The sequence below is a fragment of the Pseudobdellovibrionaceae bacterium genome (genome assembly GCA_020635075.1).
Taxonomy (GTDB): domain Bacteria; phylum Bdellovibrionota; class Bdellovibrionia; order Bdellovibrionales; family UBA1609; genus JADZEO01.
In genome coordinates this window covers 1,903,156-2,133,841 of sequence record JACKAM010000001.1, presented here as the reverse complement: position 1 = coordinate 2,133,841, position 230,686 = coordinate 1,903,156, and the positions used below count along the sequence as shown (strand labels likewise).

General features: G+C 50.6%; 177 protein-coding genes, 1 tRNA gene, 1 pseudogene and 1 riboswitch (2 of these 180 running past the window's edge). Of the genes and pseudogenes, 104 read left to right on the top strand and 75 right to left on the bottom strand.

Annotated features, from left to right (window positions below; genetic code table 11):
- Together H6624_09155 and H6624_09150 are read left to right on the top strand one after the other, a co-directional pair.
- Positions 1–463 carry the 3' end of an aconitate hydratase gene (locus tag H6624_09155; GenBank protein ID MCB9084502.1) on the top strand. Its footprint begins 1,799 nt before the window's first position, so the window shows 463 of its 2,262 coding nt (coding positions 1,800–2,262); its start codon lies off the left edge, out of view; its stop codon occupies positions 461–463.
- A gap of 197 nt (positions 464–660) precedes the next feature.
- On the top strand, positions 661–1,896 hold the full coding sequence (locus H6624_09150; GenBank protein MCB9084501.1) for a hypothetical protein: 1,236 nt from the start codon (positions 661–663) through the stop codon (positions 1,894–1,896).
- An 89-nt stretch (positions 1,897–1,985) separates the two neighbouring features.
- On the opposite strand, the gene pepN is transcribed toward H6624_09150, so the two are convergent.
- The 8 genes from pepN to H6624_09110 all read right to left on the bottom strand — a co-directional run bounded on the left by pepN (position 1,986) and on the right by H6624_09110 (position 9,949).
- Positions 1,986–4,670, bottom strand: a complete 2,685-nt coding sequence (gene pepN / locus H6624_09145; GenBank protein MCB9084500.1) for an aminopeptidase N — start codon at positions 4,668–4,670, stop codon at positions 1,986–1,988.
- A gap of 115 nt (positions 4,671–4,785) precedes the next feature.
- Positions 4,786–5,340: a GyrI-like domain-containing protein gene (locus H6624_09140; protein ID MCB9084499.1), complete on the bottom strand. Its 555-nt coding sequence runs from the start codon at positions 5,338–5,340 to the stop codon at positions 4,786–4,788.
- A gap of 26 nt (positions 5,341–5,366) precedes the next feature.
- Complete coding sequence (locus tag H6624_09135; protein ID MCB9084498.1) at positions 5,367–5,885, bottom strand: hypothetical protein; 519 nt, start codon at positions 5,883–5,885, stop codon at positions 5,367–5,369.
- 82 nt (positions 5,886–5,967) lie between these two features.
- Positions 5,968–6,564, bottom strand: coding sequence for a hypothetical protein (locus tag H6624_09130; protein MCB9084497.1), 597 nt, complete (start codon positions 6,562–6,564; stop codon positions 5,968–5,970).
- Positions 6,561–7,112, bottom strand: coding sequence for a thioredoxin family protein (locus H6624_09125; protein ID MCB9084496.1), 552 nt, complete (start codon positions 7,110–7,112; stop codon positions 6,561–6,563). Before H6624_09125 ends, H6624_09130 begins: the two co-directional genes overlap by 4 nt.
- A gap of 20 nt (positions 7,113–7,132) precedes the next feature.
- Positions 7,133–7,873, bottom strand: a complete 741-nt coding sequence (locus tag H6624_09120; protein ID MCB9084495.1) for a biotin synthetase — start codon at positions 7,871–7,873, stop codon at positions 7,133–7,135.
- A gap of 10 nt (positions 7,874–7,883) precedes the next feature.
- Positions 7,884–8,711, bottom strand: a complete 828-nt coding sequence (gene nadC / locus H6624_09115; GenBank protein ID MCB9084494.1) for a carboxylating nicotinate-nucleotide diphosphorylase — start codon at positions 8,709–8,711, stop codon at positions 7,884–7,886.
- An 11-nt stretch (positions 8,712–8,722) separates the two neighbouring features.
- Complete coding sequence (locus tag H6624_09110; protein ID MCB9084493.1) at positions 8,723–9,949, bottom strand: response regulator; 1,227 nt, start codon at positions 9,947–9,949, stop codon at positions 8,723–8,725.
- Between the two features lie 156 nt (positions 9,950–10,105).
- Between H6624_09110 and lptG the strand changes: the two genes are divergently transcribed.
- The 10 genes from lptG (at position 10,106) to H6624_09060 (ending at position 20,231) form a co-directional block, all read left to right on the top strand.
- A complete protein-coding gene (gene lptG / locus H6624_09105; GenBank protein ID MCB9084492.1) occupies positions 10,106–11,182 on the top strand; it encodes an LPS export ABC transporter permease LptG in 1,077 nt (358 codons plus the stop codon).
- A gap of 117 nt (positions 11,183–11,299) precedes the next feature.
- A complete protein-coding gene (def, locus tag H6624_09100; protein ID MCB9084491.1) occupies positions 11,300–11,902 on the top strand; it encodes a peptide deformylase in 603 nt (200 codons plus the stop codon).
- On the top strand, positions 11,899–12,843 hold the full coding sequence (locus H6624_09095; protein MCB9084490.1) for a methionyl-tRNA formyltransferase: 945 nt from the start codon (positions 11,899–11,901) through the stop codon (positions 12,841–12,843). The genes def and H6624_09095 overlap by 4 nt, the downstream gene beginning before the upstream one ends.
- Positions 12,836–13,489 carry a ribulose-phosphate 3-epimerase gene (locus H6624_09090; protein ID MCB9084489.1) on the top strand — a complete coding sequence of 218 codons (654 nt, stop codon included), beginning with the start codon at positions 12,836–12,838 and terminating at the stop codon, positions 13,487–13,489. The genes H6624_09095 and H6624_09090 overlap by 8 nt, the downstream gene beginning before the upstream one ends.
- On the top strand, positions 13,489–15,021 hold the full coding sequence (gene hutH, locus H6624_09085; protein MCB9084488.1) for a histidine ammonia-lyase: 1,533 nt from the start codon (positions 13,489–13,491) through the stop codon (positions 15,019–15,021). The genes H6624_09090 and hutH overlap by 1 nt, the downstream gene beginning before the upstream one ends.
- Positions 15,015–16,664 (top strand): urocanate hydratase, encoded by a 1,650-nt coding sequence (hutU, locus tag H6624_09080; protein ID MCB9084487.1) that lies wholly within the window; start codon positions 15,015–15,017, stop codon positions 16,662–16,664. Before hutH ends, hutU begins: the two co-directional genes overlap by 7 nt.
- Complete coding sequence (locus tag H6624_09075; protein ID MCB9084486.1) at positions 16,655–17,521, top strand: MipA/OmpV family protein; 867 nt, start codon at positions 16,655–16,657, stop codon at positions 17,519–17,521. Before hutU ends, H6624_09075 begins: the two co-directional genes overlap by 10 nt.
- A gap of 233 nt (positions 17,522–17,754) precedes the next feature.
- The gene (locus H6624_09070) at positions 17,755–18,354 is read left to right on the top strand and encodes a YceI family protein (GenBank protein ID MCB9084485.1); all 600 of its coding nucleotides are present in this window, start codon (positions 17,755–17,757) and stop codon (positions 18,352–18,354) included.
- Positions 18,351–19,235 carry a c-type cytochrome gene (locus tag H6624_09065; protein MCB9084484.1) on the top strand — a complete coding sequence of 295 codons (885 nt, stop codon included), beginning with the start codon at positions 18,351–18,353 and terminating at the stop codon, positions 19,233–19,235. The genes H6624_09070 and H6624_09065 overlap by 4 nt, the downstream gene beginning before the upstream one ends.
- A gap of 147 nt (positions 19,236–19,382) precedes the next feature.
- Positions 19,383–20,231, top strand: coding sequence for a hypothetical protein (locus H6624_09060; GenBank protein ID MCB9084483.1), 849 nt, complete (start codon positions 19,383–19,385; stop codon positions 20,229–20,231).
- A gap of 70 nt (positions 20,232–20,301) precedes the next feature.
- Here the strand turns inward: H6624_09060 and H6624_09055 are convergent, their stop codons facing one another.
- A complete protein-coding gene (locus tag H6624_09055; protein ID MCB9084482.1) occupies positions 20,302–21,273 on the bottom strand; it encodes a hypothetical protein in 972 nt (323 codons plus the stop codon).
- A gap of 190 nt (positions 21,274–21,463) precedes the next feature.
- Between H6624_09055 and H6624_09050 the strand changes: the two genes are divergently transcribed.
- The 6 genes from H6624_09050 (at position 21,464) to H6624_09025 (ending at position 29,448) form a co-directional block, all read left to right on the top strand.
- Positions 21,464–22,291: an SDR family NAD(P)-dependent oxidoreductase gene (locus tag H6624_09050; protein MCB9084481.1), complete on the top strand. Its 828-nt coding sequence runs from the start codon at positions 21,464–21,466 to the stop codon at positions 22,289–22,291.
- A 220-nt stretch (positions 22,292–22,511) separates the two neighbouring features.
- Complete coding sequence (locus H6624_09045) at positions 22,512–24,920, top strand: hypothetical protein (protein ID MCB9084480.1); 2,409 nt, start codon at positions 22,512–22,514, stop codon at positions 24,918–24,920.
- A 75-nt stretch (positions 24,921–24,995) separates the two neighbouring features.
- Positions 24,996–26,054: a hypothetical protein gene (locus H6624_09040; protein MCB9084479.1), complete on the top strand. Its 1,059-nt coding sequence runs from the start codon at positions 24,996–24,998 to the stop codon at positions 26,052–26,054.
- 255 nt (positions 26,055–26,309) lie between these two features.
- Positions 26,310–27,350, top strand: coding sequence for a hypothetical protein (locus H6624_09035; protein MCB9084478.1), 1,041 nt, complete (start codon positions 26,310–26,312; stop codon positions 27,348–27,350).
- 321 nt (positions 27,351–27,671) lie between these two features.
- A complete protein-coding gene (locus tag H6624_09030) occupies positions 27,672–28,928 on the top strand; it encodes an imidazolonepropionase (protein ID MCB9084477.1) in 1,257 nt (418 codons plus the stop codon).
- Positions 28,929–29,028: 100 nt separating this feature from the next.
- Entirely contained in the window at positions 29,029–29,448 is a 420-nt protein-coding gene (locus H6624_09025) for a hypothetical protein (GenBank protein ID MCB9084476.1), read from the top strand.
- Here the strand turns inward: H6624_09025 and H6624_09020 are convergent.
- On the bottom strand, positions 29,396–30,004 hold the full coding sequence (locus tag H6624_09020) for a TlpA family protein disulfide reductase (protein MCB9084475.1): 609 nt from the start codon (positions 30,002–30,004) through the stop codon (positions 29,396–29,398). The genes H6624_09025 and H6624_09020 overlap by 53 nt on opposite strands.
- On the opposite strand from H6624_09020, the gene H6624_09015 reads away from it, so the two are divergent.
- Positions 29,986–30,234 carry a hypothetical protein gene (locus H6624_09015; protein ID MCB9084474.1) on the top strand — a complete coding sequence of 83 codons (249 nt, stop codon included), beginning with the start codon at positions 29,986–29,988 and terminating at the stop codon, positions 30,232–30,234. The two genes, H6624_09020 and H6624_09015, sit on opposite strands and share 19 nt — an antisense overlap.
- Here H6624_09015 and H6624_09010 read toward each other — a convergent pair.
- A complete protein-coding gene (locus H6624_09010) occupies positions 30,231–31,004 on the bottom strand; it encodes an acyltransferase family protein (protein ID MCB9084473.1) in 774 nt (257 codons plus the stop codon). The two genes, H6624_09015 and H6624_09010, sit on opposite strands and share 4 nt — an antisense overlap.
- 38 nt (positions 31,005–31,042) lie before the next feature.
- Here H6624_09010 and glpK point away from each other — a divergent pair, with 38 nt between their 5' ends.
- Both glpK and H6624_09000 read left to right on the top strand, forming a co-directional pair.
- A complete protein-coding gene (gene glpK, locus H6624_09005; protein ID MCB9084472.1) occupies positions 31,043–32,701 on the top strand; it encodes a glycerol kinase GlpK in 1,659 nt (552 codons plus the stop codon).
- Positions 32,702–32,726: 25 nt separating this feature from the next.
- Positions 32,727–33,695, top strand: a complete 969-nt coding sequence (locus H6624_09000) for a hypothetical protein (protein ID MCB9084471.1) — start codon at positions 32,727–32,729, stop codon at positions 33,693–33,695.
- A gap of 22 nt (positions 33,696–33,717) precedes the next feature.
- Here the strand turns inward: H6624_09000 and H6624_08995 are convergent, their stop codons facing one another.
- Entirely contained in the window at positions 33,718–34,386 is a 669-nt protein-coding gene (locus H6624_08995; GenBank protein MCB9084470.1) for a hypothetical protein, read from the bottom strand.
- Positions 34,386–35,492 (bottom strand): hypothetical protein, encoded by a 1,107-nt coding sequence (locus H6624_08990; GenBank protein MCB9084469.1) that lies wholly within the window; start codon positions 35,490–35,492, stop codon positions 34,386–34,388. Before H6624_08990 ends, H6624_08995 begins: the two co-directional genes overlap by 1 nt.
- Positions 35,493–35,617: 125 nt before the next feature.
- Between H6624_08990 and H6624_08985 the strand changes: the two genes are divergently transcribed.
- From H6624_08985 to H6624_08970, 4 genes are all read left to right on the top strand, one after another.
- Positions 35,618–37,135 carry an ATP-binding protein gene (locus H6624_08985; protein ID MCB9084468.1) on the top strand — a complete coding sequence of 506 codons (1,518 nt, stop codon included), beginning with the start codon at positions 35,618–35,620 and terminating at the stop codon, positions 37,133–37,135.
- A 212-nt stretch (positions 37,136–37,347) separates the two neighbouring features.
- Positions 37,348–39,279, top strand: a complete 1,932-nt coding sequence (locus tag H6624_08980) for a hypothetical protein (protein MCB9084467.1) — start codon at positions 37,348–37,350, stop codon at positions 39,277–39,279.
- Positions 39,276–39,929, top strand: coding sequence for a hypothetical protein (locus tag H6624_08975; GenBank protein MCB9084466.1), 654 nt, complete (start codon positions 39,276–39,278; stop codon positions 39,927–39,929). The genes H6624_08980 and H6624_08975 overlap by 4 nt, the downstream gene beginning before the upstream one ends.
- Before the next feature lie 23 nt (positions 39,930–39,952).
- Positions 39,953–41,320, top strand: coding sequence for a DUF1501 domain-containing protein (locus H6624_08970; protein ID MCB9084465.1), 1,368 nt, complete (start codon positions 39,953–39,955; stop codon positions 41,318–41,320).
- Positions 41,321–41,332: 12 nt separating this feature from the next.
- On the opposite strand, the gene radA is transcribed toward H6624_08970, so the two are convergent.
- Complete coding sequence (gene radA / locus H6624_08965; GenBank protein ID MCB9084464.1) at positions 41,333–42,784, bottom strand: DNA repair protein RadA; 1,452 nt, start codon at positions 42,782–42,784, stop codon at positions 41,333–41,335.
- A gap of 232 nt (positions 42,785–43,016) precedes the next feature.
- Between radA and H6624_08960 the strand changes: the two genes are divergently transcribed.
- From H6624_08960 to H6624_08935, 6 genes are all read left to right on the top strand, one after another.
- Positions 43,017–45,503, top strand: coding sequence for a transglycosylase SLT domain-containing protein (locus tag H6624_08960; protein MCB9084463.1), 2,487 nt, complete (start codon positions 43,017–43,019; stop codon positions 45,501–45,503).
- 122 nt (positions 45,504–45,625) lie between these two features.
- The gene (locus H6624_08955; GenBank protein ID MCB9084462.1) at positions 45,626–47,215 is read left to right on the top strand and encodes a peptide ABC transporter substrate-binding protein; all 1,590 of its coding nucleotides are present in this window, start codon (positions 45,626–45,628) and stop codon (positions 47,213–47,215) included.
- A 176-nt stretch (positions 47,216–47,391) separates the two neighbouring features.
- Complete coding sequence (locus tag H6624_08950) at positions 47,392–48,321, top strand: ABC transporter permease (protein MCB9084461.1); 930 nt, start codon at positions 47,392–47,394, stop codon at positions 48,319–48,321.
- 26 nt (positions 48,322–48,347) lie between these two features.
- The gene (locus H6624_08945; protein MCB9084460.1) at positions 48,348–49,268 is read left to right on the top strand and encodes an ABC transporter permease; all 921 of its coding nucleotides are present in this window, start codon (positions 48,348–48,350) and stop codon (positions 49,266–49,268) included.
- 88 nt (positions 49,269–49,356) lie between these two features.
- Positions 49,357–49,935 (top strand): hypothetical protein, encoded by a 579-nt coding sequence (locus H6624_08940; protein MCB9084459.1) that lies wholly within the window; start codon positions 49,357–49,359, stop codon positions 49,933–49,935.
- 43 nt (positions 49,936–49,978) lie between these two features.
- Positions 49,979–50,677 (top strand): hypothetical protein, encoded by a 699-nt coding sequence (locus H6624_08935; GenBank protein MCB9084458.1) that lies wholly within the window; start codon positions 49,979–49,981, stop codon positions 50,675–50,677.
- A 247-nt stretch (positions 50,678–50,924) separates the two neighbouring features.
- Here H6624_08935 and H6624_08930 read toward each other — a convergent pair whose 3' ends face one another.
- The gene (locus tag H6624_08930) at positions 50,925–51,704 is read right to left on the bottom strand and encodes a hypothetical protein (protein ID MCB9084457.1); all 780 of its coding nucleotides are present in this window, start codon (positions 51,702–51,704) and stop codon (positions 50,925–50,927) included.
- Between the two features lie 92 nt (positions 51,705–51,796).
- A complete protein-coding gene (locus H6624_08925) occupies positions 51,797–52,528 on the bottom strand; it encodes a hypothetical protein (GenBank protein MCB9084456.1) in 732 nt (243 codons plus the stop codon).
- A 344-nt stretch (positions 52,529–52,872) separates the two neighbouring features.
- Between H6624_08925 and H6624_08920 the strand changes: the two genes are divergently transcribed.
- Positions 52,873–53,994 (top strand): hypothetical protein, encoded by a 1,122-nt coding sequence (locus H6624_08920; protein MCB9084455.1) that lies wholly within the window; start codon positions 52,873–52,875, stop codon positions 53,992–53,994.
- Between the two features lie 213 nt (positions 53,995–54,207).
- Here the strand turns inward: H6624_08920 and H6624_08915 are convergent, their stop codons facing one another.
- The gene (locus H6624_08915) at positions 54,208–54,969 is read right to left on the bottom strand and encodes a hypothetical protein (protein MCB9084454.1); all 762 of its coding nucleotides are present in this window, start codon (positions 54,967–54,969) and stop codon (positions 54,208–54,210) included.
- A 304-nt stretch (positions 54,970–55,273) separates the two neighbouring features.
- Between H6624_08915 and H6624_08910 the strand changes: the two genes are divergently transcribed.
- The 3 genes from H6624_08910 to H6624_08900 are packed head-to-tail and all read left to right on the top strand — an operon-like array spanning position 55,274 to position 57,900.
- On the top strand, positions 55,274–56,149 hold the full coding sequence (locus H6624_08910; GenBank protein MCB9084453.1) for a DUF4423 domain-containing protein: 876 nt from the start codon (positions 55,274–55,276) through the stop codon (positions 56,147–56,149).
- Positions 56,149–56,811, top strand: a complete 663-nt coding sequence (locus H6624_08905; protein MCB9084452.1) for a hypothetical protein — start codon at positions 56,149–56,151, stop codon at positions 56,809–56,811. The genes H6624_08910 and H6624_08905 overlap by 1 nt, the downstream gene beginning before the upstream one ends.
- A gap of 21 nt (positions 56,812–56,832) precedes the next feature.
- A complete protein-coding gene (locus H6624_08900; protein ID MCB9084451.1) occupies positions 56,833–57,900 on the top strand; it encodes an FAD:protein FMN transferase in 1,068 nt (355 codons plus the stop codon).
- Here H6624_08900 and H6624_08895 read toward each other — a convergent pair.
- The 4 genes from H6624_08895 to H6624_08880 all read right to left on the bottom strand — a co-directional run bounded on the left by H6624_08895 (position 57,855) and on the right by H6624_08880 (position 60,762).
- Positions 57,855–58,340 carry a hypothetical protein gene (locus H6624_08895; protein MCB9084450.1) on the bottom strand — a complete coding sequence of 162 codons (486 nt, stop codon included), beginning with the start codon at positions 58,338–58,340 and terminating at the stop codon, positions 57,855–57,857. The two genes, H6624_08900 and H6624_08895, sit on opposite strands and share 46 nt — an antisense overlap.
- Positions 58,333–58,833 (bottom strand): hypothetical protein, encoded by a 501-nt coding sequence (locus tag H6624_08890; GenBank protein MCB9084449.1) that lies wholly within the window; start codon positions 58,831–58,833, stop codon positions 58,333–58,335. The genes H6624_08895 and H6624_08890 overlap by 8 nt, the downstream gene beginning before the upstream one ends.
- Positions 58,830–59,390, bottom strand: coding sequence for an FMN-binding protein (locus tag H6624_08885; GenBank protein ID MCB9084448.1), 561 nt, complete (start codon positions 59,388–59,390; stop codon positions 58,830–58,832). Before H6624_08885 ends, H6624_08890 begins: the two co-directional genes overlap by 4 nt.
- Positions 59,391–59,490: 100 nt before the next feature.
- Positions 59,491–60,762, bottom strand: coding sequence for a porin (locus H6624_08880; protein MCB9084447.1), 1,272 nt, complete (start codon positions 60,760–60,762; stop codon positions 59,491–59,493).
- 447 nt (positions 60,763–61,209) lie between these two features.
- On the opposite strand from H6624_08880, the gene H6624_08875 reads away from it, so the two are divergent.
- The 3 genes from H6624_08875 (at position 61,210) to H6624_08865 (ending at position 64,295) form a co-directional block, all read left to right on the top strand.
- Positions 61,210–61,488: a ferrous iron transport protein A gene (locus tag H6624_08875; GenBank protein ID MCB9084446.1), complete on the top strand. Its 279-nt coding sequence runs from the start codon at positions 61,210–61,212 to the stop codon at positions 61,486–61,488.
- A gap of 11 nt (positions 61,489–61,499) precedes the next feature.
- Entirely contained in the window at positions 61,500–63,383 is a 1,884-nt protein-coding gene (locus H6624_08870) for a ferrous iron transporter B (protein ID MCB9084445.1), read from the top strand.
- Positions 63,384–63,617: 234 nt separating this feature from the next.
- Positions 63,618–64,295, top strand: a complete 678-nt coding sequence (locus tag H6624_08865) for a hypothetical protein (protein MCB9084444.1) — start codon at positions 63,618–63,620, stop codon at positions 64,293–64,295.
- A 95-nt stretch (positions 64,296–64,390) separates the two neighbouring features.
- Here the strand turns inward: H6624_08865 and H6624_08860 are convergent, their stop codons facing one another.
- The 3 genes from H6624_08860 to H6624_08850 all read right to left on the bottom strand — a co-directional run bounded on the left by H6624_08860 (position 64,391) and on the right by H6624_08850 (position 68,185).
- On the bottom strand, positions 64,391–64,774 hold the full coding sequence (locus H6624_08860; GenBank protein MCB9084443.1) for a hypothetical protein: 384 nt from the start codon (positions 64,772–64,774) through the stop codon (positions 64,391–64,393).
- 187 nt (positions 64,775–64,961) lie between these two features.
- A complete protein-coding gene (locus tag H6624_08855) occupies positions 64,962–65,978 on the bottom strand; it encodes an ACP S-malonyltransferase (protein MCB9084442.1) in 1,017 nt (338 codons plus the stop codon).
- On the bottom strand, positions 65,975–68,185 hold the full coding sequence (locus tag H6624_08850; GenBank protein ID MCB9084441.1) for an MFS transporter: 2,211 nt from the start codon (positions 68,183–68,185) through the stop codon (positions 65,975–65,977). Before H6624_08850 ends, H6624_08855 begins: the two co-directional genes overlap by 4 nt.
- A 192-nt stretch (positions 68,186–68,377) precedes the next feature.
- Between H6624_08850 and H6624_08845 the strand changes: the two genes are divergently transcribed.
- Complete coding sequence (locus tag H6624_08845; GenBank protein MCB9084440.1) at positions 68,378–69,547, top strand: acyl-CoA dehydrogenase family protein; 1,170 nt, start codon at positions 68,378–68,380, stop codon at positions 69,545–69,547.
- A 3-nt stretch (positions 69,548–69,550) separates the two neighbouring features.
- Here H6624_08845 and H6624_08840 read toward each other — a convergent pair whose 3' ends face one another.
- The 3 genes from H6624_08840 to H6624_08830 all read right to left on the bottom strand — a co-directional run bounded on the left by H6624_08840 (position 69,551) and on the right by H6624_08830 (position 73,109).
- Positions 69,551–71,260, bottom strand: coding sequence for a hypothetical protein (locus H6624_08840; GenBank protein ID MCB9084439.1), 1,710 nt, complete (start codon positions 71,258–71,260; stop codon positions 69,551–69,553).
- A gap of 26 nt (positions 71,261–71,286) precedes the next feature.
- On the bottom strand, positions 71,287–71,805 hold the full coding sequence (locus tag H6624_08835; GenBank protein ID MCB9084438.1) for a hypothetical protein: 519 nt from the start codon (positions 71,803–71,805) through the stop codon (positions 71,287–71,289).
- Positions 71,806–72,005: 200 nt separating this feature from the next.
- Positions 72,006–73,109, bottom strand: a complete 1,104-nt coding sequence (locus H6624_08830) for a CoA transferase (GenBank protein ID MCB9084437.1) — start codon at positions 73,107–73,109, stop codon at positions 72,006–72,008.
- A gap of 158 nt (positions 73,110–73,267) precedes the next feature.
- On the opposite strand from H6624_08830, the gene H6624_08825 reads away from it, so the two are divergent.
- The gene (locus tag H6624_08825; protein MCB9084436.1) at positions 73,268–73,795 is read left to right on the top strand and encodes a sigma-70 family RNA polymerase sigma factor; all 528 of its coding nucleotides are present in this window, start codon (positions 73,268–73,270) and stop codon (positions 73,793–73,795) included.
- Positions 73,792–76,245: a VWA domain-containing protein gene (locus tag H6624_08820; protein MCB9084435.1), complete on the top strand. Its 2,454-nt coding sequence runs from the start codon at positions 73,792–73,794 to the stop codon at positions 76,243–76,245. The genes H6624_08825 and H6624_08820 overlap by 4 nt, the downstream gene beginning before the upstream one ends.
- Before the next feature lie 86 nt (positions 76,246–76,331).
- Here H6624_08820 and H6624_08815 read toward each other — a convergent pair whose 3' ends face one another.
- Genes H6624_08815 through H6624_08790 form a run of 6 tightly spaced genes read right to left on the bottom strand, consistent with a single transcriptional unit; the run spans position 76,332 to position 82,894 of the window.
- On the bottom strand, positions 76,332–76,820 hold the full coding sequence (locus H6624_08815) for a hypothetical protein (protein ID MCB9084434.1): 489 nt from the start codon (positions 76,818–76,820) through the stop codon (positions 76,332–76,334).
- Between the two features lie 37 nt (positions 76,821–76,857).
- Complete coding sequence (ppc, locus tag H6624_08810; GenBank protein MCB9084433.1) at positions 76,858–79,494, bottom strand: phosphoenolpyruvate carboxylase; 2,637 nt, start codon at positions 79,492–79,494, stop codon at positions 76,858–76,860.
- 49 nt (positions 79,495–79,543) lie between these two features.
- Positions 79,544–80,647, bottom strand: coding sequence for a redox-regulated ATPase YchF (ychF, locus tag H6624_08805; GenBank protein MCB9084432.1), 1,104 nt, complete (start codon positions 80,645–80,647; stop codon positions 79,544–79,546).
- Between the two features lie 2 nt (positions 80,648–80,649).
- Positions 80,650–81,231 carry an aminoacyl-tRNA hydrolase gene (locus H6624_08800; GenBank protein ID MCB9084431.1) on the bottom strand — a complete coding sequence of 194 codons (582 nt, stop codon included), beginning with the start codon at positions 81,229–81,231 and terminating at the stop codon, positions 80,650–80,652.
- Between the two features lie 29 nt (positions 81,232–81,260).
- The gene (locus H6624_08795; protein MCB9084430.1) at positions 81,261–81,932 is read right to left on the bottom strand and encodes a 50S ribosomal protein L25; all 672 of its coding nucleotides are present in this window, start codon (positions 81,930–81,932) and stop codon (positions 81,261–81,263) included.
- 14 nt (positions 81,933–81,946) lie between these two features.
- Entirely contained in the window at positions 81,947–82,894 is a 948-nt protein-coding gene (locus H6624_08790) for a ribose-phosphate pyrophosphokinase (protein MCB9084429.1), read from the bottom strand.
- A 112-nt stretch (positions 82,895–83,006) separates the two neighbouring features.
- Here H6624_08790 and H6624_08785 point away from each other — a divergent pair, with 112 nt between their 5' ends.
- Complete coding sequence (locus H6624_08785) at positions 83,007–83,441, top strand: STAS domain-containing protein (GenBank protein ID MCB9084428.1); 435 nt, start codon at positions 83,007–83,009, stop codon at positions 83,439–83,441.
- A gap of 49 nt (positions 83,442–83,490) precedes the next feature.
- Here the strand turns inward: H6624_08785 and rdgB are convergent, their stop codons facing one another.
- From rdgB to H6624_08770, 3 genes are read right to left on the bottom strand one after another with little or no spacing between them, the layout of a single operon-like run.
- Entirely contained in the window at positions 83,491–84,072 is a 582-nt protein-coding gene (gene rdgB / locus H6624_08780) for an RdgB/HAM1 family non-canonical purine NTP pyrophosphatase (GenBank protein ID MCB9084427.1), read from the bottom strand.
- 12 nt (positions 84,073–84,084) lie between these two features.
- Entirely contained in the window at positions 84,085–84,807 is a 723-nt protein-coding gene (gene rph, locus H6624_08775; GenBank protein ID MCB9084426.1) for a ribonuclease PH, read from the bottom strand.
- A 5-nt stretch (positions 84,808–84,812) separates the two neighbouring features.
- Positions 84,813–85,604, bottom strand: coding sequence for an N-acetylmuramoyl-L-alanine amidase (locus H6624_08770; GenBank protein ID MCB9084425.1), 792 nt, complete (start codon positions 85,602–85,604; stop codon positions 84,813–84,815).
- 508 nt (positions 85,605–86,112) lie between these two features.
- Between H6624_08770 and H6624_08765 the strand changes: the two genes are divergently transcribed.
- Together H6624_08765 and H6624_08760 are read left to right on the top strand one after the other, a co-directional pair.
- Positions 86,113–87,339 (top strand): hypothetical protein, encoded by a 1,227-nt coding sequence (locus H6624_08765; GenBank protein MCB9084424.1) that lies wholly within the window; start codon positions 86,113–86,115, stop codon positions 87,337–87,339.
- 19 nt (positions 87,340–87,358) lie between these two features.
- Entirely contained in the window at positions 87,359–88,045 is a 687-nt protein-coding gene (locus H6624_08760) for a PilZ domain-containing protein (GenBank protein ID MCB9084423.1), read from the top strand.
- A gap of 277 nt (positions 88,046–88,322) precedes the next feature.
- Here H6624_08760 and H6624_08755 read toward each other — a convergent pair whose 3' ends face one another.
- Both H6624_08755 and H6624_08750 read right to left on the bottom strand, forming a co-directional pair.
- A complete protein-coding gene (locus tag H6624_08755; GenBank protein ID MCB9084422.1) occupies positions 88,323–90,047 on the bottom strand; it encodes a mechanosensitive ion channel in 1,725 nt (574 codons plus the stop codon).
- Between the two features lie 47 nt (positions 90,048–90,094).
- Positions 90,095–90,817: a hypothetical protein gene (locus H6624_08750; GenBank protein ID MCB9084421.1), complete on the bottom strand. Its 723-nt coding sequence runs from the start codon at positions 90,815–90,817 to the stop codon at positions 90,095–90,097.
- A 65-nt stretch (positions 90,818–90,882) separates the two neighbouring features.
- Between H6624_08750 and H6624_08745 the strand changes: the two genes are divergently transcribed.
- Positions 90,883–91,578, top strand: coding sequence for a hypothetical protein (locus H6624_08745; GenBank protein ID MCB9084420.1), 696 nt, complete (start codon positions 90,883–90,885; stop codon positions 91,576–91,578).
- Here the strand turns inward: H6624_08745 and H6624_08740 are convergent.
- Positions 91,537–93,363 carry a protein kinase gene (locus tag H6624_08740; protein ID MCB9084419.1) on the bottom strand — a complete coding sequence of 609 codons (1,827 nt, stop codon included), beginning with the start codon at positions 93,361–93,363 and terminating at the stop codon, positions 91,537–91,539. The genes H6624_08745 and H6624_08740 overlap by 42 nt on opposite strands.
- Positions 93,364–93,667: 304 nt before the next feature.
- On the opposite strand from H6624_08740, the gene H6624_08735 reads away from it, so the two are divergent.
- From H6624_08735 to H6624_08725, 3 genes are all read left to right on the top strand, one after another.
- Positions 93,668–95,323: a S8 family serine peptidase gene (locus H6624_08735; GenBank protein MCB9084418.1), complete on the top strand. Its 1,656-nt coding sequence runs from the start codon at positions 93,668–93,670 to the stop codon at positions 95,321–95,323.
- 150 nt (positions 95,324–95,473) lie between these two features.
- Complete coding sequence (locus tag H6624_08730; protein ID MCB9084417.1) at positions 95,474–97,189, top strand: protease-like activity factor CPAF; 1,716 nt, start codon at positions 95,474–95,476, stop codon at positions 97,187–97,189.
- 1 nt (position 97,190) lies between these two features.
- Positions 97,191–97,856, top strand: coding sequence for an SDR family oxidoreductase (locus H6624_08725; GenBank protein MCB9084416.1), 666 nt, complete (start codon positions 97,191–97,193; stop codon positions 97,854–97,856).
- 18 nt (positions 97,857–97,874) lie between these two features.
- Here the strand turns inward: H6624_08725 and H6624_08720 are convergent, their stop codons facing one another.
- Positions 97,875–98,825 carry a cystathionine beta-synthase gene (locus H6624_08720; protein MCB9084415.1) on the bottom strand — a complete coding sequence of 317 codons (951 nt, stop codon included), beginning with the start codon at positions 98,823–98,825 and terminating at the stop codon, positions 97,875–97,877.
- Between the two features lie 30 nt (positions 98,826–98,855).
- On the bottom strand, positions 98,856–99,752 hold the full coding sequence (locus H6624_08715; GenBank protein ID MCB9084414.1) for an outer membrane beta-barrel protein: 897 nt from the start codon (positions 99,750–99,752) through the stop codon (positions 98,856–98,858).
- Positions 99,753–99,963: 211 nt separating this feature from the next.
- Here H6624_08715 and H6624_08710 point away from each other — a divergent pair, with 211 nt between their 5' ends.
- From H6624_08710 to H6624_08685, 6 genes are read left to right on the top strand one after another with little or no spacing between them, the layout of a single operon-like run.
- The gene (locus H6624_08710) at positions 99,964–100,698 is read left to right on the top strand and encodes a hypothetical protein (protein MCB9084413.1); all 735 of its coding nucleotides are present in this window, start codon (positions 99,964–99,966) and stop codon (positions 100,696–100,698) included.
- Positions 100,695–102,293 carry a hypothetical protein gene (locus tag H6624_08705; GenBank protein MCB9084412.1) on the top strand — a complete coding sequence of 533 codons (1,599 nt, stop codon included), beginning with the start codon at positions 100,695–100,697 and terminating at the stop codon, positions 102,291–102,293. The genes H6624_08710 and H6624_08705 overlap by 4 nt, the downstream gene beginning before the upstream one ends.
- Positions 102,259–102,888, top strand: coding sequence for a hypothetical protein (locus tag H6624_08700; protein MCB9084411.1), 630 nt, complete (start codon positions 102,259–102,261; stop codon positions 102,886–102,888). Before H6624_08705 ends, H6624_08700 begins: the two co-directional genes overlap by 35 nt.
- A 15-nt stretch (positions 102,889–102,903) precedes the next feature.
- Positions 102,904–103,620: a hypothetical protein gene (locus H6624_08695; protein MCB9084410.1), complete on the top strand. Its 717-nt coding sequence runs from the start codon at positions 102,904–102,906 to the stop codon at positions 103,618–103,620.
- Entirely contained in the window at positions 103,617–104,369 is a 753-nt protein-coding gene (locus H6624_08690) for an OmpA family protein (GenBank protein ID MCB9084409.1), read from the top strand. The genes H6624_08695 and H6624_08690 overlap by 4 nt, the downstream gene beginning before the upstream one ends.
- A gap of 34 nt (positions 104,370–104,403) precedes the next feature.
- Complete coding sequence (locus tag H6624_08685; GenBank protein ID MCB9084408.1) at positions 104,404–105,183, top strand: hypothetical protein; 780 nt, start codon at positions 104,404–104,406, stop codon at positions 105,181–105,183.
- Position 105,184: 1 nt separating this feature from the next.
- Here the strand turns inward: H6624_08685 and H6624_08680 are convergent, their stop codons facing one another.
- Positions 105,185–106,396: a hypothetical protein gene (locus tag H6624_08680; protein ID MCB9084407.1), complete on the bottom strand. Its 1,212-nt coding sequence runs from the start codon at positions 106,394–106,396 to the stop codon at positions 105,185–105,187.
- 217 nt (positions 106,397–106,613) lie between these two features.
- Entirely contained in the window at positions 106,614–128,849 is a 22,236-nt protein-coding gene (locus H6624_08675) for a fibronectin type III domain-containing protein (protein MCB9084406.1), read from the bottom strand.
- Between the two features lie 407 nt (positions 128,850–129,256).
- Here H6624_08675 and H6624_08670 point away from each other — a divergent pair, with 407 nt between their 5' ends.
- A complete protein-coding gene (locus tag H6624_08670; protein ID MCB9084405.1) occupies positions 129,257–130,426 on the top strand; it encodes a hypothetical protein in 1,170 nt (389 codons plus the stop codon).
- 56 nt (positions 130,427–130,482) lie between these two features.
- Here H6624_08670 and H6624_08665 read toward each other — a convergent pair whose 3' ends face one another.
- Positions 130,483–130,953 (bottom strand): hypothetical protein, encoded by a 471-nt coding sequence (locus H6624_08665; GenBank protein ID MCB9084404.1) that lies wholly within the window; start codon positions 130,951–130,953, stop codon positions 130,483–130,485.
- An 83-nt stretch (positions 130,954–131,036) separates the two neighbouring features.
- Positions 131,037–132,509 carry a DEAD/DEAH box helicase gene (locus H6624_08660; GenBank protein ID MCB9084403.1) on the bottom strand — a complete coding sequence of 491 codons (1,473 nt, stop codon included), beginning with the start codon at positions 132,507–132,509 and terminating at the stop codon, positions 131,037–131,039.
- 206 nt (positions 132,510–132,715) lie between these two features.
- Here H6624_08660 and H6624_08655 point away from each other — a divergent pair.
- Positions 132,716–132,790: transfer RNA gene (locus H6624_08655), tRNA-Gln, on the top strand.
- Positions 132,791–133,059: 269 nt separating this feature from the next.
- Here H6624_08655 and spoVG read toward each other — a convergent pair.
- The 4 genes from spoVG to H6624_08635 form a co-directional block, all read right to left on the bottom strand.
- Complete coding sequence (spoVG, locus tag H6624_08650) at positions 133,060–133,356, bottom strand: septation regulator SpoVG (GenBank protein MCB9084402.1); 297 nt, start codon at positions 133,354–133,356, stop codon at positions 133,060–133,062.
- A gap of 206 nt (positions 133,357–133,562) precedes the next feature.
- The gene (locus H6624_08645; protein MCB9084401.1) at positions 133,563–135,023 is read right to left on the bottom strand and encodes a Do family serine endopeptidase; all 1,461 of its coding nucleotides are present in this window, start codon (positions 135,021–135,023) and stop codon (positions 133,563–133,565) included.
- A 139-nt stretch (positions 135,024–135,162) separates the two neighbouring features.
- Positions 135,163–135,438, bottom strand: a complete 276-nt coding sequence (locus tag H6624_08640; protein MCB9084400.1) for a DUF1844 domain-containing protein — start codon at positions 135,436–135,438, stop codon at positions 135,163–135,165.
- 17 nt (positions 135,439–135,455) lie between these two features.
- Positions 135,456–136,298, bottom strand: coding sequence for a M48 family metalloprotease (locus tag H6624_08635; protein ID MCB9084399.1), 843 nt, complete (start codon positions 136,296–136,298; stop codon positions 135,456–135,458).
- 204 nt (positions 136,299–136,502) lie between these two features.
- Between H6624_08635 and H6624_08630 the strand changes: the two genes are divergently transcribed.
- The 9 genes from H6624_08630 (at position 136,503) to H6624_08590 (ending at position 147,927) form a co-directional block, all read left to right on the top strand.
- Positions 136,503–137,492, top strand: coding sequence for a MoxR family ATPase (locus H6624_08630; GenBank protein ID MCB9084398.1), 990 nt, complete (start codon positions 136,503–136,505; stop codon positions 137,490–137,492).
- 1 nt (position 137,493) lies between these two features.
- Positions 137,494–138,369: a DUF58 domain-containing protein gene (locus H6624_08625; GenBank protein MCB9084397.1), complete on the top strand. Its 876-nt coding sequence runs from the start codon at positions 137,494–137,496 to the stop codon at positions 138,367–138,369.
- A complete protein-coding gene (locus tag H6624_08620) occupies positions 138,366–139,346 on the top strand; it encodes a hypothetical protein (protein MCB9084396.1) in 981 nt (326 codons plus the stop codon). Before H6624_08625 ends, H6624_08620 begins: the two co-directional genes overlap by 4 nt.
- Positions 139,343–140,347 carry a VWA domain-containing protein gene (locus tag H6624_08615; protein ID MCB9084395.1) on the top strand — a complete coding sequence of 335 codons (1,005 nt, stop codon included), beginning with the start codon at positions 139,343–139,345 and terminating at the stop codon, positions 140,345–140,347. Before H6624_08620 ends, H6624_08615 begins: the two co-directional genes overlap by 4 nt.
- The gene (locus H6624_08610) at positions 140,344–141,414 is read left to right on the top strand and encodes a VWA domain-containing protein (protein MCB9084394.1); all 1,071 of its coding nucleotides are present in this window, start codon (positions 140,344–140,346) and stop codon (positions 141,412–141,414) included. The genes H6624_08615 and H6624_08610 overlap by 4 nt, the downstream gene beginning before the upstream one ends.
- Before the next feature lie 26 nt (positions 141,415–141,440).
- Entirely contained in the window at positions 141,441–142,106 is a 666-nt protein-coding gene (locus H6624_08605; GenBank protein ID MCB9084393.1) for a tetratricopeptide repeat protein, read from the top strand.
- Positions 142,090–143,994 (top strand): protein BatD, encoded by a 1,905-nt coding sequence (locus tag H6624_08600; GenBank protein ID MCB9084392.1) that lies wholly within the window; start codon positions 142,090–142,092, stop codon positions 143,992–143,994. Before H6624_08605 ends, H6624_08600 begins: the two co-directional genes overlap by 17 nt.
- Positions 143,984–146,263, top strand: coding sequence for a transglycosylase SLT domain-containing protein (locus H6624_08595; protein MCB9084391.1), 2,280 nt, complete (start codon positions 143,984–143,986; stop codon positions 146,261–146,263). Before H6624_08600 ends, H6624_08595 begins: the two co-directional genes overlap by 11 nt.
- A 161-nt stretch (positions 146,264–146,424) precedes the next feature.
- The gene (locus H6624_08590; protein MCB9084390.1) at positions 146,425–147,927 is read left to right on the top strand and encodes a LysM peptidoglycan-binding domain-containing protein; all 1,503 of its coding nucleotides are present in this window, start codon (positions 146,425–146,427) and stop codon (positions 147,925–147,927) included.
- 74 nt (positions 147,928–148,001) lie between these two features.
- Positions 148,002–148,089, bottom strand: a riboswitch (cyclic di-GMP riboswitch).
- Between the two features lie 328 nt (positions 148,090–148,417).
- On the opposite strand, the gene H6624_08585 is transcribed toward H6624_08590, so the two are convergent.
- Positions 148,418–149,212, bottom strand: a complete 795-nt coding sequence (locus tag H6624_08585) for an Mrp/NBP35 family ATP-binding protein (protein MCB9084389.1) — start codon at positions 149,210–149,212, stop codon at positions 148,418–148,420.
- A gap of 80 nt (positions 149,213–149,292) precedes the next feature.
- On the opposite strand from H6624_08585, the gene H6624_08580 reads away from it, so the two are divergent.
- The 5 genes from H6624_08580 (at position 149,293) to ftsY (ending at position 158,853) form a co-directional block, all read left to right on the top strand.
- On the top strand, positions 149,293–149,742 hold the full coding sequence (locus H6624_08580; protein ID MCB9084388.1) for a hypothetical protein: 450 nt from the start codon (positions 149,293–149,295) through the stop codon (positions 149,740–149,742).
- A 173-nt stretch (positions 149,743–149,915) separates the two neighbouring features.
- Positions 149,916–151,253, top strand: coding sequence for a glycine--tRNA ligase (locus H6624_08575; GenBank protein MCB9084387.1), 1,338 nt, complete (start codon positions 149,916–149,918; stop codon positions 151,251–151,253).
- A 21-nt stretch (positions 151,254–151,274) separates the two neighbouring features.
- The gene (locus H6624_08570; GenBank protein ID MCB9084386.1) at positions 151,275–153,995 is read left to right on the top strand and encodes a pyruvate, phosphate dikinase; all 2,721 of its coding nucleotides are present in this window, start codon (positions 151,275–151,277) and stop codon (positions 153,993–153,995) included.
- Complete coding sequence (smc, locus tag H6624_08565; GenBank protein ID MCB9084385.1) at positions 153,992–157,603, top strand: chromosome segregation protein SMC; 3,612 nt, start codon at positions 153,992–153,994, stop codon at positions 157,601–157,603. The genes H6624_08570 and smc overlap by 4 nt, the downstream gene beginning before the upstream one ends.
- Positions 157,603–158,853: a signal recognition particle-docking protein FtsY gene (gene ftsY / locus H6624_08560; GenBank protein MCB9084384.1), complete on the top strand. Its 1,251-nt coding sequence runs from the start codon at positions 157,603–157,605 to the stop codon at positions 158,851–158,853. The genes smc and ftsY overlap by 1 nt, the downstream gene beginning before the upstream one ends.
- A gap of 9 nt (positions 158,854–158,862) precedes the next feature.
- Here the strand turns inward: ftsY and H6624_08555 are convergent, their stop codons facing one another.
- Positions 158,863–162,729 (bottom strand): VCBS repeat-containing protein, encoded by a 3,867-nt coding sequence (locus H6624_08555; protein ID MCB9084383.1) that lies wholly within the window; start codon positions 162,727–162,729, stop codon positions 158,863–158,865.
- A 139-nt stretch (positions 162,730–162,868) separates the two neighbouring features.
- Between H6624_08555 and H6624_08550 the strand changes: the two genes are divergently transcribed.
- A complete protein-coding gene (locus H6624_08550; protein ID MCB9084382.1) occupies positions 162,869–164,089 on the top strand; it encodes a hypothetical protein in 1,221 nt (406 codons plus the stop codon).
- A gap of 302 nt (positions 164,090–164,391) precedes the next feature.
- Positions 164,392–165,423, top strand: a complete 1,032-nt coding sequence (locus tag H6624_08545; GenBank protein ID MCB9084381.1) for a hypothetical protein — start codon at positions 164,392–164,394, stop codon at positions 165,421–165,423.
- Here H6624_08545 and H6624_08540 read toward each other — a convergent pair.
- From H6624_08540 to H6624_08505, 8 genes are all read right to left on the bottom strand, one after another.
- Positions 165,420–167,228: a diguanylate cyclase gene (locus H6624_08540; GenBank protein ID MCB9084380.1), complete on the bottom strand. Its 1,809-nt coding sequence runs from the start codon at positions 167,226–167,228 to the stop codon at positions 165,420–165,422. The two genes, H6624_08545 and H6624_08540, sit on opposite strands and share 4 nt — an antisense overlap.
- Before the next feature lie 178 nt (positions 167,229–167,406).
- Entirely contained in the window at positions 167,407–169,011 is a 1,605-nt protein-coding gene (locus H6624_08535) for a VWA domain-containing protein (protein ID MCB9084379.1), read from the bottom strand.
- Between the two features lie 145 nt (positions 169,012–169,156).
- Positions 169,157–170,980 carry a hypothetical protein gene (locus tag H6624_08530; GenBank protein ID MCB9084378.1) on the bottom strand — a complete coding sequence of 608 codons (1,824 nt, stop codon included), beginning with the start codon at positions 170,978–170,980 and terminating at the stop codon, positions 169,157–169,159.
- Between the two features lie 54 nt (positions 170,981–171,034).
- Complete coding sequence (locus tag H6624_08525) at positions 171,035–172,186, bottom strand: hypothetical protein (GenBank protein ID MCB9084377.1); 1,152 nt, start codon at positions 172,184–172,186, stop codon at positions 171,035–171,037.
- Positions 172,177–173,013 (bottom strand): hypothetical protein, encoded by an 837-nt coding sequence (locus H6624_08520; GenBank protein ID MCB9084376.1) that lies wholly within the window; start codon positions 173,011–173,013, stop codon positions 172,177–172,179. The genes H6624_08525 and H6624_08520 overlap by 10 nt, the downstream gene beginning before the upstream one ends.
- An 83-nt stretch (positions 173,014–173,096) precedes the next feature.
- Positions 173,097–173,687 carry a hypothetical protein gene (locus H6624_08515; GenBank protein ID MCB9084375.1) on the bottom strand — a complete coding sequence of 197 codons (591 nt, stop codon included), beginning with the start codon at positions 173,685–173,687 and terminating at the stop codon, positions 173,097–173,099.
- Positions 173,680–174,555 (bottom strand): TIGR02147 family protein, encoded by an 876-nt coding sequence (locus tag H6624_08510; GenBank protein ID MCB9084374.1) that lies wholly within the window; start codon positions 174,553–174,555, stop codon positions 173,680–173,682. Before H6624_08510 ends, H6624_08515 begins: the two co-directional genes overlap by 8 nt.
- A 30-nt stretch (positions 174,556–174,585) precedes the next feature.
- On the bottom strand, positions 174,586–175,179 hold the full coding sequence (locus tag H6624_08505; GenBank protein ID MCB9084373.1) for a hypothetical protein: 594 nt from the start codon (positions 175,177–175,179) through the stop codon (positions 174,586–174,588).
- Positions 175,180–175,525: 346 nt separating this feature from the next.
- On the opposite strand from H6624_08505, the gene H6624_08500 reads away from it, so the two are divergent.
- The 11 genes from H6624_08500 to H6624_08450 all read left to right on the top strand — a co-directional run bounded on the left by H6624_08500 (position 175,526) and on the right by H6624_08450 (position 187,000).
- The gene (locus H6624_08500) at positions 175,526–177,160 is read left to right on the top strand and encodes a Na/Pi cotransporter family protein (protein MCB9084372.1); all 1,635 of its coding nucleotides are present in this window, start codon (positions 175,526–175,528) and stop codon (positions 177,158–177,160) included.
- Between the two features lie 159 nt (positions 177,161–177,319).
- Complete coding sequence (zapA, locus tag H6624_08495) at positions 177,320–177,583, top strand: cell division protein ZapA (GenBank protein MCB9084371.1); 264 nt, start codon at positions 177,320–177,322, stop codon at positions 177,581–177,583.
- A gap of 200 nt (positions 177,584–177,783) precedes the next feature.
- The gene (locus H6624_08490; protein ID MCB9084370.1) at positions 177,784–178,386 is read left to right on the top strand and encodes a 5-formyltetrahydrofolate cyclo-ligase; all 603 of its coding nucleotides are present in this window, start codon (positions 177,784–177,786) and stop codon (positions 178,384–178,386) included.
- 46 nt (positions 178,387–178,432) lie between these two features.
- Positions 178,433–179,998, top strand: coding sequence for a ribonuclease Y (gene rny / locus H6624_08485; GenBank protein ID MCB9084369.1), 1,566 nt, complete (start codon positions 178,433–178,435; stop codon positions 179,996–179,998).
- A gap of 13 nt (positions 179,999–180,011) precedes the next feature.
- Positions 180,012–181,244, top strand: a complete 1,233-nt coding sequence (locus tag H6624_08480; protein MCB9084368.1) for a tyrosine--tRNA ligase — start codon at positions 180,012–180,014, stop codon at positions 181,242–181,244.
- Positions 181,241–181,963, top strand: coding sequence for a (2Fe-2S)-binding protein (locus H6624_08475; protein ID MCB9084367.1), 723 nt, complete (start codon positions 181,241–181,243; stop codon positions 181,961–181,963). The genes H6624_08480 and H6624_08475 overlap by 4 nt, the downstream gene beginning before the upstream one ends.
- A gap of 109 nt (positions 181,964–182,072) precedes the next feature.
- A complete protein-coding gene (locus H6624_08470; GenBank protein ID MCB9084366.1) occupies positions 182,073–182,888 on the top strand; it encodes an alpha/beta hydrolase in 816 nt (271 codons plus the stop codon).
- A 136-nt stretch (positions 182,889–183,024) separates the two neighbouring features.
- The gene (locus H6624_08465) at positions 183,025–184,059 is read left to right on the top strand and encodes a hypothetical protein (GenBank protein ID MCB9084365.1); all 1,035 of its coding nucleotides are present in this window, start codon (positions 183,025–183,027) and stop codon (positions 184,057–184,059) included.
- Between the two features lie 9 nt (positions 184,060–184,068).
- Positions 184,069–184,920, top strand: a complete 852-nt coding sequence (locus tag H6624_08460) for a hypothetical protein (protein ID MCB9084364.1) — start codon at positions 184,069–184,071, stop codon at positions 184,918–184,920.
- A gap of 265 nt (positions 184,921–185,185) precedes the next feature.
- Complete coding sequence (locus H6624_08455; protein ID MCB9084363.1) at positions 185,186–186,442, top strand: hypothetical protein; 1,257 nt, start codon at positions 185,186–185,188, stop codon at positions 186,440–186,442.
- 63 nt (positions 186,443–186,505) lie between these two features.
- Positions 186,506–187,000 (top strand): DUF2391 family protein, encoded by a 495-nt coding sequence (locus tag H6624_08450; protein MCB9084362.1) that lies wholly within the window; start codon positions 186,506–186,508, stop codon positions 186,998–187,000.
- A gap of 3 nt (positions 187,001–187,003) precedes the next feature.
- On the opposite strand, the gene erpA is transcribed toward H6624_08450, so the two are convergent.
- Positions 187,004–187,330 (bottom strand): iron-sulfur cluster insertion protein ErpA, encoded by a 327-nt coding sequence (erpA, locus tag H6624_08445; protein ID MCB9084361.1) that lies wholly within the window; start codon positions 187,328–187,330, stop codon positions 187,004–187,006.
- Between the two features lie 72 nt (positions 187,331–187,402).
- Complete coding sequence (locus H6624_08440) at positions 187,403–188,566, bottom strand: cysteine desulfurase (protein ID MCB9084360.1); 1,164 nt, start codon at positions 188,564–188,566, stop codon at positions 187,403–187,405.
- 156 nt (positions 188,567–188,722) lie between these two features.
- Between H6624_08440 and H6624_08435 the strand changes: the two genes are divergently transcribed.
- The 6 genes from H6624_08435 to H6624_08410 all read left to right on the top strand — a co-directional run bounded on the left by H6624_08435 (position 188,723) and on the right by H6624_08410 (position 200,014).
- Positions 188,723–190,990, top strand: a complete 2,268-nt coding sequence (locus H6624_08435; GenBank protein ID MCB9084359.1) for a vitamin B12-dependent ribonucleotide reductase — start codon at positions 188,723–188,725, stop codon at positions 190,988–190,990.
- Between the two features lie 708 nt (positions 190,991–191,698).
- The gene (locus tag H6624_08430; GenBank protein MCB9084358.1) at positions 191,699–192,016 is read left to right on the top strand and encodes a four helix bundle protein; all 318 of its coding nucleotides are present in this window, start codon (positions 191,699–191,701) and stop codon (positions 192,014–192,016) included.
- A 767-nt stretch (positions 192,017–192,783) separates the two neighbouring features.
- Positions 192,784–198,306: a PKD domain-containing protein gene (locus H6624_08425; protein MCB9084357.1), complete on the top strand. Its 5,523-nt coding sequence runs from the start codon at positions 192,784–192,786 to the stop codon at positions 198,304–198,306.
- Positions 198,303–198,917, top strand: a complete 615-nt coding sequence (locus tag H6624_08420) for a hypothetical protein (protein ID MCB9084356.1) — start codon at positions 198,303–198,305, stop codon at positions 198,915–198,917. The genes H6624_08425 and H6624_08420 overlap by 4 nt, the downstream gene beginning before the upstream one ends.
- A 70-nt stretch (positions 198,918–198,987) precedes the next feature.
- The gene (locus tag H6624_08415; protein MCB9084355.1) at positions 198,988–199,398 is read left to right on the top strand and encodes a hypothetical protein; all 411 of its coding nucleotides are present in this window, start codon (positions 198,988–198,990) and stop codon (positions 199,396–199,398) included.
- Positions 199,399–199,408: 10 nt separating this feature from the next.
- A complete protein-coding gene (locus H6624_08410) occupies positions 199,409–200,014 on the top strand; it encodes a hypothetical protein (protein ID MCB9084354.1) in 606 nt (201 codons plus the stop codon).
- A 178-nt stretch (positions 200,015–200,192) separates the two neighbouring features.
- Here the strand turns inward: H6624_08410 and H6624_08405 are convergent, their stop codons facing one another.
- The gene (locus H6624_08405; GenBank protein MCB9084353.1) at positions 200,193–200,861 is read right to left on the bottom strand and encodes a hypothetical protein; all 669 of its coding nucleotides are present in this window, start codon (positions 200,859–200,861) and stop codon (positions 200,193–200,195) included.
- A 238-nt stretch (positions 200,862–201,099) separates the two neighbouring features.
- Between H6624_08405 and H6624_08400 the strand changes: the two genes are divergently transcribed.
- Positions 201,100–202,299, top strand: a complete 1,200-nt coding sequence (locus tag H6624_08400) for an acyl-CoA dehydrogenase family protein (GenBank protein ID MCB9084352.1) — start codon at positions 201,100–201,102, stop codon at positions 202,297–202,299.
- Positions 202,300–202,525: 226 nt separating this feature from the next.
- A complete protein-coding gene (locus H6624_08395; GenBank protein ID MCB9084351.1) occupies positions 202,526–203,812 on the top strand; it encodes a BamA/TamA family outer membrane protein in 1,287 nt (428 codons plus the stop codon).
- Between the two features lie 24 nt (positions 203,813–203,836).
- Here the strand turns inward: H6624_08395 and H6624_08390 are convergent, their stop codons facing one another.
- The 3 genes from H6624_08390 to H6624_08380 all read right to left on the bottom strand — a co-directional run bounded on the left by H6624_08390 (position 203,837) and on the right by H6624_08380 (position 206,816).
- Positions 203,837–204,403, bottom strand: coding sequence for a hypothetical protein (locus tag H6624_08390; protein ID MCB9084350.1), 567 nt, complete (start codon positions 204,401–204,403; stop codon positions 203,837–203,839).
- 153 nt (positions 204,404–204,556) lie between these two features.
- Positions 204,557–205,519, bottom strand: a complete 963-nt coding sequence (locus H6624_08385; protein MCB9084349.1) for a hypothetical protein — start codon at positions 205,517–205,519, stop codon at positions 204,557–204,559.
- Between the two features lie 391 nt (positions 205,520–205,910).
- A complete protein-coding gene (locus H6624_08380) occupies positions 205,911–206,816 on the bottom strand; it encodes a LysR family transcriptional regulator (protein ID MCB9084348.1) in 906 nt (301 codons plus the stop codon).
- A gap of 115 nt (positions 206,817–206,931) precedes the next feature.
- Between H6624_08380 and H6624_08375 the strand changes: the two genes are divergently transcribed.
- Positions 206,932–207,288 carry a hypothetical protein gene (locus H6624_08375; protein ID MCB9084347.1) on the top strand — a complete coding sequence of 119 codons (357 nt, stop codon included), beginning with the start codon at positions 206,932–206,934 and terminating at the stop codon, positions 207,286–207,288.
- An 81-nt stretch (positions 207,289–207,369) separates the two neighbouring features.
- Positions 207,370–208,560, top strand: a complete 1,191-nt coding sequence (gene nhaA / locus H6624_08370) for a Na+/H+ antiporter NhaA (GenBank protein MCB9084346.1) — start codon at positions 207,370–207,372, stop codon at positions 208,558–208,560.
- A gap of 45 nt (positions 208,561–208,605) precedes the next feature.
- Here nhaA and H6624_08365 read toward each other — a convergent pair whose 3' ends face one another.
- From H6624_08365 to H6624_08355, 3 genes are all read right to left on the bottom strand, one after another.
- The gene (locus H6624_08365) at positions 208,606–209,289 is read right to left on the bottom strand and encodes an ABC transporter permease (GenBank protein ID MCB9084345.1); all 684 of its coding nucleotides are present in this window, start codon (positions 209,287–209,289) and stop codon (positions 208,606–208,608) included.
- 69 nt (positions 209,290–209,358) lie between these two features.
- A complete protein-coding gene (locus H6624_08360) occupies positions 209,359–210,747 on the bottom strand; it encodes an AarF/ABC1/UbiB kinase family protein (protein ID MCB9084344.1) in 1,389 nt (462 codons plus the stop codon).
- Between the two features lie 45 nt (positions 210,748–210,792).
- Positions 210,793–211,674 (bottom strand): glycosyltransferase, encoded by an 882-nt coding sequence (locus H6624_08355; GenBank protein MCB9084343.1) that lies wholly within the window; start codon positions 211,672–211,674, stop codon positions 210,793–210,795.
- Between the two features lie 221 nt (positions 211,675–211,895).
- On the opposite strand from H6624_08355, the gene H6624_08350 reads away from it, so the two are divergent.
- From H6624_08350 to H6624_08340, 3 genes are all read left to right on the top strand, one after another.
- A complete protein-coding gene (locus H6624_08350; GenBank protein ID MCB9084342.1) occupies positions 211,896–212,825 on the top strand; it encodes an adenosylmethionine decarboxylase in 930 nt (309 codons plus the stop codon).
- Positions 212,826–212,905: 80 nt separating this feature from the next.
- Entirely contained in the window at positions 212,906–213,778 is an 873-nt protein-coding gene (gene speE, locus H6624_08345; protein ID MCB9084341.1) for a polyamine aminopropyltransferase, read from the top strand.
- A 101-nt stretch (positions 213,779–213,879) separates the two neighbouring features.
- Entirely contained in the window at positions 213,880–214,548 is a 669-nt protein-coding gene (locus tag H6624_08340) for an RNA methyltransferase (protein ID MCB9084340.1), read from the top strand.
- 4 nt (positions 214,549–214,552) lie between these two features.
- Here the strand turns inward: H6624_08340 and H6624_08335 are convergent, their stop codons facing one another.
- The 3 genes and pseudogenes from H6624_08335 to H6624_08325 form a co-directional block, all read right to left on the bottom strand.
- Positions 214,553–216,547, bottom strand: a complete 1,995-nt coding sequence (locus H6624_08335) for a CHASE domain-containing protein (protein ID MCB9084339.1) — start codon at positions 216,545–216,547, stop codon at positions 214,553–214,555.
- A gap of 182 nt (positions 216,548–216,729) precedes the next feature.
- Positions 216,730–217,320: a hypothetical protein gene (locus H6624_08330; protein ID MCB9084338.1), complete on the bottom strand. Its 591-nt coding sequence runs from the start codon at positions 217,318–217,320 to the stop codon at positions 216,730–216,732.
- A gap of 84 nt (positions 217,321–217,404) precedes the next feature.
- Positions 217,405–217,719 (bottom strand): annotated as a pseudogene (locus H6624_08325) (prolyl oligopeptidase family serine peptidase).
- Positions 217,720–218,004: 285 nt separating this feature from the next.
- On the opposite strand from H6624_08325, the gene H6624_08320 reads away from it, so the two are divergent.
- Complete coding sequence (locus tag H6624_08320) at positions 218,005–220,926, top strand: FHA domain-containing protein (GenBank protein MCB9084337.1); 2,922 nt, start codon at positions 218,005–218,007, stop codon at positions 220,924–220,926.
- A gap of 57 nt (positions 220,927–220,983) precedes the next feature.
- Here H6624_08320 and H6624_08315 read toward each other — a convergent pair whose 3' ends face one another.
- Entirely contained in the window at positions 220,984–221,238 is a 255-nt protein-coding gene (locus H6624_08315) for a zinc ribbon domain-containing protein (GenBank protein MCB9084336.1), read from the bottom strand.
- A 116-nt stretch (positions 221,239–221,354) separates the two neighbouring features.
- Positions 221,355–221,726, bottom strand: a complete 372-nt coding sequence (gene trxA / locus H6624_08310; GenBank protein ID MCB9084335.1) for a thioredoxin — start codon at positions 221,724–221,726, stop codon at positions 221,355–221,357.
- Between the two features lie 178 nt (positions 221,727–221,904).
- Between trxA and H6624_08305 the strand changes: the two genes are divergently transcribed.
- The 4 genes from H6624_08305 to H6624_08290 all read left to right on the top strand — a co-directional run bounded on the left by H6624_08305 (position 221,905) and on the right by H6624_08290 (position 224,094).
- A complete protein-coding gene (locus H6624_08305; protein MCB9084334.1) occupies positions 221,905–222,387 on the top strand; it encodes a GreA/GreB family elongation factor in 483 nt (160 codons plus the stop codon).
- A 76-nt stretch (positions 222,388–222,463) separates the two neighbouring features.
- Positions 222,464–222,952 carry a hypothetical protein gene (locus H6624_08300; GenBank protein ID MCB9084333.1) on the top strand — a complete coding sequence of 163 codons (489 nt, stop codon included), beginning with the start codon at positions 222,464–222,466 and terminating at the stop codon, positions 222,950–222,952.
- Positions 222,953–223,117: 165 nt separating this feature from the next.
- Positions 223,118–223,594 (top strand): hypothetical protein, encoded by a 477-nt coding sequence (locus tag H6624_08295; GenBank protein MCB9084332.1) that lies wholly within the window; start codon positions 223,118–223,120, stop codon positions 223,592–223,594.
- A gap of 104 nt (positions 223,595–223,698) precedes the next feature.
- Positions 223,699–224,094, top strand: coding sequence for a hypothetical protein (locus tag H6624_08290; GenBank protein MCB9084331.1), 396 nt, complete (start codon positions 223,699–223,701; stop codon positions 224,092–224,094).
- Positions 224,095–224,128: 34 nt separating this feature from the next.
- Here H6624_08290 and pntB read toward each other — a convergent pair whose 3' ends face one another.
- Positions 224,129–225,547 carry a Re/Si-specific NAD(P)(+) transhydrogenase subunit beta gene (gene pntB, locus H6624_08285; GenBank protein MCB9084330.1) on the bottom strand — a complete coding sequence of 473 codons (1,419 nt, stop codon included), beginning with the start codon at positions 225,545–225,547 and terminating at the stop codon, positions 224,129–224,131.
- A 14-nt stretch (positions 225,548–225,561) separates the two neighbouring features.
- Entirely contained in the window at positions 225,562–227,124 is a 1,563-nt protein-coding gene (locus H6624_08280) for a Re/Si-specific NAD(P)(+) transhydrogenase subunit alpha (GenBank protein ID MCB9084329.1), read from the bottom strand.
- A 177-nt stretch (positions 227,125–227,301) separates the two neighbouring features.
- Between H6624_08280 and H6624_08275 the strand changes: the two genes are divergently transcribed.
- The 3 genes from H6624_08275 to H6624_08265 form a co-directional block, all read left to right on the top strand.
- Positions 227,302–228,822, top strand: coding sequence for a hypothetical protein (locus H6624_08275; protein MCB9084328.1), 1,521 nt, complete (start codon positions 227,302–227,304; stop codon positions 228,820–228,822).
- A 267-nt stretch (positions 228,823–229,089) separates the two neighbouring features.
- Complete coding sequence (locus H6624_08270) at positions 229,090–229,857, top strand: hypothetical protein (GenBank protein ID MCB9084327.1); 768 nt, start codon at positions 229,090–229,092, stop codon at positions 229,855–229,857.
- A 360-nt stretch (positions 229,858–230,217) separates the two neighbouring features.
- On the top strand, positions 230,218–230,686 hold the 5' portion of the coding sequence (locus H6624_08265) for a hypothetical protein (protein ID MCB9084326.1). The gene runs 137 nt beyond the window's last position; only the first 469 of its 606 coding nucleotides appear in the window; its start codon is at positions 230,218–230,220; the stop codon falls past the right edge of the window.

The following is a 230,686-nucleotide window of genomic DNA, read 5'->3' as shown; positions in this document are numbered from 1 at the left end:
TGGTGCTATCGGCAAAGGTCGAAATGTTTTGACTGGTGACACAGATGTGGAATTTGCCCAGATTGCCCGTGACTACAAATCTAAGGGAAACAAGTGGGTCATCGTAGGTGACGAAAACTACGGTGAAGGCTCCAGTCGTGAGCACGCAGCTATGTGTCCCCGTCATTTGGGCGCAGCCGCCGTGATCGTTAAGAGCTTTGCCCGAATTCATGAGACCAACCTGAAGAAACAAGGTGTACTGGCGCTGACATTTGCCAACCCATCCGATTATGACAAAATTCTGGAAGAGGATCGCGTGGCAATAACCGGTCTTCAGGACTTTGCGCCAGGCAAGACTTTGACCCTTGAGATCCAGCATAAAGACGGGTCTAAGGCGACTTGTAGTCTGAATCACACCTTTAATGCCGAGCAGATCAAGTGGTTCAAGGCGGGTTCAGCACTGAACCTGATTCGTCAGAAATAAGTCATTGAGATCACACGTTAAGATGTAAACAAGGGGAAGGTTTTGCAACCTTCCCCTTTTATTTGTTCGACCAAGGACCGCGACGACTCTTGTCCGGTTTCCCGAGGTCCATCTTCAAGTTAGATGGCTTGAGTCTTAATATTGAATGGGATCAGGAGGATTCCGTCTTAGCATCGACAACCAAGGAAGGTAACACTATGAAGAAATTGCTGTTTCTTTTCGGCTTTCTTGCTTTACTAGCGAGCCAGGCGCCGGCGGCCTGGGGGCAGGGCAAGGGTTTCGAAACCATCTACGATCACATCGAAGTGACATACAATCAGGACGGCTTTGTGGACGAGCTGCGGACAAAAAACCGCTGGCCCTTTTCGGTCAAGGAATATGTCTCGTTCCTTAAGGATACTTTGATTCTCATCAAAAACAACCCGAAGGCCTTCCAAAAGGAAATGAATACCTTTGCTAAGGTCAAAGACACAGATGGGAAAGAAGTGGACTTGCCCGTGTTAGGTGAATCAGCTTTGGAGGAACTGGCGAAGCTAGATGTTGAGGCTATTTTTGGCGACGCCAAGTTTGTGAAGCTGATTGATGAATTTGAGTACGAACTACAGACTTCAATTTTATACCCTTATGTGATCGCCAAACCTGGAGACTCCAAGTTTTGGTTCACCTTGGCAGGACCCGAGAAGTTACTCAAAAAATTTATCGACCTTGCCTGGTCCTTTCTGGACAGTGTTCCCGGAGCAGCTGTTGCTCAGTGGATTTTCAATCGGGTTTTGGGTTATGTAGAGGATCGTCAGAATTTCTATCAACAAATGACCCTCCACTATCTGGATGCCTATTCCGACGATGATTTGGGCTTCCCTCTAGATGATGCCGCTCGTATCCGCTCTTCCATTTATGAGGCCCGCATCAGCTGGTGGAAATTTTGGGAAAGCCAAGAGGCCCAGGACAACTGGCTGACCTATGGCAATGAACACTTTGCCAAAGATGTGAGGAAGGGCGAAGAGAATCTTCAGGACAATATGGATCAGTTCGAGCAGGTGTTGGGGAGTCTTGACTGGGCGTTTGTTGCAACCTCAACAGGAGAAAAGCGCTACATCCATCACAAGATTGTGGAAACAGGCTTTTTGGACAACACTCTGGCCTTGGCTTATGACTTTCAGGAGCCCAAAAAGCTGCTGAGAATGCGGGTGTTGCTGGATCTCTTGCACATTGGACTTCGATTTGTTCCTGCACCTGGCCCAATTAAGAGCCTGGTCGACAAGCTGATTAATACCAGGTACAGACCCCAGATTAACATGGAAGGGGCTCTTTATGGTTATTTTGATTCCACGGGGCATGCTGAGGCAGCAGAGCGAACGGCCATCCAATCCATTAATCCATTTTTGATTAAGGATCTTATGGGACGGAATATGTCGGTACAGATGTTCCAGTAAGGATGAGTAGCAACGCGAGATAACAACAAAAAGGCCGCTCAGTCTGAGCGGCCTTTTCTTTTGCCAATATGAACCGTAGCCAGGCGACCCTATTTCTTGAGCGCCAACTCGCGGATCTTGCGGCATCGTTCGTCCTCCTGGCGCGAAATCTTGAGCTTCTTGGCCACGGACGGGTGAAGGTCGTGGTGCTTGTTTAGGAAATCGGTAATTCTGGTGGTGTTCTCACCAAAACATTCACTAGGAACCAAATTGGTGTAGGCGGAAGCGTAAAACCCCTCCCTCTCCTTGGCGATCATCTCCAGGTTCTGGAAAAACTCGGGAGCATACTTCTCACGCATTTCCACCTGGTGACGGGGGAAGAGGCTGTACATAGCCTCTTTAAGCTGATCAAAACTGTAGGTCGTATCCTTCTTAATCAGCTCTTCAAGCCACTGTTTTTTAGATTCCCAGTTGGGTACAGCAGCTTGGGCGGCAATCATGTTCTTTTTCCCGTCAGCAGAACTGTCCGTTTTGTACTCCTTCTCAATCAATTTTGCTGCGCCCGCATAGTTGTGAGAAGCCAGAGTGTGAATGATTGACCAACGCTTATCTTGGTCAATGGGAAGCCCTTTGAGTTTCACATCGCCATCCAACAGGGCCTTGATGTTAGACAGGCCAAAATTGGTGGAAGCCGCTGTCATCACGGAGTTAAGCCAGATTTTTTGTTTTTCGGAGCCACCCCTGGATTTCTTCATCCTGTTCCAGGAAATGCGCTCAAGTCTTTCGGCGAAAGCCTGGTAGGCCAGCGTCTGTTCCTTACTTCCCTGAGGCATGTAATAGAGAACTGATGCAGAGTTGGAAAAACGTCCGTGCAAAGAGTTGAGGATGTCCCGCAGGGTGTCCTCGTCCTTCTCTTTTTCAATGCCCTTAAGTGCCAGATTGGCGTACTTCTTGAGGTGAAGATTGCTGTCGCGAACCATGTCCCATAATGCACTCCAAAACAACTGGCGCTGGAAGGGGTCGCTCAGGATGTGGACATACTGAGGGAGGTTCTTGACCGTGACCTGGTCCAGATTCACCTTTAAGTATCCGTAGTCCTCATAGTTCGGATAGACCAGGATGGGACAAGCCTTACCAGTGGCTTCGGCCACCGTTTGGCTGGGCTCAGTCAGTCGCACTTCAAATACATCAGTTGTTCTTAGCTTTCCAGATTTAGAACCAAAAAGGGCCACTTTAAATCTGTGTCCTCTTTGGTGATTATGATCTTCCGGAGAGGACTGACTGAGTTTTAGTTCGGTGATTTTACTTTTGTCACAGGTGAGGTCAACAGAGACGGTATTCAGAGAAGATGTCTGCAGCCACTGTTTTTGCCACTCGTCCAGGCTGGAGCCATAGGCGGCACCGAGCTCGCCCATAAAATCTTTGAGCTCTGTGTTTTTTTCTGCGTACTTTTTAAAATAACTTTGAACACCCTTCTGAAACTTGTCCGGGCCAATAAAGTAGGCCACCTGCTTGAGGACAGAGGCTCCCTTTCCGTAGGTGATGCCGTCAAAGTTGGCAAAGGCTTGCCGGGTATCTGGAACATCGGCCTCAATGGGGTGAGTGGTGACCAGCTGATCTTCCCAGTAGGCCCATTGCTTGGTGCCATGAAAAGATCGCCAAGCGGTGCTTTTGAACTCCGTGGCCTCTGCGAGAGCCAGGTGAGCCATGTAAGTGGCAAAGCTTTCGTTGAGCCAAAGGTCATTCCACCACTTCATTGTCACTAAGTCACCAAACCACATGTGAGCCATTTCATGGAGGATGGTATTGGCAAGGCCACGGCGGCTGCGGTCGGATTTGGGGCCACGGCTGATGAACCTTTCGGAAAAGGTCACAGCTGCAACGTTTTCCATCGCCCCGGGGTTGAATTCGGGAACAATCAATTGGTCATACTTTTTGTAGTGGTAGGGGTAAGCAAAATACCTGGGGAAAAAATCCAGCCCCTGCTTGGTAAAGGTAAACCAATCGTTTGTCTTCACGAACTTGGCTAGGCTTTCCCGAGCAAATAGACGCAGTGGAATATCTCCGGCTTTGTCTTCCCACATGTGATAGGGGCCGGCATGAAGCGACCAAATGTAAGTTGAAAATTTAGCGCTCTTGGGAAAATCCCAAACCCGGCTGTCGTTGCCCAAGTCCTGAATTCCGGACTCGCGGACCGAAGTGACAACGTGCCATGTTTTTGGCGCCGTCACCTTCATGGTGTAGGTGGCTTTAAGATCCGGCTGGTCAAAACAGGGAAACACGCGATTGGGTTTATAGGGTTCCAAGTCGGTATAGGTGTAAACGCGGCCATCTTCCGGATCTTCAAAGCGAACAAAGCCCCGACCATCGCGGCTAAAAGCGCGCTGAAACTGAATCATGACCGTATTGGTTCCGACTTTGAGTGAAGAGGCCGGAAGTACGATATACAATTCGTTGTACTGAGGAGTGAGGGCCTTGTTGTTGACCATTAGCTTACGAATTTGTCCTTGGTAGAAATCAATGCGCAATGGTTCGCGAGATCCCTGGTAATCAAAGGTGATCGTGGTTTGACCTGAGTAATCGGTTTTCTTTTCACGGAGCTGAAACTCAAGATCGTAATGAACCTGGCTCACATGGGAGGCGCGCTGAATGGCGGCTTCACGCGTGAGATTGGGCTCACTGCCCGCAGGCGTGACCACTTCGTTTTTGTTGGTCACTCGATTTGTCGTACAGGCCGAACCCAGGCCCAAAACAACAGCAACAGAAAACAGAAGTCCGAATCTTCTTGCCAACATAATCACCCCTTTCTCGAGTGAAAGTCATTTATCTGCGAGTACCAAAACAACACAGGTATTGGATACGGTTTGCCTCATCCAAATCCCATAGGTGCCTGTCTTAATGTTCGGGTGCTTATTGGTCAACTGTAGTCGGGCGCTTTTCCAGGGGAAAGAGGAATTCCGTCAGATACTCTCCGTCAGGGAGACTCTGGTAGATTTCGAGGGGTGGTCCTGCCATCTTGAGTCGATGGGATGCGATATGATCCATCGCCTTCGGATAGACCTTAAAGGGACCAATCGAAGGTGCTCCGCGAAACTCGGCTTTTAATACAGGACGAGCCTGAATACTTCTGAAGAAGAAATCCTCAGGAAGATCTGTAACATCTTGATTTACGACGCAACCGCCAATGGCTCTCAGGCGGGATTCTTCCACCTTTGCAGGATCATCCAAGTACTCGCCAAATGTGCGCTCGCACTTGATTCCCACTCTTTTGGCCCATTTCTCCACCATTTCAATAACAGGTCCGATTTGGTGGTAGGGACCATTGTGCTCACGGTAAACGAGATTTAGGCTGGCGTAGTTGGTTTCCTGAATGGCCACATCCTTGTATCCGCCAAGATAGAAAAAAAGATAGATACCGATGCCAAACACAGTGGCGAAGGTTGCGAAGAAGGCCCATTTGAGCATTGAATCTCTCCCGTTTGCAGACTGTCTTAATCGATTCTGGGAGCCGGGGCAATGGTCAATGACCCCCATTTGATACTGGGGTAAAGGCTCTCTGCTATAGTGGGGTCTCGGACAGCCACAGACATTTGCACGTTTGCACTGGAAAGGATGACATAGGATAGGACTTCCTCATCTGTTTGTAGGGTCGTCCTTTGCGCGTCGTAGGCACCAGCGATATTGATGGGGTCATCAACAACAAATGAAAGGCTCTCGATAATGAAACTGCTACGGGTGTCGGCACCGTAGGAGGTGGTCCAGGAACGAAAGCTGAAAAAGTGCCGCAGGGATTCTGATTTGCCGCTGAGGGTGTTGGTACAGTAGATGGTTCCTTCGCCATCCCAAGCATCATAGCCGTGACGGAAGAACTCATAAGTGTTGCCAACCATGAAAACCGAGAAGTGGCAGGCCCATGATCTAACAGGAATGGCCATGGCCTGGCTCGGGCCAATTGGGAAAGCGAAACTGAGGAGTAAAAGCCCGATCAGGGGGAGCCGCCACCTTAACATGGGGGACTTTTATCAGGTGTGCCGCAGGATATCAACGAGGGTCGAAAAGCTTATCGGCCTTCTCTCGGTGGTTGTAATTATTTCAGGGCTGAGGCTTGGGTAGGGGCATAACTTTGCCAGCGATTTGCACTGCCGGCGTTGGGCCCAAATTCAGGCTATCGGCCGTCCCGGGAGGCAAGAACGTCATGACTAAGTACTCGTCTTCTTTGAGAACACCACCACGGTCTTCGAGATTTTTGGCCAAGGGAGGGGGGGTGGTGGGATCACTGAGGCGAAAGGGTCCATCGGCACCTTGTACCGGCTTATCATTGACCCAGACTTCCCAATGGCCTCCATCGGTGGCGCGGATTTCAGCCCTATCGCCGGGAATTCCCCTCACCACGCGAACCACGGGTCGCAGGGTATCCGAAAACTGAAAGAACACAAGGTCCCCGCGTTGGACGGGGTTGCAGGCATAATAGCCGATCAATACTTTGTACTGCCTATCCTTTTCCAGCAGTGGGCCCAAGTCTGAGCGTCTCATCATGTGCAGCTGACTGGCGTGAACGCAATCAAGGTTTGGAGGCTCAATTGAAGCGGTCTTGATTTGAATGCCGGAGAACAAGGCCCAGCCAACGGAGGCCAAGCCACTCACAAACAGGAGAGAGGTGATTATTGTTAACAGTTTATCGTTCTTCATTGTTTCCACTTGATGGAGCAGCCCACGGAGGGAATCTGTTCTGCGTCGATGTTCTGATTGGCAAGCAGACACTCAATAGCTCGGCGTAAATCCTGTTGAGTCACTTGTTTTGGTTCTTTCCATGAATCATCCAGTCGTCCTCGGTAGGCGAGCCGACGTTGACTGTTATACACAAAGAGGTCGGGAGTGCAGACGGCGCCAAACTCACCTGCCACCGACTGGTCTTCATCAATGAGGTAGGGAAAGCTGTAGTTCCTTTCCTTCCAGCGCTTGAACAAATTTTCCGGGCTATCTTCTGGGTAATCGGCCCAATCATTAGAGCATATCCCGACCAGCTGAACCTGATCCCTGGGGAAGGATTGCCCCAGCTCAATCAGTCTCTCCTCGATTGCCTGTACATAAGGGCAATGTGCGCAAATAAACATTACCACCAAGACCTTGGCATCGGCGAAGTCGGCAAGGCTCACAGTTTTACCATCGACTGAAGGAAGTGAAAACTCTGGACAGGATTTTCCGAGTTCAGCGTTAGGCGTATAGGTCAAAGCCATCTTAAGCTCCCTTGTCTTGGTTAGAGGTTCTGCCAAGAGATTTTGCCGCTCTCTTGAACCAGGTCTCCGTTTGCCTCTACTTCAACAATAGGAGATGAAAGTCTGGGATTGCTGTTAAGAGCCCGCATGAGATCCTCACGACTGTGTTCGTTGAGATGATCAATTGTGCATAGTTCTTGGGCCGAAGCAAACTCCTGCGCCAAATGACTAAGAAAGTCCTTCCACTCATTGACAGATAGTTCATCACCAACCCCCTCAGCTCCGGCTAGGTGATTGGCGTCCTCAATGCCCTCTGGGATTGAGAAAACATTAACTCCTAGGCCAACCAGGACAAAAAACTCCTGGCCGTGATTAAGACTTTCAAGAAGCAGCCCACCGACCTTTTTGCCATCGAGGAGCAGATCATTTGGAGCTTTTAAACTAAAGGGGAGATTGTTCCATGTTTTGCGAGCGGCATTAAACAGCGCCAGTCCAAACAAAGGGGCAGTCACATGCTGGGGGCTTTTGCGCAGGCGAAACACCCAGGTGGAGAGCAGGGCTGTTCCCTTGCCCGCATCGCTCCATGAGTGGCTTCCACGTCCTCGTCCCTGAGTCTGGTGTTGAGTCAGATATAAACCACAGTCCTTGTCGTCGGGTAGCAGTTCCTTTTTTGCCACGTCATTGGTGCTGGTTGTAGTGGGTTCACCGCCAAGATGGTAGCCGGCCTGATCAATGGCCCATTCGCGACTAGCGCGGTAGATATCAAATCCGGGATTAGTCATGATTACTCCTTTATTGCTTTCCCCAGTCAAATAAGAGACTGAAGTCGGCACAGGGTGCCGAGTGGGTCAGGGCCCCGACGCTAATGTCATGGACTCCGAGCATGGCCACGGAGCCAACTCTGTCGAGGGACATATTGCCGCTGGCTTCAACGGAAATTGAACCCGGGATTTTTTTTAGGGCCTCGGTAATTTCCTCATCATTCATATTGTCCAAAAGGATTCGCTGAACCTTTAAATTCACGGCCATTTGCACCTCGTCCAAATTGGTGCACTCCACCTCAATTGGTTTGGCGACATGAGAGCGGATCTGCTCTATAGCCTGGCGCATTCCACCTGCCAGGCGAATATGATTTTCCTTAATCAAAACCGCATCGCTGAGATTCATGCGGTGATTATGGCCACGCCCATCACGCACGGCCTTCTTTTCCCATTCTCGATATAGGGGTAGGGTCTTGCGGGTGTCCAGAATTCGGCACTTGGTGTCCTTCGTTTGATCGGCAAAGCAACGGGTGTAGGTGGCAATACCTGAAAAGTGGCCGAGAAAATTAAGGCCGACCCGTTCCGCTTTGATGACGGAAATCAAGTTTCCGCTGATTGTAGCGACCGTCTGGCCGTTGAGGACGAAATCCCCATCATCAAATTGCCATTGGACCTGACAGCCTTCATCCAGTTCATGGACAGTGGTGGCAAAGAACTCCTTACCTGAGAGGACCAAATCCTCTTTGGCCATCAGTAGGGCACGCCCGTATTTTTCCTTAATGCCCAGATTGTCGGTGGTAAGATCACCATCGGGAAGGTCTTCCCGTAAAGCTGCCCGTACAATTTCGTTTAATGTCACTGGTTCACACTCTAGCGATATTGCTGGGGTTCAAAATCCTCTAAGAGCCGCTTGAGTTCGCGTTCGATAATTCGCTCCGCCAGCTCCGGAACGACTTTCCAGATCACTTCTTCCAGATGTTCAGCGACTTTGTCACGCATGAATTCCTCAATTTGCGCCTTCACGATTTCTTCAACTCTGGCTGGGTCAATGCGGCGTAAAGGAGCCAATTCGCCCTCATCCGGCTCTTCAGTTGCCACATCTTCCAGCTCCAACTCTAGGTCTGAGTCTTCGGACCCACCAGGGGAGGAGGTAACGATAGGAACGGAATTATCCTCTAGCAGGTCATCGGCGGGCCCAGTCGAAGGAGCCCTTGTGGCGGTGATGTCAGATGTCCGTTCGATCGGTTCGCTCACTTCATTTAGCAAATGAACCTGTTCTAGGGAGTCCTCCGGGTCAGGATAGGTGACATCGGGAGTGTCCATTTGGTCTTCATCAGGAATCTTAATCCGAAAGCGGGTGAGGTCTTCTTGTTCCCAATTGGATTCGCTGTCCTCAGGAGAATCGACCAACAATTCCTCGTCCCGATTGCCGGGAATGGGCGGAGGGGCATTGCCAGCAGGTGGCGGCCCGGAAAGGGTGACCTGCTCAAAGCCCGCAACGTCATCAGGTCGTTCATCCCGATCACGCACAAGATTTGGTGCTTCGGGAACCTCAGGCACATCGGCGAAATCTTCCATCGACCAGTCCGAGGAGGTCTGCATTTCTTCCACCGGGGATTCAACTGGTGGCGCCGTCGGGGGAGCCATTGGTTTGCCAGCCGGCTTTCTCCCATCCACAAACTCAGGCATTTTGGGAAACTTCAAAAACTTGGACAAATCCTGACTGTGGGTCTTGGGCACCAGATTTTGAATCAACTTACGCAGAGCCTGGACATCAAAAGGCTTTTCCAATTGGGCGTTGGCTCCCGAGGCCTCAAACTTGTCTTGATCGAGCTCCATAAAGCCACTCCACATCAAGACCACCGGAGTTCTTTGCAGTTGGGAGTCAGACTTCAGCTCCGCACTGACCTCATAGCCACTTTGCTTTTGCAGCAGCACATCGGCAAACACGATATCTGGCTGGAACTTTTGGGCCACGGGGAGGACATCCACTCCCAAATTGACCGACTTGACCTCAACAGCGTAGTCCTGGAGTGCCAGCTGAAAAACTTTTTTGATGGTGCTGCTCTCATCGGCGAGCAAGACGCGCAAAGCCATACATCGAGTTAAGTCCTTTTACCGAGTCCAGTCAAGTCTGGTGAATGACTCAGCTATCGCCACAAGAACTTTTGCTGCCAAGGGGCTGTTTCCCGTGTTAAGCTGAAACGCGTTAGAAGCCAAGCAAGGCTCCTCGGAAAGGTCATCCTCCCAGTGATATCCATTATCGATCGCTACATCGCGGGCAAGTTCCTGCTCTTTTTTTTGGGCGGTCTGATTGTTTTTGCCACCATCTTTTTGGCCTTTGACTCATTGACCTCGATGGTTCGCCACGACGTTGGCAGTGACGTTCTCATTCGCTTTTACACTTATTATTTACCGGCAATTCTTTATCAGATGATTCCTGTGGCCTGTTTGATTGCCACAGTTTTCACTCTTTCTTCTCTCAACCGCAGTCAGGAGTTGGTGGCCCTGTTTAGCGTGGGTATGAGTCTGGCACGGGTGAGTTTACCCATCTTGGTGATGGTGGCTTTGGTAGCAGGGTTCAATTTTTGGATGGGCGATCGGCTGATTCCCAAATTTAATCAGAAAAAGAACTTTGTTTATTATGTGGAGATCAAAAAGCGGCCCGGTCTGTATTCAACCGTAAAGACCAATAAGATTTGGTATCGGTCGGAAAACGTTCTGTTCAATATTAAAACTCTCAATGCGGAAAAGGCCACGGCTCAAGGTTTGAGCCTTTATTATTTCGATGCCGAATGGAACCTGATTCAATTGATCGCCGCCAAAACGGTGCACATGGCAGGCTCCACTTGGGAGTTGGACGAAGGCACGGTGACTTTGTTTGCCAAAGAGTCTTCCTTCCCTTTGACCAAGTCCTTCGATAAAAAGGTGATCGAGATGAACGAAGAGGTGGCTGACTTACAGTCTTCGGAGAGCTCTTCGGACACCATGTCTCTTAATAGTCTGAGTAAATTTATTGCTAAGAACAAAGAGGCGGGTTTGGATACTCTTCGTTATGAGGTCGACTTTCACAGCAAGATGAGCTTTCCATTTGCGGCTCTTGTCATGTCTCTTATGGGATTGCCCTTTAGCGTGACTCGCCAGCGATCAGGTGGGACCTTTCTCAATGTCTCACTTTGTATTGGCCTAGCCTTCGTCTATTGGACTCTTTATAGTTCAGCCATTACTTTGGGTCGCCACGGAGCCATGCCTCCCTTTATTGCCGCCTGGGCGCCCAACCTATTGATGACCATCGGGGCAGCGGTTCTTTTCTTGCGTTTGCGTAAGTAAAAGGCTAAGTCTTTCCAGTTCTTGGCATTTGAAACCCCTCTCGCGCGACCGGTGGTATTTGCTTTAAAATCGGGGTATCATGGTAGAGCTGGGATCTTGAAGGAGGTCTAGAGGCGAATGGCCAAATTGGAGATATTGAAGTTTCCCGATCCGCGTCTGCGGAAGAAGTCCGTAGCCGTTAAAGAGGTCACGTCTGAGCTCAAGCAGCTGGCGGAAGATATGCTGGAAACCATGTATTCATTTAGCGGCATCGGTTTGGCAGCCCCGCAGGTCAATCACCAGGTTCGTCTTTTGGTGACGGACACCCGACCGAGAGAAAATGGCCGTTATAAAATTGAGGATATGACGGAGCTGGAACAGGCGATTGAGCAACCCTTGGTGATTTTTAATCCCGTAGTCGTAAGCAAGAAAGGCAAGACCACCTACGATGAAGGATGCCTGAGCGTTCCCACCTACTATGAAACCGTGCAGAGGGCGGAACTGATCGAGGTCGAGGGCCTGAACCTGGATGGTGAGACGTTTCGCTTTCAAATGGATGGCCTGTTGGCCATTTGCATCCAGCACGAAATCGACCACCTTGACGGCAAACTATTTATTGATCGTTTAAGCCCCATTAAGTCCAATCGAATTAAGTCGCGCATCAAAAAATTTGGTTATCCTGATCCGGAAAAAGAAGACGATGATCAGGACGACGGAGATACAGAAGAAGCAAACTTGTGAGTGTCATTCGCACCGTATTTCTTGGAACTCCCGATATTGCCCGGCACTGCTTGGAGTCTCTGCTGAAGGATGACCATTACAATGTGGTGGGTGTTCTGACCCAACCTGACCGCCCCAGTGGGCGCAAGATGAAACTCACACCTTCTCCGGTAAAAGAGCTGGCCGAGGCCAACGGCATCCCGGTGCTAACTCCAGAAAGAGTCAAAGACCCCCAGGTCTTGGCCGAAATTGAATCTTGGGGCGGTGAGGCTGCCGTGGTGGTAGCCTTTGGACAAATTCTGCCCCAGGAGTTTTTGGATCTTTATCCTCGCCAAGTGGTGAATGTTCATACTAGCTTGCTTCCTCGCTGGCGCGGGGCGGCTCCCATTCAGCGGTCGGTGATGGCGGGAGAGGCGGAGACCGGGGTGTCCCTGCAAGTGATGGTCAAAAAGTTGGATGCGGGAGACGTGATTGGTGTCAGGCGCATTGCCATTGGCGATGACATGAATGCCGTGGATTTGCACGAGGCCATGAAACCATTGGCGGCCGATCTTTTGTCTGTGGACTTCATGGATTATTTGCGGGGCAATCTGGTCCCGGTGGTCCAGGATGAATCCCTGGTAACCTACGCCCATAAAATCGACAAGGCCGAAAGCCTGATTGATTGGCGCCGTCCGGCAATGGAGATCCGCAACCAAATGCGCGGTTTGGCGCTGGGCCCCGGAGTGTATACGACACGGGAAGGAAAGAAGCTCAAAATCCATCAAGCCGAGGTGATCCCGATCAAAAAAACGGCCAATCCAGGAGAGGTGATCGAGGTTGACGCAGACTCTTTTGTCGTGGCATCTGGTGGGGATGCCTTGAGAGTTAATAGCGTGCAACCGGAGTCGCGCGCGCAGATGTCGGTGAAAGATTATTTGCGCGGCTACCCCCTCAAGCCTGGAGAAAAGTTGGGTGACTGAGAGTTTTCTAATTGCGCCGAGTATTCTGTCGGCGGACTTTTCAATCTTAAAAGAAGAAATCAAAAAAATCGAAGAGGCCGGAGCCGATTGGGTCCATGTGGACGTCATGGACGGACACTTTGTTCCGAACCTGACCATTGGCGCTCCAGTGGTGAAGTCCTTGCGCCCGGTGACCAAGATCCCATTGGATGTTCACCTGATGATCGAGGAGCCAGAAAAATATGTAGATGATTTTATCTCGGCTGGTGCTAACTATCTGACCATTCACGTCGAGGCGACCAAAGATCCAGCTGCGGTTTTAAAGTCCATTCGTGAAAAGGGCTGTAAGCCCGGGATCACCTTGCGGCCGGCCACTCCGGTTGAAGACATTTTGTCTCTAATACCATTGGTGGACCTGGTATTGGTCATGACGGTTAATCCTGGTTTTGGAGGTCAGTCTTTTATGGCCGATCAGGTGCCGAAGATCGATCGCATTCGCGCCGAGATTGCCAAGCTGGGCTCTCAGGCCTTGATTGAGGTCGATGGTGGCATCAATGCCGAAACCGCCCGTCAGTGTGCTCAGGCCGATGTCTTGGTTGCCGGTTCCTATGTCTTCAAAAACGATTATGCTTGGGCAATTGAAGCCTTAAAGGGAGCACGGGGATGATTGAAATCACCGGACAAGATATCGACATGGAACAGGTGTGGCAGATCGCCTATTGTCTGCCGGTCATGAAAGTGGGCTTGTCACCTGATGCGGCTGAGAAAATGCAAATCTCCCGCCGCTACATCACCGACCGCATGGAGCGGGGAGATGTGATGTATGGGGTGAATACAGGTTTTGGTGCCTTCAGTGATGTGAAGATTTCCCATGAGGACACGATTCAGCTGCAAAAAAATCTCATTCGCTCTCATTGCACGGGTGTGGGGCAGCCGTTTTCCAAACCTGAATCTCGGGCCATTATGTTTTTGCGCGCCAATGCTTTGGCCCGTGGCCATAGTGGGATTCGTGTTGAGGTGGTGGAAAAGATATTGGAGTTTCTCAACCACGATGTGGTGCCGGTCATTCCCCAGCAGGGAAGTGTGGGAGCCAGTGGCGATTTGGCTCCTCTGTCTCACTTGGCCCTGGCTCTAATGGGCGAAGGTGAAGTGTGGGACGGTAAGAAGCACATCCCATCCATGGATTTATTGAACAAAAAGGGCATTGCTCCTTTGGAATTGCAGGCCAAAGAAGGGCTGTCCTTAATCAACGGCTGTCAGGTAATGACGGCTGTGGGGCTTTTGAATTGCTACGAGGCCCGCCGCCTGGCTTGGATGGTGGACCTGGGTGGCGCCATGTCTTTGGAAGCTCTGCAAGGCTCGCGTAAAGCCTTTGATCCTTTAATTGCTTCAGAACGTCCCCACCCTGGTGAGGCGAAGACAGCGAGAAATCTTTTGAAATTGTTGGGTCCCACCTCGCAGATTGGTGAAAACCACGCCAGTTGCACGCGGGTCCAGGACGCCTATTCTTTGCGCTGTATGCCCGCAGTCCATGGTGCTGCCAAGGATACTCTTCGCAATACGTGTCGGACTTTAGAGATCGAAGCCAACTCCAGCACCGACAACCCCCTGGTCTTTGCTGAGGAGAACAAGGTACTGAGTTGTGGCAACTTTCACGGTGAGCCGGTGGCTTTTGCTCTCGACTTTTTGGGTATTGCCATGAGTGCCATGTCGAGTATTTCAGAGTGTCGAATCGAAAAACTCATCAACCCGGCCATGAGTGGATTACCCGCCTTTTTGGCGCCAAAGGGTGGTTTGAATAGTGGCATGATGATTGTTCAGGTGTCGGCCGCCTCTTTGGTGTCGGAAAATAAGATTTTGTCTCACCCGGCATCGGTGGACAGTATTCCCACCTCAGCGGACAAAGAGGATCATGTGAGTATGGGAACCATTGCTTCGCGAAAGCTGGGGCAGATTGTGCGTAATGCGGAGAACATTGTCGCCATGGAACTTCTTTGTGCTTCACAGGGCTTGGGCCTGCTCGCACCGATGAAGGCAGCCGCCGGCGTGAACGCCGCCTACGAGACCATTCGTCAAAGTGTGCCCTTTGCCGAAGAAGACCGAGTGTTTTATCGTGATATTGAAGCGATTAAAGAAATGATCCGCTCAGAAGATCTGCTCAACAGCATACATAACAGCGTGGGAGACTTGGAATGGTAGGAAGAACAGTAAAGGCCCCTAAAGGTCTTGAGCTCAACTGCAAGGGCTGGCTGCAGGAAGCTGCTTACCGCATGATTCAAAACAATCTGGATCCCATTGTCGCCGAAGATCCAGAGAATCTCATCGTCTATGGTGGACGTGGCAAAGCGGCCCGTAACTGGGATTGCTTTGATCGCATCCTCACGGCTCTTAAGGAACTGGAAAACGACGAGACCTTGCTCGTGCAGTCGGGAAAGCCCATTGGTGTATTAAAGACTCACGCGGATGCCCCTCGGGTTCTATTGGCTAATTCTAATTTGGTGCCTAAGTGGGCCAACTGGGAAGTCTTTGACGAATTGGACAAAAAAGGCCTGATGATGTACGGCCAAATGACGGCGGGCTCTTGGATTTACATTGGCACCCAGGGAATTATCCAAGGGACTTATGAGACCTTTGTTGAAGCCGGTCGCCAACATTTTGGTGGCGATCTCAAAGGCAAAGTCATTTTGACCGCAGGTTTGGGCGGTATGGGCGGAGCCCAGCCATTGGCTGGTGTTTTTGCTGGCGCAAGCGTTTTGGCTGTCGAAGTGGATCCAACGCGCATTCAAAAACGACTTGATACCAAGTATGTGGATGAAGTGGCGGAGAATCTAGAAGATGCATTGGCGAAAATTGCCAAATATAGGTCCGATGGGGCAGCCAAGAGTGTCGCTCTGCTTGGTAACATGGCCACTGTGATTCATGAATTAAGGGCCAAAGGTTTCAAACCTGATCTTTTGACCGATCAGACTTCGGCCCACGATCCTCTTAATGGCTATATTCCCGAAGGCTACTCGGTCGATGAGGCCGCCAAGCTTCGTAACTCTGATCCCAAGGCCTATTTGCAAAAATCCAAGGCCGCCATTGCCAAGCATGTGCAAGGAATGTTGGCCATGCAAAAAGACGGCGCCATCACCTTTGACTACGGCAACAACATTCGCGCTGTGGCCCAAGAAGAAGGGGTGACCAACGCCTTCGATATTCCCGGCTTTGTGCCCGAGTACATTCGCCCCTTGTTTTGTAAAGGCAGTGGGCCCTTTCGTTGGGTGGCCCTCAGTGGTGACACCAATGATATTCAGGTCACCGACGATGCCTTGCGCGAGCTTTTTCCCCACAAGACCCATCTGCTCAAGTGGCTCGATATGGCTGAAGAGCGCATTGCCTTTCAGGGATTACCTGCGCGCATTTGCTGGCTTGAGTACGGCGAAAGAGCCAAGGCCGGTCTGAAGTTTAATGAGCTTGTCGCTCAAGGCAAAGTCAAAGGACCAATTGTGATTGGGCGCGACCATTTGGATTGTGGTTCTGTGGCCAGCCCCAATCGGGAAACTGAAGGCATGAAGGATGGCTCGGACATGATTGCCGATTGGCCCATTCTCAATGCCATGGTGAACACCGCTTGTGGTGCGACCTGGGTAAGCTTTCACCACGGTGGTGGTGTGGGCATGGGCTACAGTCTTCATGCAGGTCAGGTCATTGTCGCTGACGGAACTCCCGAGGCTGCGGCTCGATTGGAGCGCGTTCTCACTGCTGACCCGGCCATGGGTGTTTTTCGTCACATTGATGCTGGCTATGAAGACTCCGTGCAGGTTGCCAAAGAAAGGGGAGTGAAATCCCTTTGGATCTAATCCGCAACTGGACAGGACGCCTGTTGATATCGGTATTTCTTTGGGCCAGTCACTCGCCGGAGGCTCTGGCCAAGGTGCGGCCCTGGGAAACTGATCTTCCCCTTTACGAAGTCGGTCTCGCCGGTGCCGTGTTTTATCTCCAGGACTACCCAGCTGCGGATCAAGGTCGTTTACGGGCTTTGGCCCTTCCCTATGTCTATTATCGTGGAAAAGTTCTACGCGCCGACGATGAAGGTGGTATACGCGGCAAGGTGATGGAAAAGGACCGGATTGAGTTTGACCTGAGTGCCTCGGCGGCATTTCCAGCTAATAGCGAAGACAATAAAGCCCGCGGTGGAATGCCTGATCTGGATTGGATCGGTGAGGTGGGCCCGCGTCTTCGTGTGCACATTATGGAAGATGAAAATGTTCGGTTGGACTTCAATATGCCCGTTCGTTATGTGTTTTCCACGGACTTTACCCGTATGGACGATCGAGGTTATCTGTTTCAGCCTCAATTGGCATTACATGTGGAAAACGTATGGCAGGAAGAATGGGATCTGACCTTTCTTTTTTCTGCCCAGTTCGCCAGCGATCAATTGATGGATTATTTCTATGAGGTCCCCGCCGAATTTGCCACCCCCGAGCGTCCGAGCTTTCAGGCTAAAGGTGGACTCCTTGGCAACAATTTGGTGGTCGGCGTCTCCCGCGAAGTAAAACCCAAATTCACCGTCTTTTGCGGCATCAAGGTGGATTACTACGGACTTTCGGTCAATCGCCGCAGTCCCTTGTTCAAGGATCCGTGGAACTCGGCCTTTGCGGTGGGGTTTAGCTACCAGATGTATGAGTCGGTCGAGAGAGCGGGGGATTGGTTTTAAGTAGCGTCGTCATCCCAAAAGGTTCCAGGTCCTCTTTGCGGACGCAGCATGACAATATTCTAAAGACCGTCTTAAGAATAATGTCATGCTGCGTCCGCAAAGAGGACCTGGAACCTTTTGGGATATTGATCCCGCCTATGACAGCAATAGGTATTAGTCGTTTTAAGCTATTTCAGAATTGTCGTATACCCTGGGCATTGCCTGACCAAGCGGGCATTAACAGGGGGAATGACATGACAGTAGGATTTGGAAAACAATTATCTTTGTTGGTGGCGGCAGTAGCCGTGACCTTGATGACGCAAACGGCGTCGGCGGCAGCAGTGGCCCAGGCCGGACAGTATGAAATCGATGGGGCTCACACCAATATTGGTTTTGAAGTCAGTCACTTGGGGTTTAGCTTGGTGGTGGGAAGGTTTAACACCTTTTCTGGCCACATCCAGTTTAACCCCAATGGTGAATCGAGTGTCGTGGCCGAAATTGACGTGGCCAGTGTGGACACCAATCAGAAAAGGCGGGATCAGCACTTGCGCAGCCCGGACTTCTTTGATGCCAGTCGCTTTCCTAAAATGCGTTACCAATCGACTTCAGTGGACTACGACCAGGACGGAAACCCTAAAACTGTTCACGGCACCTTGAGCCTTCATGGTGTCGAAAAAGAAGTGAGTCTTGCCGTTACCCCTATCGGGGCCGGGCAGGATCCTTTTGGCGATGTGAGAACGGGGTACCAGGCCAAGGCTCTGATCAAACGTTCGGACTTTGGCATGAGCAATCTATTGGCCGTGGCCGGAGACGAAGTGGCCATTACTATTAACATCGAAGGAATCCTTCAGTGAGGCAACTGCTCTTAGGGGGATTCCCGCTTTTTGTGACCCTGCTGGCATTGTCCTGCGGGGCCACTCATGATCTGGGGGAACTTGAAGGGGGAGATCCCAGCTTTCTTTCCCAGGTCAAAACCAAGTTGGATCAACCGGAGCAGATTGTTTTCTCAGATGTGCAAGCTCTTGTCTTTCAGGAAAACTGTCTCGAGTGTCACAACACCCGAGACAAAAAAGATGGCATCAGCTTGTCGAGTTTTAGTGAAGCCTTCGGGGCCAGTGCTCAGCGCAAGATCCTGGTTCCCTACGAACCCGACCGCAGTAGTTTGATGACTTCTCTTCTTGTGCCCAGTGGTAAGCGCCACATGCCGCCCTTTGATAAACCTCAGTTGAAACCTGATCAAATTGAACTCGTCCGTCAGTGGATTAAACACGGAGCCAAACAGGAGGTCAGTGATCAGGTGAAGAGAGAGCCCAGCCTCAAGGAGCAACTGCAACCCTACTTTCTCGATCCAGCCTCGATTGACTACCCGGTGGTGCAAAAGTTTCTATTTAAGGACTCTTGCATCAAGTGCCACTCCAAGGAGAGCGAGGGAGTGGATCGGGATGTGCTTAGGTATTCTGCCAATCTGACCAACTATCAAACTCTCTTTCACCCAGCGCTCACCGTCGTCAAAAAGGGCCATCCTGAGGAAAGCTCCATTTTTAAATCCATAGCCATTCATCAAAGCATGCCGCCCGGCAAGGAAGGCTATGACCTAGTTCCCAGCGTGCTGGTGAAGCTTCTGCGCCTGTGGATTCTCAACTGTGCGGTCGAGGACAAAGACCGAGTCGACGACGAAAGGCCGGTCAGCGACCCGGAAAACCCGGAAAAAATTCGACTGTGCGAGGATCAGTAGCACCTTAGTCGAGCTTTGCCGATCCGGCCTTCATTGATGGCAAAAAATTGGTCACAATAAAATCACCAGTGATGGCGTTAAATCCAATACAGTTCAGCCTGACATCGACTGGATGACTAAAACCAAATCCTGACTTGAGAGGATAGAATGTTCAAACTCGTTCTTGCCAATTCTTTACTTCCTGCCGTGGTTTTGTTTTCTCTGGCCATCAGTAGCTGGGCTGCTGACAACAATCCAGCCGTTAACAATGAAGACATTTACCGCGGCATGATCCGCTCGGCCCTCCAGGATAGCTGTGCTGATAACGGAGAGATCAAGGTGATGGAAAACTCTCCGGTGGTGGATGCGATTCTGCCCACTTTTGACGCTTGTCTTGGTCGGACAGAAAACATGTCCGAAGTGGTGCCTTACACACTTTCACTGGGAGCCTTAAACAAAACTGGAGGCTCGGGCCTGAATATTGGCGGAACAGGATTTTTAGATGTCCCTCATGGGCCGGGAGTTGTTCACTGCAAAACCCAATACGACAGCGTGGAATTTACCTTTCCCAAAAACGCTCCGCGGGTGGTTAAGTACACTTTTATCCCTATGGAAAAGGGTAAATACCAGGAGCATAAAGAAGAATTTGATAAAGTGACGGAGCAGCTAGATAACATTAAATACCGCTACAAGATCGAAGAGGGCGAACTGAGAGTGGAAAGCATCTCCCGGACTCTGCCGCCGGCAAAACCAGGAGAGAGAAAAACCTTTGTGGGAACTTTTAACTGTGATCGTTTTCGCCACCACCTGAGTCGCATGAACAAATCTCAGATTCAGTCCAAGGCCTACGAAAGCGAAGAGTTTCGCACCTGTGCCGCCTACTGGCCCGAAACGGCCAAGGATGATCAAAAGCTTCGCTGGGCCCAGTGTGCAGCAAGACGCTCTATGGCCCAGTACCCGGTGATCACTGACCGCACTCCCGCCGGCCCAACTGGAAGTGACAAAGGGCAGAAGTAAACAAGTGCCTGAGGCAGTCAACAAAGGGCTGGCAAGGCTCCCCTAAACCTACGCCAGCCCCTTGAGCCATTTAAAGTCGAGTTACGACACCGATGTGATGAGGTGAGCCTGAGGCCTCAGTTCCGTTTATGATGCTCACGTCGTACAGGCCCCTTCCCTGGTTAAGTAAATCAGTGACACCCCGTGGAATCTTGAAGTTGGGGATGTTTGCTCGATACACCTGACCAAAGACGCTATTGGCTGGCACGTGTCTAAATCCCAAGCTTTTGAAGGATCGACAAACCTTGGCTCCGGTTCCCGCTCCATTTCTCTTGGCGACGCATAGCTGAGATTCTTCGGTAATGTTGAAGGCGGCAATGCTGTATTGCTGAAAGGGTGCGAGCTCTCGGGTGTAGTCCGACGCTCTCAATTCCAAGATCGCCATCTGCACAGTCGAAAAGTCTGATGTCACCTCAACCTTGTATTCTTTACTGACTGCTCCGGTGACAGGATCCCACCAGCGGAGGATATATCGATTAGGAGGAAAGGACCCAGGGGGTGCGTCGGAAACCCATCTCTTAAGAGGCTCTCTAAACTGATAATCTAGAGTTGAAAGCGGAGTATAGTTTTCGGCACGGTTGCACCTCGTCCCGCCTTGGAGGTCGGCACATCCACGCAGTTTTGAGGAAGCTCTGCCAACGGCAAAGGTAATGGTTTTAAGAAACGAAACCTGGCCAGTCGGATTGTTGTTGTCGGCAATGATATCTGCACCTGCTCGAATCGTCGCCACTGGCGAAAGATTGGGCTGGAAGGCTAGATTGAATGCAGCGGTCCCCGTTAGATTGACTAACTCAGGCCTAATTACAGTTGCAAATGTTGAGGTGTCGGAAAGGGCCGAAAGCAGAAGATCGCCTTTAGTAGCGATCTGAGCATCATTGCTGGATTGATCAAGCTGGTCGGACTCTTTGCCGACAAATTCAGCTCCACAGGAGCTAAGAAAAGCAATTAACAAGATTGAATACACAAAGCAGGGCCTTACGGCCTGAATCCGTCCGTTAACCATGGGTTCCCCCCCTTTAGGTTTTGATAAATTTTTGTGAAGTTAAAACTCGACCGTTGACGTGAGAGAACGTGATTACAGCATAAAACCCTTTGCCGGGGTGAGCAACCGACATTAGTGTCGCGATTCCCGGGTGACAGCGGTCGTCCTCAATGCTAGCTGTAAAAGAACCAGAAACTTTTCGGGGGTATCCATGCAAGTCGTTCTGATTACAGGTGCTTCGTCAGGAATTGGGGCCGCGTTGGCTGAAGAGTATGTCCGTCGTGGCCATCATGTCGCCCTTTGCGCGCGTAGGGAAGATCGCCTTCAAGAAGTGGCCGATCGTTGCCAAAAACATAATCCCGCAGCGACTGTTATTTGTGTCAAAGCCGACGTGACCAAACGTGAAGAGATGGATCAAGCCGTGGCCCAGGTGGTGGAGAAGTTTGGTCGATTGGACACTGTTATTGCCAACGCTGGATTTGGCGTGGCTGGCAAATTTGAAAAACTCACCCATGAAGATTACCAACGTCAGTTTGATACCAACGTATTTGGTGTAATGAACACGCTTTGGGCAGCCCTACCTGAACTGAAGAAAACCAAAGGCCGCATCGGTTTGATCGCCAGTGTGCTTGGCTATGTGGCATTGCCTTCATCATCAGCTTATTGCATGAGCAAGAGTGCTGTGCTGGCCTTGGGCGAATGTTTGCGCTTGGAAGTCGCTCCCCATGGAGTCTCAGTCACCAATGTGTGTCCTGGATTCATTGAATCTGAAATCCATCAGGTGAACAATCGTGGTGAGTATGATCCAGATCGCACGGGCCGTTCAGCTCCTCAGCGCTTAGTCATGCCTGCCGACAAGGCAGCAAAACAAATCTACCGAGCCCTCCAAGCGCGAGCCTATGAAGCCGTCATCACCTGGCACGGGCGTGGTGCCGTGTTTCTGCAAAAACACTTCGGTTCAATCGTCGCCTGGGGACTCAAAGGTTTTGCCACCAACAAGCGCCTCAACCGCGAAGTCAAACGCCCGCTGGCCGAATGAGGGGCTTCGTTAAGTCCTGAGCCAAATCTCAAATGACAGTGACCTTTACCCTGATATGGCGGGCGAGGCTGGGTTTGTCGAGGTAGACGCCTCTATTAAATAGTGTTTATTTTTAGTACAAAAATCGTTTTTTTTTTTTTTCGGTGCCCATCGGTTATCCTTAAAAGCCAGTTCCAGAATTCCTTTCAGTAGTACGTTGGCTCATATGAGGGGGGTATTTGTGCTCAATCTGTTTCGTCACAGGTTAATGTTGTGTGGCTTCCTTGGTATTGTTCTTAGTTGGGGAGCTAGGGCTCAGTTATTCACGGATGTTGTGAAAGTGCCAATTGTTCCTACGGGAACCTACCTGGAAACGACATTTTGGGACCTCTATGCTTCTCAGTCAACCAAGCTTTATCTTAGGTCTCTGTGGTGGGACTATCAGATCGACCTACGTGACGGCGATGAGATCGCATTGTCAGTTGATGGGGGCTATATGCCGTGGCCTTTTGCGGCCAGTGAATCCAGTCGAGTTGGGGCGGTTTTTGTCGATGATGAGGGATCGTTTTTGTATCCAGGGCTGGGTACTATTGTGAGCCCGGTGTGGACTCAGCCGGTGGACATCCCGTATGACTTTGAGATCGGTCCGGAACCCCAGAGAGTGCGAATCCCAGAGGGAGCTGTGGCCGTTTTATTTACAACCTTGGATTTATGGTATTCAAACAATCACGTGATTGATCCAAGTCAAGGATTTGACGTCAAAGTCGTTCTTGAAGTGAAGCGCAGATCTCCAACCCCTTGGTTTGATCTGTCCGTCGATTCATCGAGTATCGTTTTTAAGCAGATTGTTTTAAACCCTCGCATGGGCCCCTACGATGAGTATGCCTACAATCCTGAGGATCAGAGCAGTCACGTCTGGGCAAATATGGAGGCAAACTACCCGATTTCGCTCATTGCCGGAAGAGCGGCTTCGGTTGAGGCCGACATTCATTTATACGGCACTATGCCATCGCCAGAGGTGTTGGGTCCTGAAGCACCAGAGCCGGTTGTAACCCTTGGGGTTGACTACATCCACGAGGACAATAGTGTTACTATTTTGGATACAGTTGAACTGTCCCCGGGAGATTTCACTGGCGAGATTGGGTGGGAATCCTATCACTATAGAAAGGTTTTTGATCCAGCAATCTTTGGAGCTGGGCGTGGCCAAATTCAGTTTAGTGCCATCGCAAACTATACTATCGAGGAAGTGCGAACAGGGAACAATTATGGCCATCGGCAGATTATCGTTCATAAAACTAAACCAATTCTTGTCGGGCTCTACAGTATAGTTGCCTTAAACCCATTCACGATGGACCCATGTCGTAAAGACCAAGTGGGGATATCCTGTTTTCTGCCTCCTCACCCGGGTTCCTACGAGTTTCTAGAGCAAGAGAAAGAACTCATTCAGAAGGTCTTTCCGATCCCAGACAATGGTGTCACTCTCTTTGGAGCTACATTCAGAGATGTCGCTAAGCAGAGCATTGGTCTGGATAATCATACTTGGGACATGAGTAAACTCAGTCTTATTGCTAAGAAGATAAAAAGCGACTATGGAGGGACACGAAACGTCTATATCGCTGGAGTTGTTGATCGATCCTACATACAATACCATGCGAAAACCTCGCTTGATGAATATTATAAACACGAGGGGTGGAAGAGCGTTTTAGGCTATTCTCAGGTAGGGCTTGAGGGAATAATAGTCGTACCAAGCGCCAGTAATAGTTTGGAGGGCCCAGCCTTCGTCCCAGGTAGTTTGGTGCATGAACTAGGCCACGTTTTCGGAACCAAGTTCCATTCAAATGACCCACGAGTTGTTTCTTACACCAGAAAAGAACGGAATGTGGTAGCAGGTTATGAATTCACGGCCGAGGGAGAAATGCAGGCTAGGTTCGGGATGGTCTCAATAATGGAGTCTGCATTCGAAGGAGATCCACTCCAGGATCTTTGGATTGATCCCTTCAGCTATGGGGCGATGCTCAGGTATCTCAAGTGGCCCTGGTATGATCCCGAGTTGGTCGTCGTGAATGGAGTCATGAGTAAAGATGGAGATTTTTCCCTGGTTGATTCGATTCAGGTTTCTCATGGTGATCTGATGGCCTATCCGGATTCGGAATTTGAATTTGTCGCTCGAAACCATCGTGGAGAGGTCGTTTATCACAACAATATGGTTCCGGACTTCCAGATGTTTGTCGGGGGATTTGAGGAGCCAATTGAGCTAAACTATGCCCCTGTCTCGATTAGCTTCCCCAACCTATCAGAGATAGACTCCATTGAGGTATCAAAGGGTGGATTTGTGACCTACCACCTAGACGTCAAGCAGCAGGGGCTGCGAGCTGCTTTTGATCATATCCCAGACTCGGGATTCCGGGTGAGAAACCGAAGACTGATTCGATTGATCAGAGAGCAGATGAGCCATAGAGTAGATAAGTATCTCTTTTTTAAGGAGAGAGGCAAGAAGTACCAAGCGAGAAAAGAGCTTTGGTTGCTGAAGAAAATTGTAGAAAAGGTGGTTCGTGATCATTATGAGCCGGAGAGTCCCTTGGATATTGGAAAGTCCGAAGTGTTGAGTGTAATTGAAGATACAGTATTGTCCATACGAAACTGGGAGTAGAAATTGGCACCGAGGAGACTTGGCTCATTCTGTTTGTATTCAATTCTCTTGGCTCTAGGAATATTGAGTTCCACAATGCGAGGGTTAGCCTCGGAAGACGCGTGTCCTACAGAAAGCAAAGAGTATGACCTCATATTTCAGGGGCGAATTGGCTCACCAGTCATCCTGGCGTACAGCCCGTCAGTCAAATCGACAACTAAGCCTGATGAACCCTATGAGAATGTTGGGTTTTATGAGACTAAGATTTGGAAGGGCGATACTCGCCCACAGGGGCCATACAATGCGATTCCGATCAGAACAGGAGTAAAGGACTCATACAAATTCCCGAAATCAGATGACACCTATCTTGTCTACGCAACGAAGATGAAGGACGGCACCTACTTTGTTCACCGGTGTAGTCCAACACTGGTGGCTAAGATGGCCGATATCGCTGCCAAAACACTTGGCCGACCAATTTATGAGGAGCGCAACCCCTACTACAGTCTGTTGGATGTGGGATTGGTATTTAAAGAGCGGGACAATAAGATCGATGGATGGCCAGCTATAAATGCCTATTGGAAGTCCTACGTGGAACGGTACCGCAGAACGCATTATTCTGTTGCTCCTTGTGCAGAGCAGAGCAAGGCGGATGTGGTCTTTATTGCAAAGGCGAGGATAGAAGTTAAGGAGAAATTTCTCGCATCTTCAGCCTTAGGTGGGGTCACTTTTTCGAGTTACCAGAACCCATTTTATCCGTGGTCCCTAGTTGAAGGGCTAAGTTTTTCCGATATAGAGCTCTACAAGGATATTAAGGGTCGTTTCCTGAAGCAATTGGACCTGCGTCCCGGGCCGAGGCCTGGGGTATGGAAGGTAAAGCCCGGTGAGAAGCCTCCAAACGATTGGCGAAATCCGTATTTTCACGTTAAAAACATTGATAGGAACGCTTATGAGTTTGCCCGAATTGACTCTGGATATTATCTGGTGAGAGGAAAGTGGGGAGAGAATGGCAGTTTTTATGTCGACCGTTGTTCGGGAACGACGCCCATAGAATCCGTGAGCAAAGAAGAATTGAGGAGTCTTGGGGCTCCCTTGTTCAAGGCGTCCAGGTGTTGGTCTTGCAACAAAACAGAGCAGAGCGCAACTAAGAACAAGTAATCCCCAGGATTACTTGTTCCCCACTGTCAAACAAGACCTGAGTTCCCAACAGCGGAACAGAAGATCGTGGAAAAGACCATTTGTGATCATTATGAGCTGGAGAGTCCCTTGGATATTGGAAAGTCCGAAGTGTTGGATGTGATTGAAGATACAGTATTGTCCATACGAAACTGGGAGTAGAAATTGGCATCGAGGAGACTTGGCTCATTCTGTTTGTATTCAATTCTCTTGGCTCTAGGAATATTGAGTTCCACAATGCGAGGGTTAGCCTCGGAAGACGCGTGTCCTACAGAAAGCAAAGAGTATGACCTCATATTTCAGGGGCGAATTGGCTCACCAGTCATCCTGGCGAACAGCCCGTCAGTCAAATCCAAAACTAAGCCTGACGAATCCTATGAAAATGTTGGGTTTTATGAGACTAAGATTTGGAAGGGAGAGTCTCGCCCACAGGGGCCGTATAATGCGATTCCTATCAGAACAGGAGTAAAGGACTCATACAAATTTCCGAAATCCGATGACACCTATCTTGTCTACGCAACGAAGATGAAGGACGGCACCTACTTTGTTCACCGGTGTAGTCCAACAAAGCTGATGAGCGAAGCGAGAGAAGAAATTGGGGCCCTTGGGAATCCCGTTTATGTGGAAAAGAACCCTTACTATATCTATTCGGACTTAGAGTCCGTGTTGAATAGGGATCGCTCAAAAAATGGGGGACAGGCCTTTGAAAAATACTGGTGGTCTAATGTGGAGCAGTATAGAGCCAACAACTACTCCCGTATTCCTTGCGAAAAGCCAGGCCTCTCGGACGTTGTCTTTATAGGCGAAGTCACCAGTGTATGGTTGAAAATCTACAATGAGTATCGGGATAGAAAACCTCATGTGGAATTTTCCCGAGATCCGTTCTATCCGCTGTCCATGATTGAGGGTGTTACTTTTGCCCGTGTCGAACTCTATCGCGACGAGGGCAATCGACTGCAGAAACAGTTTGATGCCAGAGCCGGGGTGCAACCAAGGCGAAGTGCCCGAAACTCAACAAAGGGCGACCTCCCGAAGTGGGCGGGTGCTTACGTGCGGTTACGGGACTTAGGTGAAAACAGCTTTGAATTTGCAGAAGTCGGATCTCGGTATTATTTGGTCCGAGGCAGTTGGCGCAAAGAGGGAGATCTCTATGTTGACCGGTGCTCTGGGACAAAGCCCATTGAGGAGGTCAGTGCTAATGAGCTCAAGGCCTTAGGGTCTGCGATTTTCAGGGCTCAGAAGTGTTACACTTGCACCAAAGAGAAGGGGGCTAAATAGCAAGTGGGTTCTTGGCAACAAAAAAAGACTTCCGAAAACTTCCGTCCCTAGAAGTTTGCGAAAGTCCCGACCAGGAATGTGTCGGGCACACTCCTGACCAAAAAGAGGAAGCCGTAAGGGCGCACGGGGGAATCTCGTGTTTTTGCCCTTGGCTTAATGTTCCATGAGTCAAAGAGCCGGCGGGGGGTCGGTCCTTGACATTAGTCTAGATCGGCTTATTTTGAGAGAGACTTGAGTTGGTTTGAGACACCTTTGTGTACATGTGAGATAGTAGTGTCTCAAAATGAAACATAATACTTCTTTTGAGTGATTGGATCGGGGATGGCCCACTTCTGTTTGTTCCGCAAGATCGATGAGCTTCTAACAATGACGCCTTTGGCGGCTAAAGATGGCAGGCGCCCCCAGGAAGTCGACTTAGGTCTGGTCGAAGAGGGGGCCGTGTTGATTGAAAACGGCCATATCCGCTGGGCGGGCCAGGAAAAGGAGTTGTCCTCTCATCTGATTAAGAGTTTGGTGGGAAAAAGCAGTCTGGAAGAAGTCAGTGGCCAGGGAAAAACCTTAATACCTGCTTTGGTGGAGTCCCACACCCATTTGGTCTTTGCCGGCAGTCGCGCCCATGAGTTTGAAATGCGGGTCAAGGGCGCCACCTACCAGGAGATTGCCGAAGCCGGTGGAGGCATTCGCTCAACCGTCAAACACACGCGGGAGGCGGATGAGAAGACGCTTTTCAACTTAGCCAAAGAGCGCGTGGACGAGTTTGCCCGCCAGGGTGTGGGCACTTTAGAGATCAAAAGCGGTTACGGGTTGGATACAGAAACTGAACTCAAAATGCTTCGTGTGGCAGGAAAACTTAAAGGACCACGCATTTTGCGCACCTTTTTGGGGCCTCATGCAGTGGGACCGGAGTTTTCCTCCTCTGAGGAATACCTGAAAGAAGTGACCGAAAAAATGCTTCCCGCTGTGAGCAAAGAAGAGTTGGCTTCGCGTGTGGATATTTTTGTTGAGCAAGGCTATTTCACCCTCGAACAGGGCGAAGCCTACTACAATCGGGCCCAGAGCATGGGCTATGCCCTCACTGGGCACATGGAGCAGATGAATCGCACAGGCGGTGCCGTCATGGCAGCTCGTCTTGGGGCCCAGTCGGTGGATCATTTGGTACAAGTCACTCCTGAAGACATTGAGGCTCTGGCTAAGAGCCATACCACCTGTGTGCTGTTGCCAACGGCGGATCTTTACCTGCGCATGGCCTATCCTCCAGCAAGACAACTGATCGATGCGGGAGCACGAGTGGCCCTGGCCACAGATTTTAATCCGGGAAGCGCCCCCAGCCAGGATCTGTCTCTGGTGGGTGTACTGGCTCGACTGGAAATGCGTATGACTCTGCCTGAAGTTTTGGCCGCCTACACCTACAATGGGGCTGCGGCTTTGGGACTTCAGGACCAGTGCGGCTCCATTGAGGCGGAGAAATCCGCTGACCTTGCCCTTATTGAAGGCAGCTGGCGAGATTTATTTTACCAGGTTGGACACCATCCTGTGGTTGAGACGTGGGCAAAGGGAAAGCGGATTCATCAAAAGTGAATTCGGATGTGCAACTTAAAAAATCTTAAAAAGCCTTTGCTTTTCCTTAATAGACCTGAATAGTCTAACAACAAGCAAAACATCAACAGGTGGCAGCATCATGAATTCATCGGTCTCCTGTCTTACGCAGTCGAACTATTATTCGCCGGCCTTTAATGCGGCGATCTTTGACGGGCCCATTCGCTTGTACTTTGCCCAGTATCAGGAAGCGGCGGCTCTCAAGATTTATTTCAAGTTACAAGAAGAACTGAAGCACCTTTACCGCAAGGGGAAGGATCTTCACCGCCACTTGGGTCGACACATTTTTGTCATGCTTTATCCCTCACCTGAAACTTTTGATCTTTCATTTCCTAATCATCAGGCAAATGTCATCTGTCGCGGACGCTTGGGTGATGATCATGTTGTGGGAATTAAAGGTGTGCTCTCCGACGAGAGTCTTTGTGATGTTTATCAAGAGATTGGTGACATCATTGAAGGCTGGCAGCTAGAGCCTCGGGTTTCTCCAGAAATGACTTTATAGAATTCCTCATAGCTGGTGCCTGCCAGTTGACGCCACCAAACCATCGGGCGTAGGCCCGCCCATCACCGGTCATGAGAATGTGATAAGGAAGTTGTCCCACCTGAAGTTCCTGAGAAAAGCGAAAGTCCTTGTCCCACAAAAAGGGAATATCAGGGGTACTGGATGCCGCCGTTTTTCGTGCCGGCTCTAAATCTTCGGACGGATCGATATTGACGAGGATCACTCGGAGCCCCAGATCCTGAAAGTCCCTGGCAAGGGCATTGATCTCGGGGAGTTCCGCCAAGCAGGGATAACACCAAGTCGCCCAAAAGGATAAAAGCACTGGGGTTTTTGCCTCAAGGGGCCTGTCTAAGAAGGGCATCCATTCAAGATTGAGACGGTTTTGCCGATCAGTAATAAGAGCCTGGCGCGGGATTTGGCTGTGAAAATGAGGATCAGGAGCCGAAGATGGAGGTTTCTGACTCAGACCAAAGGCGAGGCCAATGGCCACGCCAATTGCCAAACTTAGCAGTAGGCGAAGACGAAAGGGTGTTAGGAATGAATTCTTGCCGCTCACAGGAGCAAGCTAAGCCAACTCGACTTCCCGGTCAAAACAATCGGGGTCAGATTTTGGTGGAGTATGTTCTCCTGATGGTGGTGGCCATCAGTGTCGCCCTTTTGATCACCTCAGTCATGGTCAGCCGCAACGCCGATCAACCCGGCTTCCTCATCGCCAAATGGTACGAAATCATCCGCGAAATCGGCAACGATCCCGCCGACGACCTGGCACCAGTCGATACCAATTAAAGAAAGATTGAGTCCCGCTTGGCTAATTCCTGATTGATGGCCTTTTGCATTCTTTCCTGAATATCAAAGCAAATGTCGTAAACCAAATCCTTGTCGTTGGCGGCTTCGGGCTTGTAGGGAAGATAGATCGGGTCCAAAAACTTGATCTTCCATTTGGCCGGGAGAGGAATCACATTGAGTGGCAAGGGAAGAATCACACCCCTTAAGTACTTGGTAAATCGCAAGCGCGACAAGTTAATGTGGGTTTCTTCAGCCCCAATGACAATGGTCGGAACAATCGGGGATTTGGTTTCAAGGGCCATGCGCACAAAGCCACGCTTGAATTCCTCTAGTCGGTAGGCCTTGGAGGTGGGCTTGAAGTTTCCGTATTCACCTTCGGGGAATAAAATCACCATTTGGTTTTTCTTTAAGAACTTAAGTCCATTGGCGGTAGTGGCTTCAATGAATCCTAATTTGTTGGCAGGTACGGCCGTGGTCTTGGTGATAAACCACAGATGATGGGTCAGGACTCGTGGAATACGATTGGTCGCTTTGCGGATTTCGTGGGCGATCATCATGGCGTCAAAGCCGGAATAGCCGGAGTGATTGGGACAAATCAGGGCCCGGCCCTCTTTGGGTAGGTTCTCCGCCCCTTCTACATGAAGACGAAGGTACTTACGCATGATCTCCATAACAAAACGGGGCATGACTCGATACAGCAGGGCTTCGCGATCGACCCCCTTTAGGTCAAAAATCGATTCATTGGTTTTGCTGTCGTCGTTTTTCTTCATGAATGGCGCCCTGGACTCAACGGAAAATAGAGGTACCCATGTCTACTAAGTATATCCTGGCAATCGATCAAGGAACAACCGGCACAACTGTAAGTATTATACATCAGGACGGGAGTTGTGTGGCCAAGGTCAATGAGGAGTACGAACAGATCTATCCTCGACCAGGTTGGGTGGAGCACAACCCGGAGCACATTTGGAACTCAGTTGTTTCAACCCTAAGAAAGGCTCTTGAGGCCGCCTCAATAAAGGGCGAGCAAATTGCCGCCATTGGGATTACCAACCAAAGGGAAACCACGGTGATTTGGGATCGCAAGACCCATAAACCCATTTACAACGCCATTGTTTGGCAGTGTCGGCGGACGACTGACTTTTGTGAAGAATTAAAGAAGAAAGGCAAAGCCCCTTTGATTCAGGCCAAGACCGGATTGGTGGTGGACCCTTATTTTTCTGGCTCCAAGTTTCGTTGGATTCTCAATGAAGTCAAAGGGGCGAGAAAGAGGGCCGAAAATGGGGAGTTGGCTGGGGGAACCATCGACAGCTTTCTGCTGTGGAGACTCAGCGGAGGAAAGGCCCACAAAACAGATGTGTCCAATGCCTCACGCACCCAGTTGATGAACATTCACAAAGGTGGCTGGGACAAAGAGCTGCTGAAGGTTTTTAACGTACCTCAATCACTGTTGCCAGAGATTGCTCCTTCGTCAGGTGAATTTGGCACGACCTGGGGTTGCCCTGGTCTTCCTGATGGCATTCCAATTGCGGGGATCGCAGGTGACCAACAGGCCGCCCTCTTTGGTCAGGCTTGTTTTCATGAGGGCGAAGCTAAGTGTACCTATGGGACAGGAAGCTTCTTATTGATGAACACTGGCAACATAGCGGTGAAATCCAAATCGGGAATTCTCACCACTGTGGCCTGGCAACTCAAAGGGGAGAAAAAACTCACTTATGCTCTTGAAGGCGGAGCCTTTATTTGTGGAGCGGCGGTGCAGTGGCTTCGTGACGGCATGGATTTTTTTACTGAGTCTAAAGAAGTGGAGACTCTTGCTGGTCAGGTGAAGTCATCGGATGGAGTGGAGTTCGTTCCTGCCTTGGCCGGCCTTGGCGCTCCTTACTGGGACCCTCGCGCACGTGGGATCATCACCGGACTCACCCGCGGGACGACAAGGGCACATTTGGCAAGAGCGACATTGGAGGCCATGGCTCTACAGAACGTGGATATTTTGCGGGCCATGGAAAAAGATTTGGGAAAATCCCTTAAAGGTCTGCGCGTGGATGGGGGAGCTTGCGCCAACAATCTATTGATGCAAATGCAGGCCGACTTTCTTGGCAGTGGCCTCACCCGTCCCCGGTTTATTGAAACCACAGCAGCCGGAGCGGCCTTTCTTGCTGGCCTAGGAGTCGGCTTTTGGCCAAGCCTTAAGGACATTTCCCAGGTGTGGAAGGTCGATAGGGATTTTAAGCCAGAAATGAAGTCCTCGGCTCGGGAAGAGCGTATCAAGAATTGGCAAGATGCCGTCGCTCGCGCCATGTACCACGAAGGCTTGGCTGGCCTTAAAGGTACTGGTGGTGGTAAAAGGGCCAACAAGTCCGCTAGTCCTAAGAAAGCGGTAAAGAAAAGGGCGACCAAAAAGAAAACAAAAGAGTCAGCCAAAGCAAAGGTGACAAAAAAGAAGAAGGCAAAAGCCAAAAAGAAGAAGTAGTCCAAGAAACTCGGGGGTATAGAAAGTGACAGGTCGGGTTTTATTAACGGTTCTGATGATCGCCACTGGAGTCTTCGGTATTGGTTACTATTGGGGGCATCGTCAAGCCGAGATACGGATTGAGAGGGAGAGTTCTGACCCAGTCGACGTCCCTGCCGACTTGGAATCCGCGCAAAAGCTTGAGGATCTTAAGGCCAAGTTCATCAAACTCAGTGAAGAGGACTATGCTGAGTATTTGCAAATCAAGGATGAAAGAGCCAAGTACCAAAAAGCCGATGAGATCATGGGCAAGATCATTCTTTTGTTTTTGGCCGATCTGGGGGTGCGGGTTTCCAAAGATCAATTGAGCTTTGCAAAGGAAAGTACAGAAAAAAGGGCGCCTCGCCCCGCACCAGCCGATATCAGGGGAGAGTCCAATGCTGTGCGCATGGGAAAGTCGGCGGCCTTATCCGAAGCCAGAGGTGAGATTTCCCCCACCAAGCAGTTGGCGATGAAGGGCGTCGTTGGCAACGAAAAAGAACTAGACGATATCTATTCTGATAAAGAGGTGGAGGACTTTCTCAATAAAGTTACAGTGACCAACCTGTTCGACCAGCTCCGCCAGGCGAGAGCTCTTGATCGAGGTCAACTGCGAAGCTTACGGGGGACCTTCACCGGCCAGGTGCACTTTGATGATCCGGCCAAAAAGCGCTGGGATGTGAAGTTGATCTTTCAGGGGCGAGAGCAAGAAGGGGAGTTAACCGGACGAGCAAAAGTTGAGCTTTCCAAAGACGGTAAGGCTTTTTCCACCTCACGTAGTTCGGGCAATTTGGGCAAAAACTTTTCTTCACTCCCGGGAACCAGCCGGGGGATTTTGGTTGAGGCCAATGGTGGTGAGGGCTACTTTCAGCTCTACGCTCCCCAAAGGCTGAACTCATTGGTGGGGCTTTATTACCATCGGGAAAAAGTGGGTGAGTTTAAAAGAACTGGTGTGGTCACCCTCTTTCGTCAATAAGGGTGACCAACAACTTCAATGACTACTTCACTCGGGCCACATAGAGAGCGGGCTCACCATTGAACTCGGTAAATGAACCACCCACCATGATCTCGCCAGACTGAAGGACTTTAACCGTGTTCACTGTGTGATTGAAGCCGCTCCCAACGTTGAGGCTCTTATCTATGGAGCCATCACCGTTGAGGCGGATAAGGCCGGGTGATGAGTACCCATCGTATTTTTGAAAATCACCGGCCACGACAATCTGTCCGTTTTCCATCAGATCAAAGGATTTCACTGGGCCATCAAAGCCTGTGCCCATGTTGCGAATAAAGCTTTGGTCCACCTCGCCATTGGCACCGATCTTCACAATATAGCCAACAATCTGTTGGTCGTAGACCGAGAAGTCACCAGCCACAACCATGGAGTCGTCCCCAAGGACAGCCAGTTTGTTGACCGGACCATTGAAAAGACCTGAGGTGTTGCTTGATCCAAAACTGTCATCGACCACATTCTCGTCGCCGACGCGCAGGATGTAGCCATCGGTGAAGTCTCCACCCAGCATGATTGAACCATCAGATTGCACTCCCGAGGTGTGAATCGCTCCGTTGACCACGTCTTCCAGATTGGCTGAGGGCGCGCGGGCAATGACAATTGAGATACCGGCAAACAAAAACAAGGCGGCCATAATAAACAGATGTCCCTTTTTCATTAGTTGCCTCCTTTGTTTTCTTTATTGCGTTTGCAGTTATTGGCTTTCTTGACCACACGAAGGGCGGACTTTTCTGCCCTGAGCTCACGGTTTTCTCCGCGGTGTTCGCGAATCTTGTTCACCAAGCGACTCTTTTCCTCTTTGTATCTGGCTTTTAGGTCATCCAGGCGAGCCTGATCGGCATCTTTCGCCTTCATCTCGCTGCGCTTCTGACGGTAGTCCTGGCGCGCGTCCTTGAGCTTGCCGCGAAGATCCTTTATGGCCTTGCGGTTTTTGCCCATTTCCTTCTTCACTTTGTCCAGCTGGGCAAATATTTCGTCACAGCTCATCTGCTCCATCTCGGGAGTCGGGATGGCCTGAGCTTTGTCATCCTTTTTTCTCTTTTTACGTTTTTTCTTCTTCTTTTTATGGGTGTCGCCACTCTCCTTGGCTTCATCAACTAAGTCATGGCCTTCATCTTCCTCGGTCGCTTCGACTTCTTCCATGGACTCTGAATCCACGGCCACTAGTGGAGTCTCGCCACTACCCGCGAGGACAATCTGATCGCCATCGTGGAGATCTACGCTGGTGACGGGTCCGCGAACTGAATTTTGTAGGGCCTCAGATAGCTCGGTATCAATTTCCCCATCACTATCCACAACAACCACATTCGGCTGGGCGGAGCCATTGAGATCGGTGAATTCTCCGGCGATAACAACTGAACCATCTTCTGTCGCCTTAACGCCAGAAATGCGGCCGTTGAATCCATTGCCAATGGACTCCATAAAATCTTGATCCACCTGGCCATCAGAGCCCACTATGACAATGCCAGGGCTAGGCTGGGAGTCATATTCGGTGAAGTCACCGACCATGACCACCGAACCATCAGCCGTCTCTTCAATGATGCGAACTGGACCATTGGGTCCAGACGCGGCGTTCGATGTGTCTGGGTTTGAGGGAGTCGAGTCGACGATACCATTAAAGTTGTCTGAACCGCCGCTGTCTCCACCAATGGGTGCAGCTCCTGGAACTCCGCCGCCGCTGGAATCCTTTTCCTGTTTGCAGCCGACTAAGGCGGCGGCGACCAGCAGGACCATGACAATGTTGAGTCTCAGAAACAATCTCATTTTGCTTTCTCCTTCAACGTGCCTCGTTTCTATTGAAGAATATCCCTGATTCTGTAAAGATTTAAGTCCAATCTGAAATGACAAGGGATCTTAGAATGCCTGCCTCAAAGTTGATCAGGTGAGACATGGGATTGTTTCAAAACGAAATTCTGGCCAATTATCCTAAAGCCTATCAGGACAAGTTCAAATCTGTGGTCAATAGACAGATATTGACCAAGATATTTGTCTCATCCTGGGTTGTGGTTCCACTGTTTTTTGCCATTTTGTATTCCACCCCATTGTTTCGCCGCTTTCCCCGGGAGTCTGTGGCTCTAGCAGTGGTCTATTGTCTTTTGATCCTTGGTTTTTTGCTTTGCCATTATTTGCAGAGTCGAGGACGGCTGAAGGGCCGGGCGGGTGAGATCTTGCAGTGGGCTTGCCATTTTGCGGTGGTGGCCTTGTGGGGACTGTTTTCTGCTTGGATCATGTTTGAGTTTCGCCTGAGTTGGACCACATTTTTTGTGACCCTGATCAGTTTGGCTCTCACAGCCAGCCAAGTGCTCATTTTTGCTCCCAACAAACTTTTGTTTTTCAGCAATCTCACTTTGCTGGCAGCGCCTTCCATGATTTCTTGTTTTGCTGCCATTAGAGGGGAGAGCGGGGCTGCCATTGGTATTTTTCTCGCCGTCTATATGTTTTTTATCTGGCAAATTGGCAAAGCGCAAAACACGGTGTTTTGGCAAAACCTAGTTGAGTCCTCGCGTTTGGATGCCATTATTCAGTCCATTCCCGGATCCTTGGCTTGGTACAATTCGGATCTCAAGTATATTGGTTACAACCCTAAACACAAAGCTCTGTGGAAATTCACCGATGATCAGACCGGCCAGTCACTCTTGCAAAATGGGCTGGGCGAGAGTTTAAAGTCTTTGGTTGGTGATGTGTTCAAAAGTGAAAGCGAAGTTCGTACCATTCAGAAAATTGACAAGCAGACCTATTACCTGATCGGCAAACAATACAGTTACGGGGGTGAGGCCCTGCTCATGGGAATTGATGTTTCCAGCCAGCACACGGTGCAAAACGAGCTGGAGAGATCACGCAACACCATTGTCCACAGTTCCCGTTATCTGGAGATCGGCGAGATTTTTCGCGTTCTATTGAAAAACGGCGTTCCTTTCGATTATTTGGACTCTTTGTTGGGCTCTCTCACGATGGGAAAAGATGCTGACGCTCAGAAAATCTCGTCCATGGAGATCGTGAGTGAGATCAATCGGTTGTTTGGCAAGGCCTGTGAGAATCTAAAGATTGAGTTAAAGTTTAGTCAGCAGGAATCCTTCACGGCCCACATGCAGAAGTCAGAAATCATCTTGGCCCTCAGCTCTTTGCTGTTGAACAGTCTTGATATTCTTAAGAGTGTGGAAAACCCGGAGATTTTGGTATCCACCAAGGTTGATGGAGGTACCGGGATTTTTGCCATTCGCGATAATGGCCCTGAGGTCGATGAGGTCTTCCGCGATATCATTTTTGAGCCATTCTTTTCCACCGATGACGCCCACTCCGGCATGGGATTGAGTCTGGTGAAGGAGATTGCACACAACCACAAAGGCGAACTGACTCTCAAAGAGGGTAAGGAATTCCAAATCCGCGTGCCCGTTCAACACAGTTAATTCTGTTCTACTTAATTGTTGATTAGCAGAATAGTGGCTCGTCTTTGTCTGAGAGCCGGGCCGATTGCCGAGCCATTCCCGTAAATCCGAATCTTCGGGAGAAAATTCGCCAGATCCCTGGCGCGGTCCATCGTGGCATTTTTGCGGCAAAGAAATTCTGTTCCAACCTCTCATGCCCCCGTGGTAGCGTAAATCCACATTCGGGAGGGGAAATGGTTCGCTTTGTTTTATTGGGGCTTGTGTCTGCATTGTTTGCTTGTTCGCCGACCCATTCGACTCCTGAGGCTCCCCAGTCTCCGCATAATGAGAAACCTAAAGATCCTTGTCTGATTCGCGTGGGCTCTGAGGCCCGGCACCTTTCGGATTGGGAGCAGCGTCGTTGGTTGAGTAAAACCATGCGGTTGTTGCGCGGGGGAAAGGCATTGACCCACAAAGATCCCATTGAGCAGCTGGTTCAGACGCCACGCCAGCAAGTGCTTCAGGATTTGATGGCCAGTCCTGAGTTCGGTGATTTTGTCCTCGACTTCAATATGTACTTCCTCGGCTTTAAAGCGGACCGGGTGAAGTCAGGTCCAACTCGTTACGTAGAAGGAGTGATGGATCTACCCCATGCCATCGGTTCGGCGCAAGAGACCTTGGCCTGTGGTGACTATGAAGTTCTTCTGGATCTAAACCAACCCTTTTACATGAATCCATTGACCCAGCCTTTTGATATTCCCGATGGCGATCCGGGAGAAATGCCTCCGCCACCGATGGACCCTCCACCGACTGACCGGGAAATCCGCGATCGCTTGTTTGGTCGGATGCAGACAAGCTTGGGCGAGGTGATCAAGTTTGTTGAGGACAATCCGGACCTGCCGATTGTTCCCTACTGTTTGAAGTTTCAAGCCCACCTAGAGGTGACTTTAACCTCTGTGTTTGGCTTGGGTTTACCCTTCCAGCTGATCTTGGCAGGTCCCCTTAATGGTTGGTATGCCCCCATTTTGCGGGCCTGTAATCCAATGGCTCCACAGAGTATTGATTTTTTGAAAGCCTTGAACGGCATCAAACAGTCCAACCAGAGCTTCTACGAGCGAATACACAGCTACACTCCCGATCTCTATTCCACCCCTGACGTGTCGGCGATCCGCACAATCGATCTTTCGGATCTCGGGGCAGGCCCGGGAACTCAGTTTACCACTCGTCACCAAATGCTGTTGGTGAACTCCTCAACCAATTTCAATCGTAAGCGTGCGGCCTATGTGTTGAGTCGCTTTTTTTGTGATGATCTGACTCCTCTCAATGTCGAAGACGTGGATAACCATAGCGATGGGCGCCACGGCTCTGATCCCGCCTGTTATGCCTGTCACCATCGTCTGGATCCCATGGCGGGATTCTTTCGCGACTATGGCCTGCAGTTTAATTCTTTCGCGGGTGAGGACAAAATCACCTTCGACGACGGAGCCACCATGGACCGCGAGGAGTACCAGTTGGCCTGGGAGGCCCCTCCAGATTCAGGGCGTGAATGGAACGTGGGCTTTGTCCGCTCGGTGAAAGACATGAGCAAAAATACCTATGGAGAGAGTCTTGAGGATCTCTTTAACATTATTGGTTCAGCGCCCGAGGTGAAGCGCTGTTTGGTGAGGCGAATGTTTGAGTTTGTCGTCGCTGAGGACCAGGTGTTGGATCCCGGATATTTGGATTACCTGACTGAGGAGTACACCAAGACAGCCGTTCACAACACTTCTTTGGCTTTTAAAGAAACCCTGGCTCGCCTGTTGTTGGGGGAGAGTTTCATGCAAACCGATCTCAACCCTGAAGAGTGCTATGACTTTCCTCCCGGCCATAACGCCGGAGCAGCCCCTCCCTGTCGAGTGAATCATCTTTTACAGAAAAACTGCGTGGCTTGCCACAACACCAATAACAGATCAGGTGGCCTGGATTTAACCAAGTGGATTGCCACCGAAACTGGTGAGCGCAACTTCTCCCATGTGGTGAGTGGGCAGGGGCAGTTGTCGGTTAAGGAAACCTTTTCTCGTTTTGTGGACCGCTTGACCACCTCGGATGAAAACCGTCGTATGCCCAGTCGCAAATACATGGACCCTCAACATCGTGAGGCTCTGTTTTTGTGGGCCAACCAGGTCCTTGGGGAGGCAAATAAATGATCGCTCATATTATCAAGCCCTTTAGCTGCCTGGTGATAGCTGGACTGGTGCTCTTATCATGTTCCAATGATCCAGTTCATTCCCCGGTACCAGAAGAAAAGCCCCAGGCGCCAAAGCCTTCTGAAGCATCAGCTCAGTACTGGGGATATGTGGAGATCAATCGGCGAATCAAGACCGCGATCATCAAAGAAGGTGAGGAGTTTGATCTGGGGATGCTGTTGGGAGCCCCGTACTCCGATTTTGGAAACAATCTTTTGGACCTTTTGGGCACTTATAAAGGTAATGGATACGGCAGTGAGTTTCGTAATGGCAAACCGAACTCCTTAAATATGCTTCTGTGGTACCTGTTGTTTAAGCAGTTCTCTGAAAAACTGGCGGCCAGTTGTGATGATGCCTCGGCCTTGACTCTAAATGAGGCCTTTCGTGAAGTTCACCAGGCTCTCTGCGCCTGGCCGAATGTGACTGATGCAGACACAGCGTTGGCAAAGTACTGGCTCATGGTGATGGGCTTTGAGGCGCCACTTGAGGAAATGGCCAAGTGGCAGGATTTTATCCTGTCGCCTGAGGCGCAGACGTGGTCCCGGCAGCAAGCGATTGAGAATTTGAATTTGGCGATTTTTATGAACCCTTATTACTTATTAAGAAATTAGCCGGCGAAGGTTGGGGGGGACACATGGATCGAAGACAGTTTTTACAGACCAGCCTCGCGGGACTTGGCACCTTGTACATTCCCTCATGGGCCATGGCGGCGCCGAATCGTCGAGTTGCAGACGAACATTTCTTTTTACAGATTCTCGTCCAGGGAGGGATGGATCCTCTTTATCTTTTTGACTCGCGATCTTTGGCCCTGACAGCGGCAGGAAAGCAGGCTCACTATCACAACGTCGAGCCTTATCTGTGGCAGGGGACAAATGGACAATCCACTTTGGCCTCAGATTTGGTCAGGCCTTTGGAAGCCTATAAAGATCGATTCTCCATTCTGAATGGAGTGATGATGGCCACCACTTTTGATGGTCACGATCAAAACATGAACTTTTACTTGGCTGGGAACGCCTTTGGTGGAGAGTGTTTTTTGCCTCACTTAAACGGGGGAGAACAGAGTAAGCCCCTTGATGGACTGATCAGTGGATTTATTTTGGCGGAGCTGCAGAATCTCGGCAAAACGGTTCCGCTGGGCGTGGACTCGGCGGCCAATTTGATTCCTCGTTTGAAGCAGCTTCCGTCGCTCGACCTCAAAGATCCTGTACTTGCCCAACTAAAAGGGCGGATGGAAGCCAATGGCCAAGGCCTTGGCCGCTTTGCCAAGGGAAGCAGTGACATGGCTGAGGCCTTTAGCCAAATGCCAGAACTGGCGAGTGCTTTAGCGAAAGTCGACACCAGTGCGGCGAATAAAGAAGGGCTTACCGATGAAGAAAAGTTTCTTCACTTGGCAGCCGGAATCTTTCGCTCGGGTGTGGCAAAAACCGCCATCTTGGTGTTGTCTACAGACCAGGCGGTGGACACCCATGATGAAGGCGGGGCCAAGGCCTCTCCTGCCCTCGCTCAGGCGGTGGTGGGTAAACTGGACAAGATCTTTAAGGCCATGGGTGATATTGAGTTTGGCCCCGGTCAATCGCTGTGGGATGTGACGACTTTGATGTTTGGTTCTGAGTTTGGCCGCACCATGAGGCAAAGTGGAAAGCCCATCGACAACACCGGTACGGATCATAATCCTCTGAACAACAGTTTTCTGATTGGCGGTAAGGGCGTTAAGTCGAATCTGGTAATAGGTGCTTCTGATTTTAAGACTGCAGATGAGGAGTTATCAGGAGCTCACCTGTCAAAGGACAAAGAATCGATGAAAACCGTGGGGCGGCCCTTTGACTTTCAGACCCAGAGTAGTCGTGAAGACAAGCCGGCTGAATTCAAAGCCGACGACTATCTCAATGTGGCCTCAGTGGTGAACACCATTTACCATCTGTATGGAGTCTCATCGGAACATTACCGTTCACTGAGTCGTAACGGTTCTTCAGCTCCAATCCTAACAGCCCTTCTAAAATAGTCTGCATCGACCCTAGGCGTGGCCGGACTTGTCCGGCTGACGTTCTGGTTTGCGGGTCTTTTTGACGGGTCGACCGATGATCTTTTCCAAATCGCGAACGCCACGGATGAAGACGAAGCGACCACTGTCTTTATCCAGATAATGTTTTACATGTTTGCGATTGGATTCGGGCAACACAAAAGTGGTGAAGCCCAATTTGAGAGCTTCGCGAATGCGTTCCTCAGCAAAGCTGGCGGCCCGGACCTCACCGGTGAGGCCGATCTCGCCAAAAAAAGCAGTTCGCGGATCCAGCTCCTGCTGGCCAGCGGTAGACAGCAGGGCCGCCGCCACGGCCAAATCAGCCGCAGGTTCGGAAAGTTTGAGGCCGCCCACCACATTGACGAACACATCGTTTTGATGAAGGTTCAGATCCAGGTGTTTATCCAGGACTGCGACCAAAAGATGAACGCGGGCCACATCAAAACCGATGGCTGTTCTTCGTGGCATGGCCATGGGACTGTAGCTGGTGAGAGCTTGCACTTCACAGAGCAAAGGGCGGCTGCCCTCCATGGCGGAGAACACACTGGAACCAATCAACTCACTTCCCCGCTCTTCAAGAAAGAGTTCAGAAGGATTGGAGACTTCTTCCATGCCTTGTGAGGCCATCTGGAAGACACCCAACTCATTGGTGGCTCCAAAGCGGTTTTTCAAAGCCCTAAGCAGCCGAAACTGGTGATTGGTGTCGCCCTCAAAAGATAAAACCGTGTCAACCATATGTTCGAGCACTTTGGGGCCCGCAATGTTTCCTTCTTTCGTCACATGACCAATAATCAGCACCGCCATCTCGCCACCTTTGGCGAGTCCCATGAGTTGGCTGGCACACTCTCGCACCTGTGAAACAGATCCGGGTGCTGACTGGATCTCGGACAAATAAACGGTCTGAATGGAGTCGACGACGAGAACATGTGGCTTTTTTGCCTGAGCCAGATTTAGTATATTCTCCAGCCGACTTTCACTGGCAATTTCCACGTTACCTGATTTGATGCCCAGTCGACGTGCACGGAGCGCAGTTTGCGCCACACTTTCTTCGCCAGACACATAAAGAACCGGGTGGTCCTGTCCGGCCAAACCTCCGGCCATTTGCAGAAGCAGGGTGCTTTTTCCGATTCCCGGATCCCCACCCAACAAGGTGTAGCTACCGGGCACCAAGCCACCACCCAAAACCCGATCCAGCTCGCCAATGCCTGTTTGGTGGCGGTCGGTTGAGGCTTCGGTGAATTGCTGATCGAGCTTGAAGGCCCGCAATGTGCCGCCGGACTTATCGGCCCCGCCAATGGTCCAGCCTCTTCCTGTGGATTTAGTGGCTTTAGCCACAGTTTCTTCCACAAAAGAGTTCCAGGCCCCGCAATCGGTGCAGCGGCCTTCCCATCTGGGGCGTTGAGAACCACATTCCTGACAGACAAAGATCGATTTGTTTTTAGCCATACACCACCCCTACCATTGGCTAGGTCGGGTTTCAAAACCAATTACAGGTTGATTGGCCATTTCCCCCTGTGTTTGTGTCTAAATAGTTGGTACCGGGTTCGTTGGGCTGCGGCTATGCACCATTTGGCCAGACCTGGGTCAGGGGAAATGGTGCATAGCCGCAGCCAAAGGTCCTCGGTACCAATTCCCGCAAATGGGTTTAGAATAAATAGAAGTTTCCAAGGAGGGAAATTTGCGCCGTTGGGTCCCAGGGGTGGTCCTCATTTCATTGTGTTTTTTCGCCACGGCATCGGCTCAGTCGAGTCTTTTCAAAGGTGTCCGGGAAAAGGTCGAAAACCAGGACTACATTGCCGCCCAGGGGCTTCTTGGTGAAATCAAAGCTCCGCTTACGCCCATTCAAGCCGGACAAAAATCATTCACCGAAGGGGTGATGGCTTTTGAATTGGAAAAGTACGATGAAGCCAAAACCCATTTACAAAAAGCCCTGACCTTTCCCGGTCCTCTTGAGTACTACATTCGTTATTACCTGGGACGAGTCCTGCAGGCCAAAAAGCAGTACAAGAACGCCGACAAGGAGTACAAAAGGGCTCTCAGTTTGCGGCCGCCTCGCCACCTGGCCTACATGACCAAGTTTCATGTTAGCCAAATGTCGATTGAGAGAAAATGGTGGAATACGGCCTATAACGAGCTCAAGTATCTTGAGCGTCGTTGGCGCCGAGATGAAAACTATCCCGAGGTTCTTTGGCGACTGATCAATGTCGAGATGAAGCGGGCAAGAAAGTGGCGTGCCTGTCGGTGGGCGCGAAAGCTTTATAGTAAGTATCCGGCCCATCCACTTGTAGATGACTGGGGAATCGATCTGCCCTCGGCTCCATTCCAAGGGAGCAAGTTGGGTTGTTTGGGAACTACGGCGGATCAAAAAGAACGCATCCGCCGTCTGCAGTGGGCGGGAGAATCGGATCGGGCCAGAAAGGAACTGGACACACTTCGCTCACGGGCCAAAGGTGAGCCGGCGGTTTTCATGGTCGATCAAATGTTCGCCCAGTTTTTAATCAACGAAGGCTACGTGAGTGAGGCACTTACCGTCTTACTTAAGCATTACGAAAAACATCAAAGGTCTTTCAGCTATCTACAATTGTTAGCCAAGGCTGCCGCAAGGGCAGGGGAATACCAAACCGCCGTCGGTGCATACAACCGCGCCCACGATTTGAGTCCCAAATCCCGTGGGGGGCGCGAGGCATTATTTCAGGCGGCATTTTTAAGCTATCAGTTTCAGGATTATGATGGGGCCGCTCGGAAATTTGAAAAATTGATTGAGAAGCATCCTCGCTCGGGTCTGAGTCGGGACTCCCAGTGGCACCTTTCCTGGATTCGCTATCTTAAAGGTGATTATCAGGGAGCCATCGCCGGTTTCGACAAGATTTTGGACAAAAAGAAAAACCGCCGCACCCGTCGTGGGTGGCGCAAATTTTCGGTAGAAAAGATCAACTACTGGAAGGCAATGGCTCTATTTCGCATGGAAAAGTTCGATGACGCTAAGAAGGTCTTTGAATCGATTAGCAAAGATCATCTGGTTGACTACTACACTATAGCCGCCAAATACCGCATGGAAATGATTCCGGGATTGGAACAAAACCGCCAGCTGGCCTCGGCGGGAACGGCAGAGCCTCTGAAACCAGGTGGCTTGGAAAACGCTCTTCCAGATGACGAAGCCGCGGTGGCCGATGCTGCCTCAGCGGTCAATGGGGAAGTCAACTCCAGTGGTGCCAGTACAAGCGAAGAGTCGGAAGAGGATGAATCGGAAGACAGTATATCCATCACAGGTACCGACGGGGAAAGCGACGATCCGGCTTCTGATGAGACCGAGGGAGAGCCTGAGGCTGACCCGGAAGAAAAGACAGTGACAGCGACGGACTTTAAAGACCCGGAGTTGCGTCTGAGATTTGAAAGGGCCAGTTTACTTATTGAAGTGGGGCTTCTTGACTGGGCCAAGTGGGAGCTCTATGAAATCGAAAGGCGCACCCGCAACCAAGACTACTTGAAAATGTTGATGCTCGCCTATGAGCAAATGCGTTCTTATCATCGTTCCTCTTATATCGGCATTGTCTACTTTTCTCGCCCGCGAGCTAAGTACGGAGTCACGGGAGTTCGCTACCTGTGGGAGCATGCTTATCCGCGGGCCTATAGAGATTCAGTGGAGAAGTATGCGAGTCAGTTTAATGTGCCCAAAGAGTTTGCCTGGGGAATCATGCGGGCGGAGAGCTCTTTCCGTCATGACATTGTTTCACCCGTCGGTGCCAAGGGCCTGATGCAAATCATGCCGAATACGGCTCGCCAGGTCGCTCGCCTCATGGGCGATAACACCTTTAACGAACGCCAGCTGACGGTGCCAGACGTTAACGTTCGTATCGGCGTACGCTACCTCAATCGCCTGTTGACCAAGTTTGACCAGCTGGTTCCCTTGGCGGCAGCCAGTTACAATGCTGGTCCTCACCGCGTGGAGAGTTGGCTGGCAAGTTTTGGTAAGTTGGACATGGATGAATTCATCGAACATATTCCTTTTATCGAAACTCGTAATTACGTGAAGAAAGTTGTGCGTAATTACGGCATCTACAACCGTCTCTACAACAAGACGGAAGTTCCCATGGCCTGGCTAACTCAGCCAATTAAAGTCGAAATTACCCGGCCCTCGCCTCGGGAAACCTGGGAAGCCCTGTAATCGGGAAAAAGCCCTTATGACAGATGGTGTCAGGAGGCTAATAACCCCGCGCGTTCCCGGCCCTTACCTTGACTTTGCCAGTCAAAATCGGGAAAAGAAGCCTTCAAATAAGGAGGCCCTTAATGCGCGCAATCCTCATGACTCTATTTGCAGCCACAGTCCTTTCTTTGACTCTCGGCTGTACCAAAAAGAAAAAAGCAGATTATGACCTGGATTTGACCAGCACTCTGCGGATTAACATTTCCACTGAGCCACCCTCATTGGATTGGAACAAATCCACGGACACCACCAGTGCACTGATCCAAGACAACGTGATGGAAGGTCTGGTTGAGTACAAGTTGGACGATCCTAAGCTTGGCTTGAAGCCAGCCTTGGCCACTGAGTGGAGATCTGAAAACAACAATCAGGTTTGGTACTTCAAAATCCGCGAAGGCGTGAATTGGACTGACGGTCAGGCATTAACTGCCCAGCAATTCATCGATGGCTGGCAACGTCTTCTGACTCCGGCAACCGCATCCGAGTATGCCTACTTCCTTTACGGCATTAAAGGTGCTCGCGCCTTTAACGAGGGTAAACTCACTGATTTCGGTCAGGTGGGTGCATCCATCACCGATACCGGTGAGCTAAAGGTTGAGCTGACAAGTCCGACAGCTTACTTCCCCTATCTCCTCACTCACCATTCCACATATCCGATTCGTTTGGATGTGATTGCCAAGCATGGTGACCAATGGACGGAGCCGGGCAAGATTGTCACTCTTGGTGCATTCACCCTGAAGGTGTGGGATCACGACAAGGCCGTCGTGCTTGAGCGCAACGAAGCCTACTACGGTGAAAAGGCCAAGGTGAAGCACATCCTGGCTTACATGATCAATGAGCTTTCAACAGCGCTGAACTTGTTCAACGCGGGCAAGATCGATGCTCAAACCTCTCTCCCTTCGACTGAACTTCGTGAACTGCGCAAGCGTTCTGAGTTCCGTGAAACCGGAATCTTGTCCATCTACTACTACGGCTTTAACGTCAAGAAGCCGCCACTGGACAACCCGACAGTGCGTAAGGCCATCAGCCACGCCATTGATCGCAAGGAGATCACCCAGATGCTCGACGGCGGACAGATTCCTCTGACTAGCTGGGTGCCTCCTGGAATGTTTGGCTATGAGCCCAACACGGGAACCGAATTTAATGTCGACAAGGCAAAAGAGATGCTCGACAAGGCTGGCTATAAAGATCGTAGCAAGTTCCCGAAGATCGAAATTGGTTTCAACACCAATGATGATCACAAGCGGGTGGCGGAAAATATTCAGGCTCAGCTGAAGCGCAACCTGGGTGTTGATGTGGAACTGAAAAACGAAGAGTGGAAGGTTTACCTGAAGTCTTTGCAAACAGATCCTCCTCACATATTCCGTTTGGGCTGGTTGGCTGACTATCCAGATCCAGACAACTTCCTGAACCTGATGACTTCTTACTCTGAGAACAATCACACCCAATGGGGTAGCAAAAAGTTTGACGATCTTATTGAGAAGGCAGTGGGATTGGCCACTCAGGAAATGCGTGAAGAGGTCTACAACCAAGCTCAGAAGCTGTTGACCGAAGAGGAAGTCCCAGTCGCACCCATTTATGCTTCTGTGGCCCATTCTTTGGTTGCACCTCGGGTGGTGAACTTCCCCTTTAACTCCATGCAGAGATACATCTTTAAAGAGGTCTCACTTAAGTGAAAGAACGAATAGTCCTTTTTTTGGGAGCCAACTGGAATAAGAGTTTATTCCTTGGGCTCCCAATTGTTGTTTGTATTGCTCTGACCTTGTTTTTGAATTTTTTTGATTACGAGGTCCCGACCTTTCTGTTGGCCCTTGATGGTCTTTTGGTGTTAGGAGCCTTCGCACACTATACATTGACCCAGGGCCTCCTGACTTACGTATTTAAGCGACTGGGTGAAGCCCTCGTCGTGGTGGTGGTGATCGCCACACTGACTTTCTTGCTTCTGCGCATTCTCCCTGGCGGCCCTTTTGACCAGGAGAAGGCCTTGCCTCCTGAGGTAAAGGCCAATATTGAAGCCAAGTACAACCTCAATGCTCCAATACATGTTCAATACATGGATTATATGGTGGCTTTACTTCACGGTGATTTGGGTGAGTCCTACAAGTATATTGGTCGACCCATCACAGATATTTTGGCCGAGACCTTGCCGAACTCCTTGCAGCTGGGTCTTTACGCCCTGATCATTTCTTTCCTGATCGGCATTCCGGCGGGAGTTTATGCGGCCTCAAAGCATAATACCTTGGCGGATAATATAACCATGATTACGGCCATTAGTGGGGTGTCACTACCGAGCTTTTTGGTCGCGCCCCTGTTAATTTTGTTTTTTAGCTTTTATTTGGAGATTCTTCCCCCAGCACTTTGGGAAGGGCCGGAGTTTTATATTCTGCCCATTGTCACCCTCGGTGTGCGGCCGGCGGCGGTGATTGCCCGGCTCACTCGTTCCAGCGTGTTGGATGTGATTCGCTCAGACTACATTCGCACCGCTCGGGCCAAAGGTTTGAGTGAGATGGTGATCCTTTACAAGCACGTCCTTAAGAACTCCTTGATTCCGGTATTGACCTTTTCTGGCCCTCTGGTGGCGGGAGTTTTGACCGGATCTTTTGTTATTGAATTGATTTTTGCAGTTCCTGGAATGGCCAAGCACCTGATTCAGAGTGTGAGCAACCGGGATTATCCTTTGATTTTGGGAACAACATTGGTGTTCTCGTTAGCCCTGGTGATGGCAAATCTAATTGTGGATTTACTGTACGCTTATTTTGATCCAAGGATTAAGTTGGCATGAGTAGTAGTAGCGGGAGCCAAGTTGTCATGCAGTCGTCAGCCGTTAATGTGGCGGTTAAGCGCAAAAAACCCCAAAGTCTTTGGAGTGATGCCTTTAAGCGCCTAAAGAAGAATAAAGGTGCGGTTATCTCGGCCTACTTTGTGGTGTTTGTCTGTTTTGTCGCTCTTTTTGCCGAGCAACTGGCGCCCTATGCTTTTGATTATCAGGATATGAGCAAGATCCTCCAGGCTCCCACGTGGGAAAACTGGTTGGGGACTGACTCCCTTGGCCGGGATTTGTTTTCACGGATCATTTACGGAGCACGGATGTCCATGGCTGTGGGAATTTTCACAGCTATTAACTCACTCATCATTGGTTTGTTTGTTGGCGCACTCGCTGGCTGGTTCGGCGGCAAGGTGGATGCCGTCCTTATGCGCTTTGTGGATATTCTTTATTCCGTCCCCACCTTAGTGCTATTGATTCTGGTCAAAGTGATCTTTGATAGCGTTCAGTTTTTTGAAGATCCAGAGCTAAAGGCTCTCACCAGTATTGTTCTCGCCTTGAGTGTGGTCGGCTGGGTGACCCTGGCCCGGGTGGTGCGGGGACAAGTGCTTCAGGTGCGTGAGATGACCTATGTTGAAGCCGCACGTGCCTTGGGAGCCTCGGGCCCCTGGATTGTGATCCGTCACGTGGTGCCGAACATCCTCGGCCCTATTATCGTTCTTTTGACCTTTCAAATTCCCAGTAACATCTTGTTTGAAAGCTTCCTGAGCTTTATCGGCTTGGGACTGCAGCCTCCCTTTTCCAGTTGGGGAGTTTTGGCCAATGAAGGATGGCGTTCGTTGAGGACCTATCCTCACCTCATGATCTGGCCGGGGGTTGCCCTCTTTCTCGCCATGTTGGCTTTCCAGCTGTTTGGCGATGGGTTGCGGGATGCTTTTGATCCGCAGATGAAGGGGAAAACTTAGTAAGGTGACCGTCACTTTTTGGTATTGTACTGCAATACCAATAGTAAGGTGACCGTCACTTTTTGGTATTGTACTGCAATACCAAAAAGTGACGGTCACTCTACCCTTTGCGGTCATTCCTCCAGGAGGATCTCAAAAGGTTGCAGCATGGCGAAGAATTCAGGACTGGGAAAATGCCAAGGATTTTTTGACTCACCTTCAGGCTCTAGGCGAAACCAATCCGGAAGCAAAGCAAGGCTGTCTAGATAATTCGACGACGTGTGCGACAGCGATGGCTAATGTGATTTCTGGCTCTGAGAGTCTTGAAGTGAAGCGCAAAATTGCTGCTAGAAATTTGAGAGCAATGAAACGACTAAGTCGTTGGGTCGTGTATAATAGACGAAAGTGGACGGCGTTGAGTCTGAGATTTGATAAAGTTCAGGTGATGATTTCCTTTGTTAAGAAAACAGATAGCCGGCCCGAATGGCAGAAAAAACTATTCATAGATGGAGCAGTGGATGATCATAATCTGTTGAATCTGGCTGCAGATAGTTTGGGCTTAGTGAGAATTGGATCTTGTGATGAGGATTATCTGTGTGATCTACATCAAGAGGCGGGAAATAATAAGAATTTGAGAAACGATGGTAAGTCGGGACATATCGATCATCTACATTTGGGAATTTACTAGTAATATTGGTGACGATTGGCTTTGAGTGACGGGGAGATTGGCGATGATTTTGAGAAGTGTTTTTCTGAGTTGTTTGATTGTTGGCTCGGTCTTCGTTTTTGCAAATTCGAATGATGATGTCCCTAAGATAATGAAGAGTAGCCCTCCAATTGTCCAAAAAGATGACTTGGAAAAACTGTCGAAGTGGCCGATTTTTAAGGATATGGTTTGGGACAATGTGTACATGAGTCAGGTATTTAATGAAGGGCCGTCCCCTACGGACTTTGTTGTTGAGTTATGGGTAAAAAAGCCAGTGAAGATAGGGGGAATCACCTATCCGCGAGGAACATTTGTATCGGGAATAGGTACCCTTTTTCGCATGGGTGGAGAGAAGATGGTTGTAGAGGTGAACTCTTCTAAGGTTTGTGGGAATTTGGGGCAAGAAGGTCAGACGCTTGAGATCTTTGAGATCAAGCTTTGCGAGGATTCTGAGATTAATGGGATTAAGATACCAGGTGGGTCCAAAGTGACATTTATTCCTCATAAGAGTCGTGCAGGGCAAGATTGGTTCGATATTTCCTGCATTAATCCAGGTGCAAAAATGGAATTTCGGGGAGTATCCTTTAAAAAGGGTGAAAAGCTTCTAACTTTATCAAAGACCTTTCGCCCGGAGGAATCAGACGATAGTGCCTCGGAGTGTGAAGTTAATGTGTGGGATCGGGAGATCATTGAGACCCTCAAAAAAAGCGGAATGATTAAATAAGGATTTTGGTTACCATTGGCAGTGATGCATTTCGAGGATATCGTTTTAGAAAGGAAGTGCTTCACTATCTCACAAATGACCTGCAGGTGAACACACTGTGCATCGATGGATCTTTGCCTTTTGGGGGTGAATTCACAGCCAATCTCGCGGAGCCGGAAAAGGGCCATAAGTCACATAAAAACGGAAAATAGTAAGGTGACCGTCACTTTTTGGTATTGTACTGCAATACCAAAAAGTGACGGTCACTCTACAATCGTAGGCGGTGGGCGGCTTCGCAGAGAGCGGGGTCGGCCAGGATCTTTTGGGCTTCGGCCATTCTTTCGTGGGTGAGCATTAATTTGTTCTCGTAGCGAGAGGGGTCCAGCCCTCTGGCGAGTCGCTTCTCGATTCTTTCTTCAAGGGCATTCACTCGGCGGTCGTAAAGAGCCTGGAGTTTATCGGTGAGGGCCGAGTGAAGCTCAGTGCAAACGCGAAAGGCTTCTTCGCCCTCGGGGCTCAAGGGTTCAAGCGGGGTGACAGCTTGAGAACAGGGGCCTTCGACAAGAGAGTTAATCTTGGAAAGTCTACGATGAATCCTCATCACTCGACGTTGAGTGCGGTTGAATCCTTTATTGCTTTCCAGAGTGTTAGCGTACTGCTTTTCGAGGCCTGCTAATTGGCGATTGAGGCGTTTCGGGCATGACTTAGGCTGAACGACCTCTGGAGAGCCAGGGGATTCCCCTTCCTCGGGACCGCCACCACCAACTCCGGTTTCAGTTCCTGGTTCTGTTCCGCCCTCGGTCTCTTCTCCGGTCTCAGTTTCAGGCTCATTTTCGATTTCCGATTCCAGATCGGATCCATCAAGACCACTGTCGCCTTCACTATCGTCAATGTCGTCGGCTGGCTGAGAAGGGTCGGTGACAGAGGAGAAGGAGGGGCTATTGGAGTCGCTGCAGTTTTGAAAACCAAGCATCATAAAGGTCAGGCCGGAGATAATACTCCAGACAGTGACAATACGTTTGATTTTCTCCCTTTGAGACGACGTCATCTTGCTCCCGGGTCAGAGTTTTCATTTTAATGGATAAACTAGGATTAGTGACGAACTTTATGACAGCAGGATGGATTCCGTTTCACATTAGGTCACTGAAACTCAAGGTCCCACCATTGTTGGATCTCGGCACATGGGGAGTTGCCCGCACCGCCACATCGGTTGCCGCCGCCATGATTGCGACCACTGGCCTTATTAAGGAGTTCATTGTTTGAGCGGGTTCCGCCATTAAAGGGGGAGGGATAAATCAGAGAGTAGTAGTGGCCCATGTAATCAATCCCGTGGCAGTTGGCGCATCGAGAACTGAGTAAAGGGCGAAGGGTGGACTCGTAATAGGCTTGCCCAGCAGCCTTGGGAATATAGGCGGCAAAGAGGGTACCATTGGCTAAGGCCACTTCACGACCTTGAAGGACAGCGTAGACATAGAGGCTTGATGCACTTCCAGTGCGGAACTGGGCGGGCAGGTCATAGGCAAAGCCGTGGCCGTTGCGTATTCCCTGGGCAAAGTCCGTGGCGTTGATGGAGCCGGCAAAAGTACCACCACCTCCTTTGCTTCCGTTGACATAGAACTCGACGGTTACCGTTGTGGAGGGGAGAGACTCATCCATGGCCCAGCCAGATACACGGCCAAAATCAGAAATAAAACTGATCGCCCCTGATAAGCCCTGGCCACTCACGGGTGGTAATCCTCCAGAGCCGGATATCTGAGTGTCCTCGTCTTCTGTGTAAGAGTGAAACCCAGAACAATTATTGTATGAGACGAGCAGAACTCCAAGAGAGGTCGCCAACAAGGTTCCGCGCAGCCATTTATTGCCGTTCGCCATTTTGCCCCAATTCTGACCTGGTCAGTTCACTTTATTTTATCCTCTGGCAGGGTGAAGTGCCAGACTGCTGAGCCAAGGGTGTATCAGGGTAAGACCAATTCGCAAGTTGGCGGTGGCAACTTTTGTTGGAAGCAGTATCGCCCACCCGAGTTGGCAGTCCAAAATGAGATTTGAGTTAATTCAAGTGATTAGAAGATGGCACGAGAGCTGCTTTACCAGTAGGCAGGTGTGCAAGTCGGTTGATGGCTTAAGTGATATCAACATGAGGAGCACTGGTTGTATGTAAGCTGAGCGGTATGTATGCGGCACGACTCCAATCAACCAACATAACAGGAGAAAGTGTCATGAAAGCACGAGCAATTATTCGGGACGTTTTTGGAATTCTGCTCATGTCGACCGTCCTGATTTTAACTTCTGGTTGCCTCGACCAGAATAAAGATGATGAGGAAGGAAGTTCAGGTCTTGTTGTTCTCTCAGGTTCCTTTGCTTCAGGTGGGGGGCAACAGAAGTTACTTCAGTCAGTCAGTAGCCAAAACTTCTCACTGTACAAGGTCTACTGTTTGACTTTCAGCAATCCTCCCTTTGCTGCGGACTCATTGATTGGCAGCGATGGAAGTTTTGCTTTGGCCTTGCCAGTAAACCAGGCTTTTGGATGTTTTGTAAACAACGTCAGCGACAATACCCCTGTGGCCACCCTAGTAATTGAAGGTGACAGCAGTGGTTTTGGCGGAAACAGTTCGGGCACCCTTGCTCTTGGAGCCAGTGTGCACCTATCTGGACTTAATCTCGATTTGACCAATGGTGTTGTGGAGGTTCCCCGTGCAGCTATTGCTCCTCACTTGGCTGCTCCCACAGTTGTATTTGATCCTCAGTCTTTGCACGGTGGAACTTACCAGATGAGTTGTGTCACAACTGGCAATACATTGATGGATAGTAATTGCCAGCAGTTTATCAGCAATGACGGTGACCAGGTTTACTTTCGTATTATGACCGCAGCTAAAAATGGCGGCACAGTCTATGGCCTGGGTGTGTGGGCTTCAGGGACGGCTTTTGCTAACTGCGGAAGCATTGATATGCTGACTTCCGAGCAGGCGTCCATTGAGGTCGAAGATGGTATCACCTTTTTGCAGGTTGCGGCTGGATCGGCTTTCAACTCTGACTTGAATGCTTGTCCTTCTCGTGATGGTGGCAGCATTAGCTCCATGGATGACGTGGAGAACTACTACGCCGCCGGTCCGTTGAGTCAGGAAGGTAACGCCTACACCCTTCGCGTTGATGACAGTCGTGAAGTCGCCCCCAACTGCTGGCGCCACGACCGCACCATGGTGACTTTCACCGCTGTTGGCAACGACCTCGTGGGTCGCTTCAACATGAGTGAATATTTTGACGAACAGGCCCCTAACGCTTGCGGAAGCAACCAGAACGGTCAGGGTGACTTCCTGGTGAACTTCACTCGGGTGAACTAATGAATTGAATCTTGAGGGAACCGCAAGACTCCGCTCTCACCCTTGCGGTTCCTGCTTAAAAACAGTGCCACACTCACCCGGTCCTTGTGACCGGGTGTTTTTTTGGTGCCAGACCAAAAAAAAGGAGCACCCGGGGAGGCGCTCCTTTATAAGGATGAAATCAGTGAGAGGTCTGTTTTGGTTAGTTAGTCAGTCAGTCAATTAATTCCAAATTCATTTCTCCGGAGCTCCAGACAGCATCCAGTCGTAGACGACCTGAAGCTCCGTCGGTGTCAGGGGTTGATAGCCCTTGTTTTGCGGGGGCATCTTGCCTGAGTTACATTCCCTGTAGAAGCTGCTGGCCGTTGGATCAACCAAGTTGAGAGAGTTCTTATAGCCACCAGCTCCTAGCGTAAACGCATACGTGTCGTAGCGAACATTATCATCGGCCTTATTGGGGCCGTGGCAGGCGATGCATTTGGGCACCAGAATGTTGGCCCGAATGCTGTCATACGTGGCCACCAGGGCGGGTGTTGGTGGAGTCGTTCCGCCGCCGCCCGGGTCGCCACTCCCGTCAGATCCGTTCCCCCCGGCCTGCCAATCACTTCCCAGCCAGTCGCGGATGATCTGAAGATCCGCGGTACTTGCCCTTTGGGCCGTCGGCATTGAGCCATCTTCCATCGATCCAATCAGTCTGCCAGCTGTTGGATTTCCAGGTACAATCAATCCCGACGCAATCAAATGATTAATGTCGGTAATATTTGAGACGCCGCCAGATCCGTTGGCGCCGTGGCAACCCAAGCAATTGCTCTGCAGATAGGCCATAGCCTTTTCTTGAGCAACAGGATCGCCACCTAAAGCCCCACTACTGTTTGATCCGTCCAACAAGGGATCCTCAGCGTGAAAGGGCGAACAAGCAGTCATTACAACAAGCACAACCAGACTACATCCCCATTTTGAGATTGAGATTCCAGTTTGCTCGCTCGCCCCTTTCACCTGATTCCCCTAAAGTGTGTGGTTTAGGTCTCGGCATTTTAGTTTTGCAACCGGGATGCCGGCTCAGATGAAAACCAGACTGGGTAAAGTTACAAACCACTGTCTAGAGGGGAGAAACTGTGTGAAAGTTCAACAGCAAATGATCACAAAAAATATGATAGTTAAGATATATCAAAATGAGACTAGCTCTAACTATTTAAAATGCCGTTATAAATATAAGTTAGAATTAAAAAATGATCACAAATTTCAAGAAAGTGATCACAAGTAACGATATCCATATATAATTGATGTTGGAGGGTATCACGTGGCTAAAGCGAAACCAAAATCACCAGCTAAGATCAAGCGTCCGGTGGTTTTTGAGTTTCACGACTATCGAGCCTTCCTCAAGGACTGGTTGGTCTATCTAAAGAAGCAGCACAAAACATCAGCGAGAGAGTTAGCCCGACTGGCAGGTTTGGCCTCTGGATACTTGCCGATGATCCTGTCAGGAAAAAGAGATCTGAGTGATAAGGCATTGGTGGCCCTTCAACCCCATCTCAAACTGAGACAGAATGAGCTAGGATTTTTCAAAGAGCTTTGCCTGCTCTCAGATTCAACTGAGCAAAGTGAGCGACTGGAGTGTTACAAAAGGATACGCCGTTTTTATCGCTACAATGAGCAGCACGGGGATTCCATTGAGGCCCACAAATACCTGGAGAACTGGTATTACGTGGCCATACGGGAGCTTGCCATGCTTCCTGGATTTGATATCAGCCCCTCCTGGATTCGCTCTCAGCTGTTGAACAAAGTGACAAAATCCCAGGTCCAAGAGGCTTTGGATTTTCTGGTGGAAAACAACTACTTAAAGGTCGATAATAAAGGCAGAGTGGTGCGACCGGAAAAGCCGATCCGCTGTCACCAGGGGGTCTATCGCCTTTCCATGTCGCAGTTCCATCGCCAGATTTTAGAATTGGCGGCGGACAGCATATACGAGGTTCCGAGGGATCAAAGACATCTGTTGTCTCACACCATGGCGATCCCCAGATCCAAGTTTGCTCAGGTTCGCGATGTGCTTGATGAGGCCTTGGCCAAAATTGAAGCCATCACGGGTGAGGCAAGTGCTGCGGACTCGGTGTATCAGGTTTCCTTAATGAGCTTCCCTTTGGCTGGCGCGGCTGGAAGTGAAGGGGGGCAAGAGTGATGAAGAAGAAGAGGAAAATGGGGCGCTTTCTTCGTAAATTCGGATTGATTCTTTTTGTCACCGGAATCGTGGTTGGCTTTAACAACTGTGGGTCCTATCGTGTCGATTTCAATAATCTCAACAGCAAGAGTGGTGGCGGTGGAACAACCGTCGGTAATCCTATCCAAGGTGTAGACATGGCCTTTGGTGCCTGGGGTGATACTGTGGCCAAGTCCTCCTGGTGGGATTTCCTGATTCCCCGCGCCCATGCCCAGAGCTTGGACTTTTGGGTGAGCATGTGTCTTCATGAAATTAAATTTCATCCCGCTGGCGGTGGAAAGTACACCGAGTTTAAAATGGAGCTGGGTGAAGTGGAATTGAGGCCTGAAGGCGTGGACATTGGTACCTATCCTGTTGAGCCGGGTCAGTACGAGAGAATCGAAATCGAGATCAAGCCCGATAAGTGTGGCAAAGGCCGATCGGTGAATCTCCACAATGCCAATGGTGACTTTCAAACCGACGACAACGCTAAAATGCGATTTGATGGCCTGTTCGATTACGCTGACGGCAATGTTCCCCTCTATGTGATTGTTGACGCCCTGATAGTTGAATTGCAAAAGATCACTGCCGACAATCAAATCAAGCGCGAAGTGGACGGCTTTACCGGAGTGGTTGAACAGTAAGAGCTCTCTGACGGATAGATCTTGGGGAAAATACTAAAACTTGGAATACCAGCTCTCTTGTTTGCACTGGTCTGTGCAGTCGGGGCCTATTTGTCCTGGTCTCACTTTTTTCCGTCCCGGGACCAGGGAGCTCAGTTGGGCCAGCTGGAAAAACGCACCAAGGTCCTTATGGGCACCTATGCCACCATCACTTATCCCAAGGATTTTGAACAGGACGTGGTACAAGCCTTTGCCAGAATCGAAGAGCTGGAGACGTTGCTTTCTGTCTACCGCGAGGACTCTCAGGTGAGTCGCCTTAATAGAATGAAAAGCCTCGCAGATGCTCATCCGGACTTAATCAGGCTTCTCAATCGATCCCTGATGATTTCGGTTGAGACGGATGGCTATTTTGATGTCACGGTTGGGACTCTTGTGGAAGACGTATATCACCTGGACGACGACGAGGAGAGGGCTAAATGGAAGAAGCTCGGACTTCCTCCTCCGCCACCTCCTCCGCATGAAATGGAGGATGCGCTCAAGAAGGTGAACTTCAAGGCCGTTGTCGTCAAAGACAAGGAAGTTTACTTCGACAATCTTGATGGAAAAATCGACTTCGGTGGCATTGGCAAGGGCTTTGCCGTGGATGAGGCCGCAGAAGGCCTAATAGCCAAGGGCATGGATCAAGGCCGGGTGGCTCTCAGTGGTGACATTCGCTGTATGGCTGCCTGCTTTGTGGCCATTGAGAATCCCAATAATCTGGACGTCCCTTTGGCAACCTTTTGGAGCCGAAAGGGCAATCTCTCCATCTCGACCAGTGGCGGCTATGGCAGATACATGGGCACTCCTAAGGTCAACCACCTCCTTGATCCCTATACAGGTCATCCCTCAGTCACCTTGGTGAGCGCGACACTCGTCACCTGGGGAGATAACACTTTGATCGACGGACTGGCGACGGCGGTGGCGGTAATGCCTTGGCTAAAGTTGGAGCCCATTCTGAGCAAGTTTGAAAATGTCGGATATATTCTCTTTCCCGCCGAGGGGAAGCCCATTGTCAGTGCCAACTTTCAGGAGTTTGCCGAAGATTTGGTTTTTCCGCCTAAACCTGATTGAAGCAAAGAGGCTTTAAGTAGAATCCACAGGATAATCAAGTAGCAGGCCTGAAAAGTCAAAAAGCTCAGGTACTTCAAGTACACGAATACCGGGCCGTAGTAGAAAATAAAAAATCCCGATGCGACATCAAAAAGGCCGGAGATGGGAAAAAGAGCGCCAACCAGTAGTTTTGAGCGCGTCGACACTTCGGGTACGAAAATCAAAAAATGGCTGAGGATGAAAGCCGTGGCGGCAATGCTCACCAAGTGAGGGACGGCGGTCTCAATGAGTCCCAGACGGGATCTCCCCACGGAAAAAAGTTCTGGATTCCCTAGGTAAAACTGCTGAATGGATTCAGGCGACCATCCCATCTTCATGCCAAAGAGAAAAAAGGCCGTTCCTAAATGGAGGATCATCAGAATCGTGTAGCCGCCAATGATGAAATGGAATTGTTTAGCCATGGCGGGGTGGGTGTCCCTGGGGTTTGCCCAAAAGGTAGATGAGTACCATCAGCACCATCAGGATCATTGAAACTTCAAATCCCCAGAATCCGATGAGTTTGATCCAGGCCGCATGGGGCGAAACAAAGCGAACCAGCAAGACTCCGACCACATCCATAAAAATGAAGACAGTCGAAGCAATGGTCGCCGCCACTTTAAGGGTGTCTGACACTTTCAGGTGGACGAGAGTCGACAAGGTCGTAAGTAGGGCTAAGGGATAAACGAAGAGGCTGATGTGAATTTCAGTTACCAAGGTCGTCAGGTCTTTGGCGCGAATATAGAGTTCCTCATTGCCGAGGAGGTTCCCCTTAAGGGCTGAAGGCGTCAGTCCAAAGCGGAAGAGTTCCAGTTCAATATTTAGGGCGAGAAAAAAAAGCAGCGACACGAAATAAACGATGAGTAGCACTCTCAGGTAGAGATGGTGTCTCAGGTCGTGATGCATGAGAAACTTCATGGTTTCTCCTTGTCGTCATCGCTCTTTTTGAGTTTCACTTCCCAAACCGCTCGGACAATCCGCACGGCTTCTGTCATAGCCTCAGTTGTCATGGTGGCGCCGGTGACGATGGGGATATCCTGCCCTAAACGCAGGGACTCATCGCGCTTTTTGCCCTTAAAGAGCTCAAGCCACTTTTTTTGCGGCAGGTACTCTGGTGGCTCATAATAGGCAATGACTTCAATGCCCAACACTTTTCCATTGGGATCTAGTCCAACCATCGAGGTTTGATTTTTGGTGCGCACGGTGGAGGTAAAAATCCCACCAAATCCAAGTTCTTCGTCCCCTTTTTTGGCCCGATAGAAAGTGAACACTCCATCATGGATTTGGGCTTTGGCAATTTTGCTGGCCTCGGCTTTTTCTCCCGCGGTGAGTAGAAGGCTCTCTTTTTTGATTTCACTGGCCTCGGGAAAGAGGAACCTGGCCGCTTTGTCAGGAGGAGTGAGCATTTCAGCCATGCCTGCGGGGGCCAGTTGGAATAATCCGCAGAGGAGAAGAATCAAGCGAACAGCAGTCATTGGTTTTGCGCGTCCCCAACAAAAAAGGGGCCGGGTTACGCACCCGGCCGGGATTTGCCGTTATATTAGATGGTTTGGGCTGATTCGTCCAGGATGAGGATTAGAAAATCCACCCCAGGCCCAGCTCAAATTTATCGGCCTCTGTATCGGCTTCGTTGCTGCGAAACTGGTAGTTGGCCTTCACCACGACGTTGGAGAGGGGCTTGTAGTTAAGGCCCACAGTGGTGATGGTCTTTTCCAGGGACTGATCCTGAGTTTGGCCTTCTTCGACCTCCTCATGGAGGTTGTAGCTCTCATGGCTGACGAACAGGGGAAGAGTTTTGGCGCTAGCTCCGTTGATGACTTTCATCAGGTCGTAAGAAAGCATGCCGTAATAGCCGCTGACCTTTTCGCCCATCACCGGATTTCCAGTTACAACTGTGCGAATTTTGTCCACGTCACTCAGTTGCCCCTGAGCATAAAGAGCCAGAAATTCAAAACCACGCGCTTTGTAGGTGGCATGAACTTCGGCAAGTTTGATATTGGCATCACCAAGAGTGTCATTTCCCTGAGATGTATTTCCGGTATAGTAGGAGCCTCCCACGGAAAAATCTTGCAGCGAATTGCTGTCCAGACGCAAAACATAGGAAAAGTCCTCAGCCTTGGCCTCGGCACCCTTTTGCCGACTCTTGCGAATCCAGGACGATTTGGAGAACCCATCCGCGTCTCCACTGTTCACAAGCCCTGCATAATAGTGAACAGGTCCCACATCACCGTAGGCGAGAACCCCATTCTCATGCCAGGTGCTGGGGATGATGTTCTTTTCCACCTCAGGCCTTTGTACTGTGGGAAACACGGTGGGTTCGTGAAGCATATTAATCAAGCCAACGGGAATAAGCAGGTGGCCGGCCCGGAGTTTAAAACTCTCGGAGATCAGAAAGTCCAGATAGGCAAATTCAATGATCGCCTCACCAGTCCCTGCGCCGGCGTTGGCTCCGCCATGTTCGAATTCGATTTCAGCATTAAATACCAAGTCGTCGCTAAAACGATAGCCAATGTAGGGAACCAGGCGATAGGCGTCGGTGGTGTCCGTGCCTTTTTTGTTATCGGTGAAAACCACTTCACCATAACCACCGATCGAAAGTGGCGACTTGGAGTAATAGACTTTAGAGGCTGCGACACCCATTCCTGAGTAGGATTCATGAGTGGACTCGGGCACGGCCACCTGCATTTTTAGATTGGCCAGTTCGTCGGTGAGTGCCTGGGCGTTTTGCTTTTGTTGGCGCTCAAGAGCGTCCAGTCTTGACTTGAGTGAGTCAATTTCAGGATTGGCAAACGCCGGTAGGGCCAGGCTCAGAATGAGGGCGACCAGGGATTTTGCAACTGAGATCATTAATTTTACTCCTTATTGGTGACGGCCCATTTTCTGAATCAGAGGTGTGGGGGAGTCAATGCCAGTTGATTTTCATCTACTGATCAAAGGGCTGTTTTCCACTCTGAAATTGGACTCAAGAAGAAGGCAAATTTTGGGAAAATTGGATTTTCATCTCTCTTTCATTTGGACTCATTTGGGGGTTATTCTCAGGTGCTTTTCAATTAGCGAGGGATATTTGAAGAGTCCTTATAGGAGCCAAAGGGGAGGGGGTATAATCTACAAGAGGGGGAGCTGAGCCCCAGACTCACCCGCCCTTGGGTGAGGGTTGAGGTGGATTGTCCCAAAGACGAGAGGGGCATTTTCACTTCACTTTCAGCTTTGGCGGGGAAATTGAGAAAATGGCGAAGATTTTGCCCCATGTGAAGGCCTGGGGTAAGAAAGGTGCTCGATGAGATGGGAGATGAAATGGACGTATTGACCATGCCAGGGACACTTGGTGAGAGCAAAGAGAGTGACGAGTCATCAAATGGCTCCTTGGTGAACCAGAAGATTGGCTTTGAGGGCACTATTCGCGGGCTTTCCGGAGATGAGACCGTTGTCGGTCGGCTTCGGGAGCTGGGCTTTGTTAGTGGCCACCGGGTGGTGGTCAAGGGTCGATCCCCATTTGGCGATCCTATAGTTGTTGAGGTCAATGGCACGACCGTGGCCCTTCGCCGAGGAGAAGCTCAGTGCATTCAACTTTAAATCCTGGAGTGGTGGCTCTCGTCGGCTCACCGAATAGTGGTAAGACAACTTTGTTCAACTGGCTCACTGGCCTGCGCTATAGCACGGTCAATTACCCTGGCTCGACGGTAGATTACTCCATGGGCACTAGTCACGATCGCTACGGCGATCCGGTGCGGTTGATGGACACCCCCGGTGTGTACAGTCTCTTTCCTAAATCACTGGATGAAGAAGTGGCCGTGAAGGCCCTCCACCAACATCCGGAATTCGGTTCGGCCGAGTTGGTTTTATCGGTAGCAGATGCCACCCAGCTGGCTCGGCATTTGTTGGTCACCAGGCAGTTGGTGGAATCTGGTTTTAAAGTTATTCTTGCTGTCACTATGGTCGATCTTCTGCGCGAGCAGGGAAAAGAGTTGGACGCCACCGCACTTTCTCAGGAGCTAGGCTGTCCTGTTGTTGCCATTGATGGACGTCTGGGTGGCGGCGTTTTGGAACTGATGGCTGAAGTGCGCAAGGCCTTGGGTAGGGAATTGAGCGAGCTCAAACCTCAACGTCTGGCCCATTGGCAGGCGGAGAAGACCGAGTCGGTGATTCGCGAGTCGGATCAGCTGGCGCGAAAAGTCCTTAAGGCTTCAGGCACTGAGGTTCGTAGTAAGCGAGATGCAGCGGCAAGAACGGAACTGTTGGATCGGTTTTTTCTCCACCCATTTTTTGGTTTGGCCCTATTCCTGGGAATTATGACGGGGCTGTTTACTTCCATTTATTGGCTGGCTCAGCCTTTTATGGATGGCATCGACGAAGGATTTAGCTACCTGGCAGATGTCGTTCTTCAAGCCGGTGGTGGAGCCCTGTGGGCCGACTTTGTTGCCAACGGAGTGATTGCTAGCTTTGGTGCTGTATTGGTTTTTGTGCCGCAGATCTTTATTTTGTTTTTGGGTATTACCTTTTTGGAGGAGTCCGGATACTTGGCCCGAGCTGCGACCATGATGGATAAGCCCTTTTCCAAAATTGGTCTTAGTGGGCGCTCATTTGTTCCCCTATTATCCGCTCACGCTTGTGCGGTGCCGGCGATGATGGCCGCCCGGTCAATCGGTGGCCGCAAGGAGCGACTGCTCACATTGTTCATCGTTCCGCTGATGAGCTGTAGTGCTCGATTGCCCGTCTATGCATTGCTTCTTTTGTTTTTATTTTACTCGCAACCCGCGTGGATTGCTGGGCTTGTTTTGGCAGGCATTTACTTTGCGGCCCTTTTGGTGGGAGCAGTTGCCGCCGCTGTGGGTAACCGGATGTTGAACATTCAGGAGAAGCCCTTCTTTTTGATGGAGCTCCCGGTTTACCGTCGTCCGGTGGTGCAGGCAGTGCTTCGTCGCGCCTATGATCGCACGGCTTCTTATGTGAGGCGCGCAGGGCCGGTCATTTTTGTTTTGGCTCTCATCGTGTGGGCAGGGACGACCTTCCCCAACTATGCCTCCGAAGATGATGGTCAGAAGCTGAGTCAAAGTTATGCAGGTCAGCTGGGCCAGGCCATTGAGCCCGTGTTTAGTCCCATGGGCGCTGACTGGCGCGTTGGAATTGGATTGATCTCGGCATTCGCTGCTCGCGAGGTGTTCGTGTCCTCCTTGGCGGTTGTTTTTAGTGTGGCTGATGATGATGAGGATACAATGAGAGGCTCACTCGTCGCCCGCATGTCAGAGGCTAAGCATAGTGATGGCTCGCCCTTGTTCACCTTTGCTTCGGTGATGGGCCTGATTGTGTTTTTTATGATTGCACTTCAGTGTCTTTCCACTACCGCTGTGGCTTCTAAAGAGGCCGGCAGCTGGAAGTTTGCATTGGTGCAACTTGTGGCCTTTAATCTTTTGGGTTACCTGGCCGCTGTGGTCGTCGTCAACGGCCTAAGAGCCATGGGCATCGCCTAGCCTCCAAAGTGGGTCACTTCACAGCCTCCCTGGCTTTTTTGCTCGGGACCCCGCCGCCAATTACGGCGGCCCAGTCTCTGCTGGGCATCAAAAACAGCAAAATTGCCCCCATTGTGGAGTTGGCCAAGCAAACTTGATGGGAAGCTTTTACAATTGAGGCTCCAGGCTCCCGGCGAGGGGCGGAATGAGCTAATTTCTCCCTGTTGTTTTTAAACATGATAGCAGGGGGAACACATGAAGCTATTGGTATTGTTGGCACTGTCTTTTGGATTCACCCAGGCCTGGGCAGCAAATAAACTTCCGACCAGTTTTTCTTTTACCGGTGAGGGCGTTGGCGGCAACGTCAAGGTGGTGGCGAACGTTTTGTACTCACTGGAGCAGGGTGGTGTGCCGACCCCGGATGCCGATAAGCTAGAGCTCCTATTATTGAAGTTTCTTGATCTGCAAACTGGGGGTGGAGCTCCGGGCTTTTTCACACCCAATCTTTCCCTTTACAAGCTGACTCCGGTCAAAGCTGGTGAGAAGTTGTGGATTGGCCGCAATAGCAGCATGGGTTGGCGTTCGATAAAGATGATCCTGGCTGACCTGGAAAAGCAACTGCCCTGGCCTGCCGCCAATCTATGTGAGAGCTTTTCCACTGAGTACTCAACTGAGTCAGTGGCTAAAGAACTTATCGCTGACAAGGGATTGGAGAAAATCGTACCTGCGGCTGAGAATCTTGCAGCCATTTACAAGGAGTTCCGTAAAGAAGGTCATGGTTACGGAATGAACGACCCCCTGTTTACACGGGGTTGCCAGATTGATTCCTTTACTGGAGCTTCCTATCATGTCTTTTTCGTAGACCGGACTCCCTACTCGGCACCAGAGACAGAAGTCTACATGGTGCTGTACACGGATGCTTACGAGGAGTGAGGCTTAGGGTCGTTATCATAGTCGGAAAACAAAAAACCCGCTCTTTGAAGCGGGTTTTTTGTTTGTCTCGAAGATCTCAGATACTACTTTTTGTTTTATCTATCGTTGCGCGCCTCTTTTGGTGAATCCTTCGGTGTGCATTCAAAGCCAGCTGACTCAATATTGGTGCGAATGCGGCCAAAGACTTCGGTGCAAATACTTGGAGTGGCCTGCGCCCAAGCAACACTATTCTCGTCACCTAATTTGGTGTAGTGGACTTCGCAGCGGCCTTTTGTGCTGCGATCGATTTCGACCAACCTCTTATCCTTGCCGACGACACAAGTATATCGCTCAAGGTTTTCCTTCTTATCGGCTTTCGCTTCTGCTTTCTTGGCTGCCGTTACTTGAGATTTATCAACTTTGGTGGCCTGTTCCTTTTTTCCTGAGCTCGTACACGCAGTAAACCCCAGAAACAGAATGATCAACGCAAATAGCCTCATTCAAGACTCCTTTCTATATTTTCGCATAATCTTCCAATGGTTAGATAAAGCAGGGACCATGCCACCGGCTCAGCTGGAAGCTGTGGTGCTTAGAGCGTACAAGATATGACAGCGTTTAAAATTTCGACGGACAGAAGGCGGGAAGGAGACTACAAATTGCGATAAAAATTAAACAGTGTCACCTTACTTATCGGCCCAAACTCACGAGAAATGGGTTTTGTTGCTGGCGTGTAGAAAAGCTCTCTTTGTCGGTGATACCTTTCCACTGATTCTGCACTAGAATCTGCCCGATGGACCCACCCAAGGTGTTACCTGGACCAAGTAGAATCAACTGGTCGGGATTGAATTCCTTAAGTGCCACGGTGACAGCAGCTGAAAAATCGTAGGGTGCAACGACTTGGTGACCCAAAGTGTAGTGATAGAGATCCTGAATCTCGGTTGAAAAAGGCTTCCAGATATGTCCACGACCATCAATCATGGGGATCTTTGGCTTTGCAAACAGGGATGAGGATATCTGTTGCATAGCCTTTTCTGAGGTCTCTCGCAAAAGTGGGGTGTGAAAGGCTGCGTGATTGACCAATTGAAAAGGGAAATGTTCGACCTGGGGAAGTGACTTCATGAGGAACTCTAGCCCTGGCTTGTTACCACCAAAAACTAGGTATCCCCCAAGAAAGATCGAAGGATAAATCTCCACTTCCTCCATGTAATAGGCTTCGCGCAGAAGGCCCTCTACGAGCTCCATACGGTCATAATCAGGGAGCCAGTTCTCATCGGTCATTGGATAAATGACCTGTCCGCCGACGATCCCACCCTTCATCATGGAGCCCATGGTGTTGATGACTTTGTAGGCCCCTTCCCAGTCCAGGCTTCCGGCTATGGCCAGAGTCAAATACCAGCCCATGGAATTGCCGGTAATGGCGACAACCTCATACTGATCGCGATCGAGTTGGGCAAAATCGCAGTAGGAACAGGCATAAATGAGGACTGAGGCATTTTCGCCTTTGGTGTGAAGATTGGTGGAAAACTGATCGGCATTATCCAGCTCACTCACCGTCGGTTGCTGATCGGCCGATCGCCTCTGATCCAGGTCGGCCAAAAAGGAGACCTGGTTCATGCGGTGAGGCTTTAGATAACCTAGAGTTTCTTTGGTGTAAGTTCCCCTTCCAGGGCAAATGACAACAACGCGTTTTCTTTGTTCGCTCACGACTTCATCCCCATTAATTCCAAAGCGCCACGTAAAACTTCGGGCTTTTTTGGTAGTCCAGCAGCCGCCATTTTTCCTAGAGGAATAAAACAATCGTCGGCGGCCACAATCTTCATCTGTGGCACTTGTTCCAGTCTTTCCACAAGGGCGGTGACGAGAGCCTCACTAAAGGAGCCTGTTTTGCGGCACTCCTCGACGATCAATATCTTCTTATAGTTTCGAGCCACATCGGCCACTCGGTCCCAGTCGACTGGTGCCAACCAGCGGAAATCCAAGATGCGAGACTGAACTCCGTGTTTCTCACGCAATTCCTCTTCGGCCTGGCGACTGTAGTAAGTCCCATTGCCATAAGTAAGAATCAGAAGGTCCTCGCCATCACCCCAAAGGCCAAATTCTCCTAGGGGAACGGATTCACCAGGTTGGGGATAAGGAGAGGCCCACTTTTTGTCGCCTTCCTGATTTAGATCCCGGGTCATATAAAGCGCGATAGGCTCAATAAACACCACGACTCGTCCATGTTCATGGGCCTCTTTCACACAGGTTCTCATCATGGTCACCGCATCTGCGCCATTGGAAGGGACCGCTATTATCAATCCAGGAATATCGCGGAACACAGCCAGTGAGTTGTCGTTATGAAAATGTCCACCAAAGCCCTTTTGGTAGGCAAGGCCTGCTATACGAATGACCATGGGATTGTTGTACTGCCCCTGTGAGAAGAAAGCCAAAGTAGCGGCTTCGCCGCGAATCTGGTCTTCGGCATTGTGAACGTAGGCGAGAAATTGGATTTCGCAAATAGGGAGAAAACCATTGTGGGCCATGCCAATGGCAGTTCCAAGAATGGAAGTTTCATCTAGTGGTGAATTAAACACGCGTCTGGGGCCAAATTTTTTGAAGAGCCCATCTGTGACATTGTACACCCCTCCTTTTGCGGCCACGTCCTCACCAAAGACAAGAGCGTTAGGGTATTGGAGCAGGAGATCATGAAGTCCCATGTTAATCAGTTTAGCCATGTGAAAGGGCTGATCCATTTTGTTGTAGTCCCGTCCAAATAGTTCCTGCCTTTCAGACTCCTGTGGAACAGGTGGGCTGATGCGCGGGTTCTGGCATGCCGTTACCGTCGCTCGAACTTCGTCAGGAGATTCGAGCGAGGGGCGCAGACGGGCGCCATTGGCGGCGTGGAGAACCTGCTCGCGGACGCCTTCGTAAATGTTAATCAGGTCCTCGCCACTGGCGATGCCATTTTCAATAATGATGCGCGCTGAGTGGAGAAGAGGATCATTGAACTCGGCCTTTTCGATGTCGGCTAGGCTGTGATAGGAGCTTTCCACATCTGAGCCGGCATGGCCCAGGAGGCGAACGGTTTTCATGTGCAGAAAGACAGGCTGGCGACGAATGCGGGCGATGCGTTCGGCCTCGCAGGCCTTTTTGTAACTATCGAGCAAACTCAAGCCGTCACACTGGAGATAGTTGATCGCCGGTCTTCGGCAAAAGGTCTCCTGCACCCAATTGGTGGGTGTGGGCACAGAAATGCCAATGCCGTTGTCCTCACAGACCAAGACGATCGGCATGGGTACATTCTGGTAGGCCACCCAGCCCGCCGTATTGAAGGCCCCCATGGCGGAGGAGTGGTTAACCGAGGCATCGCCAAAGTTACACAAAATTACCGCATCGTCAGGTAGCTCCCTCGCAATGTTGAGATCGCGGGCTCGTTTTATGGAGAGAGCTGCACCTACTGCTTTTGGCAGGTGGGAGGCAATGGTACTGGTCTGAGGAGGAACATTGAGGGGCTTACTGCCAAATACCTTGTGTCGGCCTCCAGCAATAGGGTCATCACTTGAGGCAAGAAATGACAGGCATAAATCGTAGAGAGGTGTGCTGCCAGGGAGTTGTTTGGATCGTTGAATCATGAGAGCGCCACTTCGGTAGTGGAGAAAGGCCATATCGGTGTAGCGAAATGCCTTTCCCAATACGGCATTGCCCTCATGACCTGCACTGCCAATGGTGTAATAGCACTCACCTGTGTTTTTGAGAATGCGCGCCAAGAGATCCAAGTGACGGCTCATGACCTGGGATTCAAATAGGTCCAAAAGAGCCTCGTTTGTCAGCCCCACCTGACTTGGTGTGAAGTGGGTGATCGGCGGGGGAAGATGGGCTTCCCGAACCAGGCGAAGGAAGTTCTCATCAACGACTTGGGCGCGGTTGTACATATCTGTAATCCCTCAAGAAATTGAGCCTCTCAAACTACTCCTGGGGGAGGGGAGCTGGCAAGCAAAAGCCCCAAGCTTGGGACGCGTGGTTTAAATTCTAACCTATTGAAATCAGTCGCCATTAGTTGCATTGGAGGAGGAGCGGTGATACACCGGATTCATTATTCAAAAGGGGTAAAAAAGGAGTCCAAAATGGCCGCCTACGAGTCGTTGAATTACATGGATTTTGACAGTCTGTTGAACGAAGAAGAACTCATGATTCGCAACACGGTCCGCGAATTCGTAAGTGAGGAAGTGATTCCCACTCTTCAGGAAGCCAATCGAAAAGAGGAATTCCCCTCCCAATTGATCTCCCGCTTTGGTGAGATGGGACTTTTGGGTGTCAATATTCATGGATACGACTGCCCCGGACTGGGTGAGGTGGCTTACGGGTTGGTGACTCAGGAGCTGGAACGAGGGGATTCTGGTATCCGCTCTTTTTGTTCCGTTCAGGGTGCCTTGGTGATGTACCCCATTTTGACCTTTGGATCTGAAGAGCAAAAGCAAAAGTACCTTCCCCGTTTGGCAAAGGGTGAAATCATCGGTTGTTTCGGACTGACGGAGCCCGATGCAGGTTCTAATCCTGGTGGAATGTTGACCAAAGCGGAAAAAGTCTCTGGCGGTTACAAACTCAATGGCAACAAAATGTGGATTACCAATGGTTGTGTCTCAGACATTGCTATAGTGTGGGCAAAACTTGATGGTGTTGTTCGTGGCTTTATTGTCGAGACCAAGACTCCGGGCTTCTCGACGACCAAAATGAAGGGTAAGTTTGCCCTGCGGGTGAGTGTGACCAGTGAACTGCACATGGAAGATTGTGTGGTTCCAGAAGACGCCATCCTGCCGAACGTCGAAGGCCTGAAAGGAGCCCTGATGTGTTTGACTCAGGCTCGGTATGGAATCGCCTGGGGCGTATTGGGTGCCGCCAATGCTTGTTACCATGAGGCTCTCAATTACTCTCGTGAGCGGATTATCTTTGATGGCAAGCCTTTGGCGTCCTATCAGTTAGCTCAAGCAAAGCTAGTCAAAATGGCCCAGGAAATCACCAAAGGTCAGTTGTTGGTGCTGCAATTGGGGCGCCTCAAGGAAAAGGGTGAAATGCAACACTGGCAGGTGTCCATGGCCAAGATGAACAACTGCCGTATGGCTCTAGATGTGGCTCGCGATGCCCGTGATATGTTGGGTGCCAATGGAACTATCGATGAGTATCCTGTCATTCGTCATATGATGAATTTGGAAACGGTGAACACCTACGAAGGAACCGAGGATATTCACCGTTTAGTTGTCGGTCAGCAGATCACCGGTCATTCGGCGATCCGCTAACTCTTATTGCTGTAGACCAAATATCTTGATCTGGCTGGTGCGAGTAAAATCTGTTGCGCCAGTCATGGGTCTAAGCTGAAGCTCAAGCTTATCCACAACCTTGTTGGTGCAGCTGTCCACATTGATAAGGGTGGTTTGTCCCGCATCCTTAATGTCCGTGACCTCGGCAAAATCCGGAGGGGTTTCCCCGGTTTTATAGCACCGAGCCTTAAGTGTGAGTCCCTTCCATGTGGAGAATCCCCCGGCCTGAGCTGTCCAAGTGAAGGACAATGACTTGACCATTTTATCCACTACCCAACCGGTAAGCTTTGTCAGATCCACAAGAAGGTCAATTTCCTTCGGGAAAAGACTGCCACCAGTGAAGTCGTTGTACATATAGGCGTTACCCGCCACCTCTTTGATCCTGGTCGCGGTAATGGGCTGAGTTAGGTCCTCCGGGTTCGTCGGAGCAATCACATAGACCTGAGAGTTGGTGCCGCGGACAATACCAATAATCCGGCCGTCATTGAGAGAACTCAGAGGTCCGATGCGGCCTACGTTCTCCAGGTTCACGGACACGTACTTACCCGTACAATCATTGACCGTGGAAAAACACTCTTCCTTGGCAATCAAGAGATTGTCAGCTGAACTTTCAGAGCCATAGACCAGTTTGTTTCTGGTTTCATGGACAAAGGTGTACATTGCCGAGCCGGTGAGAACGTCACCAAAGGCGTCACCCGCCAGCGCATAAGAGCCATCTTTGCCAAGGGCTGGATCAAGAAACTTGGTTCCAAATGAGGAATTGGTGTGCCCCTTATTTGGTGGGTGTACAGTGTGATCAAGCGCTGTCATGGTCGCTACGTTGACCCCGAAAAAGCTTGAGTTTGAAGACCAGCCAGACCAAAAGTGGTTGCGTGCCTGGTCGATAAAACAACTGTAACTCCAGCGCGAATTGCCAAGAACAGCCGTTCCCCCTAGGTCCACTGTTTCCTTCTTATCCAAATCCATTTTTTCAGGTTTGGTCAGATCAATAGGAATGCGGGTGAACTGTCTGTTGCCGTTCGTACTTTCCCAAGCAACACCAACATAAGAGGTGTCACCCACTTTGAATGAAGTGGTGCAAGAACGAGTGTCACTTTTAGCTCCAGGGATCGTCCAAAATGGCGAGAAGGAATGAGTAGACGGGTGATCGGGATCAATGCGGTATAGTTTACCGCCTTCCTTACCAAGTATGAGTCCCACTTCGGACACATAAGTGCGATTACCATGGGTCGGAGTATTGGGTATCCACCACTCCTTCGTAGGGTAATTGGCCTGAGGATCTACCGAGATCAAGTAGACTTTGTTTCCGCCACCATAGTTTGTCACCACCCAAACGGCATTTTTGTTTACAGCACTGACAAAGTCAAAGATACCCAAACTGGGATTGGGCTCGCCAATATTCTGGGGAGGAGGAACTACCGGAGGAGGTAGGCCGCCTCCGCCACCGCCACCGCCACCGCCGCCTCCGCCTCCGCCAGGAGGTTCAAAGGGGTTGCCGCCGCCGATGGGAGTTCCGCTACCACCGCCTGGGTCTTCGCCTCCCAAGCCGCCGGTATTTGGATCGGTACCGTTCATGCCCGATCCTGACGGATCTTCTGTGGCAAAATTGACTTTGGTACATGACAGAGCCAAAAAGGCAACTGCCAGCGTGATTCCAATTCGAACTGAGATCTTCCTGAAATTCGTTCCCATATTGATAGCCTTCCCTCGATTACGTTCTAGTTGGCGTCCACGGTCAGTGCAATCATGTCGAGTTCATTTCTGGCATACTCAACAATATACGAAGTCGCTGTTTTGTCCTTACGACCTTCCCGCAAAATTCGGAATTCTCCGACGCGAGAGAGGTCAATACTACTGTTACAAAACAAAGCATCTCCAACAAAGGCGTTTTCAAGAAAGGCTGTAACCTGCTGAGGACAGTCCGTGGTGTGAAACATATCGCGAAGTTCTTGAGGAGTGTATTCCGCAAGAACGGCTCCGTCCTCACGATCAAGCATCTGAACAACTGCACGATCTTCATAGTCCAAAGTGGCACTGCCCATGGTGAAATAAATGAGTACGTGTTTGTACTCACCATCAGCTTTGGACTGAGTCGTGGGCTGAATCTGCGGCAGGATCACGTGTTCCCCAAGAGGGGGAAAACTTTGATGCTTTATAGGTGCATGACTGCAGTTATGGAAAAAGAGAACCGTCAAGAATGCGCAGCCCGTCCAGGCAATAATGGATCTGAATTTCATATTCTACCGCCCCTTAGATTTTTTTCTCCGCGTTACCGTAGGGAGAGATGGGGCCAAGACAGAGTGGTGCGCTGACACCGGTCCGCCCGACACCACCCTAACCCATCTATTAATCGGTAATCCCTCGACAATAGTCGAGGGGTATCAGCAAAAAAATGGGGAATTATTCGGCAGAACCTGTCTCAAAATGAGAATGTTGCCTAATTTTTGCCTGGGGGAGAGTATTTTTTGATTGGAGTTCGCGACAGGCGTATCGGATTGGATAGGCATGGGGTCTTGCCGTCGTCCATGTAGCGAAACAGCCCTCTGGCTTTCTGGTGGGGGTCTGTCTCCAAATCCCTCATATTATTGATAGGGCCAGCCGGAATCCCGGCTGCTTCCAGAAGCCCTAACCAATGGGCCCGGGATTGGGAGGCGAAGATCTGATTGAGTGGTGCTTCAAGCTCGGCACGATGTTCAACCCGCCCCTGGTTGGTATTGAACTTCTCGTTCTCCCACAGGCCATTGCCAACAATTTTCTTGAGTCGAGAAAATTGGGCATCATTGCCCACGGCCAACATGATTTCCCCATCTGCACAAGGGTAGGTCCCATAAGGGACTATACTTGGATGGTGATTGCCGAGCGGTTGAGGTACTTCTCCAGATACCAAGTAATTCATCGCCACGTTAGCGAGGCTGGCAACTTGGCAGTCAAAGAGTGAGATTTCCAAATGTTGCCCTTTTCCCGAATGGGATCTTTCATTGAGTGCTGAGAGAATGCCAACGGCAGCGTAAAGGCCAGCAGTTAAATCCGTCATGGCCACGCCAACCTTGGTTGGCTGATTCTGTGTGGGACCAGTTATACTCATGAGGCCGCCCATTGCCTGAATAAGGGCGTCGTAACCAGGTTTGTCTCGGTAGGGACCCTGCAATCCAAAGCCCGTAATCGTGCAATAGATGAGGCGGGGAAATCGGCTGGCCAAAGATTCATAATCCAAAGCGATTCGTTGGAGGTCTCCTGGTTTGAAATTCTCGACTAAGATATCCGTATTTTCGAGAATGGCGAAAACCTTCTCCCGGTCACCTTCAGATTTGAGATCCAGGAAGCAAGATTTTTTATTGCGGTTAGCGCTAAGATAATAAGCTGAGGTGCCCTCGAAAAAGGGAGGGCCCCAGGAGCGGGTGTCGTCACCAGTCTCGGGCTTTTCGATTTTGATCACCTCAGCACCCAGGTCACCCAATATTTGAGTGCAGGAAGGACCTGCAAGTATCCGCGACAGATCCAAAACCTTAATTCCCGCCAGTGCTCCATTCTTGTGAGTCATGGGCCCATCCTCCTCAATCTCGTCGCTGTTGTCTAGATTCTTCCCAAAAGATAGACATGAGATTTCAATGGGATATGATTTTTTTTGTCCAAAATTGAGATTCTGACTAAGAAACCCCAGTCCTCCATCGTTAACACAGCAGGACACGGGAGCGGCAGATGAGAAAAGGTGACAACGAAGAAAAAATTCGGTGGCTCCAGGCGACCCTCAATCAGTATGAGGGTCGCCTTCTCCGCTACTTGAAACGCATGGTACCTGAGCAGTTCGCGCGGGATGTTGTTCAGGATGCCTTTGTGAAGCTGTGGCAAGAAGATCCAGAGCGACTGAAAGGTCATGAAGCCCCTTGGCTTTTTCGCGTCTGCCGCAACCGTGCCCTCGATATTCTCAAGAAGGAGGGTCGAATGAGTCCTTTTGATTCAGATCAAAGCCAGGCACCAGACGATCCTGTGGCGACGGTGGAAAGAAAGCAGGAGACAACTCGCGTGTTACAAGTGATTGCCGAACTTCCGCAAAAGAAACAGGACGTCCTTCGCCTGAAGTTTCAAGAAGGCCTGAGTTACAAAGAAATATCTCAGGTGACCGGGTTAACAGAGAGTTATGTGGGTGTGCTGATCCACGAAGGAATTCAGTTCATCCGCGAGCGTATGAAGGACGATCAACCCTCAATCCAAGGAGGGGCACAATGATAAATGACAAACAAAAAACCAAACTAACCGCCTACGCCCTCGGGGAGTTGAGCGGAAAAGATAGAGAAAATATTGATCAGTTGCTCCTCAAAGACCAGGAAGCCAAACAGTTTGTTGAGGAAGTCAGGCAGACTGCCGCCATGCTGGAACAGGAGTTTTCTTTTGAGGAAAAGCCAGTTTTAACTGAAACTGAGCGAAACAAATTAGATCAGGTTTGGCGTGAAAGGTCTGAGCAGGAAGCCGGAACTTCCCAAAAGTTAAGCCAGGGATTCTCTTTCTTTAAATGGTGGGTAATGGCCCCTATTGGCGGTCTGGTGGCAGCCATGTTGGCTCTTGTTCTCATGCTTCCGCAGGTAAAAGAAAACCTGTCCGTGAACAAATCGGGTCAACTTCTAGGAGCATCAAGCCCTCAATCGGAAGTGACTCAGGCTCCTGCAATGGACCCAGCCGACTCTTTTTCCACGGCCGATCAAGGAAAGGCCGAGAGCTATGATGTGGCTGACAGCGAGTATGAACTGGCCGACGTAGACGACGCCCAAACCGGCGAAATCTCGGAATCAGGCGATGTGGATGGAATGGAGATTGCGGGTAATGCTGCCCCCTCTCAGCCGGTGGAACGAAAAGCCATAGGTGGACTCGCCAAGCGTCAGGCCATGCCTGCAAAGGAAAGCTATGGCCGTGGCTCGGGCGGGGCGGATATTAGCAAGCAGGGCCTGGCAAAGGGAATGGGTGCTCCCTCGGCACCCCCTCCGGCCACAGCTGGAATCATTGCCACGATGAAAAAATCCGACGCTAAAAACGAAATGGCCGTCGGTACACGTTCGCGAGTGGGAGGTAAGGCTCGGCCTCAAGCAAAAACCAAGGCTAAGAAAGTGATGGCCGCGGGCCGGGACAAGGCCAGGGAAGAAAGGTTGAAGGATCATGTGGCCTCTGAAGCTGCCGCTCCGGCAACAGATGAGGTGGACTTTATTCCTAGTCCCGAACCAGAATCCATTCCCGAGCGAGTTGAAGAGGCAGAGCCAGATCATTCGGGAGAAGGTTATGACCTGATTGAGGAAAATGACTTCCTTAGTGTCAACGATCAGCCCCTGTCGACTTTCTCTATCGATGTGGATACGGCCTCCTACAGCAATCTGCGCCGGTTTATCGAAAGCGGCAGCCTGCCTCCGGTGGATTCCATTCGCATTGAGGAGATGATTAATTACTTTCCGTATGCTTATGCGCCACCAAAGGGGCCACATCCCTTTGCCGTCCATACGGAAGTGGCCACGTCCCCTTGGTCGCAAAATCGTTTGGTGCGCATTGCCCTTAAGGGTAAAGAGGTGGACATGAAAGATCGTCCCCCCGCCAATCTGGTCTTTTTGTTAGATGTTTCAGGCTCCATGGCGGACGAGAACAAACTTCCACTACTGAAGCGCTCTTTTAAACTTCTGGTGGATAGTCTCCACCAGCGAGACCGGGTGAGTATTGTGGTGTATGCCGGGGCTTCAGGTATGGTACTGCCGGCAACTTCGGGCGACAAGAAAACTCAGATCATGGGCGCTCTTGATCGTCTTGAGGCTGGTGGGTCCACGAATGGCGGATCAGGAATTCAACTGGCCTACAAAGTGGCCAAGGAGAATTTTAAAAAGGGCGGCATCAATCGAGTGATCCTGGCGACAGACGGGGACTTCAATGTTGGCACGACCAGCCGAAGTGAACTCATCCGCATGATTGCCGACAAGGCCAAAGAGGGCACATTCTTGACGGTGCTGGGACTTGGAATGGGCAATCTTAAGGATGGAACTCTTGAGCAATTGGCTAACAAGGGCAATGGCAACTACGCTTATATCGATAGCGATAGAGAAGCCAATAAGATTTTTGTTGAGCAATTGGCAGCCAACTTGGTGACTATTGCTAAAGATGTAAAAATCCAGGTGGAGTTCAATCCGACGAGGGTCAGTCACTACCGCCTGATTGGTTATGAAAATCGCCGGCTCAATAAAGAGGATTTCAACGACGACAAAAAGGATGCGGGCGAAATTGGTGCTGGCCATACGGTGACGGCTCTTTACGAGGTGACTCTTGTTGGTCAACCGGGAGTGGCGCCCAAGGTGGATGCTCTAAAGTACCAAAGCAAACCGACGGTACCGGTAAAAGGCAAGTATGACGATGAGCTTTTGACTGTGAAGCTGCGCTACAAACAGCCTCAGGGTAGCAAGAGCACACTGATACAGGTGCCGGTGAAGGACAGCAACAAAACCATTGGTCAGGCAGATGCGGATTTTCGCTTTGCCTCTGCTGTGGCCTCGTTTGGTATGCTCTTGCGTGGCTCCAAGTATAAGGGAACCAGTAGTCATGACAAGGTCCTTGACTGGGCCACTGGTGCCACCCAGGTGAAGAATAAAAAAGATAGTTATCGGTTGGAATTTATTGATCTCGTCCGACGGGCCAAGGAGCTCAAAAGGTAGTCGGGTTTAATAACATTAATCGCTCTAGACATGATGTCGCAGCCACGGCCCTAATCAAGCCGTGGCTTTTTTTTTGGAGGATAGTCCTAGCCGAGGAAGGCAAAAAACTTGGAAGGTAGCATATCCATTTCCATTTGTGCCCGACACTTGGAGCAGGCAATGGAATCGGGAGCACTAATCCGTGCAGGTGTTGACTGGGCAGGCCAATCAAAGTCCACCTCTCGTTTGGCAAGAACCCGATCTTCGTGCCCACACTCATCACAGATATAGGGAATAAAAAATGATTCAATAGTACCATTGGCAGGAATAAAACCTGTCACTTGATTGAGTTGATTGACGATCAGTGGAGTGCAATTGGTGAAGTGAAGGATCATGGATTCTGGCAGACTTTTAATCCAATCCAGCCAGGTCTTAACGCCCACCGAGTTTATGAAGGTCACCTTTTCAAAATCGATAGTGAGTTCAGTCAAACTTCCAAGTTCTTCTGAAAAGAGATCGCACTCTTGACCAATGCTGCCGACGATAGCAGCCAAGGAGTGGGTTGGACTCATTTTCTTCAGTTCAACTCCTGGCATACATCCTCCCTCAAAAGATACACAGTACCTATCGTGCTTAACCAGTATTCCGCATTCCCGCGGAAATACCACTTATAGTTATTGCTAAGATTCTTTGTACCCACGGGTCATCGGGGTTATCCCGGTAGATTTTTAGAAAGTGGGCCTGCATCAAATTCAAAACATCCACATAGGGTGTGCGCACATCGATAGACCGACGAAGGACTGGGTTGTTGGCAAGTAACTCCTTGCGGCCGGTAATTCGTGCCAGGTTCTTGCAGGCCAGGTAATAACTCTCAATGGCCTGCTGGCTCAGTACCTTGGAGTTTTCATCAGCTAGGCGCTCAGTATAGTATTCAAAGACAGGAAGATCGACCTTTGCGAGGACCATTTCAAAGAGACTCAAGGTGGAAGCAAAGAAGGGCCAGGATTTGTACATGGCTTTTAGGTCCTGAAGGTGACCATTCGCCAATCCATACTCCAAGGCTTCTCCCAGTCCCAGCCAAGAGGGGAGTAGCCCTCGATTTTGCGTCCAGGAGTAAATCCAAGGGATGGCCCGGAGGGAATCAAAGCTAAAGTCTCTTTTTCGCTTCGATGGCCGACTGCCAATCTTAAGGAGCGAAAGTTCCTGAATGGGTGTGACTTGAGCAAAGAAATCAAGAAACTTAGGATCTTCGTAAATCAGGCCTCGAAATGCCTTTTCAGACTCAAGGCCCAAGTGATCCATGAGTCCCATCCAGTTTTTCTTTTCTTTAGGAGGTTTCGACAGAGCGGCCTCTAACACACCGGAAATATAGAGCTCCATAGTTCGTTCAGCTATACCCGGTAGTCCAAACTTGGCGTGAATTGACTCGCCCTGTTCGGTGACACGAATGCGGCCCTGTCCGGAACCCCTGGGCAAGGCCAGTAGGGCTAAGTGTACGGGACCGCCGCCTCTGCCAATACTGCCTCCACGACCGTGGAAGTATTCAAACTCAACCTGTAAAGAATTCGCCAGAATATCCAACTTGGCTTGCACTTGATGAAGCATCCAGGAAGAACAGAGTCGCCCTGACCGTTTGCTCGAATCCGAGTATCCCAGCATTACCTGCTGATAAGAACCGGCACGGCTTCGATAATACTTGATGGACCACAGAGAGGATAAAATTTCCTCACTCTTGGCCAAAGCCTCGGGCGTTTCCAATAGGGGAACAACGGGGAGTTGGCGTTTCACTCCTGCAGCCTTAAATAGAAACAGCACTTCCAAAAGGTCCGAGGGGTCTTCAGTCATGGACACAACATAGGAGCGAAAACATTCGGGCGGAAACTCATTGAGGAGACGACAGGTGGCCATCACATCCTCGCCTAGCTTGAATTCCCAACTTTTGGGTAAAGAGATGCCTTCGCTGGATTCAAGTCTGTTTACTAAAGCCGATTGTCTTTCCGCTTCTGACATTTGTTGGTAGTTACCCCATCCCTGGTGCTGAAAAATCTCAGCGACAGTCGATTCATGGGCATCTGAGGCTTGGCGGATATCCAATCCTAAAAGGCAAACTCCAAAGGCTTCGAGTCGTCGAATAAGATCCAACGCTCGCCCTTCGGCCAAATCCCTGGCACCAATGGCAATCAAGGATTCGTAGCAAAGATGCAGAGGTTCAAGGAGCTCGGCCTTGCCAATTGGAACCCAGGTGGCTGGTGCGTTTATGCCGCGGAGTTGGGCCGCGACATGGTGTTCAGCCTCTCGGACCTGTTCAAAAATGGGGGCCAAGATCACTCGGTAAGGTTCGACGCTCCCGGGGCCTCCGGCCTTTGCCAAAAGTTCGTCAGATGCGGCATTAAAGGACAGCTCTTTCAGCAACCAGTCCAACTCTGTGCGAATCAGATGGTAGGCTTTGGCCATTCCCATTAAAAGGATTTGTCTGGTTACGCCTGACGTCACGTAAGGGTTTCCGTCTCTGTCACCACCCATCCAGGAAGAAAATCGAATGGGACTTGCATTGGGCTGGAGGTCTCCACCCAAGTACTTGCGGGCCTGGTAATTGACCAAACGCAAATACCGGGGCAGCGTGTCCCATAGCACTTCCTCAACAATGGAAAACCCACCGAGAGCCTCGGTGATCGGAGTCGGTCCCTTAGCCTGTACCACCTCGGTAAGCCAGAGAGCTCTGACATTGCGATCCAATGAGATTTCAGCCAGCTCCTTTTCCCATTTGGTGATTTCTGGCCGATCGAGAATTTCCAAATTTTTGGCCATGTGTTTGTAGCGGCGAATGGCTGACTGCCGCATGGCTTCGGTCGGATGGGCTGTGAGCACTAACTCCACTTCCATATGATTGAGGAGATCCAAAGCCTTCTTTTTATCTTTGTTGGCAAGTCCTTTGAAAAAGGCCTCGATAGATCCATCCTGGGGTTTCTTGGAATGGGTGGCGTAATATCTCCGCCGCCGGATACGATGGTGTTGCTCAGCCGCGTTGGCCAGGCGGAGAAACTCAGTAAAGGCCCGTGCAATTTTGTAAGATTCTTCATGGCCGAGGGAGGAAAGCAATGCTGTCAATCGCTCCCTTGAAGCTTTGCTACCACTGCGGAAAGACTTGGCACATTTGCGAATCTCCTCTACCTTTTGCAGCAATTCGGGAGAGTCACACTCGGACATGACTCGTCCCAACCGGCTTCCGAGCTGTTTGATGTCCCTTCTCAATGGCTGTGTCGTCTTCATTGGAGCTCCTCAAGGGTTCTCAGAGGAACCCGGTACCATTTGAGAAGATCTAAACATTAAATCGGAAAAACATCACGTCGCCGTCTTTCACGACGTACTCTTTTCCTTCAGATCGGTATTTGCCCGCTTCTTTGACGGCGACCTCAGTTCCAAACTGAAAAAGGTCGCTACAGTGATAGGTTTCGGCGCGAATGAACCCCTTTTCAAAGTCTGTATGGATCACTCCGGCAGCTTGTGGGGCTTTAGTTCCGACGCGAACTGTCCAGGCGCGAGCCTCTTTCGGGCCAGCCGTAAAATAGGTGATCAAGTTGAGAAGTTGATATCCCTCTCGGATCAAGCGAAAGAGTCCAGGCTCCTCCAGCCCCAGTGACTCGAGGAATTCCTTGCGTTCTTCCTGAGGGAGTTGAGCAATCTCAGCCTCAATAGAACTGCAGATCTTAATGACCTGATTGCCTTCGGATTCGGCCACCTTGCGCACCTGCTGAACCCAATTGGAATCGGCGTCGCCCGTGACCTCGGATTCGGCGACATTGCAGACGTACAGGATAGGTTTACTGGTGAGCAATTGGAAGTCTTTGGCTATCGACTTCTCATCATCATCAAATGAAACTGTGCGGGCTGGTTTTCCATCGCTGAGGGCATCTTTGATTTTCTTAAGAGCACTGACTTCCGCGAGCTGTTTTTTGTCTTTGGAAGTTCTGGCTACTTTTTCGACTCTATTGAGCCGTTTCTCCACGCTTTCCAAATCAGCCAGCATCAATTCAGTGTTGATGGTTTCAATATCGCGGATGGGATCAATACCACCCGAGACGTGAATGACGTTATCGTCTTCAAAGCAGCGAACCACGTGGATGATGGCATCGGTTTCGCGAATGTTGGCCAAGAACTGATTGCCCAAACCTTCACCCTTACTGGCGCCAGCCACGAGGCCAGCAATATCGACGAATTCCATAGTGGTGGGCAGAGTCTTTTCTGATTTAAAGATGGCCGCGATCTTGGGGAGGCGAGGATCGGGAACGGTAACCACTCCCACATTGGGATCAATGGTACAAAACGGGTAGTTGGCGGATTCTGCCTTGGCACTCGTAAGGGCGTTGAATAAGGTGGACTTTCCCACATTAGGAAGACCTACAATTCCACACTGCAATGCCATGATCAGTCCCTTTCCGTTGTCCGGTTGTAACGGGTGGCTGCCTTTTCAAACCCGTCACGGATATAAGCTTCCATACTTTCGCTGGCCAAACTCAAAAAGTCGGGCAGTGAATTCATTTCGTCATTATTGAAATTCTGCAGTACAAAATCGGCCACGTCCATTCGCGGATTGGCTGGGCGGCTCACCCCAAGTTTCAAGCGGTTGTATTCTTGGGTGCCAAGCAATTGATGAATGTTGCGAATGCCGTTATGGCCCCCATGGCCACGGTTCTTTTGATAGCGAATTGAGGCGTAGGGGAGGTCCACCTCATCATGGACGACAAGCAGCTCTTGGGGAGATCCACCATAGTAACTCATGAGAGCCTGAACGGATTCTCCCGAAAGATTCATGTAGGTTTGGGGCTTGGCCAAGAGGACAACCTGGCCATCAATGCGGACCTTTGCGGTTAGGGCCTTGTGCTCCTTTTTAAAAGAGCCTTCTTCACCATAGGCGTGAGCCAAGGCATCAATAGCCATAAAGCCGACATTATGGCGGGTAAGTTGATACTTAGGACCCGGATTACCCAACCCGACAATTATTTGCATGGATACTGCGATCCTTTGAAAAAGGACTCTTACTCTTTGTCTTCGCCACCAGCAGGAGGAGCTTCAGACGCCGCCGGAGCCTCACCTTCAGCCGGAATAGCTGCTGCTGCTTCACCAGTCTCGGCCGGAGCCTCTTCACGGGCAGCTGCGCAAGTTACGAGTGTTGCTGTTTCCTCAGTGACCATCTTTACAGTGTCCGGCAGTTTGAGGTCTGAGGCGTGAATAGACTCGTCAAGCCCCAGGTTTGTGACATCAATAGAAAAGAACTCAGGGATGTCACCTGGCATACAGTCAACCTCAATGTCACGGCGAATGATGTTCAAAAGCCCGCCGTCCTGAGCTCCGGCTGGTTTACCTTCAAAACGAAGCTCCACATTCACACGAACTTCTTGAGTCATATCAAGAGCGTAAAAGTCAAAGTGAACGGGACGACGAGTGAGAGGGTGAACATCAAAGTCCTTGCGAAGAACTTTCAGGTTGTTCAGCTTGGAGTCATCTGACTTCAGCACAAAAATCACGTTGTCATACTTGTGCTTGGAAAACTTGTCCGCCTCTACTTCACCGAAGTGAAAGTTGAGGTTTTCAATTTTTGGTCCATAGACAACGGCAGGAATCATCTTCTTCATGCGAAGCTGACGGCTGTTTCCTTTGCCTTGATTGCGAGATGTTACGTGAATTTCAACTGATTCTTGGGTTGTCATCTTTTTGACCTCTCTTAAACTTCAAACAATGCGCTTACTGAATCTTTGCTGTTAATCCGCTTAATGGCCTCGGCCACCAGGGGCGCAATTGAGACCACTTTGATCTTTGCACAAGCCTGGGCCTCGGGCCTCAAGGGGATCGTGTCAGTCACCCAAACCTCTTCTAAGGCGCTTTCTGAAATCCGGCTGATAGCTGGGCCAGAAAGCACGGGGTGGGTGGCGACGGCAAAGACTCTTTTTGCCCCATTTTTAAGCAGGCTGTCAACACTTTGGCAGAGGGTCCCTGCTGTATCGATCATATCGTCCAGAACAATGGCCGTTTTGCCATCAACGTCACCGATCAGGTGTATGGCCTTGGCTTCATTAGGGTTTGTCCGTCTCTTGTCGATGATGGCAATTGAGCACTCCAGGCGCTTGGCAAAGGCCCGGGCTCGCTCAACCCCTCCGGCATCCGGGCTGACCACGACAAAGCCGTCGCCGTGTCCATGCTTTTCCCGCCAGGAGCGAGCCAGAGTGGGAATAGCAAACAGGTGGTCAAAGGGGCCATCAAAAAAGCCCTGGATCTGGGAGGAGTGGAGATCGACCACCACCAGACGATCCGCTCCAGCCGTTTTGAGGAGCTGGGCCACCAATTTGGCTGAAATAGGGGCTCGGGGAGCTACCTTTCTGTCTTGGCGAGCATACCCATAATAGGGCATCACAGCCGTAATTTCGTTGGCTGAGGCCCGGCGAAGGGCATCAAGCATGACGAAAAGCTCCATATAATTTTCATTCACCGGAGGGCAGGTGCTCTGCACCATGAAAACATTACAGCCTCGAACCGATTCGTGGATTTCGACCTGGATTTCGCCATCGGCAAATCTTTTGATCTCACAGTGTCCGAGCTCCAAACCCGCTTCTTTTGCAATACGGGCGGCCAATTCCTGATTTGAGGTTCCTGCAAATACTTTTAAGTCAGCCATAGTGGAAGATTTTCTAGCCTAAACACCCATTAATGTCTAGTTAGAAGGGCTCTCAGGAGCGGGTTCTTAGTGGACTTCCTGCCAGATCCTAGCCCCGGAGTTGACAAGGGGCGTGGTCCTACAAATAATCGGGGTCATGGATGCCTTCGAAGTACGCAAATTATCTACTTGGTCCGTGATCTCGGTTGTCGACCGGGTCGACTCTTTTAATTTTGATGATCTCAAGGCCCAGGTGGAAAAGTTGGTTGGTCGCGGAGAGCACCATTTGGTTTTGGATTTGGAGCAGGCTCAGTTTCTCAGTCTTCCAAGTATCAAATATTTTGCCGATGTGGCTGGGCGATTGGTGAAAGAGGGTGGTCAGTTTGCCCTTCTGTCGCCATCGGAAAAACTAAAACGACAAATAAATATTTTTGCCAGTCTGGACGAGATGAAGCTCTTTCGCACCCGCCGTGACTTGGAGAGAGCAGGGGGCCAGCCCGTTCCCTTTGAAAAGCAAGCTCCTGAATCCCCTGACATGGAATCTCCCGAGGCCAGTCCACTTCTCTAAAACAGCTTCACTCTGCTTTTAAATAGTCTCTTTAATTGTGAGAATCCTCTTACAGGATTTCGAGAAGCTTGCGCAGTGCTTGGGCTCGATGGGAAATTTTGTTTTTCACCCCTGGCCCAAGCTCAGCCAGGGTTTTACTCTCCCCTTCGGGAATGAACAGCGGATCGTAGCCAAACCCTGTGGATCCCTGAAGCTTCTTGGCGATCTCACCTTTAAGACAACCATCCAAGACATGTTCCTTGCCATCGGGGCTATAGACAACCATCACGCAACGGAATTGGGCGGATCTTTTGTCGTAAGACCGTAGGTCCAACATCTTCAACAGCTTGGCATTGTTCTCCGCCGTAGAGGCTTTGGGCCCAGCGTAGCGAGCCGAGTGGATGCCAGGCATATTCCCCAGTCCTTCAACCTCCAACCCCGAGTCCTCGCCCAAAACCCAGCAATCCGATTTGACGGCCTTTAGGGACTTGGCCTTGATGCGGGCGTTGGCCTCAAAGCTGTCACCGTTTTCTGGAGGCGGCGAAAAGAAAGAAAGCTCCCCCTGAGCGTGGACCTGAATATCTTTATCCATCAAGAGGGAACGGATTTCCCGCAGTTTTCCTTCGTTTGAAGTAGCGATCCACAGCTCCATTAGAGCCTCTCCTTATAAGGTGATAAATTCGCCGATGAGAGCCCGCTGCTTCTCGACCAACTCCAAACAGCCTTTTTCAGCCATGGATAACAGGTTGTCCAATTCGCTACGGGTGAATGGGGTGTCTTCCGCCGTGCCTTGGATCTCGATGAACCGCTTATCATTGGTCATGACAAAATTCATGTCGGTGTGAATATTGGAATCCTCGTCGTAGTTGAGATCGAGAAGCGCTTGCCCATTGTGTAGGCCGACGCTAATGGCAGCCACGTAATTGAGAATGGGAATTTGCTTGACGATTCCCTGCTGTTTCATAAATCGGAGTGCCAGGGCAAGAGCCACGAATCCGCCGGTGATAGCGGCCGTTCGGGTTCCACCGTCGGCCTGGAGAACATCGCAATCCACAGTGATCTGGTTCTCACCAAGAGCTTTTAGGTCCACCGCCGCCCTCAGGCTGCGACCAATCAGGCGGGAGATCTCCTGAGTCCGTCCACCACTCAAAGCCTTGTCACGACGAATGCGGCTGTGGGTACTGCGTGGAAGCATACCATATTCGGCAGTGACCCATCCCGAGCCGGAACCTTGCAGCCATTTGGGCGTTCCATCTTCAAGGCTTGCGGTGCAGACGACAATGGTTTCACCCATGGTGATCTTGGCACTTCCCTCGGCATAGCGAAGGACTTCGGGTTCAATAGTAACGGGGCGGATTTGATCGAATTGACGGCCATCTGTACGCATGGGGGCTACTTTAGGCCCGGGCTGATGGATTTGTCCACCATTTCTTTGAACCCTTTAAGGCCCTTGGCGATGCCATCCACCACTTGATTTTGATAGTGAGCAGAGCGCAATTGGTGGGCCTCCCTTTGATTGGAAAGAAAGCCGACTTCGACGAGAGCGCTGGGCATGTTCACATTGCTCACAACATAAAAGGGTGCCTGGCGAATGGTATTTTCCGCCGACTTGCGCTTACCTTGCCAGGCTTCCGTTAGTTGAACGGCGAGGAGGGAGCTGGAGTGAATACGATGACTGCGCTGAAGATCCTGGATGATGTTCAGCAGATCTCCACGCAAGTGAGAGGCTTCCGCAATCGGGTGCAGGGGCCATTCCAGTTCTTCGCGCGGGTTGATGTCGTCATTCTCTCTTTTGGCCTGGAACATGGACTCTTCATCAGGGGGAAGTTGATTCTGGAAGTAGATCTCCATCCCTTGGGCCCTTTTGTCTTCAGAGGAGTTGATGTGAACCGACAGAAACAGGTCCCCATTAAATTCTCGGGCCGCCTGTGCCCGCTCAGCAAGTGAAAGGTGGCGATCCGAATCGCGAGTGAGAAAAACAATCCACCCCTGATCGACAAGCTTCTTTTGCAGGCGTTTGGAAATCTGCAGGGTGATCTCCTTTTCCTGGAGGCTGTTGTAAACCGCGCCCTTATCCATACCCCCGTGACCGGGGTCAATGACGATCCGCTCAAGAGGCTTGGCCCCAGAAGCGAAAGCCAGGAGGAGTGCGGCAGCTGTAATGAGCAATCGTTTGAGTGGCAAGGGATCTCCACAGTAAAAGGGGACAATTTCAGTGTAGGGGTGTGGAGCAAACGACGGAAGACCAAGCGGGGAATTCTCTCCCAAAGGCCCAATCGAATTTTAAGCAAAAAAAAAGCGACCTGGAGGGTAAGGAGGGGGACCAGGTCGCCAAGGGGGGGATACCTTAGTCCTAAGCAAGGGCGGTGCCAGTAATCTCAGCCTGAGACCCTATTTGTTTTGATTTGAGAACGGCAAAAACCGGCTTATGGTAAAAAGGACAAGGCTGGTCCTTGGGAGGGGAGCGCGGATCATCAGAGAGATGTCTCAGAGAAATCCGTAATTATCTGAAATTATTTATTTTATTGAGATGCTAGGTAGGGTTGTTTAGGCTTCAGGCGGAGGGTCCAAAAATGGGCCCGCCCTTTGTAGGGATTTCAGGCCCCGTTGGCACGCAAAAAATCCCGTTTCATTTCAAAAATCCCACCTGATGCCGATAAGTTAATTGCAGCGAGTGCAAGGGGGATGACGAATGCACGGAAGGCATAAGGGCAACCGATCCCGGGTGTGCCCAATACAATTGTTTTTCATTCTATCTATATTGATGGGCATCACCTTTATTGATGAAGCCTTTGCCTACAATGGTCCCGGCATTTTGGTGGCAGACCTGGATGATGTTGAGGCTGAGATGGAGGACGCCCTAGCGGAGTCCGAGGCAGCTCAACAGGAAGCCAAAGCCACCCGGGAAAGGGCTGAGGACGAGAGGCGGCGGACTGAGCGGGCTCAAAAGGATGCCGAGCAGGAGATTGCAAACGCCAAAGCCAAGGCTCGGGATGCGGATATGCAAATCAAGAAGTTTGATGACCAGATTGTTCGCGCTCGTAACGACCGCAAGCAATTTGAAAAGGACAAGGTCAAGGCTCAGGAACAGCAGAAAAAGTACGAGCAGGATATCGCCAATAAAAAGTCCGAGTTGGAAGAGGCTCAGGCGGAGCGAGAAAAGACGGAGCGTGATCGAGATATGGTTCGCGAGAAAGTGGCAAACCTTCTCCAGGAAAAGCGTGCGGTTGAAAAGAAAATTCAGGACACAAAAGACAGTGTGACCAAGGCTCGTCAGGATAGAGACGAGGCCCGGGTCAAAGAGGCCGACACAATCAAAAGAATTCAAGAAGCGGAAAAAAACCTGAAGGTCGAAGAGCAAAAGGCCAAGACCAGGGTATCCAAATATAAAGAGGAAATGGATCGCTCGCGCAAGCGAGTGGCGGATAAGGAAGCCTCTTTGCGGAAGATGCGCAAAGATGTGGAGAGGGCTGAGGACGAAGCTGAGATGGCCCAGGCAGAAGCCGATTTGGCAAAGGGTCGCGCTCAGGACACTGAGGCAAGGGCACAAGAGATGAAACAGAGGCACCAAAATAATTTGGCCAAGCAAAAGGCCCGCAAGGCAACGGCTGAAAACCGCTCGCGAAAGTATGCGGCGAAAGAGGCACGAGCCCGATCGAACACGGTGACCTTTGAAAGCGCTAACGATGCGATTGCCGCTCAGGACACGCGTGGCATGAAGGTCGACATGAAGGGAAAGGCGCCGGCGAAGAAATCAGCACGTAAGAGTTGCCAAATTCGATCTGTGGCTTCGGTCAGCGGCCCGGTGATGAAAGAAGTGAAAAAGGGCGACAAGATGGTCATCAGTGCCCACAGCAAGGGTTGGTATAAGGTCCACATGAAAAACAAAAAGGCCTTTATACCGGCGACCTGTTTCTAAGGGATAAGAGGGAGTCTGGGTGGAAGAGAGTCAACCACTATTATGGTGTCTCTATGATGCGGAAAATGGCGAACGCCTCGATGGATTGACCATCGAGGAGGTGCGTTGTTTTGTGTCGCGCATTTCACCAAAAGAAAGAGTCAATTGGCTAGTTTGGCGTGAAGACTGGAAGAAGTGGAAGGTCGTCAGTCGAGTGCCTGACGTGCTAAAGCCGAACGACCGCCAAATGGGAGCTAAGCCCCCTCCAATTCCTGAAGAGTACCGCGAGGACGATACCATAACCGCCATTAGGCGCCTTTATCAGGGTAACGAGGTCGACAACCAGGCAGCGACAGAAGTTGAAGTGGTGGCGGTGAGTGAGATTCCGGATTTACCTATAGAGAGTGAGGGTGCGGAGTTTGTCCATCGGGCGCATCAGAGGCTCAAGCGTCGCTACGAAATCCTGATCGATTGTAATGGGCAAAAGTTTGAAACCAATTCTGTGGATGTATCGGTCGGTGGGATTTTGCTTGAAGATCCTTTACCTGATTGGGTCTTTGGCTATTGTACCATTACGGTCGTCAAACCGGCCACGCGAGAAGCTGTTCAACTGACCTGTTCTATCGTCGAAAATCAACCACCTAATGGTCGCTTCCGGGTCGCCCTGTCTCCCCTCAAGAAGAAAGATGATCAGGTTCGCCTTCATGCCTGGCTTTCTGCCGCCTAGCTTTGTTTGCTAGTTTGAACTGGCCCACTTAATTGTTGATCCGCAGAATCCCTTCTCAGTGAATCCGGTCCTTTGCCGACCATTCTCCGTGAATCCTCACGCACCTTTTCGGCGGCAGGCGCGTCTTCGGACTGCGTCAGCTTGCCGCCGCAGTTCGGATACGCCCTGCGCGACGGTGAGGATTCGGATTCACGGGAATGGCTCGTCAATCGGACCGATTCCCGGACAAAGGCGAGCCACAGTTCTGCGGATCAACAATTAAGTGGGCCAGTTCGTTCTAGGTTTCCTTAAACGCAGGTACGAAATAGCCAAGTCCTTCGGGTTTGGACTCGACTCCACCGGGGCCAAATTCTCTTGGAACATTCCGCAATCTCTGGCTGTCAGAGTTCACCGACTTAGGGTTTTCCTGTCCGGGAAAGGTCTCTACATGAAGAGTTTGGGTTGGGAATGCAAACTCAATACCCAGCTTTTGCGCCAGGCGCATGATTTCAAGAAGAATATTCTGTCGTTCAAGGAGTTCTTCGCCATATTCCGTTACCAGCAGATGGCAGTAGATCAGAATGTTAAGGCTGGAGTTACCGTACTCACTGAAGCTTACGTGAAAATTATCCTTACGGGTCGATGGATTGGCTCTGAGGATCTGCTTGATCCCCTCCAAAAACGCCTCCAATTGCTCGGCGGTTGTTGAATAGGTCACACCGATTGTAGTTTTGAAGCGTCGGGCATCGCGGCGGCCCATGTTGTCGATATTGGTATTAACCAGAACACTGTTTGGCACAGAGATTTGTGAATTATAAAATGTGCGTATCCTTGTGGAACGAAAGCCAATGTCCTCCACCTTGCCTTCATCTTTGCCCACGACAATCCAATCGCCCACCTTAAAAGGACGATCGAGGAGAATCATGAGCGAACCAAAGAGATTGGCGGCGGTGTCTTTTGCAGCGAGGGCGAAAGCCAAACCTCCCAGGCCAAGACCGGCGAGCAGGGACATGACATTAAAGCCCAGATTTTGGATGGTAACTAGGGTTCCGACGATGACCACAAAGATCCTTAGGGACCGAGTGATTAGGGGGACCAAGTGATCATCCAAATCAGTATCGGTCTTCTCTGCAACACGGGTGAGGGTGAAGGTGATCACGTCTGAAAACCGATACGCGGCCCAGATCAAGCAAAGACTGAGAAGTATCTGTAGGGCGGTCACGAAAAACGCCAGTGCGACGCCCTCGAACTTGAGGACTTGTAGAGCAATATAACCAAAAGCGGTTGCCAGAACCAAACCCATCGGCTTTTCCAGGGCGACCAAAGCTCGATAACGGAAGGAGTCCTCTCGTTGACTGAGCAGTCGAATGCCCACGCGAAAGACCATCTCACCTAAAACTTTGATAATCAGGGAAATCAAAATGGCAGCAAATATACCCAGCCACTTCCATTTGGGTAGACCAAGAAAGGGTTTCTTTCCCCAAGAGGGAATCAGCTTCTCATCCCAGGGCTCCTTATATCCGGCTCCTTGTCCGGATCCTTCCTTGTAGGTCAGCGTCTTTACCTTTTTGAAAAACTCCGGAGCCCGATAGACGGTTTCAGTTGAAAATAGAAATTCGCCCACCCGGTCACCTTCTTGAACTTGAGAAATCACAATCTCAGTGTCTTTAAGGCGCCAGCGCTTTTCCTCTGACGATTCAGGAATCCTTTCGTAATCAATAACAATGACCCGGTCGATGACCTCTTTGAGCAAAATGGCAGCCTCTCGGCCTCTCTCTTGGCGTAGGACAAAAGGAATATCACTCAAGTTGAGGCAGCGGATGGCATCGTTCAGGCGGTCCTTCAGAGCATCATTGTTGGTTTCCAATCCTTGTTTGTAGTCTTCCATCGCGGTCATGTAGGAAAGCATGGTGTCACGGGGGTGGTCCAACTTGACCGGAGCCAAAGGAGAGCTTTCTCCCCAGGCGGCAATATTAAAGGTGATGGCGGAAGCGAGGCAGAGCACGATGCTAAGAAGCTTCATGTCAATCTCCAAACAGGGAAAGGGTTCAGTGCAAATCAAGCCTAAACCTAGCAGTTCTTGGCGGCAGCTTCAACAAGATGAATCTGGCCGGAGTAAAGGGGCCAAACGTAGCGCCGGGCCACATCTGGGCTTGGCAAAAGATCAAAGGTAAGATGATCGTTTACCAAAATCGAACTATCCCCGGAATAGACTTGGTGAATAAATTCCTGCTTAGTGGGTGGCAGAGTGCTTCCATTAAGGGGCGGGTGGGGGCGGCGATCTGATGAAAACAAATCATGGACAGAAATCCACCGTCGGGATTCAAGTGTTCCACGCCAGTGTTCGCGCCAGTCGCGCCATTCGTTCTCATTTTCCAGCTGAGGTTTCTTCAATAGAAAGGGAAATTGGCCAATAAGATTGGTAAAAAACAGAGTGTGGTGAGGGAAGTCAGCAGCGATTTCGTCGAGGCCCTGCGACCTCCATTGCCTTTGGGAATCAATGAAATAGTCTCTTCGGGACCAGTGGACTTCGATGCCGGGATGATTGCGGCGGAAAAACAGGGGGGCCAAAGGATCAGGATCAAGGGCCATAATTTGCTCAAACTGACCAAGCCACTCGCTGGGGAGAGTGTAGCCGCCACTTGGACCAATGAGGAGAAGTTCTCCCTTGGGCGTGACATGGGAGTTGAGGAACTCGCCTATTTGGGCGCGGAATTCACGCCAAGCTCTTTTTTGTCTCCAGGCGACAAAGTGATAGGCTAAGCCACCTGAACTATTCCACCAACTTGCCATAGACCCACCTTTACCCTGACAATACACTCGACTGTAAATTCGGGATAGACAAAAAGGGAGAGGTCATGACAAGGGTCCGATTGTTTACATCAAAATTACTTGTTATGGGGATTTTTGTAGTGCCCATGGAGTCGGGCAAAGACTGGCAGATCCTAAAGTACCGCAAGATTGAACCCAATAAAGTGGAGTTTTCTCAAGAGGGCTTGAGCATTCAGGTGAAGAACTCTGCGAGTCCTGTGATATTCCCCTTGCCTTCAATTATGAAGCTATCTGCAGTCCATATCACTGGACAAATAGAAGGTGATCTGAATCTGCCGGAGGAGATTGGCCAAGGGGAGAAGGGTGCGGATGACTATCAGATTCGCATTGGATTGGTGATCAAAGGTGATAGGAGGCTTAACTTTGTGCAAAAGGCAATGGCAGCTGATTGGGTGGTGAAATTGTTCGATCTTGCTCCAAAGGATGTCGGGGTTGATCATATTCTGTTCTTAAATGGCACTCGCAAGTCAGATCATGTGGGTTCTAAACGGGAGCATCCGGCCAGTGACCTTATAATGGAGCAGGTGGTTTGGAAGATTCCGGAAAACGGAGGATTTGATCTCAAACATGAATTCACAGCTAACCCCGACGTGTTGGCTCTTTGGTTGTCCTCTGATGGGGATGATACTCGGTCGGCCTATCGCGTACGATTTAAGAAAATCGAACTCCACCCACTGGAATCAGGGGGAGTTGGTCAGGCGGGGGCGGACGACGCCAATTGAGGGACTAGTGAGCTCCATGTGCCTTTGGTAACCTTTTTTCCTTAACTCGAGTTTGACCGTCTTGTTGCTTTTGAACTTTACGTAAACAGGGGTCGGCCATTCGTACTTTTTGCCATTTATGTAAATGTCTGCGCCTCGGGGTTCCGAATCAATAAATAGCTTGTACTCTGAGCCGTTTTCTTTTGGTTTTGTATTTTCGGATACGGTTTTGGATTTTGAAGCTGGCTGACGTGGCTCTGGAACTGTTGGCTGACTTGGTTGAGCCCTCTGAGTGGGAGGAGCTTGATCTGGTGTTTCTGCTGAGGGCGTGTTTCCGCCCTGATTCATTTCCATGGTGATGGGTGCTACTTTGTTTATCAGAGGAATGGTTTCTTTGGGAGGTTCACTGTTCTCCTTGCCCGCCACAACTCGACTGCCAACTTTCAGGGCCACCACCTGACCGTCCGATCCCGTGACGACGCGAATATCTTCACGATTTTTGTAGATTCGCTGGTAGAGGTCTTCTAAAAGAGCTACGTTCTCCAAAAACTGACTGCGATAGCCCTGATTAAAGGCGATATTCAGTGTGAATACCAACAGACCTAGAATCCAAAGGTAGCGAACTTTAGCAATTTTTTTCCATTTTGGCTGATCGCGATTGGTGGTGATCGAAGTGACCTGGGAACTCACGACATCTTCAACCAACTTGCGCAGATCGTCTTCGTTCTTTGCCAGGCTGGCTGGAACCTGAATAGTCATCGTTGGAGTGATGGCGGTGACCGTCGAAGTTACCACAGCAGTTTCATCCAGGTCGTCATTACTGTGGTTTTGTTTGCTGCCCAAAGCCGAATAGCGAGCCAGTTTTCGTTTTAATTCGCGGATATCGTCAACGTAAGCTTCTTGCAGAACAGTTCGCAAATTCATCTGCGAGTGGCCTGGGAAGTTTTGGTTGTAGAAAAACTGTAGATCGGCAGCCAACTCCTCAGCCGTGGCGTACCGACTTTTTGGGTCGGGAGCCATCATGTGTTGGAGGAACTCGTCCAACTCATTCTTAAAGGGTATGTTTCCCGGCAGAGGCTTGGGGCCTTTCGACTCCTGCAGTCTTTGGCGGATTTCATTGTTATCCTGGCCACCGTAGTAGCGAGATCCCGTTAGCAACTCCCACAAAATAATTCCCAAGGCATAGATGTCAGTCCGGTGATCGACCCGTTCGCCACGGAGCTGCTCAGGGCTCATATAAACAACTTTACCCATGACAGCACCAGTTTGGGTGTGATGGGCACCACCCTCCATCCGGGCAATGCCGAAATCAATGAGTTTCACTTCACCTTCGTAACTCACAAGGATGTTGTGTGGACTCACATCTCGGTGAATGACGGGCGAGGGCTCCTGGGTTTCCGGGTCTACAAAACGGTGGGCGTAGGATAGAGCAGAGGCCATGGCCAGAATAATATGAATAGCCTCCTGGGGGCCGAGATGAAGTGTTCCAGCTTTAAAGCGCTGAAAAATGTTGTCGAGCGAAGTTCCAGCAATGAACTCCATGACCAAAAAGAAAGACTGGTCGTGCATACCGAATTCGTAGATCGAACCAATATTGCTGTGGTTGAGTTTAATCGCAACCTGGGCTTCGCGACGGAAGAGCCGCACCATTTCAGGATCAAGAGTAAACTCCGGTCGGATTTTTTTGATTGCTAGAAATTTCCCAATGCCGTCGAAGCCAGGGTTCTTGCCGAGAAAAATCTCACCCATGCCACCGCGGCCGATGACCTCAAAAAGGATGTATTTATCAATCTTTGGAAACTTCAAGATCCCCCTCCGCCATAGGTCTTATCGGCCTAGGTCGGGTGAGTTTTTACCAATATTTATATAGATGTTTGCTGCTCCGTTCTCGTGAAGGTGAAAACGTGTAAAACCACCAATGACGCGGAGAAATATAATAAACATTACAAATTTTGCTACGCATCATCTAATGCCGCAATGCGCGAAACACCCAAAATAAGGGAAAAATCGCGGAAGTACCATTTTGGAACCAATTTTCTTGCAAAAAATTTAGCACCATAGAAATATTTCCTGCGAAGGACTTAGACCAAAGTCAAGGATAGGGGGACAAATGGTTTCAAGGACGTATTCATCACTGATCAAGGGATTGGCCGTATTAGCAATTTCTTTAGGATTTGCCAGCGGCGCATGGGCGACAAAGTACATTGTTACAATTGATTCACCCTTAACATTTCAGCTTTTCAAAAGAGCGCATATGGGATCGCCCATTCGTTCCGAGGCATTTCAAATGCTCTCGAATTCAGGTGCCAAAGTTGAAGATCTATTTGATCAGGTGCAGATGATCGTTGTTGAAGCCGATTCACCTCGGGCATTGGAAGAGCTTAAAGGTCAGTATGGAATTGCCGACATCGAAGAAGAGATGATCATCCCGGCTCCAAAGCCGTTGCCGTTGGCAACCGGTGGCTCGCCAGTTAAAGAGAGTATTGGAATGCCATGGGGAATTGAAGCGGTGCGAGCTCCTGAAGCTTGGCCAACTTCCAATCGGGGACGGGGGGTTCGCGTGATGGTTCTCGATACGGGAATTGATCGGGATCATCCGAATCTGGCCAGCCGCTTTGAAAAGGGTCGCAACTTTGCCGGCGTTGATATGCCAAACGCGCCCTACGATTACTTCGACAACATCAGCCATGGAACTCACGTGGCCGGGACTATTGCGGCGGACGGAGCCGTCACTGGACTTGTTGGAGTTGCTCCTGAGGCAAAGATTTTGTCGGCCCGAGTGTGTTCGACTCAGGGCTGCCCTTCTACAGCCATCATTGGTGGTGTGAACTGGGGAATTCAGGAGAAAGTTGATGTGATGAATCTTTCTTTGGGTGGACCTTTCCCATCCGATGCAGCTCGCAAGGCCTATCAGGCTGCTGCGAACAAAGGAATTGTAGTGGTTGCAGCCTCTGGAAACGACGGCGTCAATCGGGTTTCTTTCCCAGCTGCCTATCCCAGCACAATTGCCGTGGGTGCCGTTGACGAGAATATTGCAAAGGCAGGATTCTCCCAGTGGGGACCTGAGTTGGACATCGTTGCTCCAGGTGTGAACGTCATGTCCAGCGTCCCTCAGGGAACTGGCAAGGCTACCGATGTGGCATTTGACCTAAATGATGGCAATGGTCCCATTCAGGTTGAAAGTCTCCCAGTAAATGGATCTGCGGTGACGGCAGCTCCTGTCACACAAAGTGTAGTGTTCGCGGGCCTTGGTAAACCCGAAGATTTTCCCAGTATTGATGTGCGTGGCAAAATTGCTCTCGTTCGTCGTGGTGAAATCGCCTTTGGCGACAAGGTCAAAAACTCCATCGCAGCGGGTGCCGTCGGCGTGATTCTTTTTAACAATGAGCCAGGCATTCTTTCGGCCACTCTGGGAGAAGGCGTGACAGTGAACATTCCTGTAGCTTTCATCGCCCAAGATGTGGGTGAAGAGATGATGACCAAGACGAACCTGTCGGGCACAGTTCACTCACGCACCAGTGATTTTGAAAAGATGCAGGGAACCTCTATGGCGACTCCTCATATGTCGGGTGTGGCGGCTCTCGTTAAGGCAGTGAACAAGCAGCTGACCGCGGAGCAGGTTCGGGACATTCTAAAGTCGACGGCAACGGCTCTGACACCCAACAACGAAAATCAGTTTGGGGCGGGTTTGGTCGATGCCTATAAGGCGGTCAATAAGGCTGCCGGAATCGAAGGTCTTCTGCCAGCGACGGGCACGATGCACTAAGATTCGTTACTAAAATTTGTTTTCCGGAAGTGGGGGCACGAAAAGGATTTTGTGCCCCCTCTTTTTATTAACGTCTTTACCTCCTCCTGACTTGACCGAATCAACCACAGGGAATTAAAACTGTGACCTTATACAGAGGGGGAGTGAACGATGGTTATTAATACTGAGAAATTGTCTCGCATTTTTTGGGGCGTAGCGGCTGGGTTGGTGATGGCTACTGCTTCGGCATCTGGCTTTTATTCAGATCGCGCCATGGAAACGATTGATTTCATTGAGAACGTCTTTGAAGACCGCTATGCCCCTCGGGACTGGAAAGCCAAGCACATTGGCTGGGATTTGAAAATTGCGGCAGACAGTGCTCGGGCAAAAATTCAGCAGGCCGGACCCGATGCGGACTTGGCGCTGGTTCAAGATGCCTTGCGGGACCTCATCGGTTCGGTTCAGGACTATCATGTGGGCATTTACTTTTATGCTACGGAACGGTCTACCCTGCCTTTGGAAATTCGCTCGGCCGAAGGGCGCTTTTTTATTGCCCATATTGATCGCAAAAAACTGCCGGAGGCGAGCTTTCCGTTTAAAGTTGGAGATGAAGTCACCCAATTTAATGGTAGGAAGCCCGACGTGGAGCGAGCAGAAGTTCTCAAATACATACGTCTCAATATTCCGGAAACCGATGCAACTTTTGCCGAAATGCTGCTCACCAAGCGAGTGGCCCGATTGGGGTTGCCTGTCGCTAGAGGCCCTATTGAGATAGAGGTGACTCGTGAAGTTGATGGGCAGACAAAGAAGTACGTGCATCAGTTGATTTGGGATTACCAGGAAGAAGTCATCAATACCATGTCGGCGCCGGCTTCCCTTCGTCCGGCCCTACCAAATAAGACGGGACACTGGCTTAATCGTTCTATGCAGTTAGGTGCCTGGAATGCCCTTGACGACCTTTGGGCAGCTGAAGAAGAGGATGAGAACCCCCTCGAGTTGGGTGGTAAGAAAAGCTTTCTCCCGAAGTTGGGCAAGGTCATTTGGGAAAATGACAAGGAAAAGCTTTTCCACTCCTATATTTTCAAAACTGATTTTGGTCTTTTGGGTTATGTGCGAATTCCTTCTTACATGGCAGAGGATGAACACTCGGCTGAATTCTTGGAAATTGTCAAAAAAATGGAGGAGCAAACGGATGCTCTGGTAATCGACCAAGTCAACAATCCAGGGGGATCTGTTTTCTATTTATACTCTTTGGTAGCCATGCTGACCGATCGTCCAATGGCAACCCCTCTACATCGCATCACCATCACTCAAGAAGAAGTGCAGGAAGCGGCAAAGGACCTAAAGACTCTTGAGAAGATCACCAATGAGGAAGAGGCCATTAAGGAGCTAGGCGAGACCGTTGGCGGTTATCCGGTATCTTACCAGTTGGCCCAGTTTTTCAAGGAGAATGCACGTTTTATCCTGGATCAATGGAAGTCCGGCGCCCGACTGACATCACCTTACTATTTGGGGATCGATAAAATCATGCCCCATCCGAAAGGCCACTACACCAAACCCATTCTGATTCTGATAAATGAGTCTGACTTTTCGGGTGGAGACTTTTTCCCCGCGATCATGCAAGACAACCAACGAGCCACTTTGATGGGGGTTCGCACCGCAGGGGCCGGGGGCTATGTGGGCAATGTGGAATTTCCCAACCTACTGGGTATTGCAGGATTTTCTATCACCGGCTCTCTGGCTGAACGGGTGGACAAGAATCCGATTGAGAATCTGGGTGTGAAGCCAGATGTGGATTACAAGCTGACCGTCGATGACATGAAAAAGGGTTATGAGCCCTACAAAATCAAAATTTTAGAGCAGCTCAAAACATTGTTAGGGAAGTAATGTGGTAAAGAAAGTATTGGTGACCGGAGCAAATCGGGGAATTGGCCTGGAGTTCTGCCGTCAGTATCAAGCTGACGGTTGGGAGGTGACGGCCGTTTGCCGTGGCTCCTCACCCGCACTGCGGGAGTTGGGTGTTCGGATCATTGAAGAAGTGGACGTGTCCTCCCCTGATCAGCTTAAGAAGCTGGCTCAGCAGCTCTCAGCTCAGACCTTCGATGTACTCATTAACAACGCAGGGGTGTGGTCCGAAGAGACCTTGGGTGAGGTCACTGTACCCGAATGGTCCCGGGTCATGGCGGTCAATGGTCTCGGACCTATCCTGGTGACTCAGGCCCTGTTGGCAAATTTGTCTTCGGGTAGCAAGATTGCCATGGTCACTTCGCGAATGGGCTCTATTGAAGACAACACCATGGGTGGCTATTATGCCTATCGAATGTCTAAGGCTGCTCTTAATGCCGGGGCAAAATCCCTTGCCCTGGATTTGAAAAACCAAGGGATTGCCGTGGTCATTCTTCATCCAGGATATGTCATTACCGATATGACTAATCGTTTAGGGGATCTGACGCCTCAACAGTCGGTGACTGGTATGAGACAACGAATTGAAGAACTGACAATGGCAACGAGCGGCGGATTCTTTCACACCAATGGGGAAAAGCTCCCCTGGTAGTTCCGCCGCCGAGGTGGATTATAGGAAATTGTGCTCAGCCATCCAGCGGTCATCGGCAAACTTGGTCATGTAGTTGCGAATGCCATCGGCAAGAATGACGACGCAGTTTTGACCTTCTTTCAGTTGTCCGGCCATCTCCAGGCAGGCGAATAATGTTGAGCCCGAAGATCCTCCACAGAGAATTCCTTCTTCACGAATCAAGCGACGAGCCAGCTGGAAAGAAGGCTTGTCTTCCGTCTTCACCCAGTGGTCGACCAAGCTGCGATCCAGGACGTCGGGGATGAAATCATAGCCAATTCCTTCGACCAGATAGGGTTTTAAATCCCCTGGCCCAGCGAGAATAGACCCGACTGGGTCGGCGCCAATAATCTGGGCCTTGGGGTTGGCCTCTTTGATCTTTCTTGCCACACCTGTGATTGTGCCTCCGGTTCCAGCGCTCATGACGACCATGTCCACCTGGTTGTTGAGGTCATCCAGGATCTCCTGGCCCGTGCCCTCGTAATGGGCGCGGATATTGGATTCGTTTGAGTACTGATCCAGTATGTGGGCGTTAGGAAGTTCCTTCTGCAGCTTTTTGGCGACGCCAATGTGGCTCTCTGGTGCATCCCACGCGGCTTCCGTCGGAGTTCGTACAATCTTGGCTCCCAAAGCCTCTAGAACCACGACCTTCTCGTGACTCATTTTTTCCGGGAGAGTGATAATCACATTGTAGCCTCTGACGGCACCCGCCAAGGCGATTCCAATTCCGGTGTTACCACTGGTCGCTTCAATGAGGGTGTCTCCGGGTTTGATGCGTCCTTGCTTTTCCGCATCAACGACCATTTGAAAACCAATACGATCTTTGACCGAACCGCCTGGGTTCATGTACTCCAATTTTGCCCAAACATTGCATTTCAAGTGTGAGGCCACCCGGTTGAGCTTGACCATAGGGGTGTTGCCGATGGCTTCAAGAACATTATTGTATTTCATCTTTTCACTGCTCCCGTATTTCTCAAAGGGTCAGAAGTAAGCGGAAAGCATTAGGCTTGTCACGTAGGGTTTTTTCTTTGTGTGCTCTGTTTCGCTAAACATCATGGCATGGCGAAGTTGGACCCCCACGTTAACCGTTGAGACTCGCAAAAACTTCATACCCACCCCAAATCCCAGAGCAAAACCCGTTGCGTCATCGTCAGATCCAAACAGAGAGCTGTTGTTAGGATCATGGGCTGTGGCACCGCCGTAGCCGAAGTCACCGGTAATGTAGGGAGCGTTATTGGCATCGGAGAAAAAGTAGTTCATGCCCAGGTAGATATCAGTGAAATTGACATCATCTTCGTCAGTGGAGGTTAGCATTTCCCAGGAGAACTTCAGATCGATGCGGTCATCAATGCCCCACAGATAGCCAAATTTCCAGTTGATGCCATCGGATTTGGAATTGAGGTTGCCTGGGCTGGCTGGGCCAAAACTCAGCTCCCACTGCCGGGTGGCTTTCTTCCTGCGAGTGCCTCGGGTCTCCTCATCTTGAGTGACGTCACTGACTCGCGCATCTTTCTCAGCCTTTACTTCACTCAATACGGCCCGCACCAGTCGACCGGATACTGTGTCCATGTCGTCCAGACTAGCAGCCTTAAGTTTGCTGCCAAAGGTCTTCTTTTTGTTCACATACTTCACCATGGACAGAATGTAGGAGTCTCCAAGGCGCAGTGCTTTAGACTTCAGTACAATCTCGGCAGAATTCTGATCGTCGACCAACTCATAGCCGTCGGACTCTGCCACCGAGGCGCGAATGAGTTCAGTGATTGAACCAAGGCTACTGGGGTCAACACCCGAACCTTTTGTGGGTGCGACATAGACAGTTTCAGCAATTGCGGAAAAAACAAATCCGCTCACAAGAAGAGTAAGAAATATCTGTTTCATGAATGACTCCCGGGTTGGAGTTTCCAGTCTAACACTGGGCAGAAGTCCAGGACAACGGACTCCTCCGGCTTTGATGGCGGTGCGCAACCTTTAGTCCATAAAGGGTCCAGTTTTGGCAGATCTTAACCGGAAACTGGACTTAGGACCGTGGTCTGGGCCTAAAACCCTTATCTATAGAGGCCGAATAATCTGTCAGAGGATTAGTATATTGATGGTTCATTTTAGAAGTGACCTAAAATCAAACATATTTACCCTATGCTGGTGGGGAATGGCGGCCGTGGCCGTCGTTGCCGGTATGGGCTGTACAACAGCGAAGGTGAGGATTCACACCAATCCTAGCGGTGCCGATGTGTTTATTCGCCCAGTGGGTGAGGGTCGTCTTCAGCGTATTGGTCAAACCCCCTTGTTTGTGGATTCGGAAGAGTTGCGGCAGAAGTACGGAGTGGCCGGAGCGGTCTATATGGAGATTCGCAAGGAAGGTCACAAGCACGATAGCTTTTTCGTAACCGAATTGTCCAAGATTGATCTCAATGTAAATCGAGACTTGGTGCCTATTAGGGATCTAGAGCAGCAACGATGGCTGAACGGTCATATTGAGACCTTGTTCGAGGTTCGCCGCTTGGTCGAGGCCAAACGCTACGATGAGGCGATGCGAATCATTCGAAAGTTAAGAGATGTTACTCCCTACGTGGCGACGATTCACGAGTTGGAAGGTGGAATTTACCTTCTCAAGGGCAAGCATCGTGATGCCCTGGACTCATTTCGTCTGGCCATGAAATACAATCCGGAAAACCCGGACACTGTGAAGATGGTTCGTCACTTGGAAAGAACTTTGGGTGTTCCCCGCGAAGTTGACATTACCGAGGTTCCTCTTCCTCAGCCCCCTCGCCAGCCGGCGAGTGATGATGAAGAGGAAAAAAGCGAAGTTCAGGAGGAGAGCCAATGAGATATCTAACTCTCCTCGTCTTACTGCTCTCCTTTATCGCTCCGATGAGTCAGTCTTTCGCCGTCGTTCCCGAAGAGGCCACTTTTGGTCTTAAACAGGACTCGACCGAGTGGAAACGTCTGGAAATGGAAGAGTGGTTGGTTTTCAAGTTGTCTGAAGAATTGGCCCGCTTTGTTCCCCGCGAGCACTTTACTGTCTACGCAGATGTGACGTTTAAGGCTCCCGGGCGTAGGGTGGTATCGGTTACCAAGGTGAACCTTTCCAAGTTTGGGCAGGTGGCCACAGTGGTTCGCGGCGAACGGGTGCGTCCAGAGCTTGGTGCCTTCGACAAAGTGAGTAAACTGCAACTGACTTTGGTTGTGAGTAAAGAAGTGGATCAGTCCACGGTTAAGGCCATGGTCGATATTCTCAAGGCGCGGGTTCCGGTCATTGATCGCGAAAGAATTTTTGCCAAAACCTATCGCATGAAAGCTCCGCCGCAAAACCTTCAGGCCTGGATCCGCGAGCTCAAGCCATTTCTGATGCTGGCTCTTGGTCTGGCATTGGGTGGATATCTGTTATTGTTAATTCTTCAGCGCGTGCGAATTTCCTGGTCCTGGAACATCACTCCACGCCCTCAGGCCGAAAGAGCAAGACCTCGGGATCATCATGAAGGTGTCAATCATGACGGATGGGTCGGACATCTTCCACCGGCCACGCCACTTGAGGCTCTGACTGACCCAGTGGTAACCAAATCAGCCATTCGCGAGGATTTTCCTGAAGGCCTTGAAATGGGAGCCGCTAACTCTTTGGTGGCGACCAATGACCACCACATTCGTCTGCGAAAATTGCGCAATATCTTACTTTCATTGTCCGTGGCCGAAAGCGCCGCTGCAGCCAAGGCTGACGCCAACGTGGGTGCGGTCATGGGTCTCCTTCTTCCCTCGTCGCGTAGCAGGGAAGTGTTGGCGCGTTTGTCCGAAGTGGACAAGAAGAAGGTGTATAAAGCGTCGCTCCATTGGAGTGAAGCTCGCGTAGCCCAAGAGGCTGTAGGAATTGCGGAGCAGATCAAGACATTCCGGAAAACCCAGGTCGATGTGACCAAGGGTGGTCACCATGCCCTGGCAACCTATGTTGAGCAAATTGGTGCTGAAGGTGAAGAGAGCTTTTATCAAAACTTGATAGAGACCGGCCGCTGCGAGGATCTGGCTGTGGTGGCCCACTGGGTTCCACCATCGACCATCCTAGAACAAGTGGATGATGAGGTGCTCTTTGGCTTCTGGACTCGTCTCCACCTAAAAGATCGTATGGAGTTGTTGGCCTACGCGGATCGGGAGTTGGCCGATCGACTCATGCAAAAATTGGAGCACAAGGACTTTGCGAAGAAGGCTCACTTTGAGCAAAGAGTGGCAAGATTAAGGAAGGAATTGGATCCTAGTCGTCGGTCGGAAATGGCCTATGTGGCCTGGAACCGTCTGCTGGCTGTGGCTCGCGCGGCCTATCGGCAAAGCCCTGAACTTCAGGAAAAACTGCGCGGAGCAATTGATAGCTGGTTGTGGAATCGGACTAAAGGAGTTGTTGGTGTACAAGCCAAGAAGCAAAAGAAGTCAGCTTAATGGGCTGATCCGCATTGCTTTACTCTTACTAGCTATCGAGCTAGTGAGCACTCTTGAGGCGTCGGCAAAACCGCGCGCCACCCAGTTGCACTTTCGGACCGGACTTATCTATGGCGACTTCAGTGGTCAATTTTCCGGTTCATTCTCTGTTCCAACGGCATTGGACATTGATTACGAGGTGTTTACTCACAACAATCGTTCTTATCACTTTCGCTTTACTCAGGCGGTGGAGCTGCCAGATTCCACACCCTTCTATACTTATGGTGGTGCAGGCTATCGATACTACATGGATTCAAAAGGGATCTTGGCGGACCAAAGTGAACCTGGAATTCTCATTTCCAGTGTGCCTCGCTGGCGGTACTACGCTGGCTTTGATGCCGGAATCGCTCAGGTCGTCGTGCAGAGTTTTGGTAGCATTGTCCAGGCGGTGTCCAGCATGATGGACTTGGGTCTTAATTTTGGTTTGATGTACCAAGTGGGGACCAACCTTTCCTTGGAAGTTCAGGCGGGTACGTCTTTTGGCTATAGTTTTTCATCTGTTCCGGAACAGGGTTTTACCGGGCGTTTTTTCGTAGGCGGTGCCTACTTTTTCTGACGGGGAGACAGGGTTATGAATCTGCTATGGATTGCTTTTTGGATCTTTGCCGGGTTTATCGGCGCCCTACATCTCTATCACCACTACTTGGTATGGTCGAGTTGGTCTCAGTCCTTGAAAGATGCCAACAAAAAGGCGCGTCACGCTGCCGGGGCGGTGAAAGAACTAATGAGCTTTATTTCCGAGTATCGGGCGGTGTCACCAAGCCTTGAGGACGTGGTTCGGGAGATGAAGGATTCGTTTTTGAAGGAATCCATCGAAATCTATTTGTCGGGTGCCCTTCGCGGATATGAGTACTTAAAGGCCTTAAGAAATCGTCAACACTATGACTTCAAGCGCGAGGAGCAGGCTCAAGAACAATGGGCGTGGATCTCGCGGGTGACGCCAGCCGTAGCTTGGGTGGTGGCCTTGGGCTCGGTTATGTATGTGTGGGATAAGGGCTTAGGGCCTCAGACTTCATTAGTGGTTGGCAAGATTGTCCTGGGAACCGTTTTCTATTGTATCGCCTTCAACTTTGTTTTTGTGGAGCCACTGAGGCGGTGGCAGGCCCGTAAGGCTGAAAAAGATCGGGAAAAGAACGAGGCTCTTGTTTTAGGTTTGAGTTTATTGCTGAGAGATCGCGATTCACTTGAAATTCTCGAAGCTGTGAATGCTTATTTGGCCCAGTCGGAAAAGGTGGAGTGGGACGAAGCCTTTGGCACCCGGCGCAAATACCTGGAAGAGGTGGCATGAGCGAAGCAGTTGATCAGTGGTCGATCTATTCGACCGAACAACCTGACCAAAGGCGGTCGGGTGGTTCTGCCTATATTTGGTCACAGTATGCATCGGTACTTCTGTTTACCGGTGGTATGCTGCTATTGGCACAGGGCGCTCACCTGTTCGCTATTCCTGAGGTAGTCCAACAACAGGAGCAGCCAATAGTTGAGGAAAAAGTCCAGGAGGAAATCAAACCAATTGTCGTCAGCAGTGAGCCGTCCTCTTCTTCCAAAATCCTCGATGGCCATCGTCAGCTCGCTGATAAACTAATGCAGCGGTTTTCAGGATCGCACTATTTTCATGACTTTGAGGCTCAAGCGAAACCCGGTCAGGTGGAAGTCAAGTTTGGAAGCTCGGATTTATTTACCCTGGGAAGGGCGACTCTAATGCCTGCTGGTGAGCAGGAGCTTTTGAACTTTGCTCACGAGGTGTTCAAAGTTGCCAGAGACCAGGAGATTCAAATCGAGGGGTTCACCGACAGTGCTCCAGTTGTGAAGAACGCCTGGCTGTATCCGACAAATTGGGAGTTAAGCGGTGCCAGAGCGGCAAGCGTGCTTAGAACCTTTCAAGAGGTCGGCTTTTCTGAGCAAAATCTCCGCTTTGTTGGTTATGGAAAAACTCATGCAATTGCTGATAACGAGGACAAAGATGGAAACCCCTTGCCGACAAATCAGGCCAGAAACCGCCGGCTTGTCATTCGAATTGGCCATCGCACGGGTTGGTGAGTATTCTGAGTAATGTGATCTGAGGATTGTCTAAATGGAAGACCTTCATAGTAGAACATGGTGTCTCTACAACAGTGAAACCAAATTTCTGGTGAAGGAACTCAATCTACTTCAGATTCGAGCCATGTTGACGATTATTGCCCCCGAGTACCGCAGTCACTTCTGGGTTTGGAAGGACGGCTACAAGGGCTGGATGCCGATCATGAACTGTACTCCTGCGCTTCGTGCATTGAGTAAGGCTCAGAATCCCCTCTATCCACCGCCACCTCCGGGCGAAGATTTTGTGTATGAAGAGGACGACGAAGACAAAGAACCCGTTCTCATGCTTGACGATGTCGAAACCTCATTGATTGACCTGGAGACCGTGGTGACCAAAGTGGGCTTCGAGGAGGGTGAGGCGGAGACATCCGAGTTGCCCGCAGCCACAGAGGGTAACGCTGCTTTGGCCTACACCCCCCAGCATGTCTATGAACTTCAGGAACATACGGGGGTCACTCAACCTTTGGATCTGGACCACAAAGGTTTTGTGGAAAAGCGTGAGGTGGTTCGTTACAAGAGGCAATATAAGGTCATTATTGAAATCGATGGCAACCAGCACGTGACTCAAACTAAAAACCTATCTGTCAAATCCATCCAGGTGGAGGGAAAACTTCCCTATTGGATTCCCCATCAGAGCTTTCAGCTCATACTGGAAAGGTACGGGGAACAGATCAAAGTGACCTGTCATCCCTACGGAGACACCCGCGATCAGGTTCTAATGATCGACGTCATCGAAGAGCCTGGTATTTATCAGAAGTGGCTTCTGGAGTGGTAAATCAGTTGTGGTCTAAAGGCAGAAAGTTGAAGTTGTTCTCGTAGACCAATGGGTAATAGACCGTCTTGCCAACATAATCTGAGGCCTTGAGTTTGCGGCGAAGTTTTAAGTCTTCCTCGTTAATTTCCCAAGCCAAATCACGAGCAAAATCGGTTAGTGTTCCTTCAACCCACTGTTGATCATCTTTGATAAAGACCTTCACAGGTTTGATTGACAATTGTCCAGAAGCAATGAGGTTGCGAATGTCCTCCAGTCCTTCACCCTTGTCCACTTTTGTATCAACACGAACTGAAAATGGGTTTTCAGGTGCTGACCATTTGTAAGTCAAAATTTGTTTTGTGATATCAATCTCGCGATTGGGACAAGGAATCCACACCCAGGGGAGAGGTTTCGGTAGTAGTTGTACCAAGCAGGAGCCTTTTTCCCGGGAGGCGACGGGAACATAGCCCTTGTCGCGATCCAAGTAGGTGAATGGGTGATAGTTGCTCCAAGAAGTAACCAGTCTATTTTGCACAATGATTCCCAGAAGTGGGCCATCAGATCCTGGGCCAAGACGGAGAGGCAAAAAGGCCGTCTCCAAGGTGTCAAACAACTGGGGATATTGGTTCTCCTGGGGGCGGTAGAACCCGAGAATTTCTGTGACTTTGTTTTGATGGGACAAGGCGAGCTCCGCATCCGGAAGCGCGACATCTGAACACTTCGCACTTCGCAGGCCACAGGTTTGAATGGGGGAGGACTCGGCCAAGGGATTGAAGTGAATCACATAGCTACGCTTTTCGCTATCGATGTGGGCGCGCCAGGTGCCCACGAGTTGCCCCTGGTCCTTGTGACCCTCCATAAAAAGCCGGCCTTTGCGGTCGTATTCGCGATAGGTCCCGCTGGCCACCGAATCACGATACTCCTGCATGGAGTGAATCTTTTTGTCTTCGATTTCCCATCGGGCCCCCATGAGGCGTCCGTACTCGTAGTTGATGACAGTAAATCGTGGTAGGGCCAGGTCTCCATAAACGATGGGTCCATGAAACACACAATGGGCGTCAACTCCATAGGCTCGTTGTAAAACAGGCTTTTGGGTACCTTTGCGACAACAAAACCCCGGTTTGGGTGATTCGGTGTCCTTGGGGCAGGCTAAGATTTTGGAGAGCTTTGGCGGATCAGCCAAAGAAGCGGGAGCAAAGAGAAGAACTAGGGCGAGACCTAGTAATCGGATCATGGGTTCTCTCCCGAAATCCTCAAGTTTCAATATCTTAATGAGTCTGGCAAAATATCGCTTCATCCTATTCTCATTTTATCAACCAGAGCAGGGAATTTGATTTTTAGACAAATTGACCTGTCTCAATTTAGGACAGATTGTCCCATTTAAGATGAATGTCATCTCTGTGATTTATGGGAACTACAATTCCACCCCTAGTTCTAATAGGAGTCCACCGCTAGGGAAGATCCCACTTGTTGTCGGTGTGGACACGTAGAATCGTCCTTTCGTCAGCTGTAAGACGTCGTTTGAAGACGAAAAGCTCTCCCAAGTTCATGTTCTGGAACTTGGTGGCACTCCCATTGTCACCGATGTAGAAGGTTTCAAGAGCAATGGAAATGCTATCGGCCGTGGCGTCGCTTGTGACTGAGCTGTTGTTGCGGAAGATCTCCTGATAAGGCCCACCACCAGAGTTATCCGAGATAAAGTTCCAGCGGAAGTAGTTGGTCGTATTGCCACCCCAGGCGGCACTGAGAGTTCCATTGCCAGAGCCATTAACCGAAATGTAGGCATTGGAGCTGGCATCTGGCAATTGGACAGAGAGGTCTCCACCAGCCGGATGGTGAATGAGGTAGCCATCTTCGGAGGCATTCGTTGACTTCATCACGGCAAGGACTTCGACCTGATCAAGAGTCGAACCATTGTCAAAGACAGCTCCTAATCCACCGGCCGTGATCTGTAAACTATCATTGGTAAAGGCGACCACATTGCGGCTACCATCCAGTTGCCAAAGAGGTGTGCCGCTTGCGGAGAGGGCCTGGTAGCCGTTACCGGATTTATCCAACCAACAAAGCACGTTGCCACCGGAAGCTGTTTGGGTAGAGCAGCCGGCATCGGAGAAGACGTTGTTGTTATCCGAGCCGTCTAACCAGAGTCGGAAGTCACTGATGGAGTTGGGGTTAAACCACTTTTTGTTCAGGTACTCTTCCATCAAGTCCACTTCGGCGTCACTTAGTGCGCGAGTGAAGACAATGATCTCAGCGACCTTACCGGTCAGTCCGAGTGCTGAGTAACCGCGACCGATCACTCCCTGTCCAGTGGACGAGAGCTGCGTGGTGGTGGCATCGGTATTAGTGACGCCATTGAAGTAGACCTTTTTGCCACTTGTGGAATCGAGTCGGCCCCAAATAATCCCAGTGGGGTTGTTGGCTTGTCCGTCGATGGTGGCATCTAAGTCGTTTGCGTACTGACCCACGCGGGCAGCGGTGTTGGAGCTAAATCCCAGGTGCAGACCCTGGTTGGCAGCAGCCGAAGCCGTTCCCATGAGGTAATTATCAGAGGAAGTGTTGTCTCGGTGAACCACGGCGAAAACCGTGTAGTCCGTGCCGTTGAGGAAGCTCTGGTCAAATTCCAGGTAACTTGTACCGCCGTCGAAGACGACACCGTTTTTGCCACTAAAGGTTCCCACTGAGGTGTTCAGAGTTGGCTTGTTACCGGCCGTCTGGGTGGCATTTCTACCGTGATAGGACTTGTCCCGCCAGCAACCAATGGGATCAGAGGTGGAGGTGGCGATGCTCGTACAGTCATCGACCTGATAGAGAGTGTTGCCATCGGAGGCATCTAGCCACAGGGCTAGTTTGAAATTGACGGGAAGGTCGCCCGGACCGTCATTACCAAACATGATGGTTTCATCTTCGAGCGCCGCCCCAACATCTGTATTGGGCTCATACCATGCGGCAAAGCGGGTATTAGATTCAAAGATGGTTCCGGCCACATCACCGGTGCGATACGCATAATAGGGAGCCATGGGGTCTGATCCAGTTTTGGTCAATGTGAAGCTTGACTGACCCCCACCAGGAACAAAAACTTGTATGGTCGCCGGCTTGTCCGAAGTAAAGGCCACCCACTCAGCTACGGCATTGATGGCATAGCGCTTTCTCATCATGGCTTTGGGCATCCAGGGGGCTGAATCATTTCCATCGCCGTCAGCATTACTACGGACATTGAAAAAGTCGGGTGCCGTCGCGCGGATGGCCATTGAGGTGTACTGGCTACCATTTCCGGAGACAGAAAACATACTGCCATAGGGAATCGAAATGGGAGTATTCGTGTTGGCGTCAGACCTCCAATAGTTGCCGCTTGTGCCTCCCACTTTGGCCGTGCTAAATTGGCCAGAGTTACTAGGAAAGCCTAGGTAGTCGTTGCTCGGAGGAAGAATGGGCATGGCATCGATCACTCGATTATTGCCTGTGTCCTCTGAGTATTGGAAGGCCGCAAAGTCAGCGTTGGTACTGGACATAGTAAAGCCACCGGAATTGCTGTCCAAGCGAACTTCAAAGTAAACACCGGCAGTGGCTGCGTAGGCCTGAGGGAGGGCGCCGCCAGGGCTACCGTTACCAGGTCCGTCAACAGTAATGGTTCCAGTTTCAAATGGCCAAATGCCGATGACGTGTTCCTGGTTCCGGGTTCCGTTGAACTGAAAATCCCGGCCAGCCCAGTCCGGAGGATTCCAGGCAATATTGCCTTTTGAGGTATTGCCACCACTTCCTAAGCGTCCGGCGACAAAGAAAGGCTTGTCGGCTGTAATCACCTTTCCGGCCGTCGTCGCGATATTGACCACATCTCCGGCATTGGCGGCTGTCTGTGGAACTCCGTCATAGTCCCAGGTGGTATTATCCTCAAAGAACACCACATTTGTATCGGTTGCGCCACCCAGATTCATGGCCTTGAAAACGGTAGGATCGAAGAATGGATCATTGGGAGCGGTTTGTTGAGTTAGGGTGTTGGAGTAACCTGAAGTACCACCGTTGTAGGCCCGAATTCGAAAGTCATAGGAAGTCGAAGCGGTGAGCCCAGTCACTGTCGCTGTGGTTCCTGCTGAAACGCCGTCGTCAAAATTGAGCCATGTTCCTGATGAAGTTTCTTTGTACTCGATCAGGTAGTCAGTAATGGGCGTCCCGTTGTTGTTCGGAGCTGTCCATGACATTTCCACCGTTGTTGTTGTCCTCGAAGCATAGGCCAAGTCGCTAACGGCGTCAGGAGCCACAATATAGCGCCATTGGCTGCTGGTTTGAGTGGACGAAACCTTTCCAGAGGAGTCCACGGTGCGAATGGTGGTGTAGTAGTAGATTCCCGGCGACAGGGCGAGGGTGAATCCACCCACACCATTCACCGCCTGATAAGAGGTGACATTGCCAATGTTGGTGAACCCTTGGATATCCGTACCTCCAGAGGTGGTACCAATGGCCATCTGGTAGTGACTGAGTTCACAGTTATCGGTTCCTGCTGTCCAAGTGGTTGTCGGTGACTTGGTGGCTTCAGCATCACCGGCTGAAACATCGGGAACCCCTGGTGCACCTGGATTCGTGTTATCCCAGCGGAAGCCAGAGCCGTAGTTGAGTTCGGTTGAGATATTGCCAACCGTATCGTGGACGCGAACTGAAGGATAATAAACAGGAGTTCCGCCGGAACACTCTGTCAGGGTCAAACTCGTGAAGATGTGAGTGGTGGAGGTGTCAGAGGGGTTGACCCAGCCGCCTGTGGCCGTTGTTCCACCCACAGAAGTGCCAAGGGCGACTTCGTAGTGATCCACATCACCACTGCCTGATGCCGTCCAGCTAAACTGAGGACTGGTGGCACTGGATGCGGCCCAGGCTGAGGCCAATGCGCCACCCGTAGCTGGATTAGGAGGTGTGGCATCCAAATCATAGTCATCATAGAAGACGGTCGTGCAGGCCGACTCGTTGGTATAGGTGTCAGTTTGTGTGGCGTAAATATCATAGGTGCCGGTTGTCAGCGGCGGGGCAACGGTGACATTGACACTGGCTCCGCCTGAGACACCGGAGCCGATCACTCCACTTGTACAAGTGTTGTTGGTATAGAGCTTAATCGTGTAGCCATTAGAAACCCCACCAACCGTAAATGTGGGTGTGGTGTCATTTGAAGGTTCAGACCCTGGGTCAAATAGGGTGATCGAAGTCGGTGCAGATGGCAGAGAAATATTAAATCCGTCATCCACAAAGGCCGCGACCGTACCGCCACCACCGGTGGTGTCGGCTTTGGTGGCACGCAGAGTTTTGGCTCCTGCCAAATCAATGTTCACGCCTTCAGTAGCAGTAAACGTCGCCACACCGCTGGCTGCGGCCTTGGTCAGAGTACCACCCAATGTTCCCGTTCCAGCCTGAAGACTCAAGGTCACGTTAGCCGTCGCATCCGCACCAGTCGTCACCGGATTACCATAGGGGTCGCGGATTTCAAGCACGGGAACAATATCAGCACCTGCTGCGGTTGGGTCAGTCACAGAAGTCGTGTAAACGATCTGACTGGCAGGAGCATGGTTGATATTGAAGGCATTGCTATTGGTGAAAAAGCTAATCGTACCACCACTACCCGTAGTGTCGGCTTTGGTTGCACGCAGAGTCTTACTGCCAACCAGGTCAATGTTGACAGCTTCACCGGCACCGAAGGAAACAGATCCGCCTGATGCGGCTTTAACCAGAGTGCCACCTAAGGTGCCCGTGCCGGCTTGTTTGCTCAAGGTGATATTGGCTGTGGCATCGGCACCAGTCGAAACCAGGTTACCAAAGCTATCTCGCACCTCAATCGTTGGTGTGATGTTTGCGCCAGCTACGGTTGGATCACTCGGTTGAACTGTCCAAACCAAACTGGATGCTGGAGCGTGGCCGATAGTGAAGGCATTGGAATCGGCATTTCTGGTTCCATCATCGGCATTGAGAGTCTTGGAGCCAATGAGATCAATATTGACTCCTTCAGCAGCAGCGAAGGAGACTGTACCACCAGAGAGAGCCTTAATGAGGGTTCCGCCGAGAGTACCGGTTCCGGCCGATTTAGTCAGAGTCACATTAGCGGAGGCTTCAGCTCCAGTGGAAACTAGGTTGCCATAGGTATCGCGCAGCTCAAGAGCCACATTGATATCAGCTCCGGCCACAGTAGGATCAGTCGGCTGCGTGGTCCAAGCCAATGAGGCAGGTGCCGCATGGGTGATGGTAAAGGCATTTGAGTCAGCGTTGCGAGTGCCATCTGAAGCATTGAGAGTTTTGGAGCCAATAAGATTGATGTCGACTGATTCAGCTGCTGCAAAAGAAACCGTACCTCCGGAGAAGGCTTTAATGAGGGTTCCGCCGAGTGTTCCGGTGCCCGCCGATTTCGTCAGCGTCACATTGGCCGATGCTTCAGCCCCAGTGGAGACCAGATTTCCATAGGTATCGCGCAGCTCAAGAGCCACATTGATATCAGCTCCGGCCACAGTAGGATCAGTGGGTTGCGTGGTCCAAGCCAGAGAGGCAGGTGCCGCATGAGTAATGGTAAAGGCATTGGAATCGGCATTGCGAGTGCCGTCAGAAGCATTGAGAGTTTTGGAGCCGATTAAATTGATGTCGACTGACTCAGCGGCACCAAAAGAGACGGTACCACCAGAGAGAGCCTTAATGAGGGTTCCGCCGAGGACACCAGTTCCCGCAGACTTAGTCAGAGTCACATTAGCCGAGGCTTCAACTCCAGTGGAAACTAGGTTGCCATAGGTATCGCGCAGCTCAAGAGCCACATTGATATCAGCTCCGGCCACAGTAGGATCCGTGGGCTGTGTGGTCCAGGCGAGAGATGCCGGTGCCGCATGGGTGATGGTAAAGGCATTGGAGTCGGCATTTCTGGTGCCGTCAGAAGCATTCAAAGTCTTAGAACCGATCAGATCAATATCAACGGACTCACCGGCACCAAATGAAACGGTACCACCGGAAAGCGCCTTAACCAGCGTTCCACCCAGTGTTCCATTTCCTGCGGACTTGGTCAGAGTCACATTAGCGGAGGCTTCAGCACCAGTTGAGACCAGGTTGCCATAGGTATCGCGCAGCTCAATGGCCACGCTGATGTCGGCACCAGCTACAGTTGGATCTGTCGGTTGAGTCGTCCAAGCCAACGAGTTGGGCGCGGCATGGTTAATTGTGAAAGCGCTGCTGTCTGTAAAGAAGCTAGTGGTTCCACCGCCTCCTGTGGTATCGGCCTTGGTTGCTCGCAGGGTTTTACTGCCGATCAGATCAATGTTGACGGCTTCTCCTGCACCGAAGGAAACAGAACCACCTACGGCGGCCTTAGTCAGAGTTCCCCCTAGGGTACCTGTACCGGCTTGTTTGCTCAGCGTAATATTAGCAGTCGCATCCGCACCAGTAGAAACCAGGTTACCAAAGCTATCGCGGACCACAATCGTAGGCGTAATATTGGCGCCGGCTATGGTAGGATCACTCGGTTGAACCGTCCACACCAAGCTGGAGGCCGGAGCGTGGCCGATAGTGAAGGCATTGGAATCGGCATTTCTGGTTCCATCATCGGCATTGAGAGTCTTGGAGCCAATGAGATCAATATTAACTCCTTCAGCAGCAGCGAATGAAACGGTACCGCCGGAGAGAGGCTTAATCAGAGTTCCGCCAAGAGTTCCTGTTCCGGCTGATTTGGTGAGAGTCACATTGGCAGAAGCCTCAGCACCAGTTGAGACCAAATTTCCGAAGGTATCTCTGAGCTCGATAGCGACACTGATGTCGGCTCCCGCTACAGTAGGATCAGTGGGCTGCGTCGTCCAGGCGAGTGAGGCAGGTGCCGCGTGGGTGATGGTAAAAGCATTGGAGTCCGCATTACGAGTGCCATCTGAAGCATTGAGAGTTTTAGAGCCAATGAGATTGATATCGACTGACTCGCCAGCACCAAAAGAGACCGTACCACCAGAGAGGGCCTTAATGAGAGTTCCGCCCAGGGCACCAGTTCCAGCAGATTTGCTAAGAGTCACATTGGCCGATGCTTCAGCGCCAGTTGAGACCAAGTTGCCATAGGTGTCGCGCAGCTCAATCGCCACATTGATGTCAGCTCCGGCCACAGTCGGATCAGTAGGCTGTGTGGTCCAGGCGAGTGAGGCAGGTGCCGCGTGGGTGATGGTAAAAGCATTGGAGTCCGCATTACGAGTGCCATCTGAAGCATTGAGAGTTTTAGAGCCAATGAGATTAATGTCAACGGACTCGCCGGCACCAAATGAGACCGTACCACCGGAGAGAGCCTTAATGAGAGTTCCGCCCAGGGCACCAGTTCCAGCAGATTTGCTAAGAGTCACATTGGCCGATGCTTCAGCGCCAGTTGAGACCAAGTTGCCATAGGTGTCGCGCAGCTCAATCGCCACATTGATGTCAGCTCCGGCCACAGTCGGATCAGTAGGCTGTGTGGTCCAGGCCAACGAGGCCGGTGCGGCATGGGTGATGGTAAAGGCATTGGAGTCCGCATTACGAGTGCCATCTGAAGCATTGAGAGTTTTAGAGCCAATGAGATTGATGTCAACGGACTCGCCGGCACCAAATGAGACCGTACCACCGGAGAGAGCCTTAATGAGAGTTCCGCCCAGGGCACCAGTTCCAGCAGATTTGCTAAGAGTCACATTGGCCGATGCTTCAGCGCCAGTTGAGACCAAGTTGCCATAGGTGTCGCGCAGCTCAATCGCCACATTGATGTCAGCTCCGGCCACAGTCGGATCAGTAGGCTGTGTGGTCCAGGCGAGTGAGGCAGGTGCCGCGTGGGTGATGGTAAAAGCATTGGAGTCCGCATTACGAGAGCCATCTGAAGCATTGAGAGTTTTAGAGCCAATGAGATTAATGTCAACGGACTCGCCGGCACCAAATGAGACCGTACCACCGGAGAGAGCCTTAATGAGCGTTCCGCCCAGGGTACCTGTACCGGCTGACTTAGTGAGAGTCACATTGGCCGATGCTTCAGCCCCAGTTGAAACTAAGTTTCCAAAGGAATCTCTAAGCTCAAGGGCCACGTTGATGTCGGCACCAGCTACAGTCGGGTCTGTGGGCTGTGTCGTCCAAGCCAGTGATGCCGGTGCCGCATGAGTAATGGTAAAGGCATTGGAGTCGGCGTTCCTGGTGCCATCGGAGGCATTGAGAGTCTTGGAACCAATTAAATCGATATCGACTGATTCTCCAGCTGCAAATGAAACCGTACCACCCGAGAGAGCCTTAGTGAGTGTTCCGCCCAGAGTTCCCGTTCCAGCTGACTTGGTGAGAGTCACGTTGGCCGAAGCCTCAGCACCGGTTGAGACCAAGTTGCCATAGGTGTCGCGGAGCTCAATAGCCACATTGATGTCAGCCCCGGCCGCAGTCGGGTCTGTAGGCTGAGTTGTCCAAGCGAGAGAGGCAGGTGCCGCATGGGTGATGGTAAAGGCATTGGAGTCAGCGTTGCGAGTGCCATCTGAAGCATTGAGAGTTTTAGAGCCAATGAGGTCAATATCAACTGACTCACCAGCACCGAAAGAAACCGTACCTCCAGAGAGAGCCTTAACCAGGGTTCCGCCCAGAGTTCCCGCTCCGGCAGATTTGGTGAGAGTCACATTGGCCGAAGCCTCAGCACCAGTTGAGACCAGGTTGCCATAGGTATCGCGCAGTTCAATGGCCACATTGATATCAGCACCGGCCACTGTTGGGTCTGTGGGTTGTGTAGTCCAGGCGAGTGAGGCAGGTGCCGCGTGGGTGATGGTAAAAGCATTGGAGTCCGCATTACGAGTGCCATCCGAAGCATTCAGAGTTTTGGAACCAATCAGGTTGATGTCCACCGATTCAGCAGCGCCGAAGGAAACCGTACCGCCTGAGAGGGCTTTGACCAGAGTTCCGCCGAGGGCACCAGTTCCAGCCGATTTAGTCAGAGTCACGTTGGCGGAGGCATCCACACCAGTGGAGACCAGGTTGCCAAAAGTATCCCGAAGCTCAAGAGCCACATTGATATCAGCTCCAGCAACCGTCGGATCCGTGGGTTGAGTGGTCCAAGCGAGAGAGTTGGCGGCCGCATGGGTGATGGTGAATGCGTTGGAGTCCGCGTTCCTAGTACCATCCGAGGCATTGAGAGTTTTGGATCCGATCAAATCTATATCGACCGACTCGCCTGCGCCGAAAGAAACAGTACCTCCCGAGAGAGCCTTAATGAGGGTTCCGCCGAGGGTACCAGTTCCTGCAGACTTAGTCAGAGTCACATTTGCGGAGGAGGCGGCACCAGTTGAAACCAGGTTGCCGAAAGCGTCTCTCAGCTCTATGGCCACATTGATGTCGGTGCCGGCCACAGTAGGGTCAGTCGGCTGTGTGGTCCAAGCGAACGAGTTTGCGGCAGCGTGGACGATCGTGAAAGGGTCTGATGCCCTGACGATATTGCCCGTTTCAATTGTAACGGCCTTGGTTGCAGTGATCTCTTTACTACCGATGAGATTAATATAGACGGCCTCACCCGAAGTAAATGTGGCCACTCCGTTAACGGCGGCCTTGGTCACGGTACCAAAGATAGCACCTGTTCCTGAGGTTAAAGTCAGGGTCACATCGGCCGAGGCATCGGCACCGGTCGTAATCACGTTGTCAAAGGTGTCCCGGATCTCAATCACAGGAAGCAGGTTGTTCCCCGCCAGGGTATTGTTGGCTGGCTGTGTTGTAAAGACCAGCTTGTTTGCCGTCGCTTGAGAAATATTAAAATTGGCCGAGTTTTGAGTAATGATTCCTGTTTCGCCGGTTGCTGCTTTGGATGCCTGAAGTGTCTTTAGACCTACAGTATCGATGTACACCCCTTCAACGGCACCAAAGGAGACAACACCGCCCGATGCGGCCTTAGTGAGCGTGCCAAAAATCGAGCCTGTTCCTGCTGACTTGCTGAGGGTGATGTTGGCGGCCGCGTCCAAGCCAGTACTCACAAGGTTACCAAAGGTATCCCTAACTTGAATGGTAGCAAGGATATCATCTCCGGCGGGAGTTGGATCAGTTGGTTGCACGGTCCAAGCGAGCGAGCTGGCTGCCGCATGATTGATGGTAAAGGCATTTGAGTCGGCGTTGCGAGTCCCATCTGAAGCATTAAGAGTTTTCGATCCGATCAGGTCAATGTCAACTGACTCGCCAGCGCCAAAGGAGACGGTACCGCCAGACAGAGCCTTAGTAAGAGTTCCGCCCAGGGTACCTGATCCAGCCGATTTAGTCAGAGTGACGTTTGCCGATGCAGCGGCACCGGTTGAAACCAGGTTGCCGAAAGCGTCTCTCAGCTCTATGGCCACATTGATGTCTGTGCCCGCCACAGTTGGGTCGGTGGGTTGGGTGGTCCAAGCAAGCGAGTTGGCGGCCGCATGGGTGATGGTGAAGGCGTTTGAGTCAGCGTTGCGAGTCCCGTCGGAAGCATTAAGAGTCTTGGAACCAATCAGATTAATGTCGACGGACTCAGCTGCGCCAAAGGAGACGGTACCACCAGACAGAGCCTTGGTGAGAGTTCCACCGAGTATTCCGGTGCCTGCAGACTTAGTCAGAGTCACATTGGCCGATGCCTCAGCGCCGGTGGAAACCAAGTTACCGTAGGTGTCGCGCAGCTCAATGGCCACGTTGATGTCAGCTCCGGCCACAGTGGGGTCGGTGGGTTGAGTGGTCCAGGCGAGAGATGCCGGTGCCGCATGGGTGATGGTAAAGGCATTGGAGTCAGCATTACGAGTGCCGTCGGAAGCATTGAGAGTTTTGGAGCCAATAGTGTCAATATCAACGGACTCGCCGGCACCGAAGGAGACGGTACCACCAGATAGAGCCTTAGTGAGAGTTCCCCCGAGTGTTCCTGTGCCAGCAGACTTAGAGAGAGTCACATTGGCTGAGGCAGCTGCACCAGTTGAGACCAGGTTTCCAAAGGTGTCACGCAGCTCAATGGCCACATTGATATCAGCTCCGGCCACTGTTGGATCCGTGGGTTGTGTGGTCCAGGCAAGAGATGCCGGTGCCGCATGGGTGATGGTGAAGGCATTAGAGTCGGCGTTACGGGTTCCATCGGAGGCATTGAGAGTTTTCGAGCCAATAAGATTGATGTCAACTGACTCGCCAGCGCCAAAGGAGACACTACCACCTGATAGAGCTTTGGTGAGCGTTCCTCCCAGAGTTCCTGATCCAGCCGATTTAGTCAGAGTGACGTTTGACGAGGCTTCAGCACCAGTTGAGACTAAGTTGCCGAAGGCATCTCTGAGTTCAATGGCAACGTTAATGTCTGTGCCCGCTATCGTAGGATCGGTGGGCTGTGTGGTCCAGGTCAGTGATGCGGGTGCCGCATGGGTGATGGTAAAGGCATTGGAGTCGGCATTTCTAGTACCATCTGAGGCATTCAAAGTCTTAGAGCCAATCAAGTCAATGTCAACGGACTCACCGGCACCGAAGGCGACCGTACCACCGGAGAGAGCCTTGGTGAGAGTTCCGCCAAGTGTTCCCGATCCAGCCGATTTAGTCAGAGTGACGTTTGCCGATGCAGCGGCCCCAGTTGAAACAAGGTTGCCATAGGTGTCGCGCAGCTCAATACCCACATTAATATCGGCTCCGGCTACAGTCGGGTCTGTTGGTTGAGTCGTCCAAACAAGCGATGCGGGAGCTGCATGGGTGATGGTAAAGGCGTTTGAATCTGAGTTCCTTGTGCCATCGGAAGCATTGAGACTCTTGGAGCCAATAATATCAATATCAACAGATTCTCCAGCTCCGAAGGATACGCTACCACCAGAGAGGGCCTTAGTGAGAGTTCCGCCTAGAGTTCCAGTTCCAGCCGATTTAGTCAGAGTGACGTTTGCCGATGCAGCAGCACCAGTAGAGACCAGGTTTCCATAGGTGTCGCGCAGCTCAATAGCCACATTGATGTCGGCTCCAGCCACGGTTGGATCAGTGGGCTGAGTGGTCCAGGCCAGCGATGCTGCAGCAGCATGAGTGATCGTAAATGCATTAGAATCAGCATTCCTTGTGCCGTCAGAAGCATTAAGAGTCTTTGACCCTATCAGGTCAATATCAACTGATTCGCCGGCACCGAACGAAACCGTACCACCAGAGAGAGCCTTAACGAGAGTTCCGCCAAGAGTTCCAGTTCCGGCAGATTTGGTGAGAGTGATGTTGGCGGTTGAATCCACACCCGTTGAAACCAGGTTACCAAAAGCATCTCTGAGCTCAATGGCGACGTTGATGTCTGTGCCCGCCACCGTGGGATCAGTCGGCTGTGTCGTCCAGGCGAGTGATGCTGCAGGGGCGTGAGTGATGGTAAAGGCGTTTGAATCTGAGTTCCTTGTGCCATCGGAAGCATTGAGAGTCTTGGAGCCAATCATGTCAATGTCAACGGACTCGCCGGCACCGAAGGCGACGGTACCGCCGGAGAGGGCTTTCACCAGAGTGCCACCTAGAGTTCCCGAGCCAGCAGACTTGGTGAGAGTCACATTAGCGGAGGCATCAACGCCAGTCGAAACTAAGTTTCCAAAAGCATCGCGAAGTTCAAGGGCCACATTGATGTCGGTACCAGCCACTGTAGGATCAGTGGGCTGAGTGGTCCATGCTAGCGATGCAGCCGCAGCATGAGTGATTGTGAAAGCATTGGAGTCGGCGTTTCTGGTTCCGTCAGAAGCATTAAGAGTCTTTGATCCAATCAGGTCAATATCAACTGATTCGCCAGCACCGAAAGAAACCGTACCGCTAGAGAGGGCTTTGGTAAGAGTGCCGCCGAGGGATCCTGATCCAGCGGATTTCGTGAGAGTCACATTAGCAGAGGCATCCACACCTGTGGAAACCAGGTTACCAAAAGCATCACGGAGCTCAATGGCCACATTGATGTCTGTACCGGCCACGGTTGGATCAGTGGGTTGAGTGGTCCAAGCAAGAGAGTTGGCCGCAGCGTGAGTGATGGTAAAGGCATTTGAATCGGAGTTCCTTGTGCCATCGGAAGCATTGAGAGTCTTGGAGCCAATCAAGTCAATGTCAACGGACTCGCCGGCACCAAAGGCGACCGTACCGCCGGAGAGAGCTTTCACCAGAGTGCCGCCCAGAGTTCCCGATCCAGCTGACTTAGTGAGAGTCACATTGGCGGAGGAATCAACGCCAGTTGAAACCAAGTTACCGAAGGCGTCACGCAACTCAAGAGCCACATTGATGTCGGTACCAGCCACAGTAGGATCTGTGGGCTGAGTGGTCCATGCTAGCGATGCAGCCGCAGCATGAGTGATTGTGAAAGCATTGGAGTCCTGGATCATGACGGTCTTCGATGCCCGCAAAGTCTTAGATCCGATTTCCTCAATGTTAAGACCTTCTACACCACCAAATGCAGCGACACCTGCAACAGCAGCTTTGGTGGCTAAGCCATTTAGGCTACCAGTGCCGGATTGCAGTGAGATGGTAATACTAGCTGTCGCGTCGGCTCCGGTGCTCACCACGTTGCCAAAAATGTCTCTAATTTCAATCGTTGGCGATATGAGGGTTCCGGCCACAGTTGGATCTGTCGGCTGGACTGTCCATGCCAGTTGAGATGCGGGAGCATGGGTGATGGTAAAGGCGTTTGAATCTGCGTTTCTAGTACCATCTGAAGCATTAAGAGTCTTTGAACCAATAAGGTTGATATCGACGGATTCGGCAGCGCCAAATGAGACTGTACCAGCTGAGAGGGCTTTGACCAGAGTTCCTCCAAGGGTTCCCGATCCAGCGGATTTAGTGAGAGTCACATTGGCGGATGCATCCACACCCGTTGAAACCAGGTTGCCAAAGGCATCTCTGAGTTCAATAGCGACGTTGATGTCTGTGCCGGCCACGGTCGGGTCGGTGGGCTGAGTGGTCCAGGCCAGTGAGGCCGCCGGCGCGTGAGTGATGGTAAAGGCGTTTGAATCTGCGTTTCTAGTACCATCTGAAGCATTCAGAGTCTTGGATCCAATAATGTCAATATCAACAGACTCACCAGCACCAAATGAGACGGTTCCGCCGGAGAGAGCTTTAGTGAGAGTGCCACCAAGAGTTCCTGATCCCGCCGATTTAGTGAGGGTGATATTGGCAGATGCATCAACGCCGGTTGAAACCAGGTTGCCAAAGGCATCTCTGAGTTCAATAGCGACGTTGATGTCCGTGCCGGCTACAGTTGGGTCAGTCGGCTGTGTGGTCCAAGCCAGCGAAGCTGCCGGAGCATGGGTGATGGTAAAGGCATTGGAGTCAGCGTTGCGGGTGCCGTCAGAAGCATTCAGAGTCTTCGATCCAATGATGTCAATATCAACAGACTCACCAGCACCGAAGGCGACGGTGCCGCCCGAGAGAGCTTTCACCAGAGTTCCTCCGAGGGTTCCCGACCCAGCGGATTTAGTGAGAGTCACATTGGCGGAGGAAGCGGCACCAGTTGAAACCAGGTTTCCGAAAGTATCTCTAAGCTCGATGACCACGTTGATGTCAGTACCTGCCACAGTGGGATCCGTGGGCTGGGTCGTCCAGGCGAGTGATGCTGCAGGAGCGTGAGTGATGGTAAAGGCATTGGAGTCGGCGTTTCTGGTTCCGTCAGAAGCATTCAGAGTCTTCGATCCAATGATGTCAATATCGACAGACTCACCAGCACCGAAGGAGACCGTACCACCAGAGAGGGCTTTGACCAGAGTTCCACCGAGAGTTCCAGTTCCAGCTGACTTACTGAGAGTCACATTGGCGGAGGCAGCGGCACCAGTCGAAACCAGGTTGCCGAAGGCATCGCGAAGTTCAATAGCCACATTGATGTCAGTACCGGCTACAGTTGGGTCGGTGGGCTGAGTCGTCCAAGCCAGTGATGCCGCCGGAGCATGGGTGATCGTAAAGGCATTGGAGTCAGCATTGCGAGTGCCGTCAGAAGCATTCAAAGTTTTTGAACCAATAATATCAATATCAACAGATTCACCAGCGCCAAAAGAGACCGTACCACCAGAGAGGGCTTTCGTAAGAGTGCCACCGAGAGTTCCTGATCCAGCGGATTTAGTGAGAGTCACATTGGCAGAAGCATCCACACCAGTGGAAACCAGGTTGCCGAAGGCATCACGAAGCTCAATGGCCACATTGATGTCGTTGCCGGCCACGGTTGGGTCAGTCGGTTGTGTGGTCCAAGCCAGTGATGCCGCTGGAGCATGGGTGATCGTAAAGGCGTTAGAATCAGCATTCCTTGTGCCGTCCGAAGCATTAAGAGTTTTTGAACCAATAATATCAATATCAACAGATTCACCAGCGCCAAAGGAGACCGTGCCTCCAGAAAGGGCTTTGGTGAGTGTGCCGCCGAGAGTTCCTGATCCAGCCGATTTAGTGAGAGTCACATTGGCAGAAGCATCCACACCAGTGGAGACCAGATTGCCAAAGGTGTCTCTAAGCTCGATGGCCACATTGATGTCGGTACCGGCCACAGTAGGATCAGTGGGCTGAGTGGTCCAGGCCAGTGAAGCAGCCGGAGCGTGAGTGATAGTGAAAGCATTGGAGTCGGCGTTGCGAGTGCCATCTGAAGCATTGAGAGTCTTCGACCCAATGAGGTCAATATCAACAGACTCACCAGCACCAAAGGAGACCGTACCTGCTGAGAGAGCCTTCACCAGTGTGCCGCCGAGAGTTCCTGATCCAGCGGATTTAGTGAGAGTCACATTGGCAGAGGCATCTACACCGGTTGAAACCAGGTTGCCAAAAGCATCACGTAGCTCGATGGCCACATTGATGTCGGTACCGGCCACAGTAGGATCAGTGGGCTGAGTGGTCCAGGCCAGGGAGGCTGCCGGCGCATGAGTAATAGTAAAGGCATTGGAGTCAGCGTTGCGAGTGCCGTCAGAAGCGTTCAGTGTTTTGGAACCGATCAGGTCAATATCAACGGACTCTCCAGCGCCAAATGAGACCGTACCACCGGAGAGGGCTTTGACCAGAGTGCCACCGAGAGTTCCTGATCCAGCGGATTTAGTGAGAGTCACATTCGCTGAAGATGCGGCACCAGTCGAAACCAAATTGCCGAAGGCATCTCTAAGCTCGATGGCCACATTGATGTCGGTACCGGCCACAGTGGGGTCGGTGGGCTGAGTCGTCCAGGCGAGTGATGCCGCCGGAGCATGAGTGATAGTAAAGGCATTGGAGTCGGTATTGCGAGTGCCATCAGAAGCATTAAGAGTTTTTGATCCAATGAGGTCAATATCAACTGACTCACCAGCACCAAAAGAGACCGTACCACCAGAGAGCGCTTTGACCAGTGTTCCCCCCAGAGTTCCCGTTCCGGCGGATTTGGTGAGGGTGATGTTGGCTGTTGAATCAACACCAGTTGAGACCACGTTACCGAAAGTATCTCTAAGTTCAATCGCCACATTAATGTCGGTTCCAGCCACAGTGGGGTCTATGGGTTGAGTCGTCCAAGCAAGTGAATTGGCCGCCGCATGGTTAATGTTAAAAGGATCTGAGTCCTTAGTAATGACTCCTGTTCCGCCAGAACCAGTCGTATCCGCCTTGGAAGCTCGCAGGGTCTTTGAGCCCACCAGATTGATGTAGACTCCCTCGGTCGCGGTAAAGGTGACGATTCCGCCAGAGGCGGCTTTGGTCAGAGTTCCGCTCAGGGCGCCGGTTCCACTTTGTAGGCTCAAGGTCACATTGGCCGTGGCGTCTGCACCGGTGGTAACAAGGTTGCCTTGGGCATCGCGAATTTCAATCACAGGCAATAGGTTCGCACCGGCAATTGTAGGGTCAGCCGGCTGAGTGGTGAAGACCATTTGAGAGGCTGGTGCATGAACAACATTAAATGCTGAACTATCGACGACTTTGGCTGCAGTGCCTCCACTACCAGAAGTATCGGCCTTGGTTCCCCTAAGAGTCTTGCTTCCGACGAGGTTGATATTGACGCCTTGACCGGTAAAGTCAGCGATACCGGCGACGGCATTCATTGAAACTGTTCCGCCGAGAGTTCCTGTGCCGCTCTGCAAACTCAAAGTCACCAATGCCGTGCTGTCCACACCGGCAGTAATGCGATTTCCTAAGGTGTCTTGGATTTCCAATACAACCGGCATTTCAACAGCAGAGGTGGTTGGATCACTTGGGGGCGTGGTGTAGACAATGCGGTCGGCGATACCTGAGATAACATTAAAGGGTAAGCTGTCTTGGAACACACTAACAGTCCCACCACTGCCTGTGGTATCAGGCTTAGTCACGCGGAAGGTGTAACTTCCGACCAGGTCAAACTTCATCCCCAAGCCGGCCATATCAACGACTCCGCCCGCGGCAACTTTGTTGGTCGTGCCGGTCAGAGTTCCAGGGCCTGACTGTTTCGTAAACGTCAGAGTTGTGATGGCATCGGCCCCACTAATCACTCGATTGCCATAGGTGTCTTGGATTTCCACCACAGGGGCAATTTCAAATCCAGCCACTGAAGGATTTAGCGGCTGAGTGGTGTAAACCAGCTGAGAGGCCGGAGCATGGATGATATTCACATTCGTTGAATCTTGAGTGATGACTCCGGTGCCACCGCTGCCAGTGGTGTCGGGCTTTGTGGCGCGCAGTGTTTTAGTACCAACGACCTGGATGTTCATGGCCTCGCCAGCAGTAAAAGTCACAATACCGGCCGAAGCTGCTTTTGATACTGTTCCCAGAAGTGAGCCCGTTCCCGACTGCAGACTCATGGTCACGGACACATTTGAATCCGCTCCCGTGGTGATCACATTGTCGTGAACGTCGCGGATCTCAATGACTGGCAGGAGGTTATTACCTGCAACCGTGGGATCAGCAGGCTGGGTGGTAAAGACCATTTTATTTGCAGGAGCATGGTCAATATCAAAGCTGGCGGAGTCTTGGGTGATGACTCCGGTGCCGCCACTTCCTGTGGTGTCAGGCTTTGTGGCTCGCAAAGTCTTGGTGCCGACCACTTGAATGTTCATGGCTTCAGTTGCGGTAAAAGTGACTACACCACTAACTGCCGCCTTAGATGTGGTTCCTAACAGAGAGCCAGTTCCAGTTTGCAGGGTCATGGTCACAGAAACAGTGGAGTCGGCACCGCTGGTGATGACATTAGTGAACGCATCGCGAATCTCAATGACCGGGAGCAAATTATTACCAGCAATGGTGGGATCGGCGGGCTGAGTGGTGTAGACCAAGACACTGGCGGGAGCGTGAACAATGTCGAAATTGCTGGAACCTTGAGTAATGATGCCTGTTCCCCCACCACCTGTGGTATCGGCCTTACTGGCGCGCATGACTTTGGTGCCAACCAAATCCACATCAACGGATTCTCCGGCAGTGAATGTGACCACACCGCCTGATGCCGCTTTGGTCAGCGTTCCGTTCATGGTACCGGTACCAGACTGGAGACTGAGGGTCATGTTGGCTGTGGCATCGGCTCCGGTTGTAATCAAGTTGTTGTAGGTGTCGCGAATCTCAATAACAGGAAGTAGGTCCACACCTGCCACCGTAGGATCGGCGGGCTGCGTGGTGTACACCAGTTGTGAGGCCGGTGCATGGTCAATATCGAAGCTGGCCGAATCTTGGGTGATGACTCCGGTGCCACCGCTGCCAGTCGCGTCGGGTTTGGTGGCGCGTAAGGTCTTTGTGCCCACCACTTGAATGTTCATGGCTTCGCCGGCAGTAAAGGTGACCACACCACTCACCGCTGCCTTGCTGACAGTTCCAAGAAGTGAACCTGTTCCAGTTTGCAGAGTCATGGTCACAGAAACGGTGGAATCGGCGCCTGACAGAACAACGTTGTCGTAGACGTCACGGATTTCAATCACTGGGAGGAGATTGCTTCCAGCCACAGTGGGGTCGGCCGGCTGAGTTGTATAAACCATTTTATTGGCCGGGGCATGAACAATGTCAAAGCTGGCGGAGTCCTGAGTGATGACTCCGGTTCCACCACCTCCGGTGGTATCAGGTTTTGTCGCCCTTAGGGTCTTTGTTCCGGCCACTTGGATCTTCATGGCCTCGGTAGCGGTAAAGGTCACAACACCGGCCGAGGCTGCTTTTGAAACTGTTCCCAGAAGGGCGCCTGATCCGGACTGCAGACTCATGGTCACGGAAACTGTGGAATCAGCACCAGTGGTGATCACGTTGTCGTGGATATCGCGAATCTCAATGACTGGGAGCAGGTTGTTACCGGCGACGGTGGGATCTGCAGGCTGAGTGGTATAAACCATCTTGTTGGCCGGTGCGTGGTTGATATCAAAACTGGCTGAGTCCTGAGTGATCACTCCGGTACCGCCACTGCCTGTGGTGTCAGGTTTTGTGGCGCGCAAGGTTTTAGTGCCGACCACCTGAATGTTCATAGCCTCGCCAGCAGTGAAGGTCACAACACCGGCCGAAGCTGCTTTTGATACTGTTCCCAGAAGTGAGCCCGTTCCCGACTGCAGGCTCATGGTCACAGACACATTGGAATCAGCACCAGTGGTGATGACGTTGTCGTAGACGTCACGGATCTCAATAACCGGGAGCAGATTGTTTCCAGCAATGGTGGGGTCGGCCGGTTGAGTGGTGTAGACCATCTTGTTGGCTGGTGCATGATTAATATCAAAGCTGGCCGAATCTTGAGTGATGACTCCGGTGCCCCCACTGCCAGTCGTGTCGGGTTTGGTGGCGCGCAAGGTCTTGGTTCCTACCACTTGGATGTTCATGGCTTCAGTCGCCGTGAAAGTGACCACTCCAGCTACGGCTGCTTTAGAGGTTGTACCCAATAGAGCGCCGGTGCCGGTCTGCAAAGTCATGGCTAGAGAAACAGTAGAGTCGGCACCGCTAGTGATGACATTGGTGAAGGCGTCGCGGATCTCAATAACTGGAAGAAGGTTAACACCAGCAATAGTAGGATCAGCAGGTTGAGTGGTGTAGACCAATACGCTTGCAGGCGCATGGATGATGTCAAAGCTGGCGGAATCTTGAGTCAGCACTCCGGTACCGCCACCACCGGTGGTGTCCGCCTTGGTGGCACGAAGGACCTTAGTGCCCACCAGATCAATGTCGACGGCTTCAGTAGCAGTAAACGTGGCGATACCACCTGAAGCGGCTTTGGTTAACGTGCCACCTAAGGAACCTGTACCTGTCTGCAGGCTCAAGGTCACATTGGCCGTGGCATCGGCACCGGCTGTCACCAAGTTGCCGTGAACGTCGCGGATTTCAATCACGGGTAGGAGGTCAACACCGGCGACGGTTGGGTCAGCGGGTTGAGTGGTGAAGACTAATTGAGACGCTGGTGCGGGAACAATATTAAAGGCATTGGTGTCAACAAGCTTAGCCGTGGTTCCTCCACTGCCGGTGGTGTCCACTTTGGTGAGGCGAATCACTTTACTTCCAACAAGGTCAATGTTTGCCCCAAGACCCGTAAAGTCGGCCACTCCAGCAACCGCAGCTTTAGTGAGAGTGCCGCCTAGAGTGCCCGTTCCGGTTTGTAGATTCAAAGTCACATTGGCCGTACTGTCGGGACCCGTTGTGACCACATTGTTAAACTGGTCACGCACTTCCACAACTGGAGCAATCTCACTGCCGGCAACTGTGGGGTCCGTTGGTTGAGTGGTAATGGTCAAATGATCAGCAGGACCATGAATGATATCCAAGGAATTGCTGTCCCTGATCATACTTACTGTTCCACCACCACCGGTGGTGTCAGCCTTGGTGGCACGTAAGACTTTGGTTCCTGTGACTTCAATGCGCACATTGCGGCCTGTAAAGTTGGCCACGCCGCCGACGGCCGCCATACTGCTTCCGCCTAATAGAGGACCTGTTCCTGATTGAATGGATAAGGTGATGGTGGCCGTTGCATCGGCACTGGTGGAGACCAGGTTGCCAAATGTGTCGCGCACTTCAACTACTGGAGCGAGTTCCACTCCAGCTCCTGTAGGGTCCGCAGGTTGAGTGGTGTAGATAATTTGAGATGCTGGTGCATGGATAATTGTAAACGTGCTGGAATCCTGGGTAATGGCCACCGTTCCACCGCTGCCAGTGGTGTCGGCCTTGGTGGCGCGGAGAATTTTGGCGCCAATCAAATCAATATTAACACTCAGGCCTGTGAAATCGGCCACACCACCGACGGCGGCTTTTGTGAGGGTGCCGCCCAGGGTTCCCGATCCTGATTGGAGAGTGAGAGTCACGTTGGTTGTGGCGTCAGGCCCTGTGGTGATCAAGTTGCCCCAGGCATCGCGAATCTCAATAACGGGTGCCAGTTCCACACCGGCCACTGTGGGGTTGGCAGGCTGAGTCGTGTAGACCAATTGTGAGGCCGCATTGTGGGTGACGGCATAGTTGTCGGAAACCCGCACATTTAATCCGCCACTTGAAGGCGTGACCGTTTGCGGTGAGCTGGCCGTTACATTAGTCACCGAGAACCCGTAGGCTCCGTTGACCAGGTTTTGCGAACTCGGATGGACATCACTAGGATCGGATGTCACCACGCTAGCAACAGCTGTCGAAGTCGATTGGTTGAATTCTGCATCCGTGGCGATCACCTGAGCGGTAAAGGTCACTCCAGCCATCTGTTGAGTGGGGCTTCCCGTGATCACCGGAGCAAAGCTGGTCTGTCCGGGATTAAAGGTCTGTCCGGGGAGCACGACCATAACATCAGTGGGAGTTCCAGGATTCATGGCAAATGTGGTCGAGTCATTGTTAGTCAAGGCGGTAACGGGTCGTACCAGGTAGTTGGTAGCAGTCACCGGTGAAACGGTGAAGCTTCTTTCACCGCTGGCAAAGGTGCTGGCCCCAGGTTCGGTGTCGGTTGGATCATTGGGTGTTTGCACAGAAACCGCGGCACCATTGGTTGGGTCCAGGTTGAAGTAGTCATCCACCGCCCGCAGAGTGACGTTAAAGTCGTTGTCGACGTTGAGAGAGGAGACCGTGCCCGTGACGGCCTCAGCGAGGGTCATGACGCCAGTGTTGTGAGTCTGCCCTGGAAGTATGGCAATAGACTGAGTGGCCACCCCAGGGTCAATGGTGATCGCCTGTTCAATGTACTTGCCAGATTTGTTGTGAGTGGCCCTAAGAGTGTATGAGCCAGCCTTGATGTATCGGGAGTCCGAGAAGGTGGCGATACCGTCGGTGAAGTATTCTTCCACATCGCCCAAGAGAGTCGGCTGACCTCCTTCGACAATGCTCATGGTGATCCAGTTCTTTTTGTTGTTCACCTCGATGATTTCGTCATCCGAGTCCCGCATGCGCACTTGGTAGGCGGCCAGGGGATTGAGGTGGTGGGCGGTGTGGTTGGCAGGTGGTTCATTGCTGGGAACCCACTCCACGTTTTTCACGTCGATCGTGGTGGTCAAAGTAAAGATCACCACCTCATCGGTGTTGCGGATGCGCGCTTCGATTTGCACTTCTTCGTCATAGGCACTGGGACCAATCACCGTGGTCGAAGCCATTCCACTTTTGGGTGTCTCCATGCTTTTGACAGCAAACTGGGCGTCCGTGCTGGTGACCTGCCTGAAGTCAACGTCCATTTCCGGAACTGGAGTCCCTGCGGGAGACAGAACCTGCACGATAAGAGGAAGGGCAAATGCCTTGTTCTTTTTCGTGACTTGATTGTTTCCTGAAATCAGAACCAAATTGACGCCAAGGCCTTTGGGAGTTCCGTCAGGATTTTTTTCTGATCCGCGAACGCCACAGCCGAACAGTGTGGCGACAAGAGAGAACAGAGCTAGGCCTCGCCAAAAGCTAGCGAACTTTCGAGAGCTTAAGTTTTGTGAAGGGCTAATCAAACGTCCCATTTTTTCCCTGCACTAAAACTTGGTTAATTCAACACCAAGATCTGACATACAAAACGCACATCTATATATTACCTTCTTATCGGTTAAGAGCGCCTTAAGGCTTAAATAAGGAGCTGATATATCTGGGTTTTTGAATAAAACTCCATGAAGTTGTCGATCTTTGAGGCAGGAATTATTTAACTTTGAGACGTCTCGTTCTCAGACTGAGACAGATGGTTTTCCGCTCGCGCATGCCGGTTTTTCTCATTTTCAAATGATTAGACAACTCACTAATGTCTAAACGCCAATCTTACCAAGTACTTACTCTTTACGTCTGTGATTTCAGAGGCTTAGGTGCACTAGGCCTTGGACCGGGCTTTGCTTTAGTAGTTATAAGGGTGGAGCTTCGGTGGTCGAAGCTGGGAAGTATGAGTTTGTCGCGCTTTTTCACACAGAATTACTGGTTAGTTCTTCGGCTCGCACTATTGCCGGGTCTTTTTGTATTTGGCTGTGCTGAGCCCTTGGATTGGTCTGAAATCGAGGGCAAGAAAGACCAAGGATCTCAATGTAATGAGACGGACAAGTCCGGTTGTCCAAAAGAAATCATTATCGTTTCCGAGAGCCCGAGCAGTATTCAAGTCGTAAAGGGCAATCCCTTTCAAATCAATGTGGTGGCTCAAGGTCATCAACTCACATATCAATGGTTTAAAAACTTCGAAGAGGTTAGTGGCTCCACGGAGCCAACCTTTGCAATTAATGCCTCGGTGGATGGAGACGCCGGCTCCTATCAAGTACGAATCACCGACGGGTATGGAACGAATAAGCTCACCAATGCATTTAACGTCACAGTTGTTCCGAAAACAAACTTCTTTGCGCCGATCATTACCCAACAGCCTGCTGACATCGACATCGACGTGGGGAGAAGTGGGAGTATTGCAGTGACGGCAACTGGTGACCCCGCTCCTACCTATCAATGGTACTTCAATAATAGTGAGATACCGGGAGCCACAGGAACACGGCTAAATATTCAAATGGAGTTTGCAACTGCCGGCAAATACAAGGTCGCGGTTAATAATTCAGTCGGTGGGGTTTGGAGTCGCGAGGCCACCGTGGCCGTTCCGGCCTGTCGGCCTGAAGGGAGAGTGGTGGTCAATCCCTCGATTGTCGCCTCTCAATCCATGGTGGGTGCGCCGAAGCGTCTGTTGGCGGATGGAATCTACGAAACCTTCTATAGCAGTATCGCCGGAGATCAAAACAACACCACTGGAATTGCAGCTGAGTTAGGATGGTCCACTGGGCGACCCTTGAGAACTGTGAAGATTTACGGTCGCCATCTAAACAACAAATTTTGGGGATTTCCCAAAAGGTATGAGGTATTGGCAGCGATTGACTCTCAGCGGATCAATTGGCGAACTCTTGGCATTTACACTTATCAACCGCCTGATTTAGACACACCAGTCACGCTCAGATACACGGGCGAAACTAACCACTATGGTCTTCGTATTAAGCCTTTGGAACTCGGGCAGGATGACGGCAAGACCTACACTCTTCAGTTGGCGGAAATTGAAGCTCTTCTGGATGACCCCAACTGCCAATAGAAAGCTCCCACCACTTTGAGTGGTGAGAGCCTTTCACAAATGGCAGAATAATCGAATTAAAGCTGGTTCATTGCCGCTTCACAGTTGGATCTTGAGCCCATGTGTTGCGAACCCATGTCCTGGATTTCACCATTGGCTTTGAGCAAGATGCGATGAAAATAGGTGGAACCATCGCAGAAGCCAATCATCAGATTCTGAAAAATCGTTGTGCCACCTGTCTTGCGCTGAACCAATTGAATAGCGGCATCGCAAAGACTCGAAGATCCTGTATGCCAGGACTTCTTGTCTTCAGTTCCCGTGTCCAGGTTGGTCACGGTGACATGCAAATAGGTAGAGCCGTCGCAAGTCGCCAGCACTTGGGCTCCAGGTCCGGTGTTGCCACCACCACTTCCCATGCGGTAGGCCACTTCGTCCAAGAGCTGTTGGTCCGAAGCTCTTTGCAGGCAACTAGCAGGCGCTTCTGCAATGGCTTGATTGATTACGAAGAAAGAAAATGCCCCCAATAGGACAGAAAGCGTTCGACTCATCTTTTACCCCCCGAAGTTCGAATTCGCGGGTCAGAGAATAAGGAACTTGGGAGGAAATGAAAAACCAAATCCCTGGATTGTAATTATGCCCTAGCGCGGTTTTTATTTCCCGACTTGGGCCGATATCCGTCTGATTTTACTGGTCTATTCGACCTAGAGGCCTTCTTCTTTGGCTTGAACCCAGTCTTCTTTTTGGCTTTAAAGGAGGCCTTCTTCTTGGATTTAAAAGAAGGCTTTCCGGAAGACTCCTCTTTCGCCTTAAAGGAAGGTTTTTCAGAAGACTCCTTCTTCGCTTTGAAGGAAGGTTTTTCAGAAGACTCCTTCTTCGCTTTGAAGGAAGGTTTTTCAGAAGACTCCTTCTTCGCCTTGAAGGAAGGTTTTCCAGAGAACTTCTTCTTCCCCTTGAGGGATGGTTTTCCAGTTGGTTTTTTCTTGTGGCCAGCTCTGGGAGATTCGAACTCAGCCAGGTTCACTCCCTGGATTTGGTATTTCTTGGCTAAGGCAATCCATGTGCGGTTGTCTTCAGGAGTGACAAAGCTGACCGCCTCACCCTGGGCTCCATTGCGAGCGGTGCGGCCAATGCGATGAACATAGTCTTCGTCCATCATTGGCAAATCAAAATTAATAACGTGCTCAACCTGGGGAATATCAATGCCTCGGGCTGCCACATCAGTTGCGCACAGAATCCGACTGCGACCTTCGCGAAAACTCTGGATGGCCTTGTTTCTTTGTCCTTGAGTACGTCCACCATGAATCAGGTCCACCTGGTGGCCATAACTCTTAAGGTGTTTGGCCAAGAAGTCAGTGCGTCTCTTGGTGCGCAAGAAAACAATCACCGAACCCGTGCGACTGTTTAACTCATCCAAAATCCGGTCGTCTTTGTCCTTAACCGCAACCTTCACGGCACTCTGTTTGATCGAAGCCACAGGTAGGGAGACTCGCCCAACGTTGATTTGGATCGGATTCTGCAAATACTTGTTCGCGAGACTACGGACCTTAGGAGGAAGAGTTGCCGAAAACAGCATCGTCTGCCTCTTGTCAGGAAGGTAACGAAGGATGACATCCAGCTGGGGAGCAAAGCCCATATCCAACATCCGGTCACCCTCGTCGAGTACCAGGTACTTAAGGTCATTGAGTTCCAGTGATCCTCTTTTTAAATGGTCTGTCAGTCGGCCAGGAGTGGCGACTACAACTCTGGGGTTTCGCTTGAGACCCTTGAGTTGTTTGCGGATGTCCATCCCACCCACAATACTTGTAACCGTTAATCCGCAGGGGCGTGTGAGGTGGCGGAGGAAGTCACTAATCTGGGTCACTAGCTCTCGAGTCGGGGCAAGAATTAGGGCCCTGGAAGTCGTGTCTTCGGACAGTCGAGTTGCAATAGGAATTCCATAGGCCGCAGTCTTGCCCGAACCGGTTTCTGCACAGGCAATCAGGTCCTGACCCTTAAGGGCCGCAGGAATGACTGCCTTTTGCACCTTGGTTGGCGTGATAAACTGCAGATTTTCAAGGGCTTTTTCAAGCTCCTCGGGGAGATTCATGTCGCTAAAGGAATTCATTTGGGCCTTCTCTCTTGAGCATCAATCACAAAAGAGAGGCAGCAACCTTCGGCTGGTCTCTTGGAACGATCCGGCCATTAGGCCGTAAATAATGCAATAAGTCAACGACAATACTTGTCACTCCGGGGGCCCGGAGAGGGCAAGTTTACCTTGATTTCTCCGTTTAAATTGATAATTTAGGCGCCTCGATTGATTCGACGGACGATTGGGGTGTCGCCAAGCGGTAAGGCAACGGATTTTGATTCCGTCATTCGCAGGTTCGATCCCTGCCACCCCATCCATTCATTCTTGGCGCGTTGAATATTCTCCGGACACGGTCTTTCTCACCTAGAGTCTTGCGACTCTTCCGGTCCGTTGTCTGGTTCGCAGGCTCACCTTGCCAACTCCCGGATGCATCTCATTAAAATGCTTCGCATTTTAACGCGCTTGCATGGTTCGATCCCTGCCACCCCATCCATTCATTTTTTTGGGTCGAGTTCCCAAGACTCTGCTTGCCTTTGTCAGGGCTGGCCGTCAATGGACGGACCTGCATGAGAAAGGATCTTGGGGATCAATCGTCGTCACGATCCAGCTCGTCCAGGGATTGACCCATGGAGCGGATCTCCTTTTCAAAGGCATCAAAAATCGCCTTTTCAATTTCGTCCCGGGTTTCCTGGTTGAGAGGGTGAGCGATATCTTTAAACTGGCCGTCTTTACGTTTCTTGCTGGGCATGGCCACGAACAGGCCGGCGTTGCCTTTGATCACTTTTAGATCCCGCACGACGAAGCACTCATCAATTGTGATGGTTACATAGGCTTTAAGACGGTCCTCGTTGACGGGGAAGACCTTCACCTCTGTGATCTTCATTTGTGTGCCTCCTTGGTGCATGCCCTTATCTGCGGGTGTTTGCTCTGATGTATTGGAGCGCAGCTCACAGCTCTCCATTTAATTTTACGGCATTACGGGCTTTGGACTTAAGACAAAGGTCCAATTGAGGGTGATTCTGTATCAGCATGAGACGGAGAGAAGACCTCTCCGTCTTGCATCGAGAATGAAACTGGCAACGTACCAATCTATCGTGATTTCAGATAAAGTAGGGCAACCCGATTCTGCTTTAGGACGCGAAGGACATTCATGCCATCTTTGCGCAAATATTTGAGGACATCTTTGGCTCGACTCACGCTTTTGCGGTTCACATCAAGAACAATATCCCCAGGGGCGAGGCCAGCCCAGGAAGCGATACTTCCTCTATCTACGTCAATCACCACCGGGTGTTGTTCCCGCAGGGGTGGTAGGTTGAATTCGTTGGCGAGCTTTTTAGAGTAGTCACTGACTTTGAATCCCAAGTCAAAAGGAGCCTTTTGACCCTGGTAACCCTTCTTATCAGCGACTGAGGTGCTCACATCATCGGGGTGGCGGCCTACAACTAAGCCAAGTGTAGTGTCCTTTTTGTTGCGGACTACTTTCACCTGAACTTTGTTTCCAGGCGAGTAGTTTTGGATTTCACGAGCAAGATCACGAGTGCTGGTGATCGGCTTTTCCCCGACCTGGATCACCAGGTCATAGGGTTTCATGCCGCTCTTTTCCGCCGGGCTGTCAGGGACAATTTGGGTAATTAGGGCCCCTTCTGTGCGGTCGATTCCCAGGGACTGAGCGGACTCCTGATCCAGGTCCTGCATAAGAACGCCAAGGAAGCCCCGCTGAATGCTGCCATTCTTTTCCAGTGTTGGGAGAATGGACTTCACATCATCAATTGGGATGGCAAAGCCAATTCCTTGGGCGCGGGCATCAATGGCACTGTTCACACCAATGACCAAACCTTGTGAATTCACCAGCGGACCACCTGAATTCCCGGGATTAATGCTGGCATCAGTCTGGAGAAAGGGAAAGCGGTTGAGTTCATCTATTTCACGGTTAAGAGCCGAGATAATCCCCTTGGTCATGGTGTGGCCATGTCCATAGGGATTGCCAAAGGCCGCGACCCATTCCCCGACCTGCAGGTCTTTGCTGGAACCGAGCGGGGCTGCTGGCAGCTTCTTCTTCACTTCGATTTTGATTAAGGCAATATCTGTGCGGGCGTCTTTGCCAATAATTTTGGCCTCATAAGTTTCTTTGCTGTTTTCACTGAGCTGAACCTGAATTAAATCCGCCTTGTCAACCACGTGGTTGTTTGTCAGGATCAATCCATCTTCGCGAATAATAAATCCAGTACCCAAGGCCTGCATGGGCTGTTGTTGTTGATAATAGAATGGGTTGGGTCCCATGAAATTTTGAAACAGATCAAAGAAGGGATCAGGATATCCCGGTACGGCTCGTCTTTGCGTTGGAAGTTGGCTGGTTGAAATATTGACGACTGTGGGGTTGATTTGTTTCGCCAGCTCGACAAACAAATTGGCCGGCAAGGGATCTCCCGCCTTTATGGGAGGGCGCACTTCTCTTGCGACCGAGGATTTCGGTTGTATGAGTAATCCGCCAGTAAACAAAGCAAGAGCAATCAAACCAATGTACATGAAGTGAATTTTCGAACGTTTCATCTGATCTCCTGTTTTAATACCCTCGTCGCCCCTCGAATGACGACGCAACAAATTTGAGTCCTACGCCAATCTTGTCAAGGCGGGAATTTCCCAGACCAAATGTCTGAAAACACAGGATTTACGTGCCGCACAAAGCAGGTTACTGGTGCTGAATAAATTTCAGCTGAAGATCGCGAATGACGGATTCCAAGAAGGCACCCTCATCCTTGTCCAGATTGTTCTTGGTCTTGTCCTGAAGGACCACCAACAAATCAATATTAAACCGAGCCATCTCCAAGTTTTTCTCGGTCTTATTGTTGGTGGGATTGGGCGCCAGCCCCAGGCTCATGGCCGCCGAAGAGGCAATTGAAAGAATCAATGTGGAAAAGCTGGCCTCCAGTTTGTTTTCCTGAGGAGTGGTATTTTCACTAGTCATGATTTCGACCTCCAGGTTTAGATGGGGTAGTAGCCAATGAGATTGCGAATGCGCTTCTCAACGCTTGGGTGGACGTGAAAATAGCGAGTCCACCCGTGACCGGTCAAGGGGTTGACAATGAATAGTGGAGCCGTGGCAGCTGGAATCTCCATGGGTTTGGTGGATGCATAAGACTCCAGCTTCCAAAGAGCGTGAGCCAAGGCCTTGGGGTTTTCGACCCAGGAGGCTGCTAAACTGTCGTTGGCCAAATAGCGGCTTGTGCCAACCGCCAGGCGAACAAGAAGACTGGCAAGCGGAGCGATTAACAGACTGAATAAATGATTCTGACGGGAGTGGGGATCCTTCTTGGGACCAAGAATTCCCCGAATAACAAGGTCCACTGAAAGAGATATGGCAAACAGGAAATCTGTAACGGCGCTGGCGACTGAAAAGGCCAGAGTATCCAGCTTTTTGATGCAGGAAATCTGATAGGCGATGACGGCCTCCCGTTCTTCGGCCGAGAGAGTTCGTAGGAGTCCTTCTGTTAAGACAATGCTGGCAGATTTCCAATTTCGACCCATGACGAGAGCCTGAGGACTAGGGACGTCAAGGACGACAATTCGGGGTACAGGGATGCGCGCCTTACTTGCGAAGCGCTTGGCTGTCTTCAATAGTCCCCAGGGATTTTGTCCCTCGACAAGTTGTCCTGGAAACAAGCCGTCCAGCCGCAAGTCATTATAAAAATAGATCAAGCAATTAATGCTGAGCGCAATAATCACGCCCCACAAAAGTCCCTGCCTCCCGCCCCATCCGTGGCTGATCATGATGATGGTCAGTGAGAGAAGTGACAGGAGAGTCCAGGTTTTGGTTGAGCCTTTCATTTGTCATCCTTGGTGCAGGGTAACCTATTGTCCTGATGCAGACTCTAAATTTTGCAGCAGGCTAAGAATCTTGCAAGAGGAAATCCATTTCAAGAAATCATTGTGTCTTAGCCCATCAGCGGCGACAATGAACAGACCCATACCCTCGTAATTTTTCAGTTTTTTGATTTGAACGTGGGTCAGAGACAGCAACAGGAGGAAGTGGTGCAGGTAGACATTCTTGCTCTAAACGAAGCGATAAAACAGGAGAGCAAATTCGTGGAACGTGTGATGACCGAAGTGGGAAAGGTCATCGTCGGTCAAAAGGAAATGGTGGAATCGATCATCATGGGTCTTCTCACCGGGGGCCATGTGTTGCTTGAAGGTGTGCCCGGATTGGCAAAGACATTGGTTATCTCATCGATCGGTAGGGCCACGTCGCTGCAGTTTCAGCGGATTCAGTTTACTCCGGATCTGCTGCCCACGGACCTGATAGGAACCATGATCTTCAATATTAAGACCAATGAGTTTGTTCCCAAGAAGGGCCCGATTTTTACTAATGTGGTTTTGGCCGACGAAATTAACCGCGCTCCAGCCAAGGTGCAAAGTGCCTTGCTTGAGGCGATGGCGGAAAAGCAGGTGACGATTGGCGATGAAACCTATCCTCTGGAAAAACCTTTTTTGGTTTTAGCCACTCAGAACCCTCTTGAGCAAGAGGGAACCTATCCTTTGCCAGAAGCTCAGTTGGATCGTTTCATGTTTAAGGTGATTGTTACTTACCCTAAAAAAGAAGAAGAAGCTGAAATCTTGGAACGAATGGCAACCGATCACACTCCGCAGGTTGAACCAGTTATCAGCCGTGAAGACCTTATGCGGGCCAAAGAGAGAGTCGATGCCATTTACATCGACGACAAACTCAAGGCCTATATTGTGGACTTGGTCATGGCCACGCGCAAACCATCGGAGTATGGACTTGGTCACATCGCCAACCTCTTGGCCGTTGGCGGATCACCTCGTGCCACCATCAACCTGACACGGTCAGGGAAGGCCCACGCTTTTCTGCGCGGACGTGGGTTCGTCACTGCGGAGGACATCAAGGCTGTTGTCTTTAATGTTTTGCGCCATCGTCTGATCCTCACATACGAGGCTGAAGCTGAAGAAATCAGTGCCGATGAGGTGATTAAGGAGTTGGTCAGCCACATCGAGGTGCCTTAGTTTGAGTTTGCCACCGGAGATTCTCAAAAAGGTTAAGTTGCTTGAAATCAGTACGCGTCGACTGGTGAATAACCTATTTGCCGGTGAGTATCACTCAGCTTTTCGCGGTCAAGGGATGACCTTCTCGGAATTCCGTGAGTATGTCCCCGGTGACGATATTCGGGCAATCGCCTGGCCAGTGACGGCGCGAACAGGAAAGCCCCACATCAAAAAGTTTGACGAAGAGCGGGAAATGACCGTGATGCTGGCTGTGGACGTGAGTGGTTCCTGCGACTTTGGTACAAAAGAGTACTGCAAGGGGGAGATCGTTACCCATTTGGCTGCCCTACTGAGTTTTAGTGCTGCGAAAAACAAAGACCCTGTTGGGTTGTTGTTGTTCAGTGACCAAGTGGAACATTACGTGCCACCTAAAAAGGGTCGCGGACAGATTCATCGCATTATTCGCGATCTTTATTACTTCAAGCCCAAATCGCATGGGACTAAGATCAAGCCTGCGTTGGAGTACCTACAAGGGGTGCTGAAGAAACGTTCACACATCTTTGTCTTTAGCGATTTTATGGATGAGGGTTATGAGGGACCCTTGCGTATGTTGGGTCGCAAACACGATACAGTTGCCGTAGTCGTAGGGGATCCCGCTGAACAGGAAATTCCCGCCATGGGGGTGGTGGACTTCCATGATGCCGAGACAGGAGAGATTTTTACGGTAGACACCTCATCTCCTCAGTTTCGTCGGATGTTGGAACAAGTCTCCAAGAAACAGTTTGAAGAACGGGAAAATGCTCTCCGTCGTAGCCGGGTGGACCGTATTGACATCAGTGCAGGTGAGGACATCGTCGAGCCACTCATTGGATTTTTTAAGAGGAGGAGCCGTCGTTGAGCTCTCCTCAAGGGAATGAACCTCAGGTGAATTTGTCTCAGTTGGATCAGCCTCAGGCGGCGCAATCGACCAGTCCGGAGTCAACAATTGGGAACGATTGGCCTCTGTGGAATTGTGTCCTTCAGGAGGCCACTCAAGCTGGTGCTGCCAAGCTGGACGCATGGTCCGTCGGCAACAAATACCTCCTTTCCTGTAGTGGACCCCACATCGAGAAATTGGACGACGCAAAGCTAAAATTCCTTTTCCCGCAAAAAGAGCAGGAGTTTACCCTTCATCCCCTACAAGTGATGATTGTTGATCACCAGCAGGCTCAATTCGTGGTGACCGGATACAAGCCGGGCGAGTTCTCGGTGGAGAATCTTAAAGTCACCGATGGGACGAATGGTTTTCGGGTAGGGAAGTTGGACTGGAAGGTGGTTAGCATTGTTGAAGGACAGAGCCAGCCACAGCCTTCCCCCCCCTTTGGCCCATTTAAACTGAGTTTCCCTTGGTGGTACTACGGAGCCTGGGCTCTTGCGATATTCGTTCTGTTATATTTTTTCTGGCGGAGGTACCGTCGCTATTCTTCTCGCAAAAAACTGGTTGAGTCCCTGTCTGCTCATTCAACCGCGCTCTCGCCCTTTAATCAGCTGAACAAAGATATAAGAATCTTGTTGCGAGATCGTAGACTTGAGAAGCCCGAAAACCTAGGTCCCTTTGTATCCGAAATGGAAAAGTTGTTTCGTCTATTTTTAGTTAGGCAGTTAACGGTTCCCGCTATGGAATGGAGTGATCGGGAGATAATTGGTGATATCAAAAAACATCATCGCAAAGTTCACATTGAATCAGCTGGTAGAATGAGCAATTTGTTCCGTGAGTTCAAGAAGGCCCAAGGTGCTAAGGAAAAGTTGACTAAGGTGGACGCAGAACAACTTTTAGAAATGAGTCGTCAGGTGGCTGACCTAGTCGATCGTAGCCATAAGGAGAGCCAAAAATGACCTGGGCTTCCTTGTGGGCATTTTGGCTACTGATTCCGTTTGTTGGGCTCTTGTTGTGGAAGTTGGCCAACCGACGCAAACAGAGACCATCTATTCAATTTAGTTCAGTGGCACTTCTCAAACAGGCGGGGCAAACGATTAGGTCGCGTTTGGTTGTCATTCCATTCTTGCTTAAAGTTGCGGGACTCATACTTGTCATTGTTGCTTTGGCTCGTCCGCAAAGGGCAGACACCAAGATAAAACGCAACGTCGAAGGTATCGATATTGTCGTTTCCCTCGACATTTCTGATAGTATGTTAATCGAGGACATGAAGCCTGAAAACCGACTGGAGTCCTCAAAACAAGTGATTCGTAACTTCGTGCAAGGGAGGGTCTCTGACCGAATTGGCCTGGTGGTTTTTTCTGGCGAATCCTACACCCGCGTCCCTTTGACACTGGATTATCCACTTCTGTTGAGCAATTTGGCTGCGGTGCAGACCTCGCGCAACATTAAGATGGGTACGGCCATTGGTGTGGCTTTGGCAAATGCAGTGGCGAGACTCAAAGAGTCGACGGCTAAATCTCGGGTGGTGATTTTTCTTACCGACGGGGAAAACAACAGCGGCACTATTGACCCCATTACTGCATTGGAGATTGCCAAGGGATTTAGTGTTAAAATCTACAGCATTGGCATGGGTAGAGACGGTCAGGCACAGCTGCCGATCTATCTGGATAACGGTCGCGGTGGTAAAATAAAACGTTACCGACCCATTCACAGCAAGATCAACGAGGAATTGCTTGGCCGAATGGCTTCTGAGACTGGGGGCAAATACTACCGAGCGGTGGACAGCCGTGCCTTGGAAAATGTCTTCCGTGATATTGACCGCTTGGAGAAGACAAAGATTGAGGTGAACCAGTACACTCGTTATGCCGAGCTTTATCCCCCATATCTTCAGTGGGGTTTGCTGGCACTGATACTCTCAGCCTTTTTGGGAAGATCAGTTCTTCGGAGGGGCCCATGACAGTTTATCGGTTTGCGGACGTTGCCGCCCTTCAGTTTCTTTGGTTGTTGCCAGTGTTATTCGTTCTGTCGATCTATCTCCTTCGCCATCAGGCCCGTCGAATCGCCACGGCATTGGGTTCCAAAATGGCCCCTCTTTTGAGTGCAAGTGTGTCGATTCCACGTCGACGATGGAAGTTGGTTTTGGAGGTTTTGGCGCTTGGCTGTTTTATTTTAGCTCTGGCTAGACCGCAAGCGGGTCAATCGCAGCAGAAGGTTAAAAGTGAGGGAATTGAAATTGTTATTCTTTTTGATGTGTCTCACAGTATGGAGGCCGAAGACATCAAACCCAGCCGTCTTGAGTTGGCTAAGAAGGAGGTGGGTCGCTTTCTCAGTCGATTATCTGGTGATCGGGTAGGGCTGATAGCCTTTGCAGGATCGGCCATAGTTCTCTCACCAGTCACAACCGATCTGTCGGCTATACGTATGTACGTGGACTCCCTCACTCCGGAATCGGTGGGGACTCAGGGGACTGAGTTTGGCAAAGCTCTGCGTGAAGCGTCCCAGGCCTTTAAGCGTGGAGGCTTGGAAGGTGATGAAGAGGCAGTTGTGACCAAGGCGATCCTTGTTGTGTCCGATGGGGAGGATCACGAAGCCGGAGCCATGAAAGTGGCGGCCGACCTAGCCAAGGACGGTGTGAGGATATTTGCACTTGGAGTGGGAACGGAGAAGGGTGGTCCAATTCCGGTTCGCGATGAGTTTGGAAACTTACGGGGTTACAAGAAGGACGAGGAAGGCAAAGTCATCATGACCCAAACCAAGGGAACTGTGCTCAAAGAACTGGTGAACGAAGGTAAGGGGAGTTTCTATCATGCCACTTTTGGCGGTACGGCGCCGGAAAGTCTGTATCAGGATATTCGCAAACTGGAGCAGGCTCAGTTCAATTCTGCAGTCATCACTAGTTACGATGAGAAGTACCAAGGCTTTCTTTTGCTGGGACTGGTGTTTGCTTTTCTGGAATTGCTGATCGGTGAGCGTAAACGGAAGGCCAGGCTGTGGCGAGGTCGATTCGAAGTGGGGCAGGAATAGTGATTCGGGCATTGTCGGTTGCCATCATGAGCTCACTTATTATTAGTCCTGTGGCTATGGGATTTAGTGCGGACTCAATTAGGGATAACAATCAGGGCGTTGCCGATTTGGGAACAGAAAATCCCTATTCTGGTTATCGAAGTCTGGTGAAAGCTCTGGAGAAGGACCCCTTTAATCCGGTGATTCATTTGAACTTGGGGATAGCCTTTTTAGCCAACAAAGAGCCGGAGAAAGCCTTGAAGTCATTTTCTACGGCAAGTCGTCTTGCCGAGGGTAATCCGGAGATTCAGTTTTATTCCCTTTTTAATGGAGGTGTGGCAGCCAGCCAGGCAGGCCAGATTGAGACCGCTCTTCAGTACTATCAGGCGGCCTTGGATTTGCGACCCGACTCTAAAGAGACCAAGACCAACATTGAACTCCTGTGGCAGGGACAGTCCGGAGAAGGTGAGGGACAGGGTAAGGGCAATCAAAACAATGAGGATCAGGAAAAAAACAAATCTGAAGATAAAAAGAACCAGAATCGCGATGGGCCCTATGACCAAAAGCGGCAGCCACAGCCTTTCAAAAGCAAGGAATTGTCGCAGGAGGATATGAGAAAGATTCTTGAAGAGATTAAGAATCAGGAGCAAAAGATTAGGGCGGAAGAAAATGAACAAGGTCGAAAGGAGGCGCCTCATGGGAAAGATTGGTAAATTCATAGGTCTCCTTGGTTTCATGTTATTCGCTAGTCTTGGACGGGCTAATGAAGTGGAAGTGGTCGCCACCGTGGACCGCAATGTCATGGAGGAGGGCGACACCTTCATCCTGGCCGTATCCGTTACTAGTGGTTCCAGTGTGACGGTGGAAGACCCGAGATTGCCCTCTTTTAAAAATATGGATTTGATCAATTCGTGGTCGGCGTCGGAGACCAGAAGCAGTTTTTCCAATGGTAAGTTCAATGTTGAGCAGACCAGAACCTTCAACTATATGCTGGCCCCCAACCGAACGGGCCAATTCCGCATCGATCCTGTAGAGGTGGTGGTCAACGGTCAGGCCTACAATACGAGAGCCATCGATGTGACTGTCAAAAAGGCGGGGGCGACTCCAGGACTGCCGAGAGCCCAGAGGCCCCAGGGGAACCCTAACCAACCCTTGGAGGAGCTGGATGATTTGTTTTCTCAACTCCTGAGGCGACGCAATAATCCCGGATTTAAAGCTCAGCCGACGAACCCTAATGAGTCCTTTTTTCTTCAGGTTGATGTGGACAAGACCACGGTCTTTGCTGGGGAGCAGGTGACGGCATCGTGGTTTCTCTATACTCGCGGCCACATTCGTGACATCGATACCCTCAAATACCCAAGTCTGAATGGATTTTGGAAAGAGGAAATTGATCTTGCCACTCGGTTAGATTTTCAGCAGGAAGTGATCAATGGAATTGTCTATCGTAAGGCTCTTTTGGCATCCTATGCCCTGTTTCCCATCAAGCCTGGCAAGGCAAAAATTGACTCCTATAAGGCAAAATGTACGGTGATCACTGACTCGGCCTTTGGATTTGGCCGCCCTTATGTTTACACTAAATCCAGTAAACCGGTCTCTATTGAAGTTCTACCCATTCCCAAAGAGAACAGGCCTGCTGACTTCAGTGGCGCAGTTGGCCAGTTTAGTGTGTCTTCGAGTCTGTCAGAAAGTTCCGTCGCAGTAAACCAACCGGTCACTCTTAAGGTTCGCTTTGATGGACGAGGGAACGGCAAGCTCATAGACCTTCCCCCTTTGGATCTGCCTCCGTCGATTGAGATCTACGACACCAAGAAGGAATCAAAGTTCTTCAAGAATGGACAGAGCTATAAGGAGTTTGAAGTTCTATTGATTCCTCGAGAGGCAGGTGAAATCAAGATACCTTCTATGAGCGTGAGTCTATTCGACCCAAAATCAGCTAAGTTTTATAGCAAGCAAACGACGGAAATGACTTTGACGGTAACTCCTGCTACCGGCCAACAGGCAATTAGCTCCACTCCGTTAAGTGTCGAGGGACAGGTGGTTGCAAAACAAAAAGCCGATGCTCTCCCAGATCTGGCTCTGGGATGGGAAGCCTCAAGTTGGCGACTGCCGATTCCTCAGGTTGCGTTTTGGCCAGTCGTGTATTTGGGAGTTTTTCTGTTACTATTTTGGTGGGCGGCCTTGCAATTTGGACTCTTTCAGAAAGGCAAGGACATTGCCCGAATCATTAAGCTTCGTTCCGATCGCATTCACAAGATGGCAGACAAGGGAGAGTGGAGAGCTGTTGGCGTGGAAGGGACTAATTTAATTTACTTCATTTTAGGAGAAGTCTCCGAGCAGGGAGGAGGGGGGGGGGAACTGGAAAAACTTCTCCTTCAAGCACCACCGAGCGTTCGCCGAGAAATGGAAGAGCCCGTGCGCAAACTCATGGCGTCCCTTGAGGCTCTGGGATTTGCCCCGGAGGAAATGATTGGTGAACTAAAAGAGAAAAAGAGTCTGCAGAAAGTTGCATCTAACACCACCAAGATTGTGGAACACATCCTGAGCCTAAGTGTGGCATCAAGTGAGGATTTGGAGAACTCGGGGGGGCGGAGTGAGGCTTAGGCTGTGTTTGTTAGCCCTACTGGCCGCTTTGGTTTTCGAGGGAATTGCCCAGGGTCAGTCCAATTTGCGGCCCCTGACCTTAACGAGCGACTTGGATCTTCCCACTTCACGATGGATTTACGATAAGGCGCCCTTGTCTAAAAAGTCGACTAAGGTCGTTCGCCTTCTGCGGCAACTTAAGGAAGAGGAAGAAAAGGAGGCCGGGAAAAAATGTCTTGATACAGTTGCGGCCCTCAATAGGCAGGCCAAGAGTTTTCGTCCTTGGCTGGTGGTGACGGAATTGCGATGTGCGGTGATGGTGGCCAAGGGTAAAGAGAGGCGTTATCTGACTTTGGTTCAAGCTTTGGCAAAGGTGGACAGTAATTCCAGTTGGCTATTACATGGTCCGCAGGTCCCATCTTTGCGGGAAGCCTACGTTGAGGCGCTGATGAACCTACTCAAGAAGGAGCTAAAAGCTAATCGGCGCCAAGCCTGGAAGACGATTGATCGCCTCAATAAAATCAAGGGATGGCTCAACAAGTCCCAGGTGGGGGAACTCTATAGATACGCAGGAGAGTTAGCCTTTATACAGCAAAATCTTTCCCTGGCGCTGGACTATTACACTCGCAGTTTTGATGTTGATCCCTTGAGTTCAGTGCAAAAGCGTTTGGACTCCCTGAAGGCCTCACTTGCCAAAGGGAAACCTGGTCCTCCGGAGCCCACAGTCGAGGTTTCACCAGCCGATGTCCTAGAGGCTTCCGGAGAAGAAAACGAGCTCTATGAACGAATCAAGACTGCTTTGGGGGCTGGAGATTTGGTGGCGGCGGTCGAAGATTCAGTGAAGTTGATGGAGGAGTTCCCCGGTGGTCGGAGGTCAGATTGGGCCAGTGATCGCGTGTTTGAGATTCTTTCCAATTTACTTTCCAAGAGTGATTCAAAGTATCGATTGCTTAAAGAAAGAGTTATGGATCCCATGCTCAAGGTGGCCCCTGGCCGTCAAGGCGAGTGGGCGAGGCGGCTTTTTTACTCTGGTTATTATTTGGAAAGTCTGCAGTTGGCTGAAGCTGCCTTTTCACAACAGAAAGGTCGGGACGCGGCAAACCCTTTGTTAACCGCAGGGCAGTCAGCGGTTTATCTCGGTGACTACAAAAGGGCGGGAAAGCATTTTGAAAAACTCGTCCAACAGCATGGGGGAACCGAAGAGGCCGCGGAGGGTTTGTTCCGCCTCGGTATGGTTTATTTGAGGCAGCAGAAGTATTCGGCAGGAGTGGCCGCTTTCGAAAGGCTATTGGCACTTCCGCAAGGATCCAAGTGGGAGCTTCAATCCCGCTATTGGATGTGGCGAGGGCTTGAAAAGACAAGCGTGGAAAGAGCAAAGGAAGAAGGGGTAAAGCTGATCGAGCGCTATCCCTTGACCTACTATGGTTTGCGGGCAAGGGCCGAACAGAATGGAGGTCAGCTGGAGTTTCCTAAGGATAGTAAGGGTCCCATTAAGGTGGACCTGTGGCTTACCGAAAGCGAAAGTCTGGCGTGGGAAAGGCTACAGATTTTTCTTAAGGCCGGATGGCTGGATGAGGCGCAGGCGGAAGTGTCTCAGTTGCCTCCGCCGCAAACAGCTGAGGAAAAGGTGGTTTACGCCCGGCTCTATGGACTGGCCTTTGACCACTTTAAAGCAATCGCCCTGGTCAATGAGGCCTGGGATCAGGACACTGAGACTCAGCGTCCCGCCATCTATCCCATCTCCTATCCACGGGAATTTGTCGGCCTGATCAAGAAGAATGCAGACAAAGAGAAGTTGGATGCCAACTTGGTGTTGGCCCTGATTAAGCAGGAAAGTTCTTTCAGGCCAAAGGCCTTGAGTCCTGCTCAGGCGGCAGGGCTCATGCAAATTGTGCCGATCACCGCTCGGGATTCGGCACAGTACTTAAAGTGGAAAAAGAGGATGAAGTTGCCTGAAGACCTGTTTAGCCCTGAGTTGAATATTTATTTTGGCACCAGCTACCTGAAGCGCATGGTTCGTGCTTTTGACAAACATGTGCCCCTCGCCTTGGCAGCCTACAATCTGGGGATTGGACGCTTGCGGAAATGGCTGTCCAACCGTGAGGACTTGAACAAACTCTCAGAAACCGGCTCCGATGACCCATTTGATGGTCTATGGATCGACGAGTTGCCTTGGGTTGAAACCAGTTATTACGTAAAAGCAGTCATGAGGAACTATCTCATTTATCAGACCCTAGAAAGTGGCAAAGTCGAACTGGGAAATCCTCTCTGGCGTAATGCCGCCGAATGATCACTTCCTACAAAAGTAGAGTTTTGACCTGTGCTTAAGTTTTAATCAGCCTTGACCTACGTCCTTCTTCTTTCACTGCAATGACTTATGGCGATGTGCACTGTTGCGGCATGATAGGGAGTGGGTTAAATTAGAGTTAAAGGCTTGGGAGGACTGTGGGAATGATTCAACTGCGAATCGTATTAGCATCAATGATTGTACTTGGTCTGACGGCTTGTGGACACTTGCGTACGGCTCCCGATGGAAGTCGAGTCTCGACTCTTGAGGGAGATGAAGATCAGGAAAAGATTCAGCAGATTGAAGGTGCCAACGATGAGCTGTCGGCCTCTCCAGCAGAGCAGAACAACATTCCCATTGAAGTGAATAAGCAGGTTCAAAAGTGGGTTGATTACTTCCAGGGGCGTGGTCGTAAACATATGCAACGCTACCTGGAGAGGTCATCCCGCTATTTGCCGATGATGAAGCGCGAGTTACAAGATGCAGGTTTACCAACTGATCTAGTTTATGTGGCTCTGATTGAATCTGGATTTAACTCCAGCGCGAACAGTCGTGCGGCCGCGGTTGGGTATTGGCAGTTTATACGTGGTACAGGCAAGGTCTATGGACTGCAAATCGATGCCTTTGTCGATGAGCGTAGGGACCCAGTCCTGTCGACTCGCGCAGCGGCACGCTATTTCAAGGCTCTGCACAACCTTTTCGGCAATTGGTACCTGGCCTTGGCCTCTTACAACACGGGTGAAAACCGAGTGAAGCGGGCGGTAATGAAGTATTACACTCGCGATTTCTGGAAACTGGCCAAGAGACGTCGCCTTCATCGGGAGACGATTAATTATGTGCCTAAGTTTATAGCCGCGACCTTGATCGCCAAAAACCCTGAGGTCTATGGCTTTCGTGATGTCGACTATCAGCCCGAACTTGCTTATGACGAGATTCAAATCGATAAGCCGATTAGTCTACAAAAATTGTCGAGTGGCATGAGTGGGGTGAGCTATGAGGAAATGCGTAAGCTCAATCCGATGTATCGCACTTATTTCATCCCCGTCCCTCAGGGCAAGAAAGTGACCTTGCGTGTACCCGTGGGTATGAAGGATAGGGCTTTTGCGGCTGTCGATATGTCCTATTCGGCTCCGCCCAAGTATGTGGCCACAGAATTCCGTTACCGGGTTCGACGCGGGGACACACTTTCGGGAATTGCCAAGCGCCATCGTACATCAGTGGGAACTCTTCGTCGCATGAATAGGCTTGGTCGTCGTTCATTTATTCGAGTGGGTCAGCGTCTGCGGGTTCCAGAGCGGCAAAATATGGAGCATCTCAAGTACGAACAGACCAACCCTTCAGTGACAAGACGAATTGCTGCCCAAAGAAGGGTCCGACATCATCAGGTGAAGCGGGGGGAGAATTTGAGTCTTATTGCCCGCAAGTACCGCACTTCGGTGGCCGCCCTTCGCGACCTCAATCAACTTAATCGTCGTTCCATGATTCGGGTTGGGCAGAAGTTGGTGGTGAGTGACTCCAAGGGACAGGTTCATGTGGTTCGTCGTGGGGACACTCTTTCGGGGATTGCCCGCCGTTACTCGACAAGTATCACCCAGCTGGCTCAAGCCAATCAGTTGACCAATCGGTCGCATATCATGATTGGTAGCGAATTGATTATTCCCCAATAAAAAAACCCGCCACGGGCGATGGCGGGCTAGAGAACTCATTCTTCCAATGTTCAACCGTAAAGGGTATCCTGACCTCTGGCAACGCGGCTGGCGTAGCATGGAAATGCTTTAGCCCCTGTGGTTTTGCGCCCCCCTGTTTCCAAGGGTTTGCCCTGAGCAAAGGAAGAAATCACCTCGAGAATAATTCCTTAAAAAGACCTCCTGGTAAGATGACATTGGATTAGATGGAAACTAAGACGGCATCCTGGCCGTCAACGCGTGTTACTTTCTGGCGTGAAAGGCTTAAACTCAATTCCGCCTACCTACTTCGGTGGCGGGTCAAGGTTGAATTCCCTTGGAGTACCCGGCATGAACGACCCCTCCTAAAAAACGTACAATGCTCTTAGAATCGTCTGGTGTTCAGATTAACGCGAGCGGTCGAGGTTGTCCAAGAGTTATTCGAAAAACTCTAGTATTTTCAATTATTTGTATCAAAGTGAATGGCTCACAATTAGGCGGGAGGCAATTCTTCCTGAATTTTCGCGGCCATAGCAATGAAAGATTGGGCCTCCGGAGAGTCGGGGTGACTGACTACAATTGGGATTCCGGCCTCCGAACTTCGCGCTACATCGCTATGAAAGGGGACCTCACCTAGTTTTGGAATTCCCTTGGCGTCTAGATATGAATCCATTTCGCCCTTGGGAAACATTTGAATCTTGCGACCGCTTTCTGGATCGAGCATGTAGGCCATATTTTCCACAACACCAAGTTGAGGAACATTGACCTTGTCATAAAGATCAAGCGCCTTTTTCGCATCAGCAAAGGCCAGGTTTTGTGGAGTGCACACCGTGATGGCTCCATTCACGGGAACCTTTTGTGCCATAGTTAAGACCACGTCTCCAGTTCCTGGGGGAAGGTCAATTACTAGGTAGTCGAGGTCACCCCAGTTTACGTCGCGGAAAAACTGATCCATGGCTTTGAAGAGCATAGGGCCGCGCCAAATGAGAGCCTGGTTTTCATCCACCAAAAAACCTATGCTCATGAGTTTGAGTCCGTGACGAACCAAGGGGGCAATTTTGCCTGCTTCCGTCATCTCAGGTTTTTGATTGAGGGCACCCAACATACGGGGAATGCTTGGGCCATAGAGGTCCGCATCCAATAGACCGACCTTGTGGTCGCGACCAAGAGCCAAGGCAAGGTTGACGGCGACAGTGCTCTTTCCCACCCCGCCCTTTCCTGAGCCCACGGCAATGATGTGGCGAATTCCAGGGATGGGTGCCTGCTGTTCAAAGGGGTTTTGAGCCATATCAAGTCGTCCTTAGTTAGAATTGTGGTCCCAGCTCTCCTATCACAACCTGGCGCCGACCGGGACTTGAAAATTAACAAGTGGGGTCCAATAATAGGGTAGTGGATCCCAACGTCAAAGATTTCCTGATTTTGAACGGGGTGGTGCTGACCCTGGTGCTGTTCTACCTCCTGCGGCGAAGACCTCGCTCCGGTATGCGCTTGAGCCTGAAGTCGGGCCAAGTGGATGGCGCCGCGCAGGCTTCTGGAGCGGGTAGCACCATCAGCATTGGCTCAAAATCACCAGTCGAGAGTGAAGTTCTCGAAGACGAACCTGCACAGAGAAGGACCCAGGTGGGTAAATCCCTTAATGTCATTTTTAACTACAATGGTCACTCCTGGGATGCCTATGAGGTCTTAGGCTTACCTGCAGGAAGCTCCATTGAGAAGGTCAAGGCAGCTTTCGAGGAGAGTCTCGCTCAGGTTGATCCGGAATCGCGGGTTTTTATCGAGACTGCCTATAGGGCCATCGTGGCCCATCTCAAATCCTAGCAGGTTGATGTCGCTTTAGGCCTAATTTGCCGCACTTCTCCAAGTGATTTTTTTGAGGGATTTAGAGCCTTTGGCTTATTCGACACCACGCAGCTCAGTTGACTCGACGAGGGGGCAGTGTTACCTCCAATTATTGTTCAACCAGCCAACCTTTTCGTCTTGAGGCGCGACCCATGCAGACCAAATATTTGCAAGATCTGGCGACACTTGTTTCCTTGTGTAAACGCCGTGGTTTCATTTTCCAATCCAGTGAAATTTACGGTGGTCTTAACTCCTGTTGGGATTATGGTCCCCTAGGGGCCAATCTCAAATTGAACGTCAAGCTTGCCTGGTATCGGGCCATGACCAGACGGGAAGACATTGTCGGTCTGGATGCTGCTATTCTTATGCACCCTACGGTGTGGAAGGCCAGCGGACACGTAGATGGGTTTTCCGATCCTCTGTGTGATTGCAAAAAGTGTAAGAACCGCTTTCGCGAGGACACGGCGATGGTCGATGGCAAGGTGGTATGCCCTCGTTGTGGCTCCACTGAGGTGACCGAGTCTCGCCAGTTCAATCTCATGTTTAAAACCCATATGGGCCCGGTGGAGGAGGACAGCAACGTGGTTTATCTACGTCCCGAAACCGCCCAGGGCATCTTTGTGAATTTTGAAAATGTGGCCAATTCCATGCGCAAAAAGATTCCCTTTGGCATTGCCCAGATCGGGAAGTCCTTCCGCAATGAAATCACCCCGGGCAACTTCACATTCCGCACCCGGGAATTTGAACAAATGGAAATGCAGTTCTTCGTTAAGCCTGGTACTGACGAGGAGTGGTTTGAAACCTGGAAGAAAATCCGTTGGGATTTTTACCTCCATATGGGAATTCGCGAGAACAAGCTGCGCTACTCTGAGCACGGTCCTGACGAATTGGCCCACTACGCAAAAGCGGCCTTTGATGTGCAGTATGAATTTCCTTTTGGCTGGCAGGAGCTAGAAGGTGTGCACAACCGCAGTGACTTTGATTTGAGTCAGCACCAGAAATTCAGCAGCAAAAAACTTGAGTACTTCGACGAAGCGGCCAAGGAAAAGTACATCCCTTACGTTATTGAAACAGCCGTTGGTTGTGATCGCCTGTGTTTGGCGATCCTCTGTGACGCCTACCGAGAAGAGGTCACCACTGATGAGAATGGCAAAGAAGACGTGCGAGTGGTGATGGGTTTTAAGCCCGCATTCGCACCGGTCAAAGTGGCAGTTCTCCCTCTTTCGCGCAAAGAGCCTCTGACCAAGATGGCCAGTGGTCTGCGCGATCAGTTGGCTCAGGAATGGGATGTGGAGTACGATGAGACCGCCAGTATCGGTAAGCGCTACCGTCGGCAGGACGAAATCGGCACACCTCTGTGCGTGACGGTTGACTTTGAAAGTGCGGAAGACGAATCAGTCACGGTTCGTCATCGTGACAGCATGACTCAGGATCGGGTCAAGATTTCAGGATTAAAGGCTTATATTGCAGAAAAACTAATGAATTTTTGAGCTCCATAAAAGGAGGCCGTCATGGAAGTGCGGGAGGATAAGGGTTTGTCCAAATCAAATACCCAGTTCGTATTACCTAAGAAGTTTGTTTACTTCTTCGCGTCCAACCAGTCCGAGGGCAACGCCGGAATGAAGAACGCCCTGGGAGGCAAGGGCGCCAACCTTGCAGAGATGACCTCCCTTGGCTTGCCGGTACCCCCAGGGTTCACTATTTCGACTGAAATCTGCCAGGCCTTTTATGAATCCGGACAAAAACTGCCTGAACAGGTGAAAGCCTCTGTGCAAGAGGCGATGACCCGAGTTGAAAAAGAACTGGGGAAAAGGTTTGGCGATAATGCCAATCCCTTATTGGTGAGTGTACGCTCAGGAGCCCGCGCCAGCATGCCAGGCATGATGGACACCATCTTGAACCTGGGCCTGAACGATGAGGCCGTTGAAGGCTTAGCCAATCAGGCTGGTAATGCCCGCTTCGCGTGGGATTCCTATCGTCGTTTTCTGCAGATGTATTCAGATGTGGTTATGGGCATGAACTCTTCCTATCTGGAAGTGACCATGGAGGACCTTAAAGACTCCAAGGGGTACAAAAATGACACTGACATGACGGTCGATGATTTGAAAACCCTGGTGGCAAAATTTAAAAAGCAAATCATTGAGACCACAAGTCAGCCTTTTCCCATGGACCCTCTTGAACAACTGTGGGGAGCTATATCAGCGGTGTTTCGTTCCTGGAACACGCCACGGGCCAAGACCTATCGTGAAATTCACGGCATTCCGGGTTCGTGGGGTACTGCGGTCAATGTTCAGTCCATGGTATTTGGCAACATGGGAGATGATTCGGCCACGGGTGTGGCCTTTACCCGCAACCCTTCGACGGGCGAACGGGCTTACTACGGAGAATTCCTAATCAATGCTCAAGGTGAGGACGTGGTCGCGGGCATTCGCACTCCTCAGCCGATTTCAAAAGCCGAAGCGGTAGGAACAGGGTTGGTTTCCCTCGAAGAGGCCATGCCAGGGCCTTATAAAGAGCTGACCGAAGTCTTTGAGAAACTGGAACAACACTATCGTGATATGCAGGACATTGAATTTACGATTGAGCGGGGGCATCTGTGGATGCTGCAGACCCGCACTGGAAAGCGTACTGGGCGAGCTGCTTTGCGGATCGCCTGTGAAATGATGGATGAAAAACTTATTGATGGTACAGAGGCCATGTTGCGCCTCGATCCGATGAGTCTTGATCAACTTCTCCATCCCACGTTGGACCCAAAGGCTGAAAAGACCCTATTAACCAAGGGGCTTCCGGCCAGCCCTGGCGGGGCCGTTGGCAAGATTGTTTTTTCATCTGAAGATGCGGTCAAGGCCCATGCCGATGGACAGAAGGTCATTTTGGTGCGCGTGGAAACTTCACCGGAAGATATCGAAGGCATGGTTTCGGCCCAGGGGATTTTAACTTCGCGAGGTGGAATGACCTCCCATGCGGCGGTGGTCGCCCGAGGAATGGGTAAGTGCTGTGTGGCCGGTGCTGGCGAAGTAGATGTGGATTACCGCAAAAAAGAGATGCGGGTCCAAGGTTATGTCCTCAGCGAAGGTGACGTGATCACCCTTGATGGCTCAACAGGTGAGTTGTTTTTGGGCGAAGTCAAAATGCTTCCTCCTACTTTGGATGAGAACTTTGAACGCATCATGAAACTGGCCGATGAAAACCGTCGCCTTGGTGTGCGGACCAATGCCGACACCCCTCCCGATGCTGCTACCGCTCGTCGCTTTGGCGCGGAGGGAATTGGCCTGTGCCGAACCGAGCATATGTTCTTTGGCGCAGATCGAATTGATGTGGTGAGAGAAATGATTATGGCCGACTCCCGTCCTGAGCGGCAGGCGGCCCTGGACAATCTTCTGCCCATGCAACAGGAGGACTTCCGAGGTTTGTTCGAGGAAATGGACGGACTCCCAGTGACCATCCGTCTTTTGGATCCTCCCCTCCACGAGTTTCTGCCTCACTCGGATGAGGAAATGGTGGACCTTGCCAAACGCCTGGGTTGGGAGCCTGAACGGCTCCGCACCAAAGTCAGAAGCCTGAGTGAAATGAACCCCATGTTGGGTCATCGTGGCTGTCGTTTGGCCATTAGCTATCCTGAAATCTATCAAATGCAGGCCAGGGCCATTGCTTTGGCGGTTGTTGATGCCATCAAGGCGGGCAAAAAGGTGCTCCCCGAAATCATGATTCCCCTGGTGGCGACGCAAGGGGAATTGGCGGTTTTGCGCAAAGATGTGGAAGATGTGGTGGCGGAAGTACAAAGGTCTACGAGTCAAGAATTTCCTTACATGATCGGCACCATGATCGAATTGCCGCGGGCGGCAGTAACGGCCGACGAAATTGCCCATTCTGCTGATTTTTTCAGCTTTGGCACCAATGACCTGACGCAAACAACTTTGGGCCTCTCCCGGGATGATTCGGGAAAGTTTTTGGCTACTTACGTTTCTGAAGGGCTTTTGCCAGCCGATCCCTTTGCCAGTTTGGATGTGGGGGGAGTGGGAAAATTGGTGCAAAAAGGTGTTGAATTGGGGCGCCAAACCAGACCAGATATTAAGTTGGGAATTTGCGGTGAACATGGAGGAGACCCGGCCAGCATTGAGTTCTTTCACAATGTTGGATTGCATTACGTGAGTTGTTCCCCTTATCGCGTTCCTATTGCTCGATTGGCGGCAGCGCAGGCGGCCTTGAAACAACGGAAGGTTGAACATTGAGAATCAAAAAGCTGGAACTGGTAGGGTTCAAATCTTTTAAAGATCGTACTGTTATTCACTTTGACGCAGGGATCACCGGCGTCGTTGGCCCCAATGGTTGTGGAAAATCCAATATCGTCGATGCTCTGGTATGGGTCATGGGTGAAATGTCGGCCAAACACCTGCGCGGATCCTCTATGGAAGACGTGATTTTTGCCGGTGCTGAAGGCTATGCGCCAACTGGCCTTGCCGAGGTCTCTCTGACTCTGGAAAATGATGGCGGCCCCTTTCCTGCCAAATACGCCAAATTTAGTGAAGTGATGGTCACTCGCAGGCTCCACCGAAGTGGCGAAAGTGAATACCTGATCAATAAGGAAGCAGCCCGCCTTCGTGACATCCAGGAAATCTTTATGGATACGGGAGCCGGCTCCAAGGGATTTAGTATCATCGAGCAGGGAGCGATCGGTAAGATCATCACCGCCAAGCCCGAAGACCGTCGGACCTTAATTGAAGAGGCGGCCGGCATCACCAAATTTAAGGTTCGCAAAAGGGAATCACAACGTAAGTTGGTACAAACCGATCAGAACCTAGTTCGTCTCCAAGACATCATTGGGGAGCAAAAGCGCCAGTTGGATAGTCTTCAGCGACAGGCGCAACGGGCCGAACGCTACCGCACCTTGAAAAACGAAATTCGTGACAAAGAGCTTTGGCTTATGTCCCGATCCTATCTGACCTTGCGTGAGGATTTGGATCAGGCGCAGAGAGGTTTTATCGATGCCCAGGACAGTGACACCAGTGTGACCACCGAGATCAGCCAGATGGAAGCTGATCTGGCCGAGATGAAAGTCGTCGTAGGTGAGAAAGAACAGGTTGTTGAGCAGTTCCAGGTTGAGAGAAAAGAGATTCAGGAAAAGTCCCAGACCTTGGAACACGAGATCCGTGAATTGCGCTTTGAAATTGAACAGGCCCGACGCGATAAGGAAATGACGGGCAACATTCTGGAGCAGTATCAAGCCCGCCAACAAGCATTGGAAAAAGACAAGGCAAGCTACACGGAAAAGGTCACAGGTCTAACAGATGTTGTTCAGGATCTGGAGCAGCGCTTTGGTGAACGCAATGAACACTACCAGCAGGTGCAAAAGAGAATAACTGAAGCAGACGAAGAACTCACCAGTGGCCGTCGTGAAATGTTGACGGTCTCGCAGAGTGAGTCTCATATTGAGGCCAAACTTCTCTCCACTCAGACCCAGATAGAAGAGGCTGAAGCCAAAATCACGACCAGTCGTGAGGTTCTAGCTGAACTGAAGACCAAGACAGATGAGTTTCAGCAGCGTCATGTCTCCACCCATGCTCGCTTGGAAGAGGAGCGGCAGCTGCAGCTTGGAATCATGCAGGACGTGGAGAACTTCCAGGAAAACCTTGAACTCCTAAAAGTTCAGGTGAGTGAGAAGCAGGAAGAAGTTGATCGTTTTAAGGACTCTTTAAATGAGGTGTCCTCTCGTCTGTACGGACTGGAAAACCTCCATGCTAATTTTGAGGGATTTGAAGAGGGCGTGAAGTCTGTCATGCTATGGCAGCGTGAGCGAAATGAAATGCATGCTGACGGCAGTCAGTCGACGGTGGTCGAGTTTCAGCCAGTCGCCGAAATTGTTGAAGTTCCTCAGGAGTACGAACTGGCGATGGAAGCCGCTCTCGGCAACCGTCTGCAGATGTTGGTCAGTGACAGCTCGCAAACCACCCTTTCTGCGGTTGATTATTTGAAAGAGAAAAAGTCCGGCCGTTCAAGCTTTGTCTCAGCTGACGTACTCCCTAGCTTTCAGGAAAACCCGGAAGCCGGGGCCTTGCGTGAATCTGAGGGTTTTAAGTCCTATTTGAACGACGTGGTGAAGGTGCCGGATCAGTACCGCCAACAGGTTGCCTACTTTTTGAAGGACGTTGTGGTGGTGGATTCCATTCGCACGGCTCTTCACTTGCGCAGTCTTTGTGGCGACAAAACATTTGTCACACTTGAAGGCGACACTCTGACGGCAGAAGGCGTGTTGACCGGGGGAGCCTCCGATAGTGTTGAGTCAGGAGTGTTAAAGCGCCGTCGTGAGATTAAAGAGTTGTCTCAGAAGCGCGAAGAGTGGGCCGGCAAACTGGCTTTGGCTCAAGGATCTTTGAAAAAGCTTGAGGCCAAAGCGGCCACCGTGGCTGAGGAGCTGGAAAACAGCAAGACCCGGCAGATTGAGAAAGAGATTCTGGTTGCAGAGTTGAAAAAGGACCTGGAGCGAGCTGAAAACGAGTTGCGAAATGCCCAGCAAGCCCTCACTCGGCAGGACGAGCTGGTTTCTCGCGAGGAATCAAGTTTGAACGTCTTAAAGGATCGGGAAGCGGAGATGGTAACGACCATCGAGGAGACCCGTGAAAAGCGTATGAACTTGGAGAAGAAGGTCGAGGAACTAACGGCTGAACTCAAGTCCTCCCGCGAGGGAATCGACACCATTCAGTCGGAAGTGACTCAGCTAAAGGTGGATTCAGCGGCCAAGCGTCAGGAACTAGAGGGTCTACAGGTCCAGTTGGAGATGGTCTCCAACTCTTTGATGGATGTGACGACCAATCTGACCAAGATGTCCGAGGAGTCCGAGAAGAGTTCAGAGTCCTTGTCGATGAACAGTCTCAAAATCGAAGAGCAAAAGCTGGAACTGGAGCGAGTTGTCCAGCAGGCCAAAACCAAGGACGAGCAGCTTGGTGCTGCACAAAATGAGTACGAGGAATTGGCTGCTGAAGAAACCGAGCTTGAGGAAAAGCTTTCCAAGGCTCTGCACTCGATCAATGAGAATAAGGCCCGCCTGAACGATGCTCAGTTGAAACTGGAACAGTTGAAGATGAAAGAGCAGTACATGGTGGATCAGATTCATGAACGTTACATGCTCAACCTGGCCGATGAGGCCCCCAAGTACAAAGATGTTCCTGGGGATTTGCAGGCGACTGAGGCGGAAGTCGAAGATCTGAAACAGAAGATCAAGCGTATTGGTGAGGTGAACCTGTCGGCGATTGAAGAATATGATGATCTCTCTGAGCGTTATCAGTTCTTGTCCCAGCAGCATCAGGACCTGACTGAGGCCAAGGAGAACCTGCGCAAGGTGATCGACCGGATCAACCGTATTTGTTCCCGCCGATTTAAAGAAACTTTTGAGATGGTGAATGAGCGCTTTATCAAAGTCTTCCCAGTTCTGTTTGGTGGGGGAGAGGCGCGTTTGATTATGGTGGAGGACCCTGAGCACAACGAGATGGGAATCGACATTGTGGCCAAGCCTCCCGGGAAGAAGTTACAGAACGTGAGCCTGCTGTCTGGTGGAGAAAAGGCTTTGACAGCGGTTTCATTGATCTTCTCAATCTTCCTTGTTAAGCCCTCACCCTACTGTTTGTTGGATGAGGTTGATGCTCCGCTTGATGATGCCAACGTTTTCCGCTTCAACGACCTAGTCGGTGAGATGGCAAAGCGGAGTCAGATTATTGTCGTGACTCACAACAAACACACCATGAAGGTGGCCGATAAACTCTATGGCGTGACCATGGAGGAAAAGGGTGTGTCCAAGATGGTCTCTGTGAATCTCCATGAAGCGGAGAAAGTGGCAGAAGCCTAATGGCAGGTAACGAACAGACTCTCTTTATTCTGGGCCTGGCGCTTGGTACGCTGGTTATTTTTGGCTACATTGCCTTTCGCAATTACATCAAAAAGGAACTGGACAAGGAGCCGCCAGCGATACCGGAAGCCACTGAGACTGCTCAGGTGGCACGAAAAATTGAACGCGAAGTGGGGAAAAAAATTGCTGAACCGGTCTCCGCAATAGAGGACCAAGTTCCCCCTCAGCCCACCCTCAAGGTGTTGCCTTCCGAGCCAGAACCGCCGACCGGGCCTGTTCGCGCCGCGGAGCCAGCCGCTCCTTCTAAGAAGAAGGATTTGGGCGACGCCCTTTCAAATACCAGGGCAAGCCTATTTGGACGAATTAAGACGTTGTTTGGTGCTGGCGGCAAAGAACTGTCTGATGATGACCGCGATGGTTTGGAAGAGATACTCTACACCAGTGACCTGGGGCCACAGACCGTGGAGCGTCTTCTCGAAGCTGTTGATGAGAAATTGGGTGGCAAGGAAAAATCGGACGTAAACCTGGTTCGCGATGCCTTGCGTGAGGAGATGCTGAGTATTTTTGGAGAAGTGCAAAACGGAAGTGGAAGTGCTGAGGATGTCTCCCAAGTTTTGCATTTCTCAGGCGAATTGAGTTTTAAACCTCAGGTGTGGTTAATCGTTGGAGTTAACGGGGTTGGCAAGACGACAACGATTGGCAAGTTAGCCAATGCGGTTGCTCGCTCGGGCAAGAAGGTGGTGGTTGCGGCTGGAGACACGTTCCGTGCTGCCGCCGGCGATCAGCTTAAGGTATGGAGTGAGCGCGCCCAGGTTGAGATATTTTCTCCGGAGGGCGTGTCTGACCCCAGTGCCGTGGCCTTTGATGCCTGCCAAATGGCCAAGGCTCGCGAGTTTGATGTGGTAATTATCGACACAGCCGGACGCTTGCACACTCAAAGTAATTTGATGGAAGAGTTGCGTAAGATGAAGCGCGTGGTTCAAAAGGTCATTCCCGAAGGGCCCCATGAAACCTTGCTTGTGCTCGACGCAAACTCTGGTCAAAACGCTCTCATGCAGGCCCGGAATTTTCACAGTATTTTGGAGCTCTCTGGAGTCGTGCTCACCAAAATGGATGGCACGGCCAAGGGGGGAGTGGCTGTGGGTCTTGCCTGTGAATTGGAGTTGCCAATTCGTCTGATCGGTGTGGGAGAAGGGATCGATGATCTTCGCCCATTTAAGTCCGAGGAGTTCGTCGATTCCATACTCTAGATTTCCTGACTATTTTTGCTCGATAATGTAGTGGCTATTGGCAGGAAAGGATTCCTGCCAGCTTTCAACTTGTCCATTTGGCCATTGGATGGTTACCCGTTTGACTTCATTCACTTGGCCGAGACCAAAGTGAGCCACGGCGGGATCGTAAGACATAAAACCACCGCCGATTTTGATTTCTCTAATTTGTTTTCCGGTTTTGCCTTCATAGTCGTACTCAATACTGACCTTGGTGCCAATCCCAAAGCGATTGCCCTCCCTCATTCGGACCTCGAAACTGATGGCCTTGTTTCCAGATTTGTTTAAATTGGTGAAGACACGTAGGGGCGCAAGGCCACCAGTTGCTATGACGTCCAGGTCTCCGTCCCGATCGAAATCGACATCCACAAATGAAGAGGTGTGGATATAGTCATCCAATCCAAAAGACTCCTGAGCTGATATGAACTTTTGACCCTTTTGGTTGTGAAAGAGGACGTTAGGTCTGATGTCCTTGCCAATTTGTGTTCCGTTAACTACGTAAATATCTTGCCAGCCGTCATTATCATAGTCGGCAAATCGTGCCCCCCAGGAGAAGTAGCTGGAGCGGACACCGGTGTTATCCGTACGATCAACAAATCTTCCCTTGCCGTCGTTTGCAAGAAGGATGTTGGAATCAACTCTCTGCGGAACACCTTCAAATTTCGGTTGTTGCCCCACCTCACGATGAGCGGCCATGTAATCGCAACGTTTTCGGAAACTCACCAGATTATCTGGCACCTTGGCACAAAGATCCGGCTGCTTAAGGCGGGCAGCGATGCGGATCAGAAGCCCCATGGAGCAAGTGATCTGCAAGTGGGACTTGGTTAGAGCCATGCATCCGGCCATATTCCAGTTCTCAATGGCTAAATAGGCAGCGGAGGCCTGGCGGCAATCCTCTCTATAATTGGGATCTTTGATTTCTCCACAATAATCTTTCTCGGGAGTTGGTTCAAAGGTCATTTCAGAAATAAACAGGTCTAAAAAACCATCATTGTTAAAGTCACCCGAATCATAGCTCATCGTTGCATGAGGAGTGACGGGAATGGGGCTATTGATACCGCGATCAAACTTGATCGGTTCCCTAATGGGGCCCCAGTAGAAAGAGTCGGGAGTTGCAAAATCGTTGCCCACAAAGAGATCCATTTCGCCATCATGATTGACATCAGAAAACAGCGTACTCAACGTCACCCCGTTGTAATCTTCAAAGTCCGCGCTCTCAAACTTGCCCAGAGACCTCTGAAAGTAGAACTCATTTTTGGATTCGGGTTTCCAGAAGGGGAAGGCTCCTGTCGTGAGGTTTCCGTTGACCAAATCTAGGGTTCCATTTTTATCCACATCCGCGATTGATGTGGCAAAGGTGGCTGACCGGTGACTCCCAGGAAACCTCGCCAGCCTTGCGGTCAGAAAACTATTTTGTTCGTTGTAGATGATAAAGTTATCACCGCCACGCGTAGTAATATAGAGATCCAGCCAGCCGTCATTATTGAAATCGGCCGGGGCAGCTATCAGAATATGTCGGGAATTTATGTAGCGGGAATCATCACGATTCAACCCTAGTTGGGAGCGAATGAAACTTCTTTGTCCGGTGTTAAAATACAAGTCCAAACCATTGAAGTTTGAAACTACTATGTCTGGCCAGCCATCATTATTGAGGTCGCCGGCAGAAATACCTTTGCCTACGGATGGAAAGCCAACGTAGAACTCCATGCCAGAGATCGAGCTGTCCAGTCCTAAATCCTTTCCTTCGTTTCGTTGGAAATAGGTCTGCACTTCGGGGTTATCCAGGTTGTCGATGAAACGAGTCCTCAATATCCTGACTGTGTCGGATTCATAATGCTCCATGAGTGGAAGATTACTCATTAAATGGTCGATGAATTGAGATGAGGGGCCATTGTGGTCATCGAGAGCTATTGGTTGGATATCTCCTGGGACCTCAAGCTGAGAGAGAAAGTGCAGGCGCTCTATCGTCTTGGCGTTAAGGCGAGATCTTGCCTTGAGCCAGCAATCGGATGCTTGATTCGATTGTAGATATTCAAAGCAGAGCTCGGGATTGTTGCCGTCTAATGCCAGAGTGTAGGCAACACTTTGATCACACTCGGTAGTGAGTTCAGCACTTCCGAGCTTTCGGCAACCATCAACATCATTGGTCCGGGTGAGCAAAATAGTTCCCACATCCACAAGGCAGCGATCTCTGGTTGGAGGGTGGGCGATGAGACGACAAATATCCAGAGCGCTTGAATCGTGAAGTGTCGCGGAGGAGTTGAGGGCAAAGCGGTAGTAGCAAGTGGTCCGCCACCCCGCACTTTCTGGCAGCGATTGACAAAGCTTGTGATCTTCATCGCGAACAATAGCTGAGAGTTTAATGGCCTGGCGGCAAATAGCCCGCACTGCCTCATCAGCCTCACCATTACAGTGCCACTCCATGGGCCGACCAAGAGAGGCCAGCCTCTTGTAGTAGGCTGTCTTACATAAGAGAAGATCCTTGGCTTTGTCGCACAGCTGTGGATCAGTCTTTTGAGTTTCTTGTTCCACGAAGACCGGGCAGTCGGATCGATTCTTGTCGCTATCAAGGAGGGAGCAGAATTCCGAGTCACCTAACGCGGCGGCGACCTGATAGAGGGACTTACGATAACAACTCATGTAATCTGACTCAGGCAATGCCTGACCCACAGGGAGTGCGCATGCTTCCAAGAGAATACTCTTTGTGGTCTCAAGCCTATTGGCCTTTAAATCGGTCAGCTTGTCCAGGTGAAGATTAGATACTGCAGTCAATGCCTCATCGCGACGGTGGTGTTCGTACCAGTTGACAGCTCCGCCAGCGAAGCTTCCGGTAGCTACGACCGTGATCAAGAGAGCGAGAGCAACCCGGAATGAGATATGCTTCCAAAACAACATAAACGGATAAATGCTAAAGATGCCAAGAGTAAAGAGCAGGGACATGGTGAGTCCACTGTCTAAGCCTGAGTTGAGAAAGCTGGAGGCCGTGACAACGTCAAAGGCAATCGGTACCGGGAGTAGAGTTCCAAAAAAGGAGATCCCGAGAATAGACCAAAATGAGGGTTCGATTCCCGAAAAGAACCCGAAAGGTAAGATTTCGACGAAGACGGTGCCAAGGAGGCCAGCGAGAAGCATAAAAGGAACAGTACGCAGGCACACAAACCCGAGTTTCTTGGTGGATGAGATCAAAACTTGAAGAAGTGCCACCAAGACACTCTCATTCCCAGGTATTTGAGCCGGAATTAAGGCCTGTGCGGCAGTGGCTGTTCCAATGGTATGGTGGGCCTGCTTCTCGAGAAAGTGTTTGGTAAGTAGTGGTATGACGACTACTAGAATGAATAGGGTCAGGATGACCTTTGTGACCTCGAAGTGAAGGGGAAAGAGGGTAAAGACCATGGAGAGAACAACCACATTCAGGGTGGGAGAACTGATAGCTGTTGAGAGTGTGGTTTCAGTAGAAGCTCCGCTGTCTTTAAGGCTTTGAGCAATGGGTGCGACACAGTTGGCGCAGACGCCCAGGGGTGCCCCAAATAATAAACCCATCAACGAATTGATGAATACAGAAGATGTCTTTCTGTAGGTGAATAGGGAAAGGATATTGAGAACAATTGCCGAGAATACTAATCCAAAAGTCATTCCCTTCCAGTTGGTATAGCACCAATTGATGGTTCCAGCATAAATCCGATACCAAAGCGGGCTTTTGGCATCATAGTTGAGAATAATATCAAATGAGATCCCCAAAACTCCGGTGCGGTCACCCATGGCTGCTTTGGTGTTGAGTGCCGGGTACCGGGACTGGGTCCAAAAGTAAAACGCCACTCCAGCAAAGAGAACGAGACTCCAGAATAGTCTTTTTTTCATCTTGGCGATTTCCCTCCAATCTGGTGATCGGCAAAAGACAGTATAGCCAAGTGTTTCATATTGAGGCAGGCATTTCTGGCACAGATTCCCCTGGCCGTTCGTATAGAGGCTATAGGGAAGACTAATCTAGGGGTGTGTCATGAAGAACTTTGTGAGTTTAATAGAATTTGGCCTGCGGATCATTCTCATTTCTTTGATTATTGGCGGTGTAGGCTGTTCAAGCGAAGACAATCGGGACGGGGAGGAAGAGCCGATTCCGGAGCCGCCTCCAGTGCCACTGGAGGCGGAAATCCGTTTACCCAGCCAGGGTGAAAATGGGCTGTTTGATCCTTCCCTTGACCAGGTCCCTGGAAGCGGACGGGTGTATATGTCTTACTCCTCGGTCGCGCCCTCGCTCATGTGGCCGATGTTTAATGGCCATTCGGTTCACACGCGCCTTGCCTACTCAGATGACGGAGGTCGAGTTTGGGCGGATTCTAATTTGGCTCTCAATGAAAATAAGGATGTCACCCTACAGGTTCCGGAGTTTGCTCATCACGCAGGAACGTGGCACAGTGAGGTGTCAAAGCTGGCCTACGACCCTAGATCCGGTCAGTGGCTGCTGATTTGGTTTCGCTACCTACTCATTAACCATGAACGCATGTTTGCTCATTCATGGTTTTCATTTAAACAAGCAAGTCTGCCAGAGAACCTTCCGTCGGCCACCGAGTACAAACTTATGGGCGCCGGGGCCTATGACTCGCGAAACAACACAAAGGATGGATCAACGGGGTCTCCCATTGGTGCCCCCCCTTTAATGATGCTCAATCAGTTGCACCCTGAACTGGCTCGGTGTGGTGTGATTTCCGAACCAGGTATTCTGGTTCAAGGAGACAGTCTGTACCTGGCGATGAACTGCCATGAGCTTCTTCCTGTGGAGGAAACTCGGATCATATTACTGCGCCACCGTTGTTCTCCCCTGGGTTGCGATTACTTAGATCCCGCTCAGTGGTCCTTCGTCAGCACTTTGCTCGCAGAGGCGGATGCTCAGCGGTTGGGCTTTCGCAATTGGACGGCGTCCGATCTATTTGAATACAGTGGAGAGTTTTACATCCTGTTGACTGGAACCTCCAATCAGCCTTGGGAAAGAGCCTACTCGGGGTGCGAGGTCTTTAAGTTTTCCAATCTTGACCAGGGGGTTCTCGTCTCTGATGGCAATGGACCAGTCAGATTTGGTTCAGTTATAGGGGGCGGCGAGCGTTTTCGCGGAGCCTGTGCTTTTCACAAAGGCTTGACCGAAGGAGGTATTCTGCTCAGTCAGGCCTACCCGGAAGACACGCGAACTTTTCGGCTCTTTCGCAGCTTTGTTCTGCCTCAGTAGTCGGTCTATGAAGTGTGAAAATCGGTTAAAGTCGGTGTCGATTCTGGCTCTCGCCTTGCGTTAATGTGACTGAGAAGGGAACTCAATTTTTACTTTATTCACATCAGTTAGGCTGGTCTGCACATAAAGGCCTCTGTGAAGTTGGCATCCGGAATGCTCAGTGAAAAGGACAAATATGAAACACGGAGGTATGACCTGTGTTGGGGTTTATAGGCTACGGAAAGCCTGGCTGGATTGGATTAGTTTGGATAGTGCTACTTTTTGTACAGGACGCCTATGGTGATGGGGGTAGGGTGCAGGGCATGTACCCCGGGCCAATGGACATGGTCAAAAGGCAGATGTTTAACGAGCTGCTGAGTTCCGATACCCCCCAACTCTCCTGGCCCCCCTTTCCACGGCTGTGGTTGGAGAAAAACCGCCAGGAGGTCATCACCTCCAATACCTATGTTGGCCTGAAAGTTCCTTTGGCCGTGGCGACTGGAGGGGCCAAGCTCAATATTCAGTTTCGTTACGGTCTTAAAACGACCCTCGTCATGATCTCATCCCGGCGCAAGCAATCGCCAAAAGACCCAATCTCAGAAAGCCTGGATCTGGTCTACGCGACGGGCACTGAAGAAAAACAAATGCTCCGCTGGGATGAACAAAAAATGATGGCCTTTCCTGATGTGCGCGATGAGTACCCAATGGTGGGACTATGTGCCTTTGAAGCCTCTTTGGCGGTGGAAAAGGGCAAGCATCTTAACTTTGAAGTGTTCGGATCTGGACAAACACTTGAACAAGCCAATATAGAAACAAACACCCAGTCTATCTTTTCCAATTTCTTTCAGGTCAGAGAGGATGTCTCAGTTTCCACCTACTTGGACAAGGTGTGTGATGATGTCTTTCGTCGGGATGTTGAACAGTTCGTCTTGGAGGATTTTTCCAAGATGGTCGTTGAAAAAGTCGTTCACTCCAATCCAGACAGTGAGTGCCAGCCCGGCAACTCGGGTGGTGGAGATTCAACTTTGGCAGGCGATGTGAGCTGCCTGGATTGGCATCGAAAAAAGTTTCCCAAGACCATCCAGGGAATCACCGTGGCCCGGTGTGAGTTAGAGGTGAATGGTGCCCACCGCTGCCGATTGAAGTCCCGCCACGATGTCCCCTGTCCCCTTTACATGAACAAGGAGAATGGAACCTACAGTGAAACCCGAACTAAGAGTCATCGACTCCACGCCACTCGGGGAATTCTGGAGAATCCCTGTGACCGTCAGTCGGGACTCAAGTGTAAGATGGATCGGGAACCATGGAAGGTCTTTGGTGTCCCTTTTTGGGCGGGCGTGGGACGTTGTTCCTAGGAAGCCGACCTTCGGTCTTCTTGAAATTGATCCAACTCCGCCGCCGAGGAAACCCGATTGCGACCGGATCGCTTACTTCGGTAAAGAGCCTGATCGGCTGCTTCAAACAGCTCATCCCCTGATTTTCCATGGAGGGGTGCCGTCGCCACGCCGAGGCTTACTGTGGTTTTGATCTTGTTTCCCTTGCTGAGGATGGATAATTCCTCTACGGCTGCGCGCAGTCGCTCTGCCACAACCTCCGCCTGACTGAGCTCCGTTCTCGGCAGCAGGACGGCAAACTCTTCACCGCCACAGCGGCCGCCCACGTCCTGAGCACGGAGGTGGGAACGAACCAAACTGCCCAATTCCTTAAGGACCAGATCTCCCAGGGGGTGACCATAAGTATCATTCACCCGCTTAAAGTGATCCACATCAAACAAAATGAGGGATACGGGCAAAAGACTGCCGTCTTGAATTTCCATCCAGCTCCTGAGGCTGCGGCGAATGTGACGACTGTTGTAAAGGCCAGTCAAATCATCGTGAACGGCCAAGGTATGAAGTTCCAGGTTGTCCAATATCAAAACCAGGTGGTGAGCCAGGGTAAGGAGAAAGAGAAAGTCAGGTTTAATCAGGGGCAAGGGCTTACGAATGAGAATAAAACCATGAAGGGATTCATCGCCACATAGTGGAACAATGAGGTTGGATCGCTGTTCCTGATCCTCGATTGTTTGGATTTCTCCATTACGGAGTGAGTCCGGTGTGATCATTTCCCCAAGCATCCGCACTCCTTCTTTGTCGGCCTCTTCATTTCTGGGTCCATGGGACTGGGAAATATCGTAGGTCCCTTCGTCTTTGTTGTAAGTCAGGTAGTGGACGCTGGTGGCTTTGTAGAGCCGGCGAAGCATCACTAAAATGCGTTCCCACAGCTGTCCAGCCTGGTTGGACTCATCATGCCCCTCGTAATACTGGGACAAGGCCAGAAGAATTTCTGTTTCAGCAAGTTTCTTGGCCAACTCGTCGTTCGCCTGACGAATCCTTTTGTTCTTAAGTGACAGCTTCTGATTGACAGCTTGGTTCTGATGAATCTGTTTGACCAGTATGTCTTTCATCTGTGCCAGGGTGGTGGAGAGCTGCCCGATCTCGTCGTTACGAGCCAGCTTTGGGTCGATTAGAAAGTTCCCATCGGCGATCATCTTGGCCTTATCTTTGATTTCCTGAATGGGGCGGGTGACCGACTTTGCCACATACAGGGAGACAAATGCCGAGAAGGCCAGGCTAAAACCGAAGAGGAGCATCAAGAATCTGCGAAAGTCTTTCATCGGCGACATGATCTCGGAGGCATCCTTGAACAGAATAATCGACAAAGGCGGTAGGCCTGCCGGGTAAAGAGGAATGGAAGTCGCAAGATAGTAACTGTCACTGTTGGCAATGGCGAATATTTCCCCCGACCCATGAACTGGCAGACCATCGGCCTTTAACTTTTCTTCAAGTCCCTGGTGGTCATCAGGCCATTGCCCCCAAACCGGAACCCGACTGTTTTGGTAGAGAGCCAGGACGACGACATTCTTTGGCAGTTGCTTTCCCTTCAAAAAAGTCGGTTTAAGGGCGCTTTCTGGGCTCTCCCACAGGGCTTCAGCAACTGTCTGGTGGGCTTTAAGCAGGTCACCACTTGCGGTGAGCTGTGCGGTTTTTACCTGAACTTTGGTGGCCGTCATGAACACCAGGATGTGGATAAATACCGTCATGCCCATCAGCAGGGCAAAGACCTTGACCTGAATGGGGATTAGGGGCATCCGTAATTGTCGAATACGGTCACCGAGGTTCAAAGCGGCTCCTTTTTAACTATGTTATATCGGAACCTGGACTTTTCGCCTCAAGGGAATCTCATTGTGAAACGCTTTTTGGCCGGTGAAATAGAAAAGGGGCTCCACTACTGAAGCCCCTCGATGGGATGGGTCTATGCGCTTTCTGGCTGCTCTTGGATCGAGTCTTGACCAAAATCAATTATTTAAGGTCATACTCCAGAAGCATGGCTCCGCCCTCTTCGCTGAAGAAGAGAGTGCGAACATCAATCAAGTCGCGAAGAGGCTCGTCTTCTTTTACGGGTACGCCGTAAGCTTTCACCAGCTTGGCACCTTCATAGATTCCCAAGTGAAGAGAAGCTTTGAAGTTGTAGGCAACAGGAGTGACCAGAAAGTCAAAGCTCTCAAAGAACTTAAACATCTTCTCACCGCTGTTAACAAACACGTAGTTGCCACCTTTGCTCATAGTGATGTTGTGGATCAATTCCTGTTTGAAGTTCAAGCCCAAGCCAATGGCAGTTAGGCCGATGTCTTCAGAAGCAAAATCGCTTACCAGTTTTAGAATGCTATTCTCATCAGTTACACCCGTGTTGAGGCCAGCATCAGAGATCAGCAGAACGCGGTTCTCATATCCCTGACGGAAAGCCTTGGAAGCCAATTCGTATCCATCACGCAGACCAGACTCCAGGTTGGTGCTGCCTTTGGTTTTCAAACCAGCAACGGTGGCCAGAAGATTTGCCTTGTTCGCGGCCAAAGTTGTAGGGATGAGGATTTCACTGGAAGTGTCAAACACGGTCAATGAAAAGGAATCCGTTGGCTCAAGTTGGTTAATGGTGTGAACCAAAGCCTCTTTTGCCCACTCCAGACGGGACTTGCTGGTTCCATCTGTTCCCTGCATGGAGCCAGAGATGTCGAGAACTACAGCCAGGTTGAGAGGGCTGCGCTTAAAGTTCTCTTTGGTCACGTTGCTGGCCATGCCAACTTGTACGTAAAGCTTATTCTCTTTTCCAGAGATCTGATAAGCGGGTTGAATGCACAAAAGTTTAGCGCAAGACTTAGCTGTCAGTGAGAGGTCGAATTCCTTCATCAAACCTTCAACTGCCAAGCTCTCGGGGCCAGGCACATAGCCTTCTTCCACATTGCGGCGGAAAGAACCCATGTCCATAGCGCCACCAGTGGTGACATTCAAACCACCGCCACCAGCTCCAAGAGCAGCGCGGGCATGGCCCAACTCAAGGTGAGGAAGGGTTTGTGGCTTGGCCTCTTTCATGTTCTTAGCCAATTTCAATCCCAGGTCCACCAACTCGTGGAGCTCCTTGGACTGAAGAGACACGTCCATGCCAAATAGTGAGGCCTTATGGGCTTCAACAGTTACTTCGGTTTCAGCGCCAACCCTCTTCCAGCCCTCTACACATTTGGTGTCAGTTGGAGGGTGAGGGGGACGAATGGGGCCAGGGATAATCGGATTCGGAGGGCGAATGGGACGGGGAATGATCACCGGCGGTTCTTCGACGTCCACTTTACAAACGTCTTCATACTTTTTCAGAGAGTCTTTGAGAGATTGACCAAACTTGGCCACCCAAATGGTACGTTCGATCTTATCATCGCTGTTCAGTGGCGAAGCACTTGTGGCAACGATGGGAATGCGGAAATAAGCCGTGTCGGTGATGCGATTGCCACTTTTAGCTTCGTCGTAACGAACTTCAATGGTGGCAGTGTTAGCTGGAAGAATCGAAACAGCCTGTGCGCTGTTCACTCCCAGCGTGGTTGCGGCAAGTAGTGCCGTGGCGAGCGTTTTAGTTTTCATGTCGTTCCCCTTAGGTATGGATAAGTTCTCCGGTCCTATGTGGTTTGAGGGATTCAGGACCGGTTTCAGTGGCCTTGTACGGCTAAGGGTAGATTGGGTAAAATTATTTAGACCGATAAGGCCTGATTAAAACGATTAATCACCATCAAATGAGGCCTAGTTCCAATAGTTTGGACTCAAATTGGCCGGTCTTTCTCTCGACGATGTCGAGGGCCTGATGCCAAAATGTCTCACGAGACAAATCGGCTTTGAAATATTTATCTGCCAAGTCCTCTACTTTCATGCGGCCAGTGTCTTGAAGGAGTGCCACATACTGGTCGTAAAAATGGTCTCCCCAGGTTTCGCGTTGATTGAGGATGGCTAGGGAGAAGAGATAACCAAAGGTATAGGGGAAATTATAAAAGTATCGGCCATCGATGTAGTAATGAAGGGTCTTCATCCAAGAGGACTCGGGAACCTCTACCACCAGATTGCCAAATGTTTGCCGATAGGTCTCTTGGCTCAGGCCCTCCAGTTGTTGAGCAGAGAGAGCTCCATTCTTTCTTTCCTGGTAGAGCCGGTGTTCAAAGTGATAGCGCCAGGGAATTCCTATAAGCATGGTCGACGCCACAGACACCTCGGTCCACATGGAATTCAAGACCAGCTGTTGATTGGCTTCATGCTCAATGAGGTGATCGCCCACCAAGGTTTCCGTAAAAATACTGGCCGTTTCCGCCAAAGTCATAGGATACGAGGATTCGGCAAACGTCAGGCTGCTAAGAGCATCATTGTGAAAGGCGTGGCCTAACTCATGGGCCAAGGTGCGGATGTCGTGAAACTCTCCTGAAAAACTCATAAAGACATGGGGTCTTCGCGACTTCGCAAAGGAAGTGCAAAAGGCACCCGGTCGTCGGTTGTCGCCCATGCGGGCATCAATCTGTCCGTTCTCCGCCATGCGCTGGACAAATTCAGCGAAGTAAGGATGGTAGGGCTTCAAAGCCCGCTGGAGAATCTCAATGGCTTGATCAAAGGTGACTTTGGTGTCGGAGCTATCCTGAATCAAGGGGGGGGGAGCACTTAAGTTCCAACCATGAACAGTATCACCAAAACCCAATGCGCGATTTTTGAGTTGTACGATCTTTTTGGCAATGTGGGATCTGGCTTCAACAGCGGAGATCATGGCGTCAAGGGTTTCGCGGCGAATACGGGAAATCCGCAAGGGGACTTCCAGATAATCCATCTCCCTCGTATGTGAACGCTTGTTAAATTCTTCGAGCCGCCATCCAGCGAGGGAGGACAGGGCTTTGGCGAGAATTGGGCCTTGGGCTCGCCAGGAGTCATTGATCGCGAAGTAGGCTTGCTTCCTGGTTTTTTCATCCCGACTGCAGATATAAGGGGCGGCAGCGGCGACGCTCAGTATTTTTGTTTCTTCCTCGAACTTCATTTGAAACTTCAATGCCCCAGACACTTCCCGATAGAGATCGATCCACGGCAAAAAACCACTTCTTTTCATCGCTTCAATCAGTGTTTCTTCTGATTTGCTCAGCAGGGTGTCCCCTTGTTCGCGGCGCAGGCGAATGGCAAATAGGTAGGGCTGGGCCTCTTGATGCTCTTCGAGCTTGCAGTAAAAATTATCCGACATACGGGCTAAGAATAGATGAAAGGGTTTTGCTGCTTCCAGAAGTTTAGATTGAAAGTCAACAGCCCGACTGTGGTGATCCTTAGCCTCTTGGTTGGTGCCATCAATAGTCACGAGTAGGTTGGAATAGGTGACCATATTCCTCGATAGGCGAATGGCTCGCTCTTCATCCTTAAGAAGTTGAACAATATTATTTGCTGAGATTGCCTTATCGTCCTGATCCAGCTGTTGTGCACGCTGACTGATGGAACTGATCGTTTCAGTGAGTTCTTTGAGGTCAGCAGCCCATTGCGGGTCAGCGAAGCTTGAGTACTCACGGTTCAACTGAAATTCAGGTTTAAAACGAGCCACCTCATACCCCCTTAACAAGAGGGATCAGGCTAGCAGAGGCTCAGGGATGGGTCACTATCTCCGTTGTTTCAGGCGGTTTCGACGCCCCTGATTACCGGAGAAGTTGAGCCAATTGGAGTCCACACCAAACTCCAGGGCGATCTGCAGGAGATAACGTCTGTCCTCTAGCTGGCCCGGGTACTCTCCCAGTTCAACACCATAGGTAGCCGCTTCGACCCGCAGCAGTCCCACGTTAAGGCCTGCGCCCAAGGTGTAATACCCCTGGTGAAATCCGGCACGAACATCGAGCAGAGGAAGACCAACTTCAACTCCAAAGTTGACCTTCTTTCCAATTGGCACATCGTTACGGTTGAGCCCGCGAAAATCCAGGGCCGGAGTGATGCTAAACAGGCCGCCGTCGATGGTAGCTGCAAGTCCGACAATCATTTCATCGGGGTCACTGGGTGGAGCCACTCCACCGTTTTCCACCCGGAATTTGGTAGTGCCTATATCCTTCCATACAAAGCTCATGGTGGCATTGGTGGTGCGATCGAAAATCAAATTCACACCAAGATCTGCTGAGTAGCCTTTCCCGGCATTGTCCAGATTGCCAAAAATCTGGTCGGGATTGAGGTCACCAATGGTGCTGGCCCGATAGGTTTCTCGAACACCCTTGCGATTGATTTGCTTGATGACCACGCCTGTCGACACATTGTCGTGAACCTGAAATCCAGCACCCAAAGCAAGTCCGTAATCCTGAACCACATTGAGCTGCAATTCAGGAAACACCGGATTGTCAATTCTCAGACTGGCATCCACATCTGTATAGTAGGCAAAGCCGACATTGGAAAACAGGGCCGCCGCCTTGGCTCCACCACCCAACCAGGCCGGACTGCCATAAAACTGCTGTAGGGTGGCGCTAAAGTCAGCAGAGTTTTGCACACTCTGGGCTTGCTCGAGGATATCCAGCCCACTCAATCCCACGTAGGGGTCCATCATGGTAAAGTTCATGCCGCGCACATCGGCGAGGCCGGCCGGGTTGATAAATAGCACGTCCGAGTTAAAGGTGGAGGCCACGCCAGCACCACCCATACCAAGACTTCGAATACTTTTGTGGATTTGATAGAGCTCCTCGGCGTCGGCCCTTTGCCACGAAATACCAAGAATAAAAATAAGGACGCATCCCGATAGATAGGAGAGCGCCAGCTTCACGGATTTTATGGACATAGGCAGTTGTCCAAAGTGTTGTTGCAGGAGCCTATGCCGACCCATTCGTTCTCTTGAATAACTGAGCGAATCCCTTTGACCTGATCAGCAGTGAGACTTGCGGGATCAGTCACGGAGCAAAAGTCAAAACTGGGGGCTAATACCGCCAGGTCGGCGCAGCCGCTGGTGAGGGTTGCGGTTTCACCACTGCCAATGGTGGTCTCTGCCGCTGCGGCTTGCAGGGCGGATAGGGCAATGGCTAATCCCGTTCCCACTTGCCGGGCATCTGCATCGGCTAGGCTTCCTACATTGCAGGCGTCAAATCCACCATCAGGACTTCCGTCGTCGTCGGTGTCCGCGTAGGTGTTAAGAATAGTCCCAAGCTTAGTAAAGGCCGTAAAGGCCACGAGTAGGTTCTCATCAACCGTTCTCAAGTTTGGATCGGCCACCGAGGTCAATAAAATGGTTTCGGCAGTTTCACAGTCAGCGACATGGGTGGCGGCAGAACCCGGGTAGGTGTTCATGAGAAAGCGAAAGAGCTTGGTGGTGCCAATACTCCCAAGGCTTTCCACAAAGCCCAAATAACTCAGACCGCAGCGGCCGGCATAAGCTGAAGCGTAGTGGGGAGCCACATCGCGACTGGCGAGATAGGCTGCCGACATTCGCTCAAACTGGGTGATGGCACCTGTCCAGTCCCCACTATTCATGAGTTGTTTGGCTTCAAAAAAGAGAGCCTCGTCGGTGGAGGTCTTGGCTGAGTCTTCCAGGACATTCTTACAGCCAGATCCTGGAAGCAGCAGAAATAATATGACGAGCGCCCTAACTAAAATTCGGTTCCCATTCTCCATTTTCAACTCCCGGCTAGTGTTGAACGTCCCAAAGTTGCCGGTCTCATAGGTGGAGATTCACCGTTGCCTTCATTTTACCATGATCAAAATGAGCCACTGGCTCCTTCAGCCTTGTTTTTAAGCTCATTGCCAGCAGTGGCCGTGTCCAAGGCGTTGATGATATTCTGAATTCCCAGGTTGAGAATTTCGGAGCTCTCATCGACTGTGAAAATTCCTTCAAATTTTATCGTGATACGCTCATCTGTTGTTAAAAGGCCGGAGCCGTTAGTGACCTGCAGGCTGTTGCCGGATGTGCCATCAGCGCAGTCCTTTTCCAGGTCAAATTCAACCCGTGTGTAAATGCCCTTAGGCACGGATACGCTGGTTAAAGATGTACCTGATGGGGAGAGCACCACCTCGCCGAGTTCGAGGTCGATATTGTCATCATCTTGAGTCGGATCACCGTTGGTGGTCTCGTTCTCTGTTTTAAACCGCAGTCTCTTGAAGCACATGACAAGACTGCTGACGTTGAATGGAGTTGCCATTGATGCAATACTGGCCCCAGGTTTGGCCGTCGGCACAGGGGAATAGGTGTCAAGATTGACCTCAACGACAGGGTTTCCGCTCGTCGTCCCCCCAGCGCAGCCCAATGTCAGGGCCGATAGTAAACTAAAAATACAAAAGTACTTACCCATTTTCCCTACCCCCGTTTTGAGTGACGGGGAAAGCGAGAAGTCCAATATGGTAGACTTCTTCACCCGATTCACTCTTATCGGTAATTTGTTCGATTTTCTCCAAACCCTCTTTGAGAATCTCACGAATCTGTTCAAATTGTTTGGCGGTGATGGCCGCCGTATGACCGTTAATCCAGCGACGTTCGCGTGGAGTGGTCGAAATAGAGTCAGTTGCCAGTTCAAACATTTGGCTATGGAACTGAGAAAGGGAGAGTTTATAAATCCCCTCGCTGCAGTCCAATTGTTTGGTCGGAATGGTCACCTTTTTAGTTTTGGGATCTCTTTCAATAAAACCATGATCAAACAGGAACGCCAATGCTTCGCGGATCTCCCTGCTTGAGACTTTCTTCTTTAGCCGTTTTCTGATCCACTTGGGATCAGCCTGAAAGTCGGGCATGGCTGTCATTTCCCTGATGGCGACGTAGTACCACTTGGCCATGTATTTGTGGGCTTCGAGATCGGTGCTGTTTTGTTCTTGGTAGCCGTGGAATCGCTGTAGCCGTTTTAGAGCTGCCACCCGGTCCTTCTGTGAGTCGCTATCAGACACAATTTTCAATTGGCCAAGATAGGAGGACTCCGAAGCTGAGAGGCCCAGGTAAGGGCAGAGTTTTTCAAAAAGCTCTTTACTCAGATTTCGGTCGCCTTTGAGGATCATGGTGAGCAATGATACTGAGGTCTTGAGCTCCAAGGCCATTTTCCGCAGAGAAAACTGAGGTTGGGTGGACCTTTTATGGTCCACCCAATCCCTGAGGTACTCCCGATAATCGTGATAACGATGAATATCAGGCTGGGAGGTTAAATTCCGTTTTTGTTCTTTCTTGGCTCCCATTTCTTCTACTCCAACATCAACAGGTCTTTATTACAAACTTCCAGTAATGGCTTCGGCTGCATCCTTAAGGGATCCGCCGCCATTGTAGCTGTTTAACTGATCGAGAATTGTCTGAACATTCAGACTGACGACAGTGTCCTCTTCAATGACGAGATTTCCGCTCCATTTAATGGTGATACGGTCGGTGCTATTAAATGATCCATTAGAGTTTACCAATTGAATGCTGTAGCCACTGGCGCAGTCATTCTCCAGGTCAAACTCCACTCGCCGGTAGGTTCCCACGGGCAATACAATTGCACCAAGCGAGGTGCCGGCTGGGTCGATGGTGACCTGGCCAATACTGAAGTCAATATTGTCTTCGGCCAGAGTTGGATCGGCGGTCATTTCGTCAGCCATCTTAAAGCGCAAGCGCTTAAAGCAGAACTGCAGATCTGAGACCGAAGCATGTGCTCGCGGAATAAATAGATCCCACAGTTTAAATTTGGCTGTTGTGTAGCCAGCATACTGAACAGCCACCAGTGCATCTTCTTGATCTTGGTTTTTCTCACAACCTGAACCCAAGCAAAGAAGAAGGGCTAACAAGCAACTTTGAATTACGAGACTGATTTGGACTGAACTTTTCATTACGTCCCCCTTTTGGTTAATTTCCCTTCTGCATTCATCATAACGCGGCCTGGTGAAATCACAAAATTAAAATCCAAAAAATTGTGAACATAAAATTTGTCGATTGCTAATAAAAATAAGTAAATACAAATATTTAAGATAAGATATGTAGTGTTTTGGTATGTATCAATTAGATTTTATGTGAACAGTTCTGCCTCGTTTTGGATCGATTTGGTGTCCAGGCTGGGCCGCAAATAAATGGCCTTGAGGTCCCGCCCTGCAATTCCGATTCAAAATTAGGCGAGTCCATCTATACAATGGATGGCTCGCTATTGGTCGAGCAACTTAGGCAGGGGATTTTGCAACCGTGACCGGACAGCACTCATCATTCGTCATTACGCTCGGGGGCATTTCGCTCTTTATGCTGGGTATGACCTTGGCTAGCGACAATCTGCAAAAGCTCGCCGCCAATCGCATTCGCGATCTTCTCGTTACTTTGTCGCGCAAACCGATCTTTGGTCTCTTGGTGGGGATTCTGATGACCTTGGTTATTCAGAGTTCTGGGGCGGTGATCTCCATGCTTGTGGGCTTGGGATCCGCCGGCGTGTTTTCCCTGACTCAGGTCATGGGAGTTATTCTTGGCGTGACCATTGGAACGACGTTTACCGTTCAACTTCTGAGTTTGAATGTAGCTCAGTTTGGACTGCCAATATTTGCCATTGCCTTTATGTTTTACTTTATGGCCCGCAAGCGGGTTTTTAAACAGATCATGGCCGTCATTATGGGTTTCGGGCTGATCTTTTGGGGCCTTGACCTCATTGGTGTGGGGACGAACGCCCTGCGCGATGTTGGTATGTTTGCCAATTTTTTGTCTCAGCTGAAGGCCAACCCCTTTTACACCATTGTCATTACCGCCATCTTTACGGCTCTGGTTCATAGTAGCGCAGTAACCATTGGTTTCGCCATGACACTTGCGATGTCAGGGCAGATTGATTTGGTGGATTCAGTCTATTGGGTCTACGGTGCCAACATTGGTACCACGGCCACCCCTTTAATGGCTGCCGTTGGCGGAAATCATGTCGGGCGGCAAGTGGCCTGGGCTCACTGTATTTACAAAATCGTATCGGTCCTCATTTTTATGCCCCTAACCCCCTACCTGGCAGATTTAGTGAGTTCGACAAACATTCAGCGGGATGTGGCCAATGTTCACACGGCCTTCAACGTGGCAGCCTCTGCTCTGTTTTTCCCCTTTATCAACTATGGGGCAAAACTGATTGAAAAGATCTTTCCCCCAAAGGATCAGGAAAAGGAGTTCTCGGTCAAGTACTTGGAGCGTGGAAGTCACCAAAGTCCCAGTGTGGTCGCTGCCCATGCCGAACGCGAAGTTCTGCGCATGGCCGACATTGTCCTGAGTATGGTTCGGGATTCAATAGAGATATTAAAGGATGAAAATCCGGACCTAGAGGAGTCCATCAAAGAGAGAGATGACCGGGTGGATCTGCTCAATCGGGAGATCAACCTGTTTTTGGCTCGCCACATGGAAGAGGCCGATCCAACTAACCAAAGGCGAATGATGAGGATCATCTATTTTGGGGCTGACCTGGAAAGTGCCGCCGACGTGATCGACAACAATATTCTGGATTTGGCCCGCAAAAAGCACGCCCTTAAGCTCGGCTTTAGCAAGGAGGGGCGGGAAGATCTTATGGTCCTCCACCGTGAGGTCCTCAAGGTGGCGGAAATGTCAGTGAGCTGCTTTCAAGTCTCCGATATGGAGCTGGGATCAAAGGTGATTTTCCACAAGCGTGAGGTCCGTAAGTTAGAGAAACAACTCCGGGAATCCCACATAGAACGCCTCGTCAAAGGTAAGGCTGAAACCATCAACACGAGCTCCATCCACCTGGATGTCCTGAGTGACTATCGTCGGGTGGTCGGCCTCATGTCCAACCACGTCTATGGCCTGCTCAAGGAAAATGACCCCTACAACATCCTGCCGCGCCGCTGACTTTGGCCCGAATTCACCCGGGGGGTGCTATTTGCTTTGACCCCCAAGGGCTTCCATATTATCAATATTACTGGAGAATACTTAAGATTCCGGAGCCTGGGAGAAGCCGTGGACGACACAGCCAAGACAACTTATGAAGTGCTGATAGCCGGCCTGCCCATGAAGCTCCGTTCTTCACATGATGAAGAAACGGTCGCAAAACTTGTGGCCCTAGTGGATGAGAAGGTGAAAGAAGCTCTAGAAGTTCATTCAAGTGTGTCTTTTCAGAATGCACTTTTACTCGCTTCCCTGCATCTTGCCGAGGATTTGATTTTACTCAAACGTGCGGCAAACAACGAATTATCCGGACTCGAATCCCGAGCTAAGGAAATCCTCACCAATCTTGAGTCTTCTCCATTAACCCAGACCGGGTTGGATCACTAATCGAGTGAGAGGACGGAGAAGATTGCAATGAACCTTGGCCCAACACCTGAAATGAAAATTCGCCTGGAGCTATTGGCTTCCGGTATGGCCAAGATCTAAAGACCCATTGCCTAGTCGCGATCCGACGCAAGGTCGGCCGGCTCTTCAAAGCATTTCACCCATTGGTTGGTACAGCTCGGCTCGCCAAGTGCGAGGCGGAAATGTTGGACGCGACCGAGTCTCAAAAGAAAAAGGCTCTTCGTCAGGAGTTCCTGGCCAAGAGAAAGAGCTTTGTTCATGCCCACCACTCGAACCTGAGTCAACTTCATCAGGATGTGGCGGAGCAGCTGAACTTTTTAACTCCCAGTCATTCTGGCTTGGCGGCAGCTTATTCGGCTCTACCGGACGAACTTGATCCGGATCCTTTTGTTTCCCAAAAATCCAATTGGCAATTTGCATTCCCTAAAGTGGAGGGGAGTGAGCTTTCCTTTTGGGTGCCAGACTCGGCCGAGGCCTTCACCTCGGGAGCCTTTGGGATTCGCGAGCCTGATACGGCCCGGAGTCGTCAGGTGAATATTGGGGATTGTGATGTGGTGCTAGTTCCCGGAGTGGTTTTTGACCAGAAGGGTGGCCGCATCGGTTATGGAAGAGGGTTTTACGATCGGGCTTTGCGGGGAAGCAAAGTTCTGAAGATTGGTATTGGCTATTCTGTACAGCTTGCGGTCCAGGATCTACCTCTGGAAAAAGAGGATGTTCGCATGGACTGGGTTGTGACGGAGAATTTTTCGCTACAAACGGATCGAACGGCACCGGCCCAGGATTGACCGGTGAGCGGAGAAAGGAATTTGAACAATGGGAACTGAAGTGATCATTACCGGCCTGGTGAGTCTGGTATTGGGATTGGTTGGCGGCGCAGGAGTGCTGATTGTGTTTCAACGGGTGACCGGAGAAAACAAGATCAAGGCTTCTGAGGAAGAGGCTGGCAAGATCCTTAATCGCGCTAAAGGGCAGGCGGCCAAGATTGACCGTGAGGCCAAAGGCAAGGCTAAGGACTTTGAGTCCCGCGCCCGACGCAATGTTGAGGGTGACATCAAGAAGCAAAAGCAAAAACTGGAATCTGCTGAGCAGAAGCTGAAGGAAAAAGAGGGGCGTTTGGAGGGGGACTTCAAGAAGAAGGAAGATACTCTTCAGCAGAAGCTCAATTCCTTGGAGCAGCGAAGTGATCGCATTAAGATTGCTGAAGTGAGGATTCAAGAGCTGGAACAAAAGGCCGAGCAGGAAATCCAGGGTCTCAAGAATAAGCTGGAGTCTGTGGCTAATATGACAGCCGATCAGGCGCGAGATGAATTGCGCAAAGCTATGGAAGAAGAAGTACGGCAAAACCTTGCAGGGGAACTTCAGTCCATTGAGGACGAGATGCGCGCCAAGGCGGATCGCAACGCCAAAAGAATTCTGTCGGTTGCGGTGTCGCGGTTTGCTGGCGAAATGGCCGCTGAACGAACGGTGGCCACTGTTCCACTGACAAGTGATGAAATGAAGGGAAAGATCATTGGCCGCGAAGGGCGCAACATTCGCGCTCTGGAAGCCGCCTGTGGAGTGGATCTGATTATCGACGAGACTCCTGAGGCAGTGGTGATCTCAAGCTTTGATGCTGTTCGCCGCGAGGTGGCCCGTCAGGCTCTGCTGAAGCTGATGGAAGATGGTCGGGTGCATCCGGCGCGAATCGAAGAAGTGGTGGATAAGGTGAAGAGTGAGTTGTTTGCATCGATCAAAGAAGAGGGTGAGAAGGCCTGCTTTGATTTAGGTGTCCACGGTGTTCACCCAAGTGTCATGAATCTGCTGGGTAGTCTTAAGTACCGCCACTCGGAAACGCAAAATCTGCTGAAGCATAGTGTGGAGGTGGCGACTCTAGCCGGTATGATGGCTGCTGAAATCGGCTATGATGAAAAGCTGGCCCGGCGTGCAGGTCTTTTGCACGATATCGGTAAAGCCATTGACCACACCGTTGATGGTAGTCATGCCCTTGTGGGAGCTGAGTACGCCAAACGCCATGGTGAGAAAGACCCTGTCTGTCATGCTATTCGCGCCCATCATGATGAAGAGAAGCCAGAAACCATTCTCGCTCATCTGGTTCAGGCGGCCAATAACCTTTCTAAAGCGCGCCCTGGTGCTCGTCGTGGCATGATGGAGAACTACATCCGTCGTCTGGAAGACTTGGAGTCTATTGGCAATAGCTTTGACGGAGTATCCCGTACTTTTGCCATTCAATCCGGCAAAGAAATCCGCGTGTTGGTCGACAGCTCAAAGGTGACAGATGAGCAGTCCATCATGTTGAGTCGTGATATTGCCCGCAAGATTGAGCGTGAGTTGAATTATCCCGGACAAGTAAAGGTCACTGTTGTCCGAGAAACTAGAATGGTGGAACACGCTAGGTAGAGGAAGGCGCGATATGGCAAAGTTTGAACTCACACCTGAAGAGCAGCTGCGCGAACTCAAAAAGGGCGTCGTGGACTTTATTTCCGAAGAGGAAATGCTCAAGAAGCTCAAAAAGAGCTACGAATCAGGAAAGCCTCTGCATATTAAGACAGGCTTTGATCCCTCCCGCCCCGACCTGCACATTGGTCATACTGTTGTAATGAACAAGATGAAGCAGTTTCAGGACCTGGGCCATGAGGTGATCTTTTTGATTGGCGATTTCACCGCCATGATTGGCGATCCCACCGGCAAGAATGAGACTCGTCCGGCCCTGACAGTTGAAGAAGTGCGGCTCAACGCTGAGACCTATGCCCGTCAGGTTTTCAAGATATTAGATCCGGAAAAGACAGTGGTGGACTACAATTCCAGATGGATGGGTAAGTTCTCGGCTTCGGACTTTATTCGTCTCTCCAGCCAGTACACTGTGGCCAGGATGTTGGAGCGGGATGACTTTTCCAAGCGATACCAGGCTCAAGAGAGTATTTGTATCCATGAGTTCCTTTATCCATTGGTGCAGGGTTATGACTCGGTGGCTTTAAAGGCCGATGTGGAGTTGGGTGGGACAGATCAAAAGTTCAATCTTTTGGTCGGTCGCGACCTTCAAAAACACTATGGTGTTGAACCCCAGTGCATTTTGACCATGCCCATCCTGGAAGGATTGGACGGAGTGCAAAAGATGTCCAAGAGCCTGGATAACTATATTGGAGTCGAGGAAAGTCCTCGGGACATGTTTGGCAAGACCATGAAGGTGTCGGATGAATTGATGATCCGTTACTATGAGCTGCTGACTGATATGTCGACCGGCGAACTGGAGTCTCTCAGAAGTGATTTGGCCAGTGGTAAACGGCACCCGCGAGACACCAAGGTTCAGTTGGGACATATGTTGGTTAACAGATTTCACGGAATTGAGGCTGCTGATAATGCCATAGAAGAGTTCAACCGCATCTTCGTAGACAAGGGACTTCCGGATGAAATGCCCGAGTTTGAGGTGGCGGCCAGTGATGATGTGTGGATTTGTCATCTCGTTAAAGAAGCAGGATTGGCAAAGTCCACCAGTGAAGCTCGCCGATTGGTGCAAGGGCGGGCCATTGAGTGGGCTGGCTCTAAAGTGGAAGATGAGCAGCTTAAACTCAAGCTCAAGGCTGGCGAGGAGGTGATCCTTAAAGCTGGCAAAAAGAAATTTATTAAAGTTCGGGTGACAAAGTGAAAGTGAAGTTCTTACCCCAGGAGATTGAACTGGAAATCGAGCCCAATCAGACGGTTCTGGATTTGGCTCAAAAGAACGGGATATTTATCAAGACTGTCTGCAATGGAGTTCCTAATTGTGCCGAGTGCCGAGTCAAGTTGGTAGAAGGTGAGCACAATGTTCTTCCTCCATCGAGTAAGGAATTGACCTTGATTGGTTCTGGACACTTTATCGATCGCAGACGGCTGTCCTGCCAGCTCTACTGCTTTGGTGACATCACCATCGACGTTTCTGAGCAGGTCAAAAAGGAGACCGAAGGGCCGCCAGGCTCGCGACGTTTTCAAGTGGAGTTGCGCAATGAGGGTATTGTATCCAAGGCCGTCACGGGCAACTTGATTCAACAAGATCATGACTTGGTTGAAGTGGTCACATCGGATGTGGACCAGGGGGATAGTCGGCCTCAACGCGGCGGGGGGCCTCCTGGAGGCCCCAGATCTGAAGCTCTTTTGGATCTAGGCCAAGGCGGTGGCTCCAAAGGTGGCGGACGATCTGGCAAGCGGGGTCGTGATGGTCGCCGCCGCAATCGAGACGGTCGTGGTCCTTCCAACCAGCAAAGGCAAGCCAGCTCCGGAGGTGGAGGCCAACAGGGAGGTGGAGGCTCTCAGAATTCAGAAAACCAGGGTGGAAACGCCCAGGGTAAATGGGGCAATCGTCCTCGTCGTCGCCGCCGCCGTCAGTAAGGTCCCACCAATTTATTCGCTCGCTCCATAATGAGAAAGGCCTTCGGTCTCCTCTGCCGATCAGTTACCATTGTATTGAGACAGAGTGGTACGTTGGCAGGTGAAGAAAATGTCCATTAGGCGGATCAGAGATGTGGAGCTGCGTTACACCCTTGAGGGCGAGGGGCCGTTGACCGTTTTTCTCCATGGTTTTGGTGGGAGTCCGGGGGATTGGCGATCTGTAGCCGAAGACCTTAAGGATGGTCGGAGACTCATTGTAAACATCAAATCTCTCTTTTCCCATCAGGAGCCCATTTCTTTTTCCCATCAAGTGGATTTATTGTGTGAGTTTTTGCGCGAATTCGTCTCACCTGAAGAAGCCATTCGTTTGGTTGGTTCGTCTTATGGAGCAACCCTCACTTTCGGAATTCAGGCTCGGTTGGGCAACAAAGTGAGCCATCATGTCTTAATCAATCCCATGCCTTTGGATCCTTTGAAAGAGCTTAGGAATCCATTGCTCAGGTGGTTGTTTTTTATTTATCGCCTCCCAACAGGAGTCTTTACTTTTGCTCTGACCCCTTTTGGTCGCAGTTATCTTGAGGCTTTAGGACGCCTTTTTCACATGGGACTGGGGACGCGAAAAAAGATCCGTCGCTTCAATCACCGCAAATGGCGCCTCATCCGCCATGCTATTCATCGCTTTTTGTGGATTGCCCGCACTGAGGATTGGGAATCTTGGAAATCGGTCTCTGTGGAAATGAAACCCACCTGCTGGGTAATTTTCGGCAGCCAGGATTTTCTCTTTACTGAAGATACCTACAGGCGGACGGCCGTTCACTTTGGTAGCAACCAATTCGTGCCCGTTCCTGGTGGGGGACACGAGCTCATCCTCAGTCGCCCCAAGCTCATTTCCGAGACTCTTGAAAGGCTTTGGGCGATGCCCTAAAGGGCTGAGATTAGGGACAAATTTTGGCTAGATGGGAGGGTAAATGGCTTCAGGGGGGCCTCTCTGAACATCTGAATTGAGTTCAGATGGTATGCTCTTGGCAAGAGCCAATCGGGTTCACCGAATTGGAGGCTCCATGGCAGCTAGATCCCCGTTTGCTCGCATTTTGCTCATTCTCCTCATGACCGCAATGTCCGAGAGTTCTTGGGCAGGGGCGGAGTTTTACTTTTTCACCGATCAAGGGTTGGTGGACTCCATTAGTCAGCACTTACCAAGGGTCGATCAGCAGGTGGGGCCGGCATTTCGCACCAATCAGGTGTTAGATATTGGTTTCGATCCTGATCGAAATGTAGAATTTGATTTTCGTAAGAAGGCCATTTTTGTCGGGAGCTTGAACCTCCCCTCACTCACTCATGAATACGGTCATTTTCTGTTGGACCAATATTTGCTCCGCCATTCTCTCGACTGGCGTTATGTGTGGCTGAGATTAAAACACTTTAAGGTGGATTTGGCGACAATCTCAACTCAACTGAAGCAAAAACAGGCGGATATTGAAGATGCACTTGCCGATTTTGGCAAAGAGCCTGAGAAAAACAGGGATATCCTGATTCGAGCCCGGCGAACTTTGGATCAAACCTTGGCGGATCTGGCGGAGCTTTCAGTAGTGACTCCTATGGACGAGGAAATTGCTCCTCATTTTGGCAGTGGCAACCACTTCTTTTCTGCGATTGCCCCCTATCATGAACTGTTCTCTGACTTTTTGGGGGCCTTGGTTATGGGAAGTTGGTCCATCATGGAAGAGACCTCAAGGAAGCTTCGGATTGAAAAGGGAGACCGCCTGCAGGTGCCAGAGGGAGGAACGGAAGAAGAGATTTTCAAGAACCGAACTTTCCACAAGAACCTGAAATTTGACAATTATTCCTTCCAGGAGTGGCAAAGCGAAAACGATTACACCCAGTTTCCTATCGTGAGATCCTATCTTCGCTCTCTTATAGAAGAACGACAAATCCCCCATAGTCTGGTTCTTGAGGTCCTGGCCGGGGCGATTGGGGATGAGTTTCGAGAAATTGCTCAAGGGAGAATGGACGTCGAAATTATTGGGCTTAAGGAAAAAAATCAGTCCTTGATTGATAGGATCGAGCGACGACTTGGGCAGTCGGCAAAGGATTAGTCCGACCTAATGCGAATCTTTTTTTTGGCAATTCTTTTCAGCTTTCTGTCGAGTCTTTGTACTCAGTCAATCCTGGCTCAGCAAGCTGAGGTGGTTGATGTGGTGTGGGATTTGGACTGGACTTTGCTCTATGCCGTGGAGAAACCCATTCTTGGTGATCGCCATGGAACTTACATTCATACCCAAGAGGGCTACTTTCGTGTCGCCGATTGGGCGGGTCAGGTCTTACAGTTTTTGGACAAGCATCCCGGTTTCCGTCAGTCCTTTTATTCCGGAGCTAGCGAAGGACGATTGATGGAGGCCATGGAGCAGATCCGCCTGCCGGATGGGCGCAGGGCTGTGGACATCGCCTTTAGAATCAAGTCCAAGGCGGACTTGGTGTCTGTACCAGATGCCCCAGAAGAAGCCCGCTTTCCGGATAGATTCAAAAAGGACATGGTCCGCATAGATCCCATCATCAATTTGTTGCGGACAATAATGGTGGACGACATCTATCGCTTTCTTCCTCATGCGCAGGAAAAAAACATGCTGTGGCTTCAGGAGACCTTCGACTTTGTGAATTCGGCGGCTGAGTTAGGTAAAGGGGAGTTTCAGCCTCCTAGTAGCAGGCACTGGAGTTTGGAGAGAAACAAACTCTTGTGGGTCCTAGGTGTGCTAATGACGGCCTTAGAAAAAGCCCCGCGTGGGGATTATATTGATGCGGTCGAAACAGTGGAAAGAGCTGATGGCCGGGAAGTCATCTCTCGCTACGCCAATAAATCGTTACCTCTATATATTAAGGGCCTGATACTTTTGCGTGATGCGGGATTGGATGCGCCCTCCGTTCCGCTACCAAAAGCCGGCTGCCGCGTGGTTCTTTGACCAGGGATAAGAAAATATTTGCTTGATTCCTGAAATCACCTACTCCTTTGACACCTGTCATTTGTGTCGTCGTCTGCCGGGGATCTCGCCAGTTGATTCCTGGCATCGACCTTGCTGTAGACATGACTACGGTGTGGAATATGAGAAACGCTGTCACCTGCCTGGGTTGGGGATCAGCGAGATGCAGTTGGGAAATTCAAGCAACATCGAAACAATTTGATTGATCCCCTTTTTCCAATTCCAAATTAGGAAGGGAGAAGGGTAAATGTGCGACAAAAACTTGCCGCTTGAGGAGAGTCCTCAGGCAGGGCCGACGCTTGCGGAGCGCTGGCCCTTACAGTCGAAGACCACACGACTGGTTATCTTTGTTCTGTGGTTTTCACTGTTAATGTTGGCGGTTATCGGTGCCACGAGCTGCGACAAGGTGGACTTCAATCGCAGCCGCGAAGTCGAAATCTTTTATCATCAATATAATGCTGAATCAGTTGATGTTCTGTTTGTCTTAGATGATTCCTGCTCCATGAAGACAATTCTTGCTAATGTGGAAGCGGGTATTCTCTCCCTGTCGTCCGTGGAGTTCCCTGACAACACAAAGATGGGTGTGACCTATATGTCTCCGGCCCAAATGGTGGGAGACCAGATCCAATTTGATAAACCCTATACCCAATACTCAATTGGAGTTCCAGGATTTCTCAATCTCGTGAATCTTTCAAGGGTAGCGAGTTACATGAGTCTTGATGTAAGCGCTTATGATCCCGACGAAAATGGTAAACAGAACTTCCCGGTCGAGGTCTGTGCTCAAAGTTGGTTTGATCCCCAGCAAAAAAGTGGCTCGGGCCAAGCCTGCCTTTCAGGTGCCATGCAGACTCCTCTCTACTGTACCGGGGTCGAAGAAGGGGTTTGGAGTCTTTATCAGTTGATCGAAAATTATAATCGGCAACACCTGGCTTTATTCCGACCCGAATCGTTGGTGCTGATATTGTTTGTTTCGGACACTCACGCGCCAGGTGTTGCCAACTATTATGGCAAGACCAACAACCCATCAAGCCCCTTAAGTTTGGCTGAGATCACTAACAAGATTAAGGAAAACAGTCCGGGGATTGCTTCCGTCAAGTTTAGTGGCGTGGTACCGGTGCCCAAGGTGGGAGACCGGCATTTGGATGGTTTAAAGGTGGTCGGCGGCATTCCCAAGTCTGATGAAGAAGCCTATATTAATTCTGAGGGGTTTAACGACTACGCCTACCTTCCACTGATCCGCGAAACAGGTGGTGTGGCTGTTCATGCCAAGCGCGACGACTGGTCAGCGGCGATGAAGGAGCTGGTCCAGGATGCTCGTGTGATTTCTAATTTAACCTTAAAGTTGTCTTCGGCGGTGGAGAGAGTCACCAATGTGTGGGTTGATGGCGTGGGATTGGGTGAGTTAGACTTTCGGTTGGAACCGGACCATCAGACTCTTTACCTACTGCGTGATCTCTCTCCACGCCAACTTCATGAAATCAAGGTGGAGTATTTTCCCTTTTAGGGAGGTGCGGTAAGAACTTAAAAGTTCCTGGAGCTTTCCATCGGCTGTTGATAGACTGGGTTCATGGAAAGCCTTAAGACCGAGATCAAACGAGTGAACGGTTACTTAAAAGAGTTCGTTACTTTTTTTGATGCTTCGGGAAAGCCCATCTCCCAAGTGGTCAATCCCTTGATGGTGGAGCTTAAGCCGAGGGACGTTTTGCAGATTTTTGTGGGCGCCTTGCTGATTGCCTCGCCACTTTGTTTTACCGAAGAGGTGTGGAATTTAAGCGTCGATCTTAAGCAATTCAATGTAATTCTTTTGTCAGGTTTTTCAGTCATCACAGTGACTATGTTTATCTATTTGAATTTTTATCGCTTTCGACTTAAAGGTAACGTGATTGAGTTTGTTAAGCGCGTGGCCGCGACTTATCTCATCACCCTGTTTAGTGTGGCATTGATTCTCTTGTTGATCGACAAACTGCCTTTTTTGGATCACCCAGAAGTGGCCCTCAGACGGGTGCTCATTATCGGCTTCCCCTCGGTCTTTGCCGCCACCATCAGCGACTATATGAAATAAGAATCAAACCCCAAATGAGGAGCCACAGCCGCAGGTTTTGGTGGCGTTGGGATTGGAAAAAACAAAGCCCTGGCCGTTGAGGCCTCCTTCGTAGTCGAGAGTCATGCCGATCAAGTACAAAAGACTTTGGCCATCCACCACCACTTTTTCATTGTGGTTTTCAAAGACCTTGTCTCCGTCTTGGGAAGTGTCATCAAACTTCAACTCATAAGAAAAGCCGGAACAGCCGCCTTTTTTGACAAAAACCCTGAGCATGGACTCAGGTGAAGCCCCTTCTTCACTACGAAGTTGGCCAATTTTTTTTGCAGCAGTTTCAGTCAAAGAAATCATGGTCCCAGTCTCTCCCGTCACAATTGAAATACGCCCTATTATAGCACATATTACTTAGGGGTGGGGAGTCCCTTAATTGATGGTCATCTCACGATTTTTGCGCGCCATGACGATCACCTTGGTGGCTGCAATTTCAATGTCTTTTTCGGTGGTTAGACGTCCCAATCCAAACCGTAGGGTGGAGCGGGCCAGCTCGTCACCGTGACCCAAGGCCTTCAGCACATGACTGGGGATGGGAGAACCAGAGGTACAGGCAGAGCTGGAACTCAAGGCTAATCCACTTAGCCCTAATGCGAACATATCTGAAGAAAGATCCTTCAAGCTAAAGCTTGCATTGTTGCACAGGCGTTCCGAGGGGTGACCATTGAGAGAGGCATTGGGAACTTCCGACAAGACCAGTTGGATCAGTCGATCGCGCAGTTGAGTCAGACGTTGTTTTTCCACCTCAAGATCCTGCATGGCGAACTCAGCAGCGGCTCCCATGCCGACAATTCCCGGGACATTCAGTGTTCCGGGTCGCAGGCTGGATTCTTGAGATCCACCTGTCATGATTGGAATCAACTCCACTGTGGGGTTTTCCGAGCGCACATAAAGAACGCCAATGCCCTTTGGTCCGTAGATCTTGTGCCCGGAAATACTAAGCAGATCGATGCTCATGCTCTCCACATCCAAAGCCACTTTGCCAAAGGATTGGGCACAGTCGGTGTGAAACAAGATATCTTGGCTTTTTGCCCAGGTGCCAATTTCGCTGATCGGATTGATGGTGCCGATCTCATTGTTCGCCATCATCACCGAAATCAAGCGAGTGTTGGGTTTGACGGCCTTTTGGATTGCAGCCAGTGAGACCTGGCCATACTTGTCCGCTTCCACAATGGTCAGTTCAGCCCCAAAGCGTTTGACCGCCAATTGGCAAACTTCCAAGACCGCTTTGTGCTCAATATTCGTGGTGACCAAATGGGGCGGCTTCCCATTGGCCTTCATGGCCACACCAAGAATGGCTAGGTTGTTGCTTTCGGTCGCACCACTGGTGAAATAGATCTCTTTTGATTTTGCGCCAATCGCCTTGGCCATTTGTTTGCGGGCTTTGTCCACCGCCATCTTGGCCGCCCAACCGTAGGGGTGGCTCAGACTGGAAGAGTTGCCAAACTCCTCACAAAAGTAGGGTTTCATCTGCTCAAATATCTCAGGTAGCAGGGGAGTGGTGGCATTGTAGTCAAAATAGATCGGCTTTTCCATGGTCCGGCTTTCGTTACTCTCTGATGTGTGAATTGGCTTTAAGTCCAAGTTCCTGGTCTAAGAGGGAAAATTCAACTAAAGAAGCAATATGTCATTGAGGACTTCCGGTGGCAAACAATACAATGGGATTTTGGGGAGTGAATGGGGCAAAACGGAATGAAATTTCAGCGGAGGTGGACCCAAGCCGGCCCGGGCCCCTATGAGGGAATCCCCTGGGTTCCTCGCAAATGCGTGATTCTCAATCAGGACGGTCAGGAGATTTTTGTCCAAGAGGATGTGGAAGCGCCCTCCTTTTGGAGTCAAAGTGCTCTCGATATTGCCGCTTCAAAATACTTTCGCCGCCAAGATGTGCCAGGCCCTAAGGGGCGTGAGACCTCCCTGCGCCAGCTCATTGATCGGGTGATGCTTACCATTGCGGAGCAAGGGGAACAGCAGGGTGTCTTTGCCGCGGTGGCGGATCAGCACACCTTTCTTGATGAACTTCGCTACTTGTTGATTCGCCAGTACGCCGCATTTAACAGTCCGGTGTGGTTTAACTGCGGGCTCTTTGCCCGTTACAAAATCCAAGGTGATATGACCGGGTGGCGGTGGGATGAGGATAATTACCAAGTCGTCAAAACCAAAGGGGCTTATGAGTACCCCCAGTGCTCAGCTTGTTTTATTCTCAAGATTGAGGACAACCTGACCAGTATCTTTGAGCTGGCTCTCAAAGAAGCCCGCATTTTTAAATTTGGCTCCGGCAGTGGAACCAACTTTTCTCCGCTCAGAGGAAAACAAGAAAATATCTCGGGCGGGGGGCACAGCTCAGGCCTATTGGCCTTTCTCGAAGTCTTGGACAAAGGAGCGGCCGCCACCAAATCGGGTGGGATCACTCGTCGGGCCGCCAAGATGGTCTGCCTGGATATGGATCATCCCGAAGTTCTAGATTTTATTAACTGGAAGTATCGGGAAGAGGAAAAAGCCCGAGTGTTAATGAAGGCGGGATATTCGGGCGGCATCGACGGTGAGATCCTGCGCACCATCAGTGGACAAAACTCCAACAACAGTCTGCGCATTCCCGATGAGTTCATGGAGGCTGTTCTTGCCAGCGGTGAGTGGACGACGAAGGCCCGCACCAGTGGTAAAGACATTCAAACCTATCAGGCGCAAACTCTGTGGCAGGCTATTTTGGAATCCATTTGGCACTGTGCTGATCCCGGTCTGCAGTTTGAGTCAGCCATCCAAAGGGCGCACACATGTCGTTCCAGTGGTCCTATTCGCGCCAGCAATCCCTGCTCTGAGTTTATGTTCTTAGACGATACGGCCTGCAATTTGGCATCCCTCAATCTTGCTCGATTCTTGAATGAATCCACCGGCGAATTTGATTTAACCTCTTTTCGCCGGGCCATTCGCCTGTTGGTGACAGCCCAAGAGGTTTTGGTTTCTTATTCGAGCTACCCCACGGAAGATGTGGCAGTGAACAGTCATCGCTTTAGACCATTAGGGCTTGGCTTTGCCAATTTGGGAGGTCTTCTTTTGCGCATGGGACTTCCCTATGATTCCCAAGTGGGCCGCGCCTGGGCCGCAGGTCTCAGTGCCTGGATGCAAGCAGAAGCGCTTAAAACCAGTTGCGAGTTAGCACAAATAAAAGGCTCCTTTGCGGCATACAAAGCTAATCATGAGTCCTACGAACTGGTGTTGGCTCAGCAACATGCCAGTGCCCAGCGATTAGTAGAGTCACCCGGGTTTCCCGAAGAACTCAAAGGTGATCTGGTGCAGATCTACCAACAGGCCATGGACGACGGTAAAGTTCACGGGTTCCGTCACGCTCAACTTACTGCCATTGCGCCTACAGGAACCATTGGCCTTTTTATGGACTGTGAAACCACCGGGATTGAGCCGGAGTTCGCTCTCGTCAAAAACAAAAAGATGGCCGGTGGTGGAGTGGTGACTCAAGTCAACAGTGCAGTCGATGCGGCTCTTAAGCGGCTGGGATACGGCCCCGACATTCGCGAAGAGTTGCTTCAGTACGTGATTCAGCATGGTCACTTGGAAGGGGCTCCTCATCTCAAGCCCGAACACCTACCCGTATTTGACTGTGCGGTTCCCACTGGCAAAGCCAAGCGCACCATCCGTCCTGAAGCCCATCTTGAAGTGATGGCCGAAGTTCAGCCCTTTGTGAGTGGTGCTATTTCCAAAACAATTAATCTCCCGGAGTCCGCCACCACCAAGGACATTGGTGAGTTGCTCATCAAGGCCTGGCAGATGGGACTTAAATCTATTTCCATTTACCGTGATGGCAGTAAACTCGTGCAGCCGTTAAGCGTGGCCAAAAAAGATCAGAATGGATCGACGTTGAAGTGTTCACATTGTGGGCATGAGGCTTTGGTGCAGGGGGGGTGTTTTAGGTGTCCCAATTGTGGCCATGCCGACGCCTGCAACTGAGAGGACTGGTGAAAAAGGCCCGCCTACTGCGTTGAATGGACTTTCTCTCGCTCCAATGTACACATGAGCACACCTCCGCTCGCTCAAGTCCATTCGCCTTGTTTTCGGACCTTTTTGACCAGTCCTCTAGCTTCATTCGAGGAAGAGGCCTCCGCCTCGTATCTGGACCCTTTTGAGCGGCCTCATGTTTGGATATCTACTGCGTTGAATGGACTTTCTCTCGCTCCAATGGACAAGTTTTTTCAGTAACCCGTGTTCCGTAATCCGTAATCCGTAAACGTTTCCGTGCCGGTTTCCGTTTATGTGGACGGCACCGTTTACAGGGACGGAGACGGTAAACTGTCACGGCACCGTGAACGGGTTACTGGTTACGGGTTACGCGAACGAAAGTTCTCTCCGTTGTTGCGTTCGTTGGTCCACTTTTTCCGTAACCAGTAAACCGTAACCTGTTAGCGTTTCTGCGACAGTTCCCGTGTCCGGGCCGTGATCCGTTTTCCTTTGTTGCAGTGGTTGGCCCACCATTTTCCGTAACCCGTGATCTGAATCCCGTAAACGTTTCCGTGTGTGTGTCGGTTTACAGTCACGGATTCGGAGGCTGTCACTGTCACGTTTACTGGTTACGGGTAACGTTCACAGGACTTGTTCCTTTGTCGCAGTGGTTGGCCCACCTTGGGGTGATGGCCAACACACTTTACAAAGGAAGTTAAAATGACTCAGAAGAAATGCGAATACAGATTTAGATCATTGGATTTGGCGGTGGAGTTTTGCCAGCAGGTAAAGCTGTTGAAGACGCCGATTCATCTGCGGGATCAGGTGCTCCGGGCATCTTCATCCGTTGCGCTGAATCTCGCCGAAGGGAGTGGCAAGCCAAGTCCAAAAGACAAGCGGCGGTTTTACTCGATTGCCCTTGGTTCTCTTCGGGAATGTCAGGCAATTTTGAGAATCGAAGGGATCGAAGATCTCAAGCTTCTTGATCTTGCCGATCATCTAGGGGCCTCGATCTACAAGCTCACCCTCGCAACATAGCGAGGGTATTATCCTGGCTTGGACCCGAAAAAGAGTGATCTCAATCAAAGTTGGCCAGGAATTCTGGCCCTGAAGAAAACAGCATGTTCCAAGTCTGAAACACTCTTATGAATAATCCTTAATTTTCCACCAAAGCCTGAACCAATGCGGATTTTCTCGATTTTCCCTCCTTGATTTTGGCCTCTAAGTCCTTGATTTGCACGACCCTCGTTTTGGCGGGTGATAGGTCAACAAGGTTTGTTAGGTTATCATCAAGTCTTCACAAAATAAGAACGACTTCCCGTGTTTTAAAGTGGCACGTTGACGGGATAAAAAGGGAGAAGTCATGGCGTTTGGAGTTGAGAGAGCTTGCGGTCGTAGCAGTAGTTGGTGGTTTGTTGTTACTTCAATTACTTTCAGAGCCTTTTTTGTGCTCTTGGCTTTTGGGTTCTTTGGGCCAGAGGTTTCCTACGCCAAGATGGGCCACTGGTTTAAGCATGGCCCATCGGTCGTTCAGCCACCTAGTGATTCGCATAACCAAGAGGCACCGGAAGATCTCGATCTCGTCTGGGGCCCTGAAACTTTCCATGGCCGCATCTTCAAGCCTCACACTCAAACGCAAAGCCTTGATCTAGCCAGGGGGGGGGTATCTCCTTGTTATTGAAAACGGTCTTCCGGTTGAATTAGGTTCTTGTCCGAAAGAGCGAAGCTTAGTTTCGCTTGTTTGCCGAATCAAACAAGGGCTTGCAGCCTTTAAAACTCTGTTTACACGCGTTCACGCGGGCCATGTGTGGCTCAATCAGAATTTGATCCTAACTCCGGGAAGTCTCAACATCACCACTCAGGAAGTTCGAATCCCAATTGACCTCACTGAGGATAAATCCACTTTGTCTTTAAAGCTTAAAGGCTTTCCAGGCTCATTCGTAAAAGTGAGCATTTATGGCGAAGGCTCTAATCAGCCTCCTATTTTAAACCTAACCTGGAGTTCCGATCAGCCTCTTGAAGACGAAGTGGTGCTCTTTGATGCCATGGCTTCTACCGATCCTGACGGGTCGGTGAGTGAGGTGCATTTTGACTGGGGTGACAATACTTCAAGCACGGGATTTGTGGCCGAGCACTCGTGGCAAGTGGCAGGAGTTTATGTCGTGACCGTGACGGTTACCGACAACGATGGGGCGCAGATTTCGGTACCGATTGAGTTTACTGTGCTGCCAAAACCAAAACCCCCAAGTGACGGCGGAGGCCTCTTTTATGTGACCAAATCAGACGGTCTACCGGTCAGGGTTCATCTCAGTACAAGCTTTCCTATTGTAGATGAAGACAGCGAGATAGTGAGCTACACATGGGCATTTGGCACAGGAAAAACTCTGACTCTTTATCCCCATGAGACCGATTCTTATGCCACTATTGAACACTTTTATCTTGAGGCTGGTGATTATTCCGTCAGCCTTACGATCACCGACAGTCAAGGGTTGACGACTAAGACTTCACGGACGATCAGCCTTGAGGACAATCATCTTCCCGTCCCTCACTTTTCCGTCAGCCAAGTGGCCGAGGGCAGCGGGGTAAGGGTCACCTTTGATGGCAGTCAAAGCTACGACCCCAATGGCGACGAAATCCGTTTTAGATGGCGATTCGGGGACAACACTCCTGAAGTCATTGGTACGGATCAAGGTGTTGTGAGCCACGTTTACTTTCAGCCAGGGGAGTATCTTGTACGCTTGCGGCTCAGAGACTCTAAGCTTGGCCGGAGTGAGGTCTTTGCCAGGATTCAGGTAGGTGGCTCAAGTAACTTGGCCCCCATTGGTGTGTTGACGTCCTCGCCGCTTTTAGGTCCTGCCCCTCACGGAGTGACCTTTGATGCCAGTCAGTCCTTTGATTTGGACGGGTCTATTTCTCATGTGGAATGGAACTTTGGCGACCATTTGTCGGTGATTAATGAAGCTATGGGTTTAACTGCTCATCACACGTACAAATCTCCGGGAGCCTATTATGGCAGTGTGACGGTCATCGACAATGAGGGTAAATCGTCCACTCAGTATTTTGAAGTGTTTGTTCCTTTCGAAGAGGGCTCCGTTCCGCCTGTTCTTTTAAGTATCTATGATTTTGGTAAAAACAGTGTGGAGTTTGACGGGTCAAACACCAAGCTTCCCATCCTTGGGCAACTGCAGAACTTCTTTTGGTATTTCGGCGATTCCACATTCGAAAGGGGCAGGTTTCAGTGGCACACCTATCCTGGAAGTGGTGAATATGAAGTGGTGCTCCATGCCTTTGATGTCCTGGGAAATCGCTTTTATGCCAAATCAACCATTCAGGTCTCAGGCGAAGGCAGTGAATCACTCATTGCAACTTTTGAGCAAAATGGCACATCAATGAACCTTGGTGAGGCCGTTCAATTTGATAGCCAAAGTTCAGTCGTTCCGTCAGCTGGTCCCATCGAAGCCATTTGGGATTTTAATGACGGCAGGGTGTTGCGGGGTGATTGGGAGAATCTCAAACAAGTGAGTCATACCTATCAGGCCAATGGGAGCTACAAGCCCACGTTGACTCTGACCACCGCCCTGGGCCAAACGGCCATCGCCTACGGCATGGTTCATGTGGTTTCAGGGGTTCAGCCCGTAGCCGTCATTGAAGCCTCGGCCCGCGTTGGCCGCGTTCCTTTTATGGTCACCTTAGACAGCTCCAAGTCCTATGATCCTGATGGAGAAATCAGCCGGACGATCTGGCACTTTCCAAATGGGGGATTTAGTCTTTCACCCATTGCGACCTACACCATTTCAGATCCGGGAAAGTATTTTATTGAGCTATTGGTCGAGGACAACCAGGGGAACATGAACTCCCAGTGGATGGAGTTTGTGGCCTTTTCTGAGGACGTGCCCCCAGGGAACTTGCCACCCGTGGCTCAAATTTCCCCGGTTGGTGATTTTATTGAAGCGCCGGGAACCTATTATCTCGATGCCCTAGGCTCTCATGATCCCGACGGGGAGATAGCTCTTTACGAATGGAGATGGAAGGGGCAAGTCCTTCAAGGCTCAGGTCCTTACATAAACTTAAGCCAGGAGTTTCCCTATCTCGATGATTTGATCTTAACGGTCTATGACAACCATGGGGCATCGAGTACGGCCTCACAGAGAATTCTCTTTCTGCAAAGGCCTGATCCACCAAACAGTGACTTTATGGTGAAAGGCCCCTGGGGAAGCGAGCTTGGTCTAGCAAGCGAGCAGGACGGGGCCCATGAGCTGGGAGATCTGACAACAAGGCTGATCTTCGAGGCCTTGTTAGACCCCGGCCAAGGAAACTTTGAGTGGAAAGTCAACGACCTGCCGGTGGGGACAACACGGGAACTCAATTACCTATTCTCCCGCCCCGGGACACACACGGTGAGTCTTGTTGCCACTCATAATGGTCAGCCATTGCCTACTCAAGCCTACCAAGTGGAAGTTCCCGTTGAGGCCTGCGTGAATGATCTTGAGGGCAACATGTGTCTTTTGGCCTTTGAAGCCCCACAAAACAAACTCCCCAAATCTGCTCAGATGTTGACAGTCTTTGAGGGGACGGGGCAACTGCAGTTTAACCAAAGCCTGCAAGATCTTAGAGTTGAACTCCTCTATGATGAGTCCTTGGATCAGGACCCCGTTGACCTCACAGCACAAATGCTTGTGACTCCCATTGGACAGATTCAACTTCAGGCCCAGACCATTCGGGATCTGGTTACATCTACACAAAAGCCCTTTCGCATTTACGTCAGTGCTGATCTTGGCGAAGGTATTGTTGGACATGGATTCACAGCACCGATCACCTTGGCCTCATCCGTCACGTTTACCTCAGGAGCGACAGATCTTAGTTTTACTCTGGCCCACGAAAACCTCAGCCGAACCACCCACACGATTGGCTCTAGTCAATCGGTTGTGATCGAAGATCTGGAGCCTGGAAAGTACCTTGTCGTCGGAGAATCAAGCTATGGCTACATTCACGGGGGCTTTGAGGTTTCGCCCGATTCGAGTATTGAAGTAAAGTTACTTCCATCAAGCCCAGACAACTTGTACTGGAGTGTTCAGATTCAGAGCCAGGGCCTGATGATGATGTCGGCCCAGCGGGGTTATTGGGATCCGCCGCCACTTCCGCCATTAGGACTTGATCCAGAAGTGTTTTCGCCCTACGCCACGCCCTTTTGGTCGACCAGCCCTCACCAGCCCGTGCGGCTGACGAAGAACTCTCCCAGAAGTATCCATTGCACAGCGGTTGATCGAGCCTGGAATCTAGAGGAAAGGCAAAAAATAGCTCGGGCAAAGCAACTGAGTTATGAGTTGAGTCTGGAGGTGTATAACTGGAGCCAGAAAGAATACCAGGCCTATACTGATGCGCAGACAAAATATGGAGAATGCGTTCTTCTCCCTCCTGGCACAGAGGGGTACGAAGTCTGTATGTCGGATTACTATGCCCTCGTTGATGTTTCTCGGGGTTATGCTGAAAAGGTGGCGGAATTGACAAGGAGAGCTGAGAACCTGTCTAAGCCTCTCGGCTATCCCGTCGATCCCTATTTGGGGGATACTTCCAATTTACCTCCGATTAAAATTCCTGACGACACACCGATTTCAAGTGTTTCTATTGTGGTTTTTGTCGATTACATGAAAACAGTAGGGGGTGTTCTAAAGCGGGTTGACGGAATTGCCGTTCCCTTCAAAATCTATCCTCAGACAATGCGGGCCGTTGACTCAGAATATCCAATTTTTAAATCGTTGCCCTTGCCTTTGCAGATATTCACCGCAATTCAATCCTATGACGAGGTCGTCATTTCGAGAGTTGATTTCAGAGCTCCAGGGCCTAACGCCACTACTCTTTACGCTGGGTGTGCCTACGATCAAGAGGCAGAGCCCTTTATTGCTGGGGTTGCGAGTGGTATGGTCAACAACGATTATGCCAAAGGGATTTTAAATTACCCGCCCACCCACTTTTTGCCGATGTCTGTTGATGCGCAAGCGACTGGCATCTTCAGAAATCCCTATAACTCCTACAGTCCTAAGCGACCATGGAGTGTGTCATTTCGCATCGTACCTAGTCCCGCGAGCCACTCCATCTTCCTTGATCGAGCGCGAATTCTCGACAAGTGGGGGGCTGTTTTGGATGAGAGGACCAATTTTCGGCAGAATTATTATTCAAGTTTTACCTACTACAATCCAGCGGACGTTTTCTTAGAGATTAACAAGATTGAGGAAATCTTTGGCAGTAATTTCGTCCAAAACGCCGCACAGGGAAACATCGATCTGGTGTTTGAATTATCGGGTAAGCGCATTGGCTTAGGGGGTCAGGAGATAGGGGGCTTCTCAGCCAAACGAACGATACAGGTAACGCCTCTTTATGACGGCAAACGCCTTGCGGTTCCCATGTACGGCAACACAGTCTCCATGTTTGCTCAGAAGAATTTGTACAGTCTGATTGAAACCCTTCATAGGAATTTTAACACGACTCTGGCAGAAGACCTTAGGTTGCCTGATAACCTTGGAACCTATCCGAGCTTGAGTTCAACTGGGGTGGCGCCTACATCCATGTCCCTCCACGCTAACGATGCGGGTCTGCCGTTTGGGGGGAAGTTCCCTCCTCACAAAGAGCACCATCGAGGAGACGCTTTAGATATCAAGTTCTTTGGAGGCTTTTATCTTTATGATGCGACCTGTCCCCGCGATGAGGGGTTTCCTGGAGTTGGCCAATTTTTAATACCAAGCAATGAGGTCACTGAGGATGCGCCCTATTACATACCTGGACTAAGGGGTGCATTCGACGATGCGTGTACGAAAGTGTTCTCCCGATCTGAAAGGGTGGATGGAATTCTAAAGCTATTAGACGTAGTTGACTATTTGGAGTGGAGACAGCGCTGCAGATCCCATGGTGAGACATCTGTCCAGTGTGTGGGTTCAAAACCCACCCGGCAGATGACAAGGTTTGCTAAATGGGTTTTAATTAATAGGAAGGCCTTTGATTGGTTGACGAAGAATACGGATGGCTTTGATTATTTGATGTCGTCAGGCCAAGGGGCGACGTGGAATTTTCCTGGGATTGAGGATGTGATGACGAATCCGAGTCAAGTGCAGAGAGATCGATATTCGAGGTGGCACATGACAGCTTTGGTTTTCGGGACGTGGCCGGATGGTGAGCCGATCTTGGGGCCAGATGAGGTGGAGATTGGGGAGTGTCGGCATGGTGAAATCAACGACAAAGAACTAGACTGCGATCTTACATCAATCCGACTGTTTAACCGGACAGATCACTTAGGGCACTTCCACGTCCTACCCAAGGAGGCGAAGAGCAAATGAGAAAGATGATTCAGGCATGTCAGTTAGTGGTTTATATTATGCTCGTAGGACTGGTAGCTGAGGGAGCCGATCAAGACGGGTTAATCGAGAAATTCCGGGTTTTTAATAGGGATTTTTTGTCGGGAAAGCTCTCTGCAGATAGTGTTGAAGTTAAAGAGGGAGGAATCCGTCGATTCGTATTAAGGTTTCTGCAAAAAATGGATTTCCAACATCGAGAGACCAAATTAGTATTTTGTAAAGATTCGATAGTAGAGTTCTACGGTTCTCAGATTTCTGAAATCAACACCAAATCCCCCGGCTGTAAGGTGGGAGATTATGAGGCGGCGGCGGGGACGACGATTACGTTTTCAGCAGGCCAGTCCAACTTTTTGACGTCGATTGTGACGGCGAAGCCGGTCAAGGCACGTGGCCGAGAGTGGCCAGCAAACTCAAAGCTGCTATTCTATTTTAAGGATGGCGGAGATATTTTTGTGTATGCAGTGGTTTTGGGGGAAGATTTGAAGGGAACTCCTTATAAAAAAGGTGACAAGGTCTATATTGGATCAATCATGGAGGAAGACGACAAGATGTCGGATGAGTTGTCATTGTCGGGAGAAGATCCGACTTGTTAGCGAGCCCTGTTTCAACGACCGCCCCCTCATCTCTGATGAAGGTCTCATCCATTTAGCCTCAGATTACAGGATGTGGGCTGATCGCACGGATCACAAGCCCACCCGGCAGATGACAAGGTTTGCTAAATGGGTTTTAATTAATAGGAAGGCCTTTGATTGGCTGACGAAGAACACCGATGGCTTTGATTATTTGATGTCGTCAGGCCAAGGGGCGACGTGGAATTTTCCTGGGATTGAGGATGTCATGACGAATCCGAGTCAAGTGCAGAGAGATCGTTATAGTAGGTGGCACATGACAGCTTTGATATTTGGGACGTGGCCGGATGGTGAGGCGATCTTGGGGCCCGATGGGGTGGAGATTGGGCAGTGTCGGCATTTTATCAATCAGAAGGACGAGCTCTTGTGTGATTTGTCTTCGATAGAGTTTAATCATAGAAACACAAGTCACTTTGGTCACTTTCATGTGAAGCCGGCGGATTGAGGAAGCATTAATGAGAGAATTGAGTATGGGACTCTCAATCTTTTGTTTTTTGGCGGCTATGTACCCTAGCGTAGCCTTCAGCAAGTCTGAGTATGATATAGGTCCCTTTAGCAAAAAGTACTGGGACAACCAGTTCAAAAAAGAGGATCTTAACGTCATACATGGGGATCATCGGCGGATAGAGGCAGTTGCCAAGCGAGAGATTAAGCTGAAAAGAGGTGATCTCCAGATCGTTGTTTGTTCAGGATCTACGGTTCGCATAACAGGCAAGGAGATTTATTACATCGACACCAAATCCCCCGGCTGCAAGGTGGGAGAATATGAGGCGGCGGCGGGGACGACGATATCGTTTTGGGAGAGTCAGAGCAATGAGCTGAGGTCGATAGTGATTGCCAAGGCGGTGAAGGTCCGAGGTTATACTTGGCCAGCAAATTCCAAATTGCTGTTTGAAAAAGACGAAAACAGGAAACTGCGCTTGTATGCTGTAGAGTTAGGAGACGACCTGGCTGGGACGGACTATTTGAAAGGTCAGAAAGTGTATGTTGGTCGGATCATAGACGACACCGGCCGACGGAATGATGAGTTGTCCACACACGGAGAAGATCCGATCCTTTGAATTCTTTTGCCATGTCCTGATGTCTGTTCACTTTAAAGTTTGGGATCAGGCGATGTTCCCAGCCCACTCGGCAGATGACAAGGTTCGCTAGATGACGAGCCTATCTACTTTTTTGGATTCAGTGCATCCAAAAAAGTAGATTGGCACGTCACAGTGAGGTCCGATATCTGAGCGAAGCTTACTGCGGAGATTTGACGTAGAAGGAGTAGATCTGCACCAAGATGGCGTTGGTTTTGGCGTCGACGAGGCCGGCGGTGAAGACGATGATGTCGCGTTCACTGTCGAAGATCACGGTCTCGGGGGCCAAGGCGACTCCGCCGTCTTTGTAAGGGGAAAAGTCCACACCAATTGCCATTCCCAGGCCGGCGAGCATTTTCACTCGGGACTCAAGGTTGCTGCCGGCAAGTGCTTTTCCATCGGCAGGGGACGAAGCCTTCCAGTATTCTTTGGTTTCATTGTAGTAGGAAAAAGCATTCTGGCCTGGAATCAGCTGGGTCGGGGTTCGCCAAGAGGCTTCAGGCTTGTCCTTAATGTCGGTTGTATAGGTTAATCCTTTGCCATCAACGTTTTTGCGAAAGTCCAAAGTCAGGGGAGTGCCATCCTGGGAAGGACGGTCGGCAACAAAGTGACCCTCGGCCTTTTTGCTCAGAATAAAAGGATCTGGGCTGAAAGGGGGGCGTGATTCACGGGTGGCTCCAGATACAATCATCACCGAGTGGGGTTTAAATTCTCCCACCATCTTTTCCATGGTCGAAAACAAAGAAGCAAGGCCTTGATCCTCAGCGGCTGAAGCCAGAGGGGAGAGGGCCAAAATCAATCCGGTCAAAAAAAGTCTCTTCAAATTCATCCTGAACTCCTTCAGATTATGTGTTGCTCTGCTGCAAGGGGGAGGCCCTTGGGGGCGAAATGAGTGGGGAATGAGGGTAGGGCGGGGCCACAAGTGACCTAAATTGGCGGGGATTGTCACGATCTTGATCAATCCGATCCTGATTTAGGCCCTCATTCAAGGGATTTAGGGCCCTTTCGGGTTGACCCTCTGGGGGGTCACCATTAGCATGGCTCCATTCAAAAAAACGGAGTGAACCATGGCTGAATTGTCCAAGTTTGATTTGTTTAATCCCACTGAAGAACACAGCATGCTCCGCCAGATGGTGCGTGAGTTTGTCGAAGCCGAAGTGGAGCCCCAGGCTCTGGAGTTTGACCGCTCAGAAAGATTTAATCTTTCTTTGTTTCGCAAATTAGGTGAGCTGGGACTACTTGGAATTACGGTGCCAGAAGAGTACGGTGGGTCGGGTCAAGATGCCATTGCCGCAGTGATTGCGCACGAAGAGCTTTCTGCTTCTGATCCCGGATTTGCCTTGGCCTATTTGGCCCACGCCATGCTCTGTTTGAACAACTTGGCCCAGAACGGATCTCACGAACAAAAACAAAAGTATTTGCCCAAGCTTTGTTCGGGCGAATGGGTCGGCTGTATGGCCATGTCTGAACCTCACGTGGGAACAGATGTGATGGGCATGAAGACCACAGCTGTGCGCCAGGGCGATCATTACATCATCAATGGCCGCAAGATGTGGATCACCAATGGCACCATTGATGAAGAGAACACGCCGGCAGATTTGGTTTTGCTCTATGCCATTACAGGTGAGAAGAATGGCCGCCCTTTGGTGTCGACCTTTTTGGTTGATCCAACCCACCCTGGATATGAAGTGGGGCAAAAAATCAAAGACAAAACCGGAATGCGTGGGTCCAACACCGCCGAGCTGGTTTTCCAAGATTGCAAGGTGCCTCTGTCGGCCTTGGTCGGTGAAGAGGGCGATTCCATGATTCACATGATGAAGAATCTGGAAATCGAACGGTTGACCCTGGCGGCGATGAGCTTGGGAATTGCCCGACGCAGTCTCCAGGTCATGAACAAATACGCTCAAGAGCGTGAGGCTTTTGGTAAGCCACTGAGCTTTTTTGGTCAAATTCAAACTCACATTGGTAATTCCTATGCCGACTACATGGCAGCTAAAACCTATGTGTACAACACCGCCCGCATGATGGACATCAACTCCCACGGTCAACGGCTGGACAGCGACGGGGTGAAGCTAGTGGCGACCACCATGGGCAAAAACGTGGCCGATCGGGCGATACAGGTCTTGGGTGGCTACGGCTACGTCGGTGAATACATCGTCGAAAGACTGTGGCGGGACGCCAAGCTCCTGGAGATTGGTGGGGGAACTTTAGAAGCCCACCAGAAAAACATTACCCGAGATCTCATCAAGAACGCCGAGATCCAGTAGGCTCCCAAAAGGTTCCAGGTCCTCAAGTGATATGCGCAGTTCCAAATTCAATCCCAAGAGGGGATCGAATTTGGAACTGCGCATATCACTTGAGGACCTGGAACCTTTTGGGAGCTTTCCCTTGAGTCTGTGCAAAGATAAATCGGCCGGAACAGGTTGTTAAATATGTAACTTTTGAAGATTCCAACGGTAGTATTTCCTGGAACCTTTCTTGAGGGGATGTTTAGTGGTTTTGCTTCTTAGAACGACAATTCTTCTTTTTTTCTCCTTTGGTCTGGTGTTGGTTGCCTCGGCAGAGCTGCTCAAGATTGATGGTATTGAAATTTCAGGTAATGAGCGCACGGGCACTGATGTGATTCTGCGTGAGCTGGGAATCAACCAAGGGGACTCCATCAGCGAGGAGGCTCTGAATAGTCGTGTCCAGAGACTGAGAAATATCCGCATTTTTTCTCAGGTTGAGTCTAAATTGAGTCGTTTGGCCGATGATCGGGTCAAAGTCAAAATCTGGGTTCACGAACGTTGGACCACGATTCCCATATTCAAAATTGCCTCTGGTGGTGGTGTGAGCCAAACCACGGTGGGAGTTTATGACTCAAACCTTGGAGGTCGGTATTTAGAGGCCGGGGCTCAGGCATCCAAGCTTGAGGATGTGTACTCAGGTGTGGTCTGGTTTAAGAACCCGCGCCTGTTCGACAAACGATTGGTTTGGGACCTGCAGTTGTGGAACACCAGTCGGGTGCGCACCAAGTACAACCAGGATTTGGATGAGGCCGTTCCCATTACTGGATTTCTTCATCGTCGAGACCGGGCCTACACGGCTCTCACCTGGCTGATGAACGACAGTTGGAGCTTGCGTGCCGGGACTGAGTTCAATCGGGATTCTTTTTCTGACAAGTTTCTCGATCCGGAGATTAAGCAGCTGTTAGCCGCAAAACCCCTACCTCCCGATGCGGACGTGTGGCTGAGCACCATTGGTCTTCAGTGGGGGCAAATCGATTACAACGGCCACCTGGAAGACGGTTTGCTGGTGGATCTTGAATATGGTTATGGAGCCGCCCGATCGGATGGGATCAAGGATTTTCACCAAACCAACATCGCTTTTGAATACAAGAAGTCTTTTCTGGGACGAGGCACCTTTGCCCAGCGCAATCTCTCGGGAACAACGACGACTCAGGTTCTTCAGTACTGGTATTACCTGGGCGGTCTGGATCGTATTCGGGGATTTAGCAATGACCGATTTGCGGGTCGCTACTATTTGTTGAACAACTCCGAGTTCAGATGGGTGTGGTGGGATAGGCCCAAATACATTGTTCAGTCTGTCGCCTTTATCGATGCATTGAGTGCTGGTGAAGAATTCCGTACTTTGGGCACCCTTAAAGGGGCCAGTGCAGGAGTCGGCTTGCGAGTGGTCCTACCCCGCGTGTACCGCTTTGTTCTGCGTTTTGATTACGCCTCGCCTCTGCGCAAAGAAGACGACATGAATGTGAGCTTTGGCGTGCAGCAGTTCTTCTAAGGTACCAAATGAGAACTTGGCACCCTACGGACAGGGTGGAGCTTCATCCACCAGAGCTTTAAGCTGCTCAAGAAAAGTCTTGGCCGCCTCAGGATCACAGAAATAGGTGAGAGACTGGTAGCAAATGGAGGTGCCTTCCTGATTGAGGATAAGGTCTTCTCCATTGGCGAGCTTAATCTCCGCAAGCGGTAAAACCATGGCCATACACACGGGATGGTCCCGTGGAATATCAAAGCGCAGCCTGCAAAGCTCCTGATTGGCAAACAAGTCCTGAAGAGTGTCGGTCACACCACTGGGGATATCAATGCGGTCCTGGACTTCGTTGCGATTAGGGCAGTAGTGGGTGTAGTCCATGGCGTTGGCTGTCAGGTCGGCTTCCACGCGGACGTAGCCTGGGTCCTGCAAATAATCCATCACGGCGTAGCTCCACAACCATAACTTGCTGGCTGGGCCAGCCACCCCGAGGCGAACCACTTCCTTGGTGACGTCTTTGTCATTGGGACCACCGGCTGGACCTGTAGGGGGTTCGCAGCCCGTGAAGGCCAAGAGAGCCAAAATGAGACAAATCAAACCGTGCGCCCGTTTCATCATCAACATAATGCTGCAAAAGTGTGACCAGCTCAGCTCTAAACCCTGAAGATATAAGCGCTTTTTATTGTCAAAAGCCATGACTGTGGGGTTTTTGCTGACGGTTTAATCGCTCGGATATCAGATATCGGATATCCGATATCTGATATCGGTACTTTAGGGGGTCCCGCCATTGCCGAAGCCCGAGGCACCCGCAGCCACTGCGGCATCGCCCAGCACCTTGCCACGAGGTTCATCACGCAAGGCGTATTCACCAGCGACAACGGGTTTTTTAAGTTCATTGATAGCTTTACGGGTGAGACTTTGCACGAAGGAGGAAGACTCGCCAAAGCCGTATTGAAGAATCATGTAGTCACACCAACCGTAGCGAGCATAATCGTAGCGCGTACTCAACTGGTGAACGGCAATTTTCTTATTGGTGAGAGTGTTTAAGTGAGTGCCCAATTCGTTAACTTTGTTGCCCGGCCAGTATTCGTCCAATTCCAGTCCCAAAACATAACTATTCACCAGTTCATCTACCACAGGAATCAGCTTCGACATCCAATCCTTGAGCGTGGATGTGGCTTGGCCGTGGACGTTGGGTGCATCGTCTGGAAAGAGCCACAAGACGGGTGCCAAACCCGCATCCTTAATTTCCTGAAGTCGTTGTTTTAGTCCTTGAGGATTGGCGTAGTAGTTAAAGCTGGGACCGCCATAGTCTTTTTCATTGTAGGCGTAGACATAAAAGTGAGTGTAGCCACGGTTTTTGATTCCACGAAGACAACTGGCTCGCTTAGCAGAGTCTAAACCGGGAAACACATGGGTGTAGCAACCTGTTGAGAGGAAGTCCGTCTTGTGAGGCAATACAGGGATTCCCGCTGGAGCTGGAGGCGGTGCCGGTGGCGGCGCAGGAGGAGGAGGAGCCGGAGGCTCACTTGGTCCCGGCGGCTCAGCGGGCGGCTCCGTTGGCGGCTCGCTCGGGGGCGGGGGATTGTTCGATCCCACCTGGGAACCCTGATTCTGCTCTGTCGTGGTAAAGCCAATTTGTGCGGCTTCGAATTCGCCTTCACAGCCCAATAGAAAAAGGGCACCTAGTAGAAGACCTTTGGCAAAAGGTCTTAAAATCAACCCAGTATCCATAACACCAAACTCCTGGCCTCTTCACTCAAGGCATCCGGCCTCAAGGGTAACAGGTCCAACCAACCTGCCATCTAAATTTGCAAACGGTATTCCCCGTGTACTCCTTTAGGAGTGTTTTCAGATAATGGCTCTGTCTAGAGGCCTGGAATGAGACTAATTTGTCGATTACTGACCAGTCTATTTGCAGCTGTCAAAGGGGGGATAGGTTTCATGATAATTCTCACCTGCCTGGGGCGGATGCCAGAAAACACAGGGCTTTGCGGCACACAAAGAAACCCGTACCTTTGGGTACGGCATTGCGGCACCCAAAGGTACCGGGTTTCTTTGTGTGCCGCGAAGCTGAATAGAAATATGGGGTTTTGAGAGGCAGAAAGATCCATTCCTGTCACCGCTAGGCTCTTTCTGAAGTCGGCCGAGTGAACTGGAACTGTTTCATCAAGAAACTGGCAACCGGATTGGCCACAGTTCTCTTCATGGAGGTCAGAAAGAACTCCTCGTAGACGCCCCTAAGGTATCCGATCTTAAATAGTTTTTTTTCTGCAAGCAGCACTTTGACGGCAAACTCAGGTTCAACAATGAGTCCTTCGCCCTCAGCGGCCAAGAGTTTTTGAACTGTCGTGTCTTGGGTGTCTGCCACCACATTGATGACAATCTTATGACTTTCAAAAAAGTGGTCTACATCGTGTCTCAATTTACTGTGCTGAGTAGGTAGGATCAGTGGCTGTCCTACTAAGGATTTTGGGAATCCCTTTTTCAAAGGAAGGAAGGGTTTGGCTCCATAGACTCCTATCTTGAGCTTGGCAATTGAGCGGCTAAAGACAGATTTGTCATCACCAAAGATCAAATGGTGATTCGAAATGATGACATCTAGTGAGTGGGCCGTGAGTAATCGATAGAGTTCGTCTCCCGTTCCGTCCAGGGCCGTCACATGGCAATCCTGAAATTTTCTTGCTGCCTGAATAATTTGGACGACCAGGTTTTTGGGAATGCTATCCATTGAGCCAATACCCAGCCGAGGTTTTGCCGAATGGGATTTACTATTCAGGACTTCCAGAAGTTCACTGCCCAGATCATGAATTTGATTGGCATATTTAAGGGCTGCCTTCCCTGCGTCCGTCAAAATGAGTTTACGATTGCGCCTTTCAAATAACTTTTCCGAGAAGGACTCTTCCAGTTGTTTCAGTTGAGCACTTAGGGCCGGCTGACCCACTAACAGCTTTTCAGAGGCTTTGGATATACTGCCTTCAGTGGCAATAGCCCTAAAGTACAGCAGATGGTGGTAATTCAGCCAATTCACAATTTCTCCTTAATTCGAATAAATCGAAGTATTTCTTCGAATTTATACATTTTTATAAATTATCTTGTTGGTTTAGTCTACTAAGGAGTCACTAAACCCAACTTGGAGGTCCCTAATGCAAGAAGCTGTTCAAATAAAGGTTCATCGCAAGGAGGTCAGACCCGGTCACCGTCGCCAACTCAGAGCCTTAGTTGAGAATGTCCAGGACATCGTCCCAGGCCACTCGCGGGTTAAGGGGTTCATCAGCAAAACCTCGGATTTCTATGAGGGCCGGCTGGAAATCAGATCGCGAATCGGCTCCTTTGTGGCCAAAGCAAAATCACGAAACCTATTTGCCCTTATTGCAAAACTGCAAGCCAAGATCCTGCGACAGGCAGTTAATTGGCGGGAGAAGCGGGTCTCAAAAAAACGCTATTTGCGCCGCCGCCAACTGAAGACAGTTGCATTGTCCACCGCGTCTCATGAATCCTAGTTTCTACTGAGCCATGAATGGAGTCCAGTGACGAGTAAGAACCCACCAAAACCGAATAACGTGGTGAGGACCACCATTGACCTGGTCACCTCACCACTACAGAGCTTTCTGAGGCTTGAAGCCTCAGGCGGCATTGTCTTGTTTATTTCCGCCGCCCTTGCCATGGTGTTTGCCAATTATTCCCCTCTGATTTCTGTTTACGAGCAGTTGATCAACACTCCGATTGCCATCAACTTTGGTGACTTTATTTTGAGTAAAAGCCTCCTGCTCCTCGTTAACGATGGCTTAATGGCAATCTTCTTTTACCTCGTCGGCCTTGAGATCAAACGGGAACTGTTGGACGGAGACCTGTCTTCCCCAAAGAAGGCCTCTTTCTCCATTCTCGCTGCCCTTGGCGGAATGGCCTTGCCCGCCCTCCTGTTTATCTCGCTAAACTTAGGCTCACCCTCCATCAAAGGATGGGGGATCCCCATGGCCACTGACATTGCTTTTGCTCTGGGGGCCCTTGCCTTGCTCGGAAGCCGGGTTCCCACGGCACTTAAGATCTTCCTCCTGGCGTTGGCTATTGTTGATGATCTTGGGGCCATCTCAGTGATCGCGTTGTTTTATACTAACGAAATCGCCGCAAGCTACTTGGGCTTTGCCGGAATCTCCCTGTTGACTCTGACCATGCTCAACTATGCTGGGTTCCGAAATATGGGCATTGGCATTATCCTAGGTGTTATCACTTGGTTTTTCTTTTTGAAGTCAGGAATTCATGCCACCTTAGCGGGTGTGTTTTTGGCCTTTTTGACTCCGGCCAGTTCAATTCCGGGGGAGGGTGAGCCAAAACCAGCAAAAACCGAACTGCTGGACAGGTACATTCATGCTCTCCACCCTTGGGTTGCCTTTGGTATCATGCCTGTGTTCGCCTTTTTCAATGCCGGAGTCACCTTGGTTGGAGTGGACTTTGCTGAAGTCCTCCAGGGAAGCGTGGCCATTGGCGTTATCTTGGGTTTGGTCCTTGGCAAACCATTGGGGATTTTTCTTTTCACCTACATTCCCGCCAAGCTCAAGTGGGTTGAATTGCCCGATGGAATCACTTGGTCCCAAGTGACGGCCGTGGGTTTTTTGGCCGGAATCGGTTTTACCATGTCTCTTTTTATAGGCAGCCTGGCTTACACCGAAACACTGAGCATCACCGAATCCAAACTCGGTATTATGGTCGGCTCTCTTATCGCCGCAGGCCTAGGTTTGACTTCTCTGTGGTTGACCGTACCGAATAAGGCTTGAGGCGAAGAGCACGCTTGATTGGGCGGCTCTTTGCCTAAGCGACCTTTACTTGGACTTGAGAAGATAGACTGTCGAGGAAAGGCCGGCGGAACCAAAGGCCATGGCGAGAACCATAATCTGGTAGCGGGCCGCCAACAGCGGGTCGGCACCGGCGAGAATTTGTCCGGTCATCATGCCGGGAAATGAAACTATGCCGACTGCTAAAAAAGTATTGGTGAGCGGAATCAATGCCGCTTGTAGAGCCATCTTGCGCGAGTCCTCAATGCTATGGCCATAGGCCCTCTCTTTGTCGTACCTTTCTGCAGACAAGCTTAAGGCATTCATGGCGTTGGAAAAGATCATACCAGCCAGAGGGATCAGGTATTTTGGTTCGTACCAGGGAGTGTGATTGAGGACTCCAAAAATGATGATGGCCAATGTGGGTAGACAGCCTGTGGCCAAAGAGATCAGGGCTCGCAAATAGAGCTGTCGTCGCTGTTCTTTGATCGACTGCAGAGATATCCAACTGGTCATGGCCAACATCAAGGTAAGAAACCCGGAAATCAACACAGGATTATCCGAGGTAAACAAAAACTTGAGGACAAAGCCCACGAGAGAAAGTTGAAGGAGCATGCGGAAGGTGGCGATCAAGGTGTTCTTGCGCGCGATTCCCAGACGGGCATAGTAGATCAATACAATGATCATGGGAATAAATGCCAGGCTGAGGCGCCAAAGAGGAATTTCAATCATAGATGGTGCCAGGTTCCGAATATGCGTCCAGTTGAGTCAAATCATTTCTAAAATTAGAACTGATTTGACTCAACTGGACGCATATTCGGAACCTGGCACCATCTTAGTGATGATGGGTCGCCCATCAATGATGCAGCCCAAATGACTCATGAAAGTGAAGGTGCCTCCTAGCTTGCGGTCGATAAAGACCACTTCCCGAGGTGGCGTTCGCAAACGGAATTGGCTGATGAGTTCGGTGCCGGTGCGAGCCACCCGCTGGGGAAGATCGCTCTCGGCCCAGTTGTAGCGGCCTTGGGAATCCATCAGGTCATTGGGCACGGATTTCCATGCTGGATCAGCAAAAGGCTCGGTGACCAGATAGCAAAGGCGGACAAAAACATCCACATGCTCTGGGGAGTCTTCATCGCGCAGAAATCCCAGGGACCGGCCGCCGGCAATGACGTCCTCTCGTCGATGGTAAAGGGCTCCTGCCACCATACGTCGGTAAGAAGTCTGAAAACCGTAGGGGAGTTCGCGGACAGCCCCAAAGTCCAAGAGGATTAAAATGGGAAGTCCCTCTTCATTTAGGCGTACTCGGTAGTTGCCAAAATGAGGATCAGTTTGCACCTTTCCCCACTCGAACAATTCGCGCATATACACGTTCAAAAACAGGCGGGCCACCTCATGGCGGGTCTCCTCGGGCCACTTTTGCACCTGGGGATCTCCGGCCGGAATCGAGTCCATAAACTCGGTGGCGAGAATTCGTTTTGACGAATACTTTTGGTAGACACGGGGAACTTGGACCCGCGGAATATCTCGCAATTGGTTATGAAACCAGATAGTTTCACGAGCCTCCTGCTCATAATCCAGCTCCTGGTGGAGCATGACCTTGAACTCTTCCATGATGGCTTCACTTTGAAAACCAGAGGGGAAGAGGTCGGTGAGTTGAAACATCATTTTGAGGAATTTCAAATCAGTGGCAATGGCCTTTTCCACGCCTGGATACTGAATCTTAAGAGCCAATTGTTCGCCTGTTTCCTTAATCACGGCCCGGTGGACCTGGCCCAAGGAGGCAGCGGCAAAAGGTTCGGGATCGACCGCAAGTTCAGAGAGGACATCCTGCCCAAGCTCTTGAAGCAAAGCCTTCTCGACCCGGACCCACTCAAGGGGAGGGGATTTGTGCTGAAGAGACATGAGAAGTTCGTTGGCTTCCGGAGGTAAAAAGTGCTCCCCATAGGTGGAAAGCAGTTGTCCCGCCTTCATCACGCTGCCTTTGAGTTGTCCCAGTTCCTGGCTTAAAATCTCAGCTTGGGCCTTAAGGTACTGAGACCACTTTTCGGGATTCTTGTCTGAAGAGGAAACTAGTTTGCCCAAACTATGACCTGCAGCTTTTGCGCCCACCTTGGCTGTGAGTTTGGCCAAGCGAAAGCCCCGACCGATAAAGTTGGATTGGATTTGTTTTAGGGGCTTCTTCTTCATAGGTGCCAGGTTCCGAAAATGCGTCCTGATGAGTCAATTCAGTTCTCAAAAAATGAACTGATTTGACTCATCAGGACGCATTTTCGGAACCTGGCACCTATGAAGATAAGCAGAGACTTCATCATAGTTTTCCATGTTGTTGTGTTTTTCATAGCCCTGCAGAAGGATACGACACTTCTTTTCCAGAACTTCGCGAACAGAGGTCCTTTCTCGATCGGTAATATTGAAATTTGTCAGGTAAGGGGCCAAGGCTTTGACTCGCCAGTAATCCATGGCCTTATAGCGCTTGGAGAGCTGGTCCTCGTGGCCTCCGTACTTGATAATGAGGGGATCAGAAATAAAGCCCACTTCAAAGCGAGAACAGATCCGCAGCCATAGTTCATAATCCTCACAAACCGGAAACTCTTCATTAAAGAGTCCCACTTCTTGAAACAAATCCCTATGAATCATCACCGTCGAGGGCGAGATCACACATAGAGGCAGGCATTTTGCAAAGATTCTCCCGCCAAACTTTTGATGGTGTTTGCAGGGATTAACCCGCTCTCCGTTGCGCACCCATATCTCTTCGCCGTGGATGAGTAGATGATGAGGATTTAAGGACGCATGGGTCATTTGCATCTGGAGCTTTTCAGGCAGCCATTCATCATCCGAGTCCAAAAAGGTCAGCCACTCTCCCTTGGCCCCGCTAACACCCAGGTTGCGCGCTCGGCTGACCCCGCCGTTGTCCACCCGTATCACTCGCAAGCGATTCCCCAGGGCCAATAGCTCGGAATCGGTCTTGAGCCATTGGGCGGTACCATCCTCGGAGCCGTCATCGACCACAATCAGCTCCCAATTAGGGTGGCTTTGAGCAAGGACTGATCCGATGGCCCGCTTGAGCAGACTGAGGCGATTATAGGTCGGCAGAATCACGCTTATCAGTGCCATGGCGGGCACTCTAGCAGTTTTGCCCGGACTTCGCTATTGCCTGAAAGTCCAGCGATATCCAACATCTAGAATTCTGGCCTTTATTGAGTCCTGAAAATAGTTCTTAAGAGATTGATTTTTCGAGGTTTTTTTATTATTTCTCGAACCCTTGTAATGAAATTGCGGAGGCCAGTTGGCCGAGTGCAACAATCCCTTTCTGGATGTCCTGAAGGAGGGCGGCGTTGTTGTTTGAAGGGTCTGAGAAAAAAGTTGAAATAGTGGTCCGGCCTGGACTTCCCTCATTCCGAGACAAATCCCGAAAATTTTGGGATGAGATTGTCGACGCGGCAGGAGCTTGCATTCTGAGTGAAGTGCATTCCAGTGCTTGCGATGCCTATCTTTTGTCCGAGTCGAGCCTTTTTGTCTTCGATCAACGGGTGGTGATGATCACCTGTGGGAAGACAACCCTGGTGTCAGCGGCCTTGAATCTGGTGGATGAAGTTGGCAAGGCATCCCTGCAGAGTCTTATCTATCAAAGAAAAAATGAATACTTCCCGGATCAACAACATTCCCAGTTTCACGAAGATGTTCTGTTTTTAGAAGGCAAGCTCAATGGCAGGAGTCTGTGTCTGGGAGATCCTAATTCCCATCATATGCATGTCTACCACCTCAACGAGAAGTTTTTCCCTGTGGCTAATGACACCACAACGGAAATCCTAATGTATGATTTGGGAGAGGACATCCGGCAGATCTTTTCCACTCCTGGTTTAACCGCTGAGCAGATTCGCCTCAAGACAGGAATGAGTGAGATTCTGGGTGGTTTTTCCATCGACGACTGGGCCTTTGATCCCGTTGGTTACTCTTTAAATGCGGTAAAAGATGATCTTTACTACACCATCCATGTCACCCCTGAGGAGTCAGCCACCTATGCGAGCTTTGAAACCAATCTGCCGACCGAAAGGGATCTCAGTGACCTGGTGGCCCGGGTTTTAACGGTATTTCGACCACAAAAGTTTGATGTTGTTGGTTTTCGACCAGAGGGTGCCTGTCAGCTCCGGCTGCCGGGCGTGGAATCCTACCAGAGGGAAATCCGTGATCTGGAATGTGGCTACAGCCTCACCTTTGGGGCCTATCGAGTGAATGTATCGGCGGATAGTAAGAGCGCCATGTAAGATGGTAGTGGTTTGACCACTTTATTGAAAGGAACTGTGCTGTGAAGTTTGTGAATCGAGAGACTTGTGACACTCCTCCCGTGGCCCGGCAGTGGGTCGAGGAAGAGGTTTATGATTTTACGGCTAAGAAATTTGGCATCAAGGAAGCACTATTCTCAGGGCGCAGTGAGTTTCAGTCGGTGGCTATTTATGATACCTACCATTATGGACGAATGCTGATGAACGACGGCATGGTTATGGTCACCGAAAAAGATGAGTTCTGCTACCACGACATGATTGCTCATGTTCCCATGTTCACCCATCCTAATGTCAAAAAAGTTTTGGTCATTGGTGGCGGCGATGGTGGCACGGCCCGTGAGGTCTTACGCCACAAGCAGGTTGAACGCTGTGTGATGGTTGAAATCGACAGCATGGTGGTTAAGGCCTGCAAAGAGTTTATCCCACAAACCGCGGCCGTGATGCGTGATGACCCTCGATTGGAACTGCGAATTGAAGACGGTGTGGCTTTTGTTAAAAACACCAAGGAAAAATTTGATTTGGTTCTGGTGGATTCCACAGACCCGGTTGGGCCGGCCACTCCGTTGTTCAATGTGTCCTTTTATCAGGACGTATTTAACATATTGAATGATGAGGGTCTGGTTGTTTCCCAGGGAGAGTCGCCCTTCTTTTTTGCTGAAGCACAAAAGTCCCTGGTGGAGATCTTCTCTCAGGTTTTTCCGCTACGGGGCCTCTACAATTTTAGTAATCTGACCTATCCGGGAGGATTGTGGTCTTTTTGTATGGGCTCGAAAAAATACCATCCTCTTAAAGACTTCCAAGCTGGTCGGGTAAATGAGTCTGGCCTTAAGTTTCAGTACTACAACCCGTCTATCCATTGCTCGGCCTTTTCACTATTGGAAATGCAGATCGAACCCATTCGGCAATGGGTCAATCTCAATAACAATCGGGACTGAAGGTCAGTATGAGCAGTGATCACGACGAGGAGGACCTCGATATCGTTCAATTGGCCTCGCGCCGCCGGTATTTTGCTGAAGAACCCTTTTCGATTTCTGGGATGGAGTGCTCCGCCGCCGAAGTCTGGGAGACTCTTGGTTCCCGTTTGACTGAATCTCGACAGAAAAAGATCCAAAATGTTTGCGCTCAACGTTGTCAGTCCCTGGTTCCGGTCCTTGAAGGAATTTATGATCGGGGCAATATCAGTGCGGTCATGCGTTCGGCCGAGGCTTTTGGCTTTTATCGCTTTCATGTGGTGGAGCATCCTGAAAACCGTTTCAAAGCTGCCAATCGGGTGACCCAGGGGACGGACAAGTGGCTTAGGGTGGAGAAGTATTCACAGGCTGGCGAATCTGTTTTAAGTTTGCGCTCACAAGGTTACAAGGTCTTTGCCACTCACCTAGAGGCTTCAGTTCCCATTGACCAAATTGATTTCACTCAAAAGGTGGCTGTCGTCTTCGGCAACGAAAAAGACGGTGTCAGCCAGGAAATGCTCGACCTCGTCGATGGCACTTTTATTCTCCCGATGCAGGGCTTCGCTCAGAGCTTCAATATCTCGGTGGCCGCTGCACTGACTTTTTCCTATGCCTATTGGGAAAGGGTTCGCCGGCTAGGCAAATGTGCTGATCTCGACGACCAAGCGCAAATGATTCTAATGGCAAACTATGCTTTGCGCAGTTTCGACAATCCCGACCAGATCCTCAAGGAGTTGATTAAGCGTCGATCTTGAAAAGTCATGCTGCCCGCGATGTTGGCTGAGACTTGGCTTCCCCATAGGGGAAAACCAGAACAAATGTTGTCGTGTCCGCATTTTCGTCAATGGAAAGAGATCCCCCATGGGACTCAAGAATTCCCTTTGAAATACTCAAGCCAAGGCCAGTTCCCTCTCCCACCTCTTTGGTGGTGAAAAAGGGGTGAAAGACTTTCTCGCGTATATCCTCGGGGATTCCCGGGCCACAGTCCGAAACCCGCAGTTCCACACCGTGGGGGAGGGCCTCGCCCTCAATGTGAATCCATGGTTTGTCCTTGGACTTGATGGCGTCAAAAGCGTTATTCAGTAAATTCACCAAGACTTGGGTGTACTGCACACGTCTTCCCGATATGATGACATCGTCAGGTACACTGATCTTGAGATCAATAAAGTGGGCATTGAATCTTGCTTCGCAAAAATCCATGGTGTCATTGATCAGATCTCTGAGAGGAAATGACTGTATGTTGTCGTCAGAACCTTCGCGGGCAAATCCCCTCAGTCCTTCGACGATTTTGCGAATGCGAAAGACATAGGATTCAATCTTGTCAGCCCATTCGGCCACGCCTTCGGTGGTGTTTTTTGCCTCGACCAAGTGGCGAATCTTGGTGGCGGCCATCACGATCACTGTCAATGGGTTGTTAATCTCGTGGGCGATACCTCCGGCCATTTCACCAAGGGCCGAGAGTTTACTTGCATGCATGGCGATCTTTCGCTCTTCCTGCAGTGACTCTTCAAGCTCTTTTCTCTCAGTGATATCTTGAATAATTCCACAGATGGTCGGACAGTTGGGCTCGTTGGAGAGGGGTGCTCCCGCCTTCCACACCCAGATCACTCGTCCCGACTCAGTCTTCAACTGGAATTCGCCTTCAAACGGAGTGCCTTTGGTGACACACTCTTCAATTGCTTTGCCAATTCGTTGCTGGGATTCGCCAATGTAGCGGCCAATGGCTTGATCTGGATTCAATTTTGTTCCCAGTGGGACCTCGTGAATGTGATAGGACTCATCGGACCAACTGAGGATCTTGCCCTCAATATCGTAGGACCAGGATCCCACATGGGCGACACTCTGGCTCTTGTCGAGGAACAATGTTTTTTCATCGGCAAGCTTCTGAGCACGACGGCGACTTGAGGTGGTGGAGCCGACAAAAAGACCCAGTAGAATTGACAGGCACAGTCCGACAGCCAAGTGAATTCCTATCACCTTTGTCAGTCGCTGGCCAATGGGGTTTTCTTCCACCGACACCTGCCAGGTTTGCCCAAGATACTCGAACTCTGAGTGGAAGAGGTTCGGATTGGGCGAACCTTTGGCAAGACTCACCTGGGCTGAAATGATGCGGTCTTGATGTTCTCCAACCTGGCTGAACATCTCCTCGATATCGATCACCGAGTAGACCCAGCCCATGACCCGATCACGGGAATCGGCGTCCCCGGCGGCCGTTTTGGACCATACGGGAACTACCAGAAACTGCATATCCTTTTGCACCGAAGGCAGGCGAATCGGATCAGAAACGCAGGCGATGTCTTTTGCCAGTGAGCCGGCGAGGGCCTCCTGCAGTTTACCAATTGTCGAAGCGTCCAGGCCAATGAGCTTTTCATCAAAGGGTTCATGGTAAGTGGTGATCCAGTAATGGTCTTGGACTTTGTCCAACGGAAATTTTAGGCGAAACCAGGAACTATTGTCCGCCTGGGTCTCCTTGACGAAGTCGTTAACATCGGATGAGGTCACGTTGGCAATGTAGCCTAAGCCAATGATTCCCTCGGGTCGGGACTTGATGGTGCCGGTGTAGAACTTGGCAAACTCATGGCGCTCAACGCTTTTTGAGGCCTCATAGAGCCCTCTGAGGCCGAGCAGAACGTGTTCATGGAAGGAAAGGATTTGCTTGGCTTGATGAACCGTTCTTTCCTTCGCCATATTCAGATGTTGGTTCTGAATCTCTACTTCAGTTGTCACCGAAAAACGAGTCACCAATGCTGTCAATACCAGACCACCAAGGCCAACTGCAAAAGCCAGTCGGTGGGTCCTAAGTAGAGAAGTCGGTTTGGAAAGTATGAGGAAGTTTGCCACCCAATGGTATCGGGATTTTGGTCCTCACACCGAAGAATCGATATGAGAACAAGCTAATCTTAACCAAGTGAGTGTCTCAATCGGAAACAGGACGTCTAGTGTTGAACCTGAATGGGACAGTCCTTTTCCATCTCATTGGCCAGGCGGCGGAAATCCTCCACCCATTCCTGGAGCATGAGGTGCATGCCAGGGGGCTCGGCCAGGGTCAACTTCTCTGGTAGGTCCGTCGGACTTTGATAGCCCCGCTTCTGAAGTTCTTTCCACAGGTTGGACCAGGCCTGAAAGGAGCGGTCCATTTCCTCATCCACCTGGTCTTGATAGCCAGACTGGTACCAAAAGTGAAGTGCGCGATCCATGGGACGATCGGCGAGCCACAAGTCCCAAAGTTTGGCAGCAGCTGCTTCGAGAAAAACCTTTTCCAGTGGGCCACTCTCTTTGGGAATGGCCTTGATCCAGTGCTCAACAATGGGTTGAGGAGAGTATTGATCATCTCCCACCAAAGCGCGAAAGGCCTCTTTGTAAGTTTCTTGCACACCGACAGTCGCCAATTTCTTACAGAGTTCAAAGGGGGCCATGTGAACAACCGTGTCGACGATTTCATCCGAAGCCTTCATCAGCTCTTCGATCTTCTGTTTTTCCTGCTCTAGCTCTTCGGTGTTTGGCTCACGCATTTCATCAGATGACATGTTCGGCTCCCTCAATTTGATCAACGGCCCACAGACCTAGAAAGCGGCACCAGATGGGCTTTAGACTTCTGATGCCGCCTTGTATCAAGAGGCAGCAAGGCGGTCAATCACAAAGCCGAATTCATAGGCCGCCTCATGGTGATGGTCGTGGCGACCAGAGCTGCCGCCGTGTCCTGCTCCCAAATTGATTTTGAGCAGAAGGCTGTTGTGATCTGTCTTGTGGGCACCCAGGCTGGCCACCAATTTTGTCGGCTCATAATATTGAACCATGGAGTCATTGAAGCCAACGGTGACCAGTAAGTGGGGATAATTCTGAGCCCTGACATTGTCATAGGGTGAATAGGATTTCATGCAGAAGTAGTGCTCCGGGCTAGTGGGATTCCCCCATTGTTGGTACTGGTCGCCTCAAGATGGAAAACGGTCCTGAAGAAAGTCATCGATTCTTCGTGATTAGTCCACAATTGAAACGAAGAAATCTTGGACATTGTCTGCTTTCTGGCCAGGGACGTGCGGCTGGGTAAGGGAGCAAAATCAGTCAGACTAATGGGCATTAAGTTTAATCATTATTTTTTTCTGTTTATCCAGTTGTCAGAGGATTATTCCGATAATCAACAAGGTCAGCCTGGGGACGGCACGAGTCTTGCCAATTAAATCCTGGGACATGGGGAAATCTTAGGGGGATAAATGGACCTGGCGCTTCAAAGTAAGACGGGGAAGCTCTTTCGTGTCAAAGTAGCTGCAGAGGGGGACAATCGCGTTGCCTTTGTGCCGCTTGAAAAGTTCACCATAGGCTCGCAGCCAAAACTTCCAGTGACGATCAAGGGCAAGGGTGTGGATAAGCGCCACCTGGTCGTCTCTTGTGTAAAAAATCAAATCTGGCTGACCGATCAAAAAACCGAAGGTGGCACCATGGTCAATGGCAAGGCCATTCAACCTGATGTTCCCTATCACTATTGTCCCGGTGACAAGATCACCCTTGGTGAAGCCGAGTTTGCCTTACAAATTGATTTGTTCGTGCAAAGCTTTGATGAGGATTTGAGTCCGGACAAGATGATTGCTGAGGCTGCAGAGAGAGCTAAAAGCTTTGAAGAGACACGGATCAAGGAAATTCAGGAAAACGTCAATAACGCCAAGAAAGACTGTGATGCGGTCAAAAGCTCGGCTTACGATAAGGCCGATGAAATTCTTGCCGCTGCTCGTGATGAGGCCGAAAAGATCCTCGGCGAAGCTGAAATCAAAAAACAGGCCGAACTCAAAGAAGCCAGTGAGGTCTTAAACTCCGCCCATGCCCAAGCCAAGAAAGTGACGGCCGAAGCCCGCCAGGAGTTGGAAAACCAGCAGATTGAATTGGAAAAGAACCGCGCCAAGGTCGAAGAAGATCAGAAAAAGATGAAGGAGGCCTTTGAGCGTCTGCGTGTTGAGATTGTCAAAAAGGCTGAGCAACAGGCCGAGGAGTCAGCTCATAAACTTCTTGAAGTCGCCAAAGGCAAAGCTGATGAGATCATGCGCCGGGCAAAAGAGACCAGTGACACCAATCGCACGAGGATGATCACTCAGGCGAATAAAGATGTGGAAGCCATTCGCCAGCAGGCTCAGGATCAAGGCAAGGCGATTTTGATGGAGTACGAGCAAAAGGCCTCAGGGGTTCTTGAAGTCTCGGAAAAGCAGGCCAACGAAAAACTCAGCCAAGCTGACCAAAAGGTTCTTCAGCTTAGGAAGGACGCGGAGATTGAAGCTCAGGCCCTGGTTATTGAAGCCAGAGATAAGTCTTCCCAGCTAATCTCCGCGAGCGAGGAGTCGGCAGAGAAGATTGTCCGCAATGCCCAGGACCGTGCGGCTGGAATTCGTGAGGAGGCACAAACTGAATCTGATACTTTGGTACGCAAGGCTCAGACGGCCTCATTAGAAATCAAAAGCTACGCGGACGAACAGGCAAAGACCGTGGTGGATGAGGCCAAAGCCGCCGGTGATGAAATTCGCCGCAAGGCTGTGGTGGAGGCCGATCAGCAGCTTAATGCTGTTAAAGAAGAGGTCCAGGCGGCAAGGCAGAAAAGCGATCAACAAGTGAATGAGATCCTACGTTCGGCCCAGGAAAAGGCCTTGGCGAGACACAATATGGCAGTAGCAGAGGCCGGTCAGGTTGTAGAAAAGGCCAAAGGCGAATCGGATGCTCTATTGGCTCAGGCTCGAGAAGGTGCGGAAAAAATAGTTGAAGAGGGTCGGCAAAGGGCTTTTGCCCTTGAGGCCCAGGCTCAGGAGAAGGGGCAAAGCCTGTTTAACGAAGCTCGCCTTAAAGCAGAAACCCAGGTGGATGCTTTGATCAAACAGGCTGAAAGCAAATCTTCAGAAATTTTGCAGGCACAATATGAAAAGGCCCAGGTCATCATTGAAGAGGCAAAAATTCAGGCGCAAAAGACGGTGGATGAGGCCAGGCACTATGAGGCCAAGACCATTCAAGAGGCAAAAGTAAAGGCCGCAGAGGAGCGCAACAAAGAGGCTTCGCGCATCGTCACTGAGGCCACAGCCCAGGCCGAGGCCATTAAGGAGCAGGCCCATGTGGAGGCGGAAAAAATCAAAGAGCAGTCTCATCAAAAGGCTCTGTCCATGCGGGCCGAGGCGGAAGATGAGCTGGCCACTATTTATAGTGAGGCTCATAGGAGAGCCGAAGGCGTTCTTAAAGAGCGCGAGGCCGATGGTGGAAAGCTGATCGAGGCTGCCCGTGAGAAGGCCAATCAGATAAAGGCCAAGGCCCAGGAAGAAGCCAACCAGTTAATCGGTCAGTCGCAGCGACTGGTAGGCGAGGTCCGCTCCAAGGCGCAGGTGGAGGCCAACAACCTTTTGGCCCAGGCCAAACAGCAGGTGGATTCGCTCATTAAGGAACAGGATGAGAGAAATGCCAAGGCCTTTGAGCAGGCTCGGGCCGAGGCAGCAGAGTTTGTCCTTGCCCAGCAGAAGGAGCTACAGGCTCAGCATGCTCACGCAGCGAAAGAGGTGGAGAACCTCAAAAAGGCTCAGTTGGCAGATGTGGAAAGATTAAAGCTCGAAGCGCAGAATGCTCTCAAGCAGAGCTTGCAGGAGAGGGATCAGGCCCGTGACGAAGCGAAAAAGATTTTCGTTCAGGCTAAGGAAAGAGAGGAAGAAATTCTCGCCAAGGCCCAACAGGAATACGAGCTTCGCAGGGAACAGATGGATGTGGAGTTGGATAAGCTCCGCAAAGCAGAACAAAAGCGCATCGATGAGCAGTGGGAGATACAGGCGAAGATTTCTGAAAATCGCCGTCGCCATGAAGTCAATCTCCTCATGGAGAATCTACAGCTAGGAATGGAGGCCACTCTTCGTCGACTGGGCGACGGTGGCATGAGTGACCAGGATGTAGAGCGCGTGTTTGAGGAAATGAAGAACATCGTCGATCGCTCGCTGTCCATGTCTCGCGAGCAGAGACAGGCCAAGGTCAGCAAACCCAAGCGTTTGTTTCTCTTTAAACGTGGGGACAAAGAAGATAGTGGTAATGGCAAGGAAGATAAGAAAAAGCAGACGGCGATTGCTGCCAGTTGGATCGTCTTCTTCCTGCTAGCGACGATCCCATTGCTATATTACTACGTTTGATTGGGGCCATCAGCTGGCAAAGTGGGACTGATGGCCAGAGGGAGATTTCTTCAGGAATTAGTTCTTATGATTCTTCCAGGCGGGATTCTGAGTTAAAATGGAGTAGGCCTTGCGGCGAGCCTCGTACTCTGTGACCCCAGCCTCATTAACGATAAAATCAGTCATTCCGGACAAGGCCTCATCAAAGGTTTTTAAAGATCCATCTTGATTGGCACAATGAACGCAATATTCCTTGCTGCTGTCTCCGAGGGGAAAGTGTGAAGATTCTTTGAGTGGCATTCCACAACTAATGCAGGCCTTTTCCGTTTCCATTGTCTCTCCTTAACCGGACTATTGTCTAAATTGTTTGGAATTTACCCTTTGATTTTAACCAATACAGGCAGGTATTTCCACGGCTAAGGTGAATTCCGGACCCTCGGTCCGAAAGCCTAATTGTTTTTTGCTTCTTCTTCCTCGATCTTGCGGCGTACTTCGCCCATGTCGAGATTTTTGACTGCTGCAATCAGTTCTATGAGTTGCTCTTCCGGAAGGAGGCCTGGCTGGAAAAAGACTTCCAGCTGATCGCGGATCACCATAATTGTGGGAATGCTGCGAATTTGAAAGTGTAGGGCCAACTTTTGTTCTTCCTCGGTATTGACCTTGCCAAAAACGATTTCCGGATATTGTTTCGAGACTTCTTCAAAGATTGGTGCGAATGCCTGGCAGGGACCACACCAGGGAGCCCAAAAGTCGAGGATGATGATTTCGTTGTTCGTGTAGGTTTCACGGAAGTTGCCGTCGGTAATGTCGATCAAGGGCATAGGTTAGGATCCTGTTAAAAGGGTGAATTCAGCTGCTGACCCAAGGTTAGGTCTTTAGGTCCAGCTAGGCAAGATGACTTGGAGTCTAATCTGATCCGGATGCGGTGCTACCAATTTTTGACTCAGTACTATGCTTTCTCAATAATAGTTGGGAAAATAGAAGTCCGGGGGTTGGTCTATGGACAAAAAGGTCCTTGTCGACATGGTTGTGGAGTATTTGGAAAAGCTTTTGAATGCACTCCTTGATTCAGCTAAGGAAGCTAAGGATGCGGCCACCAATGAGGAATCCAAGGCGGAAAACAAATATGATACCCGAGGCTTGGAGGCCTCTTATCTTGCCGGTGCTCAAGCGGAGAGGGCTGGAGTTCTCCTTCGTGCCATAGATACCATTCGCAAGATGACAATTTTGTCTTTCAACGATCAAAAACCCATTCAAAGCTCGGCCATTGTCGAAGTGGAAATGGATGGGGATGAAAAGCGCACTTTCTTTTTTATCCCTACTCAGGGTGGAATTCGCCTTGAGCTCAATGGACAGGTGATTCAGACCATTTCGCCCGAATCCCCTATTGGCAAGCTTCTGCTCAATAGGGAAGTGGGGGATAGCTTTGAGATGAAGACCAAAGACTCCTCTCATGAGTACGAGATTCTTTCTGTTAAGTAGCCTGGCGGCCATATAGACTTATCTGGCACAACTTACCCATCTGATCCGTGTTATCTATGTAACAGGGAGAAAGACGATGGCAGAGGTTGTTAAAAATACCTTGTATATTCTAGTACTTACTCTAATATTTGGGCTTTCGCTGAAGGCCTGGTCTCAGGGCTCTATGAACCTGATTGGCTCCAAAGGCTACGCCACTTCTCTGGGGCCATCAACGGGTCTGGGGTTTTCCCTCACCGGTGGCAAGGGCCCACGAGAGGTTTCCTTTGGCTACCTGTCCAATGAGATTGAAACAGCTCCGGATCAAACCTACCATCTGGAATCTTACTTTATCGACTTCCACAAGCGTGCCCATGAGAGAGCTGCTTTATTTTGGGGAGCTCGTGTGGCCTATTTGGTGTCCCGTGCTCCAGAGAGAGACTTCAATTCGGGGCTGGGAGTGTCTCCCCAATTGGGCCTGGATGTTCCACTCGGGCAAAGGATGACTCTGAGATTTGGCGGGGAGTGGTATCCCTTTCGCGAGTACTCCGCCTTCCAACTGACCTTGAGGTTTCACCGACCGCGGTAGTTGGTCCTCCATCGAACCTGAGGTGGTCTGACGAATTTTGGCGAGCGAGCAAATTGTGGCGATCAGGCATTCTCAGGAGCCATCCTAACGATGTTGAAGCCCAAAATAGTTGGCTAAAAAATTGCTCCCAATTGAGGCGAATCGCTGGAGATCGGGAGTCCGCTCATGCTTGGTCGAATTGCAGTCATTTTATGCCTTAGTTTCAGCTCATCCAGCTGGGGTCAGGATTTCAGTTGTGGCCTCATTATGGGGTTAGGGCCTGGTCTTAAACTCATTCACTTTCAAAATCAGAAAGTAAGTGGGGCCAAGGACTTTGCCTTTGCCAGAAGTTCAGTGCTCCTCACCCGTCAGATGTCGAGCAATCTGGCCGATGACTTGGATGTCTTGGTTCATCGGGCGGGTGGCCAGAATGCCTACGCCACCGGTGTGATGAAGGAAATGGCCGGGCAATTTCAGGTGCTCGCCAAAGACGAAAAGAAGGCCTACACCCTTGGCGGATGGAAAGAGATCATCAGTGATCAGGGAGAGCGGCTGGAGACCATTGCTGGCCAATATCAGGAGCTACTGAACTTTGTTTGTGCAGCTCCGATTAAGCCCGAGCAGGGGCAGTGTTGGGGATACTGGCCAAGGCAGGCTCAATAACATGATTCTTAAGAAAGTATCGATGACCTCAACTGGACTTTAGCTTCCTGGACAGTCAGCAGCTCCTGTTGTTAAACTGACTTTTCCTAGATGGGAGTCAAATTATGAAGTCGGTCATTTTGGTTTTGAGCCTTGCCTGTTCGAGTCTGGCCTTTGCCTCTAGTCAAGACTATGAAATTTTTCTTCGATTCTATGCCGATGGAAAACTCATCACCTCGCCCACCATGACATCGGTCAAGGGGGAGCAAATTGAATTGGTGCAGACATCCACAGACCTTAATCGGACATTTAAGACCAAAATCATGGCCAGTGACAGGGAGCATCCCAATATCAAAGATGCCATTCATCTGGATGTGGAGATGGAATTCGAGATGAACAAGACGAAATACAAGTCGAAGTCGGAAATTCTTCTCCAGCCTGGAAATGAAGGGACGATCAAGGCCATCTCTCCGGAGGGCAAAGAAACTCTGTCTCTTAAGGTGGTAGCGAAAAGGCGCTGAAGCTTACACCCTCAGCGTCTTGTCGGTGTTTGATTTAGTGATCACCCGATTGAATCGTTGTGAGGATGCTACTGACCCCCTGTTTGGCATCACCAAAAAGCATCTTGGTGTTTTCCTTATAAAAGAGGGGATTGTCCACGCCAGAATAGCCCGAAGCCATGCTGCGCTTCATGACGATCACGTCTTTTGATTTCCAACACTCAAGAACGGGCATACCGTAAATGGGGCTGTCGGGATCGTCCAGTGCCCCTGGATTTACGATGTCATTGGCGCCAATCACCAGAGTCACGTCCACCTCAGGGAAATCTTCGTTGATCTCATCCATTTCGAAAACAATGTCATAGGGGACGTTGGCTTCGGCCAATAGGACGTTCATGTGCCCCGGAAGTCGACCCGCAACAGGGTGAATGCCAAAGCGAACGTTGGCGCCTTTGTTGCGCAAAATTGAAGTGATTTCCTTGATCGGGTGTTGGGCCTGGGCGACGGCCATTCCGTATCCAGGTATAATCATGATATTAGAAGCGTTCATCATCAGCTCAGCGGTTTCCTCAGCAGATATCGAATGAACTTCCCCCGCTGGCTGCTCTTGACCGGCACTTTTAGGTTTGGCCGGTGTCGCTCCAAATCCACCAAAAATCACATTCCAAATAGAGCGATTCATGGCTTTGCACATGATGTAGCTGAGAATGGCACCAGAACTGCCCACCAAGGCGCCGGTCACAATCAATAAGTCATTGGCCAACATAAATCCCGTGGCTGCAGCAGCCCACCCCGAGTAGGAGTTGAGCATACTGACCACTACTGGCATATCCGCTCCTCCTATGGCCATCACCAAGTGCCAGCCAAGGAAGAAGGAAATAAGGGTCATAATAACCAAGGGAGGAAGACCTTCACCTGTTCCCGTGGCCTGGGAAAACATCAGGCCCAAAACAACCGAACCCACCACGGCACTTAAGTTAACGAAGTGTCTCCCTGGAAATAGCAAGGGCTTGCTGCCAATGCTTCCGCGCAGTTTTCCAAAGGCGACGATGGAGCCAGTAAAAGTGATGCCACCAATAAACACGCCAACAAAGATTTCGATTTCGTGAATGATTTTGGCTGCACCTGAGAGTTGGTCCACGTCTCCCGCCAGGTAACTTGATGCGCCGACCAAAACAGCCGCCAGGCCCACAAAACTGTGGAGGATGGCCACCAGCTCTGGCATCGAAGTCATGGCCACGCGAGCCGCGACAATGGCGCCGATGATACATCCGATGAGAATTCCACCGAGAGTCGCGGCTAGACCCATACCACTGCCGGCCCCTAGTAAGGTAACGACGATGGCCAGGGTGATGCCAATGATTCCGTAGAGATTCCCCTTGCGCGCTGATTCCTGGTTAGACAACCCACCTAAACTCAAAATGAAGAGGAGACTTGCCGCTAAATATGAAACCGTCAGTAATCCTTGAGTCATGGTCAGTTCTCCTACTACTTCTGAAACATCTTAAGCATTCGTTTGGTGACTAGAAAACCACCGGCAATATTTATCGATGAGATCACAACCGCAATCAGCGACAAAATGGCGGCCAGACCAGTTACGTCTGCTTTGAGTTGGACGATAGCGCCAATAATAATGATTCCGCTAATCGCATTGGTTACACTCATCAAAGGTGTGTGCAGGGCGGGAGTGACGTTCCACACAACCTGCCAACCCACCACACAGGCGAGAACAAAAACGCTAAAGTGGCCTAGAAAGTCATTTGGTGCTCCACGGCCAATAACAAAAAGTGCTATGGCCAGACCGATGAGGGCAAAGTCCAATCCTGAAACCTTTCCTTTTGGCTTCTCAACTGGGGGCGGAGGTGGCGCCTTGGCAGGAGCCGGTTTTGCTTGTGGCGGAGGGCCTGCAGGTTTTGGCGGTGGCCAGGTGACTTCGCCGTTATGGACAATGAGTGCACCGCGAACCACTTCGTCTTCAAGGTCGATCTTGTACTCCCCACCTTTGGTCATATCAGACAACAAGTGGGTCATATTGGTGCCATATAACTGGCTGGCGGTGGAAGGAAGGCGGCTTGGTAAGTTGGAGTACCCAACAATCGATACGCCTCCTTTTCTCACCACTTTGTCTTTTTCTGTCAACTCGCAGTTGCCACCTTGTTCGGCAGCCAAATCCACAATGACTGAGCCTTCTTTCATTAGGCCTGCAGTTTCGGCAGTAATCAGGCGGGGTGCCGGTTTTCCGGGAATGAGTGCCGTGGTGATAATGATATCCACTTCTCTTGCCTGTTGGGCAAAGAGTTCCATTTCTGCTTTGATAAACTCAGGACTCATAACCTTGGCGTATCCGCCGGTGCCCGCTCCTTCTTCTTCAAAATCCAACTCAAGGAACTCGGCCCCCATGCTTTTTACCTGGTCTTTCACTTCCGGGCGGGTGTCGAAGGCGCGGACGATGGCTCCAAGTCCCCGAGCAGCTCCAATTGCCGCTAGGCCGGCCACACCAGCGCCGATGACCATCACTTTTGCGGGAGGGACTTTACCAGCGGCGGTGATCTGTCCTGTGAAAAAGCGGCCGAACAGATTGGCGGCTTCGAGGACGGCCCGATAACCAGCGATGTTCGCCATGGAACTTAAGACGTCCATCTTTTGTGCTCTTGAGATGCGCGGGATGCAGTCCATACTGATGACGGTGGCCCTTTTTGCAGCCAGGCGATCCACCAAGTCTTTGTTTTGCGCCGGCCAAATCATGCTGATCAAATGGCCTTCAGGCTTTAGCAAGTCGATTTCATGAGTCCCTAGCTGGCTGTGCTGCTGAGGGGGATTGATTTTCATAACGATATCAGATGTGGCCCACAGGGTCTTGCAGTCATCGACCACCGTGACTCCCACTTTACGATAAGCCTCGTCTGTAAAGTCGGCCTTAGCCCCTGCACCGGCTTCAATTTGCAGTGTGAAGCCCATCTTTTGCAGTTTCTTGGCCGTATCGGGTGTAAGCGCCACCCGGCATTCGCCCTCTTTGGTTTCGAGGGGTACACCGATCTTAAGAGGAGTCATATCCGCATCCTTTGTCTTCCCAAACTTGATCTTAGGTATTGGTAACTGGAGCCCTATTTATAGAGGCGCAGCGGGCAGCTGTCAGCGAAGATTTATTCTCATTGGCGCGGCGCAAAACAGACTGTAAATGCTTGGGGTTGCATAGGTTATTGGATTTTTCTTTAGATCGCCAGGTGGATGGTCCGATACAGGACTATGGACTACAAAAGGCTGGTTTCTCAGCTTGAGAATAAGAACCGCCAGGGTAAGGGGTTGGAGGTTAGGCGGAGCTTGAAGAAGCTCAGCCTAAAATCCATTCCTCATGAGCACCGGTTACCCTTGGCCAACCTGGCGAGACGAAACAATTTGCCTGATTTGACAGTGCGAATCTTAAAGCCATTGGTTCGCCCGGCAGCCGGACTCAAGTCGTCGGCTAATCCAAACGAGTTGGCGGAATACGCAGTTGGTCTTTCCTATTTGGGAGTTACTAAAGAGGCTGAAAACATTCTATCCACAATTCGGCCGGAGGATGTGCCCCAGGTTCTGTTGTTTCAGAGTTTTATGCACTTTTCCCGCTGGGAATACGCTCAAGCCGCGCCATTGCTGCGGACCTACTGTCAATTTCCAAAACTGGAAGACTATCAGCGCCTCGTTGGCCGGGTGAACTTGGCAGCGGCCTTGATTAATTCCTCAGCAACGGGGGAGGCTGAATCCTTACTTGCTGATTTGCTCAGGGAGACAGAGGAGCGCAAACTTTCTCTTCTCCATGGTAATTGTCTGGAGTTGAATGCCCAATTGATGTTGGAGCAGAAAAAGTTTGCCGAGGCTTTGAACCTCCTTAAACGTTCAGAATCCAATCTCTCTCAAGGGGGCAATCTCAGTCAGTTCTATGTGTTTAAGCTCCAGATGTTGCTTCCGGTTTTGCAGGGAGATTCTTCAGCGCCAGCACTGAGAAACTTGCGACGATTGCGGGAGGAGGCGTTAAGGGTTCATCACTGGGAAACCTTGCGCGAGTGCGACCTTCACGAAGCCGGTATAACGCAAGACTCGGATTTGGCGGCCCACCTTTACTTTGGTACCCCCTATCGATCCTACCGAGAGAGAATCCTTTCAGCAACCGAGGGATTTTTTGTCCCCCCCCACGACTATGTTTTCACCCGCGATCAGGGTGCTGATCCCCTTATCGTTTTTGACCTTATGGGTGCTCAGATTGAAGGAAAAAAGGCTCAACTTCCCAAGGGAAAGAATCTCCATCGTGGGATATACTTCCTGTCTCGTGATCAATATAGACCGATTCGTTTGGGTGGACTGTTTTCCAGTCTTTTTCCCCAGGATTACTTCGATCCGGTGACCTCGCCCGACCGCATTTATCAGCTCATCAAAAGACTTCGTGCTTGGTTGAAAAAGGCCCACCTGGATTTGACTATTGAGGAAACCGATGGGGCTTACTCCTTAGTCATTGGTGAGGGGTTAGGTCTGCGGATCGGTGAGGAGCTGTCCTCTGAGTATAACAAGGAACTCATGCAACTCATGCATGTTCGAGAACAGCTGGGGAAGTCCGACTTTACTGCCAAACAGGCATGTAAGGCCCTGGGATTCTCGCGGACCTCCTTCAATGCCTTCATTAACTCCTGTATGGATCAAAATCTGGTGTTACGAGCAGGATCAGGACGAAACACCTCCTATAAAATTGTTGAACCCCACGCGCAGGCAGGTTGACTTGTTTCAGGTTGAGATGAGATTTCCCCTTTCTATCGGATAATGTCAGTTCTTTTCCGTTGTCAAATTAGAGATACTGTAAGTGGCAGATAGGTTAACTCCCGTTTTCCGCTGCATTTTCGTACTAATCGCTCGGTATTCGGCCCCTAACAACCCCTGGGGCCGAGTATTTTCATTTGGGAGTTCACCTGTCGGGTAATATCAGTCGAGATTTCTCCCCGTATTGGGTAGAATGATAACTGAGAGGCTAGAAAAGTGAGGCTAGGCGTGAAAAGGAATTCAAAGTATCTCATAGGTACCATTGCGTTTCTCAGTCTTACTTTGGGCTTATTCCAAAACTGCACCAATTCAAAGCTGCGGTTCAAGAATTTCCAGTCATCAGCAAAGCAAATGGAAGGGGCCTCAGGCCACGGCTCGGGCTATGACGGCAAACTGGACCCAGGCTTGCTGGTGCAGCAAGATCCTTCCCAAACGTGCTTTCTGAAAGATGGTACCCCGACTCATGTGAAGTCCATAATTCGGGTTCACAGTGAGGGAAATCTTTCATACTCCGACAACTGCCGTGAGGAAAATCCCCAGAACATCGACAGTAAGGATGTGATTTTTCTCTATGAGTCTGTGGTCGTCTTTGGTGGCGATCTGTACCGCGCTGAGGAAAAAGTGCCCACCAACGAGGAACCTCGTCCTCACTTGTTGGGGACCTGTATGTTTCGTGAATTGGAAGAGCCGATTCAAGGCGGAGCCTTGCTGAATGTTCAGGTCAATGTACTGGAAGAGAATGGCAATCCTTTTGTTGAAACCATCATTGAGGAAGTTGAGGGCAATGGACCCCATATTGTCGAGTTTGAGCCAGCTGAGCCGAGTGTGTTTGAGGACAAGTTGGATTGGCTGAAGCTGCTCGTCGATTCTTTCAACTATGAGCTCAATATCTATCACGACCGCCTGAAGCAAAAGCCGGTAGAGCTTACGATCCTAGTGCGCGGAAGCGAGCGGCGAGTTCTCGCTGAGCGACAAGACGCCTGTTTCTTCCCCTAGCTTTCACCCTAATTAGTTTTATCGTATTCCACAAAACCAGTGGTTGCCTTTCGTCGTGGCTGAGTTTGACTGCCCGTACACCCCGTGAATTCGAATCCTCTGCCGTCGCGCATGGGCGTATCCGAACTGCGGCAGCGACGGTGACGCAGTCCGAAGACGCGCCTGCGGCCGAAAGGCGCGTGAGAATTTACGGGGTGTACGGGCAGTCAAACTCAGCCACTGAGGAAAGGATTTTGTGGAACGACCGAGAACGACCGCATACGCAGTTTTGTGTCGGATAATGTCAGTGGGAGATTGTCTGCTCTTTTGAGATTCTAATAGTGCGGGACGTGGTGGTGAAAGCAAACAAAGGAGTCTGAGATGACGAGAATCTTTATTATCCTGGCACTTCTGGTATTGGGGACCGGTTGTGAGGATGTCTTAAAAAATGGGGTCGGGTTTGCAAAAGATAGTAGTGGGCTAAACGGGTTCTCATTTAGCAATGATGCCCGCAGCAATGTTCTTGATGGGAATGAGGAAGGTCGCTGCGAGTGTAAGGAAGAGGGTGAGAATGGCAGGGAAGAAGGTGAAGAGCCAGGCTGCCGTGAGCCAGGTGAAGGGCTAAGCCCCTGCGAGGCAGAGGCTAAAGAGATGATTCACCACTTCCAAAGGGAATTGGAAGAGGCTATCCAGGAATTCAAACATTTGCGAGAACAGGAGCGCCGAGAGATCTTCGAGCTTCTTGAGGCCCAGGAGATTACTGAGGAAGAGGCCAAGCGCCGACTGCAGGCCCTGGAAGAAGAGGGCGAGGGTTTTTGGCGGCAAATTGAAGAGTGGGAGCAGAACTTTA

Bases quoted from the DNA above. Each gene is read 5' to 3' on its own strand.
- H6624_09150 (MCB9084501.1), top strand. From the start codon at position 661: ATGAAGAAATTGCTGTTTCTTTTCGGCTTTCTTGCTTTACTAGCGAGC.
- pepN (MCB9084500.1), bottom strand. From the start codon at position 4,670: ATGTTGGCAAGAAGATTCGGACTTCTGTTTTCTGTTGCTGTTGTTTTG.
- H6624_09140 (MCB9084499.1), bottom strand. From the start codon at position 5,340: ATGCTCAAATGGGCCTTCTTCGCAACCTTCGCCACTGTGTTTGGCATC.
- H6624_09135 (MCB9084498.1), bottom strand. From the start codon at position 5,885: ATGTTAAGGTGGCGGCTCCCCCTGATCGGGCTTTTACTCCTCAGTTTC.
- H6624_09130 (MCB9084497.1), bottom strand. From the start codon at position 6,564: ATGAAGAACGATAAACTGTTAACAATAATCACCTCTCTCCTGTTTGTG.
- H6624_09125 (MCB9084496.1), bottom strand. From the start codon at position 7,112: ATGGCTTTGACCTATACGCCTAACGCTGAACTCGGAAAATCCTGTCCA.
- H6624_09120 (MCB9084495.1), bottom strand. From the start codon at position 7,873: ATGACTAATCCCGGATTTGATATCTACCGCGCTAGTCGCGAATGGGCC.
- H6624_09110 (MCB9084493.1), bottom strand. From the start codon at position 9,949: ATGGCTTTGCGCGTCTTGCTCGCCGATGAGAGCAGCACCATCAAAAAA.
- def (MCB9084491.1), top strand. From the start codon at position 11,300: ATGGCCAAATTGGAGATATTGAAGTTTCCCGATCCGCGTCTGCGGAAG.
- hutU (MCB9084487.1), top strand. From the start codon at position 15,015: ATGGTAGGAAGAACAGTAAAGGCCCCTAAAGGTCTTGAGCTCAACTGC.
- H6624_09070 (MCB9084485.1), top strand. From the start codon at position 17,755: ATGACAGTAGGATTTGGAAAACAATTATCTTTGTTGGTGGCGGCAGTA.
- H6624_09060 (MCB9084483.1), top strand. From the start codon at position 19,383: ATGTTCAAACTCGTTCTTGCCAATTCTTTACTTCCTGCCGTGGTTTTG.
- H6624_09055 (MCB9084482.1), bottom strand. From the start codon at position 21,273: ATGGTTAACGGACGGATTCAGGCCGTAAGGCCCTGCTTTGTGTATTCA.
- H6624_09050 (MCB9084481.1), top strand. From the start codon at position 21,464: ATGCAAGTCGTTCTGATTACAGGTGCTTCGTCAGGAATTGGGGCCGCG.
- H6624_09040 (MCB9084479.1), top strand. From the start codon at position 24,996: ATGCGAGGGTTAGCCTCGGAAGACGCGTGTCCTACAGAAAGCAAAGAG.
- H6624_09035 (MCB9084478.1), top strand. From the start codon at position 26,310: ATGCGAGGGTTAGCCTCGGAAGACGCGTGTCCTACAGAAAGCAAAGAG.
- H6624_09030 (MCB9084477.1), top strand. From the start codon at position 27,672: ATGGCCCACTTCTGTTTGTTCCGCAAGATCGATGAGCTTCTAACAATG.
- H6624_09025 (MCB9084476.1), top strand. From the start codon at position 29,029: ATGAATTCATCGGTCTCCTGTCTTACGCAGTCGAACTATTATTCGCCG.
- H6624_09015 (MCB9084474.1), top strand. From the start codon at position 29,986: ATGAATTCTTGCCGCTCACAGGAGCAAGCTAAGCCAACTCGACTTCCC.
- H6624_09010 (MCB9084473.1), bottom strand. From the start codon at position 31,004: ATGAAGAAAAACGACGACAGCAAAACCAATGAATCGATTTTTGACCTA.
- glpK (MCB9084472.1), top strand. From the start codon at position 31,043: ATGTCTACTAAGTATATCCTGGCAATCGATCAAGGAACAACCGGCACA.
- H6624_08995 (MCB9084470.1), bottom strand. From the start codon at position 34,386: ATGAAAAAGGGACATCTGTTTATTATGGCCGCCTTGTTTTTGTTTGCC.
- H6624_08990 (MCB9084469.1), bottom strand. From the start codon at position 35,492: ATGAGATTGTTTCTGAGACTCAACATTGTCATGGTCCTGCTGGTCGCC.
- H6624_08985 (MCB9084468.1), top strand. From the start codon at position 35,618: ATGGGATTGTTTCAAAACGAAATTCTGGCCAATTATCCTAAAGCCTAT.
- H6624_08980 (MCB9084467.1), top strand. From the start codon at position 37,348: ATGGTTCGCTTTGTTTTATTGGGGCTTGTGTCTGCATTGTTTGCTTGT.
- H6624_08975 (MCB9084466.1), top strand. From the start codon at position 39,276: ATGATCGCTCATATTATCAAGCCCTTTAGCTGCCTGGTGATAGCTGGA.
- H6624_08970 (MCB9084465.1), top strand. From the start codon at position 39,953: ATGGATCGAAGACAGTTTTTACAGACCAGCCTCGCGGGACTTGGCACC.
- radA (MCB9084464.1), bottom strand. From the start codon at position 42,784: ATGGCTAAAAACAAATCGATCTTTGTCTGTCAGGAATGTGGTTCTCAA.
- H6624_08955 (MCB9084462.1), top strand. From the start codon at position 45,626: ATGCGCGCAATCCTCATGACTCTATTTGCAGCCACAGTCCTTTCTTTG.
- H6624_08945 (MCB9084460.1), top strand. From the start codon at position 48,348: ATGCAGTCGTCAGCCGTTAATGTGGCGGTTAAGCGCAAAAAACCCCAA.
- H6624_08935 (MCB9084458.1), top strand. From the start codon at position 49,979: ATGATTTTGAGAAGTGTTTTTCTGAGTTGTTTGATTGTTGGCTCGGTC.
- H6624_08930 (MCB9084457.1), bottom strand. From the start codon at position 51,704: ATGACGTCGTCTCAAAGGGAGAAAATCAAACGTATTGTCACTGTCTGG.
- H6624_08925 (MCB9084456.1), bottom strand. From the start codon at position 52,528: ATGGCGAACGGCAATAAATGGCTGCGCGGAACCTTGTTGGCGACCTCT.
- H6624_08920 (MCB9084455.1), top strand. From the start codon at position 52,873: ATGAAAGCACGAGCAATTATTCGGGACGTTTTTGGAATTCTGCTCATG.
- H6624_08905 (MCB9084452.1), top strand. From the start codon at position 56,149: ATGAAGAAGAAGAGGAAAATGGGGCGCTTTCTTCGTAAATTCGGATTG.
- H6624_08895 (MCB9084450.1), bottom strand. From the start codon at position 58,340: ATGGCTAAACAATTCCATTTCATCATTGGCGGCTACACGATTCTGATG.
- H6624_08890 (MCB9084449.1), bottom strand. From the start codon at position 58,833: ATGAAGTTTCTCATGCATCACGACCTGAGACACCATCTCTACCTGAGA.
- H6624_08885 (MCB9084448.1), bottom strand. From the start codon at position 59,390: ATGACTGCTGTTCGCTTGATTCTTCTCCTCTGCGGATTATTCCAACTG.
- H6624_08880 (MCB9084447.1), bottom strand. From the start codon at position 60,762: ATGATCTCAGTTGCAAAATCCCTGGTCGCCCTCATTCTGAGCCTGGCC.
- H6624_08875 (MCB9084446.1), top strand. From the start codon at position 61,210: ATGGACGTATTGACCATGCCAGGGACACTTGGTGAGAGCAAAGAGAGT.
- H6624_08865 (MCB9084444.1), top strand. From the start codon at position 63,618: ATGAAGCTATTGGTATTGTTGGCACTGTCTTTTGGATTCACCCAGGCC.
- H6624_08860 (MCB9084443.1), bottom strand. From the start codon at position 64,774: ATGAGGCTATTTGCGTTGATCATTCTGTTTCTGGGGTTTACTGCGTGT.
- H6624_08850 (MCB9084441.1), bottom strand. From the start codon at position 68,185: ATGTACAACCGCGCCCAAGTCGTTGATGAGAACTTCCTTCGCCTGGTT.
- H6624_08845 (MCB9084440.1), top strand. From the start codon at position 68,378: ATGGCCGCCTACGAGTCGTTGAATTACATGGATTTTGACAGTCTGTTG.
- H6624_08840 (MCB9084439.1), bottom strand. From the start codon at position 71,260: ATGGGAACGAATTTCAGGAAGATCTCAGTTCGAATTGGAATCACGCTG.
- H6624_08835 (MCB9084438.1), bottom strand. From the start codon at position 71,805: ATGAAATTCAGATCCATTATTGCCTGGACGGGCTGCGCATTCTTGACG.
- H6624_08830 (MCB9084437.1), bottom strand. From the start codon at position 73,109: ATGACTCACAAGAATGGAGCACTGGCGGGAATTAAGGTTTTGGATCTG.
- H6624_08825 (MCB9084436.1), top strand. From the start codon at position 73,268: ATGAGAAAAGGTGACAACGAAGAAAAAATTCGGTGGCTCCAGGCGACC.
- H6624_08820 (MCB9084435.1), top strand. From the start codon at position 73,792: ATGATAAATGACAAACAAAAAACCAAACTAACCGCCTACGCCCTCGGG.
- H6624_08815 (MCB9084434.1), bottom strand. From the start codon at position 76,820: ATGCCAGGAGTTGAACTGAAGAAAATGAGTCCAACCCACTCCTTGGCT.
- ppc (MCB9084433.1), bottom strand. From the start codon at position 79,494: ATGAAGACGACACAGCCATTGAGAAGGGACATCAAACAGCTCGGAAGC.
- ychF (MCB9084432.1), bottom strand. From the start codon at position 80,647: ATGGCATTGCAGTGTGGAATTGTAGGTCTTCCTAATGTGGGAAAGTCC.
- H6624_08800 (MCB9084431.1), bottom strand. From the start codon at position 81,231: ATGCAAATAATTGTCGGGTTGGGTAATCCGGGTCCTAAGTATCAACTT.
- H6624_08795 (MCB9084430.1), bottom strand. From the start codon at position 81,932: ATGACAACCCAAGAATCAGTTGAAATTCACGTAACATCTCGCAATCAA.
- H6624_08790 (MCB9084429.1), bottom strand. From the start codon at position 82,894: ATGGCTGACTTAAAAGTATTTGCAGGAACCTCAAATCAGGAATTGGCC.
- rdgB (MCB9084427.1), bottom strand. From the start codon at position 84,072: ATGGAGCTGTGGATCGCTACTTCAAACGAAGGAAAACTGCGGGAAATC.
- rph (MCB9084426.1), bottom strand. From the start codon at position 84,807: ATGCGTACAGATGGCCGTCAATTCGATCAAATCCGCCCCGTTACTATT.
- H6624_08765 (MCB9084424.1), top strand. From the start codon at position 86,113: ATGCACGGAAGGCATAAGGGCAACCGATCCCGGGTGTGCCCAATACAA.
- H6624_08755 (MCB9084422.1), bottom strand. From the start codon at position 90,047: ATGAAGCTTCTTAGCATCGTGCTCTGCCTCGCTTCCGCCATCACCTTT.
- H6624_08750 (MCB9084421.1), bottom strand. From the start codon at position 90,817: ATGGCAAGTTGGTGGAATAGTTCAGGTGGCTTAGCCTATCACTTTGTC.
- H6624_08745 (MCB9084420.1), top strand. From the start codon at position 90,883: ATGACAAGGGTCCGATTGTTTACATCAAAATTACTTGTTATGGGGATT.
- H6624_08735 (MCB9084418.1), top strand. From the start codon at position 93,668: ATGGTTTCAAGGACGTATTCATCACTGATCAAGGGATTGGCCGTATTA.
- H6624_08730 (MCB9084417.1), top strand. From the start codon at position 95,474: ATGGTTATTAATACTGAGAAATTGTCTCGCATTTTTTGGGGCGTAGCG.
- H6624_08720 (MCB9084415.1), bottom strand. From the start codon at position 98,825: ATGAAATACAATAATGTTCTTGAAGCCATCGGCAACACCCCTATGGTC.
- H6624_08715 (MCB9084414.1), bottom strand. From the start codon at position 99,752: ATGAAACAGATATTTCTTACTCTTCTTGTGAGCGGATTTGTTTTTTCC.
- H6624_08710 (MCB9084413.1), top strand. From the start codon at position 99,964: ATGGTTCATTTTAGAAGTGACCTAAAATCAAACATATTTACCCTATGC.
- H6624_08705 (MCB9084412.1), top strand. From the start codon at position 100,695: ATGAGATATCTAACTCTCCTCGTCTTACTGCTCTCCTTTATCGCTCCG.
- H6624_08695 (MCB9084410.1), top strand. From the start codon at position 102,904: ATGAATCTGCTATGGATTGCTTTTTGGATCTTTGCCGGGTTTATCGGC.
- H6624_08690 (MCB9084409.1), top strand. From the start codon at position 103,617: ATGAGCGAAGCAGTTGATCAGTGGTCGATCTATTCGACCGAACAACCT.
- H6624_08685 (MCB9084408.1), top strand. From the start codon at position 104,404: ATGGAAGACCTTCATAGTAGAACATGGTGTCTCTACAACAGTGAAACC.
- H6624_08680 (MCB9084407.1), bottom strand. From the start codon at position 106,396: ATGATCCGATTACTAGGTCTCGCCCTAGTTCTTCTCTTTGCTCCCGCT.
- H6624_08675 (MCB9084406.1), bottom strand. From the start codon at position 128,849: ATGGGACGTTTGATTAGCCCTTCACAAAACTTAAGCTCTCGAAAGTTC.
- H6624_08670 (MCB9084405.1), top strand. From the start codon at position 129,257: ATGAGTTTGTCGCGCTTTTTCACACAGAATTACTGGTTAGTTCTTCGG.
- H6624_08665 (MCB9084404.1), bottom strand. From the start codon at position 130,953: ATGAGTCGAACGCTTTCTGTCCTATTGGGGGCATTTTCTTTCTTCGTA.
- H6624_08660 (MCB9084403.1), bottom strand. From the start codon at position 132,509: ATGAATTCCTTTAGCGACATGAATCTCCCCGAGGAGCTTGAAAAAGCC.
- spoVG (MCB9084402.1), bottom strand. From the start codon at position 133,356: ATGAAGATCACAGAGGTGAAGGTCTTCCCCGTCAACGAGGACCGTCTT.
- H6624_08645 (MCB9084401.1), bottom strand. From the start codon at position 135,023: ATGAAACGTTCGAAAATTCACTTCATGTACATTGGTTTGATTGCTCTT.
- H6624_08640 (MCB9084400.1), bottom strand. From the start codon at position 135,438: ATGACTAGTGAAAATACCACTCCTCAGGAAAACAAACTGGAGGCCAGC.
- H6624_08635 (MCB9084399.1), bottom strand. From the start codon at position 136,298: ATGAAAGGCTCAACCAAAACCTGGACTCTCCTGTCACTTCTCTCACTG.
- H6624_08615 (MCB9084395.1), top strand. From the start codon at position 139,343: ATGACCTGGGCTTCCTTGTGGGCATTTTGGCTACTGATTCCGTTTGTT.
- H6624_08610 (MCB9084394.1), top strand. From the start codon at position 140,344: ATGACAGTTTATCGGTTTGCGGACGTTGCCGCCCTTCAGTTTCTTTGG.
- H6624_08605 (MCB9084393.1), top strand. From the start codon at position 141,441: ATGAGCTCACTTATTATTAGTCCTGTGGCTATGGGATTTAGTGCGGAC.
- H6624_08600 (MCB9084392.1), top strand. From the start codon at position 142,090: ATGGGAAAGATTGGTAAATTCATAGGTCTCCTTGGTTTCATGTTATTC.
- H6624_08590 (MCB9084390.1), top strand. From the start codon at position 146,425: ATGATTCAACTGCGAATCGTATTAGCATCAATGATTGTACTTGGTCTG.
- H6624_08585 (MCB9084389.1), bottom strand. From the start codon at position 149,212: ATGGCTCAAAACCCCTTTGAACAGCAGGCACCCATCCCTGGAATTCGC.
- H6624_08575 (MCB9084387.1), top strand. From the start codon at position 149,916: ATGCAGACCAAATATTTGCAAGATCTGGCGACACTTGTTTCCTTGTGT.
- H6624_08570 (MCB9084386.1), top strand. From the start codon at position 151,275: ATGGAAGTGCGGGAGGATAAGGGTTTGTCCAAATCAAATACCCAGTTC.
- ftsY (MCB9084384.1), top strand. From the start codon at position 157,603: ATGGCAGGTAACGAACAGACTCTCTTTATTCTGGGCCTGGCGCTTGGT.
- H6624_08555 (MCB9084383.1), bottom strand. From the start codon at position 162,729: ATGAAAAAAAGACTATTCTGGAGTCTCGTTCTCTTTGCTGGAGTGGCG.
- H6624_08550 (MCB9084382.1), top strand. From the start codon at position 162,869: ATGAAGAACTTTGTGAGTTTAATAGAATTTGGCCTGCGGATCATTCTC.
- H6624_08545 (MCB9084381.1), top strand. From the start codon at position 164,392: ATGTACCCCGGGCCAATGGACATGGTCAAAAGGCAGATGTTTAACGAG.
- H6624_08535 (MCB9084379.1), bottom strand. From the start codon at position 169,011: ATGAAAACTAAAACGCTCGCCACGGCACTACTTGCCGCAACCACGCTG.
- H6624_08525 (MCB9084377.1), bottom strand. From the start codon at position 172,186: ATGTCCATAAAATCCGTGAAGCTGGCGCTCTCCTATCTATCGGGATGC.
- H6624_08520 (MCB9084376.1), bottom strand. From the start codon at position 173,013: ATGGAGAATGGGAACCGAATTTTAGTTAGGGCGCTCGTCATATTATTT.
- H6624_08515 (MCB9084375.1), bottom strand. From the start codon at position 173,687: ATGGGTAAGTACTTTTGTATTTTTAGTTTACTATCGGCCCTGACATTG.
- H6624_08510 (MCB9084374.1), bottom strand. From the start codon at position 174,555: ATGGGAGCCAAGAAAGAACAAAAACGGAATTTAACCTCCCAGCCTGAT.
- H6624_08505 (MCB9084373.1), bottom strand. From the start codon at position 175,179: ATGAAAAGTTCAGTCCAAATCAGTCTCGTAATTCAAAGTTGCTTGTTA.
- zapA (MCB9084371.1), top strand. From the start codon at position 177,320: ATGAAGCTCCGTTCTTCACATGATGAAGAAACGGTCGCAAAACTTGTG.
- H6624_08490 (MCB9084370.1), top strand. From the start codon at position 177,784: ATGTTGGACGCGACCGAGTCTCAAAAGAAAAAGGCTCTTCGTCAGGAG.
- H6624_08480 (MCB9084368.1), top strand. From the start codon at position 180,012: ATGGCAAAGTTTGAACTCACACCTGAAGAGCAGCTGCGCGAACTCAAA.
- H6624_08470 (MCB9084366.1), top strand. From the start codon at position 182,073: ATGTCCATTAGGCGGATCAGAGATGTGGAGCTGCGTTACACCCTTGAG.
- H6624_08465 (MCB9084365.1), top strand. From the start codon at position 183,025: ATGGCAGCTAGATCCCCGTTTGCTCGCATTTTGCTCATTCTCCTCATG.
- H6624_08460 (MCB9084364.1), top strand. From the start codon at position 184,069: ATGCGAATCTTTTTTTTGGCAATTCTTTTCAGCTTTCTGTCGAGTCTT.
- H6624_08455 (MCB9084363.1), top strand. From the start codon at position 185,186: ATGTGCGACAAAAACTTGCCGCTTGAGGAGAGTCCTCAGGCAGGGCCG.
- H6624_08450 (MCB9084362.1), top strand. From the start codon at position 186,506: ATGGAAAGCCTTAAGACCGAGATCAAACGAGTGAACGGTTACTTAAAA.
- erpA (MCB9084361.1), bottom strand. From the start codon at position 187,330: ATGATTTCTTTGACTGAAACTGCTGCAAAAAAAATTGGCCAACTTCGT.
- H6624_08440 (MCB9084360.1), bottom strand. From the start codon at position 188,566: ATGGAAAAGCCGATCTATTTTGACTACAATGCCACCACTCCCCTGCTA.
- H6624_08435 (MCB9084359.1), top strand. From the start codon at position 188,723: ATGAAATTTCAGCGGAGGTGGACCCAAGCCGGCCCGGGCCCCTATGAG.
- H6624_08430 (MCB9084358.1), top strand. From the start codon at position 191,699: ATGACTCAGAAGAAATGCGAATACAGATTTAGATCATTGGATTTGGCG.
- H6624_08420 (MCB9084356.1), top strand. From the start codon at position 198,303: ATGAGAAAGATGATTCAGGCATGTCAGTTAGTGGTTTATATTATGCTC.
- H6624_08415 (MCB9084355.1), top strand. From the start codon at position 198,988: ATGTGGGCTGATCGCACGGATCACAAGCCCACCCGGCAGATGACAAGG.
- H6624_08410 (MCB9084354.1), top strand. From the start codon at position 199,409: ATGAGAGAATTGAGTATGGGACTCTCAATCTTTTGTTTTTTGGCGGCT.
- H6624_08405 (MCB9084353.1), bottom strand. From the start codon at position 200,861: ATGAATTTGAAGAGACTTTTTTTGACCGGATTGATTTTGGCCCTCTCC.
- H6624_08400 (MCB9084352.1), top strand. From the start codon at position 201,100: ATGGCTGAATTGTCCAAGTTTGATTTGTTTAATCCCACTGAAGAACAC.
- H6624_08390 (MCB9084350.1), bottom strand. From the start codon at position 204,403: ATGATGAAACGGGCGCACGGTTTGATTTGTCTCATTTTGGCTCTCTTG.
- H6624_08385 (MCB9084349.1), bottom strand. From the start codon at position 205,519: ATGGATACTGGGTTGATTTTAAGACCTTTTGCCAAAGGTCTTCTACTA.
- H6624_08375 (MCB9084347.1), top strand. From the start codon at position 206,932: ATGCAAGAAGCTGTTCAAATAAAGGTTCATCGCAAGGAGGTCAGACCC.
- H6624_08365 (MCB9084345.1), bottom strand. From the start codon at position 209,289: ATGATTGAAATTCCTCTTTGGCGCCTCAGCCTGGCATTTATTCCCATG.
- H6624_08360 (MCB9084344.1), bottom strand. From the start codon at position 210,747: ATGAAGAAGAAGCCCCTAAAACAAATCCAATCCAACTTTATCGGTCGG.
- H6624_08355 (MCB9084343.1), bottom strand. From the start codon at position 211,674: ATGGCACTGATAAGCGTGATTCTGCCGACCTATAATCGCCTCAGTCTG.
- H6624_08340 (MCB9084340.1), top strand. From the start codon at position 213,880: ATGGAGTGCTCCGCCGCCGAAGTCTGGGAGACTCTTGGTTCCCGTTTG.
- H6624_08330 (MCB9084338.1), bottom strand. From the start codon at position 217,320: ATGTCATCTGATGAAATGCGTGAGCCAAACACCGAAGAGCTAGAGCAG.
- H6624_08320 (MCB9084337.1), top strand. From the start codon at position 218,005: ATGGACCTGGCGCTTCAAAGTAAGACGGGGAAGCTCTTTCGTGTCAAA.
- H6624_08315 (MCB9084336.1), bottom strand. From the start codon at position 221,238: ATGGAAACGGAAAAGGCCTGCATTAGTTGTGGAATGCCACTCAAAGAA.
- trxA (MCB9084335.1), bottom strand. From the start codon at position 221,726: ATGCCCTTGATCGACATTACCGACGGCAACTTCCGTGAAACCTACACG.
- H6624_08305 (MCB9084334.1), top strand. From the start codon at position 221,905: ATGGACAAAAAGGTCCTTGTCGACATGGTTGTGGAGTATTTGGAAAAG.
- H6624_08300 (MCB9084333.1), top strand. From the start codon at position 222,464: ATGGCAGAGGTTGTTAAAAATACCTTGTATATTCTAGTACTTACTCTA.
- H6624_08295 (MCB9084332.1), top strand. From the start codon at position 223,118: ATGCTTGGTCGAATTGCAGTCATTTTATGCCTTAGTTTCAGCTCATCC.
- H6624_08290 (MCB9084331.1), top strand. From the start codon at position 223,699: ATGAAGTCGGTCATTTTGGTTTTGAGCCTTGCCTGTTCGAGTCTGGCC.
- pntB (MCB9084330.1), bottom strand. From the start codon at position 225,547: ATGACTCAAGGATTACTGACGGTTTCATATTTAGCGGCAAGTCTCCTC.
- H6624_08280 (MCB9084329.1), bottom strand. From the start codon at position 227,124: ATGACTCCTCTTAAGATCGGTGTACCCCTCGAAACCAAAGAGGGCGAA.
- H6624_08275 (MCB9084328.1), top strand. From the start codon at position 227,302: ATGGTCCGATACAGGACTATGGACTACAAAAGGCTGGTTTCTCAGCTT.